The organism is Nocardioides glacieisoli, assembly GCF_004137245.1.
GTDB classification, from domain to species: domain Bacteria; phylum Actinomycetota; class Actinomycetes; order Propionibacteriales; family Nocardioidaceae; genus Nocardioides; species Nocardioides glacieisoli.
On record NZ_SDWS01000005.1, the window covers coordinates 1 to 226,569 of the forward strand.

General features: G+C 70.9%; 216 protein-coding genes, 6 tRNA genes, 1 other RNA gene and 1 pseudogene (1 of these 224 only partly in view). 121 read left to right on the forward strand and 103 right to left on the reverse strand.

The window, feature by feature from the left end:
* The 3 genes from EUA06_RS22445 to EUA06_RS11635 all read left to right on the forward strand — a co-directional run.
* Nucleotides 1-2,610: hypothetical protein (locus EUA06_RS22445; RefSeq protein WP_165354365.1), on the forward strand; the 2,610-nt coding region annotated here is incomplete at its 5' end.
* A gap of 678 nt (nt 2,611-3,288) precedes the next feature.
* A complete protein-coding gene (locus EUA06_RS11630; RefSeq protein ID WP_129475766.1) occupies nt 3,289-3,831 on the forward strand; it encodes a hypothetical protein in 543 nt (180 codons plus the stop codon).
* A 324-nt stretch (nt 3,832-4,155) separates the two neighbouring features.
* Nucleotides 4,156-4,575: a hypothetical protein gene (locus EUA06_RS11635; protein WP_129475768.1), complete on the forward strand. Its 420-nt coding sequence runs from the start codon at nt 4,156-4,158 to the stop codon at nt 4,573-4,575.
* Nucleotides 4,576-5,059: 484 nt separating this feature from the next.
* Here EUA06_RS11635 and istB (EUA06_RS11640) read toward each other — a convergent pair whose 3' ends face one another.
* From istB (EUA06_RS11640) to istA (EUA06_RS11645), 3 genes are read right to left on the reverse strand one after another with little or no spacing between them, the layout of a single operon-like run.
* A complete protein-coding gene (istB, locus tag EUA06_RS11640; RefSeq protein WP_277985666.1) occupies nt 5,060-5,635 on the reverse strand; it encodes an IS21-like element helper ATPase IstB in 576 nt (191 codons plus the stop codon).
* Nucleotides 5,632-5,889 (reverse strand): P-loop NTPase family protein, encoded by a 258-nt coding sequence (locus EUA06_RS23220; protein ID WP_277985667.1) that lies wholly within the window; start codon nt 5,887-5,889, stop codon nt 5,632-5,634. Before EUA06_RS23220 ends, istB (EUA06_RS11640) begins: the two co-directional genes overlap by 4 nt.
* Nucleotides 5,889-7,106: an IS21 family transposase gene (istA, locus tag EUA06_RS11645; protein ID WP_207208325.1), complete on the reverse strand. Its 1,218-nt coding sequence runs from the start codon at nt 7,104-7,106 to the stop codon at nt 5,889-5,891. Before istA (EUA06_RS11645) ends, EUA06_RS23220 begins: the two co-directional genes overlap by 1 nt.
* A 135-nt stretch (nt 7,107-7,241) precedes the next feature.
* On the opposite strand from istA (EUA06_RS11645), the gene EUA06_RS11650 reads away from it, so the two are divergent.
* The 3 genes from EUA06_RS11650 to EUA06_RS11660 are packed head-to-tail and all read left to right on the forward strand — an operon-like array spanning nt 7,242 to nt 12,689.
* Nucleotides 7,242-8,708, forward strand: a complete 1,467-nt coding sequence (locus EUA06_RS11650) for a ComEC/Rec2 family competence protein (protein WP_129475772.1) — start codon at nt 7,242-7,244, stop codon at nt 8,706-8,708.
* A gap of 6 nt (nt 8,709-8,714) precedes the next feature.
* Nucleotides 8,715-11,579 (forward strand): ThiF family adenylyltransferase, encoded by a 2,865-nt coding sequence (locus EUA06_RS11655; protein WP_129475774.1) that lies wholly within the window; start codon nt 8,715-8,717, stop codon nt 11,577-11,579.
* A gap of 15 nt (nt 11,580-11,594) precedes the next feature.
* Entirely contained in the window at nt 11,595-12,689 is a 1,095-nt protein-coding gene (locus EUA06_RS11660) for a patatin-like phospholipase family protein (RefSeq protein WP_129475776.1), read from the forward strand.
* Nucleotides 12,690-12,852: 163 nt separating this feature from the next.
* Here the strand turns inward: EUA06_RS11660 and EUA06_RS11665 are convergent, their stop codons facing one another.
* The 4 genes and pseudogenes from EUA06_RS11665 to istA (EUA06_RS11680) form a co-directional block, all read right to left on the reverse strand.
* Nucleotides 12,853-14,607, reverse strand: a complete 1,755-nt coding sequence (locus EUA06_RS11665; RefSeq protein WP_129475778.1) for a DUF5677 domain-containing protein — start codon at nt 14,605-14,607, stop codon at nt 12,853-12,855.
* Between the two features lie 212 nt (nt 14,608-14,819).
* Nucleotides 14,820-14,999, reverse strand: a pseudogene (locus EUA06_RS23375) (GNAT family N-acetyltransferase); the annotation flags it as partial.
* A 514-nt stretch (nt 15,000-15,513) separates the two neighbouring features.
* Complete coding sequence (istB, locus tag EUA06_RS11675) at nt 15,514-16,326, reverse strand: IS21-like element helper ATPase IstB (protein WP_129475780.1); 813 nt, start codon at nt 16,324-16,326, stop codon at nt 15,514-15,516.
* Nucleotides 16,326-17,600 (reverse strand): IS21 family transposase, encoded by a 1,275-nt coding sequence (gene istA, locus EUA06_RS11680; RefSeq protein WP_129475782.1) that lies wholly within the window; start codon nt 17,598-17,600, stop codon nt 16,326-16,328. Before istA (EUA06_RS11680) ends, istB (EUA06_RS11675) begins: the two co-directional genes overlap by 1 nt.
* Nucleotides 17,601-18,104: 504 nt before the next feature.
* Between istA (EUA06_RS11680) and EUA06_RS11685 the strand changes: the two genes are divergently transcribed.
* Together EUA06_RS11685 and EUA06_RS11690 are read left to right on the forward strand one after the other, a co-directional pair.
* Nucleotides 18,105-19,886 (forward strand): sensor histidine kinase, encoded by a 1,782-nt coding sequence (locus EUA06_RS11685; RefSeq protein WP_242498140.1) that lies wholly within the window; start codon nt 18,105-18,107, stop codon nt 19,884-19,886.
* Nucleotides 19,887-20,006: 120 nt separating this feature from the next.
* Nucleotides 20,007-20,480, forward strand: coding sequence for a hypothetical protein (locus EUA06_RS11690; RefSeq protein WP_129475785.1), 474 nt, complete (start codon nt 20,007-20,009; stop codon nt 20,478-20,480).
* 730 nt (nt 20,481-21,210) lie between these two features.
* Here EUA06_RS11690 and EUA06_RS22450 read toward each other — a convergent pair.
* Both EUA06_RS22450 and EUA06_RS11695 read right to left on the reverse strand, forming a co-directional pair.
* Nucleotides 21,211-21,387, reverse strand: coding sequence for a hypothetical protein (locus EUA06_RS22450; protein WP_165354366.1), 177 nt, complete (start codon nt 21,385-21,387; stop codon nt 21,211-21,213).
* Nucleotides 21,388-21,423: 36 nt separating this feature from the next.
* Nucleotides 21,424-21,678 carry a hypothetical protein gene (locus tag EUA06_RS11695; RefSeq protein ID WP_129475789.1) on the reverse strand — a complete coding sequence of 85 codons (255 nt, stop codon included), beginning with the start codon at nt 21,676-21,678 and terminating at the stop codon, nt 21,424-21,426.
* Between the two features lie 602 nt (nt 21,679-22,280).
* On the opposite strand from EUA06_RS11695, the gene EUA06_RS11700 reads away from it, so the two are divergent.
* Entirely contained in the window at nt 22,281-22,715 is a 435-nt protein-coding gene (locus tag EUA06_RS11700; RefSeq protein ID WP_129475791.1) for a response regulator, read from the forward strand.
* A 338-nt stretch (nt 22,716-23,053) separates the two neighbouring features.
* Here EUA06_RS11700 and EUA06_RS11705 read toward each other — a convergent pair whose 3' ends face one another.
* Together EUA06_RS11705 and EUA06_RS11715 are read right to left on the reverse strand one after the other, a co-directional pair.
* Nucleotides 23,054-24,628, reverse strand: coding sequence for a 3'-5' exonuclease (locus EUA06_RS11705; RefSeq protein ID WP_129475793.1), 1,575 nt, complete (start codon nt 24,626-24,628; stop codon nt 23,054-23,056).
* A 653-nt stretch (nt 24,629-25,281) separates the two neighbouring features.
* Nucleotides 25,282-26,721, reverse strand: coding sequence for a hypothetical protein (locus tag EUA06_RS11715; RefSeq protein WP_207208327.1), 1,440 nt, complete (start codon nt 26,719-26,721; stop codon nt 25,282-25,284).
* 314 nt (nt 26,722-27,035) lie between these two features.
* On the opposite strand from EUA06_RS11715, the gene EUA06_RS11720 reads away from it, so the two are divergent.
* A complete protein-coding gene (locus EUA06_RS11720; protein WP_129475795.1) occupies nt 27,036-27,722 on the forward strand; it encodes an NERD domain-containing protein in 687 nt (228 codons plus the stop codon).
* A 516-nt stretch (nt 27,723-28,238) separates the two neighbouring features.
* Here EUA06_RS11720 and EUA06_RS11725 read toward each other — a convergent pair.
* Nucleotides 28,239-28,607, reverse strand: a complete 369-nt coding sequence (locus EUA06_RS11725; RefSeq protein ID WP_129475797.1) for a hypothetical protein — start codon at nt 28,605-28,607, stop codon at nt 28,239-28,241.
* A gap of 272 nt (nt 28,608-28,879) precedes the next feature.
* Nucleotides 28,880-29,782, reverse strand: coding sequence for an endonuclease domain-containing protein (locus tag EUA06_RS11730; RefSeq protein ID WP_207208328.1), 903 nt, complete (start codon nt 29,780-29,782; stop codon nt 28,880-28,882).
* Between the two features lie 567 nt (nt 29,783-30,349).
* Here EUA06_RS11730 and EUA06_RS23380 point away from each other — a divergent pair.
* On the forward strand, nt 30,350-30,607 hold the full coding sequence (locus EUA06_RS23380) for a helix-turn-helix domain-containing protein (protein ID WP_165354367.1): 258 nt from the start codon (nt 30,350-30,352) through the stop codon (nt 30,605-30,607).
* Nucleotides 30,608-30,888: 281 nt separating this feature from the next.
* On the opposite strand, the gene EUA06_RS11740 is transcribed toward EUA06_RS23380, so the two are convergent.
* From EUA06_RS11740 to EUA06_RS11755, 3 genes are all read right to left on the reverse strand, one after another.
* On the reverse strand, nt 30,889-31,839 hold the full coding sequence (locus EUA06_RS11740; protein WP_129475801.1) for a hypothetical protein: 951 nt from the start codon (nt 31,837-31,839) through the stop codon (nt 30,889-30,891).
* Nucleotides 31,840-32,360: 521 nt separating this feature from the next.
* Nucleotides 32,361-33,638, reverse strand: coding sequence for a site-specific integrase (locus EUA06_RS11745; protein WP_129475803.1), 1,278 nt, complete (start codon nt 33,636-33,638; stop codon nt 32,361-32,363).
* 603 nt (nt 33,639-34,241) lie between these two features.
* Nucleotides 34,242-34,314: transfer RNA gene (locus EUA06_RS11755), tRNA-Arg, on the reverse strand.
* A 177-nt stretch (nt 34,315-34,491) separates the two neighbouring features.
* Here EUA06_RS11755 and EUA06_RS11760 point away from each other — a divergent pair.
* From EUA06_RS11760 to EUA06_RS11785, 6 genes are all read left to right on the forward strand, one after another.
* Nucleotides 34,492-36,324: a phosphoenolpyruvate carboxykinase (GTP) gene (locus EUA06_RS11760; RefSeq protein ID WP_129475807.1), complete on the forward strand. Its 1,833-nt coding sequence runs from the start codon at nt 34,492-34,494 to the stop codon at nt 36,322-36,324.
* A gap of 47 nt (nt 36,325-36,371) precedes the next feature.
* Nucleotides 36,372-38,627, forward strand: a complete 2,256-nt coding sequence (locus EUA06_RS11765) for a putative bifunctional diguanylate cyclase/phosphodiesterase (RefSeq protein WP_129475809.1) — start codon at nt 36,372-36,374, stop codon at nt 38,625-38,627.
* 2 nt (nt 38,628-38,629) lie between these two features.
* A complete protein-coding gene (locus EUA06_RS11770) occupies nt 38,630-40,060 on the forward strand; it encodes a glycosyltransferase family 2 protein (protein ID WP_129475811.1) in 1,431 nt (476 codons plus the stop codon).
* On the forward strand, nt 40,060-40,266 hold the full coding sequence (locus EUA06_RS11775) for a hypothetical protein (protein ID WP_129475813.1): 207 nt from the start codon (nt 40,060-40,062) through the stop codon (nt 40,264-40,266). Before EUA06_RS11770 ends, EUA06_RS11775 begins: the two co-directional genes overlap by 1 nt.
* 196 nt (nt 40,267-40,462) lie before the next feature.
* Nucleotides 40,463-42,298, forward strand: coding sequence for a phosphoenolpyruvate carboxykinase (GTP) (locus tag EUA06_RS11780; RefSeq protein ID WP_129475815.1), 1,836 nt, complete (start codon nt 40,463-40,465; stop codon nt 42,296-42,298).
* Between the two features lie 145 nt (nt 42,299-42,443).
* Nucleotides 42,444-43,451 (forward strand): TrmB family transcriptional regulator, encoded by a 1,008-nt coding sequence (locus EUA06_RS11785; RefSeq protein WP_129475817.1) that lies wholly within the window; start codon nt 42,444-42,446, stop codon nt 43,449-43,451.
* Between the two features lie 182 nt (nt 43,452-43,633).
* Here EUA06_RS11785 and EUA06_RS23225 read toward each other — a convergent pair whose 3' ends face one another.
* The 3 genes from EUA06_RS23225 to EUA06_RS11795 all read right to left on the reverse strand — a co-directional run bounded on the left by EUA06_RS23225 (nt 43,634) and on the right by EUA06_RS11795 (nt 44,588).
* Complete coding sequence (locus EUA06_RS23225) at nt 43,634-43,768, reverse strand: hypothetical protein (RefSeq protein WP_277985668.1); 135 nt, start codon at nt 43,766-43,768, stop codon at nt 43,634-43,636.
* Nucleotides 43,769-43,941: 173 nt separating this feature from the next.
* Nucleotides 43,942-44,035: transfer RNA gene (locus tag EUA06_RS11790), tRNA-Ser, on the reverse strand.
* A 91-nt stretch (nt 44,036-44,126) separates the two neighbouring features.
* Nucleotides 44,127-44,588: a hypothetical protein gene (locus EUA06_RS11795; RefSeq protein ID WP_129475819.1), complete on the reverse strand. Its 462-nt coding sequence runs from the start codon at nt 44,586-44,588 to the stop codon at nt 44,127-44,129.
* Nucleotides 44,589-44,644: 56 nt separating this feature from the next.
* Between EUA06_RS11795 and EUA06_RS11800 the strand changes: the two genes are divergently transcribed.
* From EUA06_RS11800 to EUA06_RS11810, 3 genes are all read left to right on the forward strand, one after another.
* Nucleotides 44,645-44,729, forward strand: a tRNA-Ser gene (locus EUA06_RS11800).
* Nucleotides 44,730-44,882: 153 nt separating this feature from the next.
* Entirely contained in the window at nt 44,883-45,749 is an 867-nt protein-coding gene (locus EUA06_RS11805; RefSeq protein ID WP_479724673.1) for an AAA family ATPase, read from the forward strand.
* On the forward strand, nt 45,746-47,113 hold the full coding sequence (locus tag EUA06_RS11810) for a vWA domain-containing protein (protein ID WP_129475823.1): 1,368 nt from the start codon (nt 45,746-45,748) through the stop codon (nt 47,111-47,113). Before EUA06_RS11805 ends, EUA06_RS11810 begins: the two co-directional genes overlap by 4 nt.
* Here the strand turns inward: EUA06_RS11810 and EUA06_RS11815 are convergent.
* The 3 genes from EUA06_RS11815 to EUA06_RS11825 all read right to left on the reverse strand — a co-directional run bounded on the left by EUA06_RS11815 (nt 47,110) and on the right by EUA06_RS11825 (nt 49,878).
* Nucleotides 47,110-48,435 carry a hypothetical protein gene (locus tag EUA06_RS11815; protein ID WP_129475825.1) on the reverse strand — a complete coding sequence of 442 codons (1,326 nt, stop codon included), beginning with the start codon at nt 48,433-48,435 and terminating at the stop codon, nt 47,110-47,112. The two genes, EUA06_RS11810 and EUA06_RS11815, sit on opposite strands and share 4 nt — an antisense overlap.
* A 79-nt stretch (nt 48,436-48,514) precedes the next feature.
* Complete coding sequence (locus EUA06_RS11820; protein WP_129475827.1) at nt 48,515-49,465, reverse strand: hypothetical protein; 951 nt, start codon at nt 49,463-49,465, stop codon at nt 48,515-48,517.
* A 2-nt stretch (nt 49,466-49,467) separates the two neighbouring features.
* Nucleotides 49,468-49,878, reverse strand: a complete 411-nt coding sequence (locus EUA06_RS11825; protein WP_129475828.1) for a hypothetical protein — start codon at nt 49,876-49,878, stop codon at nt 49,468-49,470.
* A 175-nt stretch (nt 49,879-50,053) separates the two neighbouring features.
* Here EUA06_RS11825 and EUA06_RS11830 point away from each other — a divergent pair, with 175 nt between their 5' ends.
* Nucleotides 50,054-51,571: a potassium/proton antiporter gene (locus EUA06_RS11830; RefSeq protein ID WP_129475830.1), complete on the forward strand. Its 1,518-nt coding sequence runs from the start codon at nt 50,054-50,056 to the stop codon at nt 51,569-51,571.
* Nucleotides 51,572-51,579: 8 nt separating this feature from the next.
* On the opposite strand, the gene EUA06_RS11835 is transcribed toward EUA06_RS11830, so the two are convergent.
* Both EUA06_RS11835 and EUA06_RS11840 read right to left on the reverse strand, forming a co-directional pair.
* Complete coding sequence (locus tag EUA06_RS11835; RefSeq protein WP_129475832.1) at nt 51,580-52,083, reverse strand: LytR C-terminal domain-containing protein; 504 nt, start codon at nt 52,081-52,083, stop codon at nt 51,580-51,582.
* Nucleotides 52,080-52,376: a type II toxin-antitoxin system VapB family antitoxin gene (locus tag EUA06_RS11840; protein ID WP_129475834.1), complete on the reverse strand. Its 297-nt coding sequence runs from the start codon at nt 52,374-52,376 to the stop codon at nt 52,080-52,082. The genes EUA06_RS11835 and EUA06_RS11840 overlap by 4 nt, the downstream gene beginning before the upstream one ends.
* A gap of 69 nt (nt 52,377-52,445) precedes the next feature.
* Here EUA06_RS11840 and EUA06_RS11845 point away from each other — a divergent pair, with 69 nt between their 5' ends.
* A complete protein-coding gene (locus EUA06_RS11845) occupies nt 52,446-54,158 on the forward strand; it encodes a helicase HerA-like domain-containing protein (protein WP_129475836.1) in 1,713 nt (570 codons plus the stop codon).
* 153 nt (nt 54,159-54,311) lie between these two features.
* Here EUA06_RS11845 and eccCa read toward each other — a convergent pair whose 3' ends face one another.
* Complete coding sequence (eccCa, locus tag EUA06_RS11850; RefSeq protein ID WP_242498110.1) at nt 54,312-58,322, reverse strand: type VII secretion protein EccCa; 4,011 nt, start codon at nt 58,320-58,322, stop codon at nt 54,312-54,314.
* A gap of 127 nt (nt 58,323-58,449) precedes the next feature.
* On the opposite strand from eccCa, the gene EUA06_RS11855 reads away from it, so the two are divergent.
* From EUA06_RS11855 to EUA06_RS11890, 8 genes are all read left to right on the forward strand, one after another.
* Nucleotides 58,450-59,841 (forward strand): ubiquitin family protein, encoded by a 1,392-nt coding sequence (locus EUA06_RS11855; protein ID WP_129475847.1) that lies wholly within the window; start codon nt 58,450-58,452, stop codon nt 59,839-59,841.
* 176 nt (nt 59,842-60,017) lie between these two features.
* The gene (locus EUA06_RS11860) at nt 60,018-60,329 is read left to right on the forward strand and encodes a WXG100 family type VII secretion target (RefSeq protein ID WP_129475849.1); all 312 of its coding nucleotides are present in this window, start codon (nt 60,018-60,020) and stop codon (nt 60,327-60,329) included.
* A 33-nt stretch (nt 60,330-60,362) separates the two neighbouring features.
* Entirely contained in the window at nt 60,363-60,653 is a 291-nt protein-coding gene (locus tag EUA06_RS11865; RefSeq protein ID WP_165354368.1) for a WXG100 family type VII secretion target, read from the forward strand.
* Between the two features lie 306 nt (nt 60,654-60,959).
* Entirely contained in the window at nt 60,960-62,342 is a 1,383-nt protein-coding gene (gene eccD, locus EUA06_RS11870; RefSeq protein WP_129475853.1) for a type VII secretion integral membrane protein EccD, read from the forward strand.
* An 11-nt stretch (nt 62,343-62,353) separates the two neighbouring features.
* Nucleotides 62,354-63,781: a type VII secretion protein EccB gene (locus tag EUA06_RS11875; RefSeq protein WP_129475855.1), complete on the forward strand. Its 1,428-nt coding sequence runs from the start codon at nt 62,354-62,356 to the stop codon at nt 63,779-63,781.
* A complete protein-coding gene (locus EUA06_RS11880) occupies nt 63,781-65,019 on the forward strand; it encodes a S8 family serine peptidase (protein ID WP_129475857.1) in 1,239 nt (412 codons plus the stop codon). Before EUA06_RS11875 ends, EUA06_RS11880 begins: the two co-directional genes overlap by 1 nt.
* Nucleotides 65,016-66,083: a sugar phosphate nucleotidyltransferase gene (locus EUA06_RS11885; RefSeq protein ID WP_129475859.1), complete on the forward strand. Its 1,068-nt coding sequence runs from the start codon at nt 65,016-65,018 to the stop codon at nt 66,081-66,083. The genes EUA06_RS11880 and EUA06_RS11885 overlap by 4 nt, the downstream gene beginning before the upstream one ends.
* Before the next feature lie 59 nt (nt 66,084-66,142).
* On the forward strand, nt 66,143-67,444 hold the full coding sequence (locus EUA06_RS11890) for a UDP-N-acetyl glucosamine 2-epimerase (RefSeq protein WP_129475861.1): 1,302 nt from the start codon (nt 66,143-66,145) through the stop codon (nt 67,442-67,444).
* 78 nt (nt 67,445-67,522) lie between these two features.
* Here EUA06_RS11890 and EUA06_RS11895 read toward each other — a convergent pair.
* Nucleotides 67,523-67,607, reverse strand: a tRNA-Ser gene (locus EUA06_RS11895).
* Nucleotides 67,608-67,713: 106 nt separating this feature from the next.
* On the opposite strand from EUA06_RS11895, the gene ffs reads away from it, so the two are divergent.
* The 7 genes from ffs (at nt 67,714) to EUA06_RS11930 (ending at nt 74,050) form a co-directional block, all read left to right on the forward strand.
* Nucleotides 67,714-67,803: signal recognition particle sRNA small type (ffs, locus tag EUA06_RS11900), an RNA gene on the forward strand.
* Nucleotides 67,804-67,871: 68 nt separating this feature from the next.
* The gene (locus EUA06_RS11905) at nt 67,872-70,013 is read left to right on the forward strand and encodes a DNA polymerase III subunit gamma and tau (RefSeq protein ID WP_129475863.1); all 2,142 of its coding nucleotides are present in this window, start codon (nt 67,872-67,874) and stop codon (nt 70,011-70,013) included.
* A 43-nt stretch (nt 70,014-70,056) separates the two neighbouring features.
* On the forward strand, nt 70,057-70,437 hold the full coding sequence (locus EUA06_RS11910) for a YbaB/EbfC family nucleoid-associated protein (RefSeq protein WP_129475865.1): 381 nt from the start codon (nt 70,057-70,059) through the stop codon (nt 70,435-70,437).
* Nucleotides 70,438-70,446: 9 nt separating this feature from the next.
* Nucleotides 70,447-71,043, forward strand: coding sequence for a recombination mediator RecR (gene recR, locus EUA06_RS11915; protein ID WP_129475867.1), 597 nt, complete (start codon nt 70,447-70,449; stop codon nt 71,041-71,043).
* The gene (locus tag EUA06_RS11920) at nt 71,040-71,642 is read left to right on the forward strand and encodes a DUF5063 domain-containing protein (protein ID WP_129475868.1); all 603 of its coding nucleotides are present in this window, start codon (nt 71,040-71,042) and stop codon (nt 71,640-71,642) included. Before recR ends, EUA06_RS11920 begins: the two co-directional genes overlap by 4 nt.
* 70 nt (nt 71,643-71,712) lie before the next feature.
* Nucleotides 71,713-72,993, forward strand: a complete 1,281-nt coding sequence (locus EUA06_RS11925) for an aspartate kinase (protein ID WP_129475870.1) — start codon at nt 71,713-71,715, stop codon at nt 72,991-72,993.
* Between the two features lies 1 nt (nt 72,994).
* Nucleotides 72,995-74,050, forward strand: a complete 1,056-nt coding sequence (locus EUA06_RS11930; protein WP_129475872.1) for an aspartate-semialdehyde dehydrogenase — start codon at nt 72,995-72,997, stop codon at nt 74,048-74,050.
* A 97-nt stretch (nt 74,051-74,147) separates the two neighbouring features.
* On the opposite strand, the gene EUA06_RS11935 is transcribed toward EUA06_RS11930, so the two are convergent.
* From EUA06_RS11935 to EUA06_RS11955, 5 genes are all read right to left on the reverse strand, one after another.
* Entirely contained in the window at nt 74,148-74,957 is an 810-nt protein-coding gene (locus EUA06_RS11935; protein ID WP_129475874.1) for a hypothetical protein, read from the reverse strand.
* A gap of 33 nt (nt 74,958-74,990) precedes the next feature.
* Nucleotides 74,991-75,752: an alpha/beta hydrolase gene (locus EUA06_RS11940; RefSeq protein WP_129475875.1), complete on the reverse strand. Its 762-nt coding sequence runs from the start codon at nt 75,750-75,752 to the stop codon at nt 74,991-74,993.
* A gap of 64 nt (nt 75,753-75,816) precedes the next feature.
* Nucleotides 75,817-75,890 (reverse strand) — tRNA-Pro (locus EUA06_RS11945).
* Nucleotides 75,891-76,051: 161 nt separating this feature from the next.
* Nucleotides 76,052-76,684 (reverse strand): dihydrofolate reductase family protein, encoded by a 633-nt coding sequence (locus EUA06_RS11950; protein WP_129475877.1) that lies wholly within the window; start codon nt 76,682-76,684, stop codon nt 76,052-76,054.
* Nucleotides 76,684-77,628: a metallophosphoesterase gene (locus EUA06_RS11955; RefSeq protein ID WP_129475879.1), complete on the reverse strand. Its 945-nt coding sequence runs from the start codon at nt 77,626-77,628 to the stop codon at nt 76,684-76,686. Before EUA06_RS11955 ends, EUA06_RS11950 begins: the two co-directional genes overlap by 1 nt.
* A 26-nt stretch (nt 77,629-77,654) precedes the next feature.
* Between EUA06_RS11955 and EUA06_RS11960 the strand changes: the two genes are divergently transcribed.
* Complete coding sequence (locus EUA06_RS11960) at nt 77,655-78,113, forward strand: GatB/YqeY domain-containing protein (RefSeq protein ID WP_129475881.1); 459 nt, start codon at nt 77,655-77,657, stop codon at nt 78,111-78,113.
* Between the two features lie 51 nt (nt 78,114-78,164).
* Here EUA06_RS11960 and EUA06_RS11965 read toward each other — a convergent pair whose 3' ends face one another.
* Nucleotides 78,165-80,576 carry a penicillin-binding protein gene (locus EUA06_RS11965; RefSeq protein ID WP_207208329.1) on the reverse strand — a complete coding sequence of 804 codons (2,412 nt, stop codon included), beginning with the start codon at nt 80,574-80,576 and terminating at the stop codon, nt 78,165-78,167.
* A gap of 195 nt (nt 80,577-80,771) precedes the next feature.
* On the opposite strand from EUA06_RS11965, the gene EUA06_RS11970 reads away from it, so the two are divergent.
* Nucleotides 80,772-81,059 carry a WhiB family transcriptional regulator gene (locus EUA06_RS11970; RefSeq protein ID WP_129475883.1) on the forward strand — a complete coding sequence of 96 codons (288 nt, stop codon included), beginning with the start codon at nt 80,772-80,774 and terminating at the stop codon, nt 81,057-81,059.
* 11 nt (nt 81,060-81,070) lie between these two features.
* Here the strand turns inward: EUA06_RS11970 and bagB are convergent, their stop codons facing one another.
* Together bagB and bagA are read right to left on the reverse strand one after the other, a co-directional pair.
* Nucleotides 81,071-82,198, reverse strand: a complete 1,128-nt coding sequence (gene bagB, locus EUA06_RS11975; RefSeq protein WP_129475885.1) for an ArsA family ATPase — start codon at nt 82,196-82,198, stop codon at nt 81,071-81,073.
* 85 nt (nt 82,199-82,283) lie between these two features.
* A complete protein-coding gene (gene bagA / locus EUA06_RS11980) occupies nt 82,284-83,309 on the reverse strand; it encodes an ATPase BagA (protein WP_242498111.1) in 1,026 nt (341 codons plus the stop codon).
* A 100-nt stretch (nt 83,310-83,409) separates the two neighbouring features.
* On the opposite strand from bagA, the gene EUA06_RS11985 reads away from it, so the two are divergent.
* Together EUA06_RS11985 and EUA06_RS11990 are read left to right on the forward strand one after the other, a co-directional pair.
* Nucleotides 83,410-84,243 carry a CoA transferase subunit A gene (locus tag EUA06_RS11985; RefSeq protein WP_129475887.1) on the forward strand — a complete coding sequence of 278 codons (834 nt, stop codon included), beginning with the start codon at nt 83,410-83,412 and terminating at the stop codon, nt 84,241-84,243.
* Nucleotide 84,244: 1 nt separating this feature from the next.
* A complete protein-coding gene (locus tag EUA06_RS11990) occupies nt 84,245-84,913 on the forward strand; it encodes a 3-oxoacid CoA-transferase subunit B (protein ID WP_129475889.1) in 669 nt (222 codons plus the stop codon).
* Here EUA06_RS11990 and EUA06_RS11995 read toward each other — a convergent pair whose 3' ends face one another.
* On the reverse strand, nt 84,914-85,795 hold the full coding sequence (locus EUA06_RS11995) for a hypothetical protein (protein WP_129475891.1): 882 nt from the start codon (nt 85,793-85,795) through the stop codon (nt 84,914-84,916).
* A gap of 20 nt (nt 85,796-85,815) precedes the next feature.
* On the reverse strand, nt 85,816-86,220 hold the full coding sequence (locus EUA06_RS12000; protein ID WP_129475893.1) for a VOC family protein: 405 nt from the start codon (nt 86,218-86,220) through the stop codon (nt 85,816-85,818).
* Between the two features lie 150 nt (nt 86,221-86,370).
* On the opposite strand from EUA06_RS12000, the gene EUA06_RS12005 reads away from it, so the two are divergent.
* The 7 genes from EUA06_RS12005 (at nt 86,371) to EUA06_RS12035 (ending at nt 93,886) form a co-directional block, all read left to right on the forward strand.
* Nucleotides 86,371-87,414 (forward strand): LLM class flavin-dependent oxidoreductase, encoded by a 1,044-nt coding sequence (locus EUA06_RS12005; protein ID WP_277985669.1) that lies wholly within the window; start codon nt 86,371-86,373, stop codon nt 87,412-87,414.
* 116 nt (nt 87,415-87,530) lie between these two features.
* The gene (locus EUA06_RS12010; protein ID WP_129475895.1) at nt 87,531-88,592 is read left to right on the forward strand and encodes an ABC transporter substrate-binding protein; all 1,062 of its coding nucleotides are present in this window, start codon (nt 87,531-87,533) and stop codon (nt 88,590-88,592) included.
* Nucleotides 88,589-89,431 (forward strand): ABC transporter permease, encoded by an 843-nt coding sequence (locus EUA06_RS12015; RefSeq protein WP_207208330.1) that lies wholly within the window; start codon nt 88,589-88,591, stop codon nt 89,429-89,431. The genes EUA06_RS12010 and EUA06_RS12015 overlap by 4 nt, the downstream gene beginning before the upstream one ends.
* Nucleotides 89,407-90,198: an ABC transporter ATP-binding protein gene (locus EUA06_RS12020; protein ID WP_129475899.1), complete on the forward strand. Its 792-nt coding sequence runs from the start codon at nt 89,407-89,409 to the stop codon at nt 90,196-90,198. Before EUA06_RS12015 ends, EUA06_RS12020 begins: the two co-directional genes overlap by 25 nt.
* Complete coding sequence (locus EUA06_RS12025) at nt 90,195-91,535, forward strand: LLM class flavin-dependent oxidoreductase (protein WP_129475901.1); 1,341 nt, start codon at nt 90,195-90,197, stop codon at nt 91,533-91,535. Before EUA06_RS12020 ends, EUA06_RS12025 begins: the two co-directional genes overlap by 4 nt.
* Nucleotides 91,532-92,578, forward strand: a complete 1,047-nt coding sequence (locus EUA06_RS12030; RefSeq protein ID WP_129475903.1) for an aldo/keto reductase — start codon at nt 91,532-91,534, stop codon at nt 92,576-92,578. Before EUA06_RS12025 ends, EUA06_RS12030 begins: the two co-directional genes overlap by 4 nt.
* A 219-nt stretch (nt 92,579-92,797) precedes the next feature.
* Nucleotides 92,798-93,886: an alkene reductase gene (locus EUA06_RS12035; RefSeq protein WP_129475905.1), complete on the forward strand. Its 1,089-nt coding sequence runs from the start codon at nt 92,798-92,800 to the stop codon at nt 93,884-93,886.
* A 69-nt stretch (nt 93,887-93,955) separates the two neighbouring features.
* On the opposite strand, the gene EUA06_RS12040 is transcribed toward EUA06_RS12035, so the two are convergent.
* On the reverse strand, nt 93,956-95,332 hold the full coding sequence (locus EUA06_RS12040; protein ID WP_129475907.1) for an MFS transporter: 1,377 nt from the start codon (nt 95,330-95,332) through the stop codon (nt 93,956-93,958).
* Between the two features lie 88 nt (nt 95,333-95,420).
* Here EUA06_RS12040 and EUA06_RS12045 point away from each other — a divergent pair, with 88 nt between their 5' ends.
* Complete coding sequence (locus EUA06_RS12045; RefSeq protein WP_129475909.1) at nt 95,421-96,455, forward strand: LLM class flavin-dependent oxidoreductase; 1,035 nt, start codon at nt 95,421-95,423, stop codon at nt 96,453-96,455.
* 3 nt (nt 96,456-96,458) lie between these two features.
* Here the strand turns inward: EUA06_RS12045 and EUA06_RS12050 are convergent, their stop codons facing one another.
* A complete protein-coding gene (locus tag EUA06_RS12050) occupies nt 96,459-96,863 on the reverse strand; it encodes a low affinity iron permease family protein (protein ID WP_129475911.1) in 405 nt (134 codons plus the stop codon).
* Between the two features lie 43 nt (nt 96,864-96,906).
* On the opposite strand from EUA06_RS12050, the gene sp36 reads away from it, so the two are divergent.
* From sp36 to EUA06_RS12065, 4 genes are read left to right on the forward strand one after another with little or no spacing between them, the layout of a single operon-like run.
* On the forward strand, nt 96,907-97,059 hold the full coding sequence (sp36, locus tag EUA06_RS22455; protein WP_165354369.1) for a Sp36 family protein: 153 nt from the start codon (nt 96,907-96,909) through the stop codon (nt 97,057-97,059).
* A gap of 1 nt (nt 97,060) precedes the next feature.
* Nucleotides 97,061-97,516 (forward strand): RidA family protein, encoded by a 456-nt coding sequence (locus EUA06_RS12055; RefSeq protein ID WP_129475913.1) that lies wholly within the window; start codon nt 97,061-97,063, stop codon nt 97,514-97,516.
* Nucleotides 97,517-97,519: 3 nt separating this feature from the next.
* A complete protein-coding gene (locus EUA06_RS12060; RefSeq protein WP_129475915.1) occupies nt 97,520-98,380 on the forward strand; it encodes an NUDIX hydrolase in 861 nt (286 codons plus the stop codon).
* Nucleotides 98,377-99,159: an MBL fold metallo-hydrolase gene (locus tag EUA06_RS12065; RefSeq protein ID WP_129475917.1), complete on the forward strand. Its 783-nt coding sequence runs from the start codon at nt 98,377-98,379 to the stop codon at nt 99,157-99,159. The genes EUA06_RS12060 and EUA06_RS12065 overlap by 4 nt, the downstream gene beginning before the upstream one ends.
* On the opposite strand, the gene EUA06_RS12070 is transcribed toward EUA06_RS12065, so the two are convergent.
* Nucleotides 99,141-99,719 (reverse strand): hypothetical protein, encoded by a 579-nt coding sequence (locus EUA06_RS12070; protein WP_129475919.1) that lies wholly within the window; start codon nt 99,717-99,719, stop codon nt 99,141-99,143. The genes EUA06_RS12065 and EUA06_RS12070 overlap by 19 nt on opposite strands.
* Before the next feature lie 110 nt (nt 99,720-99,829).
* Between EUA06_RS12070 and EUA06_RS23015 the strand changes: the two genes are divergently transcribed.
* Entirely contained in the window at nt 99,830-101,188 is a 1,359-nt protein-coding gene (locus EUA06_RS23015; protein ID WP_242498113.1) for a response regulator transcription factor, read from the forward strand.
* Between the two features lie 113 nt (nt 101,189-101,301).
* Here the strand turns inward: EUA06_RS23015 and EUA06_RS12080 are convergent, their stop codons facing one another.
* The 5 genes from EUA06_RS12080 to EUA06_RS12100 form a co-directional block, all read right to left on the reverse strand.
* Nucleotides 101,302-102,588 carry a hypothetical protein gene (locus tag EUA06_RS12080; protein ID WP_129475921.1) on the reverse strand — a complete coding sequence of 429 codons (1,287 nt, stop codon included), beginning with the start codon at nt 102,586-102,588 and terminating at the stop codon, nt 101,302-101,304.
* Between the two features lie 61 nt (nt 102,589-102,649).
* Nucleotides 102,650-103,147, reverse strand: coding sequence for a SigE family RNA polymerase sigma factor (locus EUA06_RS12085; protein ID WP_129475922.1), 498 nt, complete (start codon nt 103,145-103,147; stop codon nt 102,650-102,652).
* Nucleotides 103,148-103,213: 66 nt separating this feature from the next.
* Nucleotides 103,214-104,383, reverse strand: a complete 1,170-nt coding sequence (locus tag EUA06_RS12090; RefSeq protein ID WP_129475924.1) for a hypothetical protein — start codon at nt 104,381-104,383, stop codon at nt 103,214-103,216.
* A complete protein-coding gene (locus tag EUA06_RS12095; protein ID WP_129475926.1) occupies nt 104,380-104,871 on the reverse strand; it encodes a SigE family RNA polymerase sigma factor in 492 nt (163 codons plus the stop codon). Before EUA06_RS12095 ends, EUA06_RS12090 begins: the two co-directional genes overlap by 4 nt.
* Nucleotides 104,872-104,938: 67 nt before the next feature.
* Nucleotides 104,939-105,616, reverse strand: coding sequence for a Crp/Fnr family transcriptional regulator (locus EUA06_RS12100; protein WP_129475928.1), 678 nt, complete (start codon nt 105,614-105,616; stop codon nt 104,939-104,941).
* A gap of 222 nt (nt 105,617-105,838) precedes the next feature.
* On the opposite strand from EUA06_RS12100, the gene nth reads away from it, so the two are divergent.
* Genes nth through EUA06_RS12120 form a run of 4 tightly spaced genes read left to right on the forward strand, consistent with a single transcriptional unit; the run spans nt 105,839 to nt 109,043 of the window.
* Complete coding sequence (gene nth, locus EUA06_RS12105; RefSeq protein ID WP_129476537.1) at nt 105,839-106,495, forward strand: endonuclease III; 657 nt, start codon at nt 105,839-105,841, stop codon at nt 106,493-106,495.
* Nucleotides 106,492-107,115, forward strand: a complete 624-nt coding sequence (locus EUA06_RS12110; RefSeq protein WP_129475930.1) for a TlpA family protein disulfide reductase — start codon at nt 106,492-106,494, stop codon at nt 107,113-107,115. Before nth ends, EUA06_RS12110 begins: the two co-directional genes overlap by 4 nt.
* The gene (locus EUA06_RS12115) at nt 107,112-107,864 is read left to right on the forward strand and encodes an NUDIX hydrolase (protein ID WP_242498114.1); all 753 of its coding nucleotides are present in this window, start codon (nt 107,112-107,114) and stop codon (nt 107,862-107,864) included. The genes EUA06_RS12110 and EUA06_RS12115 overlap by 4 nt, the downstream gene beginning before the upstream one ends.
* 3 nt (nt 107,865-107,867) lie before the next feature.
* Nucleotides 107,868-109,043 (forward strand): MarP family serine protease, encoded by a 1,176-nt coding sequence (locus EUA06_RS12120; RefSeq protein WP_129475932.1) that lies wholly within the window; start codon nt 107,868-107,870, stop codon nt 109,041-109,043.
* A gap of 176 nt (nt 109,044-109,219) precedes the next feature.
* Here EUA06_RS12120 and EUA06_RS12125 read toward each other — a convergent pair whose 3' ends face one another.
* Entirely contained in the window at nt 109,220-109,642 is a 423-nt protein-coding gene (locus tag EUA06_RS12125) for a phage holin family protein (protein WP_129475934.1), read from the reverse strand.
* Nucleotides 109,643-109,824: 182 nt separating this feature from the next.
* On the opposite strand from EUA06_RS12125, the gene nhaA reads away from it, so the two are divergent.
* Nucleotides 109,825-111,204 carry a Na+/H+ antiporter NhaA gene (gene nhaA, locus EUA06_RS12130; protein ID WP_165354370.1) on the forward strand — a complete coding sequence of 460 codons (1,380 nt, stop codon included), beginning with the start codon at nt 109,825-109,827 and terminating at the stop codon, nt 111,202-111,204.
* Nucleotides 111,205-111,221: 17 nt separating this feature from the next.
* Nucleotides 111,222-111,653 carry a VOC family protein gene (locus tag EUA06_RS12135; protein ID WP_129475938.1) on the forward strand — a complete coding sequence of 144 codons (432 nt, stop codon included), beginning with the start codon at nt 111,222-111,224 and terminating at the stop codon, nt 111,651-111,653.
* Nucleotides 111,654-111,663: 10 nt separating this feature from the next.
* On the opposite strand, the gene EUA06_RS12140 is transcribed toward EUA06_RS12135, so the two are convergent.
* From EUA06_RS12140 to EUA06_RS12170, 7 genes are read right to left on the reverse strand one after another with little or no spacing between them, the layout of a single operon-like run.
* Nucleotides 111,664-112,797, reverse strand: coding sequence for a sensor histidine kinase (locus EUA06_RS12140; protein ID WP_129475940.1), 1,134 nt, complete (start codon nt 112,795-112,797; stop codon nt 111,664-111,666).
* Nucleotides 112,794-113,480 (reverse strand): response regulator transcription factor, encoded by a 687-nt coding sequence (locus tag EUA06_RS12145; protein ID WP_129475942.1) that lies wholly within the window; start codon nt 113,478-113,480, stop codon nt 112,794-112,796. The genes EUA06_RS12140 and EUA06_RS12145 overlap by 4 nt, the downstream gene beginning before the upstream one ends.
* Nucleotides 113,481-113,485: 5 nt before the next feature.
* The gene (locus tag EUA06_RS12150) at nt 113,486-113,899 is read right to left on the reverse strand and encodes a hypothetical protein (RefSeq protein ID WP_129475944.1); all 414 of its coding nucleotides are present in this window, start codon (nt 113,897-113,899) and stop codon (nt 113,486-113,488) included.
* On the reverse strand, nt 113,896-115,068 hold the full coding sequence (locus tag EUA06_RS12155; protein WP_129475946.1) for a molybdopterin-dependent oxidoreductase: 1,173 nt from the start codon (nt 115,066-115,068) through the stop codon (nt 113,896-113,898). Before EUA06_RS12155 ends, EUA06_RS12150 begins: the two co-directional genes overlap by 4 nt.
* A complete protein-coding gene (locus tag EUA06_RS12160) occupies nt 115,065-115,703 on the reverse strand; it encodes a methyltransferase domain-containing protein (RefSeq protein ID WP_165354371.1) in 639 nt (212 codons plus the stop codon). The genes EUA06_RS12155 and EUA06_RS12160 overlap by 4 nt, the downstream gene beginning before the upstream one ends.
* Nucleotides 115,700-116,350 (reverse strand): TIGR04282 family arsenosugar biosynthesis glycosyltransferase, encoded by a 651-nt coding sequence (locus EUA06_RS12165; protein ID WP_129475948.1) that lies wholly within the window; start codon nt 116,348-116,350, stop codon nt 115,700-115,702. The genes EUA06_RS12160 and EUA06_RS12165 overlap by 4 nt, the downstream gene beginning before the upstream one ends.
* Entirely contained in the window at nt 116,347-117,003 is a 657-nt protein-coding gene (locus tag EUA06_RS12170; protein ID WP_129475950.1) for a glycosyltransferase family 2 protein, read from the reverse strand. Before EUA06_RS12170 ends, EUA06_RS12165 begins: the two co-directional genes overlap by 4 nt.
* Before the next feature lie 113 nt (nt 117,004-117,116).
* On the opposite strand from EUA06_RS12170, the gene EUA06_RS12175 reads away from it, so the two are divergent.
* Entirely contained in the window at nt 117,117-118,439 is a 1,323-nt protein-coding gene (locus EUA06_RS12175) for a hypothetical protein (RefSeq protein ID WP_129475952.1), read from the forward strand.
* A 42-nt stretch (nt 118,440-118,481) separates the two neighbouring features.
* On the opposite strand, the gene EUA06_RS12180 is transcribed toward EUA06_RS12175, so the two are convergent.
* A complete protein-coding gene (locus EUA06_RS12180; RefSeq protein WP_129475954.1) occupies nt 118,482-119,897 on the reverse strand; it encodes a carotenoid oxygenase family protein in 1,416 nt (471 codons plus the stop codon).
* Between the two features lie 68 nt (nt 119,898-119,965).
* On the opposite strand from EUA06_RS12180, the gene EUA06_RS12185 reads away from it, so the two are divergent.
* Nucleotides 119,966-120,622, forward strand: coding sequence for a TetR/AcrR family transcriptional regulator (locus tag EUA06_RS12185; protein ID WP_129475956.1), 657 nt, complete (start codon nt 119,966-119,968; stop codon nt 120,620-120,622).
* A 1-nt stretch (nt 120,623) separates the two neighbouring features.
* On the opposite strand, the gene EUA06_RS12190 is transcribed toward EUA06_RS12185, so the two are convergent.
* The 5 genes from EUA06_RS12190 to EUA06_RS12210 form a co-directional block, all read right to left on the reverse strand.
* Nucleotides 120,624-121,673 (reverse strand): NAD-dependent epimerase/dehydratase family protein, encoded by a 1,050-nt coding sequence (locus EUA06_RS12190; RefSeq protein WP_129475957.1) that lies wholly within the window; start codon nt 121,671-121,673, stop codon nt 120,624-120,626.
* Complete coding sequence (locus tag EUA06_RS12195) at nt 121,670-122,473, reverse strand: S-methyl-5'-thioadenosine phosphorylase (protein WP_129475959.1); 804 nt, start codon at nt 122,471-122,473, stop codon at nt 121,670-121,672. Before EUA06_RS12195 ends, EUA06_RS12190 begins: the two co-directional genes overlap by 4 nt.
* Nucleotides 122,474-122,571: 98 nt before the next feature.
* Nucleotides 122,572-124,545, reverse strand: a complete 1,974-nt coding sequence (gene acs / locus EUA06_RS12200) for an acetate--CoA ligase (protein ID WP_129475961.1) — start codon at nt 124,543-124,545, stop codon at nt 122,572-122,574.
* 104 nt (nt 124,546-124,649) lie between these two features.
* Nucleotides 124,650-126,257 (reverse strand): solute symporter family protein, encoded by a 1,608-nt coding sequence (locus EUA06_RS12205; RefSeq protein WP_129475963.1) that lies wholly within the window; start codon nt 126,255-126,257, stop codon nt 124,650-124,652.
* A complete protein-coding gene (locus EUA06_RS12210; RefSeq protein WP_242498115.1) occupies nt 126,254-126,622 on the reverse strand; it encodes a DUF485 domain-containing protein in 369 nt (122 codons plus the stop codon). The genes EUA06_RS12205 and EUA06_RS12210 overlap by 4 nt, the downstream gene beginning before the upstream one ends.
* Before the next feature lie 209 nt (nt 126,623-126,831).
* Here EUA06_RS12210 and EUA06_RS12215 point away from each other — a divergent pair, with 209 nt between their 5' ends.
* The 4 genes from EUA06_RS12215 to EUA06_RS12230 are packed head-to-tail and all read left to right on the forward strand — an operon-like array spanning nt 126,832 to nt 130,485.
* Complete coding sequence (locus EUA06_RS12215) at nt 126,832-127,521, forward strand: phosphatase PAP2 family protein (RefSeq protein WP_129475967.1); 690 nt, start codon at nt 126,832-126,834, stop codon at nt 127,519-127,521.
* Between the two features lie 10 nt (nt 127,522-127,531).
* The gene (locus EUA06_RS12220) at nt 127,532-128,434 is read left to right on the forward strand and encodes an NAD-dependent epimerase/dehydratase family protein (RefSeq protein ID WP_129475969.1); all 903 of its coding nucleotides are present in this window, start codon (nt 127,532-127,534) and stop codon (nt 128,432-128,434) included.
* Between the two features lie 31 nt (nt 128,435-128,465).
* Complete coding sequence (locus tag EUA06_RS12225; protein WP_129475971.1) at nt 128,466-129,458, forward strand: aldo/keto reductase; 993 nt, start codon at nt 128,466-128,468, stop codon at nt 129,456-129,458.
* Nucleotides 129,459-129,477: 19 nt separating this feature from the next.
* Entirely contained in the window at nt 129,478-130,485 is a 1,008-nt protein-coding gene (locus tag EUA06_RS12230; RefSeq protein WP_129475973.1) for an App1 family protein, read from the forward strand.
* Between the two features lie 216 nt (nt 130,486-130,701).
* Here EUA06_RS12230 and EUA06_RS12235 read toward each other — a convergent pair whose 3' ends face one another.
* Both EUA06_RS12235 and EUA06_RS12240 read right to left on the reverse strand, forming a co-directional pair.
* Complete coding sequence (locus tag EUA06_RS12235) at nt 130,702-131,994, reverse strand: FAD-binding protein (protein WP_129475975.1); 1,293 nt, start codon at nt 131,992-131,994, stop codon at nt 130,702-130,704.
* Between the two features lie 47 nt (nt 131,995-132,041).
* The gene (locus tag EUA06_RS12240) at nt 132,042-132,458 is read right to left on the reverse strand and encodes a GNAT family N-acetyltransferase (RefSeq protein WP_129475977.1); all 417 of its coding nucleotides are present in this window, start codon (nt 132,456-132,458) and stop codon (nt 132,042-132,044) included.
* A 68-nt stretch (nt 132,459-132,526) separates the two neighbouring features.
* On the opposite strand from EUA06_RS12240, the gene EUA06_RS12245 reads away from it, so the two are divergent.
* The 4 genes from EUA06_RS12245 (at nt 132,527) to EUA06_RS12260 (ending at nt 135,327) form a co-directional block, all read left to right on the forward strand.
* The gene (locus EUA06_RS12245) at nt 132,527-132,982 is read left to right on the forward strand and encodes an SRPBCC family protein (RefSeq protein ID WP_129475979.1); all 456 of its coding nucleotides are present in this window, start codon (nt 132,527-132,529) and stop codon (nt 132,980-132,982) included.
* Nucleotides 132,983-133,197: 215 nt separating this feature from the next.
* A complete protein-coding gene (locus EUA06_RS12250) occupies nt 133,198-133,401 on the forward strand; it encodes a cold-shock protein (protein ID WP_129475981.1) in 204 nt (67 codons plus the stop codon).
* 182 nt (nt 133,402-133,583) lie between these two features.
* Nucleotides 133,584-134,447, forward strand: coding sequence for a trypsin-like serine protease (locus tag EUA06_RS12255; RefSeq protein ID WP_129475983.1), 864 nt, complete (start codon nt 133,584-133,586; stop codon nt 134,445-134,447).
* Between the two features lie 70 nt (nt 134,448-134,517).
* Complete coding sequence (locus tag EUA06_RS12260; RefSeq protein ID WP_129475985.1) at nt 134,518-135,327, forward strand: SDR family NAD(P)-dependent oxidoreductase; 810 nt, start codon at nt 134,518-134,520, stop codon at nt 135,325-135,327.
* On the opposite strand, the gene EUA06_RS12265 is transcribed toward EUA06_RS12260, so the two are convergent.
* The 4 genes from EUA06_RS12265 to EUA06_RS12280 all read right to left on the reverse strand — a co-directional run bounded on the left by EUA06_RS12265 (nt 135,324) and on the right by EUA06_RS12280 (nt 141,674).
* Entirely contained in the window at nt 135,324-136,118 is a 795-nt protein-coding gene (locus EUA06_RS12265) for an aldo/keto reductase (RefSeq protein WP_129475987.1), read from the reverse strand. The genes EUA06_RS12260 and EUA06_RS12265 overlap by 4 nt on opposite strands.
* Before the next feature lie 94 nt (nt 136,119-136,212).
* The gene (locus EUA06_RS12270; protein WP_129475989.1) at nt 136,213-137,610 is read right to left on the reverse strand and encodes an ATP-binding protein; all 1,398 of its coding nucleotides are present in this window, start codon (nt 137,608-137,610) and stop codon (nt 136,213-136,215) included.
* Nucleotides 137,607-139,259, reverse strand: coding sequence for an NAD(P)/FAD-dependent oxidoreductase (locus EUA06_RS23230; protein ID WP_129475991.1), 1,653 nt, complete (start codon nt 139,257-139,259; stop codon nt 137,607-137,609). Before EUA06_RS23230 ends, EUA06_RS12270 begins: the two co-directional genes overlap by 4 nt.
* Before the next feature lie 90 nt (nt 139,260-139,349).
* Nucleotides 139,350-141,674 (reverse strand): IPT/TIG domain-containing protein, encoded by a 2,325-nt coding sequence (locus EUA06_RS12280; protein ID WP_165354372.1) that lies wholly within the window; start codon nt 141,672-141,674, stop codon nt 139,350-139,352.
* 411 nt (nt 141,675-142,085) lie between these two features.
* On the opposite strand from EUA06_RS12280, the gene EUA06_RS12285 reads away from it, so the two are divergent.
* Nucleotides 142,086-143,432, forward strand: coding sequence for an NYN domain-containing protein (locus tag EUA06_RS12285; protein WP_207208331.1), 1,347 nt, complete (start codon nt 142,086-142,088; stop codon nt 143,430-143,432).
* A gap of 312 nt (nt 143,433-143,744) precedes the next feature.
* Nucleotides 143,745-144,140 carry a VOC family protein gene (locus tag EUA06_RS12290; RefSeq protein WP_129475995.1) on the forward strand — a complete coding sequence of 132 codons (396 nt, stop codon included), beginning with the start codon at nt 143,745-143,747 and terminating at the stop codon, nt 144,138-144,140.
* Here EUA06_RS12290 and soxR read toward each other — a convergent pair whose 3' ends face one another.
* The gene (gene soxR, locus EUA06_RS12295; RefSeq protein ID WP_129475997.1) at nt 144,141-144,611 is read right to left on the reverse strand and encodes a redox-sensitive transcriptional activator SoxR; all 471 of its coding nucleotides are present in this window, start codon (nt 144,609-144,611) and stop codon (nt 144,141-144,143) included. It lies immediately after the preceding gene.
* Nucleotides 144,612-144,660: 49 nt separating this feature from the next.
* On the opposite strand from soxR, the gene EUA06_RS23030 reads away from it, so the two are divergent.
* The 3 genes from EUA06_RS23030 to EUA06_RS12305 are packed head-to-tail and all read left to right on the forward strand — an operon-like array spanning nt 144,661 to nt 146,405.
* Nucleotides 144,661-145,107 (forward strand): SDR family oxidoreductase, encoded by a 447-nt coding sequence (locus EUA06_RS23030; RefSeq protein WP_242498116.1) that lies wholly within the window; start codon nt 144,661-144,663, stop codon nt 145,105-145,107.
* Between the two features lie 36 nt (nt 145,108-145,143).
* On the forward strand, nt 145,144-145,359 hold the full coding sequence (locus EUA06_RS23035; RefSeq protein WP_242498117.1) for a Rossmann-fold NAD(P)-binding domain-containing protein: 216 nt from the start codon (nt 145,144-145,146) through the stop codon (nt 145,357-145,359).
* Nucleotides 145,356-146,405 (forward strand): S-adenosylmethionine:tRNA ribosyltransferase-isomerase, encoded by a 1,050-nt coding sequence (locus EUA06_RS12305; RefSeq protein WP_129475999.1) that lies wholly within the window; start codon nt 145,356-145,358, stop codon nt 146,403-146,405. The genes EUA06_RS23035 and EUA06_RS12305 overlap by 4 nt, the downstream gene beginning before the upstream one ends.
* A 2-nt stretch (nt 146,406-146,407) precedes the next feature.
* Here the strand turns inward: EUA06_RS12305 and EUA06_RS12310 are convergent, their stop codons facing one another.
* The 3 genes from EUA06_RS12310 to EUA06_RS12320 form a co-directional block, all read right to left on the reverse strand.
* Complete coding sequence (locus EUA06_RS12310; protein WP_242498118.1) at nt 146,408-147,865, reverse strand: phospholipase D family protein; 1,458 nt, start codon at nt 147,863-147,865, stop codon at nt 146,408-146,410.
* Nucleotides 147,866-147,892: 27 nt separating this feature from the next.
* Nucleotides 147,893-149,065, reverse strand: coding sequence for an MFS transporter (locus EUA06_RS12315; protein ID WP_207208332.1), 1,173 nt, complete (start codon nt 149,063-149,065; stop codon nt 147,893-147,895).
* Between the two features lie 79 nt (nt 149,066-149,144).
* Nucleotides 149,145-149,420 carry a Fe-S cluster assembly protein HesB gene (locus EUA06_RS12320; RefSeq protein WP_129476005.1) on the reverse strand — a complete coding sequence of 92 codons (276 nt, stop codon included), beginning with the start codon at nt 149,418-149,420 and terminating at the stop codon, nt 149,145-149,147.
* Between the two features lie 104 nt (nt 149,421-149,524).
* Between EUA06_RS12320 and EUA06_RS12325 the strand changes: the two genes are divergently transcribed.
* On the forward strand, nt 149,525-150,178 hold the full coding sequence (locus EUA06_RS12325) for a VOC family protein (protein ID WP_129476007.1): 654 nt from the start codon (nt 149,525-149,527) through the stop codon (nt 150,176-150,178).
* Nucleotides 150,179-150,241: 63 nt separating this feature from the next.
* On the opposite strand, the gene EUA06_RS12330 is transcribed toward EUA06_RS12325, so the two are convergent.
* Genes EUA06_RS12330 through EUA06_RS22740 form a run of 8 tightly spaced genes read right to left on the reverse strand, consistent with a single transcriptional unit; the run spans nt 150,242 to nt 159,065 of the window.
* Nucleotides 150,242-151,756 (reverse strand): sodium/solute symporter, encoded by a 1,515-nt coding sequence (locus EUA06_RS12330; RefSeq protein ID WP_129476009.1) that lies wholly within the window; start codon nt 151,754-151,756, stop codon nt 150,242-150,244.
* Nucleotides 151,753-152,145, reverse strand: coding sequence for a hypothetical protein (locus EUA06_RS12335; RefSeq protein ID WP_129476012.1), 393 nt, complete (start codon nt 152,143-152,145; stop codon nt 151,753-151,755). Before EUA06_RS12335 ends, EUA06_RS12330 begins: the two co-directional genes overlap by 4 nt.
* The gene (locus EUA06_RS12340) at nt 152,142-152,855 is read right to left on the reverse strand and encodes a LytR/AlgR family response regulator transcription factor (protein ID WP_129476015.1); all 714 of its coding nucleotides are present in this window, start codon (nt 152,853-152,855) and stop codon (nt 152,142-152,144) included. The genes EUA06_RS12335 and EUA06_RS12340 overlap by 4 nt, the downstream gene beginning before the upstream one ends.
* Nucleotides 152,852-153,982 carry a sensor histidine kinase gene (locus EUA06_RS12345; RefSeq protein WP_129476017.1) on the reverse strand — a complete coding sequence of 377 codons (1,131 nt, stop codon included), beginning with the start codon at nt 153,980-153,982 and terminating at the stop codon, nt 152,852-152,854. Before EUA06_RS12345 ends, EUA06_RS12340 begins: the two co-directional genes overlap by 4 nt.
* Before the next feature lie 36 nt (nt 153,983-154,018).
* Nucleotides 154,019-155,431: a calcium-binding protein gene (locus EUA06_RS12350; RefSeq protein WP_129476019.1), complete on the reverse strand. Its 1,413-nt coding sequence runs from the start codon at nt 155,429-155,431 to the stop codon at nt 154,019-154,021.
* Entirely contained in the window at nt 155,428-156,864 is a 1,437-nt protein-coding gene (locus tag EUA06_RS12355) for a calcium-binding protein (protein WP_129476021.1), read from the reverse strand. Before EUA06_RS12355 ends, EUA06_RS12350 begins: the two co-directional genes overlap by 4 nt.
* Nucleotides 156,865-156,890: 26 nt before the next feature.
* Nucleotides 156,891-157,742 carry a class I SAM-dependent methyltransferase gene (locus tag EUA06_RS12360; protein WP_129476024.1) on the reverse strand — a complete coding sequence of 284 codons (852 nt, stop codon included), beginning with the start codon at nt 157,740-157,742 and terminating at the stop codon, nt 156,891-156,893.
* Between the two features lie 36 nt (nt 157,743-157,778).
* Nucleotides 157,779-159,065, reverse strand: coding sequence for a hypothetical protein (locus EUA06_RS22740; RefSeq protein WP_207208333.1), 1,287 nt, complete (start codon nt 159,063-159,065; stop codon nt 157,779-157,781).
* Between the two features lie 83 nt (nt 159,066-159,148).
* Here EUA06_RS22740 and EUA06_RS12370 point away from each other — a divergent pair, with 83 nt between their 5' ends.
* Nucleotides 159,149-159,859 carry a hypothetical protein gene (locus tag EUA06_RS12370; protein WP_129476027.1) on the forward strand — a complete coding sequence of 237 codons (711 nt, stop codon included), beginning with the start codon at nt 159,149-159,151 and terminating at the stop codon, nt 159,857-159,859.
* A gap of 1 nt (nt 159,860) precedes the next feature.
* Here EUA06_RS12370 and EUA06_RS12375 read toward each other — a convergent pair whose 3' ends face one another.
* Nucleotides 159,861-161,180 (reverse strand): hypothetical protein, encoded by a 1,320-nt coding sequence (locus tag EUA06_RS12375; RefSeq protein WP_129476030.1) that lies wholly within the window; start codon nt 161,178-161,180, stop codon nt 159,861-159,863.
* Nucleotides 161,181-161,230: 50 nt separating this feature from the next.
* Nucleotides 161,231-162,559, reverse strand: a complete 1,329-nt coding sequence (locus EUA06_RS22465; RefSeq protein WP_165354373.1) for a hypothetical protein — start codon at nt 162,557-162,559, stop codon at nt 161,231-161,233.
* A gap of 90 nt (nt 162,560-162,649) precedes the next feature.
* On the opposite strand from EUA06_RS22465, the gene EUA06_RS12385 reads away from it, so the two are divergent.
* Entirely contained in the window at nt 162,650-163,366 is a 717-nt protein-coding gene (locus tag EUA06_RS12385) for a Fic family protein (protein WP_129476032.1), read from the forward strand.
* A 252-nt stretch (nt 163,367-163,618) separates the two neighbouring features.
* Here EUA06_RS12385 and EUA06_RS12390 read toward each other — a convergent pair whose 3' ends face one another.
* Complete coding sequence (locus EUA06_RS12390) at nt 163,619-164,845, reverse strand: AGE family epimerase/isomerase (protein ID WP_129476035.1); 1,227 nt, start codon at nt 164,843-164,845, stop codon at nt 163,619-163,621.
* Nucleotides 164,842-165,636, reverse strand: a complete 795-nt coding sequence (locus tag EUA06_RS12395; RefSeq protein ID WP_129476038.1) for an HAD family hydrolase — start codon at nt 165,634-165,636, stop codon at nt 164,842-164,844. The genes EUA06_RS12390 and EUA06_RS12395 overlap by 4 nt, the downstream gene beginning before the upstream one ends.
* A 134-nt stretch (nt 165,637-165,770) precedes the next feature.
* Between EUA06_RS12395 and ssd the strand changes: the two genes are divergently transcribed.
* The 7 genes from ssd to EUA06_RS12430 all read left to right on the forward strand — a co-directional run bounded on the left by ssd (nt 165,771) and on the right by EUA06_RS12430 (nt 170,307).
* Nucleotides 165,771-166,781, forward strand: a complete 1,011-nt coding sequence (gene ssd, locus EUA06_RS12400; RefSeq protein WP_129476041.1) for a septum site-determining protein Ssd — start codon at nt 165,771-165,773, stop codon at nt 166,779-166,781.
* Nucleotides 166,778-167,938: a TadA family conjugal transfer-associated ATPase gene (locus tag EUA06_RS12405; protein WP_129476044.1), complete on the forward strand. Its 1,161-nt coding sequence runs from the start codon at nt 166,778-166,780 to the stop codon at nt 167,936-167,938. The genes ssd and EUA06_RS12405 overlap by 4 nt, the downstream gene beginning before the upstream one ends.
* Entirely contained in the window at nt 167,932-168,606 is a 675-nt protein-coding gene (locus EUA06_RS12410; protein ID WP_129476046.1) for a type II secretion system F family protein, read from the forward strand. Before EUA06_RS12405 ends, EUA06_RS12410 begins: the two co-directional genes overlap by 7 nt.
* Nucleotides 168,603-169,292: a type II secretion system F family protein gene (locus tag EUA06_RS12415; RefSeq protein ID WP_129476048.1), complete on the forward strand. Its 690-nt coding sequence runs from the start codon at nt 168,603-168,605 to the stop codon at nt 169,290-169,292. The genes EUA06_RS12410 and EUA06_RS12415 overlap by 4 nt, the downstream gene beginning before the upstream one ends.
* A gap of 141 nt (nt 169,293-169,433) precedes the next feature.
* Nucleotides 169,434-169,613: a DUF4244 domain-containing protein gene (locus EUA06_RS12420; protein WP_129476050.1), complete on the forward strand. Its 180-nt coding sequence runs from the start codon at nt 169,434-169,436 to the stop codon at nt 169,611-169,613.
* Nucleotides 169,613-169,975 (forward strand): TadE family protein, encoded by a 363-nt coding sequence (locus EUA06_RS12425; RefSeq protein ID WP_129476052.1) that lies wholly within the window; start codon nt 169,613-169,615, stop codon nt 169,973-169,975. The genes EUA06_RS12420 and EUA06_RS12425 overlap by 1 nt, the downstream gene beginning before the upstream one ends.
* Nucleotides 169,972-170,307, forward strand: a complete 336-nt coding sequence (locus EUA06_RS12430; RefSeq protein ID WP_207208334.1) for an Rv3654c family TadE-like protein — start codon at nt 169,972-169,974, stop codon at nt 170,305-170,307. Before EUA06_RS12425 ends, EUA06_RS12430 begins: the two co-directional genes overlap by 4 nt.
* Nucleotides 170,308-170,486: 179 nt before the next feature.
* On the opposite strand, the gene EUA06_RS12435 is transcribed toward EUA06_RS12430, so the two are convergent.
* Nucleotides 170,487-170,798 (reverse strand): CgeB family protein, encoded by a 312-nt coding sequence (locus EUA06_RS12435; protein ID WP_129476055.1) that lies wholly within the window; start codon nt 170,796-170,798, stop codon nt 170,487-170,489.
* A 9-nt stretch (nt 170,799-170,807) separates the two neighbouring features.
* A complete protein-coding gene (locus EUA06_RS12440) occupies nt 170,808-173,156 on the reverse strand; it encodes a DEAD/DEAH box helicase (protein ID WP_277985670.1) in 2,349 nt (782 codons plus the stop codon).
* 176 nt (nt 173,157-173,332) lie between these two features.
* On the opposite strand from EUA06_RS12440, the gene EUA06_RS12445 reads away from it, so the two are divergent.
* Both EUA06_RS12445 and EUA06_RS12450 read left to right on the forward strand, forming a co-directional pair.
* Nucleotides 173,333-173,668, forward strand: coding sequence for an anti-sigma factor antagonist (locus tag EUA06_RS12445; RefSeq protein WP_129427178.1), 336 nt, complete (start codon nt 173,333-173,335; stop codon nt 173,666-173,668).
* Between the two features lie 168 nt (nt 173,669-173,836).
* Nucleotides 173,837-176,173 (forward strand): sodium-translocating pyrophosphatase, encoded by a 2,337-nt coding sequence (locus tag EUA06_RS12450; protein ID WP_129476058.1) that lies wholly within the window; start codon nt 173,837-173,839, stop codon nt 176,171-176,173.
* 54 nt (nt 176,174-176,227) lie between these two features.
* Here the strand turns inward: EUA06_RS12450 and EUA06_RS12455 are convergent, their stop codons facing one another.
* The 4 genes from EUA06_RS12455 to EUA06_RS22470 are packed head-to-tail and all read right to left on the reverse strand — an operon-like array spanning nt 176,228 to nt 179,294.
* Nucleotides 176,228-177,121, reverse strand: coding sequence for a phosphotransferase (locus EUA06_RS12455; RefSeq protein WP_129476061.1), 894 nt, complete (start codon nt 177,119-177,121; stop codon nt 176,228-176,230).
* A 10-nt stretch (nt 177,122-177,131) separates the two neighbouring features.
* On the reverse strand, nt 177,132-178,460 hold the full coding sequence (locus tag EUA06_RS12460; protein ID WP_129476064.1) for a sensor histidine kinase: 1,329 nt from the start codon (nt 178,458-178,460) through the stop codon (nt 177,132-177,134).
* The gene (locus EUA06_RS12465; RefSeq protein ID WP_129476067.1) at nt 178,457-179,140 is read right to left on the reverse strand and encodes a response regulator transcription factor; all 684 of its coding nucleotides are present in this window, start codon (nt 179,138-179,140) and stop codon (nt 178,457-178,459) included. The genes EUA06_RS12460 and EUA06_RS12465 overlap by 4 nt, the downstream gene beginning before the upstream one ends.
* 10 nt (nt 179,141-179,150) lie before the next feature.
* Nucleotides 179,151-179,294 (reverse strand): hypothetical protein, encoded by a 144-nt coding sequence (locus tag EUA06_RS22470; RefSeq protein ID WP_165354374.1) that lies wholly within the window; start codon nt 179,292-179,294, stop codon nt 179,151-179,153.
* Here EUA06_RS22470 and EUA06_RS12470 point away from each other — a divergent pair.
* Genes EUA06_RS12470 through EUA06_RS12480 form a run of 3 tightly spaced genes read left to right on the forward strand, consistent with a single transcriptional unit; the run spans nt 179,293 to nt 182,099 of the window.
* Nucleotides 179,293-179,769: a hypothetical protein gene (locus tag EUA06_RS12470; protein ID WP_129476069.1), complete on the forward strand. Its 477-nt coding sequence runs from the start codon at nt 179,293-179,295 to the stop codon at nt 179,767-179,769. The two genes, EUA06_RS22470 and EUA06_RS12470, sit on opposite strands and share 2 nt — an antisense overlap.
* A 33-nt stretch (nt 179,770-179,802) precedes the next feature.
* The gene (locus tag EUA06_RS12475; protein WP_129476073.1) at nt 179,803-180,615 is read left to right on the forward strand and encodes a metallophosphoesterase family protein; all 813 of its coding nucleotides are present in this window, start codon (nt 179,803-179,805) and stop codon (nt 180,613-180,615) included.
* Nucleotides 180,612-182,099 carry a DUF7059 domain-containing protein gene (locus EUA06_RS12480; RefSeq protein ID WP_129476076.1) on the forward strand — a complete coding sequence of 496 codons (1,488 nt, stop codon included), beginning with the start codon at nt 180,612-180,614 and terminating at the stop codon, nt 182,097-182,099. Before EUA06_RS12475 ends, EUA06_RS12480 begins: the two co-directional genes overlap by 4 nt.
* Here the strand turns inward: EUA06_RS12480 and EUA06_RS12485 are convergent.
* Nucleotides 182,092-182,877: a hypothetical protein gene (locus EUA06_RS12485; protein ID WP_129476079.1), complete on the reverse strand. Its 786-nt coding sequence runs from the start codon at nt 182,875-182,877 to the stop codon at nt 182,092-182,094. The genes EUA06_RS12480 and EUA06_RS12485 overlap by 8 nt on opposite strands.
* 274 nt (nt 182,878-183,151) lie before the next feature.
* On the opposite strand from EUA06_RS12485, the gene topA reads away from it, so the two are divergent.
* The 5 genes from topA (at nt 183,152) to EUA06_RS12510 (ending at nt 190,162) form a co-directional block, all read left to right on the forward strand.
* Entirely contained in the window at nt 183,152-185,857 is a 2,706-nt protein-coding gene (gene topA / locus EUA06_RS12490; RefSeq protein ID WP_129476082.1) for a type I DNA topoisomerase, read from the forward strand.
* 30 nt (nt 185,858-185,887) lie between these two features.
* The gene (locus EUA06_RS12495) at nt 185,888-186,589 is read left to right on the forward strand and encodes a hypothetical protein (RefSeq protein WP_129476085.1); all 702 of its coding nucleotides are present in this window, start codon (nt 185,888-185,890) and stop codon (nt 186,587-186,589) included.
* A gap of 209 nt (nt 186,590-186,798) precedes the next feature.
* Nucleotides 186,799-187,437, forward strand: a complete 639-nt coding sequence (gene tmk, locus EUA06_RS12500) for a dTMP kinase (RefSeq protein WP_242498119.1) — start codon at nt 186,799-186,801, stop codon at nt 187,435-187,437.
* On the forward strand, nt 187,434-188,609 hold the full coding sequence (locus EUA06_RS12505) for a DNA polymerase III subunit delta' (RefSeq protein ID WP_129476090.1): 1,176 nt from the start codon (nt 187,434-187,436) through the stop codon (nt 188,607-188,609). The genes tmk and EUA06_RS12505 overlap by 4 nt, the downstream gene beginning before the upstream one ends.
* Nucleotides 188,606-190,162: an alpha/beta hydrolase gene (locus EUA06_RS12510; RefSeq protein WP_129476093.1), complete on the forward strand. Its 1,557-nt coding sequence runs from the start codon at nt 188,606-188,608 to the stop codon at nt 190,160-190,162. Before EUA06_RS12505 ends, EUA06_RS12510 begins: the two co-directional genes overlap by 4 nt.
* A gap of 94 nt (nt 190,163-190,256) precedes the next feature.
* On the opposite strand, the gene EUA06_RS12515 is transcribed toward EUA06_RS12510, so the two are convergent.
* Nucleotides 190,257-190,700 (reverse strand): OsmC family peroxiredoxin, encoded by a 444-nt coding sequence (locus EUA06_RS12515; protein ID WP_129476096.1) that lies wholly within the window; start codon nt 190,698-190,700, stop codon nt 190,257-190,259.
* A gap of 131 nt (nt 190,701-190,831) precedes the next feature.
* On the opposite strand from EUA06_RS12515, the gene EUA06_RS12520 reads away from it, so the two are divergent.
* Together EUA06_RS12520 and EUA06_RS12525 are read left to right on the forward strand one after the other, a co-directional pair.
* Nucleotides 190,832-190,904: transfer RNA gene (locus tag EUA06_RS12520), tRNA-Thr, on the forward strand.
* Between the two features lie 156 nt (nt 190,905-191,060).
* A complete protein-coding gene (locus EUA06_RS12525; protein WP_129476099.1) occupies nt 191,061-191,375 on the forward strand; it encodes an STAS domain-containing protein in 315 nt (104 codons plus the stop codon).
* Here the strand turns inward: EUA06_RS12525 and EUA06_RS12530 are convergent.
* Nucleotides 191,372-191,845, reverse strand: a complete 474-nt coding sequence (locus tag EUA06_RS12530; RefSeq protein WP_165354375.1) for a GtrA family protein — start codon at nt 191,843-191,845, stop codon at nt 191,372-191,374. The two genes, EUA06_RS12525 and EUA06_RS12530, sit on opposite strands and share 4 nt — an antisense overlap.
* Nucleotides 191,846-191,983: 138 nt before the next feature.
* Between EUA06_RS12530 and EUA06_RS12535 the strand changes: the two genes are divergently transcribed.
* The 3 genes from EUA06_RS12535 (at nt 191,984) to EUA06_RS12545 (ending at nt 195,193) form a co-directional block, all read left to right on the forward strand.
* Nucleotides 191,984-193,369, forward strand: a complete 1,386-nt coding sequence (locus EUA06_RS12535) for an L-serine ammonia-lyase (protein ID WP_277985672.1) — start codon at nt 191,984-191,986, stop codon at nt 193,367-193,369.
* A 4-nt stretch (nt 193,370-193,373) separates the two neighbouring features.
* A complete protein-coding gene (locus EUA06_RS12540) occupies nt 193,374-194,396 on the forward strand; it encodes an NADPH:quinone reductase (protein ID WP_129476108.1) in 1,023 nt (340 codons plus the stop codon).
* A gap of 89 nt (nt 194,397-194,485) precedes the next feature.
* Nucleotides 194,486-195,193, forward strand: a complete 708-nt coding sequence (locus EUA06_RS12545) for an ANTAR domain-containing protein (protein ID WP_129476111.1) — start codon at nt 194,486-194,488, stop codon at nt 195,191-195,193.
* A gap of 3 nt (nt 195,194-195,196) precedes the next feature.
* Here the strand turns inward: EUA06_RS12545 and EUA06_RS12550 are convergent, their stop codons facing one another.
* Nucleotides 195,197-196,225: an alanine racemase gene (locus EUA06_RS12550; protein ID WP_242498120.1), complete on the reverse strand. Its 1,029-nt coding sequence runs from the start codon at nt 196,223-196,225 to the stop codon at nt 195,197-195,199.
* Between the two features lie 38 nt (nt 196,226-196,263).
* Between EUA06_RS12550 and EUA06_RS12555 the strand changes: the two genes are divergently transcribed.
* From EUA06_RS12555 to EUA06_RS12565, 3 genes are all read left to right on the forward strand, one after another.
* Entirely contained in the window at nt 196,264-198,534 is a 2,271-nt protein-coding gene (locus tag EUA06_RS12555) for an aminotransferase class III-fold pyridoxal phosphate-dependent enzyme (RefSeq protein WP_129476114.1), read from the forward strand.
* Nucleotides 198,535-198,598: 64 nt separating this feature from the next.
* On the forward strand, nt 198,599-199,117 hold the full coding sequence (locus tag EUA06_RS12560; RefSeq protein WP_129476116.1) for a hypothetical protein: 519 nt from the start codon (nt 198,599-198,601) through the stop codon (nt 199,115-199,117).
* 127 nt (nt 199,118-199,244) lie between these two features.
* A complete protein-coding gene (locus EUA06_RS12565; RefSeq protein WP_129476119.1) occupies nt 199,245-199,607 on the forward strand; it encodes a DUF421 domain-containing protein in 363 nt (120 codons plus the stop codon).
* A 16-nt stretch (nt 199,608-199,623) separates the two neighbouring features.
* Here EUA06_RS12565 and EUA06_RS12570 read toward each other — a convergent pair whose 3' ends face one another.
* The gene (locus tag EUA06_RS12570; RefSeq protein WP_129476121.1) at nt 199,624-200,067 is read right to left on the reverse strand and encodes an SRPBCC family protein; all 444 of its coding nucleotides are present in this window, start codon (nt 200,065-200,067) and stop codon (nt 199,624-199,626) included.
* 119 nt (nt 200,068-200,186) lie between these two features.
* On the opposite strand from EUA06_RS12570, the gene EUA06_RS12575 reads away from it, so the two are divergent.
* Nucleotides 200,187-200,789, forward strand: coding sequence for a rhomboid family intramembrane serine protease (locus EUA06_RS12575; RefSeq protein WP_165354376.1), 603 nt, complete (start codon nt 200,187-200,189; stop codon nt 200,787-200,789).
* A 168-nt stretch (nt 200,790-200,957) separates the two neighbouring features.
* Nucleotides 200,958-201,569, forward strand: a complete 612-nt coding sequence (locus tag EUA06_RS12580) for a flavodoxin family protein (RefSeq protein WP_129476127.1) — start codon at nt 200,958-200,960, stop codon at nt 201,567-201,569.
* 4 nt (nt 201,570-201,573) lie between these two features.
* Here EUA06_RS12580 and EUA06_RS12585 read toward each other — a convergent pair whose 3' ends face one another.
* The gene (locus tag EUA06_RS12585) at nt 201,574-202,242 is read right to left on the reverse strand and encodes an HAD family hydrolase (RefSeq protein ID WP_165354377.1); all 669 of its coding nucleotides are present in this window, start codon (nt 202,240-202,242) and stop codon (nt 201,574-201,576) included.
* Between the two features lie 128 nt (nt 202,243-202,370).
* Between EUA06_RS12585 and EUA06_RS12590 the strand changes: the two genes are divergently transcribed.
* From EUA06_RS12590 to EUA06_RS23040, 4 genes are all read left to right on the forward strand, one after another.
* Nucleotides 202,371-203,027, forward strand: coding sequence for a hypothetical protein (locus EUA06_RS12590; RefSeq protein ID WP_129476132.1), 657 nt, complete (start codon nt 202,371-202,373; stop codon nt 203,025-203,027).
* A 68-nt stretch (nt 203,028-203,095) separates the two neighbouring features.
* Nucleotides 203,096-203,767, forward strand: coding sequence for a response regulator transcription factor (locus tag EUA06_RS12595; protein WP_129476134.1), 672 nt, complete (start codon nt 203,096-203,098; stop codon nt 203,765-203,767).
* The gene (locus EUA06_RS12600; RefSeq protein ID WP_242498121.1) at nt 203,764-204,492 is read left to right on the forward strand and encodes a TIGR03557 family F420-dependent LLM class oxidoreductase; all 729 of its coding nucleotides are present in this window, start codon (nt 203,764-203,766) and stop codon (nt 204,490-204,492) included. Before EUA06_RS12595 ends, EUA06_RS12600 begins: the two co-directional genes overlap by 4 nt.
* A gap of 5 nt (nt 204,493-204,497) precedes the next feature.
* A complete protein-coding gene (locus EUA06_RS23040) occupies nt 204,498-204,731 on the forward strand; it encodes an LLM class oxidoreductase (protein WP_242498122.1) in 234 nt (77 codons plus the stop codon).
* 7 nt (nt 204,732-204,738) lie between these two features.
* On the opposite strand, the gene EUA06_RS12605 is transcribed toward EUA06_RS23040, so the two are convergent.
* From EUA06_RS12605 to EUA06_RS12615, 3 genes are all read right to left on the reverse strand, one after another.
* A complete protein-coding gene (locus tag EUA06_RS12605) occupies nt 204,739-205,422 on the reverse strand; it encodes a helix-turn-helix domain-containing protein (protein ID WP_129476136.1) in 684 nt (227 codons plus the stop codon).
* A 432-nt stretch (nt 205,423-205,854) separates the two neighbouring features.
* Complete coding sequence (locus tag EUA06_RS12610; protein WP_129476139.1) at nt 205,855-206,856, reverse strand: SDR family NAD(P)-dependent oxidoreductase; 1,002 nt, start codon at nt 206,854-206,856, stop codon at nt 205,855-205,857.
* 40 nt (nt 206,857-206,896) lie between these two features.
* Nucleotides 206,897-207,355 (reverse strand): hypothetical protein, encoded by a 459-nt coding sequence (locus tag EUA06_RS12615; protein WP_129476142.1) that lies wholly within the window; start codon nt 207,353-207,355, stop codon nt 206,897-206,899.
* A 103-nt stretch (nt 207,356-207,458) separates the two neighbouring features.
* On the opposite strand from EUA06_RS12615, the gene EUA06_RS12620 reads away from it, so the two are divergent.
* The 3 genes from EUA06_RS12620 to EUA06_RS12630 are packed head-to-tail and all read left to right on the forward strand — an operon-like array spanning nt 207,459 to nt 209,787.
* Nucleotides 207,459-208,640 (forward strand): zinc-dependent alcohol dehydrogenase, encoded by a 1,182-nt coding sequence (locus EUA06_RS12620; RefSeq protein ID WP_129476146.1) that lies wholly within the window; start codon nt 207,459-207,461, stop codon nt 208,638-208,640.
* A gap of 2 nt (nt 208,641-208,642) precedes the next feature.
* Nucleotides 208,643-209,578, forward strand: a complete 936-nt coding sequence (locus EUA06_RS12625; protein WP_242498123.1) for an iron-containing redox enzyme family protein — start codon at nt 208,643-208,645, stop codon at nt 209,576-209,578.
* A complete protein-coding gene (locus EUA06_RS12630; RefSeq protein WP_242498124.1) occupies nt 209,575-209,787 on the forward strand; it encodes a CDGSH iron-sulfur domain-containing protein in 213 nt (70 codons plus the stop codon). The genes EUA06_RS12625 and EUA06_RS12630 overlap by 4 nt, the downstream gene beginning before the upstream one ends.
* 18 nt (nt 209,788-209,805) lie before the next feature.
* On the opposite strand, the gene EUA06_RS12635 is transcribed toward EUA06_RS12630, so the two are convergent.
* The 4 genes from EUA06_RS12635 to EUA06_RS12650 all read right to left on the reverse strand — a co-directional run bounded on the left by EUA06_RS12635 (nt 209,806) and on the right by EUA06_RS12650 (nt 212,972).
* Nucleotides 209,806-211,410, reverse strand: a complete 1,605-nt coding sequence (locus tag EUA06_RS12635; protein ID WP_242498125.1) for a phytoene desaturase family protein — start codon at nt 211,408-211,410, stop codon at nt 209,806-209,808.
* On the reverse strand, nt 211,407-211,844 hold the full coding sequence (locus EUA06_RS12640; protein ID WP_129476151.1) for an SRPBCC family protein: 438 nt from the start codon (nt 211,842-211,844) through the stop codon (nt 211,407-211,409). The genes EUA06_RS12635 and EUA06_RS12640 overlap by 4 nt, the downstream gene beginning before the upstream one ends.
* 80 nt (nt 211,845-211,924) lie before the next feature.
* Nucleotides 211,925-212,632 (reverse strand): GAF and ANTAR domain-containing protein, encoded by a 708-nt coding sequence (locus tag EUA06_RS12645; protein ID WP_129476154.1) that lies wholly within the window; start codon nt 212,630-212,632, stop codon nt 211,925-211,927.
* A 10-nt stretch (nt 212,633-212,642) separates the two neighbouring features.
* Complete coding sequence (locus EUA06_RS12650; RefSeq protein ID WP_129476157.1) at nt 212,643-212,972, reverse strand: ANTAR domain-containing protein; 330 nt, start codon at nt 212,970-212,972, stop codon at nt 212,643-212,645.
* A gap of 179 nt (nt 212,973-213,151) precedes the next feature.
* Here EUA06_RS12650 and EUA06_RS12655 point away from each other — a divergent pair, with 179 nt between their 5' ends.
* Nucleotides 213,152-214,132: an AraC family transcriptional regulator gene (locus EUA06_RS12655; RefSeq protein ID WP_129476159.1), complete on the forward strand. Its 981-nt coding sequence runs from the start codon at nt 213,152-213,154 to the stop codon at nt 214,130-214,132.
* A 115-nt stretch (nt 214,133-214,247) separates the two neighbouring features.
* A complete protein-coding gene (locus tag EUA06_RS12660) occupies nt 214,248-215,084 on the forward strand; it encodes a sigma-70 family RNA polymerase sigma factor (protein WP_129476162.1) in 837 nt (278 codons plus the stop codon).
* Between the two features lie 14 nt (nt 215,085-215,098).
* On the opposite strand, the gene EUA06_RS12665 is transcribed toward EUA06_RS12660, so the two are convergent.
* Genes EUA06_RS12665 through EUA06_RS12675 form a run of 3 tightly spaced genes read right to left on the reverse strand, consistent with a single transcriptional unit; the run spans nt 215,099 to nt 219,391 of the window.
* Nucleotides 215,099-216,505: an NAD(P)/FAD-dependent oxidoreductase gene (locus tag EUA06_RS12665; protein ID WP_129476165.1), complete on the reverse strand. Its 1,407-nt coding sequence runs from the start codon at nt 216,503-216,505 to the stop codon at nt 215,099-215,101.
* A gap of 17 nt (nt 216,506-216,522) precedes the next feature.
* Nucleotides 216,523-217,875 (reverse strand): aspartate aminotransferase family protein, encoded by a 1,353-nt coding sequence (locus tag EUA06_RS12670; protein WP_129476168.1) that lies wholly within the window; start codon nt 217,873-217,875, stop codon nt 216,523-216,525.
* A complete protein-coding gene (locus EUA06_RS12675) occupies nt 217,868-219,391 on the reverse strand; it encodes a CoA-acylating methylmalonate-semialdehyde dehydrogenase (RefSeq protein WP_129476170.1) in 1,524 nt (507 codons plus the stop codon). Before EUA06_RS12675 ends, EUA06_RS12670 begins: the two co-directional genes overlap by 8 nt.
* A 106-nt stretch (nt 219,392-219,497) precedes the next feature.
* Here EUA06_RS12675 and EUA06_RS12680 point away from each other — a divergent pair, with 106 nt between their 5' ends.
* From EUA06_RS12680 to EUA06_RS12695, 4 genes are read left to right on the forward strand one after another with little or no spacing between them, the layout of a single operon-like run.
* Complete coding sequence (locus EUA06_RS12680) at nt 219,498-221,126, forward strand: PucR family transcriptional regulator (protein WP_242498126.1); 1,629 nt, start codon at nt 219,498-219,500, stop codon at nt 221,124-221,126.
* A gap of 48 nt (nt 221,127-221,174) precedes the next feature.
* Nucleotides 221,175-221,498, forward strand: a complete 324-nt coding sequence (locus EUA06_RS12685; protein ID WP_129476173.1) for a cupin domain-containing protein — start codon at nt 221,175-221,177, stop codon at nt 221,496-221,498.
* Nucleotides 221,499-221,511: 13 nt separating this feature from the next.
* Nucleotides 221,512-222,939, forward strand: coding sequence for a gamma-aminobutyraldehyde dehydrogenase (locus tag EUA06_RS12690; RefSeq protein WP_129476175.1), 1,428 nt, complete (start codon nt 221,512-221,514; stop codon nt 222,937-222,939).
* A gap of 36 nt (nt 222,940-222,975) precedes the next feature.
* A complete protein-coding gene (locus tag EUA06_RS12695; RefSeq protein WP_129476177.1) occupies nt 222,976-223,962 on the forward strand; it encodes a hypothetical protein in 987 nt (328 codons plus the stop codon).
* Nucleotides 223,963-223,978: 16 nt separating this feature from the next.
* Here EUA06_RS12695 and EUA06_RS12700 read toward each other — a convergent pair whose 3' ends face one another.
* Complete coding sequence (locus tag EUA06_RS12700) at nt 223,979-224,542, reverse strand: carboxymuconolactone decarboxylase family protein (RefSeq protein ID WP_129476180.1); 564 nt, start codon at nt 224,540-224,542, stop codon at nt 223,979-223,981.
* Between the two features lie 36 nt (nt 224,543-224,578).
* Between EUA06_RS12700 and EUA06_RS12705 the strand changes: the two genes are divergently transcribed.
* From EUA06_RS12705 to EUA06_RS12715, 3 genes are all read left to right on the forward strand, one after another.
* Nucleotides 224,579-224,968: a hypothetical protein gene (locus EUA06_RS12705; protein ID WP_129476183.1), complete on the forward strand. Its 390-nt coding sequence runs from the start codon at nt 224,579-224,581 to the stop codon at nt 224,966-224,968.
* 63 nt (nt 224,969-225,031) lie between these two features.
* Nucleotides 225,032-225,805 carry a SurA N-terminal domain-containing protein gene (locus tag EUA06_RS12710; protein ID WP_165354378.1) on the forward strand — a complete coding sequence of 258 codons (774 nt, stop codon included), beginning with the start codon at nt 225,032-225,034 and terminating at the stop codon, nt 225,803-225,805.
* Between the two features lie 180 nt (nt 225,806-225,985).
* Nucleotides 225,986-226,569 carry the beginning of an ATP-binding protein gene (locus EUA06_RS12715; RefSeq protein WP_165354379.1) on the forward strand. It continues 1,474 nt past the right edge of the window, so 584 of the gene's 2,058 nt are visible here — the first part of the coding sequence; the start codon lies at nt 225,986-225,988; the stop codon falls past the right edge of the window.

Below are 226,569 nucleotides of genomic sequence, written 5' to 3' on the forward strand. Positions count from 1 at the left end.
TTCGGCATGGTGCACATCCTTCCAGCGCCGACACACATCGACGCAGATCAGATGTCACCTATCCGTGCAGCGGACCCCAACGACCAACAGCCACATGCGCAGCACTTGCGATCGCTTCTGTCCGACCGTGCGCTTCGCCTGGGTGGCTTCTACGCCAAGCGCCAGGACCGTGGGAGCCGGGACACCTGGTCAACCAAAACCTACCTCCGCCCCCTGGAACGCGAGAAGGCAAAGGGCGTCCCAGTCTGGGCTGCGCGCCAGGGAAACCCGTATGCCTTGGACGGCTCGGACGACATCAACGTTTTCGTGGAAGGAATGGGCGGGAACGCAGAAGGACGCACTCTGAGCAAGAAGCGTGTCGAAGGCGCTCGACGGCTCATGGACGCTGGGATGGACCGGGATGGCCGGTTCCCCTGGGCTGTCGGAAGGACGGTGCCTCCTGGGATGATGCGCTTGACGATGAAGGCGACTGGGCGCGCCGTCATTACGTTCGACTCTCCTGCCGAGTATCCGTCGTCTGACGAGGTTGCGAACCTCCTCCCGGACGTGCGACACCCGGACGGCAGGCACGTCGATCAAGTCGAGAACGTACGTTGGTTCTGGGAGAACCTCCCCGACCTCGGCTTGCAAGAGACCATGCGTCTACTCACCGAACGCAGGTACAGCACGCAGACACTGCGCGACCAAAAGACCCGCGGCCCAAGTGCCTATTACGGGTCTGCGGACGACCCCTTCGTAGATCCCCAGCGCACCTGGGACCCCGCCGGTAGTTGGTCTCGATCGCTGATCAACAACTTCGAGTTCTACTCCGAGGGCGGACTCTTGATCAGCCTCGGGCAGGGCGAGGAATCCATCCCACTCGTCGGGGTCTTCCCCCCGGACGGGCCGTGGATGACCGCGAGTGTTGCGACCCGCGCCAAGGACTACCTTGACGCTCAGAGTCGAGGCGAGCGCTCAGCGCGAAGTTCATGGTCCTGGTCAGGCTTCGCGCTACAAGTCAACGGTGGGCCCGCCACCTTGCAGCGCCCTCACGATCCTTCCGACGAAACCGTTCGCTGGCGGGTCGTCCCCGATGACGGCTGCTGGGCAGATTGGGGCTCCCTCGCCCTAGCGGACTCGCACTTGATGGGTGCCATCACCGAGGCGTTGATCGCCGCTAACGGTCAGCCGCTGCGAGCCAAAGTCGACGACGGGGAGGGACTGGAGGTGCGGGCACTCGCGGGTGAGCGCGACCGTCTTGAGGTCACCGTGGAGCAGCGAGACAAGAACCTGACTCGACGCCGGACCGCCATCGGCGAGACGCACCCCGACACGGGCGAGTTCGTGATGCCCGCGGGTTTCCGGACCGCCGAGATGTCCAGCTGGGAAACTGACAGCCGGGCACTCGAAGAACTCCGCACTGAACTCGTCGCGGTCCAGCAACAGTTGGCTGCAACACGTCGCGGGGAAGGTGTCGCAGTAGCCGTCCTAGAGCGGATCGTGAACGAACTTCGAGACCCCCGCGGCTCGACGCTGAGACCGGCGCTTCGAGCGGCGGTGCAGAATGTCGAACTCACGGTCGTGCCGGCGCGCCGCAAGGCGATTAAAGGCAAGCACGTCACCCTGCGCGGAGAACTCCGGATCACACACACGGGGGAGCCCTACTCTGTCCCGTTCAGCACCGACTTCGAGACTGGTGCAATCACGAAAGCGGACGACGGTGCCGCTGCCATGGCAACGGCGCTGCGCGCCGGCATCGTGCCAACTTTCAAAGGCAAGCGCGCACCAGCCGAGGTGGCGCTCGTCGGCTCGGCGCTCGGGGTCCCAGCACGGGGATTCGCCCTCGGACGATGCCAGGACTCCGCGCTACTGCGCCTAGGCATGGCCGCTCTCTTCCCCACACCCATCCCGGGCGAAGACCCAGCATCGGTGCCCGCGCTCACGGACCTGCTAACTGACGCTGATCTGGTCTCCGACTTCGGCGACGTGTCCGCTCTGGTCCGCAACATCGAGGAGGCATTCGGGGGAGCAGACTCTAGGTGGCTCATCAAGGACGGAGCCTCGTTCGAGACATGGGCCATCCTTTCCGGTACGGGGATCGAACTACCTCTCGATTTCGGGGTGACCGAGGAGGAAGGGGTGAGGAATCTCCGGCAACAGGCGGACCGGGGGACCCGACGCGACCGCTATGCGCGTTGGGACTTCGCGGCCGACCAGCGCCCAACGGTCACACCCTGCGGCTTCTGCGGTAGTCGACTGTGCGCCCCGATGCGCATTCGAGAAGTTCGAGGGTTGCTCTGCCTGACGTGTCGACGCGACGAAAGCGGGGTTACCTGGCCCGACCGCTTCGACGCCTACCTACCTAGTCTGGACCTCTGGACGAAGGCTGGTGTGGTCTCGGCTCTCCCCGGAGTTCTTCCAGTCGTGGCCAAGGGGTCGAAGTACCGACCGCTCCACGCTCTCGCCGCGGCCGAACTCGACCAGATCGCTTCCGAGTACGCGAGCGGGGAGGGCCTCGTCGCGGACATCGCGCACCGTCATGGCGTCAGTCTCACCACGGTCTACGCGATTCGCAGCGCTCGGGCGTTGGGCTACCGATATCCCGGGACGCAACGCCGATCAGGCGGTTAGGGTCCGGCTCCGCGCCTTCAGCCCGAACTCTCGAGCGGTGGGGCTTTGAAGCGTCGCGCCTTCGGCACCGCGTCCGGGACTCGGGGTCCCACACCAGGCCGCCCCGCTCGGCCAATTGCCTATGGGCGCAAGCACATCCCGGGGGGACGGTCGGACGCAAGGTCGATGGCAGATTCCGAGGGAGTCCACCGCCTCATCGGTCGCCCAGTGCTGCAGGGCCAGCACTACTGGTTGCGGGAGTGCGATCAACACAGCGACGTCCCCCTCTAACTGCCGTCAGCTACCCCCAAGACACATGGGTGGAGCGTAGTGCGCACGCCGCCGCCGGGCATCGCGCTCCTTCTTTCACTACGTGGGGGTGCGGCAAGGGGGCGATTGGCGGTCACCGCGGCTCGTGCGCGGAGTTGACCGACAAGACAAACGCCGGCCGGCTTCGACACGTACGCGCCGAGCGCGGACCGCTGCCTTGGGCCACCGTCGGCGCCTAGTCGCCCGCCGAGGTCGCCAACGGTGGCCCTGGTACCGGCTATCCGACGACCAAATGCGACACCGAAGTGACGAACGTACGTCCTGAACTCGAAGCAACCTGCCGATAGTCAGAAGGACAGTTCGCACCCGGGGCCGCCACAGGCCTCACCCCTACGGGGACAGTCCTCCCACAACCAACTAGGAGCACACGTGACCACCTCATCCACAAAGGCCAACATTCGCGATCTTCTGCAGCGCCAGATGACGTGGCATTGTCGGCCCGGATCCTATTCCCAGTCCGACATCGATGCCATCATCAGCGCCTGGAGGAAGCATCGGAGGCCGGTCAGTCGGCGTCTGGTATCCACAACGGGCCGGTTTCTGGCGTGGGGCTATAGCCCCGCTGAGACCGCGCAGTGGCTCTCGCTGGGCTACGACGCCCAACAGGCTGAGTACTACGGGCGAAGCCTCTTCGCGTCAGTCCAACAAGCGGCATGGGCCCGCCCGTACATTTCAGTACCGGGTCAGACGAGGACGGCCAAACCCTCACACGGCTGCTGCAGCGCCGAGGTGCCCTGGGGCCTACTGCGCCTGATCTTCGCGGCCGGCTGCCCATCGGCCGCCGACCTCAACGAACTTCTCTTTAGGTGGCACGCCGGCGAGCACATCGAACCCGAACTGAGGATGCTGGCCGCCCTACGGGGGGTGTCGATGCCTGAGTGTGATGCCCCGCCGCTGTATCCGCATGCATAGCCAGACACTCGCCTGCAGGGCCACCTGTTGACGAGTTGCCCACTGTCGGGTCGCAGGCACACGTCCCCCATCCGCCGGTGCGTGCCACCGGGTTTGGCGCGGAGACCGAGCGCTTGTTTCGCATCGGCACGTTGCGTACTAGGGGGCGCTGGCCGTCAGCAAATTGAGCGACCCGAGGACGGAGGAGCAGCCGGCCTCTAGCCTCGCTAGCGGACACCCAACCGCGAGCTAGCCCTGAGCGCTCCAACAATCCATCACTGGAGTTCCGTCCAATCGACCTGTCCATGTGTGCGTCCATGCTGTGTTCAGGGCAGCCGGCCCGCAATGCTCATCGAGAGCGATGCAAATTCAGCATTGGAGATGTTCAACATGCCAAGTACGACCGTCAAGCACTGGAACAGCACCTACGCCGACTGCGGCGTCCTAGTCAAGGAAATCGCGTCTCTGATCCACCTTCGGGATTTGACGGCAACCCCAGTGTTCGTTTCTAGTTCACCAGAGGTCCATCGTTCGATTGCCGAGCGGTGGATTGCGGCCATCGAACTGATGCTTGATCTGGTCGACACGGCTAAACAGCTGGGAGGGGTTGATGAAGTCCAACTGCAAGAGATGACCGCTCTGCTCTGCACCTGTCGGGAGGCGCTTGTAGCAGTGCATGCCTATGTGCTTAAGGTCTGCGAGACTGGGGAATTCGACTCGCTCCGGCGGTATATGGCTGCCGCTGTCGCTAGGGAAACGGCCTGATAGACCTCCAGTCGTGAAACCCCATTCGGCGCCGCAGTGACTAACGTGGTTGAGGCGCCGGACGCCGACCCCCCGGTTTGGCGTTGCCTGAAGTAATTCGCCACGCCGGGACCCGCCGCCGGACTCAGGTGCACCCGAGTCCGGCCGACGGTTGGTCAGGCCGCGCTCGGGGGCCTCCTCGAGCACCCTCGGGTGGCGCCGCTGAGTCGAGGGGATTTCGCGCGACGAGAAGACGCGACAAGTGTGTTCCGTCCAAACGGCACCTGCAGGTCGGTGTCGTCTAGTCGCCTCGCAGGCACGGTCCCCGTCCCTGCGCCCGAGCAGCTGAGCGCGTCAGCACGCCCACTTCGCCCAGAATGACGCGGGTCTTTATGGCCAACTCGACGAACTGGTCAGGCGATTTCGATCCAACGAGGGATCGGTATCGACGGCGCTCCAAAGCTGGTCGTTCTCGGCGCTTGAAAAGTGAGCGGTGTTGCCCAGTCTAGGACTCGGTCTGGTCGGTGGTGGTGCGGATGCTGGGAAGGCTGTCGATACCTCTGCCGCGGAGTCGATAGCTGGCGCCCTTGAGGGTCAGGACGTCGGCGTGGTGGACGATGCGGTCGATCATCGCGGCGGCGACGGCTTGGTCGCCGAACACGCCGCCCCAGCCGCTGAAGGGCAGGTTGGATGTGAGGATCAGCGAGGCATGTTCGTAGCGTGATGAGACGAGTTGGAAGAATAGGTTCGCGGCGTCCTGCTCGAAGGGTAGGTAGCCGACTTCGTCGACGATGATCAGCCCGTAGCGCCGCAGCCTGGCGAGCTCTTGGGGTAGCCGGCCGGCGCGGTGGGCGTCGGTGAGTCGGGTGACCCACTCGGTCGCGGTCGCGAACAGCACGCGGTGTCCGTGTCGGGCGGCGGCGACTCCCAAGGCGGTGGCCAGATGTGTCTTGCCGGTCCCGGGCGGGCCGAGCAGGACGACGTTGCGGCCCTCGGTGAGGAAGCCTCCTGATGCCAGCGCGCCGACCTGTGGGCGGATGCTGGGTTGGGCGTTGAAGTCGAAGTCCTCCAGCGTCTTCACGCCACCGAATCCGCTGCGCGGATCCGCAACTGGGCACCTGAGGCGTTACGGGCCGACACTTCTCGTTCCAAGACTGCGGCGAGGTAGTCCTCGTGCGTCCAGCCGGCGTCGCGGGCCTGGTCGGCCAGCCGTGCGGCGGCCTCGGTGATCCGCGGAGCCTTCAGCGCGGCAGAGAGGTAGGTGATCTGCTTGACCGCTCCGGTGCTTGCTGGGGCCTTGCCTGTGCGGGTGGCGGGGTTCTTCGTGGCGGCCATTAGCCGATCTCCTCGATGTCGCTGATCCCGAAGGCGCGGTCGTAGTCAGCCAGATCCCGGACCAGGTCGTCGCCGTCGCCCGTGCGGACGCGGGGCTGTTGGAACTGCCTGCGCAAACGGGCGGCTACTTCGACATGCGCCGGGTCGGTGATCGTCATGCCTCGTGCCCACACGCGCTGGCGTTCGGCGATCACGCGACCTTCCAGCCGGATCCGGACACGGTCGAGGTCAGCGGCGACGTCGACCATTCGACCGATCATGTTGGGGTCCACGGAGTAGTCGTTGGTGTCGAGGCGCACGTAGTAGTCGCGACCGAGCCGGATCTTGTTGCGCCACCCCAGGTGCAGTGGGATCGGTGGCAGCGGCAACATCGCCGCCCGATCGGCATCGATCAGATCCACTGGCGCAGCCTTGATCGTGCGGACCACCCTGGCGTTCGCCTTGCCGAGCCAGTCGGTGAACTGGTCGTTGAAGTCGGCCGGTGAGGTGAACGTTCGACCGGGCATGAACGAGGTCTCGAACCAGCCGTTGCGACGTTCGACCACACCCTTGGACTCAGGGTCCCGCGGCGGCAACAGCACCAGCTTGGTGGCCAGAGTGCCCATGAACGCGGCCACACCCTCGGCGCGACGAGTGCCACGCCCGATGCCGGGCTCGTTGTCCCAGATCAGCCGCCGCGGGACTCGGCCGAGCTGCTGGATCAGCTCCCACGAGCCGAGCAGCAGGTCCTCGGTCTTCCGCGTCGGGATCATCCGTCCTGTCACGAACCGTGAGTGCGCCGCGGTGATCACCAGCACCGGCAACAACTTGGCGGTGCCGTCCTCGAGCAGGATCCTCCGCGGCGGGAACCACAGATCGCACTGCGCCGCGTCACCAACGGTCCAAGTGATCCGATCCGCGGGATCGACCGGCCGGTGCTCGGGACGCAGCCGACGCACGTTGTCGCTGAACCAACGGATCGAGCCAGTCCAGCCCACCCGTTCGGCCAGCACCGTGGCAGGCATGTCCGGAACCTCGGCCAGCAACGCCCGCACGTGCGGCTCGAACTCCGTGAACGACGTCGGCCCCCGCGTCCGCACATAGCGCGGCGGCGCGTCCGAGTTCACCGCCTTGATGACCGTGGTCCTAGAGATCCCCAGCCGCTCAGCGATGCGCGACTTCGGCACGCCCTCCGCAGCCAGCCTCCTGATCAGCGCCCAGTCCTCCAAAGTGATCACACTCCAATCGTTGAGTGCTCACTTTTCACCGCCGAAACTGTTCAGTTTTCGAGCGCCGCCGACAGGTCGGGGCCAAGTCGGACCATAAAGTGTCGGTACCTCGTGCTTGCATGGAGCGAACGACTGGTAGCCGACGTGTCCACTCCGCACAAGCCTCGACGGGCGAGCACGGCGCGGCGCTCACAACCCTTAGCAATGCTGGAAGCAGGAGAGAACATCATGACACCGCCGCCGACCGAGACCGACCTCTCGGGCTCTCTCGCCCATACCGACGCACCGCCCGAGATGGGCGCGGTCTTCTGGCCGGTCGGTACCGGCGACTCCACCACCCTCGTCGTCTCCGACGAGGTAGTCGTTCAGATCGATCTGCACGACATGGCGCTCGCCGACGACGAGACGAAGCCTGAGGTTCCGGTCGTCGACCTGCTGGCGGAGACGCTCCCGCAGGTCGACGGCGAGCCGTACCTGGCCGTCTTTGCGCTGACGCACGCCGACAAGGACCACTGCCTCGGGTTCGCCGACCTCCTCGACAAGGTGCGCATCGGTGAGCTGTGGGCCACGCCCCGGCTCTGGCGCGAGTACCAGATGGAGAACGCGCCGGACCTGTGCGCGGACGCGAAGGTCTTCCAGGAGGAGGCCGAGCGCCGGGTCGCCGCGGTCAAGGCTGCCATCGCGAAGGGCGTGGAGCCGGCAAGCGGCGACCGCATCGTCGTCATCGGCTACGACACCAACCACGACCAGCACGCGTACGCCGAGCTGCCGGCGGAGTACAAGTCCGGTCCGGGCAAGTCGATCACGGTCCTCGACGGACGCGATTGCAGCGACCAATTCGAGGCCTTCATCCACGCGCCCTTCGCCGACGACTGCGCGAACGCTCGCAACGACACTTCGTTGGCCATGCACATGACGCTCCTCGATGCCTCGGGTGTCGGCGGCCGAGTGCTGATGTTCGGCGACCTCGCCCACGAGACGATCATGAAGATCGTCGACTACAGCGAGAAGAAGGTTCGCGAGAAGTACCTCACCTACGACGTCCTGCTCGCCCCGCACCACTGCTCCAAGAAAGTCATGTACCTGCCGGACGCCGAGGGCAACGACGTCCTTCAGAAGGACGTGATCGAAGCCTTCGAGCGCCATGCGGCCACCGGCGCCGTCGTGGTGTGCAGCAGTGGCCCGATCCCGGCTCAGGACAAGCCCCGGGACAACCCGCCGCATCTGAAGGCATACAACCGGTACAGCGAGGTGGTCGGCGAGGTCATCGTGACGATGTCGTGGCCCAGCGGTGACGCCGTCGCCCCTGTCGTCTTTGCCGTCGATAAGAACGGCGCCCGGATCATCCGCGAGGCAGATGTAGAGGCGGCCGCCGAAGTGATCCTGTCGAAGTCGCTCGAGCACGCCGCGCGTTCCCTGCCGATGGGCCGCCGCCTAGCGGCCGTCGCGGCGGCGGCCACCCTCGCCTCCGTTGGTGAGAGCTCAGGCGCCGCGCTAGGTTCTGGCGGTGGGTCCGACGGTGGGCGAAGCAGTCTGGAGCGGTTGCGCGCTGCCATTACTTCGGACCGGGGCGGCGACGCTGCCCCTCCGCCGGTCGGATTCGGCGGTTGATCGCTCGTGGCTGATCCGGTCGACCACGAGCGTGCCCACAGTTCCCGCCCCGCTGAGCCACTCGGCTCGCGTGCACCAGCACCGACCCTCGGGCCAGAACTGGCCGCTCTCCAGCTCGCGGAGCTCGCTGCGATCTCGGCCGGCGGGCTCGAGATCATCACGGAGTCGACCGAGGCGCGATCTGCGTTCGTATTGTCGTTGGCCACCGACGGGATCGCTGCTGGCCCTGGCGTGCGACTTCGTTCTCGCGAGCGGTTCCGGGTCTACGTCGGCGACAAGTTCCCGTTCACACCCCCCAAGGTATTTGCAGACCATCAGCGATGGGCGGGGAGCCCGCACGTGCAGTGGGGCACCTTCTTGTGCCTATACGCAGCGGAGTCGGTCGAGTGGAACTCTGCGGACGGGATGCGGGGCTTCGTCGAGCGGCTCCTGGCCTGGCTAGAAAATGCCGCTGCCGGCACGCTCGATCCCGACGACCGCCCGCTGCATCCGCCCTCGACCGCGACCAGCCCGGCCGCCGGTCGCCTCGTAGTGCGACCGGACCTTGCCGACCGCGTTCCGTGGGCCAAGGAGTCGTCGGGGCCCGCGGGGACTCCGAGCGCCACGCAGGCGACGGCTGAGGTCGCCTATGGATGGTGCGTCCATGACGGCAGCCGTTTCGAGATACTTGAATGGCTCACGCTCGTGGAGACCTACGACAAGGTCCTCCAGGACGGTTTGATTCCGCTCGATGAGCGCGGTCGACGGTTCATGGTCATACCGGTCGTCATGATGGACACCCACCTCGGGTGGGAGTACCCCAAACACGCCGCCGACCTGGCTCACAAGCTCGCGGAGGCGGGTTATGCGCCCCGCGACCTGCTCGATGTCGTCGTCTTCGCAAGTCGGATGAACCGGCTGATGCGGATGATCGAGCGCGACGCCGCGCTCGACACGGACGCTGACTCTGACGCCGGCACAGGTGGCGACACCGAGTTCGACGTCGACAGCGACCCCTTGATCCTGGGCCTGGCGACGCCCGGCAGACGCGTCGAGTCCGATCGCCTCGCCCACATCGTGGCCTGGAGGTTCACCGGCATCGGAGTCGATGCCGTTCGGTTCCTGCGCCAGATCGGCAGGCTCAAGGAGCCGCCTCCGGAGCTGGTCGAGAAGGTCCATGCGTTCGCCCAGGATTGGATCGATACGGCCAAGGTCGCGTGGATCCGTGTGCACGAGATGAGGCCCGAAGTCACGCGCCGACGTGATGAGGGATCACCAGGCCGATGGCTCGCCGGCAAAAACGTCGTGCTCCTTGGGGCGGGGGCCATCGGTGCCGTTGTAGCGGAGCAATGCGTCCGTCTGGGATGCCAGAACCTCGTCATCGTCGACGACGGAGTCGTCGGGCCAGGGATCCTGGTCCGTCAGCCCTACTACGACCGAGACGTGGGGCATGCGAAGGCCGAAGCCCTGGCGTCCCGGCTCAATACGATCACTCACGAGGACGTGGTCACCGCGGTCACTGACGACTGTCGTGACCTGTTCATCGATGGTCACAGCGGCGGCGGGAACCCGTTCTGGCTCTCGATGGACTCGTGCGACCTCGTCATCGATGCGACTGCCGACGCCGGCACGCGAGCGGTCCTTGAGCGACTGCGCGTGTCACAGCGCTCGAGCTGGCCGCCGGTGATCACGATGCTCGTGGGGCATCAGGCAACAAGGGGGTTGGCCATTGTCGCGGGAGCCGGCGCGTCATCGAGCAGCCACGAGCTCTTGCGGCGTGTGGCGATCAGAGGACGGGACGTGGCGCGACCGTCGTGGGGCGACATCGTTGACGACTTCTTTCCCGATCCGCCGCGAACCGAGATGTTCTTTCCGGAGCCTGGCTGTTCGGAGCCGACGTTCACGGGCTCGGCCAGCGACGTCATGGCCCTGGCTTCGACGATGTTCGGGTACGCCATAGCTGTGCTCGACGAGATCGACCAAGCGGCACGTACCCCTCATCGCGAGAGCGACGATGAGGAACAATTGATGGTCAGTCAACCGCCGCGCATGCGTGCCGCCGGCTTCAGAATTGCTCGTCCGGGGTCTTCTCTCGCCGGGCGAGCCGCCGTCGAGGAGATGAGCTGGGACGACGACCTAGTCCAGCTGGACCCGACGAGCGGCTTGGAAGTCAGAATCAGCGCAGAAGCACTCCTTGAGATGAGGAGTGAAGTGCGACGCGGCGCGCGCACCCGCGGTCCTGGGGTCGAGACCGGCGGGCTGATGCTCGGCTTCTTCGACGAGGCCTCCCGCAGTGTCATCGTCGATGTTGCCACCGGGCCAGCGCCCGACAGCCTGCTGTCCGAGGGCTACTTCTTCCACGGCGTGAGCGGCACGCAGGACTTCATCGACCGCGTTTCCCAGCGCACCGGCAAGCTGACCCGGTTCGTGGGCATCTGGCACTGCCACCCCTACGGGCGCGCATGGCCGAGCGCCACTGACGAAGCAGGCATCACCGTCCTGACCTCGTTCACGACGGGTGGACGTCGTGCTTTGATGATCATTCTCGGCGGCTCCTCGCATCGGTGGGAGTCATGGCGCGACGGACCGGATCAAGGTCTGGCACTGGGCGGCCATGAAACGTTGCCTCGCTTGTTCGCCCGCGTAGTTGAGAGACCAGCCGACAACCCGAGTAGTGCCGCGCAGCCGCCCAACACATCCGAAGGTCATCTTCGTGGCGCAGCAGACGCAGACCCCTACGCTGTGCTGACGGCCTACCAACGGATGCTTCAGATGCCACCAGTTGGCGTCTACTACGCGGGCGGCTACTCCGACGAGTCCTTCAAGGTGGACCTCGTCGGCCCCAGCACCAGCTCCGGCAGTAGCGACGAGGCTCACGACATTGAAGAATGACGCTCAGAGGTCGCGATGAGTACAGAGAAACCACGAATCGGGCTCGCCTTGTCCGGCGGCGGGTTCCGTGCCACCGCCTTCGGGCTCGGAAGCATGCGCGCCCTGCACGACCGTGGCCTGCTCAACGAGATCAGCGTCGTGTCCGGCATCAGCGGTGGCAGCCTCCTCGCGGCCATGTGGGCCTACGGTCCGCCGTCGTTCGAAGAGTTCGACGCGTCAGTCACGGAACTGCTGCGGTCCGGCCTGCAGATGGAGCTGGCCCGACGTGTGTTCGCTCCCAGCTCCGGGGCGAAGAAAGTCGGATCCTCGATGCGTCGTCGGCTCACGAAGAAGGGACGCTCACAAGGTCAGTTGCGCAGCCGCACCGACGCCTTGGCAGAGGCATTTGCCTCTAGACCCTTCGGTCAACGGCTTCTCGAGCAAGTAACCCATCCTGACCTGGCGACGGTGATCTCGGCTACTGACCTGACGACCACCAACGCAGTGCGGTTCGGCAGCGTCGTGAGCAGCTGCTCGCGTTACGGCGACATCCTGAATCCGGTCCGGGTAGCAGAAGCCGTTGCTGCCTCGGCAGCCTTCCCGATTCTGCTGCCGGCCCTGGATCGCGTCTACAACTTCCGGGCACGAGACGAGTCCGTCGTTCGTGAGCGCTTGGCGCTCACCGATGGGGGCGTCTACGACAACCTCGGCCTGTCGGTGCTGCTGCCAGGACGAGTGGGGCGCTTCACCTCGCACGTGTACGACCTTGACTACGTGATCGCCATCGACGCCGGTCGAGGACGAACAAGCAAGGTGACGGGCAACACGACTCCGTTCCGCCTGGCGCGCAGCTTCGACATCACGTACGCCAAGACCCAGGACGGTGGCCGCGCCCAGTTGAATCATGCAGCTCGACATGGACAGTTGCGGGGATTTGTGCACACCTACTTGGCGACGCAGGACCGCAATCTGCCGCGGCCCGTGGCCGATCTGGTCGGTCGAGACGAGGTCGTGGGCTATTCGACGAATTTCGCGGCCATGCACGTCGATGACTTACGGCGACTCACGACTCGCGGCGAGCAGCTCACTCGCAGCCTTATGAGCTACTACTGCCCAGAGTTAGGCAACTGATCACTACCGGGAAGTGGCTCGGGACCCTCGGACTGGGGTGCGGTTAAGCATCCGCCGGAAGGCAGAGTCAGCTTGCACCGGCTACGTCATTCCGCCGCCTGTCGGGGACGCTCGCAGGGTCCGCTCATGCGATGGGCGGGCACACAACTTCCCTTGCCGACGGTCACGAAGTCGGGTGCGAGATCGAGGCTGTCCCCCCAGTCTCCGACTCCTCAAGCCAGGAGAAGGCTGAGGAGACCGCTCGCTCTTCGGTGTCGAGGATGCGGAAGGCTGTGCGCACGAGTGAGTAGAACTGGTTCACCCACGCGGTCGCGAGCTGGACGTTGCCACCCAGGCTGAGCGAGAGGCTCGGTATGAGGTGTAGGCCGTGAAGGACGTTGAGGCAACGTTCCATCGCGTGGGTCTCGATAGACCACCACTCGGAATGCGCCACGCCGCTGGCTTGTGAGTAGGCCTGTCGGTAAAAGTCCAGGAGACCTGTTTCGTCGGCCATGCTGCGAATGGACTTGCCTTGCGCGAATGTGTCTCGGGTGTCGACGATCCTGTAATCGATGATGCCGTGGTTGTGGCTGAGTCGTTCGAACTCATCCATGGCTTCTTGATATCCAGTAGTGCGTGCTTCTGCCGGCACCTCATCCGCGATGCGGGCGTAGAGCTTCGCCTTGCCTGCGCCGTACTCCTGGAACTCGCGGTAGATGGCTGGATCCTGCTGCGCCATCCAGTGCAGGTAGATCTTCGTTTCCACCAGCATGCGCACGATGTGGGCGCCGTGCTCCATGCACCACAGATCGGGCGCTGTAAGCACCGCGATGAGATCTCGCCCGGCCCGCGACACGAGGCCTGAAACGACCTCCTGACGCTCCTTGTCGTGCAACCGGGCGGGCGCCGTCTCCAGAGCTCCGACAAAGCTGGACAACAGGTCCATGGTGAGTTGTCGTAGGTGCGCACCATCGGGCGGAACGGGGGTTGCGCCGGCGCCGACGTCGTTCGTCACCGCCGGTCGGTCGTCCCGCGCGTCCGGCTCCGAGCCGGGGTCGGGGCTTGCTTGCGGCGGTGCAGTGGTCACCGCGGCTTGGGACGCGGCCACGTGGGTCGCGTTCCACGCCGAGCCATCACTTGCTGGCGTCGGGGTGGTCTCGCTCTCGCCGTCCCTCTTGCGAACGCACTGGGACGTCATCGAGTTAGCTCCCCAGAACACACGCGCCCACCTGATGGACTTGTCGAAGTAGTTCGGGTCCTCGACCGTCAGCATCCCCTTGTGTGCTCCCCACTGCGAGCGAATGACCGTGTCCGCCTGGGACCTGGTACCTGCTGCGTCGGGGTAGGTCTTCAGGAGGTCGATGGTCTGCTGGTCTGATGAGAATGTGCCGGCCTGAACCGTGCTCCAGGTGCGGAAGCACTTCATCAGCGCCTCGCGGTGGCCGTCGCTGAGCGCTTCGAGAAGCGCCCGGCGCACGAGATCGATGTCGGCCTGCTCGGGCACGTGCACCTCGACATCCGCAGTCAGCCATGGGACCGGCATGTACGGGTAGGAGGTGAGGGCACTGCGCACACCGGCAGAGAGCAGACTGTGATCATCTGCTTGCTCGGACACCACTCCTGCTGCGCTCGGAATCTTGATAGCGAGGCGCGCGAGGTTGGTCAGTCGACCGTCAAGCGACTCGGCCACGAACGCGGTCTCATCGTGCCCGGACAGTGCGTCCTGAACTGCCTTCTGCCATGCGACAAAGTTGCGGATCGCGCCGTTGCCTTGCTCGGCGAGCACGAGGGCCGGCCACAGCAAGTCGGGGAGGTCGTCCTTGAACCAGTCTCCGATGACGAGGACGCCGGTCGCCGCGAGTGGCGGCGTGAAGACCCGGCGCCGGTGAACATGTCCGGCCAGAGGCCCGTTGTGCTGGTTCGGCTGCGGCATCTGCATGAACGCAACCTAGGAGAAGGCACCGACAATGGTGCCTGCTCTCAAGTTTGCGATGCGCTCAGTGTCGGTCCGGACCTGACGGGGCATCGTTCTGCTGAAGCGAGGCGGTTCCGGGCTCCGCCTTTGTACCTACGGTGAGGATCTAGCCGCGGAAGTCAATCTGCCGCCTGTCGGCGCGTCAACGACCGGTGCTGCCGAGGTTCGAGCGCCGCTCAGAGCCGTCGCGTAGAAACGACGGTGGTCCCGTGGAGGGTCACCTCTAGTTCCGTCTTTGTGAATCCGACCTTCGCGAGCACGCGGCGTGAGGGCGTGTTCCAGTCCCAGACCGTGGCCCAGAGTCGCTCGTACCCAGCCGACTTCGCCCAGTCCATCACTACGCACGCCGCCCCGGTTGCGCACCCCGTGTCCCCACGACCGGCGCAGAAACTCGAAAGTCAGTTCCGGTCGCTGCGCCCCACGTCCGCTCTTCACTAGGCCGCAATAGCCGACCGCGCGTCCAAGGCCCTTCGGCTCGACCGCGAGTAATCCTGGTGACGGCGCCCCGGCCGCACGGATCGCCTCTTCGAAGGCTGCGACGGGGCACCCGTTGGCGTCAATGCGTCGGTGCGGTGGCACTCGCGGATCGCGTTCGGCCCACATTTCAGGCTGCATAAACGCCTCTGGCACGCGCCACGGCCTGAGCAGGAAGCGATCGGTCTCGAGCAAGAGCTTGGGGCCCCGAGCCTCTCCACCTGCCATGAGGGCCCTCTTCCACGAGCGACCGCCTTCATCCTGTCGAGATCCGCGTGCACGCGGCCCGAGTCTCTGCGCCACGGACGTGCTATCGCCGTTGGACGGACCATGTCAGCTGTCAACGGCGGCTGAAAACTGACCCCCTAGCGGCAAGTGAAAACTGACCCCCTGGTTCTAGTTCTCTTCGTTGACGGCCGCGGGGACGCGGCCGAGTTCTCGGTTCTTCAGCCGGTAGGAGGCGCCCTTCAATGCGATGACTTCGGCGTGGTGGACGAGCCGGTCGATCATCGCGGCGGCGACGGTGTCGTCGCCGAAGACCTCGCCCCAGCGGGCGAAGTTCTTGTTGGACGTGACGATCAGGCTGGCGCGTTCGTAGCGCGATGAGACGAGCTGGAAGAACAGGTTGGCGGCCTCGGGCTCGAAGGGGATGTAGCCGACCTCGTCGATGACCAACACGGGATAGCGGACGAGTCGGCGGAGCTCGTCTTGCAGCCTGCCGGCGTGGTGGGCTTCGGCGAGCCGGTCGACCCACTGGCTGGCGGTGGCGAACTGGACCCGGTGCCCGGCCTGGCAGGCCCGGATCGCCAGCCCGGTGGCCAGGTGGGTCTTGCCGGTGCCGGGCGGGCCGAGCAGGACGACGTTCTCCTTGGCGGCGACGAAGTCCAGCGTGCCCAGGTGCGCGATCGTCTCCCGTTTCAGGCCCCGGGCGTGGTCGTAGTCGAAGTCCTCGAGGGACTTGCGGGCCGGGAACCGCGCGGCGCGGATCCGGCCCTCGCCACCGTGGGACTCGCGGGCGGCGACCTCGCGTTGCAGGCAGGCGGCGAGGAACTCCTCGTGGGTCCAGGACTCCTCGCGGGCCCGTTCGGCCAGCCGGGCGACCGACTCGCGCAGGGTAGGTGCCTTCAACGCCCGGGTCAGGAACTCCAGCTCGCTGGTGACATCACGACCGGTGCTCCCGGCTGTCTTCGCGGTGGTGCGGGTGGCCATCACGACACCTCCTCATCAACGAGCTCGGCGACCAGCTCGTCGACTAGGCCGAGGACCTGGTCGTAGGTGGTCAGCGACCGGATCTCGACCTCCTCACCGGTCACGACGTCGGCGACCGGCCGCAGCAGGTCGGCACGACCGTGACGCAGCTGCTTGGCGGCGACGGTGTGCTCGAAGTCGGTGATCGTTTGGTGCTGTGCCCAGACCCGGGCGTGGTCGGCGACGATCGCGCCCTCACAGGTCACCCAGACCCGGTCCAGGTCGGCGTGGACCTCGATCCGCCGTCCGACCACGGCCGGGTGGACTGAGTAGTCGTTCGAGTCGACGCGGACGTAGTGGTCGCGCGGCAGCCGCAGGCTCTTGCGCCAGCCGACCTCGGGCGCGACCGGCGGCAACGGCATCATGGCGGCCTTGTCCGCTGCGATCCGGTCCGCCGGTGAACAGCCCAGCACCCGCATCCGGCGCGTGTTGGCCTTGGCCACCCACTCGCCCAGCTGGGTGTTGAAGTCCTCGGGTGAGGTGAATGTCCGTCCGGGCAGGAAGGACCGCTCGAGGTAGTCGTGGAACCGCTCCAGCATTCCCTTTGCCTCGGGGTCAGCCGGCTTGCAGATGTACACGCTGGTACCCAGCACGCCGCGGAACGCCTGGCACTCGGCGGTCAGCTCGGGTCGTCGGGCGCGCCAGCGGCCGACCGCGCCCTCACCGTCCCACACCAGCGTGCGCGGCACCGCGCCGAGCTGTTGGATCAGATGCCACCAACCCGCGAAGAGGTCCTCGGACTCGCGACGAGGAATCAGCACCGCGCCCGTCCACCGGGAGTAGCCCGAGCACATCGTCATCACCGGCAGCCGCTTCGCGGTCCTGATCTGGCCGTAGCCGACCGGCAGCTCGATGGGCGGGAACCAGAAGTCGAACTGGGCCAGCTCGCCTGCCTCATAGGTCGTGCGCGACGCCGGGTCCGGTGGCAAGTACACCGGCCGCAGCTCGCTCACCCGCGAACGCAGCGTCCGGATCGAGTGCTCCCAGCCGATCCGCTCGGCGACAACCGTGGCCGGCATCGTGGGCGTGACCCGCAACAACTCGCGAATCCGCGGCTCGACCTCGTCGACCAACGACCCTCGCGTCGGCCGCTCGTAGCGCGGCGGCCCCTCATCCCGCAGCGCCTTGCGCACCGTGTTCTTCGAGATCCCCATCGACCTGGCGATCACCTTGATCGGCACTCCCTCCGCACGGTGCAACCGGCGGATCTCAGCCCAGTCCTCCACTGACAACACTCCGTATCCCCCTGCCTCGAGGTTCGAGGACAGGGTCTCGGAGGGGGTCAGTTTTCAGTTGCCGTCCGGGGGTCAGTTTTCACGTGCCGTCGACATCAGCCAGGGAGGGCAGTCCTCGCGATCGCGGCACTTAACTCGCCATAGGGGAGCGGTCGCCGGCGATCCGCGCGAGGGTTGCGAGCCCCATCTGGCGGGTTGTGCGCTCTTCCACTGTTGTTCGGCTCGCGACGTAGAACTTCCATTGTGAGGTGTTCAACGTGTTAGAGACGTCGTGTGCTGTGGGGTGTAAAGGCTGAATGCATAGACGTTCGCGTTGAAGCCTTGTGACTGGGTCCAAGTGCCAGTAGACGGATCCCAGCCGATACGCGGGGGCGACTCGAAAGGTCGGGGCGTTCAGTGCACTCTCAGAGTCGAGGTTCGCCCGCAGCGAGGGGGCAAACCGATTAGGCTCCGGGTCTGTTAGCACCCTCCTTCGGTGCCTGCTGATCGACAAGTGGGGACGTGATGAACCAGCCGGACATCGAGGCTGTGTTCGTTGACGCCCTCCAGAACATTGCCGAAGGTGTGACTGATCTGGTGGGGTTTGAGGTCGCGGCGATCAGCATCGCCCGTGATGATCACACCTTGGAGATGATTGCGGTCGCGGGCAGTGCCGAGGCGCGTGATCAGCTGCTGGGTCGTCGCACCCCGATCTCAGATATCGAGCAGGAGCTGCGCGACGCAGAGGCGTGGGGCGATCTGCGGTTCGTGCCGCACGAGCGGATGACTATCGAGGCCGACAAACTGGGTTGGGTTCCCGATTTGGAACCGTCTGATGACCCGGAGCGATGGCACCCACTCGACCTGCTGCTGGCGCCCATCTACGACGAGCACGGAAAGCTCCGAGGTCTGCTTTCGGTCGACGTCCCACACGATCGTCGGCGTCCAGGCCTGGTGATGCGCGAACAGCTGCAACGCTATGCCCACCAGACCCGACGCAGCGTCCTCACGGCGTTGGAGCGCGCTCAGCTTGCTGAGCAGGTGCAACTCGCGGACACAGCACGGCGGATTGTTCGTGAAGTGAGTTCAGAGCTGTCGATCGATCGGATAATTGAGATTTGCCAACCCGCTGTGGCGACCGGACTCGGCGCTGTAGGGATGTGGCTGCAGACGTTCGACCAGGACGACAGCAGCGCCGACGCGGTGTACGGCGCTACCGAGGGTGAGATTCTGGTGCCTGAGGAGTTCAAGGTGCTCGGGCGGGGCGCCGCCGAGCTGCTGTGGGCTACCCAAGAGGTTGCCGTGGTCACCGAGGAACAGATTCCGGTCATCGGCGGACTGGTCATGGACGTGGACCAGGCACAGCGGTTGCGCGACTTCATGGACACCACGCTCGAGGCGTCCACGATGCTCTTCGTTCCGATCGGTGCCGGACAGAAGTGCCTGGGAAACCTGGCGCTGACTCGGCGCGGGCCGAAGGCCGAATGGACCGTCGTTGAACAAAACGCAGCGCTCGAGATCGGCCGCGATCTCGGCCGTGCCATGCTGAACGCTCGTACCTTCGAGCGCGAACACGTCCTGCTTGCAGAAGTGCGGGTTCTGCTCGAGGAAGTGCAAGAACTGGCCCGTTACAAGAGTCGGCTCATCGCCACGATCGCGCACGAGCTGAAGAATCCCCTGACTGCGATCTTGGGGCACGTGGAGATGGCCCAGGCCGAGCCCACCGCAACCGCGGCCTCGACAAGGCCGATGTCTGCCATCCAGCGTGCAGCGGTGCGGATGCGCAGCACCATCGACGACCTGCTGGTGCTGGCCGAGGTTGCTGATCCGGACACGGTGCTCAACCCCGCCGCAGTCGACTTGGTCAAGGTCATTGTCGACGTGCTCGACCTGCTGCGGGTGAACATCGACGAACAGGGACTCGACGTCGTGCTCGACCTGCCCACCAAGGCGGTGTACGCGTGGGGCGAGGCGGGTGGGCTCTTCCGGTTGTGCGTCAACCTGGTCAGCAACGCCGTCAAGTACACCCCCCGTGGCGGCGTGATCACGATCTCGCTGTCCCACACCGCGCAAGGTGCCCAGCTGACCGTCACTGATACCGGGATGGGAATCTCAGCCGAAGACCAAGAGCGGTTGTTCGAGGAGTTCTTCCGTTCCACCAACCGCGAAGCGGTCGCCATTCCAGGTACTGGACTGGGCCTGGCCATCGTCCACCGCATCGTCGAGCGGCACCGCGGCCACATCCGAGCCGAGTCAAACCTCGGCTCCGGTTCCACGTTCGCGGTCACCCTCCCGTCCGCGCCTTGACGTACCTCCAGGCGCTCGCAGTCCTGCCGTCGCAGATCGGCCCCGCTGTGCCAGTCCGGACTCATCCCCGTCGCGGGCGAAGCGAGAGGTGGCGGCGCGTGTGCTGTGCATCAGGAACGTGTGGACGACGACCCGCGTCTGTCGATCCAGAATCTGAGCAGTGCCGGCGCCTCCACACGTGCGCGGCGATATGGTCGCGCGGTGGACACCGCGCCTAGATCAACCACGGTCGACGAATCCCCGATGACCGTCGCAGCACGAATGCTCGAGGTCGCTGGGCTCACCGCAGAACGGCTGGTCTCCGACGCGGAAGCACAAGCGAAGTCGTTGATAGTCTCCGCGCAAGCTGAGGCCGATGCGATACAGCAGGCCAGCCGCACTGAAGCCAGCCAGGTCGCCACCGACATGGCCCGCGCCAAGGAGCAGCAAGCCGACGACCTGCGTCGTGCACGGGATGCAGCACTCACTGATCTGAACGCCGAGAAGGCCGCCCTAGATACGCGGATCAGCGAATTGCGCCAGGTTGAGAGCCGCTTCCGAGAGCACCTGCGACTCCACCTCAGCGAGCAACTGTCCATGCTCGACAACCCTTGAGCGGGACGGGACCGCTGGCTGACTAAGTCGGAAACGTGCTCGATGGGGCAGATGCGACAGGATGCGCAACGCCTGGAAACCGCGACTCCAGAGTGACCTGTCATCAGTTTGGGCACGATGGCGTTTTGGGCACTGTCGAGTTGGCAGAACCGCCCACGGTCTCGGGTCCGTAGGCGGTTCTGTGCCTGACCCTACGAGCACCAAGCGGCCTCTGTCCGCGAGTTGGCCGAATCCGCCAGACCGCACTAGACCAGCGTCGGTGCGGGTTCGAGCATTCGCCACCGCGAACCTTCCCGGCCCTCTAGCCTTCCGTGACCGCTCGGCCCCATACCGAGTGGTCAACCGTCGGCGACGGTCTCCCCCTTTGGGATGTGTGCCACCGACGAGAACCGCCCGCGACAAGTGTTGCGGGCGGTTCTGCGGCGTCAGCGGCTCGGGGCCAGGACCAACCTCCAATCAAAGATTGGCGGTCTGTCTGCCGGACTTATGGTTCAAGTGGGCGCCTGGCGCGCATGGGCCCTTCCTGGTGGGCCCCTCGTCAGGCACCACGGGTCCCAGGGTCACGTCCCCGACGCCGCTAAGCGTCTTCGAAACCATGGACGATTGCGGCAGGCACGTGTAAACCCGTTCATGGAAGCGGAGCCATCACCGACCGAAATAGTGCAGTTGGACGACCTCCTTCGACAGGTTACGCCCCGGGACGTTGTCGCGTGAGATGGCCCCGAACAGGTCAATGGGGAATGCCTCCGGTTGTGAAGTGGAGCTGTTCAGAAACCGCGTCCCTGACCAGGAGGCCTAGTGCCAGCTGCATCGCGTGCCGCCCGCTCTTGCACCACTGCCCGTCAATCAGGATCTGGATGTCGGCGTCGCTCGTCAGAGCGATAGGTGCGGTGCGGACTGCGGCCATGGAGCGGACGGTAGCTGCCGGTTGGACAAGGCGCTCTTATGGCTGGCTGGCAGTGCGTCCCGCGTGTGGTCCCGATACCTGGACGGTGTCTACCTGGACATCAGTGAGCACCACCAACGGTGTGTTCATGATCATTCGCAGGTCTGTCGTGTTGAACTCGAGGACCCCGCCGGCCTGGGTGAGAACCCAAGAGTCCTCGCTGATGATCGAGGCATGCTGCGCGCGGATCTCATCTCTCAACTGGCGCACGCACGTTGCGTCGCCAGTGAAGATCAGCCGGTGCACCGTCATTCAGTGAGGGTTGCAGGCAGGACGCTGCACCTGGGGCTTTGCTGTTGCCACGTCTCGGCCACAGTGCCCACGATGGGACCCAAATCCCGATAACTGGGCGGTAACCCAGGCGGGCCGGTGACGCCGGTCACTTACCGACTGGTAGCAGTCTCCGCGTATCTAACGTGCCGTCTGATGCACGAGCAGATAACTACTGCCGCATCCGGGCTGCACTCACTCCTTCCAGGGCAGTCAGTCTGGCGCCCAGCCCACCACCCCTCGGGCTGGGCCGCACCCGCTCCAGTCCAGTCGACACCTCCGGTTGAAAGGGCCGCCATGAAAACCGAAGAGGTCACTGTCAAACCCGGCCGGCCACTGGACTGGTCACCCGCAGGAGCCTGGCCATTGGGCCATCCTCGCCATCAGTTCGACCAAGGCGAAGCCCGTACGTATCTGCACTCTCAGGACGACGACCTAGCCGCTCACATTAGATGACTATCGAGTACGCCATACCGTTCGAGCGCCGCTAGAGATGCGGGATCCGAAGCGGCACCTGTTGTATACGCGGATCTCGAAGTCCCTCAAACGTGAGGTCCCGTGATGTTCGAGCCGCCCATCCGCACATGTTCACCGGTGCGTCCTTCAGGTGCGACCGCTTGCTTACGGACGTTTCCGTGGTGAGGCAATTGCGCTTCTTGGTCGTTGACGATACGGCGGAGATCCGCGACTTGATGGTTCGTATGGTTGAAAGGGCAGGACACGTCGCTGAGGAGGCCGCAGACGGGGTGGAGGCCACGGAGTCGCTCTCTGCGCATCGGTACGACGTGATGTTGCTGGATCTCTCGATGCCGCGGATGGATGGTGAGGACGTCGTGCGCTGGCTCCACGCTCATCCAGACCGCGCCGAGGGCCTTCGCACCGTGGTTGTCACTGCTTGGGCCGGTGACAGACGTGGACGTCTGCAAGAGCTAGGCGTCACCACCGTTCTGCCCAAACCATTTCGACGGCAACACTTGACCGACCTCATCGCTGGCGTTGCCATCGATACCGAGAACTGAACAAGAAGCCAAGCCCCGCGAGAGCGGGGCTAGATTGACGGCGCAATTCGGCACCAGCATCGGCATGCGCCTACGAGCTCGAGTCAGACTCGGTGCGCTCCGTTGTTGTTGGATGGCTGAATTGGGCACCTGCGCTGGAATCCGCTGCCTTCGCCGGGCGTGCGACATTGCGGTTGACAGTTTGGCCGGCCTGATCGTTTCAGCCTGGGCTTCCGGTCCGACACTTGCGATGGTCAGACACTCAGAACGACTGGCGCCTTGCAGGCGTTCGCGCGTCCGCGTGCCCCATTCCGCCGCGTGTCGACCACGAACGGCCAGTGCGCCCGCCGAGCCACCAACTACAAACGGCTGACGAGCATGGCGGCGTCTCGCCAGGCCTCGGTCGCCTTGCCAGGGGTGAGGCCGCGGTCGGCCTGAAAGCGGTCGCGTGTGACGCCGGCATCACGCGCGCGGCGCGCTTCACCAGCGAGCGCGAAGCGCGACGGGTCGGCTTCGGGGTTCTCGTAGAACTTCGCGTCGCGCAGCAGCGACTTGACCGTTTCCGGCCCGACGCCGAGTGCGACTGCGATGTCGGCCCGGGTCGAACCGGCGCGCTGCATTGCAAGGGCCTCCTTGCCTCGTTCTCCGCGTGCCTGCATCGAAGTCGTCGACGTAGCGTCACTGGCAAGGTGCAGCGGTGCGGCGAGTTTGGGTGTGGGGGTGGGGTGGAGGTCGCTGAAGTAGCCGGCGAGGCTCAAGTCGGATGCTGCGGACCGGAGCTGCCGTATCTCGGTCGGCGTCAGGACGTCGTCGTCCAGGGCGGCGCTCTTGAGCCCTTCCAGGAATCGCTGGTTAAGCGCAAGCACCTCGCTCCCACCCATGCCTGCGGAGCCGGCAAGGTCAGCGAGGAGGTGAGCTTCCTCGCGCGTGATGCGACCGTCGGAAAGCACTTCAGCCAACGCATCGAGGTAGGCCTCGGCTGCTGCGTCCGCCGGCTCGAGACCCGTCCCGGGAAGTCGGGCCATCAGCGAGGGCATCCATCCGTCCGTGCCCTTGCGCAGGGAGACAGCCCGGGTGACGAGCGGGATGCGAGCGTCGGACGCGTCCGCCGCGGTCCAGTCCAGTGGCGAGCCAGTGTAGAGAAGCGGCGCGCCAAGCTTGCTAGCCATCTGAGGAAGGAGCGCGCTCACCGCCCTCACGTCTCCGAGGGCGGCATGCTTGTCGACGAGGGTGACCCCGCCGGCTCGAGCGAGCGTGCCGAGTTTGTAGTTGGGTGTGGAGAAGGTCTGTCGCCCGAGCCACAGTGTGCATAGAGCGGGAAGTGGACGCACCTCGATGCCGGCTCGCTTCAGTTCGGCAGCGAGGAAGGCCTCTTCGAACGTCGCGTTGTGGGCGACGACCACCGCGCCGCTCATTCGGGCGAGCAGATCCGGCGCGATCTCGGCGAACGTTGGCGCACGCTTCACCTGGGCGTTGGTGATGCCGTGAATGAAGGTGGGGCCGACGTCCCTGCCTTCCGGGTTGATCAGTGTGGCGAACTCGTCTTCGATCTTGCCGCTCGCATGGACTCGAGCGACGGCTACTTCAACTACGCGATCGCGTCGCGGCGACAAGCCGGTGGTCTCGAAATCTATGACGGCGAAAGGGCCGCCGTGCTCGGAGCCGCCGCGCACAGAAGTGCCGCCGTACTGGAAGAGCGGGCCCTTCAGCCCGGGCTCAGCGAACGGAATTTCGCGCCCTTCGGACCTCCAGTTTTCCGATGGCCTAGAAGGGCCGCGCTCGCGGGTGTACGTGGGCGGACGACTCGTAGAGCGCGCCCGGCTGGAGCCCGGTTTCGCTTGCGACGCAGAGCGGGACTTTGCGGCTTGGTCACCGCTGCGGGCCACCAGGTAGAAGACCACGACGATGATCGCGACGAAGATCACCCAACCCATGTGGGCGAACGTAGCCGCGGCGGGCGACTCACCTTGGTGGAATGGCGCAATCCAATGAGCTATTGGCCGGCGCGGCAGAATGATCTGCTCCCGCGTGTCGGCGCCCGAAGCGCGTCATACCGCCGCGAGTGGCAGCGGGGCGGTCGCTAGGGAGATGCGACTGTCCTGCCGGCTTGCGGTTGGCGAAAGGGCGGCCCCCAGTCTGCGACGAATTCGCTGATGAGCCCTGACTCCACGTCATCGGGATCGGCATCGGGCGTTTCCCGCCAGGCCACCAACAGGCTTGCGCTGTCGGCGAGTTGCCAGATGAATCTGCCGCCCCAGTGGCCCACGGGTTGGGCGGCGCCGCGCCTCCGGAATTCGTCGAGCCGCTTGGCGATGCCGCGGCGACCGCTTGTGCCCACTGCGGCCTTACCTATGTAGAGAACGTGGGGTCCGTCAACCCAGGAGCTTTGGGAGAGTTGGCATGCCAACGGACGGGTCCTTCCCCTTGAACCATCCCGCAGGGCTCTGGTAGAGGAAGGTTGGCGGCTCCGTTCCGTCGCGCAGGATTGCGTAGACGCCCTGCCCTCGGGGGACCGGGGATGTGGGCAGGTCCCGGGAGGGAATGAACCCATTGAACCCAGCCTCAACCAGGCCCTCCCGCGTCCACTTCACGTTGGTTCCCCACTCGCGCCGGGAACGGCAGGCGACGTAGTCGACACCTCGCCCGAGGGCTCGATACCCACCTCTGGGCTGTCCGAGGTTTCTTCAGCGCCATCCTGGGAGGAGTAGTCGGTGGACACCAGCGCGGCAGGCACGGTGTCATCCAGGTCTTCCGGCTCGACGCTGACAGGGCGAAGCCTCGGCGGGGCCGCCGACCACGCTCGCAGGTTGCCCAGCACGTCCAAGTAGAAGCTGTCGACGGTGGTTAGGACGGAGTCGATGAACGATCCTCGTCCCCGACCGCGCTTCGAGCCCAGGTTTCCGGAGACGGCAAGCCGAAACGATCGCAGTTCCTTCGCCGGATCGAGCACCAGGCTGTTCGGGTTCTCCCGCACGGTGGACAGCAGTTCGGCCGCTTGCGACCCGCGTGCGTGTGCGACGAACGCCTCGACCCGCGTGCCGTCCGGCGCGTTCTTCAGTTGGCGCACCAACCAGTTCACTCGAGTCGTGGCTCGGCCCTCTCGTGGGGAATCGACGTCGACGTGACAGGTGACCTTTCCTGCCCGGAGGTCTGCAGTGACGACGAGCTGGCCGACGGTGTCCGGGATGCGAATGGCGCCGGACATCTGGCCCGTGGTGCAGAGCGACTCCGCCAGAGTTTGGGCGCGAACGAGGGGGTCCGCGGCCTCTTTGCGGGACAGCACCGGGACGACCTCGGTGCCGAGCTGGCGACCCAGTTGGAGGCTGGCGAACCTCAGGAGTGCGTCGAAGCGGGCGACCACCTCGGCGATGCCCTTGTCGGTGCTGCGAAGGGTGCCGGCGGTGACTTGGTCGCGCACGCCGACCCACGCCTCGCCCATGTCCTCGAATTCCAGCGCACCGGACTTGCTGTGTTCGAGGTAGCGGATGAGCTCTCCCAGGATCCATGCCTGGTCCGGGTCGGCGACGCCGCGGAACTCCTTTTGCATCACAGCCTCCGCGAGGACTTGCGACCACGAGATGTGGTGCAGGTCGACCTTCTTCAGCTTTCGCTTGTCGACCTTCGTCGGGTGTTGGCCGGCGATCGCGGGGATCTCGTTCGAGATGGTGATGACGGCGTCGAAATTGTTGTCTCGGGCGATGTCGAGGTAGTTCTCCAGTTGCTCGCTCGCGAGTTGGTTGGGGCCGGTCTTCACCTCGACGAGGGCCGTCCAGCTCGTGGAGCCGCGAGTGACGCGAATCAGTCCATCGGGGTAAAGGCGCTTCTCAGCCAACATGAATGGCACCTCGATGTAGCAGTCGAGCGTGCCAGCAGGGGCGCCAAACGGCTTGACGAATCCGCGACCGAACTCCTTGACCGCCGTTAACACCGCAAGGAGCGCGGAGGTCGCGCGTCGCTCTTGTTCCTCAGCGCCGTTGATCCCCGAAGTAGGGATGAGGCGCGCTTCGTGCCATGACTCTTCGGCCATCAAATTTCCCCATATCAACTAGTCGAAGAAGTGCCACCCGCACTCCGGCGCGGCTACAGCCTTCAGCGGGACGCTAGCGAACCTCACCCCCACTCCGCGCCGAATCCGCCAAGTGTCGCAACGGTGCGCCCAATCGCTCTGCTTTCGAGAGAACGCCTGCAACCACGGCCTGGCTCGGCTTGGATCTACGGACTGACTCTTCAGGAGCCTTCATGTCCAAGCATCACCCGTATTCGCGCCTCGAGTTCCGTCGACGGTTGGTCATTTGGCTCCGGCGCAACCTCAAATTGGTAACGGGACTGACGATCGGCTTGGTGGTCGTCCTCGTGGCGATCACCGGGATCTTCCTCGCTACCGGGATCCACTCGAGCTTCACGTGGTGGCTGGTCGGAGTTCTGCAGACGGGCATTGTGGCGGCGTACCTCCACATGCTTCACACCGCGTTCTTGGCCCACGACGCAGAAGCGATCCGACACGTTCGTGGCGCATGGGGCGAGGACAACACGCGTAGCGAGTTGCAGCGCGCCAAACGGAAGAGGCTCGTGTGGGGCTGGGTCGACAGCCTCGGGCTCGAGCACGGTGACATCGACCACCTCGTGGTGACACGAAACGGTGGCCTGGTAGCCGTCGACTCTAAGTGGCGTAGCCAAGCCAGCGACACGACCGACATGGCACGCGCCGCCACGAGAGTTCGCCACCGTGCCGAAGGCGTGACGCGCGACCTCCTCAAGGGAACAACCCGCGGTACTCGACGTGCGAAGGTGAATCCGCTTAGCGTCACCGCCGTCGTCGTCCTGTGGGGACCAGCCCAGCACGGGGTGCCCGACGGCGCCACCGTAGACGGGATCGAATTTGTCGCTGGCCGAAAGTTCGTCGAGTGGCTGGGCCGACTCGACGGTCAACCCGTCCACCGAGCCGCAGCTACAGACATCGTACGCAGCCTCGAAGTCCGCCGCTCTGTCACGGAGAAGGCACAAGCTGGGCGTTCAGCGACTCGATAGCTACTGCGTCATACCGCCGCTTGAGGAGCGTCGAAGCTTCGCCGCCGCGCGCGCCCGGAAGTCCGCTCGAGGGGGTTGGCTTGGACTGAACTTGGCCGACCCCCAGTCGAACGGGCGCGTCGGACGCCCTTATTCCGGTGTGTGACTGGTCCCGGCTGCCTCGGACGCCTTGAAGCGAGCGCGGGCGCGGGCCAGACACAGCCCTTCGGTGGCGTGGTGGTGGTCCTCGCCCGAGAGGGACTGGAGGTGTTTAAGGACGTCTTCAAGTCCCGAGATGCAGTCCTCAAGACAGAGACGCGTCGACTGATGGTTCGAGTGCCCGCAGGAATGACTCGTTCAAGAAGAAGGAGTAGCCGGTCGTCATGTAGGTCGCCCCGGGGCGGGCGCCGCAGGGGGTTCGCGGTGCTGCTGATGCCGCGTGAGGAGCTGGCGTACCACCAGTAGAGGAACTGTTGACAACGCTATTAGAGCGCCGTCGGCGCGGCTTACCTCAACCTGGAGGCGCGGGGAGTCCGGTCAGTTCGCTTTGCTTGCAGGGTTGTTGAGGTAGTCGTCGATCAGGTCGATTCCGGCGCTGATGTCGTCGTTGAGAACGGCCAACAGGACGGCGGACGCGACTACATGCGCGGGCATGGGTGCGGGCAGGTCGGGGTCGAGGTGGCGGGCGATGGCGCGCAGCACAGGGTCATGATCAACGTTGACCGGTGGGTTGCCGTCTCTAGCGTATTCGTCAGTGTAGAAGGTCAGGATGTGGCCGGTGAACTCATCCACACAGTTGAGGCATCGGATGTTGAACTCTGCGTCATAAGTGTCAGGCGCGTAGTAGTCCTCGCCAGTGAGGGCCACTTCGTGCCCGACAAGTTCCCAGTAGATGTTTCCTGACACAGCTTGTTCCTTTCGTCCTTCGGTTGGAGTCATAGCAGTCGCTGGGAATTACGAATGCGACCGTAGTTTGACAGTTTGTGGTGTACCCGCGAACGAGAGTCCTCGATCGATTCGTAGCTCAGCGGCGTTTCGATTTTTTGGGTGTCGCCCGATTGGCGCGGTCGCCGGCGGGCCTCTAGCGGGTACTCGGATCGTCTTCTGCTTGCTGCCAACTGCGCAGCATGGAGGAGTAGGCAGAGAAGCGGCTGCGGCCGCCCCGCTCGCACGCCTGGTCACGACGGGTCGTTGAACGCGGCAGCAAGTGCCGCCTTTAGCGTCGTATGTTCGGTGAGTGCGGCGACATCGGCGGCCCGGACACGGAGGACGCAATTGTGCTGCTGACGAGCGGCGTCGGCGGGTGGAGCCATCAGGAACGCCCACCATTCGTCGCTCGCGTCCGTGTAGGGGATTAGTACTGACGCTTGGACGGCCGGGGGGAGTCCAGTCGCGGCCGTTGCCTGGTAGCGAAGTGCGTACCAGCGTGGGGTTGCCGGAGGCGGTGTCGGTGCGCTGGCGATGCCCATGGGAAGTCCGTCCAGGAGGATCTCGCGGCGGTCCGCGCTCCAGGACAGTTCTGCCGCACGCTTCCGCTGAAGCATCGTCAGACCGCGCGTTGCCGGGCAGGTCTGCGCTGGCGGGAAGTTGAGGTACGCGTCAACCGTGAGGGCGTGGTGCTCCCAGAAGGTGAATTGCCAGTCCTGGCCGAGACAACAGTTGCAGCGGTGACAAAGTAAACCGCGAATCAGGCCAGTGGCGTCGTCGTGATCCACGTGCACGAAACGTGGACGTGTCGCGACAGGTAGCCCGGTGGAGCAGATCGCGCAGCGCCCGCGCTGCCACAGGAACAGCGAATGCATCACGCTGTTGCTGTATGACCACGTCTCGGGTGCAGGAATCTCGGTGGGCGCGAGCCCAGAATTGAACCGTCGGGGTCGGCTCTGGTGACCGAGCCCTGCTGTCGTGGGGCATCGTTGCCCGGGCGGGTCGGAAAGGAATGCGGCGAGCCGGGCCGCCGTGGCGTCGTCGGGCGTCTTCTTCAGCGTCTTGTAGCGGCGCGCGCATAGAGCGCAGACGAGTCCCAGCAACAGGTCGTCGTCGACCCACTGACGCAACGAGCAGGCGGCGACGCTGTCCACTTCGTCCCCTGCTTCGTCGTTCCATCGCGCTTTCGTGCAACAGACCGCGCATTGTCCGTCCTGGAACTCCAGCAGCCCGTGGAGTGGTCCGTCGTAGTGAGGCCATGTCGTTGGCACGGGCATGCTGTACCGCGGCGGCGGGGGTGAGGCGGGAGTGCGCGGGGCGTCATCGCGGTCGTCGCTACTAAAGACGGGCATTGAGGGCATCGTCGGTTCCTAACTGCGGCTTTGGCCGCAAAGAACAGGGCGCTCTTAGCGCGCCCCGTCGTTGATCAAAGGTTCTGCGTGGCGGGAACGTTGGTGCACCCGCCTAAGAGCAAATTAGCATCTATAAATTGCTTTACGAGTCCACCTGTCTACCTTGGACGGCTGGGCATTTCCTGGCTGAGCCCGCGCAACCGAGCGGCGAGGTGCCGATTCCGTACGCGCGGCTGAGGGACATCCCGGCAAGGGGGCCGAATCGCCGTACGCGTATGAATTGAGGATCGGCACGCCGTCTGGCCACCTATGTCGACGCAGATCGGCGCCCGGGGGCTATTCCAACTCGGCTGGCCGCATACTGACCGGATGAAAGATGCGGTCGCTGTGGGCGAGACTGCGAAGCTCCTCGCCACCAACCTTCGCACTCTGCGTGCAGCTCAAGGCGAAACCCAATTGGCCGTCGCTGCAGCAGCTGGACTGACGCCTCAGCACTACCGGCTTCTCGAGAAGGCCGTCTCTCCATCTGGGGGTCCCGCCAACCCGCGGTTGAGCACCCTCCTTGCTCTGGCGCAGGTCCATGGCATCTCGGTTGCAGAGTTGCTGATCGCCCGGCCGCACGCCTGACGTTTGAGCACGAGCGCTACACCGCCGCCCGTTTCGGCAGGCGAAGTCACGCGACGCACTTGATGGCAGGAACGAGGACCACGGGGCGGGGCCGGGGGCGAGACTCTCGTTGCAAGGTCAGCGACCGGCGCGCGAACGGCCACGGCCGGTCACGGCCGGTCACCCCGACCGACGCCATCACTGTCGCTTGCGGCGGTGCCAAGTCGGCGTCAACGATGAACGCACAGGAGCCACCCGGCCATCGAGCGTTGGTGCGGCGCCACTCTTACGGCCGAGCGCCGTCAGAAAGGAGGCTCATCGCGCCAAAGGTCGGTTGACAAATGAGGCGCGGTGAGCGCCAAGAGCATTCGAGCGGCCTCTGCGAGGCCGCGCACGCCGTCGACGCCCGGTTCGGCGCGTTCCCGTAGGCGATCGGGCTCGAAACGGGCGCGAAGAATGTCGCGTAGGTCCGAGTCATCCACATCGAATTCCGAGAGAACTCTCTCCCAGGCCACGGCCGATTCCCCAGATACGCCGTTGCGAAAATAGAAGGCCGCCCGCTGAACGGGGAATCCGGACGTGACAGCCTCGCGCGTAAGGCCAAGACGCAGCACCCAGTGAAGGTCGCCGTCGGGAATCTCGTGCCGCGCTGCAACTCCCTCCCACGCGATGGCTTCCTCGACGGTGCAGTGGTCGACATACCGTTCCCCACGCTCGAAGGGGAGACCGGCAAAGAGCCACGGCAGGATGTCGAACTCGTCTTGATACCACTTCTGGCTTTCCGACATCTCTGCATACGCCCGAACGTCATGGGGAGTGCATCCCGCTGCATGGACTTGGCCCGCTTGCACCGGATCCAAGAACGCGAACATCGCGCAGGCAGTCAGAGCCGGCACGCCAGCGTTCGTGTAGGAGTCGAGAGTCGACAAGGCGGTTTCAGCGACGTTGCGGTAGTCCCGGTCTGGGATAAGCCTCGTCTCTTTGTCCCAAGCGGCGATCACGTCGGCCGTATGGCCGGCGTTTCGTAGAGCGTCGATCACCGCTTCGGCCAGCGGTTGCGCGTAGAACACTTGGCGCATCAACTCCGCTGCAGCGTCGGCCATGTCCGGCGACCGGGAGGAGAGACCTGGGTACTGGGGAGTCGTGGCCTCGAAGTACTCGAGGTTCCACGGATCGAGCACCGCGTCTCCGTTAGCATTTCGAACGTGATCAATTGAAACTGTCAGGGGGGTAGGAACAGACGTGTAATCCATGAAGCACTCCTAGATCAGGTTGCGGTCGTGTCGGTCACGACCGCCTCACTGAGTGGTATCGGCACGATCGGCGACGGACAGGCTGCAAATGAGTCGGGAACTTTTGGCCGTTGCGCGGTGGGCCTAAGAACGCGTGATGTGCACCCATGAGAGGCGTACAGAACGGTGATGTCGTCGACCGGCATCCGGTTCACTGCTGCCTTGACCCGCAACACGGCTGTTCGCCCGGTACAGCAAGGGGGCACCGCACAGCTCGGGCAGGCGATGTCGCACCAGCGTTTGCGCCCGCTGCCCGGAGGCGCATTGAGATGTGCGGTGCACATTCTCAATGCGCAGTGGAGGACGTGGGTCACCGGCCCCCTGCGGGTGCTGCGCAACGGGCGCGGTAACTCTCGCGGAGGTCAGGATCATGCGGCGCGGGAAAGACGACGTCGCTGTGCCTTCTCGTTACCGAGCAGGCATCGGTCCCCGATATGATCTGCGAGTTGGGCGCGCCTCACAAGGCGGAGCCCCGGCTGGGCTCATCGGCTTGACGCCCGGCCACTCAGCAGCATGTCGGCCTCGGCTGCCCACGTCGTAGAGGAACGACTCGCGTAGTAGATCTGCATAACTTCTTCGGTGTGACCAGCCCACTCGGCCGCGACGGCGGGGCTAACACCTCGCTCTAACCACCACGTGATCGCCGCCTTGCGTAGGACCTTTGGTGAGGCGTTTACGAGCGCTGCCTTGCTGGTCCCTCCGAAGACCTTCTCGAGTGCGGGGCGCCAGTACGTGTCCGTGAGGTTGCCCCAGTCGAGGTGCCCCCGGCCCGTCGGGCTGAGCCAAGTGCGCTGGCCGTTGCAGTAGCCGCGCTCAACGTGAAGTAGGAGAACCTCGGCGACCTCAGGTAAGACAGGTACGTCCCGATGCTCTCCCTCCGCGCGGTGCTTCAACGGCCTGTCCCGCCTCCCGGTGGACCCCTCCTTCGTGTCGTACACCGCAGCCTCCGTCTCTTGGAACCGCACCAGCGAAGGTCCGGCGCAGTACAGCCACTCTGGTTGATGCGCCACGAGTTCCCCTGGGCGCGGACCCAGAGACCCGGCGGCCAAGATCAGGCTCCGGAAGCGCTCGCCGGTCGGCCGCCCGTCCTTCATCCGAGATCCGAGTATGGCAATCGCGTCAGCCAGATCGAAGACCTCTTCGATAGTAGGAACGAGCCGAGCGCTCAGACGCTGCGGGCGGGGCTTTGGCGCCAGGGCCATAACTCCTGCCATGGGGTCTCCAGCTACCTGTTGACTCGCGGCCGCGGCCTTCACGATCATGCCGAGCGTGGTTGCGAAGGCCCGCACTGTCGCGGGGGACGCGAACTCAGGTAGTGACACGACGTCGACGACGTCTCCGGCAGTAGACAGGGCTGCCGTTAGCCGGCGCTGATTAACGGCAGCTGTACGTCCGTTAATGCCACGACGCTCGACGACCGCTGACTTGAGATCGTCGGCTACCAGGTGGTGCAGAGCGATGGAGTCGCCAGCATTGTGGGTCGATCCAACGCGTGGGTCCCCAGGGGGATAGCGGACTAGTTCCACGGCAACTTCTGCGTTGCGACGGTGGCCAAGACGGTTCTTGTCTTCGAGGGTCTGGGTGAGGGTCGGCCACCACACGTCCCATACGTACGACTCGAAGGAGTGACCGCTTTTAGAAGCCGCATCTAGCGTGTCCGCGGTGGGGTGGACCGCCGCGGCGGAACCCGACACTGGACGGCCGGGATCGACCGGCCAGCCGCGCTCGTCGGCCGCCCAGGCGTAGCGCTTCGCCTCCATCAACTCACCGTGGAACGTCTGGGCGTGCCCCTTCTGCCGGAAGGTGCGACGACGTGCGGCCCCGTCGACACGCCACCTGACGAACCATGCCTTCGCGGCCCGGTTGCTGGCAGCTGTGTGTGAACCGTCGGCCAGTCGCCCTTGAACGCTGTAGACACCCCAGACGCTCATCCGATTGCCTTGCTCTCGATCCAAACGCGGACCTCTGCGGGCCGGAACCGGACCTGGCCGTTGATTCGATACATGCGGGGAACGCGGCCGGCGGCGGGGCCGGCCTGGACCCACTTCTTCACAGCGTGGTCAGAGACGCCTAGCCACGCCGCGAGGCCCGCGATGCTGATCATCGGCTCGTCCGCCTCTACCCCGGCGCCCGTCCTGTTGCTCTCCATGTGTGGGTCTATCGGCACAAAATCCGGGAGGAGTACCGGGTAGACAGAAAAAATTTTGAGAACGGGCAACCGCCCATTACTGGACCTGTGTGTCCACCATGTGTCCAAGCGCCTTGACCCAGCGCGCACCGGGGTCCGCCGGCGGTCGGCCGGATCGAGCGACGAGTGCAAGAAGCCGCAGGTCAGAGGCGCTGACCTACGGCTTCGAGTGTTGTGCGCCTGTAGGGATTCGAACCCCAAACCTTCTGATCCGTAGTCAGATGCTCTATCCGTTGAGCTACAGGCGCTCGTCGCCCGCACTGCGCAAGCACCGCGAGGACTGGTTGAGGATAGCCGACCGGTTCGGGGCGGACGAAATCAGGACCACCCCGAAGCCGGGTCCCACCCGCCGAGAGGGTGCCCTAGGGTGCCTAGCACCCGCACACGTGAGGGTCACGGCCCTCGCACGATGAGAGGTAGCGCCGATGGCAGATCTCGAGGCAGCGCTGGACGACGCCGGACTGACCAACCCGCAGGTCCGCGAGTTCGTGAAGGAGTACGCCGAGCTCACCGGCGCCGAGCGCATCGAGGTCGTCAACGCCTCCGATGACCGCCGTCTCCTCGAGGAGGCCGTCGCGGCCGGCGAGCTGGAGAAGGCCGGCGAGGGGCGCTACTACTCCCGCAGCTATCACAAGGACACCGCCCGCTCGGAGGAGCGCACCATCGTCGCGACGAGCGACGAGAAGGACAGGGGCGTCTACAACAACTGGCGCCACTCCTCGGAGATGAAGCCCAAGCTCACCGACCTGATGCGCGGCGCCAGCGCCGGCAAGACGATGTACGTCGTCCCCTACCTGATGGCTCCCGCCGGCAACGCGCTCGCGCCGTGGGCCGCCGGCGTCGAGATCACCGACACCCGCACGGTCGTGCTCCACATGATCCGGATGGCGCGCGTGGGCGTGCAGTTCGTCAACGACCTCGAGGACCCTGGCCACTTCGTCCGCGCGGTCCACGTCACCGGCGACCTGGAGAACCTCGGCCAGGGCACCGACGGCGACAAGCGCTACTTCGTCACCGTCGCCGACGAGCGCACGATCCTGCACTTCGGCTCGTCCTACGGCGGCAACGCACTGCTCGGCAAGATCGCGCACGGCCTGCGGCAGGGGGCGTACGACGGCTGGGCGAGCAGGAAGTTCCTCGCTGAGCAGTACATGCTCATCGGCATTTACGACAAGGAGACCGGGAAGGACTACCACATCTGCGGTGGCTTCCCGAGCGCCTCCGGCAAGACCAACCTGGCCATGATGGCGGCTCCCGACGCGCTGGGCGAGCGCTACCACGTGTCGTTCTACGGCGACGACATCGCCTGGCTGTGGGTCGAGGAGGGGTCGGGCCGGCTCTACGGGATGAACCCGGAGTACGGCGTCTTCGGCGTCGCCAAGGACACCAACGAGACCACCAACCCCAACGCCCTCGCGTCCGTCGGCCACGGCACCGACTGCATCTTCACCAACGTCGCCTACAACCCGACCACCGGCGAGGTGTGGTGGGAGGGCCGCACCAAGGAGAAGCCGCCCCGCAAGGGCTGGCTCGACTGGATGGGCTCGCCGATCGCGGACCGCAAGGACGACGACCCCGCTCCGTGGGCGCACCCCAACAGCCGCTTCACCACGACCCTCGCCAACGTCCCCAACATCGCGCAGGACTACGACGCCCCGATGGGCGTGCCGATCGACGCGATCATCTTCGGTGGCCGCACCCGCGACCGCGAGCCGCTGATCCGCGCGATCACCGACCTCGCCGAGGGGGTGTACGACGGCCTCACGCTGGGTGCGGAGGCCACGTCGGCCGCCGAGGGAAAGGAGGGCATCCTCCGCTACGACCCGATGTCCAACCGGCCGTTCATGGCCTACGGCGAGGGCGACTACGCACGCCACTACCTCGACATCGTCGGGGCGGCGAAGGACCAGCCGATCTTCGCGCACGTCAACTGGTTCCAGCGTGACGCCGAGGACGGCCACTTCCTGTGGCCGGGCTACCGCGACAACCTGCGGCCGCTGCTCTGGCTGCTCCAGCTCAAGAACGGCGAGGTCGAGGGACGGCGTACGGCCGTGGGCATCATCCCGACCAAGGAGGAGCTCGACCTCGAGGGCGTCGACATCACGCCCGAGGACCTCGACCGGATCCTGTCGATCGACAAGGAGCGCTGGCAGCAGGAGATGGGCTTCCGCGAGGAGCACCTCTCCCAGTTCGACCGGATGCCCGAGGAGATCTGGGAGGCCCACCGCCGCGTGTCAGAAGATCTCGCTCAGGAATAGTTAACAAAACTGCCACAGAACGTCAACTGCTCGCCTAACTTGTGTGGGTGAGACGACGCACTGCGAGGACTGACGCGCAGGTCCCGAGTGCTGGCCGGGGCCTGCGCCGAGGCACGCCCGCCCTGGCCATCCCCTTCGCGGTGGTGGCCCTCATCGGCCTGGTCACGGTGCTCCTCCCGCCCTACGAGCGGCCGTGGTGGGTCACGGGGCTCGCGGCGCTGAGCCTCGTGCCGGTGGTGGTGGCGTACCTCGCCAGCCAGCGTCGGAGCGAGCGTTCGTGGCTCGACCCGATGGCCGCCTACCTCCTCTTCCCCTTCTCGGCGCTGCTGCACGACGCGGCCGGTGCCGGTGCCGGTGGTTCCTCCTCGGGCATGACCGTCCTGCTCCTGCTGCCCATCCTGTGGCTGGCGATCACCGGCACGCTCGGCCAGCTGTGGGTGGCGAGCGGCCTCGCCGTCCTCACGTTCGTGATCCCGATCGTGGCGATCGGGCCGCCGGGGTATGCCGTCGGGGACTGGCGGCGGGCCGTCGTCTGGGCAGCCGTCACCCTCGTGATCGCGCCCGTCCTCCAGCGCATCGTCCGCGACCTCGAGCGCCAGACCCGCCGCGCCCGGACGGCCAACGAGCGGGTGGAGCGGCTCTTCGACGACGCCCCGCACGGGGTCGCGCTCCTCGACACGGACGGCAAGATCATCCGGGTCAACCTCGCCATGGCCGTCATGGTCGGCCTCGACCCGCCGGAGATGGTCGGCCACTCGCTGGGCGCCTTCGAGACGCCCGGCGAGGACCGGATCGAGGACCACGTCGGTCGACTGATGTCCAGCCGGGGGGAGACCCTCGTCGCCGAGTGCTCCGTGCGGGACTCGGGCGGCAACGACCTCAGCGTCTCGCTGAGCAGCACGGTCGTCGGCGACCGGGGCATGGGGGAGATCCTCATGGTCAACGTCGTCGACATCTCTGACCGTCGTCGCTACCTCGACCGCCTGACCCACCTCGCCGACCACGACGTGCTGACGGGCCTGGCGAACCGCCGGCGCTTCGACAACGAGCTGCAGCGGCACCTCGACCGGTGCCGTCGGGACGGGCCGAAGGGGGCACTGCTGCTGCTGGACCTCGACAACTTCAAGCAGGTGAACGACAGCCTCGGGCACAACGTGGGCGACCAGCTGTTGGTGACCATCGCCGGACTGCTCCGACGTTCGATCCGGAGCACGGACGTGGTGGCCAGGCTCGGGGGTGACGAGTTCGCCATCCTCCTCCCCGATGCCGACCAGGACGCAGCCCAGAGGGTTGCCGAGCTCGTCGTCGAGCGCGTACGCACGCACGCGACGACGCTGGACGGCGTGGGCCGCCGGGTGTCGGCGAGCGTCGGCGCAGTGACGTTCCTGGCTGCCTCGGAGCACGCAGCGGACGTGCTCGCGTTGGCGGACATGACGATGTACGACGCCAAGGAGGCCGGCCGCAACCAGGTCGCGCTGCTCCCCGAGGGGGACTCCCGCGGGCCGCGCACGGCTGCGCGCCTGATGTGGCAGAGCCGGATCGAGGCCGCGCTCGAGCACGATCGCTTCGAGCTCCACCTCCAGCCGATCATGAACCTCTCCAACGACCGGATCACCTCGGCAGAGGTCCTGCTCCGCCTCCGCGAGGACGACGAGCTGGTCCCGCCGACGCGCTTCGTCTACATCGCGGAACGCGTGGGCCTGATGCCGCAGGTGGACGCATGGGTGGTCGAGCACAGCGTCGCCATGCTGGCGCAGCTCCGCCGCCTCGACCCGGAGTTCGAGCTGGAGGTGAACCTCTCCGGCCACTCGATCGGTCGCCCCGACGTCGAGCAGAGCATCCGGGACGCCCTCGCCGTGCACGACGTCGACCCCTCCGCGTTGATCCTGGAGATCACCGAGACCGCCGCGGTCGGCGACGTCGCCCTGGCGCGAGCCTTCGCCGAGCGGGTGACCGAGCTCGGGTGCTCGTTCGCCCTGGACGACTTCGGCGCGGGTTTCGGGTCGTTCTACTACCTCAAGCACCTTCTCTTCGACTACGTGAAGATCGACGGCGAGTTCGTCGCGCAGGTGCACGAGTCGTCCGTCGACCGCACGATCCTGCGCTCCATCGTCGGCATCGCCAAGGACCTCGGCAAGCAGACGGTGGCCGAGTTCGTGTCCCACCCGAGGATCCTCGAGGTCTGCCGCGAGGAGGGCGTCGACTTCGCCCAGGGCTTCCTCATCGGCAAGCCCGTCCCCTATGACGAGTTCGTGTCGTCGTTCCTCCCGTCCGGGCTGACCACCCCCGAGCCGGTGCACTGACCATGCAGTGGCTCCAACGTTCGGTCGGCCTCGCCATCATCGGGTGCGCGTCCGCGGGCGCGCTCCTCCTGTGGCTCGCCGTGGCTGCCGGTGGTCCCCGCGCCGGCCGCAGCCCGGAGGAGGGGCTGCTCTTCGGTGCCTGGCAGGTCTTCTACGACACGGAGGTGCCGTCGCCACGGGTCGTGATGGCTGCCGCGGGCCTGGCGTTGCTCCTGGCGGCCGGCGTGGCGTCGCTCGAGCGGTGGATCGCCACTCGCGCCCGCCGCAGCCAGGACCCCGACCGGTTGCCCCTCGCGCCCAAGCTGGTGATGGCGCAGACGCGCGGCCGCTACGCGGGGCCGGTCACCATCACCGTCCTGGTGCCCGCGCACAACGAGGAGGGGTGCATCACCGAGACCCTGGCCTCCTTGCGGTCCCAGTCCCATCCGCCCGCGCGCATCATCGTCGTGGCGGACAACTGCACCGACGCGACCGTACGGCTCGCGCGCGAGGCCGGTGTCGAGGTGTTCGAGACGGTCGACAACGACAAGAAGAAGGCCGGCGGGCTCAACCAGGCCATTGCCCGCGTCCTCCCCGGCATGGGGGAGAACGACTGCGTGATGGTCATGGACGCCGACACGTCGCTCGACCAGGGTTTCCTCGAGGCAGCCGCACGGCGCCTGGGCGACGACCGAGCCCTGATGGCCGTCGGCGGGCTCTTCTACGGCGAGGAGGGCGGCGGGCTGATCGGCCTGTTCCAGCGCAACGAGTACACCCGCTACCAGCGAGACCTCAAGCGACGACGTGGCCGGGTCTTCGTGCTGACCGGCACCGCGTCCGTCTTCCGCTCGCGTGCCCTCCGGGCGGTGGCAGAGGAGCGCGGCCGCAACCTGCCCGGCATCCCGGGTGACGTCTACGACACGGTCGCCCTGACGGAGGACAACGAGCTGACGATCGCCCTCAAGTCACTCGGCGCCCTGATGGTCTCGCCGCCCGACTGCACGGTCGTCACCGAGGTGATGCCGACGTGGCGGGGACTCTGGGCACAGCGACTGCGCTGGCAGCGCGGCGCCCTCGAGAACCTGGGGGCCTACGGCCTGCGCCCGGCCACCTTCCGCTACTGGGCGCAGCAGCTGGGGATCGGGTACGGCGTGATCGCGCTGGCCACCTACCTCGGGCTGATCGTGCTCATGGTCGTCGCGACCGACACCTGGGTGTGGTTCCCGTTCTGGATCGGCGTCGGTCTCGTCTTCACCCTCGAGCGGCTCGTCACCGTGTGGCGCGGCGGCTGGAAGGCGCGACTTCTCGCGCTGACGCTCTTCCCCGAGCTCTTCTACGCGATGTTCCTCAATGTCGTGTACGTGAAGGGGGTCTGGGACCTGTCCCTGGCCAAGCAGGCCGCCTGGAAGCACGTGGTCCAGCCGAGCCACGCTCTGCGCGTGGAGGAGACCTGATGCACGTGTGGGGGATCCTGCTGCCCGAGAGCGCGCTGCGCGAGGAGTTCGTCGCGGTGCTGGCCGCCTTCGTCGCCATCAACACCATCCTCTACGTGACCCTCTCGGTCGCGAAGATCCTGCCCAAGGTCTACGTCCAGGACTGGATCAGCACACGCAACCGCCGTTCCGAGACCCGCAGCATCGACCCCGACGCCCCGGTGTGAACGCGTGACGGCGCCCCGCGTCGGGCTCGGTGCCGTGGCCAGTTCCGTCGAAGAACGGCGGAAGTGGGCTACGAGATCCAGGTCACAACCCTTGGCACGATCCAATTCGTGCACCGATTCACAAGCGTTAGCGTCCCCGGAAAGTCGCCGACAACGAGGCCGCGCGAACCGCGACGAACGCTGAAGGAATCCTTAGATGTCCGCAACGACCGAGACCACGACCTCCGCCCCGACGACTCACCCCGGCATCGTCGCCTGGGTCACCGAGGTCGCCGAGCTGACCCAGCCCGACCGCATCCACTGGTGCACCGGCTCCGACGAGGAGTGGGCCGAGCTGACCGCCTCGCTCGAGGCCACCGGCACCTTCACGCGCCTCAACCCCGACGTCATGCCGAACTCCTTCCACGCGGCGTCCGACCCGACCGACGTGGCGCGCGTCGAGGACCGCACCTACATCTGCTCCGTCGCCGAGCGCGACGCCGGGCCCACGAACAACTGGATGGACCCCGAGCAGATGAAGGAGCTCATGCGCGGGCTCTACGCCGGCTGCATGCGCGGCCGCACGATGTACGTCATCCCGTTCGTGATGGGCCACCTCGAGGCCGACAAGCCGATGTTCGGCATCGAGGTCACCGACTCGGCCTACGTCACCGTCTCCATGCGCGTGATGGCTCGCATGGGCACCGACGTGCTGCGCCGCATCGAGGAGCTCGAGGCCGCCGGCGAGTCGCCCGCCTGGGTGCCCGCCCTCCACTCGGTCGGCATGCCGCTCGAGCCCGGCCAGGCCGACGTGGCATGGCCGTGCAACGACACCAAGTACATCGTCCAGTTCCCCGAGGAGCGGATGATCTGGAGTTTCGGCTCGGGCTACGGCGGCAACGCCCTGCTCGGCAAGAAGTGCTACGCGCTGCGCATCGCCTCCGTCATGGCGCGCGACGAGGGCTGGCTCGCCGAGCACATGCTCATCCTCAAGCTCACCTCGCCCCAGGGCGTCACCAAGTACGTCGCCGCGGCCTTCCCGAGCGCGTGCGGCAAGACCAACCTGGCGATGCTCAAGCCGACCATCCCCGGCTGGAACGTCGAGGCGATCGGCGACGACATCGCGTGGATGCGGATCGGCGAGGACGGCCGCCTGTGGGCGGTCAACCCGGAGTTCGGCTTCTTCGGCGTCGCGCCCGGCACCAACGAGCACACCAACCCGCACGCGATGGAGACCATCCGCAAGGGCAACTCGGTCTTCACCAACGTCGCCCTCACCCCCGACGGCAACGTGTGGTGGGAGGGCCTGGAGAACACCCCGGCCCAGGCGACCAGCTGGAAGGGCGAGCCATGGACGCCCGAGTCCACCGAGCTCTCGGCCCACGCGAACAGCCGCTACTGCACCCCGATCAAGCAGTGCTCGATCCTCGCCGACGAGTACGACGACCCGCGCGGCGTGCCGATCGACGCGATCCTCTTCGGTGGTCGCCGCAAGACGACGATCCCGCTCGTGACCGAGGCCCGCGACTGGAACCACGGCACCTTCATGGGCGCCACGCTCTCCTCGGAGACCACCGCGGCCGCCGTCGGCGCCGTGGGCGTCGTACGCCGTGACCCGATGGCGATGCTGCCCTTCATCGGCTACAACGCCGGCGACTACTTCAGCCACTGGGTCGGCATCGGCAAGGACAACGACGCGGCCAAGCTGCCGAGGATGTTCTACGTCAACTGGTTCCGCCGCGGTGACGACGGTGACTTCCTGTGGCCCGGCTTCGGCGAGAACAGCCGCGTCCTGAAGTGGGTCATCGAGCGCCTCGACGGCCAGGCCGCCGCGGTCGAGACCCCCATCGGCCACGTGCCGGCGCCGGGCTCGCTCGACGTCGACGGCCTCGACCTCACGGACGAGCAGCTCGCCCAGGCCCTCGCCGTCGACGCGGAGGAGTGGAAGGCCGAGATCCCGCAGATCGAGGAGTGGTTCGAGAAGTTCGGCGACGACCTCCCGGCCGTCCTCTGGAGCGAGCTCGACACCCTGAAGGCCCGCCTCGAAGCCTGATCCGGCACCCGATCCGCGGCGCACAGCGCACGTCGACCCGTCTTCCTCGGCCAGGAAGGCGGGTCGACGCGCTTTCCTGACACTCGCTGGGACCCGTGTGGCACCATCCTCACACTGGGTCTCGTGGGAACGTGGGAGGTGAGTCATGCCCTTCGGGCAGCACGAACGCGCCGTGTTCGAGGAGCAGTCCACCCCGCTCTACGAGGAGATCGTCACCTCGGGCGGCATCAGCGCCGCCGACGCCCGGATCGCCGAGCGCAGTGAGCTCCACGAGGCCTTCCACCTGCTCGTCGAGGTCGGCCTGGTCAACAAGAGCGACGACGGCGTGCACTGGCGGGCCGTCGACCCGGCGGCGGTGCAGGCGCAGGTCGTCGCGCCGCTCGGCCAGCAGGGCGCGGAGCTGATCGCCGAGTCGGCCCACTGGGCCCAGGCCTTCAGCACCCTGTCGCACGCCTGGCGTCGCTCCCCGAGCGCCGTGGGCGGGCCGTTCGCGGAGATCCGCGGGCTCGACACGATCGGCAACTTCCTCGGCTCGCTCGTCAGCGACGCCGAGATCGAGCTCCTGACGGCCCAGCCGCAGGACCTGCGAGGCGTCAAGCAGCTCGGGGCCGAGGTCGGCGCCCGCGACATCGCCGCGCTCAAGCGCGGCGTCAAGATGCGCACGCTCTACCAGCACGCCGCGCGCCGCGGTGCCGACACCCGCAAGTACGTCGCCGCGGTGACCGCCGCCGGCGCCGAGGTGCGCACCCTGGACGAGTTCTTCAACCGCCTCATCGTGGTGGACCGACGGGTCGCGATCATCCCCAGCCACGAAGGCGTCCACACGGCCATGGTGATCAGCGACCGGTCGATGGTCGGCTACCTCGTCGACATGTTCGAGCGCCACTGGGAGCGCGCCCGCCCGTTCACCAGCAGTGAGACCTCACTGATGCGCGACATCGCGACCGAGCAGCGAGCGATGACGATCCGGATGCTGCTCGAGGGCCGCGCCGACCCCGCCGGGGCGAAGCGCCTGGGCGTCAGCCCCCGGACCTACGCAGGCTACGTGGCGGACCTGAAGAGCGAGTTCGAGGTGGAGACCCGGTTCCAGCTCGGCTACGAGATGGGCAAGCGCGGGATCTCCGGTCGCGAGACCGACGAGCCGGCGCGCTGACCCACCGGGACACCGGGCTGCTGCGACCTGCCGGGAAATAGAGGCGAGGGCAGCAGCTCGATGAGCTGCTGCCCTCGTGCCGGGACGGGCCTGTGGGGGAGGCCAGCGGACCAGAACTCGTGGGGGGTTGAGGGGTCCGTGTCCCGGCTTCTTCTTACGTGCACATCATGGCACGAGTCGAATCAGCGGCCGGCCTTGATCTTGCCGCCCCAAGAGGTGTCGATGCCGGCGTTGGCCGGGGCGGCGCCGAGACCGACGGCTCCGAATCCAAGCGCGGCCACGAGGGCGGCGGCGGCGATGCGGCGTACTGGGGTCATAGTGGTTTCACCTCTAGTTGTCACGATGTCACAGGGGATGACACATCAATTGTCTCGCACGCTCCCCGGCAGCGTCAGTGCGATGCCGGTGCAGGTCTGTGCATTGCAGGATCTTGCAAAAGGGCGCACGCTGCCGATGACCGGCCCCCTCACCCGAATGGGGGGCCGGTCTGTGGCGGAGGCGGAGGGATTTGAACCCTCGATGGGGTTTTAGCCCCAAACCCGCTTAGCAGGCGGGCGCCATAGACCGGACTAGGCGACGCCTCCATGCCCGGCTGTTGGCCGGGCGGACAGAAGGTTACAAGGCTCAGCGCGGGTGCGCCGAATCAGGTCGCTCGGCAGGTTGCTCGGGTGGCGCTCAGAGCGGTCGCAGGCCCTGCCCGCGCCGGAGGTGCCGCTGCAGGTCGCGGACGAGCTCCTCGCGGTCGGTGGCGATCACCTCGACCGGGATGGTGGTCGTACGTCCGTCGCGCAGGCGCAGCACGACGACGGGTGCGTCGGCGATGGTCGTCGTGACGGCGTCCTCGACGTCCTTCCACCGACCCGATGCCGTGCCGACACCGCGCACCCACTGGACGCGGTAGCCCTCGTCGGTGAACCGGGCGACCCAGCCCTTGTCGCGCCACACCCACCAGCTCGCTGCCAGGACGGCGACGGTGATCGCGACGGGCACCAGGAGGAAGACGGTGTGCAGGTCCACGACGGCGATCGCGACGGTGCTGGCCAGGATCAGGAGGGCGACCGCGCACAGCACCAGTCCCAGCAGGCGCGCCGCCACGGCGGGTGCGAGGCGGTGCACGGTGACGGTCTCGGTGCTCACCCGGTGATTTTCCCACGGTAGAGTCGCGCGGTGTGCGGCGCCTCTGCGCTGCACGAGGAGAGGTGCCGGAGCGGCCGATCGGAACCGCCTTGAAAGCGGTCGTAGGGAGACCTACCGCGGGTTCGAATCCCGCCCTCTCTGCTGAGGCCTCGTCGCTGCGCCCTCCGCGGAGCGGAGGGCGCAGCGCGACGTCTTGAACGGAAGAGCGTGAGCGCCAGCGAGCGCACGCGCCAGCAGCCCCCTCGCCTGGGAGCACGGCCGCCACCCCGTTACATGGCCACTAGGCTCGCGACCGTGACGACCTGGTTCGACTCCGCCGACGACGCGACCGCGCGGCTGCGCGCGGCCGGCTACCTCACCGACGACGCGACCGCGCTGACGGCGTACCTCGCCGGAGCGCTGGAGAAGCCGCTGCTGGTCGAGGGTCCGGCCGGTGTCGGCAAGACCGAGCTGGCCAAGGCGGTGGCGCGCGCGGCGGGCGCCGAGCTGGTCCGGCTGCAGTGCTACGAGGGCCTCGACGAGGCGCGCGCGCTCTACGAGTGGAACTACAAGAAGCAGCTGCTCCGGATCCAGGCCAGCGGCGGCGGGGACTCGTGGAGCGAGACCCACGACGACATCTTCACCGAGGAGTTCCTGCTCACCCGTCCGCTGCTGAGCGCGATCCGCCGAGACGAGCCGACCGTGCTGCTGATCGACGAGGTCGACAAGACCGACGTCGAGGTCGAGGGCCTGCTGCTCGAGGTGCTGAGCGACTTCCAGGTCACCATCCCCGAGCTAGGGACGATCAGCGCGATCTGCCGACCGTTCGTCGTGCTGACCTCCAACGCCAGCCGCGAGCTGTCGGAGGCGGTCAAGCGACGCTGCCTGTTCCTGCACCTCGACTATCCCGACGCCGAGCGCGAGAAGGCGATCGTCACCAGCCAGGTGCCCGGCCTCGACGACAAGGTGGCCGCCCAGCTGGTCGACGTCGTCGTACGACTGCGCGAGCTCGAGCTCCAGAAGGCGCCGTCGATCGCGGAGTCGGTCGACTGGGCGCGCACGCTGATCGCCCTCCAGATCGGCGACCTCGACGAGGCCACCGTCGCCCGCACCCTCGGCGTCGTGCTCAAGCACGCCTCCGACCAGCAGCGGGCGATCAAGGAGCTGCAGCTCCCTCGATGAGCCTTCTCGACACCCACATCGGCTTCGTCGAGGCGCTGCGCTCGGCGGGCCTGTCGGTGTCTCTTGCCGAGGGGCTCGACGCGATCAGCGCGCTCGAGAAGGTGACGTGGCACGACCGCGAGACCGTGCGGGCGGCGTACGCAGCGACGCTGGTGAAGCGGCAGCCGCAGCGGGTGACCTTCGACGCGGTCTTCGACATCTACTACCCGCGCCTCATCGGCGGCGGGGTCGCCGGTGAGGAGGCGGAGCCGGCGTCGGACGGACCGCCCGACACCGGACCCGAGCTGGCCAGGTTTCGCGAGGCGCTGGCGGAGGCGCTGGCTGCCGGCGACCAGCAGGCGTTGCAGGACCTTGCAGTCGAGGCGGTGGCGCGCTTCGGCGCGATGCCCGGCCGAGGACCGGGGCTGTCGAGCTGGTCGGCGTACACCTCCCTCCAGCGGGTCTCGCCCGCGGAGCTGATGGACCGTCTCGTGCAGGGGCTGCTCGCCTCGGGCCTCGACGACGAGCGGGCGCAGCGGACGGCCGGTCGACGCATCGGCGACTTCACCCGGCTGGTCGAGGGCGACGCCCGCCGGCGCATCGCCGAGGAGAAGGGGCCCGAGCACGTCGTCGACGTGACCGTGCGGCCGACCATCGACCGCCTTGACTTCACCGCCGCGCGGCGCAGCGACCTCGAGGAGATGCGTCGCGAGATCTACCCGCTGGCGCGCCGGCTCGCCGCTCGGCTGACCAAGGAGCAGCACGCGCAGCGTCGCGGCCCGCTCGACGTACGCCGCACGGTGCGCGCATCCATCGCCACGGGCGGGGTGCCGCTGACCACCCACCACCGGCCGCGACGCCCGCACCGCACCGACCTCGTCGTGCTCTGCGACGTGAGCGGGTCAGTGGCCAACTTCGCGCAGTTCACCCTGATGCTGGTGTACGCCCTGCGCGAGGCGTTCAGCGGCGTGCGCGCGTTCACCTTCGTCGACGACGTCGTCGAGGTGAGCGACACGTTCCGGCCGGGCGCCGACGTGGTCGAGGTGATGGAGTCGCTGTCGGCGAGCATCTCGCAGGCCGCGCTGTGGGGACGCACCAACTACGGCCGGGCGCTCACCCGCTTCGCCGAGGAGCACGCCGACGCGATCGGCCCGCGGTCGTCGCTGCTGGTGCTGGGTGACGGGCGCTCGAACTACAGCGACCTCGCGCTGCCCGTGCTCGCCGACCTCGCCGGCCGGGCCCGCCACTCGTGGTGGCTCAACCCGGAGCACCCGCGCCACTGGGGCACCGGCGACAGCGCTGCCGACCAGTACGGCCAGGTCGTGCCGATGGTCGAGTGCCGCAACCTCGCCCAGCTCGGGGAGTTCGTGCACCAGATCGCCTAGCCCGCGAGGTAGCCGAGCTCCTGCATCCGGGCGATCTCGGCCCGCAGCTCGGGGTGCTCGGCGGTGTCGGCCGCCTTGGCGCCGGCGACGTAGAGCTCCGAGCCCGCGGACGCACCGCCGTCGAACACGACCGTGAGCCGGTTGGGCGTCGCGGCGTTGATCAGCGAGCCGAGGAGCGCGACCGGGTCGGAGCGGTCCTCCAGCGACAGGACGCGGGTGGCCTCGGGGATCCGGGGCACCTGCGAGGACGGTGCGCCGGCCGTGACGACCTGGTCGACGACGAAGCGGGGCGAGCTCGCCGCGGCGGCGATCTCCGCGGCGACCGTGCCGCCGGCCGCGGAGCCCACCAGCATCACGCGGGCGTCGTCCTCGGTCACGACCTTCTCGATCGCGCGGATCACCTGGGCGACCGAGGTGCTCGGGTCGGCGCCGACGAGGCGCAGGCGACCGGTCCCGACGCCCAGGGAGCCCGGGAGGTAGGCGATGTAGCGGCCGGTCCCGACCCGCTGGACCGAGATCTTGGCGTCCTCGGCGAGCAGGGTGGCCAGCAGCTCCTCGAGCGAGCGCGGTGCCTGGCCCGAGCTCGCCTCGGCCTCGGCCTCGGGCTCCTCGGCCTCCACGAAGGATCCTGCCGAGTCGCGGAACGCGGACACCGCGTCGGTCGGGAACGGCTCGACCCCGATCGCCCGTAGGCCGCCGCGCGCAGCGTGGGCGCCCTGGTCGGAGGCCAGCACGCCGGCGGTGAGCAGGGAGCGCATGTGGAGGCCGTCGAGCAGGCCGCCACCACCGGAGAGGTGCTCCATGAGCTCGGGGTTGTTGTCGGCGAGCTCGCTCAGGTAGGCCGCGACGCCGTCGCGGTCCAGCGCGTCGGTCTCGATCAGGCCGGCGCTGACGATGGCACCACCGAGCGCGACCTCGGGGGCGAGGTAGCCGATGGCCCGGCCAGCGATGGAGCCGAGCGTCTTGTAGGCCGCCTGCTGGAGCTCGTCGATCCAGCGGTAGGTCAGCACCGTCGCACGTACGACGAGCGCGTCGGCGTCGAGCTCGACCGAACGGGTCAGCAGCCCGTGCTTGCCCGTCAGCGCGGCCCGGATGTCCTCCTCGGCCTGGCCCCACGTGGCCTTCGACAGCGCACCCGAGTCGACGACGTCGTCGTCGCCGAGGATCTCGGTGCCGAGGCGGGCGCGGGTGCGCATCTCGTTGCCGGAGGAGTCGAACAGGTCGGCCAGCGCCAGCATCTGGTCGTACTTGTCGGCCGCGACGGACGCGGACGAGTCGGCGGCGGGCGCGGTGTCGTCGCCGGACGTGCGGGGGATGTCCATGGCGTTCACCTCGGGGTCCCTGCGGCGTTGTTGAGTGGGGGAGCGGAGCGGAGGAGCGAGAGAACGTCGGAGGGTGAGTTCATCGGGCGACATCCTCTCGGGTCGAGACCTGGGCGAGCACGGGGGCGAGCTCGGTCGCGAGGTCGTCGGGCTCGACGATCGCGACGGAGACGCGGGCGACGTCGTCGTGGCGCGGGGTGAGCGAGTGCCAGCCATCGTTGAGCAGCACCCACGAGACCACCCCGACCGACGAGGTGGCGCCCTCGGCGACCTCGGCGGCGAGGATGCGGAGCCGGCCGCGGCTCTCGGCGTGGACCGCGGACACGGCGGCGGTGGCCTCGGCCTCGGTGAGGACCTCGCCGTCCGCTCGGACCTCGCCCACGGCCTGGGACATGAGGATCGGAACGAGGTCGGAGCGGTGGGAGCGGACGGCCTCGCCGACCGAGTCGGCGAGGGCATAGGGCACGTCGAGCAGGGCCGGGACGCGCGAGGTGGTGAGTGGGAGGTCCTCCGGGACGGTCGTGACCCGAGCGAGCTCGACGGTCCACTGGTCGACCGGGAACCACGCGATCTCGAAGACGATGCCGTCGCAGGTCGACAGGCTGGCGACGGCGCCACCGGACTGGCGGTGCCACGCCTTCACCTGGGTCGCGCCGGCCGCGACGTCGAGGTCGAGCGCGAGGCGGGGCGTGGCCAGCAGGCCGACGGCACCCAGGAGGCCCGGGTCGGCGCCGTCGTCGGTGATGAGCCCCCGGCGCCGCATCGTCTCCTCGGGGTCGTGGAGGGTGCCGAGCGCGTCGGTGTAGGCCGAGTCCTCGGTCGAGCCCCTGCTCGCACCCAGGCGACCGGACAGGCCGCCCGCGCCACCGGCCGCGTGCTCGGTGGGCTGGAGGTCGAAGGGGAGCGGTGCCCCGCCGGCGAGGTCGGCGACGAGGCGCAGCTCGGGGAGGGTCAGCGCGAGGCGCCGCGCCATGCCGTCGAGGAAGGTCGCCGGCGGGGCCGGCGGGGTGGTCAGGTCGATGGTCACCATGGTCAGAGTCCCGGGAGCTCGACGGTCAGCCAGTCGCGGTGACCGGTGGGGGGAGGGTCGAAGGAGACGAGGACCGCGTCGTCGTCGGCCGCTGCGCCCTCGCTCGCGCGGGTGCGGGCGTCCTCGACGAGCGTCGTGGCCTTGCGGGAGCGCAGGTCGATGGCCTCCTTGAGCCGGTCGACCTCGGACACGTGGGCGGACAGCGACTCGGCGGCGGTGTCGTGCTGGGCGGCGGCGGCACGGAGGTGGCCGGCGCGCTCGCGGATGCGCTCACGCATCGCCTCCGCGGCCTTGCCGTGCCACGGCACGGCCTCGGCCTGCGAGACGAGGCGGGCAGCGAGGCCACGGACGTCCCCGGCCTGCTCGCGCAGCTGGGCCACGCGCTTGCGGCCGGCAGCGGTGTCGCCGTACATCGATCACACCCTTTCGTCGGAGGACGCCTACCCCGTCCGGACCTCGTCCAAACGTCGTCGCTGCGGACCATCGTGCCCCGGACAACGGCCGGGACACCGCTCGGCCACCGATAGGATCGGAGCCTCTGGCCGCCCCCGTCCGCCCCGGATCTCCGCCCGATCGCACGAGGTGTGCATGACATTCGACGTCCACCAGCTCGACGTGTTCGTGCTGGTCGGCGCGGTCGTGACGCTGGCGGCGATCCTCGCGGTGCGGGTCTCGGCGGGCGCGGGGCTCCCGTCGCTGCTGATCTACCTCCTGATCGGCGTGCTGCTCGGGGAGGGCGGGCCCTTCCAGATCCCCTTCGACGACGCCCAGCTGGCGCACGCGCTCGGCTTCGGTGCCCTCGCGATCATCCTCGCCGAGGGTGGTCTCACCACGGAGTGGCGGGAGATGCGCCCGAGCATCCGGCTGGGGTTGTCGCTCGCCACCGTCGGCGTCGCGGTCTCGGTCGCGGTCGTGGCGGTCGGCACGCACTACCTCCTGGGGCTGCCGTGGGAGCTCGCCATCCTGCTGGGCGCCATCTGCTCGCCCACCGATGCGGCCGCGGTGTTCTCCGTGCTGCGTGCCCTCCCGCTGCCGAAGCGGCTCACCGGCGCCCTCGAGGCCGAGTCGGGGCTCAACGACGCCCCGACCGTCGTCCTCGTCGGCATCATCTCGACCGGTGCCGCGGCCGAGTCCGGGCTCCTCGAGGTCGCCGGCATCATCGTGTTCGAGCTGCTCGCCGGAGCCCTGATCGGGGCGGTGTGCGGCCTGGCCGGCGCGTGGGTGATGCGCCGCGCGGCGCTGCCCTCCTCCGGCCTCTACCCGCTGGCGGTCCTGTGCCTGGCGTTCACGGCGTACGGCGCCGCGTCGGCCGTGCACGCCTCCGGGTTCGCTGCGATCTACGTCGCCGCGCTGATCCTCGGCAACAGCGAGCTGCCGCACCGGGTGGCGACCCGGTCGTTCGCCGAGGGGGTCGCGTGGCTCGCTCAGATCGGCCTCTTCGTGATGCTCGGACTGCTCCTGTCGCCCGGGCGGATCGACGCCCAGACCGTGGTGCAGGCGCTGGTGACCGGGCTCGTGCTGACGGTGGTCGCGAGACCGCTGTCCGTGCTCGCCAGCAGCATCGCCCAGCCGATGCCGCTGCGCGACCTCGGCTTCATCTCGTGGGCCGGGCTGCGCGGTGCGGTGCCGATCGTCCTGGCCACGATCCCGCTCTCGGAGGGGGTCGACGGCGCCGACGACCTGTTCGACATCGTCTTCGTGATGGTCGTGGTCTACACGCTCCTCACCGGGCCGACGCTGCCCTGGGCGGCCGAACGGCTGCGGGTCGCGCGCCGCAACGAGCCCCGCGGCCTCGACGTCGAGGCCGCGCCCCTCGACCGGGTCGCCGCCGACCTGCTCCAGGTGACGATCGCGCCGACGTCGAAGATGCACGGCGTCGAGGTGGGCGAGCTGCGCCTGCCGCAGGGCGCCTCCGTCTCGCTGGTGATCCGCAGCGGCAGCTCGCTGGTGCCGGAGCGTCGTACGGTCCTGCGCTCGGGCGACGACCTCCTCGTCGTCACTCCCCGCAAGCTGCGTGAGGCGACCGAGGACCGGCTGCGCCAGGTGTCGCAGAACGGCCGGCTCGCGCAGTGGCTCGGCGACCCGCGCCGCCACGACAGGGACTAGCTCCGGGTCTATTCCGAGCCGGTCGCCCGGCAGTAGGTCGCGTCGGCCTCGGCGAGCACCGACTCGACCTGCTTCCCCTTGAGGGCCTTGAACTTCTCGCCGACTACCACGACGATGCCGTCGCCGATCGGGTCGCCCGGGACGATCTTGGCCTTCTTGAACTGCTTCTGCACCAGGAGCACGGCCGGGTTCGTCGGCTCCGAGGACCAGATCTGCGTGGTGGCCGTAGGCAGCGGTGCGTCGCCGACGTCACCCTCGACGAACCCGCGCTCGGCGAGCTCGGCCATCGTCGAGCCGGCGAGGCCGGAGCGCTTGCTGCCGTTGAAGACGCTGACCACGACCTGGTCGCGGCGCACCTCGCCACCGGCGGCGACGTCGGTGGGCTCGCAGATCGCGACCGGCTCGTCCTCCGGCAGGGGCTCGGTGAGCGCCCCCCATCCCCAGACCGCCGCGACGAGCACGAGCGCGGCCAGCACGGCGAGGGTCAGCGCCGACTTGAGCGCGCCCGTCATCCGTCGGCCTTGTGGACCCGGGCGTGGAGGACGCTGCGCTGCTGGAGCGCGGCCCGGAGGGCACGGTGGAGACCGTCCTCGAGGTAGAGGTCGCCCTTCCACTGCACGACGTGGGCGAAGAGGTCGCCGTAGAAGGTGGAGTCCTCGTCGAGCAGGGTGTCGAGCTGGAGGGTGTCCTTGGTGGTCACCAGCTCGTCGAGCCGCACCTGGCGCGGGGGCAGGTCGGCCCAGGTGCGCGAGGTCAGCCCGTGGTCGGGGTAGGGCCGGCCGAGGCCCACCCGCTTGAAGATCACGCCGGTGATCATAACGACGGCACCACACGACCCTCGTCGTCGTCTGCCGCCGTGACTAGGCTCGCTCGCATGAGCGAGACCCCGGGGACGACGCCAGTGCCAGAGCAGACGCCGACGGAGGCCCCCGGCGCGGAGGCCGCACCCGCTGCGCCGGCGCCCGCCGACGCCGCCGCAGGCGAGGCGGTGACCGAGCCGGCCGCTCCGCCGGAGGCGCCGGCCCCGACCGACCCGATCTCCGAGGCCGTCGCGCCGGGCTACCGGTTCGAGGGGCCCGCGCTCGAGCTCGGTGGGCTGATGCTGAACGCCGACGAGCTCAGCGACGTGCACATCCGGATCCCGCTCGGGATGCTCAACCGCCACGGCCTGGTCGCGGGCGCCACCGGCACCGGCAAGACCAAGACCCTCCAGCTGCTGGCCGAGCAGCTCAGCGCCAACGGCGTACCGGTGTTCGCGGCCGACATCAAGGGCGACCTGTCCGGTCTCAGCGTCCCGGGCGAGCCCAGCGACAAGCTCACGGCCCGCACCTCGAGCGTCGGCCAGACGTGGACGGCGACCGGCTTCCCGACGGAGTTCTACGCGATCGGTGGCCAGGGGATCGGCGTACCGGTGCGGGTGACGATGACCGCCTTCGGGCCGACCCTGCTCGCCAAGGTGCTCGACCTCAACGAGACGCAGGAGTCCTCGCTGGGCCTGGTCTTCTACTACTGCGACAAGAACGGGCTGCCGCTGCTGGACCTCGCCGACCTGCGCGCGGTGCTGCAGTACCTCACCGGTGACGAGGCCGGGAAGGCCGAGCTCAAGACGATCGGTGGGCTCTCGCCGCAGACCGCGGGCGTCATCCTGCGCGAGCTGGTGTCGTTCGAGGCCCAGGGTGCGGACGTGTTCTTCGGCGAGCCGGAGTTCGAGACCAAGGACTTCCTCCGGCTGACCGACGACGGCCGCGGCGTGATCAGCCTGCTCGAGCTGCCCAACCTCCAGGACCGCCCGGCGCTCTTCTCGACCTTCCTGATGTGGCTGCTCGCGGACCTCTTCCACGACCTCCCGGAGGAGGGCGACCTCGACAAGCCCAAGCTGGTGTTCTTCTTCGACGAGGCGCACCTGCTGTTCAACGACGCGAGCGACGCGTTCCTCGACCAGATCGCCCAGACGGTGCGGCTGATCCGCTCCAAGGGCGTTGGCGTCTTCTTCGTCACGCAGTCGCCCACCGACGTGCCCGACGAGGTGCTCGCCCAGCTCGGCTCCCGCGTCCAGCACCAGCTCCGCGCGCACACGCCCAACGACGCCAAGGCGCTGAAGGCGACCGTGAACACCTATCCCAACAGTGCGTACGACGACCTCGGCGAGGTCATCATGTCGCTCGGGATCGGCGAGGCCGTGGTCACCGTCATGAACGAGCGCGGCGCCCCGACCCCGGTGGCCTGGACCCGCCTCCGGGCGCCCGAGTCGCTCATGGACGCCGCGCCCACCGACGGCATGGAGGCGGCGGTCAAGGCCTCCCCGCTCACCGCCAAGTACGCCGAGGGCATCGATCGCGAGTCCGCCCGCGAGCTGCTGGCCAAGAAGCTCGAGGAGGGCGCTCGCAAGGCCGCCGAGGACGCGCGCGTCAAGGAGATGGCCCGCGAGCAGAAGAACGAGCGGGTCACGAAGAAGTCCTCGGAGAAGGCGGCCGAGGAGGACGACGGCATCGTGATGGACGTCGTGAAGTCGACCGCGTTCAAGGACTTCATGCGCACGGCCGCCCGCGAGATCGCGCGGGGGATGTTCGGCTCCGGTCGCCGCTGACCTCTCGTCCGGGCGGTGGTCCACCCACATTTCTTGAGCCGAGAAGGTGGCTCCACCACCGCTCGAGCGCGTGTCGACGTACGACGCGCCCGTGAGCGGTGATCCACCCACATTCGATCGCTCGAGAATGTGGCTCCGCCACCGCTCGGTTGGTCACATCGTCGGGTCGAGCCAGGCCAGCTGGGCGGTCTGGGTGCCGCCGTCGCGGGTGACGACGCGGGCGCGGCCCGCCGGCGCGGGCTGGGGGCGCAGGTTGCCGATGAGGATGCCCTCGTCGCGCGGACCCGACAGCATCACGCCCGGCATCGCGAGGTCGCGCAGCGACTGGATGACCGGCTCGTAGAGCGCGCGGGAGGCGCCGCCCGTACGACGTGCCACGACCACGTGCAGCCCGACGTCGCGGGCCTGCGCCATCAGCGGCTGCAGCGACGAGACCGGCGAGGACTGGGCGGTGGCGACGAGGTCGTAGTCGTCGACCACGACGTAGACCTCCGCGCCGGTCCACCACGACCGGTTGCGCAGCTGGTCGGGCGTGACGTCGGGGCCGGGGATCCGACCCTCGAGGTAGGTCGCGATGTCCTTGAGCGTCGGTGTCGCCTGGGTGGCGGAGGTGAGGTAGTTGAGGAGGTACTCGTCCGGCACCTCGCCGAGCAGCGAGCGGCGGTAGTCGACCAGCACGATCTGGGCTTCCTTGGCCGTGCGGGTGCGCATGATCTCGTGGACGTACGCCCGCAGCAGCGCGCTCTTGCCCGACTGCCCGTCTCCGAAGACCAGCATGTGGGGCTCGGCGTCGACGTCGAGCCCGATCGGCGCGAGCTCCTTCTCGTTGATGCCGAGGAGGACGTGGCGCTCGGGGACCGTGCGGCGCACGGCGTCCTCGCGGACCGCCTCGAGGGTGACCCTGCCCGGGAGCAGTCGGAGCTTGGGGCCCTCGGGTCCGTGCCAGGAGGCGACCATCGTGTCGATCAGGTGGTCGACCCCGTCGCCGAGGGTGTCGGCGCTCCCGTCGCCGTCGATGCGCGGCAGGGCGCCGAGGAAGTGCAGCTTCGACGGCACCAGGCCGCGACCGGGGCGGCCGACCGGCACGAGGGCGGCGACCTTGCGGTCGACCTCGGAGTCGAGCGGGTCGCCGAGGCGCAGCTCGAGCTTGGAGCCGAACACGTCGCGCATCGCCGCGCGGTAGTCGGCCCACCGCGTCGACGAGGTGACGATGTGGAGGCCGAAGGTGAGGCCGCGAGCAGCGAGCTGCTGGATCTCGATCTCGAGGTCGTCGAACTCGGCGCGCAGCGTGCTCCAGCCGTCGATGACGAGGAAGACGTCGCCCCAGCCGTCGTCCGCGCGACCCTGCGCGCGGCGTGAGCGGTAGGTCTCGATCGAGTCGATGCCGTTGTCGCGGAAGTAGGCCTCGCGCCGGTCGACGATGCCCTCGACCTCCGCCATCACCCGGCGTACGACGTCGGGCTCGGAGCGCGTCGCGACGCCCGAGACGTGCGGGAGCCGGGTCATCGGCGCGAATGCGCCGCCACCGAAGTCGAGCACGAAGAACTGCGACTCCAGCGGCGTCGTCACCAGCGCCATGCTGGTCACGATGCTGCGCAGGAGCGTGCTCTTGCCGGACCGCGGACCACCGACGACGGCGACGTGGCCGGCCGCTCCGGTCAGGTTGAGCGTCATGGTGTCGCGGCGCTGCTCGCGCGGCCGGTCGACGGTGCCGAGCGGGATCACCAGGCCGGGGACGTTGCGCCACTGCAGGGAGGTCAGGCCGTGCTCGGGGTGCGCGGCGAGGTCGGGCATCAGGTCGTCGAGGGTGTCGGGGACGTCGAGCGGCGGCAGCCAGACCTGGTGCGCCTCGGGGCCCTTGCCGATCATCCGGGTGACGGCGACGTCGAGCAGCGACGGCTGCTCGCCCTGTCCCTGCCGCTCCGGCTGCGGCGCGACGACCTCGGCGCCGTCGTCGGGCGTCGGCTCGAGGGCCTGCACCTCGGAGATCGTGAAGGGCAGGATGCCGCGGATGCCGCCGCCCTCGTCGCGCGTGACCCGTGCGCGGCTCGACGGCGGCCCGGAGACGTACGCCGCCTTGAACCGCAGCAGCGTGGACTGGTCGGGCTTGAGGTAGCCGAGGCCCGGGACGGCGGGCAGCTCGTAGGCGTCCGGCACGCCGAGGACCGCCCGGGACTCACCTGCGGAGAAGGTGCGGAGGCCGACGCGGTAGGAGAGGTGGGACTCCAGGCCGCGGAGCCGGCCCTCCTCGAGCCGCTGCGAGGCGAGCAGCAGGTGGAGGCCGAGCGAGCGGCCGAGCCGGCCGATGGCGACGAACAGGTCGATGAACTCCGGCTTGGCCGACAGCATCTCGGAGAACTCGTCGACGACGATGAAGAGCGACGGCATCGGCTCGAGCGGCTCGCCGTTGGCACGGGCCTTCTCGTAGTCGCGGACCGAGGCGTAGTTGCCCGCGTCGCGCAGCAGCTCCTGGCGACGGGTCATCTCGCCGGACAGGGCGTCCTGCATGCGGTCGACGAGGGTGAGCTCGTTGGCGAGGTTGGTGATGACGGCCGAGACGTGCGGCATGTCGGCCATGCCGGCGAAGGTCGCGCCACCCTTGAAGTCGACGAGCACGAGGTTGAGCTGCTCCGAGGAGTGCGTCATCACCATGCCGAGCACGAGCGTGCGGAGGAACTCCGACTTCCCGGACCCGGTCGCGCCGATCACCAGGCCGTGGGGGCCCATGCCCTGCTGGGCGGACTCCTTGATGTCGAGGTGGATCAGGCCGCCGGAGTCGCCGATGCCGATCGGCACGCGGAGCCGGTCGCGGACCGGTCGTGGCCGCCAGGCGGTGTCCGGGTCGTAGGCGAAGATGTCGCCGAGGCCGAGCAGGTCCATGTGGTCGGGCGTCGTCGAGGTGATGTCGACGGCGCCGCCGGCCGAGGACGACTCGGCGCTCGCGGTCTTCAGCGGCGCGATGCGTCGGGCGAAGGCCTCCGCGGTCGCGAGGTCGCACTGGTCGGCGAGCGCCTTGACCGGCTCGCCCCGCAGCCGCAGCGCGCGCACCGGCCGCTTGCCGAGCTCGTCGGGCCCGCCGGTGAACTCGAGGCGCAGCCGCGTCGAGTCCTCGAGCTCGTCCCACCGCGCCGGCAGGTCCAGGAGGGTGACGCCGTGCAGGCCGTCGGGCGGCACGATGTGGTTGCCGGGCGGCAGGTGGCCGCCGTCGATCACGAGCAGGATGTGCGGGGTCGCCGCGCGCTCGTCAGCGCCGAAGCGCGGTCGGTCGCTCAGGTCGGGCGGCAGCAGGTTGCCGAGGTCGTCGAGCGAGGTCGAGACCAGTCGCATCGGACCGACGGCATCCGCCTCGCGCGTGCTCTGCGCGTGCGGGAGCCACTTCACCCAGTCCCAGTGCGTGAGGTTCTGCTCCGAGCTCAGCACCGCGACGATCAGCTGGTCGGGGTTCTGGAAGGCGGTGGCCGAGCAGATCATCGCCCGGGCGGTCGAGCGGGCTTCGTCGGCCTCGCCGCACAGCTCGATGCGGTCGAAGGCGCGCAGGTCGATCGACGCCGGCAGGTGGGGCTGGAGCCGGTGCACGACGAGCAGCCGGTGAAGCGCCGACGCGGCAGCCGGGTCGACCTGGTCGACGGGTGCGCTCTCCGGCGGCACCAGCTCGAGCGACAGCGGCTGCGAGCACAGGCCGTAGCGCACGTGCAGGAAGTTGTCGTCGGTGCTGGTGTGCTCCCACAGCCGGGTGCGGTCCTCGGCCAGGGACGGCAGGGCGGACGGCTCGGGATGGTGCCAGTTGAGGGCGCGGCGCTGCTGGTCGGCGGCCTCGCGCGCCACCTTGCGGATGTTGCTGAGGTAGCGGAGGTACTCCGTGCGCGAGCCCGTCACCTGCTGCGCGCGCTGCTTCCGCTGCCGGTCGATCTGGACGACGATGAAGCCGAGGGTGGCGAAGAGGAACATCCCCGCTGCAAGGAAGCTGCGCCCGCGGTTGCCGCTGCCGCTCATCGTCGCGACGAGCACGATCGAGCCGAGGCTGCCGAGCATCGGGATGGCGTTCATCAGCACGCCGCTGGCGCCCTCGCCCTCCTGCAGCTCCGGCGGCGGCTGCAGGACGATCTGCCCGCTCGGCATCTCCGGCTCGTCGAGCCGCTGCCCGCCTCGCAGTGTCGTGCTCACACGTCCCCCGTTGCCTCACCCGATGAAGTCGCGTCGATGATAGGCGTCGCGGCTGCGACTACCCTCCTGCGCAGAGGTGCTCGATCTCTCCAGCGGAGAGGTGCTCGATGCGTGCGAAGGGGGAATCGTGTCGGACGTCGTGGTGCCGGGCCCCGCGCACGCGACCATCGCTGTCAGCATCCACGGCCCCGCCGGGGTGCTCGACCTCGTCGTGCCTGCCGGCGCCACCGCGGTCGACGTGGCCCGCGAGTACGCCACGCAGGCCCGGGAGTCGGGTGCGGGCGCCGGCTCCGTGCCGGGCATCCCGCTGCTGCAGACCGCGCTCGGCACGCGGCTCAACGCGGCCGTCCCGCTCAGCGAGGCCGGCGTACAGCCCGGCGACGTGCTCGTCGCCACGAGCGGGGTGCACCGCCCGAGGAGGACGACGCTGCTCGACGCGGCCAAGAACGCGCCCGAGAGCCCGGCGCTGGCCTCCATGATCGCGGCGGTCGCGTCCGCGGCCGCCGTGCTTGCTGCGTGGTACGCCGGTCGCGCGGGCGAGGAGACCTTCCGCACCGTGACGGTCGGGATGCTGCTCGCCTGTGCGCTGGTCGGGGTGCTCCCGGTCGGCCGCCACCAGCGTCAGCGTGCCGCCGCGGCCCCCGCCTTCGCGGCGGCCGCCGCCTTCGCCGCCCTCTACGAGCCGGGCGTCCACCTGCTGCCGGCCATCCTCGGTGCTGCGGGGATCGCCGCAGCGGTCGTCGCCGGCATCGGCCGCGCGCTCGCCGCCCACAGCGACGAGACCAGCATCGTGTGGATCGCCAGCGGCCTCGTGGTGTTCGTCTGCTGCGCCCTCACGGCCCTGCTCGGCTGGGACGCCCGCGTCGCGTGGACCCTCCTCGTGTTCCTCGCGATGATGGCCGCGCGGTTCGCGCCGTCGCTCGCCATCGACGTGCCCGACGAGGCGCTCCTCGACCTCGAACGGCTCGCCGTCACCGCCTGGTCGGCCCGCGACTCCCAGCCCACCGGGCGCCGCGGCCGCGTCGTGGTGAGTGCCGACGCGATGGAGCGGCTGGTCCACCGCGCCTCGCGCATCGTCACCGGGGCGAGCGTCGCGATCATGGTCGTCACGGTGACCGCGAGCCCGCTGCTGCTGCACAGCGCCACCGTCGACCTCGACCGCATCGGCGCGCGCTGCCTCGTGCTCTTCGCCGGCCTGTCGCTGCTGCTCGCCGCCCGCTCCTACCGGCACGCTGCCGCCCGCGCGTTCCTCCGGCTGGCCGGGCTCGGCGCCCTCGCCGCGCTGGCCGAGCACCTCGTGACCGGTCCCGGGGCCGGTCACCTCGACACCTTCTCCTACGTCGTCGTCGGGCTCGGCGCGATCGCGGTCGCGGCCGCCGTCGCCACCGGCCGCGGCTGGCGCTCGGTCTGGTGGTCGCGCCGCGCGGAGGTGGCGGAGGCCCTGTGCGGCAGCTTCGCCTTCGCTGCGGCGGTCGTCGCGGCCGGGATCTTCCGGCGGCTGTGGGAAATCACGTCCTAGGCACTCGTCCACCGTTCGGTGGATCGATGTTTAGGCCCGATTCGGTCGGGTAGATGCCACGTCAGCACAGGGGGTCGGGACGTCTCCCTGAGTAGCAGCTCACGACCAAGACGGTGGTCCGCCACCACATCCACGACACTCGGCCGGTCAGACCGCCGGGGGAGAAGGAAACTTCCATGAGCGACATGTACGGCCAGACAGAGAAGGCCCTCTCCAAGGGCGCCGACTACGTCGATCAGGCCCGCGGTGACGTCAAGAACAAGTGTGGCGTCCTCTCCGGCAACATCCAGACCCTGATGGCCGGCTGGGGTGGCCAGGGCGCGACCGCGTTCAACAACCTGATGATCTCGTGGGACCAGAAGCAGGAGACCATCCTCAAGGCCCTCGACCAGCTCTCCGCGTCGATGAAGGAGACGGAGCGCGACAACGTCTCGACCGACGAGAACCAGTCCGCCACCCACACCAACCTCCAGGGCCGTCTCGGCTGACGCCGGGCCCTGACAAGACTGAGGAGATCGATGATGAGCTTCGACGGAATCAAGGTCCAGCACGGCCACCTCGACGCCGGTGCCGCCGACGTCATGAAGGCGGCCAAGGACATCGAGGCCCGCCTCGACCAGCTCGAGAGCGAGCTCAACCCGCTGCGGTCGGACTGGAACGGTAACGCCAAGATGGCCTACGACCAGGCCAAGGCCAAGTGGGACCAGGCCATGCAGGAGATGACCCTCCTGCTGCAGCAGGCCAGCCAGGGCGTGGACTCGTCCAACGCCGAGTACAAGGCGGCCGACGCGCGCGGCGCCAACCGCTTCTGAGCGCACTCCGCTCGGCCGAGGCCGGTCGTCCCTCCGGGGATGATCGGCCTCGACCCATTTCCGGTGAGCAGTCGCCTCGGGCCACCTCCTTCGGTCCTCGACCTGCTGCGCGACGCCCGGTGCGCGCGCTGGCTGCGTTGTCGTCGGTCGCCATGGCTCCGCCATGTCTCCCTCCTCCGCCTTGCCAGCACCCACACCAGGCGCCGCTCGCGACGGCCGATGCCCGAATGAGATGGCCTAGGCTGCTCCCCGTTCGGTGCCCCGGCCCCCGGTCGGGACGATCACGTTCAGCAGGGGGAAGGCCATATGAGTCAGGGGTCCTCGGTCGCCTCGGGCCTGGTCCGGGTGACCATCGCGTCAGGTTCGCGTCGCGTCGACCTGGTGCTCCCGGGCTCGATCCCGGTGGCCGAGCTGGTGCCCGAGCTGGCCCGCTCGGTCGGCCTGCTCGACGCCTCCACCGTCTACGGCGGCTACCGCCTGGTGACGCAGGAGGGACGCCAGCTCGCCGCCAACGCCGGCCTGACGATGCAGGGCATCGAGGACGGTGGCCTGCTGACCGTCACCGCCGGCGTCGACGACAAGGCGCCCCGCGTCTACGACGACGTGGTCGAGGCGATGGCCGACGTCGTGGAGAACGAGCTGAAGCCGTGGGAGCCGGCAGCCGGACGGCGTACGGCACTCGGCGCGGGAAGCGTCCTGCTCGGCCTCGGCGCCCTGGCCCTCCTGCTGCAGGGCGAGAGCCTGCTCGGTGGCGTCGCCGCGGCCGTGATCGCCGCGCTCCTCGTCGTCGGCGGGGTCGTCCTGGCGCGCGCCCAGCACGAGCCCGAGGCGGGCGTCGCCGTGTCCCTGCTCGCTTCGGTGTACGCCGGTGTGGCGGGCCTGCTGCTCGCGCCCGGCGAGCTGCCGGGCTGGAGCTGGCCCCTCGACGACGCCTTCTTCACCGACCCGCTGCTCTGTGCCGGCCTCGGTGTCCTCGCCGTCGGGCTGGTCGCGGTCGTCGGCCTGCAGGACGGCCGCCCGCTGGTGATCCCGGCCATCGTCGTCGGTGCCGTGCTGGTCGCCAGCTCGGTGCTGATCCGGGTCGCCTCGCTGGAGCCCGGCCCGGTCTTCACCGTGCTGATGACGCTGGTGGTGCTGGCCGGCAGCATCTTCCCGTGGTTCGCCCTCGGGGTCACCGGCACGAGCGTCGACCAGCTCTACTCGCTGCACGACATCACCGCCGACCCCGACGAGATCGACCCCGACGAGGTGGCCGAGGACGCCCGCGTGGGTCACGAGATCCTGTTCGCGGTGTCCGCCACCGTCGGCACGCTGCTCGTGCTGTTCGCGCCCTTCGCCGTGGACCGCGGCGTCTACGGCACGATCCTGGCCGCGGTCTGCTGCCTCGCCGTCATGTTCCGCACCCGGCAGTACCGCACGGGCGCCGAGGTGCTGGCCGGCCTGACCTCCGGCATCCTCGGACTGGTGTCGGTCGCGGTCTCGATGCTGCTCATCCACGAGGAGTGGCGGGCGGGTGCCGCGATCGGGCTCGCCGGCATCGGCGCGGTGCTGCTCGCGCTGACGCTCGTGCCGGCGTCCGCCTCCGTGCGCCGGGGACGGATGGGCGACGTCGTCGAGACGATGACCCTGATCGCGCTGCTCCCGCTCATGGTGCTCGCCGCCGGCTTCGTGTCCGCGGTGGCGGGCTGAGGAGCTGACGGGTGGCGACCAAGAAGGACCTCGTCGAGGCCCACGCGTTCAGCCGTCGACGGCTGGTGACGGCGTTCGTGTCCGGCGCTCCCGGCGGTCGCGAGGTCGAGCCCGTGCGTCCCGGCCGGGTGCTGATCGGTGGCGTCGCCCTCTCGGTGCTGCTGCTCGCGGGCGCCGCGATCGCCGGCTTCCTGCTGGGACGCCCGCCGGCGCAGTGGCTCGAGCAGGGCAGCTTCATCATCTCCAAGGACACCGGCGAGCAGTACGTCGTGATGGTCGGCGGTGACAACCCGCTCCTGCAGCGGGTGCCCAACTACGTCTCCGCCCAGCTGCTGCTGGCCGACGCCGAGCTGACCCCCTTCACCGTGCGCGACAAGTACATCCGCACCGTCAGCCTCGGCGAGGACCTCGGCATCGAGGGCGCCCCCGCCGGCCTCCCGGCAGCGAGTGAGCTCGTCGACGACGGCTGGACCGCCTGCACCGGCGACGGGCTCGGCATCAAGGTCGCCGTGCAGGAGACCCCGTCGGTCGAGGACCTGACGGGATCGGCGTTCCTCGTCTCCAGCGAGGGCGAGCAGTGGCTCATCGCCACCGCTCCACCCGTGGGTGACCAGGAGGGCCGGGCCTGGCGCTTCGCGATGCCCGACGACGAGATCTCCGCCTCCACCGTCGGCAACCGGCTGCAGTTCGGCGCGACGCCGGTCGAGGTCGACGAGGACTGGCTCAACCTCTTCCCGACCGCGTCCGGCACCGACCTGGAGGAGGAGTCCTTCGGGGTCACCCGCACCGGCGAGCCGGTGGGCTACGGCGACACCCGCACCGATCTCTCGGAGTTCGCGATCGGCGACCTCCTGGTCTCCGCGTCCTCGGGTCGCTACTACCTCCTCGGCGACGACGCTCCCCAGCAGCTCTCGCCCTTCGCCGCCATGGTCTACACCGTCGTCGGCCGACCGGCCGTCGAGGTCCCCGACGACGTCAACGCCAGGTTCGACGACACCACGGTCCCGGACGAGTGGCCCACGAGCCTGCCGACCGCGGTCACCTCCGGGGCGATGTGCGCGGAGCTGCACCCCGGACCGGCGACCGCCGCGCGCGTCAGCCTGGCCACCAACCCGACCGGCGCCGCGGACCCCGCCGGGGAGGACCCGATCAGCCCCGGGCGCCACGACGTCGACGTCGAGCCCAGCCTCGGGGCCTACGTGCTGTCCGGCTCCGACGACGCGGCCACCGGCGGCACCCCCTACGTCGTCGACACCAAGGGCGAGAAGTACCTGCTGGGACCGCTGGTGCCGACCTACATCGGTTACGAGGACGTCGTACCTCCGCTGGTGCCGAGCACCTGGATGCGGTTCTTCGACACGGGCGTGCCCCTGACGACCAACAGTGCGCGCCGGGTGCCGGAGGACGCGCCACCGCCCGACTCGGACGAGGACGGCTAGTGCACCGCGTCCGTACGACGCTCGCGGCCGGGATCGTCGCGACCGCGATCGTGCCGGCGTGGGCGATGCCGGCGCACGCCGACCACGAGGCCCCCTGCTCGATCAGCGAGGTGCCGGGCTCGGAGCGCCTGGCCGACACGCACGAGGAGGACAACGCTGCCTTCGACCGGATGCACGTGGAGCGGGCCCAGGAGCTCGCCTCGGGCAAGAAGGTCAAGGTCGCCGTGATCGACAGCGGCATCGTGGGCGGCGAGGGAGGGGCGATCCCCTACGACGGCGCCACCATCCCCGGCGTGAACCCCGCCACCCGGCTGTCGGGCCACGGCACGATCGTGGCGAACCTGATCGCCGGCCCGCACGGCGTCGCGCCCGACGCGCAGGTCTTCGACGTCAAGGTCTACGACGCCGAGGTGGCCGATCCCGCGCAGGGGGAGCGGGCGCTGTCGTCCGCCGGCATGGTCGCGGGCATCAACGAGGTGATCGAGGCCCACCGGCGCGAGCGCTTCGACGTCGTCAACATCTCGCTGGCGGTGACCCAGCCCGATCCTGCGCTCGAGGACGCCGTCGCCCGGCTCGTCGCCCTCGACCTCGTCGTGGTCGCGGCCTCGGGCAACAAGGAGGAGGGTGACGCGTCCAGCGAGGACGGGTTCAGGGGCACGCCGGGCAACGACGCCGATGTCTGGCCGGCCGACTACCCGGGCGTGCTCGCGGTCAGCGCGACGCCGCCCGACGGCGGCGACCCGAGCCAGTACGTCAGGCCCAACACGGACACCGACGTGGCGGCCCCGACGCTCGGCGCGATCTCGGTCAACGCGACCGGACAGGTGTGCGTCGTGCCGCAGGTCGCCACGTCCTGGGCGGCCGCCGAGGTCAGCGGGATCCTGGCGCTGCTGCGCGAGCGCTTCCCGCGCGAGACGCCGCGCCAGCTGGTCGCCCGGCTGGAGGCCACGACCGAGAGCGGTGGTGCGCGCGACCCGTGGACCGGGGCGGGCGTCGTCCAGGCGCACGACGCGCTGACGCGCCAGATCAGGCCCGATCGCCAAGGGCAGGTAGAGGCGACGGTGCAGGAGACGCGGGCCGATGCGCAGGCGCCTCCGGCGCCTCGGCCGGTCGACCTGTTCAGCACTCCCCGCGCGATCCTGCTGTGGTCGGGGCTGGTCGCCGGGTCGCTGCTCGCACTCGCCTTCATGCTGCGACCGCTCGTCCGCAGCTCCCGCCATGATGGAATCGCCCCATGACTGACACGTCGGACGAGCCGGTCGCCGTCATCCTGGCCGGGGGCCAGGGTTCGCGCCTGTGGCCGATCAGCCGCGACCGCCGCCCCAAGCAGTTCCAGCCGGTCCTGGGTGGGCGTCCCCTGCTGACCGGCACCATCGAGCGGCTCAGCGAGATCGTCGACCCGTCCCGCATCCACGTCTCGACGCGCGCCCGCTTCGCCGAGGCGGCCCGCGCGACCCTCGGGCCGGTGCCTCCGGAGAACCTGATCCTGGAAGAGGATCCGGCCGGTCCGGCGACCGCGTTCGCGCTCGGCATCGCGACCCTCGAGCACCGCTACGGCAACGCGCCGGCGCTGATCGCCCCGTCCGACCACCTCATCACCGAGGACGAGGCGTTCAACCAGGCCTCGCGCGACATGCTCGCCCAGCTCGTCGAGAGCCCCGAGTCGATGGTGGTGCTCGGCGCCGAGCCGACCGGCTTCGACGGCAGCCTCGGCTACATCCACACCGCGGGGGAGGGCGGCCCCGTCGAGGTGATCACCAGCTTCTTCGAGAAGCCCGACCCGGCGACGATCGACGAGATCGGCGACGCGGGCTCCCTCTACTGGAACACCGCCTGCTACGGCGTACGCGTCCAGCAGGCGTGCGACGCCTACCGGGCGGCGATGCCGATGGTCTTCGACGCCATCTCGCGGTTCACCGCCGACCGGCCCGACGTGAACGGCTACCGCGGAGCAGCCATCGGCGGCCACGAGCTCTACCCGCTGCTCGCCGCCGGGATGGAGTGCCTGGTCGTCCCGCGCCACCTCGGCTGGAGCGACATCGGCACCTGGAAGCGTCTCGAGCAGGTGCTCGCCGACGACGACGAGCACGCCATCGGCCCGGCCCTGCAGCTGGAGTGCGACGACGTCCTCGTCGCCAGCATGGACGGCCGGCCCGTCATCACCCTCGGCGCCACCGGCCTGGTCGTGGTGTCCCACGAGGACGCGGTCTACGTCCTCGACAAGCGGAAGGCGATCGATCCCGCCGCGCTCGCGCACCTCCGTTCGCTGCTCGCGGCCACCAACCGCGAAGATCTCCTCTGAGCCGCGTCAGCGCGAGCTCTCCTCAGCCTCTCGACCCCTCGTAGAACCCGAAGGAACCCATGTCCCACGAGAACAGCCAGCACATCGTCGTCGTCGGCACCAAGCCCGACATCATCAAGCAGGCGCCGATCTACCACGAGCTGCGTGAGCGGGGCCACGACGTGGTGCTGTGCCACACCGGCCAGCACTACGACCACAACCTGTCGCAGTCGATGCTCGACGAGTTCGGCGTCCGCGAGGACGTGAACCTCGAGGTGCGCGGCGGCGTCAACGACCTCGTCTCGGGCATCACCGCCAAGCTCGCGCTCTACCTGCGCGGCTTCGCCGAGCGCGGCGGGTTCCCCATCACGTACGTCCACGGTGACACCACGACCGCGATGGCCGGCGCCCTCGCCACCTTCGGCGAGCGCCAGGCGCTCGTCCACGTCGAGGCCGGCCTGCGCACCCTGTCGCCGAAGCCGGAGGTGCTGCGGGGCTGGCTGGAGCAGGGCGCCGACCTCGACTGGGCGGCATTCCGCGAGCAGTCGATCGACCGCACCAGCTGGTCGAAGGGCAGCCGCGAGCCGTCGCCCGAGCAGTTCAACACCCGCGTGGCCGACGCCGGCACCGACCTGCACGCCGCCCCGGTCGAGCTCAACCGCGAGTTCCTGATCGAGGAGGGCTTCGCCCCGGCTGCCATCGACGTCGTCGGGAATTCGGTCGTCGACGCGCTCGCCCAGGCGGTCGCGGGCAGCGACAAGAACCAGGTGCTGCAGAAGTTCCCGCAGATGGGCGACGGCTCGTTCCTGCGGTTCTGCGTGCACCGTCGCGAGAACACGACCAACCACTTCCGCTTCAACCTGCTGATGGACGCCATGGAGGCGCTGCTCGAGCAGGGCCACCACATCCTCTTCATCCGCCTCCTCGGCACCGAGGCCGCCATCGACAACTTCGGCCGTCGGCAGTGGCTCGAGGACCTCGAGGCGAGGTACGGCGACGCGCTGATCTCCACGCCCGTGTGGGACAGCTACCTCGACGTCGTCGCCGCCATGTCGATGTGCGCGGTGATCGTGACCGACTCCGGCAGCATCGTCGAGGAGGCCAACGTGCTCGAGGTGCCCTGCGTGACGCTCCGCTTCGGCTCCGACCGCTCCGAGACCTTCCTCGCCGGCAGCAACTTCCTCGCCCCGCCCATCGACAAGGCCCTGATGACCAGCGTCATCCACAACGTCTACGAGCACCGCAAGGAGCTGTCGTGGCACCGGGTCTACCCCGAGGGTGCCTCACGGATGCTCGTCGACGCGGTCGAGAAGCGCCTCGACGAGGGGAGCCTGCTGATCTCCGAGGAGTGGCGCTACGGGCTCAAGGCCCAGCTGCGCTGAGCGGCGTACGACCCTTCTTCCGAGGCGCACGACGAAGGCCCCGCGTCCCTCAGGACGGCGGGGCCTTCGTGTGTGCGGCGGAGGTAGGGGGATTCGAACCCCCGAGGGCGTTAACCCAACCCGCTTTCCAAGCGAGCGCCATAGGCCACTAGGCGATACCTCCGCGGAGGACAGTACCGGTCGCCTCGGGGACCGGTGAAATCGACTGCGCCCGCCCTCGCAGGCCCTGGGTTTGGGGGCCGCATCGGCGCTCGCCTAGACTCCCGGGCAACCCCCCACGCGGCGTCACCTCGCCCAATCCCCCAGGGCCGGAAGGCAGCAAGGGCAAGTGAGCTCTGACGGGTGCGTGGGGGGCCTCTTCATGTCTGGTTGATGAGTACGCACCGTGCCCTGTCCGCTGTGGGTGGCCCCGGTTAGGGTTCACGACGTGGAGTCACCGCTCGCGCTCTATCGCCGCTACCGGCCCGATACCTTCATGGAGGTCATCGGGCAGGACCACGTGACCGAGCCGTTGCGCGCCGCCCTCGCGGCCAACCGGGTCAACCACGCCTATCTCTTCTCCGGCCCCCGCGGCTGCGGCAAGACCACCTCGGCCCGGATCCTGGCCCGCGCGCTCAACTGCGCGCAGGCGCCGATCTCCGACCCCTGCGGCGAGTGCGACAGCTGCCGCGACCTGGCCCGGGGCGGGCCCGGCTCGATCGACGTCATCGAGATCGACGCGGCCTCCCACGGCGGCGTCGACGACGCCCGCGACCTGCGCGAGAAGGCGTTCTTCGCGCCGGTGCGCGACCGCTACAAGGTCTACATCATCGACGAGGCCCACATGGTCACCACGCAGGGCTTCAACGCCCTGCTCAAGCTGGTCGAGGAGCCGCCGCCCCACCTGCGGTTCATCTTCGCCACGACCGAGCCCGACAAGGTGCTGCCGACCATCCGCTCGCGCACCCACCACTACCCGTTCCGGCTGATCCCGCCTCGTCTGCTCAGCGACTACCTCTCCCAGCTCGCGGGCGAGGAGGGCGTGGCCATCGAGCCGGCCGCGCTGCCCCTCGTCGTCCGAGCCGGGGCGGGGTCGGCGCGCGACTCGCTGTCCGTGCTCGACCAGCTGTTGGGCGGTGCCGGCGAGGCGGGCGTGACCCACAAGCTGGCCAGCGACCTCCTCGGCTTCACCCCCGACACCCTGCTCGACGAGGTGGTCGAGGCGTTCGCGTCGCGCGACGGCGCAGCGGTGTTCTCCGTCGTCGACAAGGTCGTCGAGACCGGCCAGGACCCCCGCCGCTTCACCGAGGACCTGCTCCGCCGCCTGCGCGACCTCGTGATCGTCACGGCGGTCCCCGACGCCCCGGCCACCGGCCTCATCGACGTCCCCCAGGACGCCGGCGAGCGGCTCGTCGCCCAGGCGGCAAGGTTCGGCGCGATCGAGCTCAGCCGCGCCGCCGACATCGTCGCCGCCGGGCTCACCGAGATGCGCGGCGCCACCGCGCCGCGGCTGCTGCTGGAGCTTCTGTGCGCCCGCGTGCTCCTGCCCGGTGCCGACCACACCTCCGACGGCGTGATGGCGCGGCTCGAGCGCCTCGAGCGCCGGCTCGACGTCACCGGCACGCCCGCTCCCACGTCGCCGGTCGCGGCCGCGCGGGCCGCCGCCGCTCCGACCGCTCCCGCTCCCTCCGCGCCGGTGGAGGCGCCCGCACCCGCCGCCCAGACGGCGCCGGCTCCTGCTGCCCCGACCCGCGACGAGCCCGCGCCACCGCCCCCGGTGCCGGCGCCCGCGGCGTCGCAGGACGGCCCGCCGCCGCCCCCGCCGATGCCGACGTCCGTCCCGGAGCCGGTCCCCTCCGTCCCTGACGCTGCGCCGACCTCCACTCCTGCGCCGGCGCCCGCCTCCGACGAGCCCGTCGCCGAGCAGCCGGCCGGGCCGCAGGGCGGCCTCAGCCTCGTCGACGTACGCCGCCTGTGGCCCGACATCCTCGAGCAGACCAAGAACCGTCGCCGGCTCGCATGGATGGTGCTGTCCCAGCACGCCCACGTGGTCGACGTGAACGCCACCCGGCTGACGGTCGGCTTCGCCAACGCCGGTGCGCGCGACTCGTTCGTCAACGGCGGGTGCGACGAGATCCTCCGCCAGGCGTCGATCGACGTGGTCGGGATGGACTGGAAGGTCGAGTCGATCGTCGACCCGAGCGGCGCGTCGGCCCAGGCGCCCGTCGTGCACCAGGCGTCGACCGGTGCCCCCGCCGCGGAGCCCGCTCCCACCCAGGCCGCACCCGACGCCCCGCCGGACTGGGTGACGGGCGGACCGGCCCCGGCTGTCGAGGCTCCCAACGGTGAGCCCGTGCAGCCCCCGGCCCAGGCGGCGTCCCAGCCCCCGGTCTCCGCCGCCCCGGCGCGCGAGGCGCTCGAGGCCGCCCGCTCGGGCGGACCGGCAGAGCCGACCGAGCCGGTCCGATCGGCCGACGACGACGTCGACCGCGACGACGACCGCGATGCCGAGTCGGCAGCGCTCGACACCGAGTCACTCCTCAGCCAGACGCTCGGCGCCCGGCTGATCGAGGAGATCAGGAACGACTGATGAGCCCGTCCACCCTCTCCCTCACGTCCCACCTGGAGACCCGATGACCCAGAACCCCTTCGACGCCCTCGGCGGCGGCTTCGACATGAACGCCCTCCTCCAGCAGGCGCAGCAGATGCAGCAGCAGCTCGAGGAGGCGCAGGCCGCCCTGGCCAGGCAGACGGTCGACGGCACGATCGCCGGCGGCGCGGTCACCGTCACCGCCAACGGCGTGGGCGAGCTGGTCGGCGTGACCATCCGCGCGGGCGAGTTCGACGGCAGCGACCCCGACGACCTGTCGGACCTCTCCGACCTCATCGTCGCCGCCTACCGCGACGCTCGCGCCAAGTCCGAGGCGCTCGCCGGCGACTCGCTCGGCCCGCTGTCCGAGGGCCTCGGCGGCGGCGCCGGTGGCCTGGGCTTCCTACCGCCGTCCCTGGGCTGAGGACCTCCTTTGTACGAAGGCGTCGTCCAGGACCTGATCGACGAGCTGGGCAGGCTGCCCGGCGTCGGTCCCAAGAGCGCGCAACGCATCGCTTTCCACCTGCTGCAGGCCGAGCCCGTCGACGTACGCCGGCTCGCCGACGTCCTGATCGAGGTCAAGGCCCGGGTGAAGTTCTGCTCGGTCTGCTTCAACGTCAGCGAGGACGAGCAGTGCCGGATCTGCCGCGACGAGCGGCGTGACCCGACCGTGCTGTGCGTGGTCGAGGAGTACAAGGACGTCGTCGCGATCGAGCGCACCCGCGAGTTCCGTGGGCGCTACCACGTGCTCGGCGGGGCCATCTCGCCGATCGACGGCATCGGCCCCGACCAGCTCCACGTCAAGGAGCTGATGCCGCGGCTGGCCGACGGCACCGTCACCGAAGTCATCCTCGCCACCGACCCCAACCTCGAGGGCGAGGCCACCGCGACCTACCTCACACGCCTGCTCCTCCCGATGGGGTTGCGTGTCACCCGCTTGGCGAGTGGACTGCCAGTGGGCGGTGACCTCGAGTACGCCGACGAGGTCACGCTCGGCCGTGCGTTCGCCGGAAGGAGATCAGCCCAATGAAGGACGACCCAGTGACCAGCGACCAGACCGAGAAGATCAGGTTCGAGGAGGCCATCGCTGACTCGGTGACGAGCTTCCTGCTCGCGCTGCGCGAGATCGCCCGCGAGGGCAACGGCTCGCAGGCCATCTCGCTGCTGCTGCTCGAGATCAGCCAGGTGCTGCTCGCCGGCGCGCGACTCGGGGCCCAGACCGACTTCACGCCCCGCGAGGAGTTCCAGCCCGACGTCGGCCCCGAGGCCGACATCGACGAGCTGCGGCTGCGGCTGGCCGAGATGCTCGAGGGCGTCGACGCGTACACGTTCGTCTTCGACCCCTACGTCCCCGAGGTCGTCCAGAGCCGGCTCTCCGACGACCTCGCCTCGATCGCCATCGACCTGGAGAACGGCCTGCGCCACTTCCGGGCCGGCAACGTCGACGAGGCGCTGTGGTGGTGGCAGTTCTCCTACGTCAACAACTGGGGCAACCTCGCGGGGGCGGCGCTCAACGCGCTGATCACCGTCGTCGCGCACGACCGCTTCGACACCGACTTCGACGCCGACGCCGAGCAGGTCGAGGTCGCCGATGAGATGCTGGGGAGCGCGCCCACCGCGCAGCCGTAGAATTGTCTCGGTCCGCCGCCGACGTCGCCGGTGGGCCGTCGTTGCCACCAACCTTTCCGAGGGACTGATCGTGGGCATTGTCGTGCAGAAGTACGGCGGCTCCTCGCTCGCCGACGCCGACGCCATCAAGCGCGTCGCGCGGCGCATCGTGGACGTCAAGAAGTCCGGCCACGACGTCGTCGTCGCCGTGTCGGCGATGGGCGACACGACGGACGACCTCTACGACCTGGCCAACGGCGTCTCGCCGCTCCCGCCGGCGCGCGAGATGGACATGCTGCTCACCGCGGGCGAGCGCATCTCGATGGCGCTCGTCGCGATGGCGATCAGCGACCTCGGCTTCACCGCTCGCTCCTTCACCGGCTCGCAGGCCGGTGTGATCACCGACTCGGTGCACGGCAAGGCCAAGATCATCGACGTCACGCCGGGCCGGATCACCGAGGCGATCGGCAACGGCCACATCGTCATCGTCGCCGGCTTCCAGGGCGTCTCCCAGGACACCAAGGAGATCACCACGCTCGGGCGCGGCGGCACCGACACCACCGCGGTCGCGCTGGCGGCAGCGCTCGAGGCCGATGCCTGCGAGATCTACACCGACGTCGACGGCGTCTTCACCGCCGACCCGCGGATCGTCCCGAGCGCCCGCAAGCTCGACCAGGTCTCCTATGAGGAGATGCTCGAGCTCGCCGCGTGCGGCTCCAAGATCCTGCACCTGCGCTGCGTGGAGTACGGCCGCCGCTACGGCATCCCGATCCACGTCCGTTCGTCGTTCAGCCAGCTCGAGGGCACCTGGGTCGTCAACGACCCGCGCCCCGGAACCGAGGTACAGCCCATGGAACAGCCCATCATCGCCGGTGTCGCCCACGACGTCAGCGAGGCCAAGATCACCGTCGTCGGAGTGCCCGACAAGGTCGGCGAGGCAGCCCGCATCTTCGAGGCCCTGGCCGACGCGCAGATCAACCTCGACATGATCGTGCAGAACGTCTCGGCCGCCGCGACCAGCCTGACGGACATCTCGTTCACGCTGCCGCGCACCGACGGCCAGACCGCGATGACCGCGCTGGCCCGGATCCAGGCCGAGGTCGGCTACGACAAGCTGCTCTACGACGACAAGATCGGCAAGGTGTCCCTCATCGGTGCGGGCATGCGCTCGCACCCGGGCATCACCTCGAAGTTCTTCGGTGCCCTCGCCTCGGCGGGCGTCAACATCGGGATGATCTCCACCTCCGAGATCCGCATCTCCGTCATCGTCGACGAGAACGTCGTCGGTGACGCGGTCCGCGCGACCCACACCGCGTTCGACCTGGACGCCGACGAGGTCGAGGCCGTGGTCTACGGCGGGACGGGACGCTGACATGGTCAACATCGGGATTGTCGGTGCCACCGGCCAGGTCGGCGTCGCAATGCGCCAGATCCTGCTCGAGCGCGCCCACCTCGGACTGATCGGCCCGGACGACCAGGTCCGCTTCTTCGCCTCCGCGCGCTCCGCGGGCACGGTGCTGCCCTTCGGCGACCGCGAGATCACCGTCGAGGACGCCGAGACCGCCGACCCGACGGGGCTCGACATCGCCCTCTTCTCCGCCGGTGCCACGACGTCGCGCGCGCTCGTCCCGAAGTTCGTCGACGCCGGCGTGATCGTCGTCGACAACTCCTCGGCCTTTCGCAAGGACCCCGACATCCCGCTGGTCGTCTCGGAGGTCAACCCCGATGCGATGGCAGGCGTGATCGAGGCGGGGCGCGGCATCATCGCCAACCCGAACTGCACGACGATGGCCTTCATGCCGGTCCTCAAGCCGCTGCACGACGAGGCCGGCCTCGCCCGCCTGGTCGTCTCGTCCTACCAGGCCGTCTCCGGATCGGGCGTCGCCGGCGTCGCGGAGCTCGCCGACGGGGTGGCCGCCGCGGGCGACAAGGCCCGCGAGCTGGCGTACGACGGTGCGGCGATCACCTTCCCCGACCCGGTGAAGTACGTCGAGCCGATCGCCTACAACGTCCTGCCGATGGCCGGTTCGATCGTCGACGACGGCCTCAACGAGACCGACGAGGAGCAGAAGCTCCGCAACGAGTCCCGCAAGATCCTCGGCATCCCCGAGCTCCCCGTGTCGGGCATCTGCGTCCGGGTGCCGGTGTTCACCGGCCACTCGCTGGCGATCAACGCCGAGTTCGAGCGGGCGATGACCCCTGAGCGGGCCCGCGAGATCCTCGCGACCGCAGCCGGCGTCGAGCTCGACGACGTGCCGACGCCGCTCAAGGCGGCCGGTCGCGACCCGTCCTACGTCGGTCGCCTCCGTGCCGACGAGGGCGTGCCGGGTGGCCGCGGCCTGGCGCTGTTCGTCAGCAGCGACAACCTCCGCAAGGGCGCCGCGCTCAACACGGTGCAGATCGCCGAGCTGGTCGCCGCCGCCCTCTGAGCGTGCTGCTTCAGTGATCCCCGGCTGACCGGGGATCACTGAACATGTCGGCCCGTGCACGGCCTGACATGTTCAGCGAGAGCCTGACAAGTCGGGCTCAGCGGACGTCGCGGGGCTCCGCGGTCTCCTGGGGTGCCTCGTCGCCCACGACTGCGTGGGTGACCCACCACGACACGCAGTAGCCGATGACGGCCGTGACAGGTACGGCGATGACGGCCCAGGGCTCGTCCAGCGAGCCGAGCAGGAAGACCATCACCAGCACCGCCATGATCCCGACCGCCAGGAGGCTGGTGGAGCCGTAGTCCGGCTCACCGAAGATGTCGAGCAGCCACGCCCCGGCCACCGCCAGGAGCGCGAGCACGACGAGGAGGATCACGAAGCCGGGTCCGCCGCCGCACGACGACGTACCGCGGACCGCTTCGCAGGCGCTGGTGGCGAGCCAGGAGAAGAGCACCGCGAGGACGCCGACGGCGACGCCTGTCGCAGCTGCTGCGGCCAGGCCGGAGAGCGGGAGCTCGCGGCGCTCGCGGGCCGGCTCGTCCTCGGGCTCCGGCGGGCTCGGCTCGGCGGCCTCGTGGACCACCGGCACGACCGCTGTCGGGGCGTCGTACGCCGCCGGCTCGGGCTCCGGCTCGGGCGCGGGGACGGTCTCAGGCTCAGGGACGGGTGCCGGGACTGGCTCGGCCGCGGGGACGGGCTCAGGCTCAGGGACGGGTGCCGACTCGGACTTGGCCACCGGTTCGGGCTCCGGCTCTGGTTCCGGCTCCGGGATGGGAGCCGGTTCGGGCTCCGGCTGAGGCTCGGGGGCGACGTCCTCGGGCGGCGCCTCCTTCTTCTTCCGCCGGAGCGAGAAGGAGGGCATCTCCAGCGAAGGGCTGTCGTCGTCGGGCTTGCCCGTGTCTGCCATGGGGGCAGTGTGCCAAACAGCGCGGTCGCGCTCCTAGGACCCGGCCATCCAGACGAGGACGTCCTGGATCTGGGCGTCCCAGAGTCCCCACTCGTGAACGCCGGGGCGGAAGTCGGTCGTCACGTCGAGCCCACGGGCGCGCGCCTCGGCGACGAACCGCTCGTTGGGCGGCATCAGCCGGTCCTCCTCGGTGCCACAGCCGACGTACAGCCGGGGGGCCGTGGCCGGGTCCACCGCGGCGAGCAGCCCGAACAGGTCGTCCCCGGGGCCGAACTCGCCGCCGAAGACCCGTTCCACGATCTCGGCGCGTTCGAGCCGCTCCCCGATCTGACGGATGTCGGCCACACCGGACAGGGACGCCGCGCCTGCGTAGCGATCGGGGTGGGTGACCGCGTGCTTGAGCGCGCCGTAGCCACCCATCGACAACCCGGCGACAAACGTGTCTGCGGGGTCGTGGGAGACGCGGAGGAAACGTCGTACGACCTGCGGCAGCTCGTCGGAGACGTAGTCCCAGTAGGCGTGCCCGTGCACCTCGTTGGCGTAGAAGGACCGGTCGACGGCGGGCATCACGACGGCGAAGCCGAGCGCCGTGGCGTACCTCTCGATCGAGGTGTAGCGCAGCCAGGCGGTGTGGTCGTCGGAGAGGCCGTGGAGCAGGTAGAGCACGCGCGGCGGGTCCTGGTGGACCGTCCCGCTCACGCCGATCTGCTCGAGGGTGGGCTGGGGCAGGACGACGGTCATCGAGGTCCCGCGCTCGAGGGCGTCGGAGAAGAAGTCGCACGTCAGCAGGGCCATCGCACCACTGTAGGGAGGCCGAAATGACGAACGGACCCACGTCTCACGTGGGTCCGTCCCGATGTCGGGGTGACAGGATTTGAACCTGCGGCCTCGTCGTCCCGAACGACGCGCGCTACCAAGCTGCGCCACACCCCGCTGCCCGTCCGAGACTCCGGCTGGGCAACGCGGGCAACCATACCCGCTCGGTCAGGGCCGCCCGAAATCGCCCCGCGCGCGGTGGACCTGGAGGGCGAGTCGGACACGTGGTGGCCTGTGCAACCCCCTCCAGGTGTCAGACTCCCCGCACGTGCGGGGAGTCATGCAGAGGGCGACCGCCGGGTCAGGGACAGGTGGGTGACCCCGCTCGGGGACGTGACGGCCTCGATGTGGAAGGTGTCCTCCAGGGCCTCGAGACCCTGCCAGAGCGACGTGCCGCGACCGAGGACGATGGGTACGACGGCGAGGTGCAGGTGGTCGACGAGGTCGGCGGCGACGTACGCGTTCACCGTGCTCGCGCCGCCCCCGATGCGGACGTCGAGGTCGCCGGCGGCCTCCTTCGCGACCACGAGCGCGTCGGTGGGTGAGGCGTCGAGGAAGTGGAAGGTCGTTCCGCCCTCCATCTCCATCGCTGCCCGGGGCCGGTGCGTGAGGACGTAGGTCGGGGTGTGGAAGGGCGGGTCCTCGCCCCACCAGCCGCGCCAGTCGGGGTCGTCCTGCCAGCCGGGCGGGCCGAACTTGTTCGCGCCCATGATCTCGGCGCCGAACCCGACGTCGTACTGCCTGCCGAAGAGGGCGTCGAGACCGTTGGGTGCACCGGGCTGCCACGTCGCGAAGCGCCACTCGTGGAGCTTCATGCCGGCGTGCCCGAACGGCGCCTCGAGCGACTGCGGCTCGCCGGCGCCGTAGCCGTCGAGGGAGATGGCGAAGTTGGTGACGCGGACGAGCGACATCAGGCCTCCTGGGCGGGTGCAGTGGCGCCGGGGACGAACGTCATCAGGGTCGCCTCGGGACGGCAGGCGACCCGGATCCGGACGTAGGGGTTGGTGCCGAGCCCGGCGGACACGTGCAGCCAGGCCGAACCCGTGTCGCCGGGCTCCGAGTCAGCGGGGTGGCGGTGCAGGCCGCGGGCACGAGCGGGCTCGATGTCGCAGTTCGTCGTCAGGGCGCGACCGCCCGGCAGGCACACCTGGCCGCCGTGGGTGTGCCCGGCGATCACCGCGTCGTAGCCGTCGCTCGCGAACTGGTCGAGCACCCGGAGGTACGGCGCATGCGTGACGGCGAGCCGGATGTCGGTCGCCGGGTCGGCGCGGCCGGCGACGCGCGCCAGGTCGTCGTACTGCAGGTGCGGGTCGTCGACACCGGCGAAGGCGATGGACGTGCCGCCCACGTCGAGCCGCCCGAAGCCGTTGGTGAGGTCGAGCCAGCCGGCCTGGTTGAAACGGTCCTTGAGGTCGGGCCACGGCAGCTGGCGGCCCGACGTGTGGCGTGCGCCGGTGTCGGGGAGCAGGTAAAGGAAGGGGTTGCGCATGGTCGGCACCCAGTAGTCGTTGGAGCCGAGGACGTAGACGCCGGGGACGTCGAGCAGGCCTCCCAGTGCGTCGGTGACCACGGGCACGGAGCGCGCGTGCGCGAGGTTGTCACCTGTGTTGACGACGAGGTCGGGCTCGAGCTCGGCCAGCCCGCGCAACCACTCCTGCTTGGCCCGCTGGTCCGGCGCCATGTGGATGTCGCTGAGGTGGAGCACCTTCAGCGGCGCGTGACCCGCGGGCAGCAGCGGCACCGTCACCCGGCGCAGGGTGTACTGCCGTGCCTCCCAGGCGCCGTACGTCGTCAGCCCCGCCCCGGCCAGCGCGCCGATGGTCAGCGTGCGCCGCACAAAGGGGAGGAAGGACATTCGGACAGGCTGCCACAATGGGCCGCATGAGTGCTCTCAAGGACCGTCTCCGCGCCGACCTCATCACCGCCATCAAGGCGCGTGACGAGGTGCGCTCCTCGACCCTGCGGATGGTGCTGACCTCCATCACCAACGCGGAGGTCGCCGGCAAGGAGGCCCGCGAGCTGACCGACGACGACATCCTCGGCGTGCTGTCGAGCGAGGCCAAGAGGCGCCGCGAGGCGGCCACCGCCTTCGCCGACGGAGGTCGCGAGGAGATGGCGGCCAAGGAGGCCGCGGAGGGCGAGGTCATCGCGGAGTACCTCCCGACCCCGCTCACCGACGCCGAGGTCTCCGAGCTCGTGTCGGCCGCGATCGCGCAGACCGGCGCGGCCGAGGAGGGCATGCGTGCCATGGGCAAGGTGATGGGCGTCGTGACCCCGCAGGTGAAGGGTCGTGCCGACGGCGGCGCCGTCGCCGCGGAGGTACGCAAGCAGCTGGGCTGACAGCGCGAGGAAGCGCCCGGTCAGCGTGCTGCAGCGCGAGGAAGCGCCCGGTCAGCCGTTGCCGCGGCCGCCGCCGTTGCCGCGACCCCCGCCGTTGCCGTTGCCATTGTTGCCGCCGCCACCGCCGCCGCCACCGCCGCCGCCACCGCCGCCGGTGGACGGGGGCGGCGGGACGTAGCCGGTCGAGGAGTAGAGCGTGACCGTGTCGCCGCTGCTCAACGACGTGCCCGCGGCGGGTGACGTGCTGGCGACGAGGCCCTCGCCGACCTCGGAGTTGACCTGGCCGCCGTCGGCGACGGTGAACCCGGCGCCCTCGAGGGCGGCCGTCGCGGCCTCGACCGACTGTCCGGTCACGTCGGGCACGCTCGACAGCACACCGGCGATCTCGTCGCCGGCAGGCGCTTGGAAGTCCTCGTAGGGGAGCTTGGCCGAGATGGCCGCCATCGCGTCACCCCAGATGGGACCGGCGTAGCCCGAGCCCGACGCCTCGTAGATGATCTCCCCGCCGACGCTCTGGCCCCCGAGCGGCAGCCACTGGCCGAGCTCGTCGGCGCCCGCGATCATCGCCGCAGCCGAGATGGCCGGGGTGTAGCCGACGAACCACACCGACCGTCCGCTGGTCGTGGTGCCGGTCTTGCCGGCGGACGGCTTGTCGATCTGGAGGTTCGAGCCGAAGCCGCCCTCCATGACGCCGCGCAGGATGTCGTTGACGGCGTCGGCCGTCGCGCCCGGCATCACCTGCTCGCACTGGGTCGAGAACTCCTTCAGGGGCTGGCCCTGCGAGTCGAGCACCCGGGTGACGGGCCGCGGGTCGCAGTGCAGCCCGCGGGCGGCGAAGGTGGCGTAGGCCTGGGCCATCTCCAGCGGGTTGGAGTCGGAGACGCCGAGGATCCACGACGGCACCTTCTGGGCCAGCGGCACCTTCACGCCCATGTCGGCGGCGAGCTGCAGCGGCTCGCACATGCCGGTCTGCGTCTCGAGCTGGGCGAAGAAGGTGTTCACGGAGTCCTGGGTGCCCGAGTAGAGGTCGTAGGTGCCCTCGCCCGTGGAGTTCTTCACGTCCCAGCCCATGCCGTCCCCGGCGTAGGGGCCGTCGCAGTTCTCGAACTCCTCGTCGTCGAGGTGCAGCTCCTGCGGCGAGTTGATGGTGGTGCTGAGCGGGATGCCCTGGTTGATGGCCGAGGCCAGGACGAAGACCTTGAAGGTCGACCCGGCCTGGAAGCCGTTGGCGGCGCCGTACTTCTTGGGGACCGTGTAGTTGAGGGCGGTCTCGCCCGCAGCCTTGTCCTGGCCCATCGGGCGCGACTGCGCCAGCGCCCGTACGTCGCCGGTGCCCGGCTCGACCATCGCCAGGCCGCCGATGGCCTGGTCGGTCTGGAAAACGTGGGCGGCGACTGACTGGTCGGCGGCCTTCTGCATGTCGAGGTCGATGGTGGTCTGGATGGAGAGGCCACCGTTCTTGAGCGTCGTACGACGCTCCTTCATGGTGTCGCCGAGCACCGGGTCCTTCAGCAGCCAGTTGACGACGTAGTCGCAGAAGAACGGAGCCGCCGACTGCTGGCAGCCGTTGGGGGAGTCCTGGATCTTCAGCGTCTCCTCGATCGGCGTGTTCTTGAGCCGCTCGGCCTTCTTCTCGGTGAGCACGCCGAGCTGCGCGAGGCGGTCGAGGACGACGTTGCGCCGGCTCTCCGCGCGCTCGGGGTTGTCGACCGGGTCGTAGCCGACCGGGTTCTTGACCAGGCCGGCGAGCGTGGCCGACTCCAGCAGGTCGAGCCTGCTGGCGTTCTTGGAGAAGAAGTGCTTCGCAGCGGCCTGGACGCCGAAGGCACCGTCGCCGAAGTAGGCGATGTTGAGGTAACGCTCGAGGATCCAGTCCTTCGTGTGGTTCTTCTCGAAGGCGATGGCGTAGCGCAGCTCACGGATCTTGCGGGCGTAGGTCTCCTCGGTCGCCGCAGCGCGCTCCTCGTCGGTCTCCGCCTGGTAGAGCAGCGTCTGCTTCACCATCTGCTGGGTGATCGACGAACCACCCTGCACCGAGCCGCCGTTGGCCTGGTTGGTGACGAACGCGCGGAGCGTGCCCTTGAGGTCGAGCGCCCCGTGGTCGTAGAAGCGGTAGTCCTCGATCGCGACGATCGCCTTGACCATCGGCCGCGAGATCGACGTGAGCGAGACGTTGATGCGGTTCTGGTCGTAGAGCGAGGCGATGAGGTTGCCGTTGACGTCGTAGATCCGCGTCTTCTGCGACAGGTCCTTGGCCTCGAGCGACTCAGGGAGGTTGACCATGCCCTTGCTGACGTCCTTCGCGGCCACGCCGACCAGGCCCGCGAACGGGATGGCGAGGCAGGCGATCAGGACGCCCATGACCACGGCGACGGCGCCCATCACGGCGAGGTGCGAGGCGATGCGCCCCGCGTTCGGGCGCCCGTGGGGGCGCCTGGCGGGCGACGGCGTACGGGAAGACATGGACACCAGAGTACGGGGGGAAGGCCTAGCACCCTCAATTCCACTCGCGCAGCCGAATAGTCACATCGGACTATGCGAATTGAGCCACTCGGCCCCTGTCTATACCGGGGCGCAGTCGTTTACTTTTCTATTCGAGATCGGGATGGCCGCTATGGGGGCGGCTGACCGGGCTCCAATGATTCGTGGGGATTGACTATGTGGGTTGAGGACTGGGCATCGCGCGCCGCTTGCAAGGCGGACACGCCGGACGCACTCTTCGTGCGCGGCGCGGAGCAGAACAAGGCCAAGCAGGTCTGTGCGGGTTGCCCCGTGCGGACCGAGTGCCTGGCCGAGGCACTGGACAACCAGATCGAGTGGGGTGTCTGGGGCGGCATGACCGAGCGTGAGCGCCGTGCGCTGCTCCGCCGTCGCCCCGGCTCGTCGTGGCGCTCGATCCTCGAGACCGCCCGCACCAAGGTCGAGGCCCCGGCCGTCTCCGTCTGACGCTCTGGTTGCTACGCCTGGTCCGCCAGGCGTACGCCGATCTCGCGCAGGCCGTCGAGGTCGTGGACGTCGCTCGCCATGGCGGGCACGACCGCGGTCGGGACGTGCGGGTGCGAGGCGGCGAACCGCTCGCGCAGGTGCTGCTCGCGCTCGATGATGCGCACCCGGTCGGCGTGCAGCTGCAGCAGCCCTGCGGTCAGCGAGGACGAGTCCTGCGCGCGCAGCCGGTCGGCGGCGCTGATCGCCTCCTCGGCGGACAGCTCCGTGCGCGCCGACGGGCTCGCCCGGTTGATCACGAGTCCGGCCAGCGGCATGTCGTCGTCGGTGAGCCGGTCCACGAAGTACGCCGCCTCGCGCAGCGCGTCGGGCTCGGGGGACGCGACCACGATGAACGCCGTCCCGTCCGCCTGCAGGAGGGCGAACGTCTTCTCCGCCCGCTGGCGGAAGCTCCCGAAGAGGGTGTCGAGGGCGGTCACGAACATCTGGACGTCGCGCAGCATCTGGCTGCCCAGGATCTTGCCGAGCGCGTTGGTCACCACCGACAGCCCGGCCGTCATCAGCCTCGCCGGACCGCGCGCCGGCGCCACGAGCAGCCGGATCAGCCGGCCGTCGAGGAAGCTGGACAGCCGCTCGGGGGCGTCAAGGAAGTCGAGCGCCGAGCGTGACGGAGGCGTGTCCACGACGATGAGGTCGTAGGTCCCCTGCCCGAGGGCCTCGCGGTGGAGCTGGCCGAGCTTCTCCATCGCCATGTACTCCTGGGTGCCCGCGAACGAGCTCGACAGCGCCACGTAGAACGGGTTCTCCAGGATCTGCTTCGCCTTCTCCGGGCTGGCCTGGCTCTCGACCACCTCGTCGAAGGTGCGCTTCATGTCGAGCATCATCGCGTCGAGGGCGCCGCCCCCCGAGGTCTCGATGTCGGCCACCGGCCGCGGCGTGTTGTCGAGCGCCTCGATGCCCATCGACTGGGCGAGCCGGCGGGCCGGGTCGATGGTCAGCACGACGACCTTGCGACCCCGCTCGGCCGCCCGCAGCGCGAGCGCCGCGGAGGTCGTGGTCTTGCCGACCCCGCCCGAGCCGCAGCAGACGATGATCTCCGTGCCGCGGTCGTCGAGGAGCGCGTCGATACTCAGTACTGGCACTGGTTGGCTCCTTGGAGCTCGGGGTCCCCGCGGCGTTGTTCGGGGGAGCGAAGCGGAGGAGAAGAACGTCGTGGGGTGAGTTGCTTCATGCCATGCCCTGGGTCCGGAGGAGCTGGGCGAGCTCGAGCAGGGCGCCGTGGTCGATGCCGTTGGCCAGCCGGGGCAGCTCGTAGGTCGGGAGGTCCTCGGCTGCGACGAGCTCGCGCTGCTCGTCCTCGAGCTGACGGCGTACGGCGTGGTCGCGGCCCTCGTCGACGAGCGAGGCGACCAGGGCAGCGCCGACGTCGACCTTGGCGCGCTTGAGCTCCGAGGTGACGGACGTGGGGTCGACCGCGTCGTCGCGCACGAGCGCGAGCTCGGAGGGGCTGAGCGCCTGCGGGCGGACCAGGTTGACCACGATGCCCCCCACCGGGAGCCCGGCCGCGCGCAGCTCCTCGATCGCGTCGCTGGTCTCCTGCACGGGCATCTCCTCGAGGATCGTGACCAGGTGCACGGCGGTCCGCGGGGACCGCAGGACGTTCATGATGTTGTCGGCCTGCGACTTGACCGGCCCCACCTTCGCCAGACCGGCGAGCTCGGAGTTGACGTTGAGGAACTGGCCGATCCGGCCCGTGGGCGGCGCGTCCAGCACCACGGCGTCGTACGTGATCTGGTCCTTCTTCCGACCGCCGCGGGGACGCTGCACCGCCTCGTAGACCTTTCCGGTGAGCAGCACGTCGCGCACGCCGGGGGCGACGGTGGTGGCGAAGTCGATGACGCCGAAGCGGTCGAGGGCCTTTCCGGCGCGGCCGAGCTTGTAGTACATCGCGAGGTACTCCAGCAGCGCCGACTCCGGGTCGATGTGGAGCGCGAACACCTGACCACCTCGACCGTCCTCGTCGGGCGCGCCCTTGGTGATGCGGCGCTCCGCGTAGGGCAGCGGGTCGACGTCGAACATCTTCGCGATGCCCTGGCGGCCCTCGACCTCGCACAGCAGCACGTTCTTGCCGGTCGTCGCCAACGCCAGCGCGAGCGCCGCCGCGACCGTCGACTTGCCGGTGCCACCCTTGCCGGTCACCACGTGCAGACTGACCTGTGGCCAGTCGGGGGAACGGTCCGGGTGGGCGGTCACGAGACCAGCGTAGAGGCGGGTCGGGCACCCATCCGGAGGGGCGAAGTGTGGTCCCGGCCCACACAGTGGCGCCGCTCACACGGCCGCTAGGGTGCCGGACATGGACAAAGTGGTCAGCTCGGCCGCCGCTGCGGTGGCCGACATCCCGGACGGCGCGACCCTCGCGGTCGGCGGATTCGGACTGTGCGGCATCCCGTCGGTCCTCATTGACGCGGTGCTGGAGGCCGGCACGAGTGACCTCGAGGCGGTCTCGAACAACTGCGGTGTGGACGAGTGGGGCCTGGGCCGGCTGCTCTTCGAGAAGCGGCTGCGCCGGATGATCTCGTCCTACGTCGGGGAGAACAAGGAGTTCGCCCGGCAGTACCTCTCCGGTGAGCTCGAGGTCGAGCTGACGCCCCAGGGGACGCTGGCCGAGCGGATGCGCGCGGGTGGTTCGGGGATCCCGGGCTTCTACACCGCGACCGGTGTCGGCACCCAGGTAGCCGAGGGCGGCCTGCCTTGGAAGTACGACGACTCGGGCAACGTCATCGTGGCCTCGCCGCCGAAGGAGACCAAGGTCTTCTCGACGGCTGAAGGGGACCGGGAGTACGTCCTGGAGGAGGCGATCGTCGCCGACTTCGGACTGGTCCGGGCCTGGAAGGGCGACCGCCACGGCAACCTCATCTACCGGCAGTCCTCGCGCAACTTCAACCCGCTCGCGGCGATGTGCGGTCGGGTCACGATCGCGGAGGTCGAGGAGCTGGTCGAGCCGGGCGAGCTCGACCCCAACGACATCCACACGCCCGGGGTGTACGTCCAGCGCGTGGTCGCGCTGACCCCGGAGCAGGCCGCCGACAAGAAGATCGAGCGGGTCACCACGCGGCCGCGGCCCACCCCTGATCCTGGTGGTGCCGCTCCCGCTGAGGACGCCGCGACGCACGGGCTGGGAGGCTGACATGAGCTGGAGTCGTGAGGAGATGGCAGCCCGTGCTGCCAGCGAGCTCAAGGACGGGTCGTACGTCAACCTCGGCATCGGGCTCCCGACGCTGGTGCCGAACTACGTCGCCGACGACGTGGAGCTGGTGCTGCAGTCGGAGAACGGCATCCTCGGCGTGGGGGCGTATCCCTTCGAGGGCGAGGAGGACCCCGACCTCATCAACGCGGGCAAGGAGACGGTGACCCTCCGCAAGGGGGCGTCGTTCTTCGACTCCGCGCAGTCGTTCGGGATGATCCGCGGTGGCAAGATCGACGCCGCGATCCTCGGCGCGATGCAGGTCTCGGCCGCCGGTGACATCGCCAACTGGATGATCCCCGGGAAGATGGTCAAGGGCATGGGCGGCGCCATGGACCTGGTCCACGGCGCCAAGCGCGTCATCGTGCTGATGGAGCACACCGCCAAGGACGGGTCGTTGAAGATCCTCGACGAGTGCGACCTGCCCTACACCGGCAAGCGCGTCGTGCAGCGGATCATCACCGACCTCGCGGTCATCGACGTGATCGACCCCGCCACCGGTGAGGTCGCGCCGTCGGGCACCCTCGGCGACCGCGTGCTGAAGCTCGTGGAGCTGGCCCCCGGCGTCACCGAGGACGAGGTCCGGGAGAAGACCCAGCCAGACCTGGTCTGATCAGTCAGCCCTGCTGGCGAAGTGCTCCTCGAGCGCGCGGAGCGTCTCGGGGTCGAGCGCGGCCTGGGGGTCCGCCACGATCTCCGTCTGCAGGTGCTCGCGCGCGGCGTCGTACAGCGGCGAGGTGATGGCCCAGGGCAGGTTGCTGACGTACCAGGGCCGGTAGATGCGCGCGCCCAGGGCCTGCAGCAGCTGCGCGATGATCCCCGGCCGGCCCCGGCGCACCCAGAAGCCGACGGCCCGGCCGACGATGGCGGCGACCACGAGGGCCAGTGCCATCACGAAGACGGTCGAGAAGATCTCGTCGCCCGCGAAGTTGTCGGTCAGCGTGAAGAAGTTGCCGTAGTAGACGGGGATGAGCACGTCCACCTGCTGCCTGAACGGCTCGACCTGGTCGGCCACCTCGGCGAGCTGTCGCAGCGAGTCGAGCTCGGGTCGCGCGTCGTAGGCGTTGCCGACGTGGCCGATCGCCTCGCGGACGTTGTCGAGGGTGCCGCTGATGCCGTCGAACTGGAGCACGTCGCGGGCGGCGCCCACCTCGTCGTACGTCGTCTCGATCGACTCGAGCGTCCGCATGCTCTCGTCCGCGGTCCGCTGCAGCTCGTCCTGCGGGAGGGTGTTCTCGTTGAGGTAGGTGACAGCCGCCTGGATCTCCTCGCGGTGGGCGATGGCGTACTGCGCCTCGTTGAGCTGGTCGGCCAGGTTGGGCACCGCCCGGACCGCGTCGCCGACCTTGCCGCCCGTGGTCTCGGAGTCGCTCAGCGCGACGCTCAGCGCCGCGCCGGCGCCGTACGCCTTGACCAGCCACTCCAGGACCGATCCGAGGAGCAGCCGGCCGAGCTCCACCCTGCGGCGGATCGTCTGGAGGTCGAGGTCGGGCATGGGCCCGATCCTCGCAAACCTCAGGCTCCGGGCTCGTAGCCCTCGCCGCCGGCGCTCGCCGACCAGTCGGGGAGCTGCTGGAGCGCCCAGCCGTTGCCGTCGGGGTCGGCGAAGAACGCGAACCGCCCCCAGGCGAGCTCGTCGACGTCGCTGACCTCGATGCCGCGGGCGACGAGGTCGGCACGGGTCGCGTCGGCGTCGGCTACCACCATCTGCATGTTGTCCAGCGACCCCGGCTCCATCTGCGTGATGCCCTTGCCGAAGGCGATCGAGCAGGCCGATCCCGGCGGCGTCATCTGGACGAATCGCACCTCGTCGCTGACGACCTGGTCGTGGTCGGTGTGGAAGCCGACCTTCTCGTAGAACTCCCTCGCCCGGTCGACGTCGGTCACGGGCACCATCACCAGCTCGAGCTTCATGTCCATGCCTCGAGGCTAGGGGCGATTCAGGTCACCGGGTGTCCGCAAGGAGGCGTGGCTCCGGGACCAGGCCGACAGGTGTGCTATCTGTAGTAACCCACTAGACAAATAGATGAAAGGCTCGGCATGGACCTCCTCTGGTAGATCCCCAACCAGGTGACGGCCGGCCACCGGTCGGACACGACGGTGGCGGGTCACAACAGCCTGCAGCGCCTGACCGCGCTCGCGCGGCTCACCGAGGACCACGGCTGGGGTGGTGCGCTGATCGGCACCGGCTGGAAGCGCCCGGACACGTTCACGGTGTCGACCGCCCTCGTCGCCGGTACGACGACGTTCAACCCGCTCATCGCGATCCGCCCGGGCTACTGGACCCCGGCCCACTTCGCGTCGTCGGCCGCGACGCTCGACCAGCTGAGCGGTGGCCGGGTGAAGGTCAACATCGTCAGCGGCGCCGACCACCAGCCGCAGTACGGCGACGACGAGGGCGACCAGGCGAACCGCTACGCCCGCACCCGCGAGTTCATGCGGCTCGTACGTCGGTACTGGACCGAGGACGACATCACGTTCGGCGGCGAGCACTACCGCGCCGAGGGCGCCACGCTCGAGCACAAGCCGGTCGCCCGCGAGGGACGCCCGCACCCCCAGCTCTACTTCGGCGGCGCGTCCGAGGCCGCCCAGCGGACCGCGGCGGCCGAGGCCGACGTCCAGCTGTTCTGGGGCGAGCCGCTCGACGGCGTCGCCGCACGCATCGCCCACCTGAAGAAGCTCAGCACCGAGCTCGACCGTGACCTGCCGCCGCTGCAGTTCGGCCTGCGGATCACCACGCTGGTCCGCGACACCACCGAGGAGGCCTGGGCCGATGCCGAGGCCAAGGTGGCGGCGATGGCCAGTCACTCCCAACGAGGTCAGCACGAGTGGGCGGCCGACCCCGGCCGTCGCGTCGCGGTCGGCCAGCAGCGCCTGCTCGACCTCGCCGAGCAGGGTGACGTCCTCGACGACTGCCTCTACACCGCGCCCGGTCGCGTCGGTGGCGGCGGTGCGGGCACCACCTGGCTGGTCGGTTCTCCCGATGACGTGGCCAAGGCGCTGCGTCGCTACGCCGACCTCGGCGTCACCCACTTCGTCCTCAGCGACACGCCGTACGAGCAGGAGATCGTCCGCATCGGGGACTCCCTGCTGCCCCTCCTGCGGGGAGCCTGACGGGTCCGTCGGGCACCGCGTGGGTGACAGGGAACACGCCGCACCCGCTTTGTGTTGTTTGTCGAGTTGTTTACAGTACTTTGGATCACCCCGACCTCCCGACAAGGAGACCTTTGATGTCACGACGAGGGCTGAAGAGCCCCCTCATCCGCACTGCCCTGCTGACCGCCGCCGGACTCATGGCGCTGTCGGCCTGCGGCGGCGCCGAGGCCGGGCCCAAGCTCGAGCTGACCGCCGCGCTCCCCGACGAGCCCGCCGACGGCACCGTCCTGCGCGTCGGCGACCCCGCCACGCAGGTGGCGCTCGAGACCTCCGGTGCCATCGACGACCTCGACATCGACATCGAGTGGGCCAACATCACCGGCGGCCCGAAGACGCTCGAGGCCTTTCGCGCCGACGCGATCGACATCGGCTCCGTGGCCGACATCCCGCCCCTCTTCGCGCACTGGACCGGCACCGACGTCCGCATCGTCGCCGCCCGCGAGACGGTCGACCCCGAGACCCACCCGACCTACGAGCTCGGTGTCGCCCCGGGTGCCGACGTGACGTCCATCGAGGACCTCGAGGGCAAGAAGATCGCCTACAGCCCGGGCCAGGCCCAGGGCGCGCTGGTGCTCAACGTGCTCCGCGAGGCCGGCCTCAGCCAGGACGACGTCGAGCTGGTGGAGATGCAGAGCGTCGACGACGCCTTCTCCATCGCCCTGGGCAGCAAGCAGGTCGACGTCGCCCCGCTGCAGCAGGCGCTCGTGAAGACCTACCTCGCCAAGTACGAGCGCGACGGCGCGACGACCATCGAGTCGGGCGTGCGCGACGACGCGTGGACGCTCTACGCCCCGACCACCGTGCTCGAGGACGCCGACAAGGCCGCCGCGATCAAGGAGTACGTCGCCGCATGGGCCGAGGCGCAGCTGTGGATCTCCGAGCACCCCGACGAGTTTGCGGAGGCCTTCTACGTCGACCACGAGGGCCTCTCGCCCGAGGACGCGAAGTACGTCGTCGACGCCTACGGGCAGTACGCCGTGCCGACGAGCTGGGACGACTTCATCGCCCGCCACCAGGTCACCGTCGACACGCTCGTCGAGGGCCAGGACCAGGAGCCGCTCGACGTCTCGACCATCTATGACCGCCGCTTCGAGAAGGCCATCGCCGCCGCGCTCGAGGGGGAGGGATCGCAGTGACCACCCTGACCGCCCCCGCGCGACGCGCGATCTCGTCCGGGACCGAGGACGTACGCCCCACGCGACGGCGTCTCGGTCCGGGCAAGCCCATCCGCTTCGGTGGACTCATCGGCATCGCCGCGCTGCTGGCTGCGTGGGTCGTGGGCTCGGCCACCGGGCTGCTCGACCCGCGCACGCTGACCGAGCCGTGGACCGTCGTCGCGACGGCCGAGACGCTGATCGAGAACGGCCGGCTGCAGGAAAGCCTGGTCACCTCCGGCATCCGCGCCGCCCTGGGCCTCGGTCTCGGCGTCGCCGTCGGGCTGGTGCTGGCGCTCGTCTCCGGGCTGTCGCGCGTCGGTGAGACCCTCATCGACGGACCGATCCAGGTGAAGCGCTCGATCCCGACGCTGGCCCTGATCCCGCTCCTGATCCTGTGGCTCGGCATCGGCGAGCCGATGAAGGTCATCACGATCGCGCTCGCGGTCTTCGTCCCGATCTACATCCACACCCACAACGGCCTGCGCACCATCGAGGGCAGGTACGCCGAGCTGGCCGAGACCCTGGGCGTCTCCCGCACCGAGTTCATCCGCCACGTCGTGCTCCCCGGCGCGATGCCCGGATTCCTGCTCGGCCTGCGCTTCGCGGTGACGTCGTCGCTGCTCGCGCTGGTCGTCGTCGAGGTCATCAACGCCACCAGCGGGATCGGCCACATGATCACGCTGGCGTCCAGCTATGGCCAGACCGACATCATCGTCGTCGGTCTCGTCGTCTACGCACTGCTCGGCGTGAGCGCCGACGCGGTGGTCCGTCTCATCGAGAGGAAGGCACTGTCATGGCGTCGCACACTGGCGAGCTGAGCACCCACGGGCCGGCGGTGCGGGTCCAGGACCTGCACCGCAGCTTCAACGAGGCAGGCGGCGTGCTCAACGGCCTCGACCTCGAGATCGCGCCGGGTGAGTTCGTGGCTCTGCTCGGCCGCAGCGGCTCGGGCAAGAGCACGCTCCTGCGCTCCCTGGCGGGCCTCGACCGCGGGGTCGCCGGCACCGGTCGCGTCGAGGTCCCCGAGAAGGTGTCGGTCGTCTTCCAGGACTCCCGGCTGCTCCCGTGGAAGCGGGTCCTCGACAACGTGACCTTCGGCCTCCGCTCGAGCGACGCCTCCGAGCGTGGCCTGCAGGCGCTGGACGAGGTCGGGCTGGCCGGTCGCGAGAAGGCCTGGCCCCACGAGCTGTCGGGTGGTGAGCAGCAGCGCGCCGCCCTGGCGCGGTCGCTGGTCCGCGACCCCGAGCTGCTGCTGGCCGACGAGCCGTTCGGTGCCCTCGACGCGCTGACCCGGATCCGGATGCACACGCTGCTGCGCAAGCTCTGCGAGGTGCACCGGCCGGCCGTGCTGCTGGTGACCCACGACGTCGACGAGGCCATCGTCCTGGCCGACCGGGTCATCGTGCTCGACGGCGGCGTCGTACGCCACGACGCCCGCATCGAGCTCGGCACCCGCCGCTCGCAGGCCGACCCGGCGTTCGCCCGGCTGCGCGCCGAGCTGCTCGCCGAGCTCGGGGTCGAGGACGACCACGACGCGGCCCCGCGCCCTGCGGTCGGACGGCTCAGCGAGCGGGCCGCCTCGTGACGAACACCCTCCACCTCAACCTGTTCATCTATCCCGACGGCCACCACGAGGCGGCCTGGCGGCGACCGGAGTCGCAGCCCGAGCGGATCACCGACATCTCCTACTACCAGGAGCTGGCCCAGCGCGCCGAGGCCGCGAAGTTCGACGCCGTCTTCTTCGCCGACGGCCCGGCGCTCGCGGACAACATCGCGTACGCCGCCCGCGCGGGGCTCGAGCCGATCACCAAGATGACCGCCATCGCGGCGGCCACCGAGCGGATCGGCGTCATCGGGACGTCGTCGACGACCTACAACGAGCCGTACAACCTCGCCCGGCAGTTCGCCTCGCTCGACCACCTCAGCAACGGCCGCGTCGGGTGGAACATCGTCACCACCTCGTCGGCGTCCGCGGCCCACAACTTCGGCCTCGACGCGCACCCGGCCCACGCCCAGCGCTACGAGCGCGCCGAGGAGTTCCTCGACGTGGTCACCAAGCTCTGGGACAGCTGGGAGGACGACGCGGTCGTCGCCGATCGCGCGAGCGGGACCTACGCCGACACCGACAAGATCCACCGGGTCGACCATGCGGGCGAGTTCTTCCGCGTCCGCGGCCCGCTCAACGCCCCGCGCTCGCCGCAGGGCCGGCCGGTCTACGTGCAGGCCGGCTCGTCGCCGGACGGTCGGTCCTTCGCGGCGCGGTGGGCCGAGGCGATCTTCACCGCGCACCAGACCCTGGACAACGCCCAGGAGTTCTACGCCGACATCAAGTCCCGTGCCCGGGCGGCCGGACGGGACCCCGGCCAGCTCAAGGTGCTGCCCGGCATCAGTCCGTTCATCGGCTCCACGACGGCCGAGGCGCGCGCGCTCGAGGAGGAGTTCAACGACCTCACCCAGCCGGCGTACTCCCTGCAGCAGCTCGGCAACCTCGTCGGCGTCGACCTGACGTCGTACGACCTCGACGGGCCGTTCCCGACCGAGATCGTGGCGCCCGTGGGCGACCGCGCGTTCCACAGTCGGTCGCAGCTCGTGCTCGACATCGTGGCCCGCGAGAACCCGACGATCCGCCAGCTCTGCCACCGGCTCGCCGGCGCGCGCGGCCACCGGGTCGTCGCGGGCACGCCGGTCGAGGTCGCCGACACGATCCAGGAGTGGGCCGAGCAGGGCGCCGCCGACGGCTTCAACGTGATGCCGCCGTGGCTCCCGGGCGGGATCGACGTCTTCATCGAGGAGGTCGTCCCGATCCTGCGCGCCCGCGGGCTGTTCCGCACGGAGTACACAGGAAGCACGCTGCGCGACCACCTCGGGCTCTCCCGTCCCGCCAGCCAGTACGCACCCCGTCTCGAGAAGGAGACCGCATGACTTTCGAGCACTACCGACCGCTCGGCCGCACCGGCGTCCAGGTCAGCCCGCTGACCCTCGGCGCGATGATGTTCGGCGCGTGGGGCAACCCCGACCACGACGAGTCGATCGCGATCATCCACCGCGCGCTCGACGCCGGGATCAACGTCATCGACACCGCCGACGTCTATGCCCGCGGCGAGTCCGAGGAGATCGTCGGCAAGGCGCTGCAGGCCCGCAGGGGCAGCCGCGACGACGTCTTCCTCGCCACCAAGTTCCACGGCAACATGCACGACGAGGACCCCAACCAGGCGGGCAGCTCGCGCCGCTGGATCATCCGCGAGGTCGAGCACTCGCTGCGTCGGCTCCAGGTCGACCACATCGACCTCTACCAGGTGCACCGCCCGCGCCCGGAGGTCGACATCGACGAGACCCTCGGCGCGCTGACCGACCTCGTGCGGCAGGGCAAGATCCGCTACCTCGGCACGTCGACGTTCCTGCCCTCGCAGGTCGTCGAGGCGCAGTGGGTGGCCGAGAAGCGCCAGCGCGAGCGCCCGGTCAGCGAGCAGCCGCCGTACTCGATCCTCGCCCGCGAGGTGGAGCGCGACATCCTGCCGACTGCGCAGAAGTACGGCATCGGCGTGCTGCCGTGGAGCCCGCTCGCGGGTGGCTGGCTGTCCGGCCGCTACCGCCGCGGCGAGGACCCGGCGGTCACCTCGAGCCGGCTGAAGCGTCAGCCCGCGCGGCACGATCCCGCCTCCCCGGAGAACAAGGTCAAGCTGGAGGCTGTGTACGCCCTCCAGGAGCTCGCCGACGAGGCCGGCCTGTCGCTGATCCACCTCGCGCTGGGCTTCGTGCTAGCGCACCCCGCGGTGTCGTCGGCCATCATCGGCCCGCGCACGCTCGAGCAGCTCGAGTCGCAGCTCGGCGTGGAGAAGGTCGTGCTGTCGCCCGACGTGCTCGACCGGATCGACGAGATCGTCCCGCCGGGCACCACGCTCAACGAGGCAGACCGGGGTTACGCACCGCCGGCCCTCGTCGAGGCGGCGCTCCGGCGCCGCTGACGCTGCGGTAGTCCAGTGGGTTCTCGCTGTCACGGCCGGGTAGTCCAGTGGGAACTGGTCGTCCCGAAGGCCACATGACGACAGATGCCCACTGGACTACCCCGGCGGGTGAGGGGTTGCTGTGAGCCATCTCTCGAAGGCCCCGAAAGGGGAACATCGACGGCCCGCGGACGGCTGAGGAGGTCGTACAGCCCTCAACCATCTGGAGGCAGCACCTACATGTCCCGTGCATTCGAGTCCCTCACCGTCGGCCGCTGGCAGCTCCCGCAGCGCTTCGTCATGGCACCGCTGACGCGCAACCGCGCCGGTGCCGGCCACGCGCCGACGTCCCTCAACGCCGAGTACTACGGCCAGCGCGCCTCGGCCGGCCTCATCGTCACCGAGGGCATCGCGCCGACCCAGGTGGGCCAGGGCTACCTCGACGTGCCCGGCCTCTACACCGACGAGCAGGTCGCCGGCTGGCGCCTCGTGGCCGACGCCGTGCACGCCCGTGACGGCATCGTCGTCGCCCAGCTGATGCACGCCGGCCGGATCGCCCACGCCGACAACAAGGACGGCGTCGAGACCGTCGCCCCGAGCGCCGTGCAGGCGCCCGGCGAGATGGTCACCGCCGACGGCGGCCAGCCCCACGACGTACCGCGCGCGGTCGAGACCGACGAGGTCGCCGGCCTCGTCGCGGACTTCGTCGCCGCCGCCCGCAACGCGGTCGCCGCGGGTCTCGACGGTGTCGAGGTCCACTCCGCCAACGGCTACCTGCTGCACCAGTTCCTCGACCCGACGGTGAACCTGCGCGACGACGACTACGGAGGTACGCCGGAGAACCGGGCGCGCTTCGTCGTCGAGGTCGTCACCGCCGTCGCCGAGGCGATCGGCGCCGACCGGGTCGGTCTGCGGCTGAGCCCCGGTCACCAGTTCAACGGCGTCGGCGAGGAGGTCGACGCCGACCTCACCGCCACCTACCGCGCGGTCGTCGACGGGGTCGCCCCGCTCGGCCTGGCCTACCTGAGCCTGCTGGCCAGCCCGCTCGAGCCGCTCGAGACGCTGGTGCGCGACCTGCGCGAGCGGTTCGACGGCGTCGTCCTGCTCAACGACGGCTTCGGTGACGTGACCACGCTGGACTCGGTCGAGCAGCTCCTCGCCACCGGTCTCGCCGACGCGGTCGTCGTGGGGCGCCAGTTCCTCGCCAACCCCGACCTGGCCGAGCGCTGGCGCCGGGGTGCCGAGCTCAACGAGCCCGACCAGTCGACGTTCTACGGCGGCGGCGCCGAGGGCTACACCGACTACCCGACGCTCGAGCAGGCCTCCTGACCCGCTCGCAGCACCCCTGATCGTCCGGCCGTCCCTCTCCCCCGTGGGGCGGCCGGACCTATTTCCGGACTACGCGGCAGGTGCCGCCGTACGCCGGGCCGCGACCACGCCGAGCACCCCGATCGCGACGGCGATGGCGTACACCACCGGGAACGGGTCGACGTCGGAGCGCACGGCGACGGCGTACGCGATCCCGCTGATCGAGAGCGCGAGGGCCGCGCCGAGTGAGTCGGCGACCGAGAGCGCGGAGGAGTTGAAGCCGCGGTCGGCGTCGGTCGTGACGGAGAGCATCGCGACGCTCGTGCGGGGGTAGGCGAAGCCCATTCCCACGCTGGCGAAGACGTAGGCCGCGACCGGGGCAACCGCCGGCAGGTCGACACCCCGGGAGCGGAGCAGGACGACGACCGCGACACCGGCGACGCCCGCCAGCACCACCGCCGTGCCGAACCTCATCGCCGCGACGTTGCCGACCTGGGCGCCCAGGCGCGAGGACACCTGGCTGGACGCCGCCCACACCACGCCGACGCAGGTGAGGGCGATGCCGGCCTGGCCGGGGGAGAGGCCCCAGAGCTCCTGGAGGGCATACACGATGTAGGCCTCGGCGCAGAAGAAGGCCGCGCTGAGCAGGCCGCGGGTGACGATGACGGCGGGCAGTCCGCGGCGCGCGAGCAGGGCGCCGGCCGGCAGCAGCGGCCGCAGCCCCACGATGACGAGGACGAACGCCACCGCCGCCGCGACGAGGGTCAGCCCGCGCCCGGAGCCGAGGAGCTCGAGCGACAGGACGGCGACGGCCGCCAGGAGCGCCCACCAGAGCTGCGTACGCGAGGTGGTGGTCGGCGACTCCGGCGCGGGCAGTGCGCGGAGCGACGGGGCGACGAGGACGGCGGCCAGGGCGACCAGGGCCACCATGCCGAGGAAGACCCAGCGCCAGCCCACCGTGTCGGCGACGAGGGCGGCCACGGCCGGGCCGAAGAGCGCCGGCAGCACCCACGCAGCCGCGAACGAGGCGAAGACCGCCGTGCGCAGGGTGGCGGGGTAGATCAGGCCGACGACGACGTAGATCGCGACCACCATCGCGCCGCTGCCCAGGCCCTGGAGCACCCGTCCGACGACGAGGACCTCCATCGACGCCGCGGTGCCGCACACGACGAGCCCGAGGGAGAACATCGCCATCGAGGCGAACAGCGGGCGCAGCGCACCACTGCGGTCGGTCCACATCCCCGACGCCACCATGCCGACGACGCCGCTCGCGAAGGGTGCCGCGAAGGCGAGCGCGTAGTAGTCGAAGCCGTCGAGGTCGCGGGCCACCGTCGGCATCACGGTCGTCACCGCCATCGCCTCGAAGGCGGCGAAGGCGATGAGGGAGAAGAGGCCGATCGTCGTCACGGCGTAGGCCGGGGAGAGGATCCGCTCGCGCGGCTCGGTGGTGTCGGTGCCGCTGGTCACCCTGTCGACGGTAGGTCCTCAGGTGCACGTGAGCCCAAACCCTGGGCACTGTCGGAATAACCCCCGACGTCCGGACGCTGCACCGACAGTGACTGCCCTCTCCGTGCTCGACCTCGTGACCGTCCGCAGCGACCAGACCACCGGTGACGCCCTCGCCGCGTCCCGCAGGCTCGCACAGGTCGCCGACGAGCTGGGCTACCGCCGCTACTGGGTGGCCGAGCACCACAACATGCCCGCCGTCGCGTCGACCAACCCGCCGGTGATCATCGCGATGCTCGCCGCCGCGACGCAGCGGATCAAGGTCGGCTCGGGCGGTGTGATGCTGCCCAACCACGCGCCGCTGGTGGTCGCCGAGCAGTTCGCCCTGCTGGAGGCGGCCTTCCCGGGCCGGATCGACCTCGGCATCGGCCGCGCGCCCGGCACCGACCCGCTGACGAGGTACGTCCTCCGCGGCGGCAGTGCCGAGTCGGCGGACGACGCGGTCAGCAAGTTCCCGGAGTACGTCGATGACATCCGCACGCTGATGTCGACCGACGGCGTCGAGCTCCAGATCGGGCCGCGGCGCCAGCCGTTGCGCGCGACCCCGGCCGCCACGTCGGTGGCCACGATGTGGCTGCTCGGCTCGTCGGACTACTCCGCCCGCCTGGCCGCCGAGAAGGGACTGCCGTACGTCTTCGCGCACCACTTCTCGGGCGAGGGGACGGGCACCGCGCTCGACCTCTACCGGTCGTCGTACCGTCCCTCACCCGAGCACCCCGAGCCGCGCACCTTCCTCACAGTCAACGCCGTCGTCGCCGCGACCGAGGAGGAGGCGCGTCGCCGCGCGCTGCCCAACGTGCAGCAGATGATCGCGCTGCGCACCGGCGCCCCGCTGCACCCGCAGCGGACCGTCGAGGAGGCCGAGGCCGTCGAGATGACCCCCGACCAGCGCGCGTTCGGCGAGGCGATGTCGAAGCGGTGGGTGGTCGGCTCGGCCGACCAGGCGCGCGAACAGCTCGACAAGCTCGCTGCGGAGTACGACGTCGACGAGGTGATGGTGCACCCGGTGGCCGGCGCCAGCGCGGGCACCGACGTGACGACCTCACCCGCTCGCGAGGAGACGCTCCGCCTGCTGGCCCCCTGAGGCCTAGTGACGCTCCTCGAGGCCGACGGCCTCGCGGAGGTCCTCGATGGCCTCCCGCAGCTCGTGGCTGTCCTCGGTGAGCTGGGCCTCCATGAGCGCGGCGAGCGCCTCGGCGAGGACGTTGAGCTTCTCCTGCATCGCCTCGGTGTTGCGGCGCCCGGCGTTCTCGAGGAGGACGAGCAGCAGCAGCGACAGCACGCCACCGAAGGTGTGGATCGCCAGCTCCCACTTGGTCGTGCTCGGCCACAGCGAGTAGCTCGCCGCCCAGACGACCACGACCGCGACGACCACCGCGAAGAACGGCGCCCGGCTGATCAGCTTCGTCGAGACCTCGACGAACTTCTCGAACGGGTCGAGCCCGTCGTTCTTCTCGCGGCTCTCGGCCGCGTCCGTGCGCTCCTGGGTCATTCCCGGAATCTAGCGGTGTCAGGGCCCGAGTAGGGTGCGATCCATGACCCAGTGGGAATACCAGGTGGCGCCGATTCCGCTCCACAACGAAGCGCTCATGCTCAACAACTTCGGCCAGGACGGCTGGGAGCTGGTGGCCATCCACACCAACGCCCAGGGTGGCCTCGTCGCCTTCCTCAAGAAGCAGAAGGCCTGACGTGGGCGCTGAGGCAAGGCTCGCCGAGCTCGGCATCACCGTCCCCGACGTCGTCCCGCCGGTCGCGGCCTACCAGCCCACCGCGCGCAGCGGGAACCTCGTCTTCACCGCCGGCCAGCTGCCCGCCCGCGACGGCGAGATGATCGCGGTCGGCAAGCTCGGCGGCGAGGTCACCGAGGAACAGGGCTACGAGTGCGCGCGCCAGTGCGCCCTCAACGCGCTCGCCGCGGTCAAGGCCGAGATCGGCTCGCTCGATGACGTGAAGCGCGTCGTCAAGGTGGTCGTCTTCGTCGCCTCGACGCCCGACTTCACCGGCCAGCCCAAGGTCGCCAACGGCGCGTCCGAGCTGCTCGGCGAGGTCTTCGGCGACGCCGGCAAGCACGCCCGCTCGGCCGTGGGTGTCGCCGTGCTGCCGCTCGACGTGCCCGTCGAGGTCGAGATCACCGTCGAGGTCTGAGGCTTGGAACGCCTGCCTCTTCCCGAGGCGCTCGTCGCGCAGGCCAGGTCGTACGCCGAGGGCGGGGCGACGCCTGCCGAGCCGCGCGACGCGGCGACGGTGGTCCTCCTGCGCCCCGGGGCGTCCGGCCCCGAGGTCTACCTCCTGCGGCGCCAGACGTCGATGGCCTTCGCCGGCGGGATGTGCGTCTTCCCCGGGGGCGGCGTCGACCCGCGCGACTACTCCGACGACCTCGTCGAGCGCGGTCTCTGGGCAGGTCCGTCGCCGGCGGAGTGGGCGACGCTGCTCGGTGTCGACGAGCCGCGGGCGCGTGCGCTGGTGTGCGCCGCGGTGCGCGAGACGTTCGAGGAGTCGAGCGTCCTGCTCGCGGGGACCGGAGCCGACGACGTCGTCGCCGACACGACCGGCGACGACTGGGAGGCCGACCGGGTCGCCCTCGAGTCGCGCGAGCTGTCGATGACGGCCTTCCTCGAGAAGCGGTCGCTGGTGCTGCGCACCGACCTCCTCGGTCCGTGGTCGGGCTGGCTGACGCCGGTCTTCGAGCCGCGTCGCTACCGCACGTGGTTCTTCGTCGCGCGACTGCCGGAGGGCCAGGTCACCCGCGACGTCTCGTCGGAGTCGTCGGCCGTGCAGTGGACCGCGGCGTTGGACGCCGTCGAGCAGGTCGAGCGGGAGCAGATGATGATGCTGCCGCCGACCTGGCTGACCTGCCTCGACGTCGGCCAGCACGCCGACGTCGACGCCGTCCTCGCCGAGGCGCAGGGCCGTCACGTGGAGATCTTCACGCCGGAGGTCGTCGCCGACGGCGACGAGTGGATCCTCTCCACGCCGCCGCACTACTCCGCGCTGATGGCTGCCAGATGACGTGGACGGGGGGCGCGTTCGGGTCGACCGGCCAGTGCGTGCTCGCGCCGAACGCCGGCATCATGACCCTCGACGGCACCAACACCTGGGTGCTGCGCGTGCCCGGCTCGCCGCGGTCCGTCGTCGTCGACCCCGGTCCCTTGATCGGCTCCCACCTCGACGCGATCGACGCCGCCGCTGGCGACGTGGCCGTCGTCCTGCTGACCCACCACCACGCCGACCACAGCGAGGCCGCCCGGGAGTACGCCGAGCGGCACGGGTGCGGCGTACGAGCCCTCGATCCGGCACATCGCCTCGGCTCCGAGGGACTGGGCGAGGGCGACGTGGTCTCCGTCGGCGGGCTCGAGGTGCACGTCGTCGCGACGCCGGGGCACACCTCCGACTCGTTGTCCTTCGTGGTCCCGCAGGACCGCGCGGTCCTGACCGGCGACACCGTCCTCGGCCGCGGCACGACCGTCGTCGCGCACCCCGACGGCGAGCTGGGGGCGTACCTCTCCTCCCTCCAGCGACTGCACGCGCTCTGCGGCGAGCAGGGCATCACGACGGTCTGGCCCGGGCACGGGCCGGTCATCGACGACGCCCTCGGCGCCATCGACGTCTACCTCGCCCACCGCGAGCAGCGGCTGGAACAGGTGCGTGCCGCGCTCGCGACGCTGCCGGAGCAGGACGACCCGGCGCGCGCGGTGGTGGAGATCGTGTACGCCGACGTCGACCCGGTGCTCTGGGGTGCGGCCGAGCTCTCGGTGCGCGCCCAGCTGGCCTACCTCACCTCCCGGTAGTCCCGCTCCCACAGCAGGCTGCCGAAGGCGATGACCAGCGCGACGTTGACCGGCACCGCCACCACAGCGATGTTGCCGATGTGCGCGATCGGCCACGCGATGATCGCCGCGAGCACGAGGACCGCCTGCCACCGGTGGCCGAGCCGGTCGAGCGCCCACGCGACGAGGGCGAAGGACAGCGGGAAGAACAGGCCGAGCGGCTTGATCAGGTTCGCTGCGCCCGGCTGGTCGACCAGCGACACGTCGCCGAGCGAGAGGTGGATGGCGTCGAAGCCGTAGGCCGCGTTGCCGACCGCGCCGATGACGCCGGTCAGGATGATCGCGGCGGTCAGGCGGAGGCCGCGGGGCAGCCACGACGCGATCGCCAGGACGACGAACCCGTAGCCGATGGCGGCGAGCACGTGCAGCAGCCCGGCGGTGGCGTCGTCCCAGCCGCGGACGGCGTACGTCGTGTCGGCGGCGAGGTAGAGCAGCGGGGCCACGGCGAGCGAGCCGTCGAGCAACCGGTCGGTGGGGGTCGGGGCGGTGGTGACGCCGGTGTCGGCGTGGAGGGTGGTCATGGGCCCACGCTCGCCGCGGCGACACGTGGCGCGGTACGGGGCTGACCCTGGAGCCGGGTTCCAGGGACAACCCTGTGCCGGCGGAGCCCGCGCGGTGCCACGATGGCGGCATGAGCAGCACGCCTCGTCTCCCGCGCGGCCTCGTGCCGCTGCTCGTCGTCAGCGGGTGCGTGCTGCTGGTGTCGTGGGGCCTGGCCGAGGGCGTCTGGTTGAGCAACCTGCACAACGGGCTGCTGGGGCTCTCGTTCTCCCTCGTCGGCGCCTACGTCCTCCTCCAGCGCCGCGACCACCCGGTCGGCCGGCTCATGCTCGCTGCGGGGGCCGTGGCGGCGGTGATGTTCTGGGGCCGCCAGCTCGGTCACACCGGGGGTGACCGGTGGGCCGCGTGGCTGGGCGTGTGGCCGATCGCGACCAGCATCGGCCTGGTCACCCTGGCAGTCCTCACGTTCCCCGACGGCCGCTTGCCGTCGCCACGGTGGCGTCCGGTCGTCGCGGTGGTCGTCGCCCTCGCGGTCGTGTGCTCCACGCTGTCCCTGCTGTGGCCGGTGGAGTACGACTCGGCCGGGATCGCCGTCGCCCACCCCCTCACGAGCTCGACGCCCACGTGGGTGGACGCGGTGTGGTCCGCGCTCGCGCATCCGGCGTACACCGCCTTCCAGCTGCTCTGGCCGGTCGCGATCTGGGCCCGCTGGCGCAGCGCCTCGGGGTGGGTACGACGCCAGCTCGCGTGGCTGCTGCTCGCCGCCGCCGGTGCCGCGCTGGTGCTGGTCACGGGGCTGGTCGGGTGGGGGACGCCGACGCCCGGCCTCATCGCGGTGACGACGGTCCCGGTGGCCGCCGGGCTCGCGGTGGTGCACGGGCGGCATGCGGCGGCCTACGCCGCGCTCACCTGGATGTCGCGCCGGGGCCCGGAGCAGGACGACCTGCCGACCGACCTCGCCCGGGCGACGTCGGAGGCGCTCGGGGCGCCGGTGGTGCTGTGGCTGGGGTCTGAGACGTCGCTGCGACCGGTCGGCGTCTGGCCGCCGACACCGGACGACCCGGCTCCACTCACCGAGCTCCCGCCGACCTCGCGACGGATCGCTCTCGACGACGACCGCGTCGGAGCGCTCACGGTGGACCGTGCCGAGGTGACGCCCGCGGAGGGGCGGATCCTCGACGACCTCGCCGCGCAGGCGGCGCTCGTCCTGCAGCACCTGACGCTCGGCGAGCTGGTCGAGCAGGAGCGGCTCGCCGGCCACCTCGAGGGCCTGACCCCGCGGGAGCGCGAGGTCCTCGGGCTGATGGCCGAGGGGCTCTCCAACTCCGCCATCTGCGAGCGGCTGCACCTGTCGGTGAAGACCGTCGAGCCGGTGGTGGGGTCGGTGTTCGCCAAGCTGCGGCTGCACCAGCAGCCCGACACCAACCGCCGGGTGCTGGCGGTACTGGCGTACCTCCGCTCGGACGACGTACGCGTCGAGCAGCCCTGAGGGGTCGTGCGCGCGCGTGCCGGAGTACTCCAGTGGGAACTTGCTGTCCGCTCCGGGTAGTCCAGTGGGAACTTGTTGTCTTTCGGGCTCCCGGAGGACGGAAACCCACTGGACTACCCCAGCAACCGGCGCCAGAGCCAGCGCACTGCCATCAGTACGGCGATCGCTGCCGCCACACCGAGGCCGATGATCCACGAGATGTCGCGCTCCGGCGGTGCCGGGAAGTCGTACGTCAGCTGTTGCGACGACGTGTCGTCGAGGTCGGGGAGGAGGTCGACCGCGACGCTGAGCGGCTGGTGGGTCACCTCGCGCGCCACGACGCGGTATGTCCACTGCTGCTCGGGCGTGTTGGGCGCGGTGAAGAGCGCGAGGTGGGAGCCCTCGACGTACGAGCCCTCCGGCGCGTCCACCTGAGCCAGCACGAGGGTGTCGGTGGCCCAGCCCAGGGGGCGTACGGCGGCGCCGTCGGGATAGAGGTCGGTGGCGAGCGGTCGCTCCTCGAAGCGTGACGACGTCAGGAAGTCGGCCGCCGGGAAGGGCTCGCTCGTGGAGAGGGCGAAGGTGTTCCCCGTCGGCGAGGAGACGGCGCCGTCGATGCGTTCGTAGGGGTTGCCGCCCCACGCAAGCTGGTTGCCGTCGATGTCAGCCGATCGTGGGGTACCGCCGACGGGCCACTGCTGGGGAGGACCCTCGTCGAAGGTGACGGTCCCGTCGTCGTCGATCGCGGTCCACACGATGTCGGCCTGGCTTCCGTAGGTCTCCGTCTCGCCCGACCCGACAGGGATCCGACCGACGGTCGCGCCCCCGGACCAGGTGAGCCACTGCGAGCCGGACGCCCACGACACCTGCTGCGCCGTCAGGAAGTCACCGTCCGCGCCGGCGGTCGCGTGGACGGTCTCCTCGCCGGTGACGAGGTCGACGATGGCAAGTCCCCTGCCCGGGAGCCCGGGTGCGACCTCGCCGTCGACGGTCCACGCGAGCCGTGACCCGTCGGGACTCAGCGCAACCAGCTCGCCGTCCCAGTCCGGGAGCTCGAGGGCGTGGTAGCTCCCGTCGGCGGCCGTCACCACGATCGCCTGTCCGCCGCTGGACGCAAACGCAACCGACGCCCGGCCGACAGCGAGGTCGCTCTCGGGCTCGAGATCGGCGGGGTCGACGATCCGGCTCGGGATCGCACCGCCCTCGACGACCTCACCCGACGCCGTACGCGCCTCGCGGTCGTCGCTGCCGAGGAGGACCGCGCTCCAGGTGACGGAGGCGATGATCGCGACCACAGCCGCGACGACGAGCGCCTGGCCGCGGCGGCGGGCGGCCACCCCGCGCTGCCAGAGGTCGTCGTTGACGGGCAGGGGGTCGACCGCGTCGGCCACGCGGTGGAGGGAGGTGCGGAGGTCGGTCATGCGGGGTCCCTGCGGCGTTGTTGGGAGGAGCGAAGCGGGGGACAAGAACGTCGTGGGGTGCTCATGCGTCTGCTCCGATCAGCTCGGCCAGCTCGGGCGCGAGGGTCCGCAGCCGGGCCAGCGACTGGCGGGTCGTCGACTTCACGGTGCTGGTCGAGAGCCCGAGCGCGCGTGCCGTCTCGACCTCGGTGAGATCCTCGTAGAAGCGCAGCACCAGCACGGTGCGCTGCTTGGGCGTCAACCGGGCGAGTGCCTGGTCGAGCGTGAGCCGCAGGTCGGTGTCGGGCGGCGGGACCGCGCCGTCGTACGACTCGAGCGGGGACTCCGCGATCTTGCGGCGGCGCCACCACGAGATGTTCTGATGGTACATCGCCCGCCGGACGTAGGCCTCCGGCGACGTGTGGATCCGGCGCCAGTGCCTCACCGCCTGGACGAGCGCGGCCTGCACGAGGTCCTGGGCGAGGTGGTGGTCGCCGGTCAGGAGGTACGCCGTGCGCGACAGCGCCGCGCTGCGTGCGGCGACGAACTCGTCGAAGCCGGTCTCGTCCGATGTGGTCACGGTGCCCCCCTTCACGATGTACGACGCGTGCGCAGGCCGCGTCGGGTGGCACCGAGGGCAGGAATTCTAGGCGCGCTTCTGCATCATCCGGATGAAGGCGAGGCCGGCGAGCAACGCCAGCAACGCACCAGCGATGAGCGGACCGCGGTCGCCGTCCGACGAGTCCTCCGACGCGGCGACGGTGAAGTCGCGGGTGAGCTGCTGGTCCGGATCGCCGGTGAGGTCGGGGATCAGGTCCACCGCGAAGCTGGTCGCCTCCGGTGGCAGCCGCGGCAGGAACTCGCGGTAGGTCCACTCCGACTCGGGTCGGTCGGGCGAGGTGAGGAGGGCCAGCCGCGGCCGCTCCACGACGTCGCTCGGCGGCGGGTCGATGATCGCCACGAGCGTGTCCTCGTCGGCCCACCCGACGGGGGTGACGACCGCGCCGTCGGGGTGGAGGTCGGCCGGCAGTGCGCGGTCGACGGGGATCCCTGCCTCCCTGCCGCCAGGCTCGGGGGCCCGCTCGAACGGTGCCGCGGCGACCTCCTCGCCCGAGTCCAGCGCGACCACGTCGAAGCTGGGCGAAGGGATGCCGCGCGCGCCGAAGCGCTCGACGTCGATGTCTTCCGTCGAGCCGGTCGTGTCGATCCAGGCCGCGACCCGCGCACCCTTCTCGCCCCACCCGTTCCACCGCAGCCGCGCCGAGTCGGGTGCCCACGTCATCGACGTGACCGAGGCACTCTCCGAGGTGCCTGCTACGTCGGTGATCTCGCCGGTGCGCAGGTCGGCGATCCGGATGCTGTCGTGTTCGAGGTCCTTGCCGGACCACCATGCGAGCCGGTAGCCATCGGGTGAGAGGGCGAGGACATCCGCCAGCTCACCGAACTGGTGGTAGCGGCCGTCCTCGGCGTCGACCAGCACGAAGCCGTTGCCACCGAGGGCGACGGACGCCCGGCCGATCGCGAAGTCCGTCTCGAAGTCCGCCCCGAAGTCGGCGTCGCGCAGGTCGACCCGGCTCGGCAGCGCCCCGCCCGGCACGTCGGCAGGCGCGACGGACTGGCGGTCGGGTCGGACGGCGATCGCGCCGACCCCGACGACGATCGCGACGACGGCCAGCACCGCGGCCCCGCGGGCCACGCGGGAGTTGCGCCGCGCGCGCCGACCGCGGTCCCACGCGGCCGCGTCGGGGGAGAAGGGCTGGGTCTCGGCGAGGGCGGCGAGCTCCTCGCGCAGGTCCGTGCGTGAAGGACTGGTCATGTGTCTGCTCCCACCAGGTCGGCGAGCTCGGGGGCCAGCGCGCGCAGTCGCCGCAGGGCGTCGCGCGACATGGACTTGACCGCGCCGCTGGAGATGCCCAGCTCGGCGGCCGTCTGGACCTCGGTGAGGTCCTCGAAGTAGCGCAGCACCAGCACGGTGCGCTGACGTGGCGTGAGCCGGCGCAGCGCCTGCTCCAGGGTCAGCCGGATCGTCGGGTCGGCCGCCGGCACCGGGGCGTCGTACGACTCGAGCGGGGTCTCGACGAGCTTGCGGCGTCGCCACCAGGAGATGTTCTGGTGGTACATCGTGCGGCGCACGTAGGCCTCGGGCGAGGTCTCGATGCGCTCCCAGTGCTTGGCCGCCTGCACGAGCGCGGCCTGCACGAGGTCCTCGGCGAGGTGGTGGTCACCGGTGAGGAGGTACGCCGTCCGCGCAAGGGCAGGACCGCGTGCGCGGACGAACGCGTCGAACCCGGATCGATCGGTCATCGGACCCCCTTCACCCCGTCAGACGCACGGATGCGCCGGCTCGGGGGTCAGGTGGGGCGGAAGAACTTCAGCGGGCGCGGCGCGAGAGCCGCTCGAGGTCCATGATCACGACGGAGCGGGGCTCCAGGCGCAGCCAGCCGCGCGAGGCGAAGTCGGCGAGCGCCTTGTTGACCGTCTCGCGGGAGGCGCCGACCAGCTGGGCGAGCTCCTCCTGGGTGAGGTCGTGGTGGACGTGGACGCCGTCGTCGGCCGTGCGGCCGAAGCGGTCGGCGAGGTCGAGGAGCGCCTTGGCCACACGGCCCGGGACGTCGGAGAAGACCAGGTCGGCCACGACGTCGTTGGACTTGCGCAGCCGCGAGGCGAGCTGGGAGAGCAGGCCGCGGGCGACCTGCGGGCGGCCCTCGAGCCAGCGGAGCAGGTCGTCGTGCGACAGCGAGCCGAAGGTCGCGTCGGTGACGGCGGTGACGGTCGCCGAGCGCGGGCCGGGGTCGAAGAGCGAGAGCTCGCCGAACATCTGGCCGGGGCCCATGATCGCCAGCAGGTTCTCGCGGCCGTCGGAGGAGGACCGGCCCAGCTTCACCTTGCCCTCGGTGACGATGTAGAGCTTGTCGCCGGAGTCGCCCTCGTGGAAGAGGACGTCACCGCGCCGCAGCGTCGTCTCGGCCATCGAGTTGCCGAGAGCGGTCGCCGCCTCGTCGTCGAGCGAGCTGAACAGCGGTGCCTGCCGAAGCACGTCGTTGTCCACGTCATTCCTCCAAGTCGTCGGACCCGCTGGGTCGGGATGATCCTAGCCGTGCTCCACCTCACAGGTGCGAGTCCGCCCACACCTCAGGGGTGAGCGGGCCGCGTGGGACTGTCGGCGGCGGACCGTACGCTGGGGGCCGTGCCCGCCCCCAGGTCCACTCAGAAGGTCGCCAAGGCCGAGACCGCCAAGCCCGACACGACGCTCGTGCGGCGGGCCCGCCGGATGGACCGGATCCTCGCCGAGACCTACCCCGACGCGACCGCCGAGCTCGACTTCACCAACGCCTTCGAGTGCCTCGTCGTCACCGTCGTCTCGGCGCAGACCACCGACCGCCGGGTCAACGCGGCGAGCCCGGCGCTCTTCGCGGCGTACCCGACTCCCGAGGCGATGGCCGCCGCGCCCCGCGAGCACCTCGAGCAGCTGCTCGGCCCGCTCGGCTTCTTCCGCGCCAAGACCGACTCGGTGCTCAAGCTCAGCCAGGCCCTCGTCGAGCAGCACGACGGCCAGGTGCCGGCGAAGCTCGACGAGCTGGTGAAGCTCCCCGGAGTCGGGCGCAAGACCGCCAACGTCGTGCTCGGCAACGCCTTCGGCCTGCCCGGGATCACCGTCGACACCCACTTCGGCCGGCTGGCGCGCCGCTTCGGCTGGACCGAGGAGACCGACCCGGTCAAGGTCGAGCACGCCGTCGCCGCGCTCTTCCCCAAGCGGGACTGGACGATGCTGTCGCACCACCTCATCTGGCACGGCCGCCGCCGCTGCCACGCCACGAAGCCCGCCTGCGGGGCCTGCCCGCTCGCGAAGCTGTGCCCGTCCTTCGGCGCCGGTCCGACCGACCCGATCGAGGCGGAGAAGCTCGTCACCACCCAGGGTCCCGCGTGAGGAAGGCCTTCGTCGCGCTCCTGCTGGCCGCCTGCGTCGCCGTCGGCGCCCTCGCCTGGTCGTCGATGAGCCCTGACGGCATCGTCGTCCGCCCCCCGGACGTCGAGGTCGACACCCCTGCATTGCGCGCGGCCAAGGCGGAGATGGGCATGGAGGACTGCACGCCCGGCACGGGCGAGGCCGTCGAGGGCGGACTGCCCGAGGTGACGCTCCCGTGCCTCGGCGGCGGTCCCGACGTCGACCTGTCCTCGCTGCGCGGACCGATGGTGATCAACCTCTGGCAGGCCGGCTGCGTGCCGTGCGAGAAGGAGATGCCGGTCCTGGAGGAGTTCCACCAGCAGTACGCCGACCGGGTGGCGCTCGTCGGCGTGGACTTCAACGACGTCCACCCGGTGAGCGCGCTCGAGCTGGCGGCGCGCACCGGTGCGACCTACCCCTCGATCGCCGACCCCGGCGGCGACCTGATGACCGAGGACGCCTTCGCCATCGGCCGGCGCGGGCTGCCGGCGTTCGTCTTCGTGGACGCCGACGGCGTGGTCGTCGGGCAGGACTCCGGCGGCGTCGACTCGCTCGCCGAGGTCGAGGACCTGGTCGCCGAGCACCTCGGGATCGCCCTGTGACCGCGGTGAACGCCCTCCCCGGCTGGCTCGGGCCGGTGGTCGAGGCCGCCTCGACGATCACCGTCCACGAGCTCACCCGCTTCATGCCGCCGGAGGACAGCGACCCGCGACGCGGTGCGGTGCTGATGGTGTTCGCCGACCGCGAGGGGGCGCCCGAGGCCCCCGACGACCTCGCCCACCGTGGCGAGCTGCTGCTCACCGAGCGCGCCCACCACATGCGGTCCCACCCGGGCCAGGTGTCCTTCCCGGGCGGCGGGCTCGACGACGGCGAGACCCCCGAGCAGGCGGCGCTGCGCGAGGCGTACGAGGAGATCGGCCTCGACCCCGCAGAGGTCGAGGTCTTCGGCGAGCTGCCCGAGCTGTGGCTGCCGCCGAGCAACTTCGCCGTCACGCCGATCCTGGGCTACTGGCACCGCCAGGGCCAGGGTCACGTGCGCATCGCGAGCCCGGACGAGGTCCACGAGATCCACCGCGTCGCGATCGCCGACCTGCTCGACCCGGAGAACCGGATCAACGTCCGCCACCCGAGCGGCTGGACGGGTCCGGGCTTCCTGATCGGGCCCGAACGTGACGTGATCCTGTGGGGCTTCACGGCCGGGATCATCGCGCGGCTCTTCTCCTACCTCGGGTGGAGCGAGGACTGGGACCGGGCGCGGGTGCGTGACCTGCCGGACCACATGCTGCAGGGTGTGCCGAGAGGCACCGACCTCGCAGACAATCCAGCGCAGAACACCCGGCTCGAGGAGTAGGCAGTGAACGTCCTCGACTGGTGCCTGCTCGCACTGGTGGGCGTCTATGCCCTCTCGGGCTACTGGCAGGGCTTCATCACCGGGGCGTTCGCGACCGCGGGGCTGCTGCTCGGCGGCCTGCTCGGCATCTGGGCGGCGCCCCTCGCGCTCGGCGACGCCGCGCCGTCGCTGTGGGTCTCGCTGGGCGCGCTCTTCATCGTGATCGCCGCCGCGTCGCTGGGCCAGGCGCTGTTCCAGTACGCCGGCTCGCGCATCCGCGCACGCATCACCTGGCAGCCGATCCGGGCCGTCGACGCGGTCGGTGGGTCGGCCCTCAGCGCGGTCGCGGTGCTGCTCGTCGCGTGGGCCCTCGGCGTCGCGGTCTCCGGCACGCGCATCGGCGGGATCACGCCCCTCGTGCGCGACTCCCTCGTCCTCGCCAAGGTCAACGAGACGCTCCCGGCCGACTCCAGCCGGGTGCTGCAGGCCTTCAACAACGTCGTCGGCACCACGTTCTTCCCGCGCTACCTCGAGCCGTTCGCGCCCGAGCGGATCGTCGCGGTCAAGCCCGGTGACAGGCGGATGCTGACCGACCCCGACGTGGTCGTCGCCCAGTCGAGCGTGGTCAAGGTCCGCGGCACCAACGGGTGCGGCGGAGGTGTCGAGGGCACCGGATTCTTCTACGCGCCCGGCCGGCTGATGACCAACGCCCACGTCGTCGCCGGCGTCACCCGGCCCGAGGTCGAGGTGGCCGGCTCGACGGTCGTCGCGTCGGTCGTGCTCTACGACGCCGACCTCGACATCGCCGTGCTGGCGCTTCCCGACACCGGCGTGCCGCACCTCAGGCTCGACACCGAGGCCGGCCCCGGCGACAACGTCGCGGTGCTGGGCTACCCCGAGGACGGGCCCTACGACGTCGAGGTCGGCCGGATCCGCTCGCAGCAGCGGCTGCGCTCACCCGACATCTACGGCGAGGGCACGGTCATCCGGCAGGTCTACTCGCTGCGCGCGCTCATCCGCCCCGGCAACTCGGGAGGCCCGATCGTCACCTCCGGCGGGGACGTCGCCGGACTGGTCTTCGCCGCGTCGGTGAGCGACCAGGACACCGGCTACGCGCTGACGGCCGAGCAGGTCAGCGAGTCGGCCGCCCGGGGGCTCACCCGGGACACGCCCGTCGACACGGGCACCTGCGTGCGCTGAGCGTCGTACTGCTCCCTTGTCGAGCGGTGGTGGAGCCACAGTCGAGTTCGCCGAAAGGTGGGTGGACCACCGCCCACCGGCGTGTCGGCCCTGGACACGCCGGACAGCGGTGGTGGAGCCACAGTCGAGTTCGCCGAAAGGTGGGTGGACCACCGCTCAGCGGAGGGAGGAGCGGGTCAGCCCTTGCCCTTGAGGGCCTGGGGGATCTGCTTGCCCTGCCTGATCGCCTTCTCCGGCGCCTTGACCTTCTTGACCTGCTTGAGGCCGATGAAGGCGAGGAGCCCGGCGATCAGGAGGTAGAGAGCGAAGACGATGAGGAACGCCCAGTGGAGGTCGAGGCCGCTGCCGTTCCAGTGGATGAAGTAGGCCAGCGCGACCGACAGCATGATGATGGCGAGCAGGCCCAGGAAGGCCGCTCCGGCGAAGAGCCCGATGCCGACCCCGCCGTGCTTGACGCTGACCTTGAGCTCGCTCTTGGCGAGCTCGATCTCCTTGGAGATGAGGGTCGAGATGTCGCGCTGGGCGTCCATGACGAGCTTGCCGAGCGTCGGATCGGAGTCCTTGACGATTTCTCGAGCCTGGTTCGGTTCGATGGCCATGCGGAGCGATCCTTCGGTGTACGCCGGGGGTGTGCTGACGGTCGCGACCCTACCAACGGGCCCGGGGCCACCCTTCCTCCGTCTAGACTGAGGAACAAGGTGAGCCGGGAAGTCTGGTCGGCCCGCGGCGTGCAGTCGCGGTCATGCGTTACCCCGTCGACCTCCAAAGGATGCGCCTGCCCATGGCATCGACCCCGCCCCATCGTCCGTCCGACGACCTCTGGCGCACCGGTCCGGTCTACAGCGAGAGCGACCGACCGCTGGCACGGCTGGTCGCGCGACCGGTGCGCGAGTTCCTCCGGGTGGAGGCGGCCGGCTCGCTGCTGCTGCTCCTCGCCGCGGCCGTAGCACTCGTGTGGGCCAACAGCCCGTGGGCGTCGTCGTACGACGCCTTGTGGCACACGCACCTCGTCCTCGACGTCGGGCCGCTGCGCCTCGACGAGTCGCTGCAGGAGTGGGTCAACGACGCCCTGATGGTGATCTTCTTCTTCGTCGTCGGGCTGGAGATCAAGTACGAGCTGGTCAACGGTGACCTGCGCGACCCGAAGACCGCAGCCCTGCCGATCGTCGCCGCGATCGGCGGGATGGTCGTCCCGGCCGGCCTCTACCTCGCACTCAACCCGCCCGGGAGCGACGGCAACGCCGGGTGGGGGATCCCGATGGCGACCGACATCGCCTTCGCCGTCGGCGTGCTCGGCATCCTCGGGCGCCGCATCCCGTCCGCGGCGCGGCTCTTCCTGCTGACGCTCGCGATCGTCGACGACATCGGGGCGATCCTGGTGATCGCGGTGTTCTACACGAGCGACCTCTCCCTGGGCTGGCTGGCGATCTCGCTGGGGCTGCTCGCCGCGATGGTGGTGGCACGGCTGCTGCGCGTGTGGACGGTCGTCGTCTACGCCGTGCTCGGCGTCGGGGTCTGGTTCGCCCTGCTCGAGTCGGGCGTGCACGCCACGCTCGCCGGTGTCGCGATCGGCCTGCTCGCCCCGGCGACCCCGCTGCTCGAGGAGAAGGTCGCCCGGCAGCACGCGCGCGAGGCGCTGCGCGACAACCAGCTCGACCCCGACGAGCTCGCCCGTCTGCGGTTCCTGCTCAAGGAGTCGGTCTCCGTCGTCGAGCGGCTGGTGAGCACGCTGCACCCGCTCTCGGCGTACGTCGTGCTCCCGGTCTTCGCCCTCGCCAACGCCGGCGTCGAGCTCGGCGCGATCGGCAAGGTCTTCACCGAGCCCGTCGGGATCGGCATCGTGCTGGGCCTGGTGGTCGGCAAGCCGATCGGCATCTTCGCCGTGTCCTACCTGGCCGTACGCCTCGGGCTCGGCCGGCTGCCCGACCGGACCACGTGGCCCATGGTCCTCGGCCTCGGCGCCGTCGGCGGGATCGGCTTCACCGTCTCGATCTTCATCGCCGGCCTGTCGTTCCCGGGCGCGGACCTGCTGACGGAGGAGGCGAAGATCGCGATCCTGCTGGCCTCGCTGTTCGCGGCGGTCATCGGCGTCCTCGTGCTCCTCGCCGCGACGCGCGGTGCGAGCGTCGAGAGCCCCGAGGAGCAGCTGGAATCGAGCTGAGTGGGTACGGACCGCCCATGGCACTCGTGAACAGCAATGGTTTCGCCCACGTCCGACTGACCGTCACCGACATCGCCCGGTCCAAGGAGTTCTACGACCGGCTCTTCGGCTGGCCGGCTGCGATCGACAACTCGGACCGGGCCGGCGAGCCCGGCGTGCGTGAGTCGGCGGAGGAGTTCTACGGCGGCACGGTCTACCAGACCCCGCAGGGCACGCTCTTCGGCCTCCGGCCGGTCGGGTCGCAGGGGTTCGACGCCGACGCGACCGGGCTCGACCACGTCAGCTTCGCGGTCGACTCCCGCGACGACCTCGAGTCGGCGCTGACCGCGCTCGACGAGGCCGGCATCGAGCACGGCGAGATCATGGACTTCCCGGACGCCGGGATGGCCATCCTGTCGATCCAGGACCCCGACGACATCAACATCGAGCTGACCGCCCCCCTGTCCTGACCGGGCTGGGTCAGGCGGGGAGGATCACCCGGAAGCGGCAACCCGCTGCTGCGGGGACGTTCTCGACCGCGACCTGCCCGTGGTGGGCCTCGACGATCCCCTTGACGATGGCGAGGCCGAGCCCGGCGCGGGAGGTGTGGACGTCCTGCACCTCGGGCTCCTCCGGCGTACGTGACGAGGTGCCGCGGTAGCCGACGTCGAAGACGCGTTCGCGGGCGTCGTCGGCGATGCCGCCGCAACCGTCGGTGACGGCGAGCTCGACACCGCCGTCGACCGGCTGGGCGAGCACGTGCACGGTGCCGTCGGCGGGCGTGTGGCGGATGGCGTTGACGATGAGGTTGGCGAGGACGCGTGAGAGACCGCTGGGGTCCGCGTCGACCTGCAGGCCGTGGGGCACCTCGCCACCGAGCCGTACGCCGCGGGCGCGGGCCACCGGGTCGGCCGCGGCGAGTGCCTCGCTGACCAGGTCGCCGAGCAGGACGGCCTGCGGCTGCACGACGAGCTGGCCGGCGTGGATGCGGGAGAGCTCGAAGAGGTCGTCGACCATCACGACCATCCGGTCCACCTCGCCGCGGATCTGGCGGTGGTAGCGCTGGGGGTCGGTCGCGATGCCGTCCTCGAGCGCCTCGGCCATCACCCGGATCCCGGCGAGCGGCGTGCGGAGGTCGTGGGACACCCAGGAGACGAGCTCGCGCCGCGAGTCCTCGAGCCGCTGCTCGCGCTCACGCGCCTCGGCGAGGCGCTGGTTCGCGGACGCGAGGTCGGCGGCGAGGGCCTGGAACTCGGTGGGCCCGCGGCGCTCGGCCACGATGCTGCCGCCCGCGCCCACCCGGCGTACGTCCTCGCGCAGCGACTGCGACCACCGCACGAGGGCGGCGGCGAGCGCCAGCGCGACGGCCAGCGACACGACCGCGGCCGCAGTGGTGACGATGAGCACGACGGAACGGTCGTGGTCGGAGATCAGCATCCGTCGCGAGATCGCCTGGGTGCCGAGCAGGACGGTGAAGGTGGTGACGACGGCGACGACCGCGAGCTGCCAGCGCAGCGACCGGTGGCGCAGGGCCCAGCCGGCCAGGAGGCCGAGCAGGCCGACGGCGAGGCCGCTGACGATCGCGACGAACCAGATCTCGGCGAGATCGCTCATGGCGTGGCCTCCCACCGGTAGCCGACGCCCCAGACCGTGAGCAGCCGCACCGGGTTGGTGGGGTCGGGCTCGACCTTCTCGCGCAGCCGCCGGACGTGGACGGTCACGGTCGACTGGTCGCCGAACGACCAGCCCCACACCTGCTGGAGCAGGTCGTCGCGGGAGAACGCGATGCCCGGCCGGGAGACGAGGAAGGCCAGCAGGTCGAACTCGCGCGTGGTCAGCGCCGCCTGCTGCCCGTCCTTGGTCACCAGCCGCCGGGCCCGGTCGACGACGAGGTCGCCGTCGATCAGGACGGTGGGCGCGTCCGTGTCGGCGGTGGTCGACGAGCGTCGCAGGATCGAGTCGACCCGCAGCACCAGCTCGCGCGGGCTGAAGGGCTTGGTGACGTAGTCGTCCGCACCGATCTCCAGGCCGACGACGCGGTCCTGCTCGCTGCCGAGGGCGGTGAGCAGCACGATCGGCACGTCGGAGGTGACCCGCAGGCGGCGGCACACCTCGAGCCCGTCGAGGCCGGGCATCATCACGTCGAGCACGACCAGGTCGGCGCGCTCCTCGCGCACGGCGTCGAGGGCGCCGGGGCCGTCGGTCGCCTCGCGGACCTCGTGGCCGGCGGCGCGGAGGTAGTCCACGACGACCTCGCGCACGGTCGGGTCGTCGTCGACGACCAGCACCTTCGCCACCGCGCTCACTCCTGCGCCCGGGGTCGGCGCGAGCGGAGGAACCCGCTCACGGCCACGAGCAGGACCACGATGGCACTGATCGTCCACCACGTCGCGGCATAGGGGCGGTCGAGCAGGGTGGCGTTGTCGGCGCGGGCGCCGGCCCGGGTCAGCATCGGGATCGTCGCGATGGTGAGCGTGCCCCAGACGACGAGCGCGACGGTCGCCGGCGCCCGCCACGCGGCCGGGAGCAACCGCGCACCCACCAGGCACAGGCCGATCAGCAGCGCCGACAGCAGGACGTCGTGCGCGACCACCCCCGCGGCGAACCAGATCGCGACCTCGAGCCACTGCCCGGGGTCCTGCCGGGTCAGGAAGAGGAGTGCGCCGTAGAGCGCGACGACGACGCCCACGGCACCGATCGCGAGCCGGGCCCTCATGCGGAGACCTCGAGCCGCGAGACCCACTTGGTCTGCAGGACCCCGGGCCGGTTGGGGGCGATCAGCCGGCACGGGTAGCCGTGGTCGAGCGACAGCGGCTCGCCCGACAGGTCGAGGGCGAGGAGGGTGCGCTCGTCGGCGGCGAAGTTGGCCGGCAGGATCGTGCGCCGGAAGGGGCCGGACTCCTGGAGCGAGGTGACCGACACGTCCCGGTCCGCCGGTGCGTCGAACGAAGCCAGCAGGTCGGCCAGCCGGACGCCCGACCAGGTGCCCTGCGCGCTCCAGCCCTCGACGCAGGCGATCGGCAGGTCGACGGTGTGCTGCTGCATCGCGCGCAGGTCGTCGTACGACACGGAGCCGGCGACGGTCCCGTCGACGACCACCTCGAGCCGCCAGTCCGGCGAGCTCGCGGACTCCTCGACGCGGGCCGCCCGCGCGGACTTGTTGATCGGCACGCCTTGCGGACCCTCGCCGGTGCGGACCGCGAGGACGGAGACCTGGCGCAGCCACGTCACCGTGCTGCCGGCCGTCGCGAGGGTGGCGACCGCGGCGGCGGCGAACGTCGTACGCACGAGGGCGCGCCGCGACAGCGGACCCGGGGTGGTCGCGGTCTCGCGGTCGTGGGTGGTGTCGTCGATGTCGCTGGTCAGGACGTCGCGGATGATCGGCAGCTTCACCGCGATGTGCAGCACCAGCGCGCCGATGGCGACCCACGCGATGGCGTAGTGGGTGGTGCGGAAGGAGAAGGAGGACCACGGGTACCACTGGGCGGCGTTGGCCACGCCGGTCGCGAGCTGGAAGATCGCGGAGGCGACGAGCACGGCGATCGAGGCGCGCTCGAGGACGGTCAGCAGGAGCTTGCGGGCGTCGTGCAGCGGCGGGGCCTCGAAGAGCTTGGGCAGCACCGACCACAGCTTCACCAGCAGCAGCGGGATCGCGGCGATCCCCGTCGTGACGTGGAGCCCCTGGGTGAAGCGGTAGCCCCAGCTGGGGCTGGTCGGGAACGGGATCGGGTGGCTGGGCAGCTGCGCGTAGTGGCTCACCAGGCCGGTGAGGAAGCAGATGCCGAAGGAGATGCCGAGCCAGAGGCCGACGCGCGCGGCGACGGCGGGGGAGCGCAGCCGCGACGTGAAGCTGTCGGGAGTCGGCGGCGCCAGGCGCGGGGTCATGCCGCGCCCTCGGTCAGGACGGCCGCCCAGCGCTGCCCGAGGTGGTGCACGCGGACGCCGTCGAAGCCCGCGGCCGCCGCGACCCGCCGCACGTCGTCGACGCCCAGGGTGGCCCAGCGGAAGGGGCGGCTGCGGGTGTGGCTGCCCTCGAGCGCGGCCCAGCAGCTCATGACGGCGCTCCCGGGTCCGTCGAGCTCGACCACGACGCGGCCCCCCGGCACCACGACCGCGCGCACCCGCTGCAGCAGCCGGACCGGGTCGCCGCCGATGCCGATGTTGCCGTCGGCGAGCAGCGCGGAGTGCCACCGGCCCTCACCGGGCAGGCGGTCGAACACGTCCCGCAGCATCGCCGCGACGCCGCGATCGACGGTCATCGCGACGGCGGTCGGCACCACGTCGATGCCCAGCGCGAGGTGCCCGTGCTCGACGAGGGCCTCGGTGAGCCGTCCCGGCCCGCAGCCGATGTCGAGGGTCGGGCCGTCGCAGAGCGCGACCAGCTCGTGGTCGGAGTCATCGGCCGCACGGCTCCAGAGGTGCACGGGGAGGGCCATCGGCTCGTCGCCGAGCCCGACCACGACAGTGGGCGCGCCGCCGAGCGCGCTGGCGAAGACCTCGCTGAACGACTGCTCGATCACCGGGTCGTCACCGCCCGGACGGCGCGCCAGGCCTCGGCGAACCGGGTCGTCGGGGCGAGCCCGGCGACCAGGTCGGCGTCGTCGACGGTGTCGACGTCCGTCATCGCGGGTGCCTGCGCCACCCGGGCACCGGCCCGCTCGAGGGCGGCGTGGGTGTCGACGAAGGTGGTGTCGGTCGACATCGGCACCGGCGCCAGGTGTCGTACGACGTCGGCGTCGCGGCGGGCGAGCGCCCACCACCCGCCGTCCGTGGCCGGGGCGAGCACGGCGTCGTGGCCGGCCATCGCGTCGGCGACCTCGTGCAGTGCCGCGGCGGTGAGCTGCGGGGTGTCCATCCCGACCTGGACGACGAGCCCGGCGCCGGCGTCGACGTGGGCGCGCACCAGCCGCTCGGCGAACCCGTCCCCGACCTGCGGCGTGGTCGTCCACCCGTCGAGCGCGGCCCGGATCTCGCCGCCGCGCACGGCCCGGGAGAGGTCGCCGGCGAGGCTGAGGTGGCCCGCGGCGCCGGCCTCCCGGCAGGCGTCGAGGGTGTCGAGCAGCGCCGCCGCGGCGAGGTCGGCGGCGACGTCGTCCCCCACGAGAGCGCCCAGCCGCGTCTTCACCTGCCCGGCGACGGGCGCCTTGGCGACCACCAGGACCTTCATCGCAGCACCTTCCCGAAGTCACGCGCCGTGCGGAGGGTCCCGCTCACGGAGCCCGACACCTTGGAGCGGGTGCCGGCGGCGCGGGGGTGGTAGTCGACGTCGTGCTCGCTGACCCGCCAGCCGGCCTTGGTGATCGCCTGCAGCAGCTCGACCGGGTAGCCGAAGCGGCGGTCCTGGAGCCCGAGGTCGAGCAGTGCCTGGCGCCGGCAGACCCGCATCGGCGCGATGTCGTGCGCGTCCATGTCGATGCGACGCCGCAGCCAGGCCGTGATCAGGGCGTTGCCCGCCCGGGCGTGCCACGGCCAGACGCCGCGCTGCACCGAGCGGCGTCGACCCACGGCGATGTCGGCCCGGCCGGACGTCACGTCGGCGAGCAGAGGGAGGAGCTGGTCGGGGTCGAAGGAGCCGTCCCCGTCCATCACCGCGACGTAGTCGGCGGTCGCGGCCTCGATGCCGGCGTGCACCGCGGCGCCGTAGCCCGGCGTCGTCTCGGTGACCACGCGCGCGCCCAGCTCGCGGGCCACCTCTGCCGTGTCGTCGGTCGACCCGTTGTCGACGACGATCACGGCGAAGGTCGCCGGGACGCGTGGCAGCAGGCCCTTCAGGGCGGGTGCTTCGTCCCGGCACGGGAGCACGAGGTCGCAGGTGGTCACGCCTCGACGCTAGGTGCGCCGCCGCCTCGCGGACCATGCTTCCCACCCTTACGGACCGGTGACATGTGCCGTCGCGACTGGCTTCCGTGACCGGCGTCCCTAGGGTTGACGACATGACCGACGCCCGCACCTCGCGACGCGCCGCGGTCGGTCTGGCGGTCTCGCTGGTCGTGGTCGCGGCCGCCTTCGTGGTGCCGCCGCTGACCGGCTGGGACGTCGACGCCCGCAGCGACATGCTCGGTCTCCCGCCGCTGCACGGCTTCGTCGACCCGCGCGCCTCGGTGGCCTCCGTGGTGGCCGTCCTCCTCGCCGCGGCCGCGGTCCGGCGCGGCGAGGAGCTGGCCCGGACGCTGTCGTGGCGCCGCCTGCTCCTGGCGTCGTACGTCGTCGGGCTGGCCTGGCTGCTCGCGCTCGCGCTGGTCGACGGCGAGGTCGGGCTCACGCGCGTCATGGTCAGCCCGACGGAGTACATGGTCTCCGCCCGCGAGATCACCGACGTGCCGGCGATGCTGCGGGAGTACGTCGACCGCATCCCCTACGCGTCGCCGGAGAACTGGCCGATCCACCTCGCCGGCCACCCGCCGGGCGCCGTGCTGTTCCACGTGCTGCTGGTGCGGCTCGGTCTCGGGGCAGACCTCGTGGCCGCGCTCGTCATCGTGGCGATCGCAGCCACCATCCCGCTCGCGACCCTCGTGACCCTGCGCCGTCTCGGTGCGGAGGACCTGGCCCGGCTGGCCGCGCCCTTCCTCGTGCTCTCGCCGGCCGCGGTGTTCCTCGCCGTGTCCGCCGATGCCGTCTTCACCGCGCTCGCGGCCTGGGGCCTGGCGGCCCTGGCCTTCTCGGCCACGTCCTCCGGGCGGCGCCTCGTCGGCTGGGGAGTCGGCGCCGGCGTCCTGCTCGGCTGGTGCGTGATGAGCTCCTACGGCCTGCCCCTGCTGGGGATCCTCGCACTCGCTGTGCTGTGGCTGGCGCGCTCGTGGCGGCCGTTGCCGATCGCCGCGCTCGCGGCGTCGGCGGTCGTGCTGGGCTTCGCAGCGCTGGGGTTCGCGTGGTGGGAGGCCTACCCGGTGCTGCACGACCGCTACTGGGACGGCCTGGCCAAGTCGCGACCGTTCGCCTACTGGGCCTGGGGCAACCTCGGCGCGCTGCTCGTCTCGGCCGGTCCGCTGCTCGGCGCCGGTCTCGCCGTCGCCGCCCGCCGCCACACGGGTCCGGCGCGGACCGTCGCGGTCCTGGCCGGCGCGGCCGCGCTGACGGTCGTGATCGCCGACCTGAGCCGGATGTCCAAGGCCGAGGTCGAGCGGATCTGGCTGCCGTTCGTGCCGTGGCTGACGCTCTCGCTCGCGCTGCTGCCCGGCGGCTGGCGCCGGTGGGGTCTCGGCCTGCAGGTGCTCACCGCGCTCGTGGTCGAGCACGCGCTCTACACGTCCTGGTGAGTCGATTGCGCTTGCGTGCGCACCCGCCGCGCGACCGCGCACTCAGCCGTCGCGGGGAGCCCAGTTGCCGTGGAAGCCGGTGGGCACCCGGCCGGGGAGGTGGACGGCGGCGACGTCCTCCAACGTCTGGGCGTCCAGCAGCACGAGATCGCTGCGATCGGTGGCCCGGTCGTGGACGTAGCCCATCAGCACGCCGTGGTCCTCGACGTCCGAGGCCGGGTCGGGCACGAAGCAGAACTCACCGGCCTCGCGTCCGGCGCCGAGCCTGCGGCTCTGGGTGGTGCCGGCAACCACGTCGTGCTTGAGCACGGTGTCGCCGAAGCCGGGACCGACCATCCCCACGGTGTAGCCGAAGCGGTGCGGCTTCCCGGTCAGCCGCTCGTCGTAGCGGGGGAACTCCTGGGCGTGCTCGTCGAACCGGTGTTCTCGCGCCTTGCCCGAGGCGAGGTCCAGGGTGAAACGCACCAGCGACGCCAGGCCCTCGTGCGGACCGGTGTAGTCGGTGGCGAACATCCGCGGGTGGCGCACCACGTCCAGGACGACCTCCGGGCTGCCCGGCGTCCCGCTCTCGAAGGCGTTGAGGGTGTGGAAGACGTAGCAGGGGTCGATCTCGAACCAGCGCACGTCGGACCCGTCGCCGTCGCGCGGCACCAGACCGATCCGCGCCACGTGGTCGGGGTCCCACGAGTAGGGCAGCGGTGCTGCCGGGTTGGTGACGGACTCGCCGCGAGCCACGGCGTCGACGATCCACTCGGGCATCGGGTTGCCGCCCAGTGCGTCGCGCTGCTGGCCGGGCGTGAGTCGAGCCAGGCGCGGGACGCCGTCGGTCACCATGCCCATGTCGAAGGTGACCGGCAGGTCGTAGACCACCACGTACTTCTCGGTCAGGGCGCAGTCGTGGATCATCGGCATCCCGCCGGTCTCGATCTCCACGTGCTTGACGACGGTCCCGTCCACGCCGACGACGGTGTAGTCGACCGTCGTGCCCCGCACCCAGTTGTACGAGATCGCGTGCAGGTCGCCCGTGACGGGGTCGGCATGGGGGTGAGCGGTATAGCCCTGCGACCCGCCGAAGTCGAGGGTGCCTCCGAAGTCGCAGCGACCGACGGTGTCGAGCTCGAAGGTCAGCTCGTAGGGCGTGGGGCCGGACTCGACGATCGCCAGGGTCTTGCCGGCGTGCTGGACCACGTTGGTGTTCGGTGCGTGGTCCTCGCCCTCGGGCTTGACCCACCTGTTGCGGTACCACTCGGCGCGTCCGTCGGCGATCCGGACGCCGTGCACCATGCCCTGGCCGAGGAACCAGTGGTGTTGCGAGCCCGGGTCCGCGGCCGGATTCGGTCCGTTGCGCAGGTAGCGACCGTCGAGGTGCTCAGGGAGCTTGCCGGTGACGGGCAGGTCGAAGGCCGTCAGCTCGGTGTGGACCGGCGCGAAGTTGTCGGTCAGGTATCGGTTCGGCATGGCATTGCACGTCCCATCCATAACGCCGTTATGTTCGGACCGTAACGTCGCGACAGGAGGCTGGCAAGGTGACCGGGAGCGTGGACCAGACAGGCGCGGGCCGGGGTGCGTCCTCCGCGGAGGTGCGCCAACGGCTGCTCGAGATCGCTGCACACATGGTGCGGGAGCAGGGCGCTCCGGCGCTGTCGGCGCGGAAGCTTGCCGCGGCCGCCGGCACGTCCACGATGGCGGTCTACACGCACTTCGGAGGCATGCCGGGCCTGGTCCGCGCCATGGTGGCCGAAGGCTTCCGCCGTCTCTTCGAACGAGTGGCCGCGGTGCCGGTCACCGACGACCCGCTCCAGGACCTCCGGAACGCAGCCGCGGCCTATCGTGCGCACGCGCAGGCGGACCCCGACCTCTACATGGTCATGTTCGGGTCGGCCACGCTCGGTGACCACCGCCTCCACCGCGAGGACCGGATCGTGGGGTTGGACGCGTTCGAGCAGATCAAGCAGTTCATGCAACGGGGCATGGCGGCGGGAGCCCTGCGGGAGGCTGATCCTGCGGCCGTGGCAGCCCAGTGGTGGACCGCTCTGCACGGCTTCGTCATGCTCGAGCTGACCAAGTTCATCGACGTCGTCGACGACGCCGAGGACACCGTGCTGTGGCCACTGATGGACCACCTGCTGCGCTCGCTGATGGTGACTCCCGGACCGCCTGAGCCGGGCGTCTTCCGTCAGTGACTCAGGCGCGCAGCGGCGCCGTTGCGAAGGCCCGCAGGCCGTCGTCCGGGTCGACCTCCGCGGTGAAGCCGAGCTCGCTCGCCGCGAGGGCAGGAGAGGCGACCACGTGGCGCACATCGCCGGGACGGAAGCCGCCCGTGACCTGCGGCGCGATGTCGCGCCCGGTGCCCTCGGCGACCCGGGTGGCGACGTCGAGGATCGTCACTGGTCGACCGGAGCAGACGTTGTACGCCGACCAGCGCGGCGTGGTGCCGGAGACAACCGCCTCGAGGGCGAGCACGTTGGCACGGGCGACGTCGTCGACGTGCACGAAGTCGCGCACCTGCGCGCCGTCCTCGTAGACCTGCGGCGCCTCCCCACGCTCGAGCGACGAGCGGAACATCGCCGCCACGCCCGAGTAGGGGGTGTCGCGCGGCATCATCGGGCCGTAGACGTTGTGGTAGCGCAGGGCGACAGCCGCGGCACCCGCCTGGCGCACCCACGACGAGGCGTAGTGCTCCTGCGCGAGCTTGCTCGCGGCATAGCTGCTGCGCGGGTCGAGCCGGGCGTCCTCCGGCACGAGCTCCCAGTCGAGGGGGCGGTCGCAGACGGGACAGTGGTTGTCGAAGTCGCCGGCCTCCATCGCCGAGACCGGTCGGGCCGGTGGGAGCTGGTGGCCGTGCTCGCCGCATGCGTAGATGCCCTCGCCGTAGACGACCATCGAGCTCGCCAGCACCAGCCGGTCGACGTCCGCCTCGTGCATGGCGGCGAGCAGGGCGGCGGTGCCGACGTCGTTGTGGGACGCGTACTCAGGCAGGTCCGCGACGCGTACACCGGCACCGACGAGGGCGGCCTGGTGGCACACCACGTCGATGCCCCGCAGCGCGTCGGCCCAGGCGTCGGAGCCGGCGTCGCGCACGTCGAGCTGGAGCGTCCCCTCCGGCGGCACGGACGAGCCGTGGGCCGAGGCCAGCATCAGGTCGACGCCGACGACCTCGTGCCCGGCGTCCACGAGCCGGCGAGCGATGGCGGAGCCGATGAAGCCGGCGGAGCCGGTGAGCAGGACCCTCACGCGCCCGGCACCTCGTAGGTCAGGTCGATGCCGTCGGACCACGTCGCACAGGTGCAACCGGTCGGGTCGGGGAGCGCCTCGATCGCGGCGGCGAGGATCCCGGTGAGCCGCTCGAGGTTCGTGCGGAAGAGCGCGAAGACCGCGTCCTGGCCGACACCCTCGCCCGACTCGGCGCCGGCGTCCATGTCGGTCACCAGGGCGAGCGCCGCGTAGCACTGGCCCATCTCACGGGACAGCTGCGCCTCGGGGGCGCCGGTCATGTTGATCAGGTCCCAGCCCTGCGCTGCGTAGTGCTGCGACTCCGCGCGGGTGGAGAAGCGCGGGCCCTCGACGATCACCATCGTGCCGCCCTGCTCCACGTCGTCGGCACCGCCGGCCAGCGCCGCCGAGACCCCAGCGCAGTAGGGGTCGGCGAAGGGCAGGTGCACCGCACCCGACTCGACGTACGACCCGATCCGCCGGTGGGTGCGGTCGACGAGCTGGTCGGGGACGACGAGGTCGCCCGGCGCGACCGTGTCGCGGAGACCGCCGACGGCGCACGGCGCCAGCACCTGGCGTACGCCGAGCGAGCGGAGCGCCCACGCGTTCGCGCGGTAGGGGATGGCGTGCGGCGGGAAGTCGTGGTGCGGCCCGTGCCGCGGGACGAAGGCGACGCTGCGCCCCGCGACCTCGCCGATCGAGATCGGCCCCGACGGGGCGCCGTACGGCGTGTCGACGACGTGGTCGACCGCGTCGGTCAGGAACGAGTAGAAGCCGGTGCCGCCGATGACGGCGACGTCTGCGTGGGGCGAGTCTGGCACCCGGCCACCCTAGTGAGCCGCCGATATCTGAGGACGTGGTGAACGGATTTCCAGTTCGATCCCGTTCACCCCGTCCTCAGATATCAGGGGAAGCCGGGTCAGTCCTCCGCGGCCCCCGAGCCTTCCTTGTCCTTGATCAGGTCCATGACGGTCGAGTCGGCGAGGGTGGTCACGTCGCCGACCTCGCGGTGCTCGGCGACGTCCTTGAGCAGGCGGCGCATGATCTTGCCGGAGCGGGTCTTGGGCAGCTCGGGCACGACCATGATCTGGCGCGGCTTGGCGATCGCGCCGATCTCCTTCTGCACGTGCTTGCGCAGCTCCTCGACGATGTCCGGGCCGCCGTCGCCCGCGGACTCGCGGAGGATGACGAAGGCGCAGACGGCCTGGCCGGTGGTCTCGTCGGCAGCACCGACGACGGCCGCCTCGGCCACCTTCGGGTGCGACACGAGCGCCGACTCGATCTCGGTGGTGGAGAGGCGGTGGCCCGACACGTTCATCACGTCGTCGACGCGGCCGAGCATCCAGAGGTCGCCGTCCTCGTCCTTCTTCGCGCCGTCGCCGGCGAAGTAGAAGCCCTGCTTGGGGTAGCGCGACCAGTAGGTGTCCTTGAAGCGCTGGTCGTCACCCCACAGCGTGCGCAGCATCGCCGGCCACGGCTGGGTCAGCACGAGGTAGCCGCCCGACCCGTCGGGGACGGACTGGCCGTCGTCGTCCACGACGTCCGCGCCCACGCCGGGCAGGCCCTTCATCGCCGAGCCGGGCTTGCCGGCGGTGACCCCGGGCAGCGGGCTGATCATGATCTGGCCGGTCTCGGTCTGCCACCAGGTGTCGACGACCGGGCAGCGGTCACCACCGATGACCTCGCGGTACCAGACGTACGCCTCCGGGTTGATCGGCTCGCCGACCGACCCGAGCAGCCGCAGCGACGACATGTCGTAGCCGTCGGGGATCTCGCGGCCCTGCTTCATGAACGTCCGGATCGCGGTGGGCGCGGTGTAGAAGATCGAGACCTGGTAGTCCTGCACGATCTGCCACCAGCGGCCCTTCTCGGGCGTGCCTTCGTACATCACCTGCGTCGCGCCGTTGGCGAGCGGGCCGTAGACCATGTAGGAGTGGCCGGTTATCCAGCCGACGTCGGCGGTGCACCAGTAGACGTCGTCGTCCTTGAGGTCGAAGACCTCCCAGTGCGTGAACGACGTGCCGGTGAGGTAGCCGCCGGTGGTGTGCAGGATGCCCTTGGGCTTGCCGGTGGAGCCGGAGGTGTACATCACGAACAGCGGGTGCTCGGAGTCGTGCATCTCGGCCTCGTGGTCGGCCGACGCGTTGTCGACGGCCTCGTGCCACCACACGTCGCGGTCGTCGTCCCAGTCGACGTCCTGGCCCGTACGTCGGACGACGAGCACGTGCCGCACCTGGCTCTGCCCATCAGGTCCGGCCGTCTTCTCGACGGCCTCGTCGACCGCGGGCTTGAGCGCACTGGCCGCGCCGCGGCGGTAGCCGCCGTCGGAGGTGATCACGACCTTGGCGTCGCAGTCGGTGATGCGCGAGGCGAGGGCGTCGGCGGAGAAGCCGCCGAAGACGACGGTGTGCGGTGCGCCGAGGCGGGCGCAGGCGAGCATCGCGACGACGACCTCGGGGATCATCGGCATGTAGATCGCGACGCGGTCGCCCTTCTTCACGCCGAGGTCGGTCAGCGCGTTGGCCGCCTTCGAGACCTCGTCCTTGAGCTGGGCGTAGGTGATGTCGCGGGTGTCGTCGTCGGGCTCACCCACCCAGTGGATCGCCACCTTGTCGCCGTTGCCGGCGTCGACGTGGCGGTCCACGCAGTTGACCGCGGCGTTGATGGTGCCGCCGACGAACCACTTCGCAAACGGCGGGTTCGACCAGTCGAGGACCTGGTCCCACTTCTGGCCCCAGTCGAGGCGGTCGGCCGCGTCGGCCCAGAAGGCCTCGCGGTCGGAGTCGGCGCGGGCGTAGGCCTCCTCCTTGACGTTGGCGTCGGCGGCCAGGTCGGCGGGCGGCTCGAAGCGCCGCTCCTCGCGGGACAGGTTCGACAGGGTCTGCTCGGACAAGGTTCTCTCCTGGGTGTGGCGCGGTCGACGGGCTGCGAGAGGAAGGGTGCGACCCCCTCGCCGAACCTACTCCGGCTCGGCGAGGGGGTCACCGTGGTGCTGGGTCAGTGCTGCACGGCGCCTTCGGCACCGGCACCGGTGAGCGCGCGGACCTCGAGCTCGGTGAAGCGGTCCTCCGCCTCGGGCTCCCGCGAGCTGATGGTGCCGAGGTAGCCGAGCAGGAAGCCCAGCGGGATCGACACGATGCCCGGGTTGTTGAGCGGGAAGATCGCCCAGTCGGAGTCGGGGAACATCGAGGTCGGCAGGCCCGACATGACGGGCGACAGCAGCACCAGGCCCACGGCGGAGATGAGACCGCCGTAGATGCTCCACGTGGCACCGCGGGTGTTGAACCGGCGCCAGAACATGTTGTAGATGATCGCCGGCAGGTTCGCCGACGCCGCCACCGCGAAGGCCAGGGCCACGAGGAAGGCGATGTTGAGGCGCTGCGCCGGGATGGACAGCAGGATGGCGACGGCACCGATCGCGAAGGCGGCGATGCGGGCGACCCGCACCTCGTCCTTCTCGCTGACGTCCTGGTCCTTCTTGAGGACCCCCTTGTAGAGGTCGTGCGCCACCGACGACGAGCTCGCCAGGGTGAGCCCGGCGACCACCGCGAGGATGGTCGCGAAGGCGACAGCCGCGATCAGGGCGAGCAGGACCGCACCGCCGGTCGAGCCGTCACCGCCACCCACTGCCTCGGCGAGGAGCGGGGAGGCGAGGTTCTGGTTGCCACCCGCGGCGGGGTCGACCTGGTCACGGTCGAGCAGTGCCGCGGCACCGAAGCCGAGGATCAGCGTCATCAGGTAGAAGGCGCCGATCAGGCCGATCGCCCACAGCACCGACTTGCGGGCGTCACGGGCGGTCGGGACGGTGTAGAAGCGGATCAGGATGTGCGGCAGGCCCGCGGTGCCGAGCACCAGCGCAAGGCCGAGCGACAGGAAGTCGATCTGCGACGTCAGCGTGCTGCCGTACTGGAGGCCGGGCTGCAGGAACGCGTCGCCCTTGCCGGAGTTCTCCGCGGCTGCGCCGAGGAGCGAGGACAGGTTGAAGTTGAACTCGGCGAGCACCAGCAGCACGATCAGCGCCGAGCCCAGCATCAGCAGCACGGCCTTGACGATCTGGACGTAGGTCGTGCCCTTCATGCCGCCGACGACGACGTAGAAGATCATCAGGATGCCGACACCGACGATGGTGAGGTTCTTGATCGCCTCGCTGTCGACGCCGAGCAGCAGGGCGACGAGCGTCCCGGCGCCGACCATCTGGGCGAGCAGGTAGAAGATCGAGACGACGACGGTGGAGACCGACGCAGCGGTGCGGACCTTGCGCTGGTTCATCCGGAAGGCGAGCTGGTCGGCCATCGTGTAGCGGCCGGCGTTGCGCAGCATCTCGGCGACGAGCAGCAGCGCGACGAGCCACGCGACCAGGAAGCCGATGGAGTAGAGGAAGCCGTCGTAGCCGTAGACGGCGATGGCACCGGAGATGCCGAGGAACGAGGCCGCGGACATGTAGTCGCCGCCGATGGCGAGACCGTTCTGGAAGCCGGAGAAGGAGCGGCCGCCGGAGTAGAAGTCGGTGGCCGTCTTGGTCTGGCGGCTGGCCCAGAAGGTGATGCCGACCGTCAGGGCGACGACGGAGAGGAAGAGGAACGTGGTGAGGAACTGGTCGCTCATGCCTGGCCTCGCTTCGCGTCGGTGCCGGCCTGGTCGCGGTAGGACTGCTCGAGGCTGCGCGCCAACGGGTCGAGCTTGGCGTTGGAGTAGCGGCTGTAGGCCAGCGCGAGACCGAAGGTGGTCGCGAACTGGAGGAGCCCGAAGACGAGGGCGACGTTGATGTTGCCGACGACCTGGGTGGCCATGAAACCGCCTGCCCAGTTCGACATGATCACGTAGAGCAGGTACCACGCCAGGAAGGCGACGGTGGCCGGGATGACGAAGCCGCGGTAGCGCTTCCTCAGCTCGGCGAACTCACTGGATTCGTGCAGCCGGTCATAGACCGGATCGTGGCGCGCGGCCTGGTCGGATGCCTCGGTAGTCACGGCTTGGTCCTCTCGCACGGTGGCTGGCGGCCACATCTGTGTGACCGTCGTCACCGTGGCACCCGTCACACCGCGCGCGGCAGGGTGCCGCGCGCCCCGGTCGGCCGGTGGACGTGGCGGATCGACGGGCGGTCGTTGTCGTACGACGAGCGGTCGCCTCACCCCTGCGGTACTGCCGTCGACCGGGCATCAGTGGGACGCTTCGGCCCGTGCAGATCACCCGGGAACACCGCCACGACGCCCGCACCCTGGCCATCGCGTGGGTCGTCCTCACCCTCGGCGTCACCGCCGTCGGGTGGCTGCTGACCCACCCCCTCGAGTCGAGCGTCGACCCGTGGGACGACAGCGTCTCGCGCTGGATCGCCGAGCGCCGGACCCCGACGGGTGAGCTCCTCGCCGCATGGGGGAGCCGCGTCGCCGACACGATCGTCGGCGTGATCCTCGCGGCCGTCGCGGCGCTGGTGCTGTGGCGTACGCAGGGGACGCGACGCCCGCTCGTCTACTTCACCGTGCTCGTCGCCGGCACGCTCGCGCTCTACCTCGTCGTGACCCTGCTGATCAGCCGCGACCGCCCGCCGATCAAGATCCTCGACCCCGGCCTGGTGCCCGAGCACAGCTTCCCGTCGGGCCACGTCGCGACGTCGGTCGTCGTCTACTGCGCCCTCGCGATCTACCTCTTCCGGACCGTGCCGTCGTCGCGTCGCTGGGCCTGGATCCTCTTCCTGGCGCCCGTCGTCGTGGCGCCGTCCCGGCTCTACGAGGGCGCCCACCACGTGACCGACGTGCTGACCAGCCTGGTCTTCGCCCCGCTCTGGGTGGCGGTGGTGGCCCACGTCCTCCTGCCCCGCGACCCGGTGGTCGAGGTGCGAGCGGAGCGAGCCTCGAAACCGTCGACCTAGGGTTGGACCCATGACCTCCCCGATCGTCGTCGTGACCGGAGCCAACGGACTCGTGGGCAGCCACGTGGTGACCGCACTCAGCGAGAGGGGCGCACGGGTGCGCGCGGTCGTACGCCGCCCCGGCACCGCCCCCGACCTCGCGGGCGTCGAGGAGCGCGTCGGCGACTTCGCCGACCCGGCCTTCGCGGCGCAGGTCGTCGCGGGCACGGACACGCTCGTGACGACGGTCCACCCGCTCGGCGGCGACCGCGACGAGCAGCGACGCATCGGCCTCGACGGCACGCTCGCGATCGCGTCGGCGGCGGGCGATGCCGGCGTACCCCTGATCGTGCACATCTCGACGGCCGGCGTGTACGACCGCAGCCCGGGGGCGGGCGACGTCAGCGAGGAGTCGGCCTACGTCTCCGACGACGCCAACGACTACTCGGTGATCAAGCGCGACCTCGACGAGGCGCTGGCCAGGCTCGGAGGTACGACCCGCGTCCTCGTGCGGCCGCCGATGATCCTCGGCCCGGGCGAGTCGTCGGTGTGGAACACCGTCCAGCCGCGAGCCGTCGCCGAGGACGAGTCGCGCCGCCACGCGGTAGCTGACGCGACCGCGGCCTGGGTCCACGTCAGGGACCTCGCCGCTCTCACCGCCGACGTCGCCACCGGCGCCATCCCCGTGCGCGAAGACGTGTCCGCCGGTCCCGTGATCGGCGGGTGCACGCCGGTCAACGTCGCGGGCGGACCCGCCACCCAGCGCGACTACCTGGGCGCCGTGTGCGACGCGCTCGGCGTCGAGCCGACGTGGGACGACAAGCCCGCCTGGGCCGGCCAGATCCGCGCCGACCGCGCGCAGGGCTGGGGCTGGTCGCCGGAGGTCTCGCTCGACGAGGCGCTGGACGAGCTGCGGGCGGGCCTGCGTTCCTGACCCGTTGGCCGGTCCTGCAAGAGTGACGGGCATGGAGCAGCGAACACTCGGAAGGACCGGTCGCCCGGTCTCGGTCGTCGGTCTCGGCACGTGGCAGCTCGGCGCCGACTGGGGTGACGTCAGCGAGGACGACGCCCGCGCAGTGCTGGAGGCGTCGGCCGAGGCGGGCGTGACGTTCTACGACACCGCCGACGTCTACGGCGACGGCCGCAGCGAGCAGCTCGTGGGCCGCTTCGTCGCCGAGCACGCGGACGCCGGTTTCACCGTCGCGACCAAGATGGGACGCCGCGAGGAGCAGGTGCCGGCCAACTACGTCGAGGCCAACTTCCGCGCGTGGCTCGACCGCTCGCGCCGCAACCTCGGCGTCGACACGATCGACCTCGTGCAGCTGCACTGCCCGCCCAGCGACGTCATCGACGACGACGCGACCTACGACGTGCTCGACCGGCTCGTCGAGGAGCAGGTCATCGCGGCCTACGGCGTCAGCGTCGAGACCGCCGACCAGGCGCTCAGCGCGATCGCCCGGCCCCACGTCGCCAGCGTGCAGATCATCCTCAACGCGTTCCGGATGAAGCCGCTCGACGCCGTGCTGCCCGCGGCTGCGGAGGCCGGCGTCGGGATCATCGCCCGGGTGCCGCTGGCCTCGGGCCTGCTGTCGGGGAAGTACGGCCTGGACACGACGTTCGCCGCCGACGACCACCGCACCTACAACCGGGACGGCAGCGCCTTCGACGTCGGCGAGACCTTCTCCGGCGTCGACTATGCGACCGGTGTCGAGGCGGCGCAGGAGTTCGCCCGGCTCGTCGCGGACAGCGGTCTCGACGTCACGCCCGCGCAGGCCGCGATCGCGTGGGTGGCCCAGCAGCCCGGCGTCTCGACGGTCATCCCGGGTGCCCGCAACACCGACCAGGCCCGGTCCAACGCGGCCGCCGGCGAGGTCGGCCCGCTGCCCGACCCGCTCCGCGACGCGGTCGCCGACCTCTACGACCGTCACATCCGGGAGCAGGTGCACGGGCGCTGGTGACCGCGCCTACGGTGGCGTCGTGAACCTCCAGCGATGGGTGCTCGCCGCCGAGCGTGCCTGGGACTCGCGACGTGCCGACGGCACGCCCGAGCACTTCCGGATCGAGCCCTACCTCGGCCACGGCGGTCCTGCCGGCACGGTCGTGCGCGGCCGCGTGCTCGACAACCCCCTCGGCTCGGAGGCGATGCCCGACGAGGGCGTGCGTGCGGCGACACGTCGTACGCTCCGGCACTTCGTCACCGACGAGCTGCCCGGGGTGCCGCTGCGAGTGACCGTCGCCGGCGTCTCCGTGGACGCGGAGTCCGACAGGGAGGGCTACTTCCTGGTGCGGGTGCCGACGCTGGCCGGCTCGCTGACCTCGCCGTGGACGACGGGGACGGTCGAGCTGCGCGGCGACTACCGCGGGGTGACCGACGCCGAGCCAGCGCTCGTCGAGGTGCGGGTCCCGGCGGCCGACGCCCGCTTCGGCGTCCTCTCCGACGTCGACGACACGATCCTCGAGACCGGCGTGCAGCGGGCGCTGCGGATGGTCGTCCAGACCTTCACCGGCTCGGCGCTGACGCGGACGGCGTTCCCGGGAGCGCCCGAGCTCTACCGCGACCTCGCGGCCGGCGTGAACCCGGTCTTCTACGTCTCGTCGAGCCCGTGGAACCTCCACGCCTTCCTGCTCGCGTTCCTGCGGCACCGCGACTTCCCGCTCGGCCCGGTCCTGCTGCGCGACCTGCTCGGCAACCGGCACGGGCGCGAGCAGAAGCACACGCGCATCCGTGAGGTGCTCGACCTGCACCCCGACCTGTCCTTCGTCCTGCTGGGCGACTCCGGCGAGCACGACCCGCAGATCTACGCCGACATCGTCCGCGAGTACCCCGCCCGCATCCTCGCCGTCTACATCCGCGAGGTGCGCCTCAACCCGGGTGACGGGCGGGTGGAGACGGTGTCGGACGCGTGGGACTCGGACGTGCCGTTCGTGCTGTGCGCCGACTCGGATGCCGTACGACGCCACGCGAAGGGCCTCGGCCTGCTCTGAGGGCGTCCTCCGCTGCCGCTTGCGGAGGTGGCGGCACATTGCGCGCTGAGGGCCTGTTGACCTGCAATCTGCCGCCACCCCGCGGCCGCCGGCCTTCAGGGGTGGCGGCAGATTGCTCGCGCGAGGCGTGGGAACTCGCGATCTGCCGCCACCCACGGGAGTGCGCGCCATGCGGGCGATCGAGGCACGCATGGGGCCGGCTGACGTCGGTCGGGCTCAGCGCATCCCGAGCACCCGGTCGACGAGGGCGTTGCGGAAGGTGCCGGACGGATCAGTCCGCTCGACCAGCGAGCGGAAGTCGGCGAGCCGCGGGTGGTGCGTGTGGTCGACCCGGTCCCACACCTTGCCCCAGTGGGGGCGGGCGGCGAAGGGCGCGAGGGCGTCCTCGACCCGCCGGACCATGGCGAGCACGGCAGCCGGCTCGCGTCGCCAGGTGAAGTGGAGCGCGACCGTCTCGCGACCCTGGGCCGGTGACATCCACAGGTCGTCGGCGCGGATGCCGCGGATCTCGCTCACGATGAGCAGCGCGGCGAGCTCGCCTCTCGTGGCGGCGGCCAGGTCCGTGACGGCGCGCAGGGCGGCCGCGGCGTTGGTGGCGGCGACGAACCACTCCGACTGGATCTCCTCGCCGAAGCTGGGCTGCCGGTCCCCGCGGAAGTGGGGCAGCCGGTCGGACCACGGGCCGGGCGCGCCCCGCTCGGTGAAGTGGTCGCCCTCGCCGAGGGTGAGGGACGCCGTCGTGGCGGGGACGGCTGCCGCGCCCCCGGTCCAGGCGAGCCCGCGATCGTCCGTCGTGCGGGTCTTCACCAGCACCTCGGTCGGGTCCGCGTCGCTCCACCTGCCGAAGACGCTGACGCTGTAGGACGAGGACAGCACCTCGTCGATGCGCTCGACCACCTCGCTCCAGCGCAGGTGGGCGTAGAAGTCCTGGCGCACGTCGTAGGTCGGCTCGACGTCGAGGTCGAGCGAGACGACGGCACCCAGCGCGCCGAGCGCGACGACGGACCCGTCGAAGTCCTCGTCCTTCCGGGTGACGGTGCGCAGCTCACCGTCCGGGCCGATCAGCTCGAGGCGGCCCACGGCCGAGCCGAGGATGCGGTTGCCGGTGCCGGACCCGTGCGTGCCCGTCGACGTCGCGCCCGCCACCGAGATGTGGGGGAGCGAGCCCATGTTGGCCAGCGCGTGGCCGCGCGCCTGCAGGTGTGCCGCGACGTCGTTGTACGGCGTACCGCCGGCGACCCGGACCGTCCCGCGCTCGACGTCGAGCACCGGCTCCGCGACCAGGCCGGTGAGGTCGAGCAGCGTCCCCTCGGTGTCGCACAGCGCGTTGAACGAGTGGCGGGTGCCGAGCAGCCGGACGCGCGTCGAGGACCGGATGACCTCCTGCGCCTCCCCGAGGGAGCGGGCACGGACGTAGCGCCCCGCGGTGTAGGCGTGGTTGCCGGCCCAGTTCGTCCCAGGTCTCGCCTCCACAGTGGATGCGTCGTGGTCGGGCGGTCGTGCAGGCATGCGTGCTCCATCGGTGGGCGGGTGGGGGCCGGTCGGAACCCAGTGGTTCAGCTCTTGATCATGAAGATCTCGGGCTTCGGCAACGGCTCGAAGCCGACACGCGCGTAGACCTCGTGCGCGTCGCGGGTCGCGAGCAGGACGCGGCTGAGCCCGATCGGCTCGAGCCGCTCCACCACGCCGTCCACCAGCATCCGACCCACGCCGCGTCCGCGGTGGTCGCGGTCGACGTACACATCGGCGAGCCAGCCGAAGTTCGCGTGGTCGGTGAGCACGCGGGCGTACGCCACCTGCTGCTCGCCGTCGCTGGTGAAGACCCCGAAGTTCAGCGAGTGGCGCGCGGCCGTCTCGATGTTGTCGCGCGTGCGCCCCATCGCCCAGTAGGCGTCGGTACTGAGCCAGGGGTGGATGAGGTCGAAGTCCATGTCGGCGAGCTCGGTGCGGAGCTGGTAGCCCTCGGTGGTCATGCCACGATCTTGCCGCGCCTCACTAGACCGGGCTTCCGCCCCACCCGCGTCAGGTCGATCATGACCTCATGGGCGAAGCCGAGCTCCACCTCGAACGCATGGTCAAGGCGCCGATCGAAGCGGTCTTCGACCGGCTCGCCGACATCGAGTCGATCAACGAGTGGCAGCCCCACAGGGGCAGCATCCGCCGCGGCTCGCGCAAGACCTCGGACGGCCCCGTCGGTGCGGGAACGACGTACGAGGACTCGACGCTCTTCGGCAAGGCGCCCGGCGAGGTCGAGACCTTCGAGCAGCCGACGCGGCTGGTCTACCACTGGGCGCAGAAGGCGCCGTGGGGCTCGATGCTCGCCGAGGGCTGGCCGGGCTACACGCTCGAGGCGGTAGGGCCACAGGAGACGCTCGTGCACCACGACGCACGGCTCAGGACGTACGGCATCTATGGCCCCGCGACACCCGTGATGAAGCGCATCGCGCTCCGTGAACGGACGGCCGTACTGGACGCGCTGGCGGCTTCCTTCACCTGACGCCGCGCCGGCGGATCGACGCCGAAACGCAGAAGCGTGGCCCCATGCCCTACTGTTGTCGGTGTTGAAGGGTCGGCCCCCGGGTCGTCCTGGCCGCACAAGACGTGTGGCTCGTGTTCTTACTCCTGGTTTTCGGTTCGCTGGACTCCATCAGGTGGATGTCTTCAGCAGGTCGCCGGCACACAGCCCGCGAACGAAAACAAAGGAAAAGCATCATGGCTTCAGGAACTGTCAAGTGGTTCAACGCTGACAAGGGCTTCGGCTTCATCGCTCAGGACGGTGGCGGCGAGGACGTGTTCGTCCACTTCTCCGCGATCCAGAGCAACGGCTACAAGTCGCTCGACGAGAACCAGAAGGTCGAGTTCGACCTCGCCCAGGGCCCCAAGGGTCCCCAGGCTGAGAACGTTCGCGTCTCCTGATCTGACTCACTGAGAGCCCCCGACCGCCTGGCGGTCGGGGGCTCTTGTGCGTCCGTTGCAGTGGTCCAGACAGCTGCGGCGGCGAACCTCCGAGGACCCTGCGGTGTCGCGGTCCTTCCGGCCCGGCAGCGGGGTGCCTAGCATCGGTGGGCCCGGGGGACTCCGACTCGAAGGACATGTTGATGCGATCTCGACTCAAGGCAGCGCTGGCTGTGCTGCTCACCGCGCTGACGCTGAGTGCGATGGCGGCCGCTCCGGCCGGCGCCGTCACCGGCGGTACGGCGGACGGCGAGGCCCACCCCAACGTGGGCCTGATCCTCTACTACAGCGCCGACGGGCGGTTCCGCTGCTCGGCCACGCTCGTCACCCCGACGGTGCTGCTCACCGCCGCGCACTGCACGGACGGCACGGTCGGCAAGACGCTGGTGTCGTTCAAGTCCGTCATCGCCGAGAAGGCACCCTCGGGCTTCCCGGTCGCGGCAGACGAGGAGGCCGGCTACACCCAGCTCGAGCTCGAGAAGGCCGGCTTCCTGTCCGGCACGGCCTACACGCACCCCGACTACTCCGACTTCACCGACCTCGACAACTGGAACGACGTCGGCGTCATCGTCCTCGACAGGCCCGTCGAGGGCATCACGCCGGCGAAGGTCGCGCCGCTCGGCTACCTCGACGCCTACGCGCAGCCGAAGCTCAACAAGACGATCTTCACGTCGGTCGGCTACGGCACGGAGGTCCGCAAGCCCGACTCGGGTCCGCAGACGCCGACGGCGCAGACCTACCCGCTGATCCGGCGCAACGCCGACCAGCCCGGGCAGAAGCTGACCACCCAGATCCTCCAGCTCAACGGCAACGTCAACGACACGCGCGGCACCGGCGGCACGTGCTTCGGCGACTCGGGTGGCCCGACGTTCCTCAACGGCTACGTCGTGACCGTGACGAGCTACGCCTACACCAACAACTGCCGCTACCTCGGCGGCTACCAGCGCGTCGACATCGACGCCGCGCAGGACTGGCTGGCGAAGTTCGGGGTCTTCCCGGCGGCCTGACGCCTCCGCGCAAGAGCCCTCGACCGCTGCGGCGGTCGGGGGCTCTTCCGCGTCGTGGGAGGGTTCGCGCATGCTGCCTGACGCCTTCAGTCTCGCCGGACGGGTCGCCTGGGTCACGGGCGCGGGCTCGCCGGACGGGATCGGCTTCGCGACCGCGTCGCTCCTCGGCGCTCTCGGCGCGAACATCGCGCTGGGTGCGATGTCGGCACGCGTGGACGACCGGGTGGCCGAGCTGACCGAGCGGGGCGTCCGGGCCGTCGGTGTCGTCGCGGACCTCACCGACGAGGACCAGGTGCGGGACGCCCATGCGCACGTGGTCGACGCGCTCGGCGCCCCGACCATCCTCGTCAACAACGCCGGTATGACCAGCACGAGCGCGCCTGCCTTCGGCCGTGAGTCCGGCAGTGGTGCCGAGACCGGCGGTGTCGACGGGCTCGCCTACGACCGGTGGCGTACGGCGCTGTCCCGCAACCTCGACACCGCGTTCCTGGCGACGCGTGAGGTCCTGCCCGGCATGCGCGAGGCGGGGTGGGGGCGGGTCGTGATGGTGTCGTCCGTGACGGGTGCCGTCATGGCGATGCGCGACGAGGCGGCCTACGCCGCTGCCAAGGCCGGCATGCTCGGCCTCGCACGGTCGGTGGCGCTCGACCATGCCGCCGACGGCATCACCGCCAACGCCGTCGCACCCGGGTGGATCGCCACCGGCAGCCAGACCGACGACGAGGTGCGGCAGGGACGACGTACGCCGATGAGCAGGAGCGCGACGCCCGACGAGGTGGCTGCCGCCATCGCCTTCCTCTGCACGCCCGGCTCGTCCTACGTCACCGGGCAGTGCGTCGTCGTTGACGGCGGCAACAGCATCGCCGAGGAGCGGGCCTAGCTGCCGAGCCCGTCGAGCGTCGTCATGTCCTCGGCGCTGAGCTCGAAGCCGCCGACGTCGGCGTTGGAGCGGATGCGGTCGGCGTTGACGGACTTCGGGATGACGACGGTCTCGTGCTGGAGGTGCCAGCGAATGATCACCTGGGCCGGGGTGCGGTCCAGTCGCTCTGCGATCTCGACGATCACCGGGTGGTCGAGGGTGCCGCCGCGGAGCGCGCTGTAGCCCTCGAGCGCGACGCCGCGGTCGCGGTGGTCGCCGACGGTCTGCGCGTCGAAGAGCAGCGGACTCCAACGGATCTGGTTGATGGCCGGCGCCTCGCCGGTCGCCTGGGTGACCTCGTCGAGGAGGGCTGCGTCGAAGTTGCTTACGCCGATCTCCTTGGTGAGTCCGGCGTCGCGCGCCTCGATGAACGCCTTCCACAGGTCGGTGTTCACGGACCCGCTGCCCGGCCAGTGGATGAGCCACAGGTCGACGTGGTCGAGCTGCAACAGCTCGAGGCTCTTCTTCAGGGTGTCGAGCTCCTTGCCCGCGTTGTCCGGCGGGCACTTCGTCGTCACGAACACCTGGTCACGCGGTACGCCGCTCTCGGCCAGCGCCCGCCCGACCTCCGCCTCGTTGCCGTACACCGTCGCGGTGTCGAGGTGGCGGTAGCCGGCCTCCAGAGCAGCCGCGGTTGCGCGTACGGCGTCGTCGCCCTTGATCTGCCAGGTGCCGAAGCCGAGGAGCGGAATCGTGGATCCGCCGCTGAGGGTGAGGGTCTGGCCGGGAAGTTGGAGAGCGTCGTTGGTCATGCGTTCGACACTAGCCACGGCTCCACTGGCCTCGGTCACCCTTGAGGACGAGTGGGCGGATCAATCCGTTGCTTGTCGTAAGCGGCGGGGTGGGTTAGGGCAAACCCGCCCGCTCGACCGGCAATCGGGCGCGCACGGCTGTAGCGCCCGGCTCTGACTCCACCCCGATCTCACCCCCGTGCCGCTCGACGACGATCCGCCGGGAGATGTCGAGGCCCAACCCCGTCCCTTTCCCGACCTCCTTGGTCGTGAAGAAGGGCTCGAAGGCGTGCGCGGCGACCTCGTCGGTCAGGCCGTGGCCGGTGTCGCAGATCTCGACGACGACGTGGTGCTCGTCGGCGTACGTCCTCACCGTCAGGGTGCCGCCGCCGGCCATGGCGTCGACGGCGTTGTCGATGAGGTTCGTCCAGACCTGGTTGAGTTCGGCGGGGTTGGCGGTGATGGTGGGGACGGAGTCGTCGTACTGGCGGACCACCGTGATCCCGCCGTCGCGCAGTTTGTGGCCGAGCATGATGAGAGTGCTCTCGACGCCGTCGGCGACGCGCACCTCTTGGACGGCCGCGCGGTCCATCTGGGAGTACGACTTCACGGCCGAGACGAGGTCGGAGATGCGGCGGGTGGAGTCCTGCGCCTCGTTGATGAGCGCCGTCGTCGTGACGGCAGAGGCCACCCACTCGAGCCCGGCCTGAAGGCCGGCCCCTGACAGTGCGGAAGCCGCGCGCGACAGCCAGGCAGGAGAGACGCCCACGGCAGCGAGGGGAGGGGCGATCGTCCACGAGCGGTCGATCGAATGGTCCTCCAGCCAGTCCGTCAGCGACTCCTCGAGGTCGGACAGCGCGACCCCGGTCGGGGCGGACGACGGATCGATCGAGCGCCGCAGCTCGTCCAGGGCCGTGAACTGCGAGGCGTCGATGCCCGCTCCTGCCAGCCGTTGCAGCGAGGCGAAGACGTCGTCGCTCGACTGCTGCAGCGCGCCGACGGAGCGAACGGCGGCGGAGGCGGGGTTGTTGATCTCGTGCGCGAGCCCGGCGGCGAGCGTGCCGAGGGCGACGAGGGCCTCGCGCTCGCGGGCGTTGTGCTCGATGCGGCGGGCTGTGGCGATCAGCCCGCACAGAAGGTGCACGGCGAACGGGAACCACTCCTGGCCGAAGCGCGCCAGCTCGGCGGCCGAGAGGCGGAAGACGCGGCTCGACGCCATCACCCGCGCCGATCCCATGTAGACGCCGTGCTCGTCCCAGGCGCGGAAACCGCCCGCCCACTGGCCCGCGTTCTCGATGGTCACCATCACGGCTTCCTCGTTGCCCACTCGCCGCACGACGTCGACGCAGCCCTCGAGCATCACCCACCAGTGCTCGGCCGGGCGACCCTCGTCGAACATCCGGTCACCGGGCTCGTACGTCACCTCCTCGCCTGCAGACGCCAGCTCGGCCACCTGCTCGTCGGTGAAGCCGTCCAGGATCGCGATCGCGCGCAGCTCGTCAGCAAGGCTCATGTCGCCGCCAGGTAGCGGTGGACGAGGTAGACCGACATCGCGCCCTCGCCGACGGCTGACGCGACGCGCTTCATCGAGTCACGACGTACGTCGCCCGCGGCGAAGACGCCGGGCACGCTGGTCTCCAGCGCGAACGGGCCGCGCTCCAGCGGCCAAGCAGTCGAAGCGGGCAGGTCGGGGCCGGTCAGCACGAAGCCCCGCTCGTCGCGGGCGACCGACGAACCGAGCCACTCCGTCCGCGGCGCCGCGCCGATGAAGATGAACACCGAGCTGGTGTCGACCTCGTCGGCGGGACCCGACGAGCACAGCGTGATGCCCTCGAGGTGCCCGTCCCCGCGGGTGCCGACGATCTCGGTCTGCAGCCGGACCTCGACGTTGGGGGCGTCGTGGATGCGGGTCACGAGGTACTGCGACATCGACGCCTCCAGCGACGTGCCGCGCACGACGAGGACGACCTTCCGCGCATAGCGAGCGAAGTTGAGCACGGCCTGCCCGGCCGAGTTCGCCGCGCCGACGACGTACACGTCCTCCCCGACGGTCTGCGTCGCCTCGCTCGCGCTGGCGCCGTAGTAGATGCCCCTGCCGACGAAGTCGTCGAGGCCGGGTGCGTCGAGGCGGCGGTAGGACACCCCGCTGGCCACCAGGACCGCGCGGGCCTCGATGTCGGCTGAGCCGTCGAGCAGCACCGCGCGCACGGGGCCGCGGGTCTCGAAGCCGACGACGTCGCGCGCCAGCACCATCTCCGCGCCGAACCGCGATGCCTGCGCGACCGCGCGGTGCGTGAGGTCGGCGCCGGAGAGGCCCTTGGGGAAGCCGAGGTAGTTCTCGATCGACGCGCTCTGCCCGGCCTGGCCGCCTGGCGCGTCGCGCTCCACGACGACGACCTGCAACCCCTCGGAGGCGGCGTACACCGCAGCCGCGAGGCCGGCCGGCCCGGCGCCGACGACGCAGAGGTCGTAGAGCGGCTTGGTCGCCCGGGTGCTCAGGCCGAGTGCGGCGGCGAGCTCGATCGTGGTGGGGGAGCGGAGCACCGACCCGTCGGGTAGGGCCACCACGGGGAGCTCGCCCTCGCCGGCGACCTCGAGCAGCCGCGTCGCCTCGTCGCCCGCTCCCATTCCCTCTGCGTCGACCTCGAGCCAGCGGTAGGGCACGTGGTTGTGGGTGAGGAACGTCTTGACCTCGTGGGTCCGGTCGGACCAGCGGTGGCCGACGACACGCACCTCGGAGTCGCGGTCGGGATGGCCGTGCGCCCAGTCGCGCAGCAGCTCGTCGAGCACGGGGTAGAGCCGGTCCTCGGGCGGGTCCCACGGCTTCATCAGGTAGTAGTCGAGCGCGATGTCGTTGATCGCGCGGATCGCGACGTCGGTGTCTGCGTACGCCGTCAGCAGGCACAGCTTGGTGTCGGGCGACTGCTCGCGCACCTGCTGCAGCACCTCGATGCCGGTCATCCCGGGCATCCGCTGGTCGCTGACGACGGCCGCGATCGGACGGTCCTTCAGCAGCTGGTCGGCGAGGATCTCCAGCGCCTCGGGCCCGGACGTCGCGCGCAGGACGCGGTAGTCCTCGCCGTACCTCTGGCGCAGGTCGCGCACGACGGCACCGACCACCGCGACGTCATCGTCGACCGCGAGGATGGCGGGCTTCGCCATCGGCACCTCCCCTCGTGTCGTCCGTCGGACGTTACGCCCGACGGCGCGGGGGAAACAGGGTGGTCGAGACCAGTCGGGGCGGAGGTTCGGTCAGCAGGTGATGGACGTGGACGAGGTCCACGTGTCGTCGACCGTGACGGAGGCGCTGTGGAAGCCGCCAGTGAGGCTGAAGACCCGACGCGTCGAAATCAGGCTGCGGTTCGAGTAGCGAGTGACCGTCGTCGACCCGTCGACGACCATCTTCACCTCGTGGTCCTGGAACCCCCAGAACGAGTCGCTGGCAGGGTTGCCGACGAACAGGCCGACGGCGGCCTTGCCGTCGACGCACGTCGACCACGCCTGGACGCTGTTCACCGCGAGTGCGAGTCGTGCCCGGATCGGTACGCCGGCCGAGTCCCGACCGATGACCATCGGCAGCGTGGCACCGTCCGCGGGTGGCGTGCCGGTCAGGAGGCCGCTCGACGACAGGCTCAGCCACTGGGGAATCGGACCGTAGTCCGACATCGCGTCGGGCTGCCAGCCGTACGACCCCGGGAACGGCTGCTGCAGGTCGAGGCTGGCTGTCGGCTGGGAGACGACGCCGTTGTTCCACACCCGGAAGACGTCGGTGAAGGTGCCGGTGTACTCCTGGGGCGTCGGAGGCTCGGGGTCGGGCTCCGCTGCCTCGCAGGCGTCCCAGTGGAACAGCGGGATCGACACACCCAGGAACTTGTACTCCCAGCGCGTCACCCACACGTCGAGGAAGAGCTTCGCGGACGCCTCGGCGGCGAGCTCGAGGGAGCAGGTCACCGTGGCGGGAGAGGGCTGGTAGGTCAGCTCGCCGGTGAACGACAACCCGAGCTCGGCGCGTACGCCGATCGTGTCGAGGAAGCCGAACTCGGCGAAGCCGCCCGCACGCACGGTGATCGCGGCGCTGAGTCCACCGGTCACCTTCGGGGGATCCGCGCTTCCGCTCGGAGTGCTCCGGCCGGGATTGTCGCCGCGCTGGATGTAGGAGTACCCGCGGTAGAGCCGTTGCTCGTAGGAGATCCGGCCACCGGCGCTCAGCTCGATGTCCAGGTACGGGCCGAAGTCGATCGTCGCGCCCGTCGTCCCGATCGGGATCGCGGGGATCTTCTTGTCGAGGAAGGTCTCGCTCAGGCCACACGACACTGCGCCGGACACGGTCGCGTCGTAGCTCAGCACCGGCTCCGCCCAGACGCCGACGTTGACGAACCCCTCCTGGAAGAAGCCCGGTGCCTGCATCTCGAAGACCGAACGGACCTCCTCGAACCTGATCTGGAAGTCGATGGACGTCACCAGGTCCTCGCGGGGGTTGCCCGACTTGTCCTTGCAGCTGAACGCGCCCTTGAAGCCGTCGAAGACGCTCTTGGACGCGATGCCCTCGGAGGTGCGAGTGACGACTCGCGTCTCCCCGTCGTCATAGCGGACCCTCACCGAGGGCTCGGCGCTCTCGAGGGGGCCGGCGGTGCTGACGGAGAAGTCGTCGAGGACCTCGGTCAGCGGGACGGTCGTGAGGGAGAGGCGTACGGTCCCCGTCCCTGCGTCGTGGACCGGCGCGGCGGAGATGCGTCCGACCGTGCCGGCCGGCACGTGCGTCGACCCCGGCTCGACGTACACCCCGGTGCCCTGCGCGAGGTCGGCGAAGCGCGGTCCGTCGACGACCGTCAGGTCGACAGCGCCGCCCTGCTTCTGCGCGCCCACCACATCTGCTGCTTCCACGGTGATCGTGTCCGCGGCGGGAGTCACCGACGACGTCGGCTCGCTCGTCGGAAAGACGTAGGTGAAGTCCGCGCTGCTGGCTAGGGTGCCGGTGGCGGTCCGCAGGGTGATCGGTTCCGCACCCGCCGTCGGGCTGAACGGCGTCGTGAACCGCAACTGCGAGGCGCTCAGGACCTGCAGGTCGATCGCCTGCGACGCCCCGACCCAGACCTCCGCCACGGCGAGGAGGTTGGTCCCGTCGACCGTCACGACCTCGCCGCCAAGGGCACTCCCGGACGTCGGAGTGACGGCAGAGACGCGGGGCTCGGCCGGTGTTGTGGGGACCGTGGGAGTCGGCGTCGGAACGGAGCTGGTGGGTGTCGACGTAGGTCTCGACGTCGGTGTGGCCGTCGCAGTCGGCTGCTGGACGGCGACGATCGTGGTCCTCCGCGACGGCGACGTGTAGGCCTTGAGCCGCTTGGCGCCGACCTTCGCCTTCGGCGCCCGGACCCGCCAGTCCACCCACCCGGCAGCCCCGGACGCCGTCGTGGTGAACCGGTACGCACCGCGCTTGGTGGTGGTGCGCGCCCCGGAGGTCCGCCACGAGGTTGCTGTCGAGGTCCGGACCTGGAGGACGACCTTGCGCTTGACCTTCGTCGGCAGCTTGCCGGAGACGGTGGTCGGCGTGCCGGACGCAGCGGATGTCGGGGACACGATCGGGGTGTACGCCGAGGCTCGTTCGGCCCAATCGGGCAGCGAAGCCCCTGGCTCTGCCATGGCCGAGACCGCCAGGCCCAGCGCCAGGACGATCCCGCTGAGCACCGTGGTGCGCCGACGGGCACGAGCCCGCAGAGCAGACGCCGACATTGATTCCCCCAGCCACGTGCGAGTCAGCCGGGAGCCGCTCGTCGGGGGCTATTCGACCATTCCGGGGTCCGGTTCACACGTGTTTCCGCGTCACGTGGGACGGTCCGGTCGCGGTTCGCCCTCAGCCGGTACGGCGGGTGGCGTGCACCGCGCTCGCCGCGGCGTGGACGACGGTGGCGCTCAGCATCCCGAGGACCTGGGCGAACGAGCGGACGTAGAACGTGTTCACGGCTTCAGGTACCCGCGGTATGCGGTTTCATGCGCGCTGGCAGCCAACGCACATCTCGCGGATTCTCCACCACTGGCCCGCTGGCGGCGGGCACACTTCGTGGCATGGGGGATGTTCGGAGCGCGCTCTACCTGGACTTCGACAACGTGTTCAGCGGACTGCTCAAGCTGGACCCGGTCGTGGCCTTCCAGTTCGCAGAGACGCCGGCCAAGTGGCTCGACCGGCTGCGCAACGAGTCGGCTGTTGCGCGCCGCTGGCTCGTGCTCCGCTGCTACATGAATCCCTCCGGGTCGGTGCCGGACCCTCGCACTGAGGGTGCGCGCGTCAGCTTCTTCAGGTTCCGCTCGGCCTTCACGGACGCCGGGTTCGAGGTGGTCGACTGCCCCCGCCTGTCCCACACGAAGAACGGTGCAGACATCCGGCTGGTGATCGACGCGGTCGAGGCCCTCGGTGCAGACGCGCACTACGACGAGTTCGTCATTGCGTCCGGTGACTCCGACATGACGCCCCTTCTCGTGCGCCTGCGGGCAGCGGACAGGGGGGTCACCCTGATGTCGCCGTCCGACTCGGCCGTGGTGATGCAAGCGGTCGCCGACCGATTGATCGGTGGGGACGATCTGGTCGAACTGATCGACACGCGCGTCGACGACCTGGAAGCAAGCCTCGAGATCGATGTGGCGGCGACCTCGTCAGACGGGAAGGCCCCCACGGAATTGACCGAGGACGACGCGCGTGCGCTGTTCGCAGAGCGGATGACCCAGCTCTACGAGGATGCGGACGAGCCGCTCAACCTCGCGTCACTGGGCGGTCGCCTCCGCAACGAGCTGGGGCCGGTGACGACCGCCAGTCGCTGGTTCGGCAGCGGGGGCTTCCTCCGGGCAGTCCGTGCGCTGGACCTGCCCCGGATGCGCATCGAGGGCCACTACGTGTGGGACGAGTCGCGGCACACGCGGCCGTCCAACGGATCTGCCGAGGCGGCCGTCGTTCACCCCGCGAACGTGCCTGAGGTCGTTGCAAGGGTGACCGCCGACTTGAAGCTCACCGCCCTCACGCCAGCGAGCTGGACTCGCATCCACTCGTTCCTCGCCGCCTACGTCAGCACCCACGAGTTCAACCTGAACGAGATCACCAAAGCGGCACGCGACCAGCTCGCAGATGATGGGGTTCGGATCAACAGGAAGGCACCGGCGTTGGTGGTCCAGGGGGCGGCGTACGGCGGGTGCCCCCTCTTTCGCCAGCCTCCGCCCACGGCGAACGAGATCGCGCACGCATTCGTCGAGAATCTCCTCGCCAGGGCGGCCGCCGCTGACATCGAGCTCGCGCAGGGCGACGATGTTGTCGTCCGGGAGTGGTTCGGGAGTCCGGCCTCCGACTGACCTGCCCGCACCTCATCAATGTCGGGTACCGGTCTGGTCCAGTCACCCGCCCGTGGTCCGCGCTTCAGTAAGGTCCCCGACCGGAAAGGCGTGGTCTTGGAGTGGTTGCTGCTGGTGTTGTGGCTCCTCATCGCGGCGGTGATCGTGTTCATTCTGTGGGCGCTCCGCCGCGCGGAGGGGCACCGAAGCATGCCCTCGATCCGTATTCCACGACAGCGGTCGAGCTCTGGCTACAAGGGCAAGCCGGTCGCCGGGAAGCGTCGCGCTGACAGGCCTTGACCTCAGGTGCACCTGAGCCGCGACGATCGGGGCATGACCGACGTCCAGGAGTTCCGGATCACGCTGACCGTCGACGACTTCGACGCTGCCGTACGCCTCTACCGCGACGCGCTCGGTCTGCCCGAGGTGGCGGACTGGAGCAGCGACCAGGGGCGGGTGCTGCTGCTCGACGCGGGCCGGGCGACGCTCGAGCTCTTCGACGAGGCGCAGGCTGCGATGGTCGACGACCTCGAGGTCGGGCGGCGGGTGTCGGCGAAGGTCCGGTTCGCGCTGCAGGTGCCGGACGCCGATGCGGCGGCCGCGTCACTGGTCGACGCGGGGGCGACGGCGGTGGCGGACCCCGTACTGACGCCCTGGGGTGATCGGAACGCGCGGGTCGCTGCGCCGGACGGGATGCAGCTGACGCTGTTCGCGCTGGGTGATGGGTGATCAGCGCTTCGTCGGGTGGGGCTTCCGCAGGCTGTCGGGGAGCAGCTGGGCGCCGGGGCCCTGTGACGCGGCCCAGTCGCCGGCGTTGGAGAAGGCGCAGGAGCGGAGGCTGAGGCAGCCGCAGCCGATGCAGCTGTCGAGGCCACCCTTCAGCCGCTGCAGCGCGGCGATCTGGTCGTCGAGGCGGGCGCCCCAGTGCCGGGAGATGCGGTGCCAGTCGGCCTTGGTGGGGGTGCGGTTGCCGGGCAGCCGGCCGAGCTCGTCGCGGATCTCCTCGATCGTCAGGCCGACGTTGGAGGCCGCCCGGATGAAGGCGAGCCGGCGCAGGACGCTGCGCTCGAACCGCCGCTGCCCGCCACCCGAGCGGTGCGCCTCGATCAGGCCCTCGGCCTCGTAGTAGCGGATCGCCGAGGCGGCGAAGCCGCTGCGACTGGAGATCTCGCCCATCGGCAGCAGGTCTTTCGAATCCATCTGAGATTCCCCTTGAACTCAAGTTCACTTCAACTTGAACGATAGTCGCATGGACACGAAGACGACAGAACGGGTGGCACTCGTCACCGGAGGATCGGCCGGGCTGGGCCTGGCCCTGACAACCGCACTCGCGGAAGACGGCTGGCGGGTGATCACCGACGGCCGCAACGCTTCGACGTTCAAGGAGGCTGACCTCCCCGAGGGCGTGACGACGATCGTCGGCGACCTCACGGACGCCGACCACCGAGAAGACCTGCGGACCGAGGTCGAGCGGCACGGCCGGCTCGACCTGCTGGTCCACAACGCCAGCACGCTCGGCCCGCTGCCGATGAAGCCGCTGGCGGACGTCGACATCGCCGACCTCCAGCAGGTGTGGCGCACCAACATCGGCGGACCGCTGGTCCTCACGAGCACGCTGCTGCCGTGGCTGCGCGAGGCGGACGGCGTACTGCTCTCGATCAGCTCCGACGCCGCGGTCAACCACTACGAGACGTGAGGGCTCTACGGCGCGAGCAAGGCGGCGCTCGACCACGTGACCCTCACCTTTGCCGCCGAGACCGGCCTGACGGCGTACGCCGTCGACCCCGGCGACATGCGCACCGCGATGCACCAGGACGCGTTCCCCGGCGAGGACATCTCCGACCGCCCGCTGCCCGAGACGGTCGTCCCGCACCTGCTCGCGCTGCTCGAGGCGAGGCCCGAGTCCGGTCGCTACCAGGCTGCTGATCTCGGGGGTGACGTCCGATGACCCAGCTCACCGAGACCCCGCACACCCACTTCGCGGCCTCGGCCTTCGCGCCGCAGCCGGCGGAGGAGCGCGGGCTCGCCCGCGACGAGGTCCGCCTGCTCGTGGGGACGCCGGACGGGTTGTCGCACGAGCGGTTCCGCGACCTGCCCGACCACCTCGCTGCCGGCGACGTTCTGGTCGTGAACACCTCCGCCACGATCGCCGCCGAGGTCGACGCCGAGCTCGACAACCGGCCCGTCGTGCTGCACGTCGCCCACCACCTCGACGACGGCGACCGCGTGGTCGAGCTCCGCACCGCGCCCGATGCCGGACGCGCGATCCTCGACCGCCGGCCGGGTGACGAGATCACGGTCGGCGACGTCCGACTCACGCTGCGCGAGCCCTGGCCGGGAGCGGCCTCGTCGCCGACAGGTGTCGGCAACCGGCTCTGGCGTGCGACGGTGCGTGGCGACCTCGACCGCCAGCTCGACTGGAACGGCCGGCCGATCGCCTACGGCTACCTCGACCGCCGCTACCCGCTGGCGAGCTACCAGACCGTCTTCGGCCGGCACCCCGGCAGCGCCGAGATGGCGTCGGCCGGGCGACCGTTCACCGACGCCCTCGTCACCCGGCTGGTGACCGCGGGAGTGCAGCTCGCACCCGTCACGCTGCACACCGGCGTCTCCTCGCAGGAGGCGGGCGAGGCGCCGGGACCGGAGTGGTTCGAGGTCCCGCCGACGAGCGCACGCATCATCAACGGCGCCCGCGCCAACGGTGGACGGGTCATCGCGGTCGGCACGACCGCGACGCGGGCCGTCGAGTCGGCCGTCAACGGAAGACACGTCGTCGCGCACCGCGGCTGGACCGACCGGGTCATCACCCCGGAGGCCCCGCCGCAGGTCGTCGACGGACTGGTCACCGGCTGGCACGACCCGATGGCGTCACACCTGCTCCTCGTCGAGGCGGTCGCGGGCCAGCGCCTGACACAGGCGGCGTACGACGCTGCGGTGGCCGAGGGCTACCTCTGGCACGAGTTCGGCGACTCGGCGCTGCTGATGCGGCGCTGAGCTCAGAAGTCGCTGGTCCCGCGCAGCCGCTTCGGTCGGCCGTCGGGGTCGTAGAAGCGGCGGTAGACCGGCCCGGCCCACCGAGCCGTGCGGGCCGGGAGCCGCACCGGCTCGTGCACGCGGACGCGGCTCCCGGGCGCGCCGACCCGCTCGTTCCAGAGGGCCGTCGGGTCGCCGAGGTCGGCCAGCCGTGGGTCGTCCTCGGGCAGGCCGAGGTGCTCGGCCCACAGCGTCGTACGCACCCGGCGCGGCAGCTCGCCGTCGGGATCGACCACCGCGCAGGTGAGCTCGGAGTCGTGGGTCCACGAGCGGAGGTTGAGGTTGTCGGAGCCGATGGTCATCCACTCGTCGTCGACGATGCAGACCTTGGCGTGGACGTAGATCGGCGTCCCTGCAGCGTTCTCCAGGTCGAACATGCTGAACCGCTCGCCGCCCGCGTCGCGCAGGAGGTCGTGGGCGACCCGCTGGCCGTAGTGCGCGGGTGGGCCGCCGAACCGGCTCTCGTTCTCGGACCAGCGCGGGACGACCGCGATCACCTGCAGGTCGGGCTCGCGCCGCAGCGCCTCGGCGAGGGTGCCCGCGACGACGTCGGACCAGAAGTACTGGTCCTCGACGTAGATCATCCGACGCGCCTTCGCGAACGCCCGGGTGTAGGCCCGCGCGATCGACCGCTCGCCGTCCGGCGCGAAGGGGTAGTGCGGACGCTTCCAGGGATAGGTGCGCAGGACCTGGACCTGGTGGCGACCGGCCTCCGGCGGCGGGTCCCAGCGCTCGGGCAGCTGCTCGGGCCGGCGCGGCATCCGGGCGATGCGGTGCGCGACCGCGCGGTAGGGGTTGCGGTGGTCGAGGGGAGTGGCGTCGTCCCACCGCTCGGTGAAGGTGTCGAGCACGTGCGCGACGGCCGGCCCGCGGATCTCCGCCATCGCGTCGTGCCACGGCGGCGCGTCGCCGTACCGGTCGTCGAGCGGTGCCGCCTGCGGGTCACCGCCGTGCTCCGCGTCGTCGCGCCGGCTGTAGCAGAGGTCGATCCCGCCGACGAAGGCCACGTCGTCCTCTGGCCGCCCCTGGTGGCGGACGACGAACAGCTTCTGGTGGTGCGAGCCGCCCCACTTGACCCGCTCGTCGAGCAGCGCCTCGCCGCCGCACTCGTTGATGATCCGGCCGAGGTGGCCGTTCTCCTCGCCGTTGAGCTGACCGGGGTGCGAGCGCCACATGAGGGCGCGCACCTCGACGTCGCGACCGGCGGCGTCCCGCAGCAGCTCGGCCACCGTGGGTCCGTCCTCGGTCAGCCTCTCGTCGGCATCGCCGCGCCAGTCGGTGAAGAAGACCCGGTCGTCGGCTCCGGTGGCCTCGATGAGCTCGACGAGGCGCGCGAAGTAGGCCGCGCCGTGGATGCGCGGCACGACCAGGTTGCCCGACGTCCACGGACGCTCCGACTCCGGGAGGAACCACTCGCTCACTCCCACACCTTCCCCGACGCGGCCCGATCAGTCGACCGGGTGGGCCTTCGTCCGGCGCAGGGCGAGCGGCAGCGTCGCCGCGGCGATCGCGCCGCAGATCAGGAAGGCTGTGGTGAACGACGTGAGCTCGGCGATCACGCCGACCGCCACCGAACCCAGCGCCGTACCGGCATCGAAGCCGATGTTCCACCAGGCGCTCGCACGGTTGTGGTGCCGCGACGACACGGCGGCGAACGAGATCAGGAGCGTGAGGTTCTGAAGCCCGCCGTAGCAGAGGCCGAGCACCAGCATCGAGGCGAGGAAGAGGGCGCCGTTGTCGGTGCTCGCCACCCCCCACGCCACCCCGGCCATGGCGACCCCCGTGAGCGCGACCATGGGTACGACGAAGCGCTGGGCGCCGTGCCGGTCCGCGAGCACCCCGGCCCGCCACCGGCTGACCGCGGCTGCGAGCCCCATCAGGAACAGGCCGCCCGCAGCGACCGACGGGCTCTCGACCGCCTGCGGCGTGAACGTGATGACCGCTCCGCCCGCGAGCGTGACGGCGAGCAGCAGCAGGATCGGCCGCAGGAGCAGGCGGAGCACCGACACGTCCGCGTCGATCGGCGCGACCGCGTCGCCGTGCCTGGCAGCCGGCCGGATCGTCGAGGCGAGCCTCAGCGCGGCGGGGATGCCGACGAGCGGCAGGACGTTGAGGCCGAAGACCCACCAGAAGCCGAAGGTCTCCGCGATCCACGGACCCGCGGGGAGCAGCACGAGATTGGGGATCGCGACAGCGAGGCCGTAGACCCCGATCGCCTCGCCGCGGCGCCGCGGATCGACCAGCGCGGCGACCGCGGCGCTGCCGGTGACGGTCAGCACCCCGAAGCCGACGCCCCTCAGGGCGGAGAGGCCGAGGATCGCGGCGAGCCCGTCGCTGAGGCCGTACAGGATGCCGGGGACGCCCATCAGGACGAGCCCGGCGACGAGGACCGGACCCCAGCCGAACCGCTCCAGCGAGCGAGGGACGAGCAGCTGGGTGAGGACGGTGAAGAGCAGCAGCACGCCGTTGACCAGCCCGGAGCCGGCGGTGCCGGCCCCTCCCTCGACCGCCCAGAGCGGGGCGACGGTGAGGAGGAGGGCGTAACCGGAGAACCCTGCGCACGTCATCGCCGCCAGGGGTGCCATGCCCGGCTCCCGCCAGATCGGCCCCCGCGCAGTCACGGCCGGAGTCTAGGTGTGGCCGGACATGACAGGAGCCCCACGCCCTACCTACGGGCGCGGGGCTCCACTCATCTCCGCGTCAGGCCTGCTGGCCCAGCGCGAACTCGATGTTGCCCTCGGCGTCCACGCCGCCGTCCAGGACCTTGTCGTCCAGGAGCGCCGTGGCGGACTCGTCCACGTAGACCGTGGCGCCGTCCTGCTCGATGACCTGGTCCGTCGGCGCGGCCTGGTCGGCCGGGCTGACCGACAGCGACTGGCCGTCGGGCTCGGTCGCGATGCGGATGCCGGCGACGGCCGGCACCTCGTCGGTGAGGTGCTTCACGATCTCGGTCACGTTCTCGGTGAGAGCAAGCATGGGCTCTCCTTCCGTAGCGAATGTGTCCCCTCCACCATTGCGGGGATCGGCCGCTCGATCAAACTCGCTCGCTCCCGGGGCCCGCATCTGCCTAGGTTGGCGGGATGGCTGCCCGTCTGTACGCGCTGACCGTCCTCGCCTCGGATCCCGACGCCCTCGCCCTGTTCTGGCGCGACCTGCTCGGCGACAGCGAGGTGCCGATCCCCCTCGTCTTCACGAAGGCGGACCTGCCCCGCGTCGGGCTCAACCAGATCCACTTCCACCTCACCAGCTACACCGCGACGCAGGAGGCGAACGTCGAGCGCGCGCTGTCGCTCGGGGCGACGCACCTCGACGTCGGTCAGCGGCCCGACGAGGACCACGTCGTGCTCGCCGACCCGGAGGGCAACGAGTTCTGCATCATCGAGTCGACCAACAACTGGCTGGCCGGGACGGGGTTCCTCGGCGAGCTGGCTGCGGACGGTACGCGCGAGGTGGGGGTGTTCTGGGCAGCGGCGCTCGACTGGCCGCTCGTCCACGACGAGGACGGCGAGACCGCGATCCGCTCGCCCGAGGGCACGATGCTGGTCGCGTGGGGCGGGCCGCCGCTCAACGAGAAGCACGGGCGGAACCGGATGCACTTCGTGCTCGCGGCCTCCGGGGATCTCGACGTGGAGGTCGAGCGGCTGGTGGGGCTCGGGGCGTCGGAGGTCTCGCGGTCCGGGGGCCGGGTCGAGATGGCGGACCCGGACGGGAACGAGTTCTGGGTGCGGGCCTGACCGGGGCTGAGGTCTCGCTACGCCTCGCTCGTTCCTCGCTCGGCTACTCGACCAACGAGCGGCCTAGCGCTGGAGGTCGACGGCCTCGGGCGTGTGGAGGCGGACCATGAAGCGGCCGGCGTGGGCGGGGACCGTGGCGGCGGTGAGCCGCGAGACGACGACCATGGTGAGGATCGAGGCGGGCACCGACCAGGCGGCGGGTTGGCCGAGCAGGGCCGCGGCCCAGCCGGAGGACGGCGACGTACCCAGCGTCCAGGCGACCGCGGCGCCCGAGCCGAGCCCGCCGACCAGGAGCCCGGCGACGGCTCCGGTCGGGGTGAGGCCGCGCCACCAGATGCCCAGCATCAGCAGGGGCGCGAAGGTCGAGGCGGTCACCGCGAAGGCCAGGCCGACGGTGCGCGCGACCGCGACGTCCTGCGCAGGGAGTGACATGAGCAGGGGTACGACGACGGCGATGACCGCCGCGACCCGGAAGGCGGCGACCCCGCCGAGCCGGTGCGTCCCCCACCGCCGCCCGGTCACGTCCTGCGAGAGCACGCCGGCGACGGCGATCGTCAGCCCGGAAGACGTCGACAGGAAGGCGGCGAAGGCACCGGCAGTGACCAGCCCGGTGAGCACCTCGCCCAGCACCCCGCCCACCATCAGCGACGGCAGCTCGAGCACGAGGGTGTCCGACCCGCTGGCGACCAGGTCGGGTGCGTAGATGCGGCCGAGGGCGCCGTACACCGGCGGCAGGACGTAGAAGATGCCGAGCAGGCCGAGCACCGCGAGCGTCGTGCGGCGCGCGGCCCGGCCGTCGGGGTTGGTGTAGAACCGCACGACCACGTGCGGCAGGCCCATCGTGCCGAGGAACGTCGCGATGATGAGGGAGTACGTCGTGTAGAGCCCGATGCCGCCGCCCGGGGTGGCGAGCGGGATCGACCATGACGCCGGCGCCGCGGAGGCCGGGTCGGCCGCGCCGTCGGCCATCCAGACCGCGAGCAGGACGAAGACCGGGATGAGGAGCGCGGTGAGCTTCAGCCAGTACTGGAAGGCCTGGACGAAGGTGATCGACCGCATCCCGCCGGGGCTCACCGATGCCAGCACGACCAGCGCGACGACGAGCGATCCCGCCCACTGCGGCGCGTCGATCGTGGCGCGCAGGGTGACGCCCGCGCCCTGGAACTGCGGCAGCAGGTAGAGCCAGCCGATCCCGACGACCAGCACCGAGCAGAGCTTGCGCACGCCGCGCGAGCCCAGTCGCGCCTCGGCGAAGTCGGGCAGGGTGTAGGCCCCCGATCGCCGCAGCGGCGCGGCGACGAGCACCAGGAGGACGAGGTAGCCCGCGGTCCAGCCGACGGGGTACCAGAGCATCTCCGCGCCGAACGTCAGCAGCAGTCCGGCGACGCCGAGGAAGGACGCGGCGGAGAGGTACTCGCCACCGATCGCGCTGGCGTTGAGCCGTGGCCGGACGGTCCGCGAGGCGACGAGGAAGTCGCTCGTGGTGCGCGAGATCCGCAGCCCGAAGGTGCCGATCGCCAGGGTCGCGATCGACACCAGCACCACGGCGACGACGCCGGGGAGGATGCCGGTGTTCACCGGTCGTCCTCCGGCAGCACGGATCCCACGAGGTCGGCGAAGTCGCGCTCGTTGCTCTCGGCCCGCCGGATGTAGAGCCACCCGAGCAGCACCAGCCACGGGTAGGTCAGCACGCCGAGCAGCAGCCACGCCACGGGCATCGGCCCGACGCGGACGTCACCGAGCGACGGGAAGAGGTGGAAGACCAGCGGTAGCAGCCCGACCGTGAGGCCGAGCGCCGCGATCACCTGCAGCGCGAGCACCAGCTGCTCACGCAGCAGCGAGCGCATGAAGACCTCGCCCAGTGCGGACTCCGCGTCGATCTCACGCGCACCTGCAGGGCGTACGACGTCCGCGCGACGCCGCGGCGGCCCGGTCACCCGGACGCGGGGCTGCGGCTCGTCGCTCACAGCTCGCGCCGGGTCAGCACCGACCGCAGCTCGCGGGTGTGCCGCCGGCTCACCGGCAGCTCGGTCCCGCCGATGACGACGCTGACGCGGCCGCCCTCGCTGCGCACCTCCTCGACGTGGGGGAGCGCGACCAGGACGGAGCGGTGGATCCGGACGAAGCCCGCGGCCGCCCACTGCTCGGCGAGGGACGACAGCGGCGTGCGGACGAGGTGGGAGCCCTCGGCCGTGTGCAGCCGCGCGTAGTCACCCTGCGCCTCGACGTGGGTGATCTCCGAGCGGTTGATGAAGCGGGTGACCCCGCCTCGCTCGACGGGGATCTGCACGTCACCGGACGGTGCCGGGCCGCCGGCCTCGACGACGCGGCGTACGGCCTCGGCGAGGCGCTCCTCGCGCACCGGCTTGAGGACGTAGTCGACGGCCCGCAGCTCGAAGGCGGCGACGGCGTGCTCCTCGTGGGCGGTCACGAAGACCACCGGCGGCGGGTTCTTGAAGCGCGACAGCACCTGCGCGAGGTCGAGCCCGGTCAGGCCGGGCATCTGGATGTCGAGGAAGACCGCGTCGACCTCCTCGGCCTGCAGGACCCGCAGGGCCTCGGTCGCGGAGTCCGTGCCGCGGACCTCGCCGATGCGCGGGTCGCGACCGAGCAGGAAGGTGAGCTCGTCGAGGGCGGGGCGCTCGTCGTCGATGACCAGCACCTTGAGGTGTGTCATACCTGGACTCCTGGGGCGAACTTCGGCACCCGCACGATGACCTTGGTGCCGGCGCCGGGTGCGGTCTCGACCACCAGACCGTAGTCGTCGCCGTAGGCGTTGCGCAGCCTCGCGTCGACGTTGCCGAGACCCACGGAGTCCATCGACACGTCCCCGGCGAGCGCCTGGCGGACCCGCTCGGGGTCCTCGCCGGTGCCGTCGTCCTCGACCTCGATCACGCACTCCTGGTCGAGGTCGCGCGCGGTGATGGAGAGCCGGCCGACGCCGTCGGCCTTGTCGGCGCTGGCCTCGAGCCCGTGGCGTACGGCGTTCTCGACGAGCGGCTGGATGCAGAGGAACGGCACGGCGACGGGCAGCACCTCGGGCGCGACCTGCAGCGTCACCTGCAGCCGGTCGCCGAAACGTGCCTGCTCGAGCAGGAGGTAGCGCTCGACGGAGCGCAGCTCCTCGGCGAGCGTCGTGTACTCGCCGTGGCGGCGGAAGGAGTAGCGCGTGAAGTCGGCGAACTCGAGCAGCAGCTCGCGCGCGCGGTCGGGGTCCGTACGCACGAAGCTGGCGATCGCGCCGAGCGAGTTGTAGATGAAGTGGGGGCTGATCTGCGCGCGCAGGGCACGCACCTCGGCCTCCATCAGCCGGTTGCGCGAGAGGTCGAGCTCGGCGAGCTCGAGCTGTCCGCTGACCCACGAGGCGACCTCGTCGGCTGCGCGGACGAGCCCGCCGGTGGTGTGCGGCGCGCCGACGACCAGCGCGCCGACGAGGGTGTCCTCGACGACCAGCGGGCTGACGATCGCCTGCGTCACCTGGCAGCCGCCGTCGTCGCAGACCAGGGTCCGCTCGTCGACGATCATCGTGCGACCGGTCTCCGCGACCTGGCTGATCGTGCCCGCGAGCTGGCTGCGGTGGTGGGCGCCGAGGCCGTCCCACGCCAGCAGCCCGCTGGTGTCACCGAGCCCGGCGGCCGGGGTGCCGAGGAGGGCACGCAGGTGGCCGACGGACCGTTCGGCGCTCGCCGACGTCAGTCCCTCGCGGAGTGCCGGACTCGCCAGCGAGGCGTTGTGCAGGGCGCGGAAGGCGGCGCGGTCGGCCTCGCCGCCCAGGTACGTACGCCGCCACCGCCACCTCGCCACGGCACTGACCCTAGGCGCTGGCCGGCGTCCGGTGGCTCAGCGCTCGCAGGAGGTACGACGCTCGGCGCGGCACGAGTCGCGACCCTGCTCGCCGTCGACCGTGTCGCGACCCGGGCCGCCGAAGAACCTGTCGTTGCCCGGTCCCAGCTCGGCGGCGTCGCGGCCCGGTCCGCCGAATACGGCGTCGTCACCACCGACGGCGTAGAACATGTCGTTGCCGCGGCCGCCGACCATCCGGTCCTCCGAGCCCGCACGGCTGCTGATCCGGTCGTGTCCGCGGCCACCGACGAGGACCGTCGACCCGGTGCAGGTGTCGAACTCCTCGAAGGTGCCGTCCGAGTGGATCGAGACCGAGTCGGGGCCGTTTCGCGCATCGATGCGAGCGTCACAGCTGTTGGCGGACAGGTCGTTGGGGCCGCCGGTGCCAACCAGCCTGGTGCGTGGCGCGGAGACGAAACCGTCCTCGAAGCCGGCGGCGGAGAACGTGGTGTCGCCGCTGCGGACGGTGCCGCTGCGGAGGTCCCACTCGACGGAGCCGTCCTCGATCCCGAAGTCGAACCGGTCGCGACCGTCACCGCCGGCGAGACTGCTTCCGGCCGGGAGCACTGCGGGCACGGCGAAGGTGTCGTCACCACCGCCCAGGGCGGCGACGACGGGAACCGGATCGGACAGCCAGACCGTCTCTGCCTCGTCGCTACCCCGCACGTCGAGGGTCGCACCGGCGACGGCCGAGACGTAGAACCTCTCGACCTGCGTCCAGGTACGCATGAGCGCGCCGTCCCGCTGCAGCGCTCCGCCCACGTTGTCGAGGACGTGTGCGCCCGCAGACAGGGCCAGCCCGAGGCTGTCCGAGCCGGCACCGCCGTCGATGAGCGAGCCTTCCGCACGTACGCCGGTGAAGCTGAGCGAGTCGTCGCCGCCATCGCCGAGCAGGAGGTCGCCGTTGGCCGCCCCGTCCTGGCCGCTGCGGAGGGAGTCGTCGCCGCCTCCACCGATGAGCACGTCGGTGTCGCCGTCGACGTAGACCACCTCGCCGTTCACGAAGGTGATGGCGCCGGCGAGCACCTGGTCGTCGGACGCACCCCCCTCGAACCTGTCCGCGCCCTCGCCGAGGCGCAGGTCGACGCCCCACGAGCGGGCCGCGGTGCCGTCGACCACGTCGTTGCCCGCACCGGTGTCGATGCTGATGCCGTACGTCGTCCCCGAGCGGCCGTCGCGTCCGGTGACACACACCAGGTCGTCGCCGCCGAAGGTGTCGACCTTGGAGCTGCCGTTGGTGACCACGACGTCGCGACCCTCGGTCCCGGCGATCACCTTGGTGCGCTCGCCCACGATCGTGGCGGCCTCACCGCGGCAGGTCTCGCCCGCCGCGGTCGCGACCGAGGTCGGTGCCAGCAGGGTGAGGCCGAGCGCCGCAGCGGCCCCCAGCGTCGTACGTCGTGTGCTCATCGCTCGCACTTCCGCTCGCGCTCGGCGACACAGGAGTCGCGACCGGCGCTGCCGTCAGCCAGGTCGCGGCCGCCCTCGCCGCGCAGGATGTCGCGGCCCTCCTCACCGAGGAGCTTGTCCGCCCCGCTGCCGCCGCGGACGACGTCGTCACCCGTCCCGGCCTCGACCCGGTCGGCCCCTGCTCCACCGACGATCCGGTCGGCGCCCGGATCGCCGCGCAGGATGTCGTCACCACCACCGCCGAGGAGGCGGTCGGGGCCCGGGCTGCCGTAGAACGAGTCGGCGCCCGCTCCGCCGCGCATGACCGAGGACCTCGAGCACGAGTAGGAGTAGGTCTCGAAGACGTAGTCGGGGTCGAAGATCAGCTCGTCGTCCCCGCGGCCGCCCACGATCGACGTCGTGCAGCCGAAGGCGACGAGGGTGTTGTCCTGCTCGTCGCCGATCAGGGAGACGCGACGCGCCATCAGGAACGCGTCCTCCACCCCAGCGGCGTTGAAGACGTCGTCGCCGACCTCCAGCTCGCCCTCCTCGAGGTCGAGGGCGAGGGTGCCCTTCGAGCGCGCGGCGACGAGGTCGTCGACCCCGGCGCCGGCGTCGATCCGGCTGCCGGCACCGAGGGCGGTCCCGTCGAGCTGGGCCCGGTCGTCCCCGCCGAGGAGGTCGGCCACGAGCGTCGATGTGCTGCTGTCGAGGAAGCGGACGTTGAGGTAGTCCGGTCCGTTCGTTCCGGAGTAGTCGATCGAGGCGCTGCGCGCCTGCAGCTCGAGCCCCTCGAAGGAGGAGAAGAGGGCGAGGGCGCCATCGGTCCGGTAGGTGCCGGCGGCCATGTCGAAGGCGTCACCGCCGGGGGAGCCGACCGCGGCCCGGAAGGTGTCGAGGCCCTCGCCGCCGGCGAGCAGGCCGTCGGCAGCCGTGCGCAGTCCCTGCAGCTCGAGCCTGTCGTCGCCGACACCCAGGTCGACGACGTCCGAGCCGCCCGAGGTGGTCACCCCGTCATTGCCGGTGCCGGTGCGCACCGTGTCGACCTCCGTCGTGACTCCGTCCGCGTCGCCCGTGAGGACGGTGTCGTCCGACGCGCCACCCTCGAACAGGTCGGCGCCCGGACCGAGGTCGATGTCGACGTAGTAGTTCTGCGACGCGCCAGCGGTGTCGACCACGTCGTTGCCGGTGCCGGCATCGACGTCGAGCACGTTGAAGTTGGTCCGGACCGGCACGACGCAGATCAGGTCGTCGCCACCCAGTGCATCGACCTCGGTGGCGGCACCGGTCACGATGACGTCGCGGCCCTCGGTGCCGGTGAGCGTGCTCCCGGTCCCCACGATCGTGGCCGCCTCACCGCGGCAGGTCTCGCCGGCGGCGCCCGCCGAGGTGGTGGGCGCGAGCAGGGCCAGGCCCAGCATGGCGGCTGCGGTCAGTGGTGTCTTACGACGCATGGTTCCCCCAGAGAAGTGCAGTGCGTTCAGCGGAAGTCGATGAGCAACATGTCGGTGTCGCCGCCGTCGCTCACGGTCGGTCCCTCCTGTGACGGCTCGTCGTCCCCGGAAGTTGTCTGCTCGTCGCGATCGATCACGACGGCGCGGTAGCAGCGGGTGACGTAGGGGATCTGCATGCCGTCCATGCCGCGGCCGTAGTCGGCGTAGAAGGCACGCACCTCCTCGAGGTGCTGCTCCTGTCCGGCCTCGTCCATCGCGAGGTACGACGACCGCGAGCGCGCCAGGTCGAGGATGCTCTCGCGGTTGACCTCCTGCCAGTGCTTGAACGAGGTCTCCTCCATGAAGCCGAAGAGGTCGCTGTGCACCAGGTGCTGCGCCGAGCTGGTGTCGAGGTCCTGCCTGCCGAGGAGGTCGCCCATCCTGCGCACCCACGGGATCCGCTCGTCACGGCTGTTCCACACGAGCGCGACGTGGCCGCCGGGCTTGAGGATGCGGGCGATCTCGGGCAGCGCGACCTCGTGGTCGAACCAGTGGAACGCCTGCGCCACGACCACCACGTCGACCGAGCGGTCGTTGGCCGGGATGTCCTCGGCGGTCGCGACCTTGGCGCTGACCTCGGGCACGCGCTCGTGCAGCACCTCGAGCATCGCCTCGTCGGCGTCGGTCGCGAAGACCGCGTGACCCGCGTCGACCAGCTGGCGGGTGAGCTTGCCCGTCCCAGCGCCGAGCTCGAGGACCACCTTGGCCTCGCCGCCGGTCAGCCAGGTGACGGCTTCGGCCGGGTACGCCGGCCGGCCCCGGTCGTACGCCTCGGCGACGGTGCCGAAGGACCGCGCACGGCCGCCGGTGGCTGGGGTCTCGGGGAGTTCGTCGCTCATCCGGGTCAGGCTACAAGCGGCGCCGTGGCGCAGGCGTCAGCGACGTACCTCGCACCGCTTGACGGTCTCGGCCGAGCAGGTGTCGCGGCCGCGGTCGCCGTCGGCGCGGTCGCGGCCGGGGCCGCCGACGAGGACGTCGGAGCCGCGTGCCCCGAACAGCCGGTCGTTGCCGGCGCCGCCGGAGAGCCGGACACCGCGACCGTCGCGGCAGGTGACGCGGGACCCACGTGGCGTGTCGACGTACGCCGAGAGCGTGTCGCGGCCGCCGCGTCCCTCGACAGTGCCGCGGCACGGGCCGATCTCGATCTCGTTGCGACCCGAGGTGCCGACGACGTCGACCCGTGGTGCGAGGAGTGACGCGTCCTCGAATCCTCGCGCGGCGACCGTGTCGCCGCGCCCGACCCCGAGCCGGCCCCGTCCGAGGTCGAGGTCCAGGTCGAGCCGCGCGTACATGCCCAGCGCGAAGCGGTCCGTGCCCTTCCCGCCGCTGAACGAGGACCTGGGGTGTCCGTTGCCGTAGTAGGTGAGCTGCACCTCGTCGTCACCGCGCCCGAGGTTCACGTCGAGCCGGGTGCTCGGCACCGGTCCGGTGACCGCCAGGTGCTCGTCGGCGTCGCCGCCCAGGAACATGAGGCGCGCCAGGTCGGAGGTCGCCGCCACCGAGAACCGGGTGAAGCCGGAGAAGTCCTGGCCGGGCTGGCCCGCGACCGCCAGGAGGCCGCGGTCCGCGTAGACCGACATCCCGGACGTCTCGGGCTGGAGGCGCAGGGTGCTGTCGACCCCGCCCAGGAGCGAGGCGCTGCCCGTCGACGTGCCGCTCCACCAGAGCTCGACGTAGCCCGCTCGCACCCGGTCGTCGTTGGGCTGTCCGGGCTGGCCGGAGTGGACGACGTCCTGCAGCTCGCTGCGGGGGCCGGTGTCGACGACGTCCCGGCCGCGGTCGTCGGTCTCGCCGTCTCCCGCGACGACCGTGTCCTTGGCGCCAGACCCGGTGAAGGTGTCGTCGCCCTCGCCGAGGAACGTCGTGATGCCGGTGGCCGCCGTGGCGTCGACGACGTCGTTGCCGGGTCCCGCCTTCACGATCGGGTCCCCGTAGCCCGCGTCGATGCAGATGAGGTCGTCCCCGCCCAGTGCATCCACCGCGCTGGCGGTGTTGGAGTAGATGACGTCGGCGCCCTCGGTGCCCACCACCTGGGTGGCGCCGGTGCCGTCGATCGTCACCGCCTTCCCCTGGCAGGACGGCGCCAGCGCCGTCGCGACGGTCGGCTGCAGCAGTGCTGCGCCGATCAGTGCGGTCGAGAGCAGCATCGAGGTCCTGCGCACGTGTTCCCCCCTGTGTCGTGTGGTGCGGTCGACCATAGACGCGCGGCAGGTCGGAGAAGTTGCCGAGCCCTACGCTGAGGTCCGTGAGCACGCTCGATCGCCTCGACGCGGGGCCGGTGCAGGAGACGGTCACGCGGCTCGAGGCACGCATCGCGGCCCGCTTCCCCGACCGTGGGCTGCGTGCGGTCGCGGGTGAGCTCATGGAGCTCACCACGCAGGTGAGGGACGTGGCCGTCGAGGTCCGTGACCGACTGCGGTGGGTACGCCTCGCCTCCCGCGTCGCCGCGCTGCTCGTCCTGGCGGCCACCGTGCTCGTCTTCGTGCTCGCGTCGCGCGACGCCGTACGAGCCGGGCCGGACCGGTCGTTCGAGTGGGTGCCGCTGATCGAGTCGACCATCAACGACCTGGTCTTCGCCGGCCTCGCGCTGTGGTTCCTCTACGCCCTGCCCCAGCGGCTCGTGCGCAGCCGGCTGCTCGGCCTGCTCCACAAGCTGCGGTCACTCGCGCACATCGTCGACATGCACCAGCTCACCAAGGACCCCGAGCGGCTGAGGTCCGACTTCGTCCCGACCGACGCCACGGTCGACATCGGCAACCTCGACCGCAGCCAGATGGAGCACTACCTCGAGTACTGCTCCGAGCTGCTCTCCCTCATCGGCAAGGTCGCGGCGCTGTGCGCGGAGGAGTCGCAGGACGCGCTCGTGCTGACCACCGTGAGCGACCTCGAGACCCTGACGACCAGCATGTCGCGCAAGGTCTGGCAGAAGATCTCGCTGCTGTCGCGCAGCGGCTGACTCAGGCCCGCTTCTCGCAGGTCCGGCGCTGCTCGCCGCTGCAGACGTCACGCCCGCCGCGCCCCTCGACGCGGTCCTTCCCTGGTCCGCCGGTGAGCCGGTCGTTGCCCGACCCGCCGAGGAGGACGTCGTTGCCGTGTCCTCCGAACGCAGTGCCTCGCCACGAGCCACATCGCGGCGGGTCCCAGGTGTCGTCGATCTCGTCGGAGAACGCCACGACGTCCCGGCCCTTCCGGGAGCTGACGGTCGCCCGGCACGCCACCACGGTGATCTCCTCACTGCCGCGGGCGCCCCGCACGTCGGCGTAGCGGGCGCCGAGGGTGAGGTCCTCGAAACCCTGGGTCTGGCCGATGCTCTTCCCCCCGCCGGGTCCGATGGCGACGACCCGCGCCCGGTTCGTGTCGGCCGTGACCTCGTGACGCGGGAGGTTGAGCAGGATGCGGTCGCGTCCACCGTTGCCCCGCACCTGGTTCTCCTCGCGGCTCCCCAGCCCGTCGGACTCGTACACGTCGTCCCCGCCGCCCATCGCGACGTAGCGGCCCCACCCCTGGTCCGCCCGGAGCGTGAACCGCTCGGGAAGTCGTCCGCCTCGGAAGTAGACGTACCCCTCCTTCGCCGTGGCGGCGAGCTCGAAGCCGGTGAAGCCGCTGAAGGTGAGCGAGGTGTCGGCGGACTCCATCGTGCCGGCGCGGGCGTCGAGGTCGATGTCCGCGCTCGACGAGCCGAGCAGCAGGAAGCCGTCGCTGCTCGCCGTCACGGCACCGGGTGAGCTCTGGCGACCGTGCCACTGCACGCTGCCGGTGGCGATGTCGACGACGTCGGGGTTCGCGAGGTTGCGTTCGCCGGTGGTGACGGTGGCCGAACCCGTCACGCGTACGACGTCGGGCTCGGCGTCGAGCATGGCAAGGGAGCCGCCGGTGTCGGACCGACCGGTGCTGACCGCCTGCTCGCGGTCGTTGGTCGCGACGAAGGTGTCGGCCCCGTCTCCGAGCTCGGTGCGGGTCGACCAGCGCTCCGCCGACACCTCGACCGAGTCGTCACCGGCGCCCGTGTCGATGACGACGACGCGCGACGTGTCCGGTGACCCGATCACGTCACCGGTGACGCACACCAGGTCGGTGCCGCCGAGCGCTGCGACGGTCGAGGCGCCGTTGGTCACGACGACGTCCGGCCCCTCGGTCCCCACGAGGGCCTGGCTGTCCGTGCCGACGACGGTGGCCGGCTGCCCCTGGCAGGTCTCTCCCGCGGCCTGCGCTCCCGCCGGCACGAGGAGCGCCAGGCCGAGTGCGGCGGTGGTCAGGGCGGTGGTGGTGCGGGACATGTGTCTCCCCCGAGATCGATGAGTGGTCAGCGTAGGTCGTGCGTGGCGCCTCAGCGACGGACCTCGCACCGCGTCGTCCGCTCCGCCGAGCACACGTCGCGGCCGGAGCCGCCGTTGGCCCTGTCGCGACCGGGACCGCCGAGGAGGACGTCGGCGCCGCCGTCGCCGACGAGGAGGTCGTCCCCGCCGCCGCCCTCGAAGTGGGTCCGCGGGGCCTTGCACGAGAAGTAGCCCAGGTAGTTGAGCGTGGTCACCGGCGACACCCTGTCGTCCCCGCCGAGTGCGCGGACCCGGGTCCGGCACGAGTAGGCCCGGAGGTCGTTGTCGCCGGTGGTCCCGGTCAGCTCGATGAGCCCGGCCACGACCTCGGCGTCCTCGAAGCGGGTCGCGTCGGCCGGGACCGCGTTGCGCTGCTTGCCGGCCAGCAGGCGACCACGACCCAGGTCGAGGCGCACCTCCTTGCGCACCATGGCGATGCCGAGCTGGTCGCGTCCGCCGCCGCCGTCGAAGACGTTGACCCGCCGGTGGATGCGGTCGGTCTGGAGGGCGATGACATCGTCGCCACCGCCCATGCGGACGTCGTACGCCGAGTTGCGGGTGGTGTCCATCAGGAGCGTCTCGTCGGCGTCGCTGCCGCGGAAGTCGATGTGGCGCGTCTCGCCGCGGTTGGTCAGGAGGAAGTCGCTGAACCCGGCCAACGCGCCGGTGGCGCCGTCGCGGGTGAAGGTGCCGGCGGCGGTGTCGATGCTGACCCGGTCGGCGTCGGTCGTCTCGAGGGTGAGCTCGCTGCCGCGCGTGCCGTCGAGGACCGTCTGCGAGGTCGGCGCCCCGTGGAGCTCGACCGTGCCGGCGCTCCCGCCATCGCCCGGCGTGCCGCCTGCGAGGCGCACCTCGTCCGGGTTGGGCTGGCCGGGCTCGCCGCTGATGACGTAGTCGCCGTACCTCCGACCCGCCGGTCCGCCGTCGATGACGTCGCGGTCCCGGTCGACGAGGTCGCGGCGGGGGCGGGTGCCGGCCCAGACGACGTCGCTCGCGGTGGAGCCGACGAACTGGTCGCTGCCGGTGCCGAGGACGGTCGTGGTGAACTTGCCGCGGTCCTGGCTGCGGTCCACGACGTCGTTGCCCTCGCCGGTGTCGACGCGGCCGTTGACGTCACCCGTGACGCAGACGAGGTCGTCGCCACCGAGGGTCCGCACCGGCTCGGCGCCGTTGCTGACCACGACATCGGGTCCCTCGGTGCCGACGAGGCCGGCGTCGGGTGTCCCGACGTGGGTGGCGGGCACGCCGCGGCACGTCTCGCCGGCGGCTTCGGCCGTCGTCGGTGCGAGCGTCGCGAGCGCCAGCAGGGCTGCTGCGGTCAGGGCAGTGGTGCGGAACATGTGTCTCCCCCGAGATAGATGAGTGGTCACCGTACGTCGGGTGTGTGACACCGCTGCGGCTGCAAAGGTTGCCGCCGATACCGTCCTCCCATGACCGACCCCCTCGCCTGGCTGACCGAGCTCGAGGGCGTCCGCTCGGCCTACGCCGGCACGCGCGACGGCATCGACGTGATGCTGCGCGACCGCGGGCTGCGTCGTACGTCGCCCGAGATGACCGCCGACTCGCTGCTGCGCGGCGCCCATGCGAGCGCCGTGCTGGAGGGGTCCTCGTCGTCGCTGGAGCAGGTGCGCACGGGGGAGGTCGACTCCGTCGCGGCCGACGCGGTGCGCCTCTCGGCGTCCATGCTCGCGCTGGCCCCGCTCCTGAAGACCGCACCGCTGCAGGCGATCGCGCGGCTCCACGCGGTCGTCGGGTCGTCCGCGCTGGCGCCCGACGAGCTGGGCCGGCCCCGTGACGCTGCCTCCGCCGACCGGCTGCGCGGTGTCTCCGAGCTGCTCCTGTCCGACACAGAGGCGCCGGCCCTCCTGGTCGCCGCGGTCGCGCATGCCGACGTGGCGACGGCCGCCCCGTTCGCCTCGCACAACGGCATCGTCGCCCGTGCGCTGGAGCGGCTGGTGCTCGTCGCGCGCGGCGTCGACGCCAAGTCGCTGGTCGTGCCCGAGGCCGGCCACCTCGCCCACCGGGCGGCGTACGAGTCCAACCTGCGTGCCTACCGCGACGGCGGCCCGAGCGGGGTCCACGCCTGGGCGTTGTACGGCGCCGAGGCGTTCGCCGCGGGGGCCGAGGCCTCGCCGCTGCGGTCCTGAGCATGCGAGCGGCACCCGTTCACGAAGACCGGGTGCCGCCGCTGACACGTGATGCCGTGGCTACCAAGCGTGCATTCTCTAAGTCGCCGCCCTCAGGGACATCCCGAATGGCTAGCACCCCATCGGATGGGTGGATCGCCGCGTGGGTACCCGGTTCACGTGCTGCTGTGGAGTTCTTGAGTCAGTTCTAGTCCTGCCCGCAGGCACCTTCAAGGGTTGACTTTGCCGGTGCGCGGTGGGTGCGCGCGTCGGCTAGGCCAGCAGCCCGTCGCGCAGGGCCGCGGCGAGCGTCGGGGTGAGGGGGAGGCGCGGGATCAGGGTGGCCTGGAAGGCGTGGTAGGTGTCCGGCTTGCCGGCCCACGTGACACTGCTGGGCGACAGGTCGGTCGCCAGCTCGTGGTGCCACGAGCCGTGCGCGGTGTCGCGGAAGTGGTCGGCGACGTGCTGCCACCACGTGCGGTACCACGCGTCGTACTCAGGCTCGCCGGTCGCCGCGTGCATCGCCGCCGCGGTCGCGGTCGCCTCGGCCGCCACCCAGTGCATCCGCTCGCGCACGACAGGGGCGCCCGACCAGTCGACGGTGTAGACGAAGCCGTCGGCACCGTCGACGGCCCAGCCCTCGCGCACCGAGGCGTCGAAGAGGCCGCGGGCGTCGTCGAGGAGCCACGAGGGGGCGTCGACGCCGAGCGCGGCGCGCAGGTGGAGGGCCAGCCGGGCCCACTCCAGCCAGTGGCCGATGGTGGCTCCGTAGGGGCGGAACGGGTGCGCCGGCTCGTCGATGTTGTAGTCGAGGACCGGTGTCCAGGTGTCGTCGAAGTGCTCGGGGATCCGCCAGTCGTTGCCACGCGCGAGGTCGTGCACGACCCGGGTGAGGATCCGCTGCGCGCGCTCGCGCAGGGACGCGTCGTCGAGCACGTCGGCCGCCGACAGCAGGGCCTCGACCGTGTGCATGTTGGCGTTGACGCCGCGGTAGCCGTCGAGGGTCGTCCAGGCCTCGTCCCACTGCTCGCGCACCATGCCGTGCTCGTCGTCCCAGAAGTGCTCGAGCAGGATGCCGAGCGCCTCGTCCAGCAGCTCGCGGCCGCCGACACGGTCGGCCGCGGTGGCGCTCGCCGCGGCGAGGACCACGAAGGCGTGCTCGTAGGCCGTCTTGTCCCTCGACACCGGACCATCGGCACCCACCGCGGCGTACCAGCCGCCGTGCTCCGCGTCGCGGAACCGACCGCGCAGCGCGGTCACGCCGTGGTCGGCCAGCCGTCCGCAGTCGGGGCGGCCCATCAGGTGGCCCAGGGAGTAGACGTGGGTCATCCGGCAGCTGACCCAGAGCGGCACCGGCCGGTCGAGCTCGGGCGTGCCCTCCTCGGACAGCCAGGCGAACCCGCCGTCGGGGTGGACGGACGCACGACCGAAGTCGAGCAGACCGTCGCCCTCGGTCTCCAGCCAGCGTGCGTGCGCCGGGCTGCCGAGCCAGCCGGTCACTCGGAGATCTTCTTGCGGTGGTTGGCCCAGATGACCCCACCAGCGGCCACCGCGCCGCCCACCGCAAGCGCCGCGAGGGTCTGCTTCGCGGGCGGCAGCGGGACGCCCCGACGCAGGGCCACGGGGCGTACGAAGCTCAGGACCGGCCACTCGTTGGCGGTCGCGATGCGGCGCAGCTCGCGGTCGGGATTCACTGCGGACGGGTGCCCGACGACCTGCAGCATGTGCACGTCGGTGACCGAGTCGCTGTAGGCGTAGGACCCGGCGAGGTCGTAGCCGACGGTCTCGGCGAGGTGCTCGATCGCGCGCGCCTTCTCCTCGGCGTAGGCGTAGTAGTCGATCTCGCCGGTGTACTTCCCGTCGACGATCTCCATCCGGGTCGCGACCACGCGGTCGGCGCCGAGCATCTGGCCGATCGGCTCGACGACCTCCGCGCCGCTCGCGGAGACGATGACGATGTCGCGCCCGGCCTCGCGGTGCTCCTCCATCAGGGTGACGGCCTCGGCGTAGACGAGCGGCTCCACGATGTTGTTGAGGGTGTCGTGGACGATCTCGCGCACCGTCGCGACGTCCCAGCCGGCGCAGAGCTGCGACATGAACTCGCGCATCTTGTCCATCTGGTCGTGGTCGGCGCCGCCGGTGAAGAAGACGAACTGGGCGTACGCCGAGCGCAGCATCGCGCGCCGGGAGATGAGTCCGCCCGCCTGGAACTCGCGGCTGAAGGCCAGCGTGCTCGACTTGGCGATGATCGTCTTGTCGAGGTCGAAGAAGGCCGCGGTGGGGCGGGACATGCGGTCATCGTAGGGGCCTGCTGCGTGCGCGCGTGGGCCATCAGTCGTCCACAGGGCCGGTGGTGACGGGGTTCTCCACAGGCTGCCGCCGCCGGTGCTGTCCGTCGTCGGTGCTCGCGTCGAGCCTTGTCGCCATGTCCGTCCTCCTCCTCACCAGATCCGCCGCCACCCACGAGACGGTCGTCGCGCTCTGCGCCGCGGCCGGTGTCGCGACCGACGTGTGCGCCGATCCGTCCCTGTCCCTCGGTTCCTGGGGCGACGCCGACCTGGTCCTCGTCGGTGCGGACCTGGCGGAGGAGGCGGTGGCGCTCGCACCGCCACGCCGGGCCGGCGTCCACGTGGTCGGACCGTCACCCGGCGACGCAGCCTTCCGCCACGCCGTCGCGCTGGGGGCAGCGTCGGTGGTCTCCCTCCCCGAAGCGACGTCCTGGCTGGCGGATGCGCTGGCCGACGTCGGCGAACGGGCCTCGCCGGGTCGCGTCGTCGGGGTGGTCGGCGGCTCGGGCGGATCGGGCGCGACGACACTGGCGTGCGCGCTCGCCCAGTGGCACGCCTCCCGTGGTCCCACGCTCCTCGTCGACGCGGACCCGCTCGGGCCGGGAGTCGACCGGCTGCTCGGCCTCGAGGGCCGCGGCGGCGTGCGGTGGGAGGGGCTGGCAGAGACCTCGGGGCGGCTCGGCGCACGGGCCTTGCGGGAGGGCGTGCCACGGGACGGCGCGCTCGGGGTCCTCACGTGGACCGGGCTCCGGCGGCGGCTCGACGTGCCGACGGCCAGGCGCATGCTCGACGCGGCGGTGCGGGGGCACGACCTCGTGGTGATCGACCTCGCCCGCCAGGGCGGAGCTGCATCGGTCGAGCTGGTCGACCGGTGCGACGACCTGCTGGTGGTCACGCCGGCGACCGTGCCCGGGCTGGCGGCCACGGCACGTCTGGTCGCCGACCTCGGTCGCGCGGGACGGGCCGGGCTGGTGGTGCGACCGGGTGGACTCAGCGACGCCGATGCCGCCCGGGTCACCGGTCTGCCGGTGGTCGCGACGTTGGGGGAGCAGCGTGGCCTGGCAGCCTCGGTCGACCGCGGGCTCGGTCCGCTGACCGGCCGCGGGCCACTGGCCCGGACCGTCCGGGACCTCCTGGCCGCCGCATGACGACTGTCTCGGCGGAGGTGGTCGACGACGTACGCCGTCGGTTGGCCGGCACGTCCGGTGACCTCACTCCGCACCGGGTGGCCGAGGCGTTGCGCGCGTCCGGTTCTCCGGTGGGAGACGCGACGGTGCTCGCCGTCCACGACCTGCTGCGCCGCGACGTGCTGGGCGCCGGCCCGCTCGAGGAGCTGCTGCGGCTCCCCGACGTGACCGACGTCCTGGTCAACGGCCCGGACGACGTGTGGCTCGACCGTGGCGGCGGGCTCGAGCGGGCAGCCGTGTCCTTTCCCGACGACGCCTCCGTGCGACGACTCGCGCAGCGGCTCGCCGCCACGGCGGGCCGCCGGCTGGACGACGCGACCCCGCACGCCGACGTACGACTGCCCGACGGCACGCGCTTCCACGCGGTGCTGGCTCCCGTGGCGCGGTCCGGGACCGTGCTGTCGCTGCGCATCCCGCGCGGCCGGGTGTGGACGCTGCCCGAGCTGGTGGAGGCGGGTGCGCTGCCGCCGGACGGTGCCTTCCTGCTGGAGGAGGTCGTCGGCTCGCGGTGTGCCTTCCTCGTCACGGGAGGGACCGGGACGGGCAAGACCTCCGTCCTCTCGGCGCTGCTCTCGCTGGTGGACCCGGGCGAGCGGATCGTCCTCGTGGAGGACGCCAGCGAGCTGCGACCCGACCATCCGCACGTCGTGGCCCTCGAGGGGCGCCCGCCCAACATCGAGGGAGCCGGGGAGATCACCCTGCAGACCCTGGTGCGCCAAGCCCTCCGGATGCGACCGGACCGGTTGGTCGTCGGGGAGGTCCGCGGTGCCGAGGTCGTCGACCTGCTGGCCGCGCTCAACACTGGGCACGGCGGCGGGTGCGGGACGCTCCACGCCAACTCGGCCGCCGACGTGCCGGCCCGGATCGAGGCCCTGTCGTTGGCCGCCGGGCTGCCGCGGGAGGCCGCGCACAGCCAGCTCGCGTCCGCACTCGACGTCGTCGTGCACCTCGGTCGCGGGCGCGACGGCAGGCGCCGCGTGCTCGAGCTGGCGGTGCCCGAGCGCGAGCCGTCGGGTCTCGTGTCGCTGCGGACCGCGGCGACGTTCGAGCCCGATCGGGTGGTCCGCGGTCCGGCCGCAGGGGCGCTCGCCGCTCGGCTCGGCTCGGTGGCGTGGTGACCGGCTGGCTCGCAGCAGTCCTGCTGGCCGCTGCCGTGGCCGTCTGGTGGCAGCCGCCCCAGGCGATACCCCGAGTCGCGTCGGCCCGCTCCGCTCCGTCGTGGGGACGGGTGCCGGGAGCGGGTCGGCGCCGCGGGGCGGCGGACCAGGCCGCGGTGCTCGAGGTGTGCGACCTCCTTGCTGCCGAGCTCGCGGCCGGCCGACCGCCCGGCGTGGCGCTCGCGGCAGCCTCCGAGCGCTGGCCGCCGCTGGTCGCGGCCGTGGAGGCCGCGCGCCTCGGCGCCGACGTCCCCGACGCACTGAGGCGGCTCGGCGAGGAGCACGACGGCGCCGCCGACCTGCGCTGGGTGGCGGGCGCGTGGCAGGTGTCGGAGCGCTCGGGTCACGGTCTCGCGGCCGCGCTCGGGCGCACTGCTGACGGCCTGCGTGCTCGTCGGCGTACCCGCCGGCTCGTCGACTCCGAGCTGGCCTCGGCCCGGGCGACTGCGCGCCTCGTCGCGTGCCTGCCGCTGGCGGTCCTCCTGATGGGCTCGGGAGCCGGGTCGGACCCGTGGTCCTTCCTGCTCGGCACGCCGGTCGGCTGGGCCTGCCTAATCTGCGGACTGGCGCTGGTCGCGCTGGGGCTGTGGTGGATCGAGCGGCTGGCCGACCGGGCGAGCGCTCCATGACGTGGGTGAGTGCGATCGGCGCGGCGCTGGCGGCCCTGTGCTGGTGGCCGGCCGACGTGCGACCGGGGGCGCGCGAGCGGGCCACCTCAGGTCTCGACGTGCGACCGATCGCCGCGCTCGGCGCCGGTGCGTTCGCCTGGCTGTTCGTCGGTGGACCAGCAGGTCCGGTCGTCGGGCTCCTCGCGGCGGCGTCTGCATGGTGGGTCCTGGCCCATGCCGAGACGCCGGCCCGACGCCGGGAGCGCGAGGAGGTGGAGCGGACCCTCCCGCACCTCATCGACCTGTTCGCCTCGACCCTGCGCGCCGGTGCCGAACCAGTGGCCGGGCTCGCCCAGGTGTGCGCCGCCCTGCCCGGCCCGGCGGCGGACCGACTTGCCCCGGTCGTCGATCGGTCCCGGTGGGGAGCAGCCGGGCCCGAGGCATGGCGGGTGATCGCCGACGACGACGAGCTCGCGCCGCTCTCGCGCGCGATGGTCCGCTCGCTGACGTCGGGCTCATCGGTCGTGCAGACCGTCGAGAGACTTGCCGACGAGCTCGCCCGCGAGTCGCTCGCGCGCGCCGAGGACGCCGCTCGCCGCGTCGGCGTGAGCGCCGCCGTTCCCCTGGGTGTCTGCCTCCTGCCCGCCTTCCTGTTGCTCGGTGTGGTGCCGACGGTGGCGTCCCTGTTCGGGTCGGTGGCGCCGTGACGGGCCACCAGGTGTCCACAGGTGGGCCGGACCTGGCCTCGTCCACAGGCGAGCAGCCGCTCGGGTGCAGGCCGGGCTCGACCACCCGAGGCTGGTCGCACGACGGGGCTCATCGGGAGGCCCGCGACGAGAGGAGTGCCGATGAGGATCGATGGTCAGGAGCGGACCGAGGACGGGATCACCACCGCGGAGTACGCCGTCGGCACGGCGGCTGGGGCCGGGTTCGCCGGGCTGCTCTACAAGCTGCTGACCGGCAGCTTCGGCGACCAGCTGCTGGGGCGGCTGTTCGACCACGTCATGGGCCTGCTCGGCATCGGCTGATGCTCGGGTCCCGGCGGGAGGAGGACGGGGCGGCGACCGCCGAGCTCGCCCTCGGCATCCCGCTGCTCGTCGCCCTGACGGCCGGGCTGGTCTGGATGCTCGCGGTGGGCGCCGCGCAGGTGCGGGTCATCGACGCCTCGCGGGAGGCGGCCCGCGCCGTGGCCCGCGGGGACGACGTGGCCTCGGCCGAGGCCGTCGCCCTGCGGATCGCGCCGGACGGGGCCCGGGTCCGGTTCGAGGTCGGCGACACCCAGGTCACCGTCACCACCCGCGCCCGGATCACCGGACCGGGCGGCCTGCTGGGCTCGCTCCCGGGTGTCACGGTCTCGGCCGAGGCGGTGGCGCTGGTGGAGGAGTCGTGAGAGCGCGCACCGACCGGGGCGGCGCCACCGTGCTGGTGGTCGCGATGGCCGGCCTGCTGATGTTCATGATGACCGGGCTCGCGGCGGCCGGGGGACTCGTCACCGCGCAGCGACGGGCTCAGGCGGCGGCCGACCTGGCAGCGCTGGCCGGTGCGTCAACACGGGACGACGCGTGTGCTCGCGCCGGAGAGGTGGCTGCCGCCAACGCGGCGGCGCTGGAGGCCTGTCGCCTCGACGGCGACGAGGTCACCGTCGAGGTGTCGGTCGCCGGTCCCCGCGTGCCGTGGCGCGACGTGCGGGTGACGGCCGAGGCCCGGGCAGGTCCGGCGTGAGCCGTCGAGCGGTGCGTGAGGAGGATTCGAGGGCCGCGGAATCCCCCTCACTCACCGCTCAGGCGGACGAGGGCGGACCGGCGGGCGACGGAGAAGGTGGAACTTCCGAGCCGCCAGGTGGCTCGGACCTTCCACGATCAGCGACTCCCGTCCCCGGGAGCACCGTGACCTTCGGATCGTCAGGTGCGGTCGCGGTCGGTGACGGTGTCGCCGTCCGCACGACGCTCGGCCTCGACCCGCTCGAGCTTCTGGTTCAGCTCGGTGAGCTCCTTGCGCTCCTTGCGGTGGGCGAGGCTGCGCTTGGTGCCCCACTTGAGGATCGAGAAGCCCCAGAGGATCGCGGCGCCCGCGGCGACCCCGACGAAGAACGACTCCAGGGTGGTGACGTCGAAGCCGAGGAGCTCGCCGCCCGAGCCGGGCTCGCTGACGAAGACAGCGGACAGGATCGCGATGCCGCCGAGGATGATGAGGGCCATGCCGAGGAACACCATGGGCAGAATCTAGCCCCCCGCAGCCTCCACCGGCGCACCCGCGAGGAGGGCATCCAGAAGTTGGATTGCGCCGACCTTGTCGAGCGGGTTGTTCTGGTTGCCGCACTTGGGCGACTGGATGCACGACGGGCAGCCGCTCGCGCATTCGCAGCTCGCGATCGCCTCGCGGGTCGCGGACAGCCAGGCCACCGCCGTGTGGAAGCCGCGTTCCGAGAAACCGGCGCCGCCGGGGTGGCCGTCGTACACGAAGACGGTGAGCACGCCGGTGTCGGCGTGGCGGGCGGTCGAGACGCCGCCGATGTCCCAGCGGTCGCAGGTGGCGAAGAGAGGGAGGAGACCGATCGAGCAGTGCTCCGCGGCGTGCGCCGCACCCGGGACGTCCAGCGCGGCCAGGCCGGCCTCGGCGACCACGTCGTCGGGCACCGTCCACCACACGGCGCTCGTGCGGAGCGTGCGCTCGGGCAGGTCGAGCGGCTCCTCCGACAGCACCTCGCCGCCGGGCTGGCGCCGCCGGAGGAAGGACACGACCTGGTGGGAGACGTCGACCTCGCCGAGGGAGAGCTCGCAGCCGGCCCACGAGCGGCGCTCGCGGGTGCTGACGATGCTGATGTCGGTGACCTCGCGGGCCGTCGTGCTGAACGCCGGCTCGTCGCGCCGCATCGACGCGACGTGGTGCTCGAGGTCGAGGTCCTCGACCAGCCAGGTCTCGCCCTGGTGGACGTACACGGCACCGGGGTGGGCCTGGTTGTGCGCACCGCTCGCGTCCACCGTGCCGACCACCCGGCCGGTGTCAGCCTCGATCAGCTGGACGGGCGAGCCGCCGGCGGAGCGGATGTCGGCGAGGTCGGCGGCGCGCCCGCGGTCGGTCCAGAACCAGCCGCGCGGCCGCTTGCGCAGCAGGCCGAGGTCGACGAGCTGGTCCACCACCTCGCGCGTGGTCGGCCCGAAGTGCGGGAGGTCGGCCTCGGTCAGCGGCGACTCCTGGGCGGCCGCGCAGAGGTGTGGCCCCATCACGTGGGGGTTCGACGGGTCGAAGACCGACGCCTCCACCGGCGCACCGATCAGCATCTCCGGGTGGGTGACGAGGTAGGTGTCGAGCGGGTCGTCCTTGGCCACCAGGATGCCGAGCGCGTCCTGCGCTCCGCGGCCGGCCCTCCCGATCTGCTGCCAGAAGGCCGCCCGGGTGCCGGGAAAGCCGGCGATGAGCACGGCGTCGAGCCCGCTGATGTCGATGCCCAGCTCGAGGGCATTGGTGGCGGCGAGCCCCATCAGGTCGCCCCGGCGCAGCGCGGCCTCGAGGGCACGCCGCTCCTCGGGCAGGTAGCCCCCGCGGTAGGCCGCGACGCGACCGGGCAGCGACGGGTCGACCTCGGCGAGCAGGTCGGCCGCCGTCGCCGCCACCTGCTCGGCGCCACGTCGCGACCGGATGAAGGCGAGCGTCCGCACGTCCTCGGCGACCAGGTCGGCGAGCAGGTCGGCGACCTCGGACGACGCGGCCCGTCGCACCGGCGCGCCGTTCTCCCCGGCGTGCGGGGTGAACGGCGGCTCCCAGAGCAGGAGCGAGACCCGCCCGCGCGGCGAGTCGTCTCTGGTCAGGGCGACCACGTCGAGCCCGGTCAGGCGCGAGGCCGTCACCTCCGGCTCGGCGACGGTGGCTGAGGCGAGGACGAACGTCGGGTGCGCGCCGTACATCGCGCACACCCGCCGCAGCCGCCGCAGGACGTGGGAGACGTGCGCCCCGAAGACCCCGCGGTAGTGGTGGCACTCGTCGACCACGACGTACTGCAGGGACCCGAGCAGCCGCGACCACCGGTGGTGGGAGGGGAGGAGGGAGCGGTGGAGCATGTCGGGGTTGGTCAGGACGTACTCGCCGTAGTCACGCGTCCAGTCGCGCTCCTCGCGCGAGCTGTCACCGTCGTGGGCAGCGAGGCGTACGTCGAGGCCGAGCGACGCCAGCCCGGAGAGCTGGTCGTGGGCGAGCGCCTTGGTCGGCGCGAGGTAGAGCACCGAGGCGCCCCGCTCGCCGCGCGGACCACGAGCGGCGCGGATCGCCGAGAGGGCCGGCACCTGGTAGGCCAGCGACTTCCCGGACGCCGTCCCGGTGGCGACGATGACGTGGTCGCCGGCGTGCGCGGCGTCGGCGGCAACGACCTGGTGTCGCCACGGACGCGCGACCCCCTGGGCGGCGAACGCACCTCGTACGTCGTCAGGCACCCACGCCGGCCAGTCCTCGTGCACCGCCTCGCGGGCGGGCAGCACCTCGAGGTGGCGGAGCCGGTCCTCACGGCCCGGGACCTCCGTCAGGCGACGTACGAGCGACTCCACCGGAGGCAGCACGTCAGGACGGGGGGACGACACCTGACGAAGTCTGGCAAACGGCGACGACAGTGCCGCCGGAGCGGCCTGCGAGGAGAAGTGCTGGGGACACCTGCGAAACCGGTGGGACTCGTGGTTTGATACCACCCGGAACTAGGGGGACACACGGTGTGTCCTGCACGCGTTCAGTCCGAGCATTCGGGAACCGGGGAGCAGTTGTGGATCTCACCCTTGCCACACGCGAGGTGGATGGTCGTGCCGTCGTGGCGGTCGGCGGGGAGATCGACGTCTACACCGCACCCAAGCTGCGCGACTGCATCACCGAGCTCGTCGGCGCCGGGACCTACGACATCGTGATCGACCTCGAGGCGGTCGAGTTCCTCGACTCCACGGGCCTCGGCGTCCTGGTCGGCGGCCTCAAGAAGGTCCGCGCCCACGACGGCTCGCTCGACCTGGTCTGCACCCAGGAGCGCCTGCTCAAGATCTTTCGGATCACCGGCCTGGCCAAGGTGTTCGTGATCCACGACTCCGTGGGGCTCGCCCCCGGCGCCTAGCGTCCGGATCGGCCGCACCAGATCACCCCTCCGGGCTGTCCCGGAGGGGCTTTGTACGTTCCAATCCGACGGCCCGGTGTGGTGTGGGTCACCCCGGCCCGTGATCTGGGTCACCTCTGCGTAGACTCCGGCGCGTTCACGGATCTTTTACGTCCTAGGAGGACACGCATGACGGGGATCTTGCCCGCAGTCGTGAAGCCGGAGCTCGAAGGTGGGAACCTGATCCTGGTCGTCGTCGTCGCCCTGATCGCGCTCGGCGCGCTCGGGATGGCCGCGATGTTCCGGTCGCAGGTGATGGCCGCGGGCGAGGGCACCGACAACATGAAGACCATCGCCCTCGCAGTCCAGGAGGGCGCCAACGCCTATCTGACTCGGCAGTTCCGGACCCTCGGCATCTTCGCGGCGATCGCGTTCTTCGCGCTGCTCGTGCTGCCTGCCGACGACACCACCGTCCGGATCTTCCGATCGGTGTTCTTCATCGTCGGCGCCGGCTTCTCGGCGGCGGTGGGCTACCTCGGCATGAACCTCGCCGTGCGCGCCAACCTGCGCGTCGCCGCAGCCGCGGAGACCACGGGTCGCGAGCCGGCGATGACGATCGGCCTGCGCACCGGCGCCATGGTCGGCATGCTGACCGTCGGCCTCGGCCTGCTCGGTGCCAGCCTCGTCGTCCTGTTCTTCCAGGACGAGGCCCCCGACGTGCTCGAGGGCTTCGGCTTCGGTGCAGCGCTGCTCGCGATGTTCATGCGCGTCGGTGGCGGCATCTTCACCAAGGCCGCCGACGTCGGCGCGGACCTCGTCGGCAAGGTCGAGCAGGGCATCCCCGAGGACGACCCGCGCAACGCCGCCACGATCGCCGACAACGTGGGCGACAACGTCGGCGACTGCGCCGGCATGGCCGCCGACCTCTTCGAGTCGTACGCCGTGACGCTGGTCGCCGCGCTGATCCTTGGCTCGCAGGCCTTCGGCGACAAGGGCCTCGTCTTCCCGCTGCTCATCCCCGCCATCGGCGCCCTGACGGCCGTCGCGGGCGTCTACCTGACCAAGCCGAAGGCCGGCGAGAACGGCCTGACGACGATCAACAAGTCGTTCTACATCTCCTCGGGCATCGCCGCCGTGGCGAGCGTCGTGCTGTCGTACATCTACCTGCCGAGCAGCTTCTCGGAGTTCACGAACATCGCGGTCGACCTGTCGGGCGCCGACGGCGACCCGCGGTTCATCGCGGCCTCCGCCGTGGTCATCGGCATCGTGATGTCGGCAGGCATCCTGGCCCTCACCGGCTACTACACCGGCACCGAGTACCGCCCGGTCAAGGACGTCGGCAAGACGTCCCTCACCGGTCCGGCCACGGTGATCCTGTCCGGTCTCTCGGTGGGCTTCGAGTCGGCGGTCTACACGACCCTCGTCATCGGTGCCGCCGTGTTCGGTGCCTACCTCCTCGGCGGCGCGGCCCTCACGGTGTCGCTCTTCGCGGTGGCCCTGGCCGGTTGCGGCCTGCTGACCACCGTCGGCGTCATCGTCGCGATGGACACCTTCGGCCCGGTCTCCGACAACGCCCAGGGCATCGCCGAGATGTCGGGCGACGTCAGCCCCGAGGGCGCACAGATCCTGACCGAGCTCGACGCGGTGGGCAACACCACCAAGGCGATCACCAAGGGCATCGCGATCGCCACCGCGGTGCTCGCCGCGACGGCATTGTTCGGCTCCTACGCCACGTCGGTGTTCGAGTCGCTCGCCGAGGCCAACGTCGGCCCCGACGAGGCCTACCTGCTCGACTTCAGCGTCTTCAACCCGGCGGTCATCGTCGGCGTGCTGCTCGGTGCGGCCGTGGTGTTCCTCTTCTCGGGCCTCGCCATCAACGCGGTCGCCCGCGCTGCCGGTGCGGTCGTGATGGAGGTCCGCCGCCAGTTCCGCGAGATCCCCGGGATCATGGAGGGCACCGGTCGTCCGGAGTACGGCAAGGTCGTCGACATCGTCACCAAGGACTCGCTGCGCGAGCTCGTGACGCCCGGCATCCTCGCGGTGCTCGCCCCGATCGCGGTGGGCTTCGGCCTCGGCGCGACCGCTCTCGCCGGCTTCCTGGCCGGTGCGATCGGCACGGGCACCCTGATGGCCGTGTTCCTTGCCAACGCCGGTGGCGCCTGGGACAACGCCAAGAAGCTGGTCGAGGACGGCCACCACGGCGGCAAGGGCTCGGCCGCCCACGAGGCGACCATCATCGGCGACACCGTCGGTGACCCGTTCAAGGACACCGCCGGCCCGGCCATCAACCCGCTGATCAAGGTGATGAACCTCGTCTCGCTGCTCATCGCGAGCGCGGTCGTCTCCCTGAGCGTCGGCACGGACCAGAACGACGTCCTGCGCATCGTGATCGCGCTCGTCGCGGTCGCGATCATCGCGGGCGCGGTGATCATCTCCAAGCGTCGCGAGGTCACGATCTCCGACGACGGTGACAACACCGGGTCCTCGTCGTTCACCCCGCACGTGCCCGACCCGCACCACGGCTGACCTGCTCGACCCAGTGGCCCGTCGCCCCTCCGGGGGTGGCGGGCCACTGTCGTGTCAGCGCCTGCCGAAGTGCGGGCGGGTCAGCTCGCCGGTGAGACCGCCGAGGGCGGTGCGGTCGTCGGCGTCCCCGACGTGCGGTCCCTGCAGCCACTGGGCGAACGACCAGATCTCGCCGAGGCGCCACTCGAGGTCGAAGAGCCGCAGCATCTGGCGGTCGTGGTCGACGTCGCGTCCCTCGTGCACCAGCGTCGCGAGGTCGCGCTCGCGCGGCGCGAGCACCAGCGACTCCCAGTCGATCAGCCACGTCCGACCGCGCGCGACCCACTGGTTCCGCACGTGCGGCTCGCCGTGCGTCACGACGTACGTCGACGGGTCGGCGAGGGCGAGCAGGCGCGCGTGCTCCCGTGCCCACCCGCCGACCCGGGACAGGTGCTCCACGACCAGGTCGCGTGCCGACGGGCCGAGCGGCCCGGACCAGTCCTGCTGGAGCAGGTCGCGGAGCCGGTCGCCCAGCTCGGGCTCGACGTCGGTCGACCAGGTGCGGGCGCCGGGCGGGGGCGGCGTCGCATGCAGGCGAGCGAGCAGGTCCGGCAGCTCGGGCACCGACTCCGGTGGGCGCGACCCGTCGAGCCACCCGGTGACGCTGGCCTTCCGCGAGCGGAGGGGGACGACGTACGCCCCCTCGCGGGTCGGCAGCGACGGCCAGACGAAGTCGAGCCCGAGCGCTGCCGCGGAGGAGTACGCCGCCTCGAGGCTCGCGAGCGTGTGGCGCGGGAGGTCGATGTCGAGGGTCAGGAAGAGCGTCGGCTCGCCGGCGACGTCGACGCGCCAGTGGTGAGCGCCCCAGCCGACGGGCAGGTGCTCGACCGCGTCGGCGCCGTCGTCCCACTCCGCGCGGACCAGGTCGAGGATCTCGTCGTCGGTCACGTCCGGGGGTCGCTCGTGCACAGCGCCATCCTCACATCCGGGACGGCGTCAGGCTGATCCTGAAGGCCGCACCACCCTCCGCCGCGACGTCGGCAGAGATGGTGCCGCCCATCCGGCGGACCAGCCCCGCCGCGATGGCGAGCCCCAGGCCCTGACCGCCGGACGGCCGAGAACCGCGGTAGCGCTCGTGCAGCACCCCGGGGTCGAAGGCGACAGGGAGGTCCTCGGGCGCGAGTCCCGGCCCCGAGTCACGGACCTCGACGGCGCCCGCTCGGGAGGCCAGCACGACCGCGCCGCCGCGGGGAGCCACCCGCAGCGCGTTGTCGAGGAGGGCGTCGAGGACCTGCCGCAGCCGGTCCGGGTCGGCTCGTACGACGGCGGGGGCGGGCTCAGCGCTGACGGTGATCCCGGCACCGCGGCCACGGGCCTGCCAGGCGTCCGCGGTCGAGGCGACCAGTGCCGCGAGGTCCACGTCGGCGACGGTGACCCGGAAGTCGTCGGCCTCGAGCCGGGCGAGCGCGAGCAGGTCGGCGACGTAGGCCGCCATCCGGTCGGCCTCGTCCACCAGCGTCGCGCCCACCGCGGCCGCATCCTCGGGAGGCACCGTCCCGTCGGCCAGTCCCTCCGCGTAGCCCCGGACCGCCGTCAGGGGGGTGCGCAGCTCGTGGGAGACCGTGAGCAGGAACCGCCGCTGCCGGCCCTCGCTCGAGGCCAGGGCGGCGTCGAGCTGACCCAGCGCCTCCGCGACGGCAAGGACCTCGGGCGGCCCGGCGGTCGGCACCTCGACCCCGCGCTCGCCAGCTGCGAGTCGTCGGGCCGCACTCGCAGTGTGGGTGAGCGGAGCCGCCAGCCGTCGCGCCAGCCACGCGGCCAGGGCGAGCGCGACGAGCGAGCCGAGGGCGAGCGCGAGGACCACGCGGCGACGTACGGACGCGAGGGCGTCATCGGCGCTGGCCACGTCGGCGGCCAGCACCACCGCGCCCCCGTTGCGGGCGGGGCGGGCCTCGACCAGGACGGGTACGCCGGCGAGCTCGCCGCTCGTCGAGACGGATTCGCCGGCCCGCAGCGCGGCGACGTCCTCCGGGGTCAGGGCGGCACCGGCACCCGAGACGCGGGCGGCGGTGACGACGCCGATGGTCAGGCCGGACACCTCGGTCACCCGGTCGAGCCGGTCGGACCCCGTGGTGAGGCGGGGAAGGCGGGCGAGCAGGTCGGCCTGACGGGCGAGGGGCGCGCGGACGGCCTCCTCGCGGGCACCGGACAGCAGCGGCGCGACGAGGACGCCGGCGAGCAGCGCCGACACCACGGCGACCGCCGCCATCGCCAGCGCCAGCCGCGCGGTCAGGCCCGCGGGCCTCACGGCTGCCGCCGCGCCCGGTAGCCGATGCCGCGCACGGTCTCGACCGGACAGCGGTCGCCGAGCTTGGCCCGCAGCTGCGCCACGTGGACGTCGACGGTGCGGCTCGAGCCGTAGTCGGCCTGGCCCCAGGCGCGCGACATCAGCTCGGCGCGGTCGAACACCCTGCCCGGGGTGGTCATCAGCACCTCCAGCAGGTTGAACTCGGTGGTCGTCAGGTGGCGGACCTTGCCGCCGACGGTCAGCGTCCGCGAGCCCGGGTCGAGGGCGAGGTCCCCGTGTCGGACCACCCGGGGCCCGACCGGTGCCCTGCTGCGCCGGATGATCGTCGTGACGCGTGCGACCAGCTCGCGCGGCGAGAAGGGCTTGGTGACGTAGTCGTCGGCCCCGAGCTCGAGGCCCAGCACCCGATCGACCTCGTCGTCGCGGGCGGTGACGAAGAGGACGGGCGTCCAGTCGCCCGCGTCGCGCATCGCTCGGCAGACCTCGGTCCCCTCGCCGTCCGGCAGGCCTACGTCGAGCAGCACGGCTGCGGGACGCAGGCGGCGTACTGCTTCCAGAGCGTCGACGACCCGGGTCTCGACGTGCACGCCGAACCCGGCCGCGGTCAGGTAGCGGCGGACGAGGTCGCTGATCGCAGGCTCGTCCTCCACGACGACCACGAGTCCGCGCGACTGGTCCACGACCCGAACGCTAGTGGGCGCGAAGCCCCTCGACCGGGGGTCGCGCGTCGTCCTTACCGAACCCGAACACGACGCTGACGCGATCGCCACCTGCGCCGAGGACTCTCGTCGTCAGCGCCGGCAGGGAGCCGGCACGGACGAAGGAGATCGACATGCCACTCATCCAGACCGCCGGGCTGTTCGCCGCGGGGCTCCTCACCACCTCCGGCCTCTTCACCGGTGCCGTGCCGGGCGCCGCCCCCGACGACGGACCGCGGGTCCCGTGCGGCGCCGTGTGGTCGCAGCTCCCCGAGGACCTGCAGGAGGACCTGCGGGCCGTCCGCGACCTGCCCGCCGGCGAGAAGGCCGCCGGGCTGCGCGAGATCCGTCGCGACGCGCTCGACGGTGACTACGGCAACCGCGTGCAGCGCTTCGCCGAGCGCCGCGACGAGCGCATCCGCGCCGTCCGGCGCGCGCTCCCCGAGGAGATGAAGGCCGATCTGCGTGCGGCCCGCAACCTCACGGGGGAGGCCCGGCTCGATGCCTACCGAGCGATCCGCTCCGGAGCGCTCGCCGGGGAGTACGGCGACCGCGTGCAGGAGGTCGCGGTGCAGGTCCAGGAGCGGCGCGAGGCCTGTCGGCCGTCGTGATCCGCGGCCGACGGGCTCACCTACGCTGGCCCCGTGCCAGCAGCCACCCGCATCGCCCTCATCTCGGACGTCCACGGCAACCTAACGGCGCTCGAGGCGGTGCTCGCCGACATCGACGCCCGCGGGATCACGACCATCTTCAACCTCGGCGACTACGTCGGGAAGGGTCCTCGTGGGCGCGAGGTGGTCGACCTGTGCCGTGAGCGGTGCGAGGTGAACCTGCTCGGCAACTGGGACGACTTCGTGCCCGACCCGGATCGCGACTTCGACAGCCCGGCCCTGCAGTGGTGGCTCGCCCAGCTCGGTCCCGGGCAGGGGGAGTGGCTGCGGTCGCTCCCGTTCAGCCACGACTTCCTCCTGTCGGGCCGGCGGGTGCGACTGTTCCACGCGAGCGAGGAGACGGTGCACCGGCGCGTGCGCTACGTACGCACGCAGGACGAGTTCGAGGCGCTCTTCACCAACACGCCGGCCACCGGCTTCGACTCGCCCGAGCCCGACATGGTCGGCTACGGCGACACCCACGACCCGTTCTACGAGTGCCAGCTCCAGGGGCGTACCGCCTTCAACACCGGCGCGGTCGGGAACTGCATGGGAGACCCCACACCGCTCTACTGCATCCTCGAGGGCGTCCTCGGCTCCGCGGACCCGGCGCCGTGGGCGATCTCCTACGTCCGCGTTCCCTACGACGTCGAGGCCGAGCTCGCGGCGGCGCGCGACCTCGGGGTGCCGAAGTACGACGGCTACGAGCTCGAGCTGCGGCACGGCATCTACCGCGGGATGCTCGACGAGTGGAGGTCCGGGGAACCGCTGACCGGCTATCACGAGCGGGAGGCGGTGCGCGCATGACGACCTCCGACCTGGACTTCACCGCCCCGCTGCGCGAGGCGCTCGTCGCCGCCGACTTCACCTATGACCGGGTGGCCGAGGCGATCGGCGACGACGCGCACCGCGCGCTCGGTCGCAACGAGACCCTCCCCGCCCTGCGGCGTACGACGTCGGGCGGGCCCCTCGACACCCTGGTCCGGCTCTTCCTGCTGCAGACCCCGGTCGCGCGGGACGCCGCCGACCGGGCCCTGCCCGGACTCGTCGACCGGCTCTGCAACGCCGGCCTGCTCGAGCAGAGCGTCAGCGAGGTCGCCGCGCGGACCGACTGCCGGCCCTACGCGACGGAGGATCGCGACCTCTGGATCGTCTCCGACCTGACGCCCGGCCTGGACGGCGCACCGGTCGCCGTCGGCCCCGACCACGTCCTCGGCATCTCGAGCGCGTCGACGAGCCTGGCGCAGCTGACGATGCGCGAGCCCGTCGGCTCGGCGCTCGACCTCGGCACCGGCTGCGGCGTGCAGGCCCTCCACCTCGCCGGACACGCCGGCCGCGTCGTCGCCACCGACGTCAACAGCCGCGCGCTCTGGATGACCCGGCTCAACGCCGAGCTCAACGGCGCCGACGTCGACGTGCGGGACGGGTCGTTCTTCGAGCCGGTCGCGGGGGAGCGCTTCGACCTGATCGCGACCAACCCGCCCTTCGTGATCTCGCCGGCCACCGGCGAACGGCTGGTCTACCGCGACTCCGGCCTGCCCGGCGACCGCGTCGTCGAGCACATCGTGCGCACCGGGCCCGACCACCTCACCGACGGCGGCTGGCTCCAGGTCCTGGCCAACTGGTCGATCGTCGAGGGCCGGCCGTGGGACGAGCGGCTCGGCTCGTGGCTGCGCGACGACTGCGACGCGCTGGTCGTGCAGCGCGAGACCCTGGACCCGTCGGCGTACGTCGAGCTGTGGCTCAAGGACTCCGGCCACCACGGGGGCCCGGACTACACGCGCCGCTACGACACGTGGCTGTCGTGGTTCGAGGAGTCCGGGATCGAGGGCGTCGGCTTCGGGTGGATCAACATCCGCCTCGGAGGCATTGCCGATCACGCGGGAGGAGCGCACCAGCTCCTCGAGTGGCCGTACGACGTCGAGCAGCCCATCGGCCCCGCGATCCACGCCTGGGGCGGGGCGGTCTCCGACCTGCGCAGCCTCACCGACGACCAGCTGCTCGAGACCACCCTCGTCGCCCGTGAGGACGTCCAGCAGGAGACGGTCGGCCGGCCCGGCGCCGAGGACCCGGAGGCGATCGTGCTCCGCCAGCAGCGCGGCTTCCGGCGGGCTCGCACGGCCGACACCCTGGAGGCAGCCTTCCTCGGCGCCTGCGACGGCGACCTCACCGTCGGCCGGTTGCTCGGCGCCCTCGCCGCGCTGCTCGAGCGGGACGCGGCGGAGCTGCGGACGACCTATCTCCCGGTGGTGCGCGAGCTCGTCGAGGAGGGGTTCCTCGAGGTCAGCTGACCTCGGAGGGAGCCCGGGCCTCCTCCGCGAGCGACCGGTCCCGCAGCTCGACGAGGTCGCGTCGCACCGAGGCGGAGAGCAGCTCGACCCGCCCCACCGCCGTGAGCGCGGGGGCGCCGGACGACCAGGGCCGGGCGCTGACCCAGCCGAGGCGACGCACGTGCCCGAGGACCTGGGTGCCGCACGCGTTGAGCGACGTCGTGCCGAGGTGGTCGGCGATCCGCACCTGCGTCACCGGGCCCTCGGGGCCGATGGCCGCGTTGGCCTTCCCGACCACCCACGCCACCCCGGCCGCGAGCCGCGCGGGCGTCATCCGCTCGGCGAGCTCGGGGTAGCGCTCGCGCGCCAGCAGCAGGCACTCGCGCAGCGGCGCAGCCAGCTCGGGGGCGAGCATCGACTCGCGCAGGTCGGTCAGCAGCTCGTCGGCGACCAGCCACGGCTCGTCCGCGACCGGATCGAGGTGGTCGCCGAGTCGCGGCAGCGCGACCGGCGATCCGGTCATCGCGAGCAGCTCGTCCCGGCTGCCGGCCACGCAGTCGAGCCAGTGGAGGGCCTGCACGTGCCGGGGCAGCGGCGGTGGGCTCTGCACCACCTGCGGCCGGGCGGCTTCGTCGTGGCGGCGCGCCACGTCGGCGTACGCACTGTCCTCCACGCGCTCGCTCCAGGCGTCGACGAGTCGTCCGTCGACGAAGACGAGGTGGCTGACCCGCCCGCCCTCGTCCAGCCTCTCGCGGGGCGTGTGCCAGAGCAGGTCGTCGTGGTAGCGGTGGTCGAACATCTCATCCTCCATGTGACGGGAAAGGGGTCGGTGTCCCACCACGGTCGGCAGCCCCACCGACAGCTTCCGGGCGCTCTCCACAGGTGCCGGGAGCGGACCGTCCGTCCACAGGGGGCTGGGGCCGAGGTGGCCCGGTCCAGACCGGGGTCGGTGACGAGGTGGACGAAGTCCACGCGAGGCCCTGTGGACGCCGCGGCGTGGCGAAAAACCGATCGGGCGCTACGGTGGCCGCGCCGAGCAACACTCGGCACGCATCAAGAGGGAGCAATCTGAAGTGGCAAAGCTCGTCATCGTCGAGTCCCCGGCCAAGGCCCGCACCATCGGCGGCTACCTGGGCAAGGACTACGTCGTCGAGTCCTCGATCGGGCACATCCGCGACCTGCCGAACAACGCGGCGGACACCCCGGCGAAGATCAAGGACAAGCCGTGGGGCCGCCTCGCTGTCGACGTCGACAACGGGTTCGAGCCCTACTACGTCGTGCCGCGCGACAAGAAGAGCCACATCGCCAAGCTGAAGAAGCTGGTGAAGGACGCCGACGCCCTCTACCTCGCCACCGATGAGGACCGCGAGGGCGAGGCCATCGCGTGGCACCTCCTCGACGAGCTCAAGCCGCCGAAGGGCCTTCCGGTCCACCGGATGGTCTTCCACGAGATCACCAAGGCCGCGATCCTGGCCGCGGTCGAGAACCCCCGCGACATCAACGACGACCTCGTCGAGGCCCAGGAGGCGCGTCGCATCCTCGACCGCCTCTACGGCTACGAGGTCTCGCCGGTGCTGTGGAAGAAGGTCATGTCCGGGCTGTCCGCCGGCCGTGTCCAGTCCGTCGCGACCCGCCTGGTCGTCGACAAGGAGCGCGAGCGGATGAAGTTCCGCGTCGCCTCCTACTGGGACATCGACGCCACCTTCGACGCCGGCTCCGGCCACGACCCGCGGATGTTCCCCGCCAAGCTCTACAGCGTCGACGGCGTCCGCGTCGCCCGTGGCTCCGACTTCGACAACACCGGCGTGCCCAAGGGCAAGGGTGAGCGCGTCCACCTCTCCCGCGCCGACGCCGAGACGCTGGCCACCGGCCTCGCCGACACGACGTACGACGTCCGCTCGGTCGAGTCCAAGCCCTACCGCCGCTCTCCCTACGCCCCCTTCCGCACCACCACGCTGCAGCAGGAGGCCAGCCGCAAGCTCGGGATGAGCGCCAGCGTGACGATGTCGGTCGCGCAGCGGCTCTACGAGAACGGCTTCATCACCTACATGCGCACCGACTCCACGACGCTCTCGGGCGGAGCGGTCGGCGCGGCACGCGACCAGGTGCGGGAGCTGTACGGCGCGGAGTACCTGCCCGACTCGCCGCGGACCTACGCCTCCAAGGTGAAGAACGCCCAGGAGGCGCACGAGGCGATCCGTCCCGCCGGCGAGTCGTTCCGTACGCCTGCCCAGACCGGGCTGTCGGGCGAGCAGTTCCGCCTCTACGAGCTGATCTGGATGCGCACCGTCGCCTCGCAGATGAAGGACGCGGTCGGCAACTCGGTGACGATCCGCATCGGCGGCGCCGCGAGCGACGGCCGCGACGCGGTCTTCAGCGCCAGTGGTCGCACGATCACGTTCCACGGCTTCCTCAAGGCCTACGTCGAGGACATCGACGACGCCTCGAAGCGCAAGGACGACGCCGAGACCCGGCTGCCCAACCTCACCGAGGGTGCTGCGGTGACGGCGGCGACGCTGAGCCCCGAGGGCCACGAGACGAAGCCCCCCTCGCGCTACACCGAGGCGACGCTCATCAAGGAGCTCGAGGACCGCGAGATCGGTCGCCCGTCGACGTACGCCTCGATCATCGGCACCATCCTCAACCGCGGCTACGTCTACAAGAAGGGCACCGCGCTGGTGCCGGCGTGGCTGGCGTTCTCGGTGATCCGGCTGCTCGAGGAGCACTTCCCGCGGCAGGTGTCCTACGAGTTCACCGCCTCGATGGAGGACGTGCTCGACGAGATCGCCGGCGGTCGCAAGGACCGCGCGACCGAGCTCGGCGAGTTCTACTACGGCGCCGGCGACGTCGTCGGGCTCAAGACGCTCGTCACCGACCTCGGCGAGATCGACGCCAAGGAGATGGCGACCTTCCCGATCGGTGAGGGCATCGACCTGCGCGTCGGTCGCTACGGGCCCTACGTCGAGGGGCCGCCGTCCGAGGACGGCGACGGCGCCCCGGTCAGGGCCAACGTCCCCGATGACCTTCCGCCCGACGAGCTCACCGTCGCGAAGGCCAAGGAGCTGCTGGCCAACCCGGCCGGCGAGGAGCAGGTCGTCGGCAACCACCCCGACACGGGCCTGCAGATCGTCGCGAAGAACGGCCGCTTCGGCCCCTACGTCACCGAGGTCCTGCCCGAGGACGCGCCCAAGAGCGCCAAGCCGCGCACCGGCTCGCTCTTCAAGTCGATGACGCTCGACACCGTCTCCCTCGAGGAGGCCGTCAAGCTGCTCGACCTGCCGCGCGTCGTCGGCACCGACGAGGACGGCACCGAGATCACAGCGCAGAACGGTCGCTACGGGCCCTACCTCAAGAAGGGCACCGACTCGCGCTCGCTCACCAGCGAGGACCAGATCTTCGACATCACGCTCGACCAGGCCAAGGCGATCTACGCCCAGCCCAAGCAGCGCGGCCGCGGCGCGGCCACCCCGCCGCTCAAGGAGCTCGGCAACGACCCCGTCTCCGGCCAGCCGGTGATCGTGAAGGCGGGCCGCTTCGGCGAGTACGTCACCGACGGCGAGTACAACGCCACCCTCCGCAAGGACGACACGGTCGAGTCGATCACCCTCGAGCGGGCGGCCGAGCTGCTCGCCGAGCGACGCGAGCGCGGTCCGGCGAAGAAGGCGGCCAAGAAGGGCGCGAAGAAGGCGCCCGCCAAGAAGGCTGCGGCGAAGAAGACGGCCGCCAAGAAGACCGCTGCGAAGAAGACGACGAAGAAGGCTGCCGCCAAGAAGGCCTGAGGCCCTACTCTCCTCGCACGGGGGTGAGGCATGGCAGTGGAGACGGCGCCTGCGCCGACGGCGTACGACGAGTGGCGCGACCGCCGCTGGCGCCTGACCGTCCTCGTGTTCGTCGGCCTGTGGCTCGCGACGGCCGTGGCGCTCGGCCTGACCGGCGAGAAGCGCTCGGACCTCAACCAGCTGTCGGCCTCCATCAGTGACGGCTCGGTGACGCAGGTGGAGATCGTCAGCGCCCCACGCGACTCGTGGCGAGGTCGTACGACGGTCATGCTGCGGTGGCGCGGGAGCTGGCTGGACCGGTTCGCGGAGGTGCAGGTCGACGGCCGGCGCACGCCCGGGACGTTCGACGGCGGCAACGGCATCGTCGGCGATCCGGTGAAGTACCTCCAGGCCGGTGCCTTCCCGCAGGAGCTGGACATCACGTACGTCGACCACCCCAGCCATCAGGAGTGGCGCGGGTGGCGGGCCCCGCACTGGGTGGGGTGGCTCGGCGTCGCTACCTGGTTCGGCACCGTGCTGCTCGCGGGGAACGGGCCTGAGCCTTGGCGGGCGACGAAGTGGGCCTGGACGTGGCTGACGCTGTGGGGCGGTCCGCTCGGCTGCCTCGCCTGCTTCCTCCTCGGCGGCCCGCTCGGGTTGGGGCGCCCGAGGGACCTCGGTCGGCGCCTCACCGGCGGCTGGGCCTTCCTGATCGGCGTGGTCTTCCTCGGCGGGAGCAGTTCCGGCACCTGAGCCGGCGGACGGACCGAACGGACGCGCGGCCCGCGCCCGCACGCGTACGCCGCCTGGCCGGGGGCACGTTCCGTCCGCCGGCAGACGCGCGGACCGAACCCACGGGCGCGGCCGACGCCCACGCGTGGAGCGGCGGCGCCGGACGACTTCTGTCCGCGCGCCTACGAGGCCCGCGTCCGGTGTGGGCGCCCGCCCGTAGGGTGTCCGTCGTGAGCGCCGGAGTCTTCTCAGAGCACGGACTCTTCGTCTGCTTCGAGGGGGGCGACGGGGCCGGCAAGTCCACCCAGTCGCGGTTGCTGCGCGACTGGCTGGTCGAACGGGGCAGGACCGTGCTGCTGACCTTCGAGCCGGGCGACACCGAGGTCGGCAAGGAGATGCGCCGCATCGTGCTCGACCCGGCGACCGGCCACCTGTCCGACCGCACGGAGGCGCTGCTCTACATCGCCGACAAGGCCGAGCACGTCGACCACGTCGTGCTCCCGGCCCTCGCCCGCGGCGAGGTCGTGATCACCGACCGCTACGTCGACTCGACGCTGGCCTACCAGGGTGCCGGCCGGACGCTCGACGTCGGCGAGGTGGAGGCCGTCGCCCGCTGGGCCACGGCCGACCTGCGCCCGCACCTCACCGTCGTGCTCGACCTGGCGCCGGAGGCCGGGCTCGGCCGCTTCGACGGGCGCGACCGCATCGAGGGACAGTCGCTGGAGTTCCACCAGCGGGTGCGCCAGGGCTTCCTCGACCTCGCGGCCGCCGACCCCGACCACTACGCCGTCCTCGACGCCCGCGCGCCGATCGACGAGCTCGCCACCGCCATCCGTGCCCGCGTCGCGCCGCTGCTGGAGGGCCGGTGACCACCGCGACCGCCACGGTCTGGGACGACCTCGTCGGCCAGCGACCGACGATCGAGGTCCTCAAGCACGCCGCGTCCGGGGTCGGGATGACCCACGCCTGGCTGATCACCGGGCCGCCCGGATCGGGTCGCTCCAACGTCGCCCGCGCGTTCGCGACGGCGCTGCAGTGCGAACGACGTACGGGCTGTGGTGTGTGTGAGGCGTGCCGGCTCGGCATGAGCGGCTCCCACCCCGACATCACCTGGGTGAAGTCGGAGACGTCGGTGCTCTACGTCGACGACATGCGCGACCTCGTGATGTCGGCGGCGAAGTTCCCCGCGATCGGGCGGTGGCAGATCGTCGTCATCGAGGACGCCGACCGCCTCGGCACCCCGGAGAACCCGCGCACCGGCAACGCGCTGCTCAAGGCGATCGAGGAGCCGACGCCCAAGACGCTCTGGCTGCTGTGCGCGCCCACCGTGCAGGACGTGCTGCCGACCATCCGCTCGCGCTGCCGCACGCTGACCCTGGCGACGCCCGGCACCGAGGACGTCGCACGGTTCCTCGCCCGCAACGACGGGGTCTCCGAGACCGTCGCCGGGTTCGCCGCCCGCGCCAGCCAGGGCCACATCGGTCGCGCCCGGGCGCTCGCGCTCGACGAGGAGACCCGCTCGCGCCGGCGCGAGGTGGTCAGCATCCCGGCCAGGCTGACGTCGCTCGGCGCGTGCATGACCGCCGCGACCAACCTCGCCGAGCTCGCCAAGGAGGAGACCGAGGCGATCACCTCGGACGCCGAGAAGCGCGAGCTCGGGGAGCTGCAGGCGATCTTCGGCAGCGAGCGCAAGGACACCGCCAGCCGGTCCTACCGGGCGGCCCTCGGCGCGCTGGAGAAGCTGCAGAAGCAGAAGGCCAAGCGGCGGGTGCTCGACGTGATCGACCGCGCGCTGATGGACCTCGTCTCGGTCTACCGCGACGCGATCGCCCTTGCCGTCGGCGCGCCCGGCATGCTCGTCAACGAGGAGCTGCGCGGCGACGTCCAGACCGTCGCGCGGGCCGTCACGCCCGACGAGGTGCTGCGGATGATCGACGCGGTGTTCACCGCCCGCGAGCAGATGCTGGAGTTCAACGTGCCGCCGCAGCTGGCGCTCGAGTCCATGATGGTCGCGCTGCGACTGCCCGGAGGTCGTCAATGAAGAAGGTCCTGGCGATCGTCGCCGTGCTCGCCCTCGCGCTGACGACCTTCGTCGCGGTCGGGCTGGCGGTCGGCGGCTCGCTCTCCGACGAGCCCGCCGCGCGACCCACACCGTCGCCCACGACGCCGCCGCCGGCGGACGTGACCGAGGCGCCCGAGTCGGGCCTCTCCGACTTCTACTCCCAGCGCATCGACTGGGAGCCGTGCGCGACCAACGCCGACCAGGACTGCGGCACCCTCACCGTCCCGGTCGACTATGCCGACCCCGGTGGCGACACGATCGACCTCGCGCTGCTGCGGGTCCCGGCCAGCGGGTCGCGCGTCGGCTCGATGGTGGTGAACCCGGGAGGCCCCGGCGCTCCCGGGACGTCGTACGCTGCTGCTGCTGGTCGAGTCTTCCGCCAGCCGCTCCTCGACGGATTCGACATCGTCGGCTTCGACCCGCGCGGCACGGGCCGCTCGGCCCCGGTCGACTGCATGAGCGACAGCGAGCTCGACGCCTACCTCGCCGGTGACCCCACGCCGGACACCGCAGCGGAGGAGGAGTCCTTCGAGATATCGGTCCTCTCGCTCGGGGCGAAGTGCGTCGCCGGCTCGGGTCCGGTGATCGGCCACGTCACGACGATCGAGGCGGCGCGCGACATGGACGTCCTCCGCTCGGCGCTCGGCGAGGAGCAGCTGACCTACCTGGGTGCGTCGTACGGCACCAAGCTCGGCGCGACCTACGCCGAGCTGTTCCCCGAGAAGGTCGGACGACTGGTGCTCGACGGGGCCGTCGACGTCTCGCTCGACGCGCAGTCGACGGCGCTCCAGCAGGCCGAGGGCTTCGAGACCGCGTTGCGCGCCTACGTCCAGAACTGCCTCGATTCCACCGACAACTGCTTCCTCGGGGACACGGTCGACGAGGGCCTCGGCACCATCAGCGACCTCCTCGACTCGATCGAGGAGCAGCCGCTGCCGGCGGGCGACCGTGAGCTCGAGGTCGGCAACGCGTTCTACGGCGTCATCACGCCGCTCTACAACCGCGACTACTGGTTCCTGCTGAGCACCGCGCTCACCTCGGCGCTCGACGGCCAGGGCTCGGCGCTGATGGACCTGGCGGACGCGTACGCCTCCCGCAACCCCGACGGGTCCTACGCCGACAACTCGATCGAGGCCAACTACTCGATCAACTGCCTCGACGACCCGACGTCTGTCGCCTTCGACGAAGTGCCGTCGCTCTACCCGGAGTTCGAGGAAGCTTCGCCGACCTTCGGCCGGATCTTTGCCTGGGCGATGACGGGGTGCCAAGGCATCGACGTGACGTCGAGCGAGGAGCCGCTGACCATCACGGCCGCGGGCGCCGCACCGATCCTCGTCCTCGGCACCAGCCGTGATCCGGCGACCCCGCTGATCTGGGCCCAGGCGCTGGCCGGCCAGCTCGACTCCGGCGTGCTCGTCGAGCGGGACGGCGACGGCCACACGGCCTACAACGCCGGCAACGAGTGCATCGACTCCCTCGTCGAGGACTACCTCCTGGAGGGGGCAGTCCCCGACGACGGGACGACCTGCTGAACTCACCCCGCTGGTCGAGGAAGGACGAAGTCCTGTCACGAGACCCGGGTCTCGTGACGGTCGCTGCGCGACCTCCTCGACCAGCGAGAGGGCGTCAGCCCTCGAGCGCGGCGTCGAGCGTGATCTCGACGCCCGTGAGCGCCTTGCTGATCGGGCAGCCGGCCTTGGCCTTCTCAGCCGCGTCCTTGAAGGCGGCGTCGTCGAGGCCCTCGATCTCACCGCGCGCGGTGAGCGTGATGCCGGTCAGCCTGAACCCGCCGGCCTCCTTGTCCGGGCCGAGGGTCACGTCGGCGGTCACGTCGAGCGAGTGGATCGTGCCGCCGGCCTCCGCGAGGAGGTTGGACAACGACATGGCGTAGCACGCCGAGTGGGCGCCCGCGACGAGCTCCTCGGGGCTGGTCGTGCCGTCGGCCTCGTCGGCCGCTCGCTTGGGGAAGTTCACGTCGAAGGTGCCGGCGCCGGAGCTGGAGAGCTCCACCTGGCCGGATCCGCTCATCAGGTCGCCGTTCCAGGCGGTGCGGGCGGAGCGAGTGGGCATCGGAGACTCCTGCGAAGTGTCGGAAGTGGGTCGGTCCCGAACCTAGCGCGTGACCCCACCCCCGGATTTCTGTCCCGCCCGGAGCAATCCGTATACTCGCCCGCGGCCCATCGAGCACCGCTCGAGGCCACGCCGCCTTAGCTCAGTCGGTAGAGCGAGTCACTCGTAATGACTAGGTCGTCAGTTCGATTCTGACAGGCGGCTCTGACTCCCCCGGGGACCCGAGACCCCGGGGGAGTCTTCTGCGTCCGCAGGTGGTTCACGTGAACAGTTGGCAACATGCGTGCAGGGACCGACGCCGGCTCGTACGGTGGGTGACAGCCCCTACGTCCAGCACCCGATCCGGAGCAGAGTCCGCGGATGCACCACATCACCTCCTCCGCCTTGGCGGGAGCGACCTCGATCGAGGTCGACGGGACCCTCGACGTGGTCGCCGCCTACGACCTGCGACTGCGCCTCGACGTGGCGCTCCGGCAGAAGTCCCACTTCGTCGGGATCGACCTCACGCGCGTCACGTCGGTCGATCCCGACGGCGCCCGGGGTCTCAGGCGGTGCTGCGAGGCCGCCGTGGCGGCGGGCGTCGTCCTCACCCTGACCGGGTGCAGCGGACCCTTCCGAACCGACCTCGCCAGGTTGGAGTCCCGGAGATCGCCCGTCGGCTCCCGACGAGGCTAGGTCGTCAGCCCGATCCCGGCAGTTGCCTCCGATGCTCCGTCGGACCCGCGATCCCGGGGGCGTCTCATGGCCACCCGGAACACCGCGAAGCGTACGAGACCGGTGCCGAGGTTGGCCGCGACCAGCACGGCGACCTCCTGGGTCCGCGAGGGGGCGTCCACCGTCGCCTCCAGCAGCCAGAGTGAGCCGGCGGTGACAGCCAGGCTGAAGCCGAGGAGCGCGAGGCCCAGCGCCTGGTGGGTCACCGTGCGTTCCGGCCCGCGGACGCCGAAGGTGATCCGGCGGTGCCCCCACGTCCCGGCGATGGTCGAGACGACGAGGGCGATGGCGTTCGCCGGCTGGGCGCTGAGCTCGGTGCGGAGGACGACGTACAGCAGGCCGTAGAACACGTTGAATGCGCCCCCCACGCAGGCGAAGACGACCAGCTGCCTGAAGATGGCGCGCCAGCGAGCGGCACGGCTGGTGGTCACAGGTGAAGCGTACGGGCCAGCGCAGCCCGTTGCGCCAGAAGCAACAGGTCGCGTCAGAAGCAACGCGGCCCTTGTCCTGCACGCCCTCGCGGCTCCATCATCAGGGGTGTCGCCCGCAACGACGCGGGCGGCGGAGGGATCGCGATGACCATCAGCGTGTTCGACCTGTTCAAGGTCGGGATCGGTCCGTCCAGCTCGCACACGGTCGGGCCGATGAAGGCGGCGTACCTCTTCGTCGACGGACTGCGCGACGACGGCCAGCTCGACGAGGTCACGAAGGTCCACGTCGAGCTGTTCGGCTCGCTCGGCGCCACCGGACACGGGCACGGCAGCGTGAAGGCGGTCGTCCTCGGTCTCTCCGGGGAGCAGCCCCACCTCGTCGACCCCGTCGCCGCCGACCCGATGGTGCAGGACGTCCGTGACCGGAAGCGCCTGGAGCTGGCCGGCACCCACGGCATCGACTTCGACCCCGACGACGACGTCGTCATGCACCGGCGCAAGCGCCTCGAGTTCCACACCAACGGCATGGTCTTCCAGGCCTTCGACACGGCAGGGGCCGAGCTGCGCCGTCGCGAGTACTACTCCGTCGGGGGCGGCTTCGTCCTCGGTGAGGACGACCTCGGCAACCCGGCGCTCGTGCCCGACGAGACGCCCGTCCCGTACCCCTTCCACAGCGGGGACGAGCTGCTCGCCATCACCCGGTCGACGGGACTTCGGATCAGCGACGTGATGCTCGCCAACGAGCTGGTCCGCCGCTCCGAGGACGAGGTGCGGAGCGAGCTGCTGGCGATCTGGCAGGTGATGCGGGAGTGCGTCGACCGCGGCAGTGCGACGCCCGGCGTGCTGCCGGGCGGCCTGAAGGTGCGCCGTCGCGCGGCCGAGCTGAAGGCCAAGCTCGACGTCGAATGGGTCTCCGGGATCGCCGACCCGCTCATGGCGATGGAGTGGGTCACCCTCTACGCATTGGCGGTCAACGAGGAGAACGCGGCCGGCGGACGGATCGTGACGGCGCCGACCAACGGCGCCGCCGGGATCGTGCCCGCCGTGCTCCTCTACTACCACCACTTCGTGCCCGGGGCCGACGACGACGGCGTCGTGCGCTTCCTGCTGACGGCCGCCGCGATCGGCCTGCTGTTCAAGGAGAACGCGTCGATCTCCGGGGCCGAGGTCGGCTGCCAGGGCGAGGTCGGCTCGGCCTGCTCGATGGCCGCCGGGGGACTGGCGGAGCTCCTCGGCGGCACCCCGGAGCAGGTGGAGAACGCCGCCGAGATCGGCATCGAGCACAACCTCGGACTCACCTGCGACCCGGTCGGCGGGCTCGTCCAGATCCCCTGCATCGAGCGCAACGCGGTCGCCTCGATCAAGGCGATCACCGCCGCCCGGATGGCCATCCGCGGCGACGGCTCGCACCACGTGTCGCTGGACAAGGCGATCAAGACGATGCGCGAGACCGGCCGCGACATGAAGGACAAGTACAAGGAGACCGCCCGCGGCGGTCTCGCCCTCAACGTCGTGGAATGCTGACCCGATGCGTGCTGTGGTCTACACCGAGAGCGGCGACTCGTCCGTGCTGGAGCTGGTCGAGCGGGAGCCGGCCGAGCCCGGGCCCGGCGAGGTGCGGGTGCGCATCGTCCGCGCCGGTGTGAACCCCACCGACTGGAAGTTCCGTGCCGGCGGGATGGGCGAGCTCGCCTTCCCCGAGATCGTGCCCGGCCAGGACGGCGCGGGCGTCGTCGACGCCGTCGGCCCCGAGGTCACGGACCTCGCGGTCGGTGACCGCGTCTGGACGATGCTGGCGCAGCACCAGCGTCCCGGCGGCACGGCACAGGAGCAGGTCGTGATCCCGGCGGACCGGGTGACCGTGCTCCCCGACGCGGCGTCGTACGACCTGGGTGCGTCGCTCGGCGTCCCCGCGGTCACCGCCCACCGCGCCCTCACCACGTCCGAGGACGGGCCGGACCGGCTGGCGCCCGGCGCGCTCTCCGGGATGACGGTGCTCGTCGCGGGCGGGGCCGGCGCGGTCGGCAACGCCGCGATCCAGCTCGCCCGGTGGGCCGGCGCGACCGTGGTCAGCACGGTGAGCAGCGACGAGAAGGGCCGCCTCGCCACGGCGGCCGGTGCGCACCACGTCGTCAACTACCGCGACGGCGACGCCGCGGCGGCGATCCGCGACCTCGCCCCCGACGGCGTCGACCTGGTCGTCGAGGTGGCTCCGGCCCAGAACCTCCGGCTCGACGTGGGCGTCATCAAGCCGCGCGGCACGATCGCGATCTACGCCAACAACGGCGGCGACGAGGTGACGCTCAGCGTGCGCGAGACGTTCTCGACCAACGCCCGCTTCCAGTGGGTGCTCCTCTACACCGTCGGCCAGGAGGCGCTGCGGCGTGCCGCGGAGGACATCACCGCAGCGGTCGCCGACGGCGGTTTCGGCGTGGGCGAGGAGCACGGGCTGCCGCTCCACCACCACCCGCTCGAGCGAACTGCCGAGGCCCATGCGGCCGTCGAGGACGGGGCGATCGGCAAGGTGCTGATCGACGTGGGCGACCACTGACCGCTTCCGGCGCGGCGCGTCGCCCACCCTCGTGGTGAGATGTGCTCGGGAACGCGGCGCGGACGTGCTGCGCGGGAGACGGAGTGACGATGTCGACGAGCCAGACCAACGTCGTGGAGTTCGCGGAGCTGGCCCGTGCCCTGGGCGCGGCGGGCGAGCAGAGCGACCGCCTGATGCTCGCGGTGAATGCGGCGGTCGAGCTCATCCCGGGCTGCCTGCACGCCGGCATCACCATCAACCGCGCCGGGGAGTGCCACACGCTGGCCTCGACGGGCGAGATCCTCTCGGCGGTCAACGTGCTGCAGAACGAGCTCGGCGAGGGTCCGTGCCATGCCCCCGACCGCGAGGACGAGGTCGTACAGATCAACGACCTCGTCGGCGACGAGCGGTGGTCGGCGTGGGGTGGTCGAGTCAACGGCGACTTCCAGCTGGGGTCGATGATCTCGATATTCGTCTACACCGCGCGTGGCTCCTACGGCACCCTGAGCCTCTACGCCGCCGCCCCCGACGCCTTTGACGCCGACGACCTCGCGACCGCGCAGGCGCTCGCCGGGCACCTGGCCGTTGCGCTGGCCGCCGGGCGCGAGATCGAGGGGATGAGTGCCGCCCTGCAGAGCCGCACCGTGATCGGGCAGGCGGAGGGCATCCTCATGGAACGGCTGGGCGTCGACAGCGACCAGGCGCTGGCCTACCTCAAGCGGATCTCGTCCCACACCAACACCAAGCTGGTGCAGGTCGCCGGCGACATCGTGCGGACCCGGCAACTCCCGGAGGCGCCCGACCGCTCGATCGGCTGATCCTCAGGTGTTGGCGCCGCGCGCGTCGACGCGCCACGTGTTGTCGCCGACGACGTAGGCGTCGGCGAGGTTCGCCGTCGTGCAGACGTGGTTGGGCACGACGCGCACGCGGGTGCCGCGGGGCGCGTCGAACCCGGTCACCGTCGCGTGGTGCTCGGACAGGGCGGTGATGCGGGCGTCGGGGTGGTCGAGCAGCCGGCCGTGGCCGGTGGCGTACGACGCCCGGTCGGCGCCGAGCACCTTGCTGCCCGCGTCGAGGACCACCCGGTCCGGGTAGCGGCCGACGACGGTCGCGACGACCGTGAGGGCGACCTGCTCGGGGGGCGTGACGCCGAGCTCCCACTGCTGCGCGTCGCCGAAGACGTACACGCCCGGTCGCACCTCGGTCAGCACCCCGCCGCGCGCGAACTCGACGGACGGGGTCGAGCCGCCGCTGACGACCGGGCACGCGATCCCGGCGCCGATCAGCGCGTCCCGGGCAGCGGCCAGCTCGCGCTGCTCGTCGGCGGCAGCGGCTGCGCGGGCGTCGGGGGAGTAGGAGTGGCCGGGGAAGGTGAAGACGCCGTCGACGGCCAGACCGGCCTCGGCCGCAGCGCTCGCGACCGCGACGGCGTCGCCGGCAGGTACGCCGCTGCGGTGGTGGCCGCTGTCGACCTCGACCCGCACCCGCAGCCCGGCGCCCGCGAGGGGTGCGAGCTGGCGGACCGACTCGACGGAGTCGACGCCGACCGCCACGCTCGCCCGCGCCAGCACCCCATGCAGGCGGGTGGCCCGCTCGTCGTCCACCCAGAGCGGGTAGGCGATGAAGAGGTCGTCGCAGACCTCGGCGAAGACCTCGGCCTCGGCGACCGTCGCGACAGTGAGGCCGACCGCGCCGGCGGCGAGCTGGAGCCGGGCGACCTCGAGCGACTTGTGCGTCTTGGCGTGCGGGCGCAGCGTGAGCCCGGAGCCGCTCGCTGCGTGCTGCATCGCGTGGATGTTGCGCTCGAGGACGTCGCGGTCGACATCGACGTAGGGGGTCGGTCTGCTCACCTCGACATGCTCCCGCACCGAACCCCTACCCTTCGCGCATGGCCCACGACGTGCTGGACGAGCCCGCACCGCGGCTCACGACCGAGAGGGTCCGCCGGCTGGTGGAGGAGCACTGGGGGGTGACCGCCGACGTCGGGCCGCTCTCGAGCGAGCGCGACGTGAACTTCCTCATCGGTTCGGGCCACGTCCTCAAGGTCGCGAACCCGGCGGAGTCGCGGGCGCTCCTCGAGATGGAGGTCGCGGCGATGCGGCACGTCGCGGCAACCGACCCCGACCTCCCCGTCCCGCGCACGGTGTCGGCCGGCGGCGAGGACATCGTCACGATCACCGACGACGCAGGCCGCGCCTGCCTCGCGCGGCTGATCACGACCGTGCCGGGTTCCCAGCTCGAGGGGCAGGTCGTCACCGAGGACGTCGCCGAGCAGGTCGGCGCGGCCACCGCCCGCACGGCGCAGGCGCTGCGCGGCTTCTTCCACCCGGCCGCCGGCAGCCGCGAGCTCGACTGGGACGTACGCGCCCTCCCGCGCGTCGCGGCGAGGTGGGGCCTCACGTCCGACGACCCGCTCCACCCCGTCGTCGAGCGGGTGGCCGCGGTGCTGCCGCGCCTGGCTGCGCTGCCGAGCGGGATCCGCCACGGCGACGTCACGCTCACCAACCTGCTCGCGACCGACGGCACGGTCACCGGTGTCATCGACTTCGGCGACATGCACTTCACCGCCGACGTCGCCGACCTCGCGGTCGCCCTCACCTCCGTGCTGCGCAACACCAGCGACGCCCAGGTCTCCTCGCCGTGGGAGCTCGCCGGCGCGACGCTGCGCGGCTACCAGCGGATCCGTCCCCTCGGCGCCGAGGAGGTCGACGTCCTCGGCGAGCTGGTGCTGTCGCGCCTCGTGCTCAGCACGATCATCTCCCGCGGTCGCGCGGCCACCCACCCCGACAACACGGCCTACATCACGCAGTACGACGACGCCAACGCGCGTACGACGTCCGAGCTGGCGCAGCTCTCACCGACCGAGCTGGCACAGCGGTTGCATCGCCTCGCCGGCACCCGAGCGGTGGCGGCGAGTGACGACGTCGCCACCCGTCGCGCCGCCGCGATGGGCGGCACCGTCGCGCCGCTGTTCTACGACCGCCCGCTGCAGATCGTCAGCGGTGCGGGCGCATGGCTGGTCGCCGCCGACGGCCGGCGCTACCTCGACGCATACAACAACGTCGCCGTCGTCGGGCACGCCGACCCTGTGGTGGTCCGCCGGGTCAGCCGTCAGCTCGGTCGGCTCAACACCCACTCGCGCTACCTCCACCCCGAGGTCGTCGAGCTCGCCGAGCGGATCGCGGCGACCATGCCGGACGGTCTCGACACCGTCCTCTTCACGACGTCCGGCACCGAGGCCAACGAGCTCGCCTGGCGACTGGCGACCGAGTGGACCGGCGGCACCGGAGCGCTGGTCGTCCACCACGGCTATCACGGCACAACGCGCTGGATGGCAGACCTGAGCCCCAACGAGTGGCCACCGGGCCACCGCCCCGCCGCCGTCGGCACCTTCCGGGCTCCGGTCGCCGGCGGTGACCTGTCAGCCGGGGCGACGACCGCGATGGTGGGCGCGGCCTGGCAGGACGTGGCAGCGCGTGGCCACCGGCCAGCGCTCCTGCTGGCCGACTCCGGCTTCACCAGCGAGGGCGTGCACGACGCGCCACCGTCGTACGTCCAGGGGCTGCGCGACGGTGCGCACGCCGCGGGCGCGCTCTACCTCGCTGACGAGGTGCAAATCGGCTACGGCCGCACCGGTCCGGGACTGTGGCGCTTCGCGCAGTCGGGCGTCGTGCCCGACCTCGTCACCCTCGGCAAGCCGATGGGCGCGGGCTACCCGATCGGCGCGGTCGTCACCCGGCGCGAGGTGGTCGACCGGTTCGCCGAGCGCTGGGAGTACTTCTCGACCTTCGCCGCGACCCCGGCCGCTGCGGCCGCCGGCAACGCGGTGCTCGACGTGCTGGAGGACAGGCGGCTGCCGGAGAAGGCGCTCGTCACCGGGGCCCACCTCGCGACCCGGCTGCGCGAGCTGGCCGGAGCGACCGACCTGCTCGGCGACGTCCGCGCGATGGGCCTCGTCGCCGGCATCGACGTGGTCGACCGCCCGGCCGCGCGGCAGCTGCTCCAGGCCCTCGTCGCCCGCGGCGCGCTCGCCGGACTGACCGGACCGGGCGGCAACGTGCTGAAGGTGCGCCCGCCGCTCGTGTGGGACGAGACGCACGTCGACCACTTCGTCGACCGGTTGGAGCACGCGGTCGGGGACGTCAGATCTCGCGGATGACCCGGGCTGGCGACACGCGGCGCGGCACCTGATGCCAGGGGCGCCGCGGTGCTACACCGGGATGGTGGCGGTTCCCGAGTCGACGCTCACCGGGCTGGAGACCGGATCCCACGAGCGCGGGGCGCTCTGGGGTCGGCGGCTCTTCCTCGGCCTGCTGCTCGTGGTGGTGCTCGCCGGGGCGGCGGGCTTGCTCGGCGTGCGTTCCGCCACTGCCAGTGCCAGCGGGAACGGGTACGACCTCGACGTCACCTATGCCACGGTGGCGCGGGCCGGCATCGACGTGCCGTGGCAGGTGGTCGTCGCCAACCCCGACGGGTTCGACAGGGAGGTCACCATCGCGGTGACCGGTGACTACTTCGAGATCTACGAGACCCAGGGCTTCACGCCGGAGCCCTCGACGAGCGTCCGCGACGCCAGCACGCTGTACCTGACGTTCGACGCCCCGGACGGCAACGTGTTCACCGTCGACTACGACGCCTACATCCAGCCGTGCCAGGTCGGCCGCGACGCGATCGTCTCCGTGGTCGACGCGGACCTCGCACCCCTGGTCTCCGTCGACATCACCACCCATCTGCTGCCCTGAGGAGGTCGGATCGTGGAGATCGTGGTGCGCGCTGTCGTCCTCTTCGCCTTCCTGTGGATCGTCACGCGGGCCGTCGGGCGCGCGACGCTCGGCGAGCTGAGCACCTTCGAGCTGCTGCTCCGTCACCATGGGAGACCTGGTCCAGCAGGGCGTCACGCAGCAGGACTACTCGATCACCTCGGCCGTCCTGGCCGTCGGCACCTTCGCGCTGCTGACCGTCGCGCTGTCGTGGGTGCAGTGGCGGTTCCCCCGGTCCAGGCCCGTGGTGACTGGCAGGCCACTGCTGGTCGTCGCGAACGGCGAAGTGCTCGAGGATGCAATGAGGGCTCAGCGCCTGGCCACGGCCGACCTCCTCGTTGCTGCCCGCGAGCAGGGGATCCGTCGCACGTCGGAGATCGAGTACGCCGTGCTCGAGGCCGACGGCAGGCTCTCGTTCTTCACCTACGACACGTCCGAGGCGGGGGCACCGGAGAAGCCACCCCAGGGCTAGCAGCCCTCAGGGGTCCTCACGCCAGGCGGTTGAGGACGTTCGTCATGTCGTCCTCGGTGTCGCTGCCGATCTTCTCGAAGACGATCTTCATCACGGGGTCGGCGATCTTCGCCGCACCGGACAGCTCGATCACGGCCTCGTAGGTGATCCGGCTGCCGGGGCCGTCCGGGCTCGGCACGACGGTGATCGTGTCGGTCGAGGTCGCGGTGTCGTTGCGGCCGACCAGCACGATCGTGTCGTCGGTCAGGCTCTCGAGGGTGTAGTCGAGCTCGGTGCTGACCCCCGCGATCTTGGAGACGTTGTGCCAGGTCGACCCGACCTGCACAGGTCCGCCGGAGTCGGTCCGGGTGCACGACTCGGTGCCCGGGTCCCACTCCTCGGCGTGGCTGAAGTCCTTGAGGTAGTCGATGACGACGGAGGGCTGAGGGTGGACGTCGAACGTGCGGTTCACAGTGGTCATGCCGTCGACAGTAGGCACGCCCCTCGGCGCCAGAGATCGCCCAGAGGGGTGCCCGCGCCGGCCGCCCGACATTGCAGAGGGCGCCTCACGTCTTGTCGCCCTTTGACACCATGGAGGGCATGCAGACGCGACAGGGGCAGGTCACGCAGCGCCGGGACTCCTGGCAGAACGCTGCACTGATCACCGGCGCGTTCGTCGTCGTGCTGTGGGTGCTCGAGATCGTCGACACCGCATCGGGCCACGCCCTCGACCCCTACGGCGTCCAGCCCCGCAGCGAGGACGGCCTCATCGGGATCGTCCTGGCGCCGCTGCTCCACTTCGGCTTCGGACACCTCGTGAGCAACACCGTCCCGGTCGCGGTCCTCGGCTTCCTGACCCTCGCGACCGGCATCGCGCGCGGGCTGCTCGCCACCGCCATCATCTGGGTCGTCGGGGGCCTCGGCGTCTGGGTCTTCGCCCAGCCCCAGAGCAACCACGCCGGTGCCTCGGTGCTGATCTTCGGCTGGATCGTCTTCCTCCTCGTGCGTGGCTTCCTCAACCGGAACACGACCGAGATCCTCATCGGTGTCGCGGTGTTCCTGCTCTACAGCGGGGCGCTCCTCGGGGTCCTGCCCGGCCAGCCGGGCGTCTCGTGGCAGGGGCACCTCTTCGGTGCGATCGGCGGGTTCGTGGCGGCGCGCCTGCTGACCACGCGGCGCCGCGCGGACGACTTCCCCTACTGACGCATGGACCTCGCCGGCCTGGGTACCTGACTCGCGCCGGGACGTGCGCGCCACTGCTCCGGCACCAGATGTCGAGGTCCGTCGGGGGATCCACGCCGTACGCCGTGCGAGGTGCCCCGACGGACCTCGTCCTCGTATGTCGGCGACGCCATCGGGTACGGGCGGCTCATGACCGACCTCTCCTGCCTCGTCCTCAGCTGCACCCTGAAGCGCTCGCCTGCCGAGTCGAGCACCGAGCTCCTCGGCTCGCAGGTGCTCGACGCGTTCCGCGACCTCGGCGTGACCGGATCGATCGAGCGGGTCGTCGACCACGACGTGAGCTTCGGCGTGAGCACCGACGAGGGTGACGGCGACGGATGGCCCACGCTGCGGCAGAAGATGCTCGACGCCGACATCCTCGTGCTGGTGACCCCGATCTGGATGGGCCAGCCCGCGTCGGTCGCGAAGGTCGTGCTGGAGCGCCTCGACGCCGAGCTCGCCGAGACCGACGACGCGGGCCGCCTGCTCACCTTCGGCAAGGTCGCCGCCGTCGGCGTCGTGGGCAACGAGGACGGGGCGCACCACACGAGCGCGGAGCTCTTCCAGGGGCTCAACGACGTCGGCTTCACCCTGCCCGCGCAGGCTGTGACCTACTGGGTCGGCGAGGCGATGCAGGCCGTCGACTACCAGGACCTCGACGAGACGCCGCAGAAGACCGCCGGCACCACCGAGGTGCTCGCCCGGCACGCCACCCACCTGGCCCGGCTCCTCAAGGAGTCGGCGTACCCCGCGGGGGAGTGACCGTTCAGGCCGTGCCGAGCAGGCCGGCGTCGAGGTGCTCGAGCAGGTCGCGCGGACCGTCGTGGACCGCCGCGGCACCGGCCGCCAGGAGCCGCTCGGCACTCACCCCGCCGCTGCGCAGGCCGATCGACTCCAGGCCCGCGGCGACCGCGGACTCGACGTCCCACGTCGCGTCACCGATGACCACCCCCGAACCGCCCCCACCGCGCTCGACGGCGAGCGCGACCAGGTCGGGCGAGGGCTTGCTCGCTGCCTCGTCGGAGCCGGTGACGACGGCGTGCAGGCGGTGGCCGATCCCCACGATGTCGAGGAGGTCGTCGACGAGGGCGGCCTCGGACGAGCTGGCGAGCACCACGCGGTGGCCGCGATCGACGAGGGCATCCACCAGCTCGGGCGCACCGTCGAGGGGACAGATGGTCCGCAGCCCGGTGCGGAAGTAGGTGTCGTGCAGGCGGCGGACCTCGTCGCCGACGGCGTGCTCGGCCGAGTCGCCGGCGACGGCGGCGACCAGCCGGTCGCCGCCCATGCCGATGGCCTCGTGGATGCGTACGGAGCTCACGTGGAGGCCGACGTCGTGGAAGGCGGCCTGCCACGACACGACGTGCTGGTAGACCGAGTCGACCAGGGTGCCGTCGAGGTCGAGGACGACCACGGGGCGAGCGGGAGTCTTCATCCGTCGGACGTACCCCCGAAGAGCGGGCGCCATGCGCCCTACGCCCGACCGCCCGGGCGGGTGTGGTGGGGCCAGTGCGCGGGGAGGACCATCGACACTCATACCCATCGCCTCGAAGGGGAACGCGCGTGGAGCTCCTGCCACAGAGCAAGGAAGCCCTGGACGAGTACGTCACCCCATCGGTCGACGACGTCGAGGGCCTCCTGCGCGTCATCGAGGGGTGGGCCGTGCGGACGGTGCCCGAGTGCGTCGCGCTGAGCGTGACCATGCTCGACGACGACCTCACCTTCACGCTCGTCGACACCGATGCCAGGACTGAGGCGGCCTCCGGCGAGGCTGATCGCGGCGCGGGCGACCAGGAGCCGGACTTCGCGCTCGACGAGCAGGGGTGGGCCGACATGGCCCGTCAGCGCGCCTTCTCCGGTATCGCCAGCACCGTCTGCCTCCCCGTGGTCGAGGGGGGGCGAGCGGTGCTCAACATCGATCTCTACGCCTCGACCGCGCACGCCTTCCGCGACCGGATCGACGGACTGGTCGCCGCGCTGGGTGCGTGGCAGGCCGGAGCCGTGACCAACGCCGACCTGGGGTTCGAGTCGTTGCGGCGGGCCGAGGCTGCCCCCGAGCGGCTGCGCGAGCAACGCCTCGTCGACGTGGCGGTCGGCCTCGTGGCCGCCCGGATCGGCGTGACCACCGACGACGCCTCGGGGCTGCTCAACCACGCCGCGGAGCGCGCCGGCGTCACCGAGGCGCAGGCCGCGACGGTGGCCCGGGTGCTGCTGGCCTGACCGGTCGCTCGCCACAACCGGGAGGACCGGCGGCGTATGTGCCACATCCATCGGGGTACCTACCGCCCATGGATCGACAGGGCACCACCACCGCACCCAGGCACATCAAGGTCGCGATCATGGACGAGAGCGAGCTCGTCGTGCACGGCATCCGCGCCATGTTCGAGCCGCACTCCGCCGTCGTCTCCGTGGTGCCCTACCGCACCACCGGACCGGCCCCACTGTGCGACCTCACGCTCTACGAGCCCTCCGCCCACCGGCGTACGACGTCCGCGCCCCAGCGCTTCCCCACCCGCATGGTCGCCTTCGGCTGGGACTGCACCCCCGAGGCCGTGTCGACCGAGATGTCGCGCGGCGCCGCGGGCTTCGTCAGCAAGTGGCTCCCCACCCGGCGACTGATCTGGAACCTGCTCCAGATCGCCGACGGCCGGGTCGTCGTGGACGCCTGGTCCGGCAAGGGCGAGCCCGCCAAGCCCACTGCCGCCGAGAAGTGGCCGCTGACGCACCGCGAGACCGAGGTGCTCTCGATGATCGCGTCGGGCCTCGCCAACCGGGAGATCGCCGAGCAGACCAACCTCAGCATCAACTCGGTCAAGTCCTACATCCGCGGCGCCTACGCCAAGATCGAGGTGACCTCGCGGTCGCAGGCGGTCCTGTGGGCGATCCAGCACGGCCTGCTGATGTCCGGCGACCCGGTCATGTCCGTGCCCCGGGCTGCCGCCCAGCCCGCGCGCGTGTGACCCGCTTCGGCTACTTCCTCTCCTGCGAGGAGTACTCACCCGAGCAGCTGCTCGAGCAGGCGAGGCTCGCCGAGCGGGCCGGTTTCGACTCCCTCTGGATCAGCGACCACTTCCACCCGTGGACCAATGCGCAGGGGCAGTCGCCGTTCGTCTGGTCGATGATCGGCGCCGTCGCGCAGGTCTGCGACCTCCCGGTGACGACCGCGGTCACCTGCCCCACGGTGCGGACGCACCCCGCGGTGATCGCCCAGGCCGCTGCCACCTCGGCCGTGCTCCTGGGCGAGGGACGCTTCACCCTCGGCGTCGGGACCGGTGAGGCGCTCAACGAGCACGTGCTGGGCGACGCGTGGCCACGCACCGACATCCGCCTCGCGATGCTCGAGGAGGCCGTCGAGGTGCTCCGCCGGCTCTGGACCGGCGAGGTCGTCTCGCACGACGGGCGCCACTACACCGTCGACACGGCGCGGATCTACACGCTGCCCGACACTCCGCCTCCGGTCTACATGAGCGCCTTCGGGCCCAAGGCACTCGACGTCGCCTGCCGCATCGCCGACGGGTTCATCACCACCAAGCCCGACGCCGAGTCGGTGGACACCTTCCGGAAGGCCAAGGGCGCCGATGCCCCGGCCCAGCGGGTTTCAAGGTCGGTTGGGGTCCCACCAAGGACGAGGCAATCGACGCGGCGTACGCCCTGTGGCCCAACGCCGGCGTTCCCGGCGAGTTGAGCCAGGTGCTGCCGAGCCCGCAGCACTTCGAGCAGGCCGCCGAGCTCGTCACCCGCGACAAGTTCGCGGAGAACGGAGCCTTCGGTCCCGACGTCGCCGAGCACGTCAAGGCCTACGCGCCGTTCGTCGACGCCGGCTTCAGCGAGGTCTACGTCGCCAACATGGGACCGCACTACGCCGACATGATCGCGGCCTACGGGTCCGACGTGCTTCCCGAGCTGCGCCGACGTACGTCCTGACGCGGTCTCAGGCGGCGTCGCCACCGCCTCGCGTCCCGCCCGTGCTCCTGCTGCGCATCGACGTGCGCCGGTCCTCCCGCACCTCGTCGAGGTAGCGCACTTCCGCGACGAACTGGTGCACTGCCGGGTGGTCGTCCGGTGTCCCCCAGGTCTCACGCAGGATCCGCTTCCAGAACGGCGACACCCGATACCTGATCGCGGGGTCCCCGACCCTCTTGGAGTGGTCGCGGGCCCGGAACGCCTCGATCGAGGTCATCGCCCGCAGCCGCCGCGGCACCCACCACCCCGTAGCCGTGAGGTCCGTGTGCGCGGGGTACCGGCTACCGCCGTGCTTCCGTGCCCCGTCCGCACGCATCGGACCCACCTCCTGCCCGGTGTCCTCGTCGTGGAAGTCCATCCGCAGCCGAGCCATCCGCAACAGCCGCTCCATGACACTCATCCGTGGACTCGTCCGCGCCGTCTCCCACCGCGCGACCACCGACTGCGAGACGCCGAGCAGCGCAGCCAACCCGCGCTGCGACACGTCCAGGATCCGCCTGATCCGCCGCACCATCCCCGCGATCCCGCCACGGAACGGCCCCATCAGCCAGACCTCGCGCTCCGCCTGGGTCCACTTCGCCATGCAGTCCCACGGCGGCAACCCGTTCACCCGCCCCGTCTGGTCGTGCTCTGTCTGGTCGCCTGCCTCCATGCGCCCCTGCCCCTTCCCGTTCGCCCGCGCACCCACCGTCAGGCGCGTCGTACGACCAGCACAGACGCCGGCACCGACACCTGCGAACGGTCCTCCACAGCCGGGCAGCTCGAACGCCCGACGGATCCACCTGTGGACACCTGGTGGCCCACGAACCGTCGTACTGGCGAGCCCTGCACGCCCACCCCGCCGCCGCTACTTGCCGATGAGTCCCTCAGAGACTCACTGGCAAGCGCGCAGGGTCCCAGCAGGGTCAGGGGGTGAACCGGTTGTCGTGCGCCTGATGACGCTGAGTCGCTCAAAGACTCATGGGCAAGGAGGCGACGGACGGCTGTGACGCAGGAGCGACGGACGTGGGCAGCGTGCTCGTCGCCCTCCGGATGCCCCAGGCGCCGAGCTTCCGAAGTGTCCGCAGCTGAGGCGGTGCGCCGGTTAGCTGTCCTGTGCCTGAGGGCGTGCGCTCCCGCGCGCTGCCATCCGACGGCGTACGACCTCGACGAGGTTGGCGCCGATCCCGCGCAGGGCACTGCCCTGGTGCCCGCGGAGCCCGTTGCCGTCCTGCTGCGAGGCGAGCACGTTGCCGGGACCGCGCACCACGGGTGCGACGAGGTCCTGCGCCACGACGGAGAAGAGTGGCCCGACGAGCCGGTCGTACACCCACGGCAGCGCCGTGAAGCCGAAGCGGATCGCGTCGTTGGAGACACCGACCTGGCCGCCGCGCCACGGGTGGTCCGCCACGGCCAGCACGCGGCGGGCGATGGTCTCCGGCGGACTGACAGGGAAGGGCGGACGGCCGACCGAGTCGCCGTAGGTCGCGGCCTGGCGGTAGATCGGGGTGTCGACCCCACCCGGCGCGACGTAGCCGAGCCGGACGCCGGGCCGGTCGCGGTTGTCGACCCGCAGCTGGCGCACGAGCCCGCGCACGCCCCACTTGCTGACGACGTACGCCGCCATGTCCGGGACCGCGATGTGACCGATCACCGAGCCGACGAGCACCAGGCTGCCCGCCCCTTCCCCGCCTCCCTGGCCGCGCAGCACCGGAAGCGCGTGGCGGGCGAGGTTGACCGAGCCGAGCAGGTTCGTGGAGACCACGCGGTCGAAGACGTCGACCGGGACGTCGGGGATGCGGCCGTAGGCGACGACGCCCGCGGAGCCCACGACGACGTCGAGCCGTCCGTGCCTGGCGACGGCGGCGGAGACCGCAGCGGCCACCTGCGAGTCGTCGGCCATGTCGGTGGGCACGACCAGGGTCGAGGCCGCGCCGAGCGCCTCGCAGTCGACGGCGACGCGCTCGAGGGAATCGGCGCCGCGGGCGAGCAGCACGACGTGGTCACCCCGCACGGCTGCCAGGCGAGCGGTGGCCTCGCCGATGCCACTGGAGGCACCGGTGACGAGCACGACGCAGGGACGAGCGGTGGTCCGGGAACGATGCATTCGGCCCCGTACCCACCAGCGAGACTCCTACAGCGAGGCGCTAGTCGTCGTACTCCGGGTCGCCCTCGACGTCCGCCGGCCGGGCCTCGTGCCCGTCGCGACCGCGGGTGCGGCGCAGCTCCTTCATCTCGGCCTCGAAGACGTGTCGCTGGCCGTCCATGAGCTCGTCCAGCGCACGCTGGTGGAAGCCCTTGGCGCGGGCGTAGAACCCGTCGTCGTACTCCTCGACCATCTGGAACGACCACATGCCCGGCAGCGGGTTGCTGCCCAGCACGTCGCGGTCCATCGTGTCGGCGAGGTCGGCATGGCCCGCCTCGCGCAGCAGGGCCTCGGCCTCCTCCATCGTGCTCTCCGCGCTGCCCATGAGGCGGTGGAAGGCGTAGAGGTGGCCGCGTGCGTCCTCGACGTGGTCGAGGGCCGCGGACAGCTTGCCGACCGCCTCGACGGTCTCGTCGGTGACGCCCTCGGGGCGCCGGTGCTCGGGTGCGGGCCTGCTCATGACGAGAGCCTCACACGCACCCGATCCGCCTGACCACCTACCAACGGGCGACCGCCGTGCGTGCGCGTGCATGGCATCGCAAGGGGCTGGGCACTGGCTCGACATGAGAGCAGTCACTTGGCAGGGCCGGCAGGACATGCAGGTCATCGACGTCCCGGACCCGGTCATCGAGGAGCCGACCGACGTCGTCGTCGAGATCACCTCGACCGGGTTGTGCGGCTCGGACCTCCACCTCTACGACCCGCTGACGCCCTTCATGACCGACGGAGACGTCGTCGGTCACGAGCCGATGGGCATCGTGCGCGAGGTCGGGTCGGCCGTCGAGACGCTGCAGGCGGGGGACCGTGTCGTGGTCCCCTTCAACATCAGCTGCGGCTCGTGCTGGATGTGCGACCGCGGCCTCTTCAGCCAGTGCGAGACCACCCAGAACCGCGAGTCCGGCACCGGCGCGAGTCTGTTCGGCTACAGCAAGCTCTACGGCCAGGTACCCGGCGGCCAGGCCGAGCTGTTGCGCGTGCCCTTCGGTGACAAGCTCCCGATCAAGGTGCCGCACGGCCCGCCGGACGACCGCTTCCTCTTCCTCTCCGACGTGCTGCCCACCGCGTGGCAGGCCGTCGAGTACGCCGACGTCGAGGACGGCGGCACCCTCGCCGTCATCGGCGCCGGACCGATCGGTGACATGGCGGCGCGCATCGCGATGCACCGCGGCCTCGACGTGATCGTGGTCGACAACGTCCGCGAGCGGCTGGCCCGCATCCACGGCCGCGGCGGCCGGACCATCGACCACAGCGAGGTCGACGGGGTCGGTGACGCGATCCGCGCGATGACCGACGGCCGTGGCGCCGACGCCGTGATCGACGCCGTCGGCATGGAGGCCCACGGTTCGCCCGTGGCGGAGGTCGCGCAGAAGGCGCTCGCCCTGCTGCCCAAGAAGGTGCAGGAGAAGATGATGCTGACCGCCGGCTCCGACCGGCTCGCCGCGCTGATGAGCGCCATCGACTCGGTGCGCCGCGGCGGGACGATCAGCATCTCGGGCGTGTACGGCGCGCCCACCGACCCGCTGCCGATGTTCCAGCTCTTCGACAAGCAGGTCCAGATCCGGATGGGCCAGGCCAACGTCCACCGGTGGAGCGACGACATCCTCGCGCTGCTCCAGCAGGACGAGGACGTGCTCGGCGTGGAGTCGTTCGCGACCCACCACCTGCCCCTCGAGGACGCCCCCGAGGCCTACCGGAAGTTCCGCGACAAGGAGGACGGCATGGTGAAGGTGGTGTTCACTCCGTGAGGATGCCCAAGCCGCGCGGCCCGCTCAGCGAGTGGGTCGTCGCTCGGCTCGCTACCCCGGTCGACGGCGGCCACGCCCCGACCGCGGACGAGTGGGACGACGAGTGCATCGCACTGTGGACGCTCCACGAGATGTCCTACCGCGGGTTCGAGGACGCCGCGGACGACGCCGAGTGGCAGCCCGCGATGCTCGCCGTGCGGCACGAGCTCGAGGTGGCGCTCGAGCAGCGCCTGCGGCGCCGGTGGCCGGGCGCGGACGCCGAGGTCGCCGACGTACCGGCCGCCCTGGAGGCGGTCGTCGCCGCGGACGACGGCCCGTCGCTCGCCGACCACGTGCGCAGGCGCGCGACCACCGACGAGGTCCTCGAGCTGTTCCGGCAGCGCTCGGTCTACCAGCTCAAGGAGGCCGACCCGATGACGTGGGTGATCCCGCACCTGCCCGTCCGGTCGAAGGCGGCGCTCGTCGAGCTCCAGTACGACGAGTACGGCGGCGGCGACCCCAACCGGATGCACTCGCACCTCTTCGCCCGGGGCATGGTCGATGTCGGGCTGCGTGCCGAGTACGGCGCGTACGTCGACGACGCGCTCCCCGAGACCCTCGAGCTCAACAACGCGCTCTCGATGCTCGGCATGCACCGACGACTGCGCGGTGCAGCGGTCGGCCACCTGGCGGCGTTCGAGATGACGAGCACCCTGCCGTCCCGGAAGATGGTCCAGGGCCTCGGCCGGCTCGGTCTCGACGGTCCGATGGCGGCCTACTTCGACGAGCACGTCGAGGCCGACGCCGTCCACGAGCTGCTCGCCGCGCGCGACATCTGCGCCACTCTGGCCGAGGACGAGCCCGACCAGGCAGCCGAGATCCTCTTCGGCGCGTTCACCTGCGTCGACCTCGAGGCGCGCCTCGCCACCGCCCTGCTCACTTCGTGGGACGCCGCGTGACCACGCGCCCCGAGGTCGAGGAGTTCGACCACCCCGATGTCGTCGTCGTGCCCCACGGCCCGATGCTGCTGCGCGGAGCCACCTCGGTGCAGGGCGTGGACGGTACCGTCCACGACGTCCGTCGCCCGGTCGTCGCGCTCTGCCGCTGCGACAAGTCCAGCCGGCTGCCGTTCTGCGACGGCACCCACAAGGTCATCCCGCGGCGCTGAGCCCCTCGGCCTGCCTGCTCAGCGCGTACGACGTCGGGGCAGCGCGCGCAGCCGGTGCTGCCACAGCGCGGCGCGGGCCGCATTGGCACCCGCGGCGCCGTGGACTCCGCCACCGGGATGGGCCGACGCCGAGCCGAGGAAGAGTCCCGGCACGCCGGTCGCGGCGCGTCCACGCATCGCCGGCACCGGACGGAAGACCAGTTCCTGGTGGAGCTGTGACGTGCCGCCGTTGACGGCGCCGCCGACCAGGTTGGCGTTGCGTGCCTCGAGCTCGTGGGGCCCGAGCACCCGACGGGCGCCGACCAGCGAGCCGAAGCCCGGTGCCCGCGCCTCGATCCGCGCCTGCATGCGGTCGGCGAAGCGCTCGAGGTCGTCATGGTCCCAGCGGCCGGTGACCTCGTCGCCGGCGTCTCCGCGGGTCGCCGACGGCTGGGGGACGTGCGTGTAGGCCCAGAAGGACTCGGTGCCGCTCGGCGACCGGGTCGAGTCGCTCGTCGTCATCTGCCCGGTCAGGAGGAACGGCCGGTCGGGCACGACCCCCGACGCCACCTGCGCCAGGGTCTGCGTCATCTCCTCGACCGAGTCCGCGATGTGCACGGTGCCGGGCGCAGCGCCCGGGTTCCCGGCCCACGGGACCGGACCGGTCAGCGCCCAGTCGACCTTGACGGTGCCGGGGTCGAGCTCGAAGTCGCGCATCCCGCGCACCACGCGTGCCGGCAGGTCCTCCTCGCCGACGAGCTCGCCGAAGAGGCGCGGCGCGGCGACGTCGGCGACGACCACGCGGGCGTCGTACGACTCGCCGTCTCGGGTGACGACTCCGGTGACAGCTCCGTCGCGCACGACGACGCGGGTGACGGGCGCGTCGGTCTCGATCCGCCCGCCCAGACGCGTGAACCTCGTGACCAGCGCGTCGGTGAGCGCCTGGGCGCCCCCGCGCGGGACCGGGAACCCGACGGTCTGGCCGAGCATCGACATCAGCACGCCGAACACGCCCGACCCCGGTGAGTCGAGCGGGAAGTCCGCGTGCCCGGCGTTGCCGGCGAGCAGGAGCGCTCCGGCCGGCCCACCGAAGAGCTCGCGGCCGAGCGAGGAGACGGGCGTGGCCAGGCGTCGGACCGTGTCGAGGCCGCCCGCACGGGCGAGTCCCGGCAGCAGCCGCGCTCCGGCGCGCACCGGCGGGAAGGGTGAGGTGAGTGCGTCGACCATCGGCTCCCCGATGCGGTCCCAGGTGCGGCACAGGTCGAGCCACGCGTCGCCGTCGCCGGCGTGGAGGGCGTCGAGCCCGGCGGCGGTCAGGTCGCGGTCTCGGTGCAGCACCGCCCACTGGCCGTCGCCGAACGGGTGCCCGAGCACGGCCGGGGCGTGCTCCCAGGCGAGACCGTGGTCCTCGAGCCGCAGCGAGGTCATCGCGCGCGACGCGACGGCGAGCGGGTAGAACGCGCTGAAGGTGTCGTGCACGAAGTCGGGGTGCAGCTCGCGGTCGCTGCGGACCGCGCCGCCCGGGGTCGACTGCGCCTCCAGGACCACCACGTCCCAGCCGGCGTCGGCCAGCATGTTGGCCGCGACCAGTCCGTTGGGTCCGGCGCCGATGACGATGGCGTCGTGGCGGCGACCCGCGGTCACCGGGTGCGACCCTCCACCAGCAACGCGAGGCGGCGCAGCGCCTCGATGTTGCGCAGGTGCAGCTGCGGGTCCTGGATCGCCTTCGGGATGAGTGCGCCGGGGCCGGCGGTGGCCTGCTCGACGATCGTCATCACCGTGTCGGTGCCCCGCGGCTCCACGGTGATCTCGACGTGCGCCTGGCCGGCCGGCCAGCCCCGGGCGAGCAGCAGCAGTCGCCTGTTCTCCTCGACCTCGAGCACCTCGGTCGTGTCGTCGATCAGGAGCGGCCACGTGCCGACGCTGTGGTGCAGCCTCGAGCCGACGGCGGGCCAGCCCTCGTCGACGCCGCGCATCCGAGCGGCACCCACCACCCAGAGGGCGTAGAGCCAGCCGTCGGCCAGCACCGACCACACCTGCTCCGGTGTGGCGGAGACGGGGCGGCTCGTCGTGCTCATGCGGTGTCCCGGTTCATGCGTACGACGTACCCGCAGCGGGGCGGAGCCATGCTCCCTACGACCAGGAAGAGCTGTGGGCGTCAGGTGGGAAGGGCACCGTGGGACAGCACGTGCTCGGCGACCTCGCCGATCTTGGTGCGCCGGCTGCGCGCGGCGGTGCGCAGCGCGTTGAAGGCGGCGACCGGGTCGAGGTCGCCCTTGGCCATCAGGTAGCCGACGGCGCGCTCGATCACGACGCGGTAGTCGAGGGCGTACTGCAGCTGGCGGGCGAGCTCGCCCGCTGTGTGGGCCTGCACGGCGGCGGTCATGGTGGTCGCGATGACCTCGGCGAAGCGGGCGAGCGCTGCGACCTCGCTCTCGTCCCACTCGTGCGCGTGCTCGCGGTAGACGTCGAGCGTCCCCACCGTCACGCCGCCGACACGCACCGGCGTGCCCAGCACTGCGCGCACGGGTTGCCGGGCCATGGCGCTGGCGAGGACGGGCCACCGGTCGGCCTCAGCCGTGACGTCGGCGGACGTGACCACCGCGCCGCTGACGAAGGCCTCCGTGCACGGGCCCTGCCCCGCCTCCGCCTCGGTCTGCTCGAGCAGGCGGCCGGGACCGTCCGTGGCCGCGACGTAACCGAGCACGTTCTGCTCGTCAGCGGAGAGGATGCCGGCGCCGTCGACACCGAAGAGGTCGACGCAGGCGTCCAGCACCTGCTCGAGCGCGGCCACGATCCCGTCGGCCTGCCCCGACGTGGCCAGCGTGCGCAAGCTCTCGGCGAGAGCGGCACCGTCGATGTTCATGTTCGCGATGCTACGCGGACGGCCCCCTGCTCCAGCCGGGCGCCGGGAGCTGGCGCTCGAAGGTCTGCAGGACGTCGTGGTCCTCGGGCGTGGCTGTCCCGTCGTGGAGGGCGACGAGCACGCGGGCCACCGTGCGGACCTTGGTGTTGCTGTCCTGCGAGACGCGGAGCAGGGTGCGCCACGCCTGCTCGGTGCTGCAGCCGTAGGTCGCCGACAGCAGCCCGATCGCCATGCCGATCGCGCGCTGCGAGCGCACGGCCTCGTGGAGGTGGGCGATCTCGTCACGGAACTCGTCGCCCGGCTGTACGGCCTCGCCGGAGGAGGGAGGGGTCACAGACATCGGTCACCTTTCAATGACGTCAGTCCGCGGACACAGGGCGGAGGTCGGTGGAAGCAGATCGAGTCTACAAGGCGGCGCCGACATCCCGGCCGGAGGTGCGCGCCCGGGTGCGGACCCAATATGATCGGTGCCGACTCCAGCCACCGGGTCGCCGTCTCTTCTCCTCCGTCAGGAGCGTCGTGCCACAGTCGCGGTCCCGCCGTGGTTCTCCGGACTCTTTCGGTTTCGAGGGCTCCGGCGACGAGGCGCGTGCCTGGCTGGACACGGTCTACGGCACCGAGCTGCGGGTGTCGAGCGGGCTCGGTGTGGTGAAGCACGACCGGATCGACCACGGCGACGTCGTCTTCGACCACGTCCGGATCGACGCGAGCTACTCCTTCGACTCCGACCCGATGCCGATGCTGGTGGTCGTCGACGTCCTGAGCGGCATGTACGAGTTCGCGCATGACGGGGTCACCGATCGCATCACCGATGGGGGGTCGGCCCTCGTGGCGGGGTGGGACATGCCGTTCTCCGGCTCGGCCGACCACCCCGTGCAGCGCACCACGTCGCTGTCGTGGGACGTCATGCTCGCCGCGGTGGAGGACGCCGATCCGCAGCACCCGCGTCGGCACATCATCTTCACCTCCTACGTCCCCCGCTCACCCGCCGCCGGCGCACGGTGGCGGGCGACCGTCGACCAGGTGGGCGCCATGCTGCCCGGAGACGCGACCCCGGCACAGGAGCACGCCGCCGCCCGCCTCCTGGGCCACACCCTGCTCCACACGTTCGCCAACAACGTCGTCGTACGCCCCTCCCTCCCCGGCGAGCACGCCGACGACGTCGACGACTCGCCGTCCACGGTCCAGCGCGCATCCCGGATCATCGAGGACCACGCGTCGGAGGACCTCACCCTCGGTGAGCTCGCCCGTGAGTGCAACGTGACCCCGAGGGCCCTGCAGTACGCCTTCCGCACGCACCTCGGCTGCACCCCGCAGGACTACCTGCGGCGCGTGCGGCTCGACCTGGCCCGTCAGGCACTGCGCGACGGCTCGGCCGAGACCGTGACCGACGCGGCCATCCGCAACGGATTCTTCAACCCCGGCCGCTTCGCGGCCTACTACCGCGACCAGTACGACGAGAACCCCGGAGACACGCTGTCGCGCACCACCACCCCCTAAGGGTGGTGGCCCCTTCGCTTTCCGGCTGGCGTGCTGGTCTGGACCATGTGAACCTGAAGGAGTCGTTTGCTGGAGACCACGGTGGACGCACCTACTGCATGTTAGGAGCGAATCCGTGGTCACCACTGCGATCCTCCCCGAGCACAGCTCTCTCTCCGTCCTGTCCGTCAGCAGCCGCCCGGCCGACGGCAGGGAACGCGCTCGTCGCACCGACGGCATCGTCGCCGACCTGCGCCTGGTGGAGTCCGAGACCGTCGGCTCCCAGCACCTCATCACCGACCTCATCGAGACCAACGCGGGCGTCGCCCGCTCGATGGCCGGTCGCTACCGCAACCGAGGCATCGACCTCGACGACCTCGAGCAGGTCGCGCTGCTCGGTCTGACCAAGGCCGCCCAGCGCTTCGACCCCCGCGCCGGCCACGACTTCCTGTCGTACGCCGTCCCGACCATCCGCGGCGAGCTGCGCCGGCACTTCCGTGACGCGGGGTGGATGGTCCGGCCGCCACGACGCGTGCAGGACCTCCAGTCCCGCATCTCGCGGGCCCAGGAGGACCTGGAGAGCTCGCTCGGTCGCTCGCCGCGCCCGAGCGAGGTCGCCACACACCTCGGCGTCGCGATCGACGAGGTCGTCGAGGCGCTCACCGCGGACGGGTGCTTCACGCCGACGTCCCTCGACGGACCGGTCGGTGACGGGTCGTCGTCGCTCGGCGACCTGCTCGGCTTCGAGGACCGTTCGGTCGTCGCTGCCGAGGCGCGCATCGTCCTCGAGCCCCTCGTGGCGACGCTCCAGGACCGCGACCAGCGCATCCTGCGGATGCGGTTCGTCGAGGAAGCCACCCAGCAGGAGATCGCCGAGGCGGTCGGGCTGACGCAGGCGCAGGTCTCGCGCGTCCTCACGCGCATCCTGGCCTCGCTCCGGGCGGACCTCACGGGCCACAACCCGGCCGCCTGACTGCCGCCTGACCGTCAGCTGTCGAAGCCGAGGCCGGCCGCGTCGAGGGCACGCAGGAACACGTTGCGTCGCCCCCGACGGTGGTCGGCCCGGTCGAGCGACCAGCGCGTCAGGTTGATCCCGACCGACGCCAGCGGCTCGGGCGGGAAGGGCAGCGGCCGTTCGCGCACCATCCGCAGGTCCGTCCGCTCGGTGGTGGCGCCCGACAGCAGGTCGAGCAGCACCTCGGCCGCAAAGCGCGTCGCGCCCACGCCCAGCCCGGTGAAGCCGGCGGCATGGGCGACCCGGTCGTCGTGGCTGAGCCCGTAGAACGCGGTGAACTGCGTGCAGGTGTCGATCGCGCCCGCCCAGCGGTGCGTGAAGCGGACGTCCTCGAGCTGCGGGAACGTCGCGAGGAAGTGTGACGCCAGGCGGGAGTAGCTGGCTGGTCGGTCCTCGTGCCGCGCGGCCACCCGACCGCCCGCGGGGTAGACCGCGTCGTACCCGCCCCAGAGGATGCGGTTGTCCGCGCTCAGCCGGGAGTAGTGGAACTGGTTGGCCACGTCGCCGAGCCCCTGCCGACCGGCCCAGCCGATCGACGCGAGCTGGTCGGAGGTGAGCGGCTCGGTCATCAGCACGTAGTCGTAGACCGGCACCGTCATCAGCCGGTTGCGGCGCAGCAGCGACGGGAAGACGTTGGTGGCGAGGACGACGTGGTCGGACGTGACCACCGCGCGGTCGGTGTGCACCTCGACGCCGGCTGTCGTACGACGCAGTGCGGTCGCGGCCGAGTGCTCGTGGACCTCGACCCCGAGGTCGGCGGCGACGCGGGCGAGCTCCAGCGCCAGCTTCGCTGGGTGGACGAGGGCGGTGTCGTCGGGCTCCATCGCTCCGGCGAGGAAGAGCGGGCTGTCGATCTCGGCGCGCACCTGCGCGGCGTCCAGGAAGTGGGGCTCGTCCCGCAACCACCCGACCTGGTGCTCCTCGACAGCGACCGAGAGGGTGCCGGTGCGCTCCCACTCGCAGTCGATCCCGAGGTCGCGGACGTCGGCCTCGAAGCCGGCGAGGTTCTCGTGGCCGAGGCGGGCGAGGACGTCGTACTCATCAGGCCAGCGGTTGCGACCGTTGTCCTCCCCGTGGGTGAGCGAGGCCTCGCAGAAGCCGCCGTTGCGCCCCGATGCTGCCCAGCCGATCGTGTGCGCCTCGAGCAGCACCACGCGTCGCCCGGGGTCACGTCGCTTGGCGTGGACGGCGGCCCAGAGGCCGAGGTAGCCCCCGCCGACGATCGTCAGGTCGGCGCGCGTCGACGCGGTGAGCTCGGGGTACGACGTCGCGGCGACGTCGTCGAGCCAGAAGACCGACTGCTCACTGCCGGCGAGCGCCCGCTCCACGACGCGGGGGTGGGGAGCGTGGCGCTCGTAGGCCGTGCGGTGGGCCGCCATCTGGTCAGGGCCGGCGATCAGGCGGTCGCGTCGAGGGCGGCGTCCAGGATCGCGAGTCCTTCGCGGGCCTCGTCGTCGGTCGTGGTGAGCGGCGGGACGACGTGGATGCGGTTGTAGTTGACGAAGGGCAGCATGCCTCGCTCCTGGCAGCCCTTGACGATGGCTCCCATCTCCGGGCTGGACCCGCCGTAGGGCGCGAGCGGCTCGCGGGTGGTGCGGTCGCTGACCAGCTCGATCGCCCAGAAGGCGCCGGTGCCGCGGACCTCGCCGATCCGCTCGTGCTTCTCCGCGAGCGCCCGCAGGCCCGGCCCGAGCACGTCCTCGCCGAGGCGCTCGGCGCGACCGACGACGTCCTCGTCCTCCATCGTGCAGATGGTGGCGACCGCCGCCGCGCATGCAAGCGGGTGGCCGGAGTAGGTGAGGCCGCCGGGGTAGGTGCGGTGGGCGAAGGTGGAGTAGATCTCGTCACTGATGGCGACGCCGCCGAGCGGGACGTAGCCGGAGTTGACGCCCTTGGCGAAGGTGATCAGGTCGGGCGTGATGGCTCCGTGCTCGACCGCGAACCAGCGACCGGCCCGGCCGAAGCCCGACATCACCTCGTCGGCGATCAGCACGATGCCGTGGCGGTCGCAGATCTCGCGGACGCCGGCGAGGTAGCCCGGCGGCGGGACCATGATCCCGGCGGTGCCCGGGATCGCCTCGAGGACGATTGCGGCGACGGTGGCCGGCCCCTCGAGGGCGACGACCTGCTCGAGGTGCTCGAGCGCGCGCTGGCACTCCTCGGCCTCGGTGGTCGCGTGGAAGGCGCTGCGGTAGAGGAACGGGCCGAAGAAGTGGACCGTCCCGGTCGAGCCGTGGTCGCTCGCCCAGCGACGCGGGTCGCCGGTCATGTTGACCGCGAGGTGCGTGCCGCCGTGATAGCTGCGGTAGGTCGTCAGCACCTTGTGGCGCCCGGTGTGCAGCCGCGCCATGCGTACGGCGTGCTCGTTGGCGTCCGCGCCGCCGTTGGTGAAGAAGACGTGGTCGAGGTCGCCGGGGGTGTGGCTCGCGATCAGCCGGGCGGCCTCGGAGCGGGCGCCGTTGGCGACGGCCGGCGCGATCGTGCACAGGTGCGCGGCCTGCTCCTGGATCGCGGCCACGATGCGGGGGTGCTGGTGGCCGAGGTTGGTGAAGACCAGCTGCGAGCTGAAGTCGAGGTAGCGCGTGCCGTTCGCGTCCCAGACGTGGCTGCCCTCGGCGCGGGTGACGACCATCGGCGTGATCTCGGCCTGGGCGGACCAGGAGTGGAAGACGTGCGCGCGGTCGAGCTCGTAGGCCCGCGCGGCGTCGTACGTGCCGGACAGGTCGCTCTTGTTCATCAGCTCAGTCATTGCGCGGGAATCCCAGCTCGAGGCCGCCCTCGGGGCGGTTGGCGGGGTCGATCCACCGGGTGGTGACGACCTTGCCGCGGGTGAAGAAGTGGACGCCCTCGGTGCCGTGGGCGTGGGTGTCGCCGAAGAGCGAGCGCTTCCAGCCGCCGAAGGAGTAGTAGGCGACCGGCACCGGGACGGGGACGTTGACGCCGATCATGCCGACGGTGACGTCGGCCTCGAAGCGACGGGCCGCGCCGCCGTCGTTGGTGAAGACCGCGGTGCCGTTGCCGTACTCGTTGGCGTTGACCAGGGCCACCGCCTCCTCGTAGGACTTCGCCCGGACGACGGACAGGACGGGGCCGAAGATCTCCTCGCGGTAGATGTCCATCTCCGGCGTGACGTCGTCGAAGAGCGTCGGGCCGAGCCAGAAGCCCTCCTCGCCGCCGCGGGCCGCGACGTCGCGGCCGTCGACGACGACCTTCGCGCCGGCCGCCTCGCCGGAGTCGATGAAGGAGCTGACCTTGTCGCGGTGGGCCTTCGTGACGAGCGGGCCCATGTCGGCCTCCTTCTCGCCCCCGGTCGCCTCGCGTCCTCCGTCGCCGATCAGCAGGGTGCGGGTGCGGTCGGCGATCCGGGCGACGAGCTCGTCGCCGATCGGGTCGACCGCGACCAGCACGCTGATCGCCATGCAGCGCTCGCCGGCGCTGCCGTAGCCGGCGTTGACGGCCGAGTCGGCGGCCAGGTCGAGGTCGGCGTCGGGCAGCACGACCATGTGGTTCTTCGCGCCGCCGAGGGCCTGGACGCGCTTGCCGTGACGGCTCGCGGTCTCGTAGACGTACTCCGCGATCGGGGTCGAGCCGACGAAGCTGATCGACTGCACGTCGGGACTGGTGAGCAGCGCGTCGACGGCGGTCTTGTCGCCGTGCAGGACGTTGAAGACGCCGTCGGGGAGACCGGCCTCCTTCCAGAGAGCGGCGATCCAGTTGGCCGCGCTCGGGTCCTTCTCGCTCGGCTTCAGCACGACGGTGTTGCCGGCGGCGATGGCGATGGGGAAGAACCACATCGGCACCATCGCCGGGAAGTTGAAGGGGCTGATGATCCCCACGACGCCGAGCGGCACGCGCTTGGAGTGCACGTCGACGCCGGTCGACGCCTCCTCGCTGTGGCCGCCCTTGAGCAGGTGGGAGATGCCGCAGGCGAACTCCACCACCTCGAGGCCGCGCGAGATCTCGCCGATCGCGTCGGAGTGCACCTTGCCGTGCTCCGCGGTGATGATCGCGGCGAGCTCGTCCTTGCGGCTGTTGAGCAGCTCGCGGAAGGCGAACATCACCTGCGTACGCCGGGCGAGCGAGGTGGTGCCCCACGCCTTCGCCGCACGCGACGCGGCGGCGATGACCTGCTGCGCGTCGGCCTCGCTGGCCAGCGCGACGCGGCCGGTGACCTGGCCGGTGGCGGGGTTGGTCACGGAGGCCCAGCCGTCGGGCCGCCCCGGCAGCTCGGCGCCGTCGACCCAGTGCACGATGTCGTTGCTCATGGCGCCCATCCTCTGTGGACGTGCCGTGCACCGCGGGTGTCGGATCGTAGGATTCCCGGTCCTCGTTCGGACATTCCGTCGCCCCGTCCGCGCGTAGGCTGCGCGCGTGGCCGAGGTGACGCCGGGTGTGACGCTCCAGGAGGCGCTGGTCCTGCCCACGTTCCGCCGGGCCGTCCCCGCCGTCGTGGCAGGCGCCTCCGGCCTCGACCGGCCGATCCGCTGGGTGCACGCCACCGAGCGCCTCGACGCGGGCTCGCTGCTCCGCGCCGGCGACCTCCTGCTGACGATGGGCACCGGGCTCCCGGGCGACGACGACGCCGCCGGGCTGACGGCCTTCGTCGACGAGGTCGCCGACTCCGGCGCGGTCGGGATCGTGGTCGAGCTCGGCCGCAGGTGGTCCGCAGACCTGCCCGCCCCGCTCGTCGACGCCTGCGAGCGGCACGGGCTGCCGCTGGTCGTCCTCGGCCAGGAGACCCGCTTCGCCGCCCTGGCCCAGGAGATCGGCGAGCGTGTCGTGGACCGCCAGCTCACCGAGCTGCGCGAGGCCCAGCGCGTGCACGAGACCTTCACCGAGCTGTCCTTCGGCCAGGCGGGCCCGGTCGAGATCCTCCAGGCCGTGCAGCGGATGGCCGCCGGACCGGTCGTCGTGGAGAACGCCCAGCACCGGCCGCTCGACTACTTCGCCGGGCCCGACGACGCCGGTGGCTTCCTCGACGGCTGGCCGGCCCGCTCGCGTCGGGTGGAGGTCGCCTCCCGCACGGGGTGGGACGCCGCCAACGGCTGGCTGGTCACCCGGCTCGGCACCGCCGACCAGGTGTGGGGCCGGCTCGTGATCGGCTCGCCGCAGCCCCCCTCGCAGCGCCTCGTCGCCGTCGCCGAACGCGCAGCGGCGGCCCTCGCCCTGCACCGGCTCCACGACCGCGACCGCGGGACGCTCATGCGGCGTACGCACCTCGAGCTGCTCTCCGGCCTCACCGACGACCCCGACTCCGACGACGTGCTCCGTCGCTGCGAGCTGGCCGGGTTCCCGGTGCGGCGCCGCTCCTTCGCCGGCGTGGTGGTGCGGCCGCGGGTCGGGGCGGTGTCGCCGGCCGACCTCGACGAGGTCGCGGCCACGGTCGTCCGGGCCGCGCACGGCCTGCGGCTGCCGGCGCTGGTCTGCGAGGTCGAGCGCGACCTGCGGGTGGTGGTCTCGGCGGCGCCGACCGCGGACGTCGAGGACCTCGTCGACCGGCTCGCGGCCCGCGTCCTCGCCCACCACGACGTCGTGCTCGCTGCCGGTCGGGTCGTGACCGAGCGGTCGTCCGTCGCGCGCTCGGTCACCGAGGCGGGCCAGGTCGCCGACGCTGCCCCGCAGGCGCGCCGCGAGCACGACCCCGACGTGCACCGGCTCGCGGACCTCCACCTGCGCGGCCTGCTCGCGCTCCTCGGTGAGGACGACCGGCTGAGGCTCTTCGTCGACCGCGAGCTCGCCCCGCTCAAGGGTCATGACCGCGCCGAGGGGGCGCGCACCGACCTCGTCGCCGCCCTCCGCGCGCTGGTGATGCACCCGGCCAGCAAGACCGAGGCCGCTGCCAGCCTCCACCTCTCGCGCGCGGCGTTCTACGACCGGCTGGCCCGGATCGAGAAGCTCCTCGACGCCGACCTCGACGACCCCGACGTACGCGTCTCGCTCCACGTGGCGCTGCTCGTGGACGACCTGTCCGGCACAACGTCCGGTCCGCCGACGAAGTGACGACAGATCGTCGGGCACCGGGGCGAATCGCCGGGGGACGATGACGCCATGTTCCGTGTGCTCGACGTCGCCACCGACGTGCCCACCGCGCCCCTCGACCCGGGCACCGTCCTCGACGGCGCGCCCGAGGCGGGCTCCCGCGCGCTCGCCGCGGTCGCCGGCGTGGAGGTCGGCGTCTGGGAGATGAGCCCCGGCACCGCCACCGACGTCGAGGTCGACGAGGTGTTCGTCGTGCTGTCCGGCTCGGCGACCGTCACCTTCGACGACGGCGAGGCGGTCGACCTCGGCCCCGGCAGCGTCGTACGACTGCGCGCCGGCGAGCAGACCACCTGGGTCGTCCGCGAGACGCTCCGCAAGATCTACGTCGCCTGAGAGGCTTCCTCACATGTCCGAGACCATCCGCAACTTCATCGACGGCGAGCTGGTCGAGTCGGCCGCGACCGACTTCATCGAGCTCGTCGACCCCACGACGGGTGAGGTCGACGGCCGCTCACCGGTCTCCACGCCCGAGGAGGTCGACCGGGCCTACGCCGCCGCGGCGCGCGCGTCGGAGTCGTGGAAGCGGCTGACGCCGGGCCGCCGCCAGGCCCACCTCCTCGACCTCGCCACCGCGATCGCCGAGCGGCGTGACGAGATCAGCGAGGTGCAGGCGCGCGACACCGGCCAGCCGGTGCGCTACATCGCCAGCGAGGAGGTCGACCAAGGTGTCGACCAGCTGCGGTTCTTCGCCGGCGCGGCCCGGCTGCTCGAGGGCAAGTCCGCGGGGGAGTACCTCGAGGGCCACACCTCGAGCATCCGGCGCGAGCCGATCGGCGTCGTCGGCCAGGTGACTCCGTGGAACTACCCCTTCGCGATGGCGATCTGGAAGATCGCCCCGGCGCTCGCCGCGGGCAACACCATCGTCCTCAAGCCCAGCGACACGACCCCGCGCTCGACGGTGCTGCTCGCCGAGATCGCCGGGGCGATCCTGCCGCCCGGCGTGCTCAACGTCGTCAACGGCGACGCGACGACCGGACGGCTGCTCGTCGAGCACCCGACGCCCGGCCTGGTGGCGATCACCGGTTCCGTCCGCGCCGGGATGGAGGTCGCGTCGTCGGCCGCGAAGAACCTCAAGCGCGCCCACCTCGAGCTCGGCGGCAAGGCTCCCGTGGTCGTCACGCCCGACACCGACCTGCCCCGGGCGGCCGGGCTGATCGCCGCGGCGGCCTACTTCAACTCCGGCCAGGACTGCACGGCCGCGACCCGCGTGATCGTGCACCGCAGCATCCACGACGAGCTGGTCGACCTGCTCGTCGCGGAGGCCGAGGGCACCCGCCCCGGGCCGCCGTCCGACACCGAGGCCGACTACGGCCCGCTCAACAACGCGGCCCACCTCGCCAAGGTCGAGGCGTTCCTCGCCGACCTGCCCGACCACGCCACCGTCCGCACCGGCGGCACCCGCCACGGCGACGCCGGGTTCTTCTTTGCCCCGACCGTCGTGACCGGTGTGCGGCAGGACGACCGGATCGTGCAGGAGGAGGTCTTCGGCCCGGTCCTGACCGTGCAGTCGTACGACGACGAGGCCGAGGCGGTGCGTCTCGCCAACGACGTGCCCTACGGGCTGGCGGCCAGCGTCTGGACGCGCGACCACGGCACCGCCGACCGGCTGACCCGCGAGCTGGACTTCGGGTGCGTGTGGGTCAACACCCACATCCCGTTCGTCTCCGAGATGCCGCACGGTGGCTTCGGCCACTCCGGCTACGGAAAGGACCTCTCGGGCTACGGCTTCGACGACTACACGCGCATCAAGCACGTGATGACCGCGCACTACTGAGCCGCCCGGGCACTCCCGGCGTGGCACCATGCAGCCGTGGGGGGACGAGGGCTGGTGGCGTCGCTGCTGCTCGTGGGCGCGGCCACCGCCTGCACACCCGATGTCCGCGACGACGTCGACGACGACGCGGTGTGGCGCACCAGTGCCGAACCGATCTACACCGGCGGCTTCGTCTGGGCCGTCGGCTCGACGGTGCACCTGGCCGACGGCACGACGATCGACACCGGCGCGACGGTCCGCGCCCTGCTGGTGGGTGGCGACGGCGTCTTCTTCGTCCCGTTCGACCCTGAGGACGACGACGGTCGGTTCGTGGGTGCCGACCTCTTCTTCACCGCCCCCGACGGCGACGCCGTCGACACCGGGCTCGACGTCGACGACGAGGGCGTGGCGGTCTCGCCGGACGGCACCCACCTCGCGGTGCTCGCCACCGACTACGACACCGGCGGCGCCGAGATGCGCCTCTACGACCTGACGTCCGGCGACGGCGTGACGACGGACGACGGCTTCGACACCGACCGCACCGACCCGGTCCACGACCTCAACGAGTCCGAGGTCGCCATCCTCGTTATCACCGACGCCGAGGTCTACGCCAGGACGACCGGTGGCGACTGGGCCTACGACCTGGACAGCGGTGACGCACGCGAGCTGGGCGAGGACGAGGTGGTGCCGGAACGGGGTGCTGACCCGCTCCAGAGCCCGGCGGGCGGCTGGCGCATCGAGCAGCGTGACGGCCTGCGCGCCGTGCTCGTGCCCGACGCAGGCGAGGACGTCGTGCCGGACGCTCCGGCGGAGCGCTGGACGCTCTCGCGCTGGATCGACGAGGGGACCGTGCTCGGCATCGCTGTCGACGGTCCGGGTGACGGCGACACCGTCGGCCCCGACGACGTCCTCAGCCTGATGACGTGCCAGGTGCCGTCCGGTGCCTGCGTGACGGTGCCGGGCACCGCGGGTGAGCGGGTCGTCGTGCCCCTGCGTCCGGGTGCCGGCGGAGGCTTCGACCTGCGACCCCCGGACGAGCCCTGACCAGAGCGTCGGTGCGTCAGTCGGGGACGTCCACGTCGAAGACGTCGAGCAGCTGGGCGAGGGTGCGGTAGTAGCCGACGAGCACCACGAGCTCGGTGATCGTCGTGGTGCCGAGGACCCCGGCCAGGTCGGCGTACTCCTCGCCGGTGAGGCGGGAGCGGTCGTCCAGCAGGCGACGGCACAGCGCGTACGCCGACGCCTCGACCGCGTCGTCCGTCGTGAACCGCCCCTCGGCGAGGGCCACCAGCTCGACGTCGGTCAGTCCGACGGCCCGGCCGACGCGCTCGTGGGCGTGCTGCTCGAAGACGCTGCCGGTGGCCGCGGCGACGGCGAGGATCGCGATCTCGCGCACCCGGTCGGTGAGCCCGGTCGCGTAGCGGACGGCACTGCCCAGCTCCTGGAGCGGGCGGCCGAGTGCGGGCCCGTGGACCATCACCCCGAACGGGCCGGTGAGTGCACCGTCGGCCGTGGTCAGTGCGAAGTGCTGGGGTCCGGTGCTGCGGGGACCGCCGACGATGTCGTCGTACAACACCCGCTGGTCGGGATCGAGGTCCTCGGGTCGCAGGTCGGGCAGGCGCATACGTTCATGATGCCGCGCCTCGGGCATGCTTGAGGCATGCGTTTCACCGAGCACGAGCTGACCGTCGCCGTCACCGCCGCCGCGAAGATCGTGGCCGGCGGCACGATCGGGCGGCGCGGCAAGGGTGAGGAGAAGTGGGAGGCGATGAGCAGGATCGAGCGCTACCACCTCCTCGAGGCCGTCGGCGGCCAGGTGCTGCCGGTGCTGCTCGCGCTGCCCGACGTCGAGGTCGAGGCCGGGACGCGGCCGACCTTCACCGACGCGCAGATCGCTGCCGCGGTCGAGGAGACGATGGGCGAGACCGGCATCGGCCGCATGCGCAAGAAGGTGGCGCTGGCCGCGCGCCTCACGCTCGTGCGTACGGCCCTCGCGCAGCTCCCGGTCCGGCAGGACCCCGACGCGCTGACGGTCCCCGACCACCTGTGAGCGGGGTCACCCCCTGAGAACCCTGAGGAGGGCGCTCAGGTTCGGTGCGTACCGTCGATGGGGATGAACCACCTCATGCGCACCCGTTCTGCCCTCGGCCTCGTGGCCGCCGCCAGCCTCCTCGTCCTCTCGGCGTGTGGCTCGTCCTCCGACGACGCGTCGTCGGACAAGGACGCCTCCGCGAGCGAGTCGCCGAGTGCGAGCGCGGACGCCGAGGCCGGCTCCGCCGACGGCCCCGACCTCTCCGGCATCCCCGACGTGGTCGCCGAGGTCAACGGTGAGGAGGTCACCAAGGACGAGTTCGTCCCGCTCTTCGAGGCGGCCTTCCAGCAGGCGACCGCCGAGGCGCAGACCAGTGGTCAGGCTCCCGACGAGGAGCAGATCAAGCAGCAGACCGCCGAGGACCTCGTCTCCACCGAGCTCCTCACGCAGGAGGCCGAGTCCCGCGGCCTCGAGGTCGGCGACGACGAGATCGATGCCGAGCTCGAGGAGATCGCCCAGCAGAGCCAGCTCGCCTCCGCCGAGGAGCTGCTCGCGGCGATCGCGGAGAACGGCATGTCCGAGGACCAGGCGCGCAACCAGGTCGAGATGCAGGTGCTTGTCGAGAAGCTCGTCGAGGACGAGGACGGCGGCACCACGCCGAGCGAGAAGGAGCTCCGCGCGATCTACGCGCAGGCCAAGGAGCAGGCCGCCGGCCAGCAGGGCCAGAAGATCCCGCCCTACGCCCAGGTCCGCGACCAGATCGCCGAGCAGGCGAGGACCGAGCAGGTCGGCAAGGTCGCGCAGGGTCTCGTCGAGGACCTCCGCGAGGACGCGGACATCACGATCAACCTCTGATCAGCTCCTGGTCCGGTGGTGCCGGGCGACTCGCGCTCGGGGTGATCACGGTTGCCGACTCAACCACTTTTGCGATGTTGACCTCACGTGGGCTTTGAAGCACTAACGTGCTTTCGTGTGTCATTCCTGTGTGAGCCGGCACTCCCGGCCCGGGTGCCTCCTCGGGTCGGGACGACGGCCGTGACCGTCCGACCGGCGCTGCCCGCCCGGTGGGTCGTGGGATTCGCCGTCACCTACGCGGTCCTCGCCGTACTGGCCCGGCTGGCAGGCAAGGACGGGCAGGGCGTGAGCCTCATCTGGCCGGGCGCGGGCGTCGCCATGCTCTGGCTGCTCGCGGAGTCACGGCGCCACCAGGCGCGGGCGCTGGTGCCGTTGACGGTCATCCACGGCGGGGCCGCGTGGCTGACCGACGCCACGCTCGACCTGGTCGTGCTGGGCGCCGCGTCCATGGCCTTCCAGACCTGGGTCACCGTCGCGCTCGTGCGGCGCTGGTGCCCGAACCTCCTGGGTGCCGGAGGCACCGAGAGCTTTCGCTCGCCCCGCTCCCTGGCGTACACCTGCATCGCGGCCGCCGTCGGCAGCGCGGTCGGCGCCGCGATCGGCACCCTCGCCGTCTTCCTGCTCTCCGGGGGCGCCTGGGACACCTGGGTGCCCGTGGCGTGGTTCAACCGGCACTTCACGGGTCTCGTGGTCCTCGGGTGCGTCGGGCACCTGGCGTGGGAGTGGGCAACCCAGAGCATCGCCCCGCGCACCGAGGGCGGCAG

Bases quoted from the DNA above. Each gene is read 5' to 3' on its own strand.
- EUA06_RS11910 (WP_129475865.1), top strand. From the start codon at position 70,057: ATGACCCAGAACCCCTTCGACGCCCTCGGCGGCGGCTTCGACATGAAC.
- EUA06_RS12340 (WP_129476015.1), bottom strand. From the start codon at position 152,855: ATGACACACCTCAAGGTGCTGGTCATCGACGACGAGCGCCCCGCCCTC.
- EUA06_RS12245 (WP_129475979.1), top strand. From the start codon at position 132,527: ATGGGCGAAGCCGAGCTCCACCTCGAACGCATGGTCAAGGCGCCGATC.
- EUA06_RS12270 (WP_129475989.1), bottom strand. From the start codon at position 137,610: ATGAGCCTTGCTGACGAGCTGCGCGCGATCGCGATCCTGGACGGCTTC.
- EUA06_RS11685 (WP_242498140.1), top strand. From the start codon at position 18,105: ATGAACCAGCCGGACATCGAGGCTGTGTTCGTTGACGCCCTCCAGAAC.
- EUA06_RS11785 (WP_129475817.1), top strand. From the start codon at position 42,444: ATGCCCTTCGGGCAGCACGAACGCGCCGTGTTCGAGGAGCAGTCCACC.
- EUA06_RS12420 (WP_129476050.1), top strand. From the start codon at position 169,434: ATGAGGATCGATGGTCAGGAGCGGACCGAGGACGGGATCACCACCGCG.
- EUA06_RS12580 (WP_129476127.1), top strand. From the start codon at position 200,958: ATGACCGACCTCTCCTGCCTCGTCCTCAGCTGCACCCTGAAGCGCTCG.
- EUA06_RS11960 (WP_129475881.1), top strand. From the start codon at position 77,655: ATGAGTGCTCTCAAGGACCGTCTCCGCGCCGACCTCATCACCGCCATC.
- EUA06_RS11760 (WP_129475807.1), top strand. From the start codon at position 34,492: ATGGCAGATCTCGAGGCAGCGCTGGACGACGCCGGACTGACCAACCCG.
- EUA06_RS12615 (WP_129476142.1), bottom strand. From the start codon at position 207,355: ATGAGCAGGCCCGCACCCGAGCACCGGCGCCCCGAGGGCGTCACCGAC.
- EUA06_RS12050 (WP_129475911.1), bottom strand. From the start codon at position 96,863: ATGACCCAGGAGCGCACGGACGCGGCCGAGAGCCGCGAGAAGAACGAC.
- EUA06_RS12290 (WP_129475995.1), top strand. From the start codon at position 143,745: ATGACCGACGTCCAGGAGTTCCGGATCACGCTGACCGTCGACGACTTC.
- EUA06_RS23030 (WP_242498116.1), top strand. From the start codon at position 144,661: ATGGACACGAAGACGACAGAACGGGTGGCACTCGTCACCGGAGGATCG.
- EUA06_RS11815 (WP_129475825.1), bottom strand. From the start codon at position 48,435: ATGGACATCCCCCGCACGTCCGGCGACGACACCGCGCCCGCCGCCGAC.
- EUA06_RS12285 (WP_207208331.1), top strand. From the start codon at position 142,086: ATGCGCGCTGGCAGCCAACGCACATCTCGCGGATTCTCCACCACTGGC.
- EUA06_RS23225 (WP_277985668.1), bottom strand. From the start codon at position 43,768: ATGACCCCAGTACGCCGCATCGCCGCCGCCGCCCTCGTGGCCGCGCTT.
- EUA06_RS12510 (WP_129476093.1), top strand. From the start codon at position 188,606: ATGAAGAAGGTCCTGGCGATCGTCGCCGTGCTCGCCCTCGCGCTGACG.
- EUA06_RS12610 (WP_129476139.1), bottom strand. From the start codon at position 206,856: ATGCATCGTTCCCGGACCACCGCTCGTCCCTGCGTCGTGCTCGTCACC.
- EUA06_RS12165 (WP_129475948.1), bottom strand. From the start codon at position 116,350: ATGAAGGTCCTGGTGGTCGCCAAGGCGCCCGTCGCCGGGCAGGTGAAG.
- EUA06_RS12405 (WP_129476044.1), top strand. From the start codon at position 166,778: ATGACGACTGTCTCGGCGGAGGTGGTCGACGACGTACGCCGTCGGTTG.
- EUA06_RS12585 (WP_165354377.1), bottom strand. From the start codon at position 202,242: ATGAAGACTCCCGCTCGCCCCGTGGTCGTCCTCGACCTCGACGGCACC.
- nth (WP_129476537.1), top strand. From the start codon at position 105,839: ATGGACCGGATCCTCGCCGAGACCTACCCCGACGCGACCGCCGAGCTC.
- EUA06_RS11965 (WP_207208329.1), bottom strand. From the start codon at position 80,576: ATGTCTTCCCGTACGCCGTCGCCCGCCAGGCGCCCCCACGGGCGCCCG.
- EUA06_RS11950 (WP_129475877.1), bottom strand. From the start codon at position 76,684: ATGTCGCTCGTCCGCGTCACCAACTTCGCCATCTCCCTCGACGGCTAC.
- EUA06_RS11715 (WP_207208327.1), bottom strand. From the start codon at position 26,721: ATGGCCGAAGAGTCATGGCACGAAGCGCGCCTCATCCCTACTTCGGGG.
- EUA06_RS12305 (WP_129475999.1), top strand. From the start codon at position 145,356: ATGACCCAGCTCACCGAGACCCCGCACACCCACTTCGCGGCCTCGGCC.
- EUA06_RS12135 (WP_129475938.1), top strand. From the start codon at position 111,222: ATGGCACTCGTGAACAGCAATGGTTTCGCCCACGTCCGACTGACCGTC.
- EUA06_RS11810 (WP_129475823.1), top strand. From the start codon at position 45,746: ATGAGCCTTCTCGACACCCACATCGGCTTCGTCGAGGCGCTGCGCTCG.
- EUA06_RS12710 (WP_165354378.1), top strand. From the start codon at position 225,032: ATGAACCACCTCATGCGCACCCGTTCTGCCCTCGGCCTCGTGGCCGCC.
- EUA06_RS23230 (WP_129475991.1), bottom strand. From the start codon at position 139,259: ATGGCGAAGCCCGCCATCCTCGCGGTCGACGATGACGTCGCGGTGGTC.
- EUA06_RS12325 (WP_129476007.1), top strand. From the start codon at position 149,525: ATGGCTGCCCGTCTGTACGCGCTGACCGTCCTCGCCTCGGATCCCGAC.
- EUA06_RS12620 (WP_129476146.1), top strand. From the start codon at position 207,459: ATGAGAGCAGTCACTTGGCAGGGCCGGCAGGACATGCAGGTCATCGAC.
- EUA06_RS11890 (WP_129475861.1), top strand. From the start codon at position 66,143: ATGTCCCACGAGAACAGCCAGCACATCGTCGTCGTCGGCACCAAGCCC.
- sp36 (WP_165354369.1), top strand. From the start codon at position 96,907: ATGACCCAGTGGGAATACCAGGTGGCGCCGATTCCGCTCCACAACGAA.
- EUA06_RS12255 (WP_129475983.1), top strand. From the start codon at position 133,584: ATGCGATCTCGACTCAAGGCAGCGCTGGCTGTGCTGCTCACCGCGCTG.
- EUA06_RS12435 (WP_129476055.1), bottom strand. From the start codon at position 170,798: ATGGTGTTCCTCGGCATGGCCCTCATCATCCTCGGCGGCATCGCGATC.
- soxR (WP_129475997.1), bottom strand. From the start codon at position 144,611: ATGGATTCGAAAGACCTGCTGCCGATGGGCGAGATCTCCAGTCGCAGC.
- EUA06_RS11770 (WP_129475811.1), top strand. From the start codon at position 38,630: ATGCAGTGGCTCCAACGTTCGGTCGGCCTCGCCATCATCGGGTGCGCG.
- EUA06_RS11860 (WP_129475849.1), top strand. From the start codon at position 60,018: ATGAGCGACATGTACGGCCAGACAGAGAAGGCCCTCTCCAAGGGCGCC.
- EUA06_RS11935 (WP_129475874.1), bottom strand. From the start codon at position 74,957: ATGGCAGACACGGGCAAGCCCGACGACGACAGCCCTTCGCTGGAGATG.
- EUA06_RS12260 (WP_129475985.1), top strand. From the start codon at position 134,518: ATGCTGCCTGACGCCTTCAGTCTCGCCGGACGGGTCGCCTGGGTCACG.
- EUA06_RS12650 (WP_129476157.1), bottom strand. From the start codon at position 212,972: ATGTCTGTGACCCCTCCCTCCTCCGGCGAGGCCGTACAGCCGGGCGAC.
- istB (WP_129475780.1), bottom strand. From the start codon at position 16,326: ATGGCCACCCGCACCACCGCGAAGACAGCCGGGAGCACCGGTCGTGAT.
- EUA06_RS12220 (WP_129475969.1), top strand. From the start codon at position 127,532: ATGACCTCCCCGATCGTCGTCGTGACCGGAGCCAACGGACTCGTGGGC.
- EUA06_RS11635 (WP_129475768.1), top strand. From the start codon at position 4,156: ATGCTCATCGAGAGCGATGCAAATTCAGCATTGGAGATGTTCAACATG.
- EUA06_RS12645 (WP_129476154.1), bottom strand. From the start codon at position 212,632: ATGAACATCGACGGTGCCGCTCTCGCCGAGAGCTTGCGCACGCTGGCC.
- EUA06_RS12675 (WP_129476170.1), bottom strand. From the start codon at position 219,391: ATGAGCAACGACATCGTGCACTGGGTCGACGGCGCCGAGCTGCCGGGG.
- EUA06_RS12540 (WP_129476108.1), top strand. From the start codon at position 193,374: ATGCGTGCTGTGGTCTACACCGAGAGCGGCGACTCGTCCGTGCTGGAG.
- nhaA (WP_165354370.1), top strand. From the start codon at position 109,825: ATGGCATCGACCCCGCCCCATCGTCCGTCCGACGACCTCTGGCGCACC.
- EUA06_RS12155 (WP_129475946.1), bottom strand. From the start codon at position 115,068: ATGACCCCGCGCCTGGCGCCGCCGACTCCCGACAGCTTCACGTCGCGG.
- EUA06_RS12030 (WP_129475903.1), top strand. From the start codon at position 91,532: ATGACTTTCGAGCACTACCGACCGCTCGGCCGCACCGGCGTCCAGGTC.
- EUA06_RS11930 (WP_129475872.1), top strand. From the start codon at position 72,995: ATGGTCAACATCGGGATTGTCGGTGCCACCGGCCAGGTCGGCGTCGCA.
- EUA06_RS12495 (WP_129476085.1), top strand. From the start codon at position 185,888: ATGGCAGTGGAGACGGCGCCTGCGCCGACGGCGTACGACGAGTGGCGC.
- EUA06_RS12070 (WP_129475919.1), bottom strand. From the start codon at position 99,719: ATGACCACCCTCCACGCCGACACCGGCGTCACCACCGCCCCGACCCCC.
- EUA06_RS12485 (WP_129476079.1), bottom strand. From the start codon at position 182,877: ATGTTCGACCACCGCTACCACGACGACCTGCTCTGGCACACGCCCCGC.
- EUA06_RS12705 (WP_129476183.1), top strand. From the start codon at position 224,579: ATGCGTTTCACCGAGCACGAGCTGACCGTCGCCGTCACCGCCGCCGCG.
- EUA06_RS12395 (WP_129476038.1), bottom strand. From the start codon at position 165,636: ATGTCCCGCCCCACCGCGGCCTTCTTCGACCTCGACAAGACGATCATC.
- EUA06_RS11705 (WP_129475793.1), bottom strand. From the start codon at position 24,628: ATGGGTTGGGTGATCTTCGTCGCGATCATCGTCGTGGTCTTCTACCTG.
- EUA06_RS12385 (WP_129476032.1), top strand. From the start codon at position 162,650: ATGACCGACCCCCTCGCCTGGCTGACCGAGCTCGAGGGCGTCCGCTCG.
- EUA06_RS12240 (WP_129475977.1), bottom strand. From the start codon at position 132,458: ATGACCACCGAGGGCTACCAGCTCCGCACCGAGCTCGCCGACATGGAC.
- EUA06_RS12180 (WP_129475954.1), bottom strand. From the start codon at position 119,897: ATGCCGAACCGATACCTGACCGACAACTTCGCGCCGGTCCACACCGAG.
- EUA06_RS12555 (WP_129476114.1), top strand. From the start codon at position 196,264: ATGGCCCACGACGTGCTGGACGAGCCCGCACCGCGGCTCACGACCGAG.
- EUA06_RS12140 (WP_129475940.1), bottom strand. From the start codon at position 112,797: ATGAGCGATCTCGCCGAGATCTGGTTCGTCGCGATCGTCAGCGGCCTC.
- EUA06_RS12150 (WP_129475944.1), bottom strand. From the start codon at position 113,899: ATGAGGGCCCGGCTCGCGATCGGTGCCGTGGGCGTCGTCGTCGCGCTC.
- EUA06_RS22450 (WP_165354366.1), bottom strand. From the start codon at position 21,387: ATGGCCGCAGTCCGCACCGCACCTATCGCTCTGACGAGCGACGCCGAC.
- EUA06_RS12685 (WP_129476173.1), top strand. From the start codon at position 221,175: ATGTTCCGTGTGCTCGACGTCGCCACCGACGTGCCCACCGCGCCCCTC.
- EUA06_RS12605 (WP_129476136.1), bottom strand. From the start codon at position 205,422: ATGGAGGCAGGCGACCAGACAGAGCACGACCAGACGGGGCGGGTGAAC.
- EUA06_RS12480 (WP_129476076.1), top strand. From the start codon at position 180,612: ATGACGACCTCCGACCTGGACTTCACCGCCCCGCTGCGCGAGGCGCTC.
- EUA06_RS12525 (WP_129476099.1), top strand. From the start codon at position 191,061: ATGCACCACATCACCTCCTCCGCCTTGGCGGGAGCGACCTCGATCGAG.
- EUA06_RS11835 (WP_129475832.1), bottom strand. From the start codon at position 52,083: ATGACGGGCGCGCTCAAGTCGGCGCTGACCCTCGCCGTGCTGGCCGCG.
- EUA06_RS11985 (WP_129475887.1), top strand. From the start codon at position 83,410: ATGGACAAAGTGGTCAGCTCGGCCGCCGCTGCGGTGGCCGACATCCCG.
- EUA06_RS12700 (WP_129476180.1), bottom strand. From the start codon at position 224,542: ATGCGCCTGCCCGACCTGCGACCCGAGGACCTCGATCCCGACCAGCGG.
- EUA06_RS12470 (WP_129476069.1), top strand. From the start codon at position 179,293: ATGCCACTCATCCAGACCGCCGGGCTGTTCGCCGCGGGGCTCCTCACC.
- EUA06_RS12265 (WP_129475987.1), bottom strand. From the start codon at position 136,118: ATGACCAACGACGCTCTCCAACTTCCCGGCCAGACCCTCACCCTCAGC.
- EUA06_RS11780 (WP_129475815.1), top strand. From the start codon at position 40,463: ATGTCCGCAACGACCGAGACCACGACCTCCGCCCCGACGACTCACCCC.
- EUA06_RS12020 (WP_129475899.1), top strand. From the start codon at position 89,407: ATGGCGTCGCACACTGGCGAGCTGAGCACCCACGGGCCGGCGGTGCGG.
- EUA06_RS12375 (WP_129476030.1), bottom strand. From the start codon at position 161,180: ATGTCCCGCACCACCACCGCCCTGACCACCGCCGCACTCGGCCTGGCG.
- EUA06_RS23015 (WP_242498113.1), top strand. From the start codon at position 99,830: ATGAGCAGCACGCCTCGTCTCCCGCGCGGCCTCGTGCCGCTGCTCGTC.
- EUA06_RS12095 (WP_129475926.1), bottom strand. From the start codon at position 104,871: ATGACCGATCGATCCGGGTTCGACGCGTTCGTCCGCGCACGCGGTCCT.
- EUA06_RS11865 (WP_165354368.1), top strand. From the start codon at position 60,363: ATGAGCTTCGACGGAATCAAGGTCCAGCACGGCCACCTCGACGCCGGT.
- EUA06_RS12665 (WP_129476165.1), bottom strand. From the start codon at position 216,505: ATGGCGGCCCACCGCACGGCCTACGAGCGCCACGCTCCCCACCCCCGC.
- EUA06_RS11775 (WP_129475813.1), top strand. From the start codon at position 40,060: ATGCACGTGTGGGGGATCCTGCTGCCCGAGAGCGCGCTGCGCGAGGAG.
- EUA06_RS12415 (WP_129476048.1), top strand. From the start codon at position 168,603: ATGACGTGGGTGAGTGCGATCGGCGCGGCGCTGGCGGCCCTGTGCTGG.
- ssd (WP_129476041.1), top strand. From the start codon at position 165,771: ATGTCCGTCCTCCTCCTCACCAGATCCGCCGCCACCCACGAGACGGTC.
- EUA06_RS11825 (WP_129475828.1), bottom strand. From the start codon at position 49,878: ATGTACGGCGACACCGCTGCCGGCCGCAAGCGCGTGGCCCAGCTGCGC.
- EUA06_RS12670 (WP_129476168.1), bottom strand. From the start codon at position 217,875: ATGACTGAGCTGATGAACAAGAGCGACCTGTCCGGCACGTACGACGCC.
- EUA06_RS22465 (WP_165354373.1), bottom strand. From the start codon at position 162,559: ATGTTCCGCACCACTGCCCTGACCGCAGCAGCCCTGCTGGCGCTCGCG.
- EUA06_RS11845 (WP_129475836.1), top strand. From the start codon at position 52,446: ATGAGCGAGACCCCGGGGACGACGCCAGTGCCAGAGCAGACGCCGACG.
- EUA06_RS12515 (WP_129476096.1), bottom strand. From the start codon at position 190,700: ATGCCCACTCGCTCCGCCCGCACCGCCTGGAACGGCGACCTGATGAGC.
- EUA06_RS11665 (WP_129475778.1), bottom strand. From the start codon at position 14,607: ATGCAGATGCCGCAGCCGAACCAGCACAACGGGCCTCTGGCCGGACAT.
- EUA06_RS22470 (WP_165354374.1), bottom strand. From the start codon at position 179,294: ATGTCGATCTCCTTCGTCCGTGCCGGCTCCCTGCCGGCGCTGACGACG.
- EUA06_RS12010 (WP_129475895.1), top strand. From the start codon at position 87,531: ATGTCACGACGAGGGCTGAAGAGCCCCCTCATCCGCACTGCCCTGCTG.
- EUA06_RS12080 (WP_129475921.1), bottom strand. From the start codon at position 102,588: ATGACCGACCTCCGCACCTCCCTCCACCGCGTGGCCGACGCGGTCGAC.
- EUA06_RS12425 (WP_129476052.1), top strand. From the start codon at position 169,613: ATGCTCGGGTCCCGGCGGGAGGAGGACGGGGCGGCGACCGCCGAGCTC.
- EUA06_RS11820 (WP_129475827.1), bottom strand. From the start codon at position 49,465: ATGGTGACCATCGACCTGACCACCCCGCCGGCCCCGCCGGCGACCTTC.
- EUA06_RS12450 (WP_129476058.1), top strand. From the start codon at position 173,837: ATGACGGGGATCTTGCCCGCAGTCGTGAAGCCGGAGCTCGAAGGTGGG.
- EUA06_RS12225 (WP_129475971.1), top strand. From the start codon at position 128,466: ATGGAGCAGCGAACACTCGGAAGGACCGGTCGCCCGGTCTCGGTCGTC.
- EUA06_RS11700 (WP_129475791.1), top strand. From the start codon at position 22,281: ATGTTCACCGGTGCGTCCTTCAGGTGCGACCGCTTGCTTACGGACGTT.
- EUA06_RS12355 (WP_129476021.1), bottom strand. From the start codon at position 156,864: ATGCGTCGTAAGACACCACTGACCGCAGCCGCCATGCTGGGCCTGGCC.
- EUA06_RS12565 (WP_129476119.1), top strand. From the start codon at position 199,245: ATGGGAGACCTGGTCCAGCAGGGCGTCACGCAGCAGGACTACTCGATC.
- EUA06_RS11995 (WP_129475891.1), bottom strand. From the start codon at position 85,795: ATGCCCGACCTCGACCTCCAGACGATCCGCCGCAGGGTGGAGCTCGGC.
- EUA06_RS12350 (WP_129476019.1), bottom strand. From the start codon at position 155,431: ATGAGCACACGACGTACGACGCTGGGGGCCGCTGCGGCGCTCGGCCTC.
- EUA06_RS12235 (WP_129475975.1), bottom strand. From the start codon at position 131,994: ATGCCTGCACGACCGCCCGACCACGACGCATCCACTGTGGAGGCGAGA.
- EUA06_RS11955 (WP_129475879.1), bottom strand. From the start codon at position 77,628: ATGTCCTTCCTCCCCTTTGTGCGGCGCACGCTGACCATCGGCGCGCTG.
- EUA06_RS12640 (WP_129476151.1), bottom strand. From the start codon at position 211,844: ATGAGCACGACGAGCCGCCCCGTCTCCGCCACACCGGAGCAGGTGTGG.
- EUA06_RS12320 (WP_129476005.1), bottom strand. From the start codon at position 149,420: ATGCTTGCTCTCACCGAGAACGTGACCGAGATCGTGAAGCACCTCACC.
- eccD (WP_129475853.1), top strand. From the start codon at position 60,960: ATGAGTCAGGGGTCCTCGGTCGCCTCGGGCCTGGTCCGGGTGACCATC.
- EUA06_RS11990 (WP_129475889.1), top strand. From the start codon at position 84,245: ATGAGCTGGAGTCGTGAGGAGATGGCAGCCCGTGCTGCCAGCGAGCTC.
- EUA06_RS12570 (WP_129476121.1), bottom strand. From the start codon at position 200,067: ATGACCACTGTGAACCGCACGTTCGACGTCCACCCTCAGCCCTCCGTC.
- EUA06_RS11970 (WP_129475883.1), top strand. From the start codon at position 80,772: ATGTGGGTTGAGGACTGGGCATCGCGCGCCGCTTGCAAGGCGGACACG.
- EUA06_RS12090 (WP_129475924.1), bottom strand. From the start codon at position 104,383: ATGACCAGTCCTTCACGCACGGACCTGCGCGAGGAGCTCGCCGCCCTC.
- EUA06_RS23220 (WP_277985667.1), bottom strand. From the start codon at position 5,889: ATGGCCGCCACGAAGAACCCCGCCACCCGCACAGGCAAGGCCCCAGCA.
- EUA06_RS11660 (WP_129475776.1), top strand. From the start codon at position 11,595: ATGAGTACAGAGAAACCACGAATCGGGCTCGCCTTGTCCGGCGGCGGG.
- EUA06_RS12065 (WP_129475917.1), top strand. From the start codon at position 98,377: ATGACGTGGACGGGGGGCGCGTTCGGGTCGACCGGCCAGTGCGTGCTC.
- EUA06_RS11745 (WP_129475803.1), bottom strand. From the start codon at position 33,638: ATGGAGGCGAAGCGCTACGCCTGGGCGGCCGACGAGCGCGGCTGGCCG.
- EUA06_RS11920 (WP_129475868.1), top strand. From the start codon at position 71,040: ATGAAGGACGACCCAGTGACCAGCGACCAGACCGAGAAGATCAGGTTC.
- EUA06_RS12035 (WP_129475905.1), top strand. From the start codon at position 92,798: ATGTCCCGTGCATTCGAGTCCCTCACCGTCGGCCGCTGGCAGCTCCCG.
- EUA06_RS11740 (WP_129475801.1), bottom strand. From the start codon at position 31,839: ATGGATTACACGTCTGTTCCTACCCCCCTGACAGTTTCAATTGATCAC.
- EUA06_RS11695 (WP_129475789.1), bottom strand. From the start codon at position 21,678: ATGACGGTGCACCGGCTGATCTTCACTGGCGACGCAACGTGCGTGCGC.
- EUA06_RS23380 (WP_165354367.1), top strand. From the start codon at position 30,350: ATGAAAGATGCGGTCGCTGTGGGCGAGACTGCGAAGCTCCTCGCCACC.
- EUA06_RS12690 (WP_129476175.1), top strand. From the start codon at position 221,512: ATGTCCGAGACCATCCGCAACTTCATCGACGGCGAGCTGGTCGAGTCG.
- EUA06_RS12595 (WP_129476134.1), top strand. From the start codon at position 203,096: ATGGATCGACAGGGCACCACCACCGCACCCAGGCACATCAAGGTCGCG.
- EUA06_RS12625 (WP_242498123.1), top strand. From the start codon at position 208,643: ATGCCCAAGCCGCGCGGCCCGCTCAGCGAGTGGGTCGTCGCTCGGCTC.
- EUA06_RS11830 (WP_129475830.1), top strand. From the start codon at position 50,054: ATGACATTCGACGTCCACCAGCTCGACGTGTTCGTGCTGGTCGGCGCG.
- EUA06_RS12125 (WP_129475934.1), bottom strand. From the start codon at position 109,642: ATGGCCATCGAACCGAACCAGGCTCGAGAAATCGTCAAGGACTCCGAT.
- EUA06_RS12575 (WP_165354376.1), top strand. From the start codon at position 200,187: ATGCAGACGCGACAGGGGCAGGTCACGCAGCGCCGGGACTCCTGGCAG.
- EUA06_RS12360 (WP_129476024.1), bottom strand. From the start codon at position 157,742: ATGAGCGACGAACTCCCCGAGACCCCAGCCACCGGCGGCCGTGCGCGG.
- EUA06_RS12175 (WP_129475952.1), top strand. From the start codon at position 117,117: ATGACCGACGCCCGCACCTCGCGACGCGCCGCGGTCGGTCTGGCGGTC.
- EUA06_RS11940 (WP_129475875.1), bottom strand. From the start codon at position 75,752: ATGGCCCTGCTGACGTGCGACTTCTTCTCCGACGCCCTCGAGCGCGGG.
- EUA06_RS12250 (WP_129475981.1), top strand. From the start codon at position 133,198: ATGGCTTCAGGAACTGTCAAGTGGTTCAACGCTGACAAGGGCTTCGGC.
- EUA06_RS12000 (WP_129475893.1), bottom strand. From the start codon at position 86,220: ATGGACATGAAGCTCGAGCTGGTGATGGTGCCCGTGACCGACGTCGAC.
- EUA06_RS12205 (WP_129475963.1), bottom strand. From the start codon at position 126,257: ATGAGCGACCAGTTCCTCACCACGTTCCTCTTCCTCTCCGTCGTCGCC.
- EUA06_RS12545 (WP_129476111.1), top strand. From the start codon at position 194,486: ATGTCGACGAGCCAGACCAACGTCGTGGAGTTCGCGGAGCTGGCCCGT.
- EUA06_RS11885 (WP_129475859.1), top strand. From the start codon at position 65,016: ATGACTGACACGTCGGACGAGCCGGTCGCCGTCATCCTGGCCGGGGGC.